This window comes from Rhodoferax sp. GW822-FHT04A08 (assembly GCF_058801025.1).
The window spans coordinates 1-230,686 of the sequence record NZ_JBXAMW010000003.1 but is presented as its reverse complement, the minus strand read 5'-3'; the positions used below and the strand labels follow the sequence as shown (position 1 = coordinate 230,686).

The 230,686-nt window shown below is 58.0% G+C and carries 201 protein-coding genes, 3 tRNA genes and 1 pseudogene (1 of these 205 cut by a window edge); 114 read left to right on the top strand and 91 right to left on the bottom strand.

The features are described from left to right. Positions 1-485: the 5' portion of a hypothetical protein gene (locus AC1RMF_RS08240; RefSeq protein ID WP_493141079.1), read on the bottom strand. The gene continues 181 nt to the left of window position 1, outside the view; only the first 485 of its 666 coding nucleotides appear in the window; its start codon is at positions 483-485; the stop codon falls past the left edge of the window. Positions 486-634: 149 nt separating this feature from the next. After that, a complete protein-coding gene (locus AC1RMF_RS08235) occupies positions 635-1,912 on the bottom strand; it encodes a DUF6161 domain-containing protein (protein ID WP_493141078.1) in 1,278 nt (425 codons plus the stop codon). A gap of 158 nt (positions 1,913-2,070) precedes the next feature. Between AC1RMF_RS08235 and AC1RMF_RS08230 the strand changes: the two genes are divergently transcribed. Continuing rightward, a complete protein-coding gene (locus tag AC1RMF_RS08230) occupies positions 2,071-2,256 on the top strand; it encodes a DUF4209 domain-containing protein (protein WP_493141077.1) in 186 nt (61 codons plus the stop codon). 64 nt (positions 2,257-2,320) lie between these two features. On the opposite strand, the gene AC1RMF_RS08225 is transcribed toward AC1RMF_RS08230, so the two are convergent. The 4 genes from AC1RMF_RS08225 to AC1RMF_RS08210 form a co-directional block, all read right to left on the bottom strand. After that, complete coding sequence (locus tag AC1RMF_RS08225; RefSeq protein ID WP_493141076.1) at positions 2,321-3,574, bottom strand: tyrosine-type recombinase/integrase; 1,254 nt, start codon at positions 3,572-3,574, stop codon at positions 2,321-2,323. Between the two features lie 538 nt (positions 3,575-4,112). Beyond that, positions 4,113-4,937 carry an amidohydrolase family protein gene (locus AC1RMF_RS08220; RefSeq protein WP_493141075.1) on the bottom strand — a complete coding sequence of 275 codons (825 nt, stop codon included), beginning with the start codon at positions 4,935-4,937 and terminating at the stop codon, positions 4,113-4,115. A gap of 2 nt (positions 4,938-4,939) precedes the next feature. Further along, positions 4,940-5,779, bottom strand: a complete 840-nt coding sequence (locus AC1RMF_RS08215) for a shikimate dehydrogenase (protein ID WP_493141074.1) — start codon at positions 5,777-5,779, stop codon at positions 4,940-4,942. 130 nt (positions 5,780-5,909) lie between these two features. After that, positions 5,910-6,326: a GFA family protein gene (locus AC1RMF_RS08210; RefSeq protein ID WP_493141073.1), complete on the bottom strand. Its 417-nt coding sequence runs from the start codon at positions 6,324-6,326 to the stop codon at positions 5,910-5,912. Between the two features lie 149 nt (positions 6,327-6,475). On the opposite strand from AC1RMF_RS08210, the gene phaR reads away from it, so the two are divergent. Then, positions 6,476-6,931 (top strand): polyhydroxyalkanoate synthesis repressor PhaR, encoded by a 456-nt coding sequence (phaR, locus tag AC1RMF_RS08205; protein WP_446737920.1) that lies wholly within the window; start codon positions 6,476-6,478, stop codon positions 6,929-6,931. Positions 6,932-6,980: 49 nt separating this feature from the next. Next, a complete protein-coding gene (rimO, locus tag AC1RMF_RS08200; protein WP_493141072.1) occupies positions 6,981-8,384 on the top strand; it encodes a 30S ribosomal protein S12 methylthiotransferase RimO in 1,404 nt (467 codons plus the stop codon). Positions 8,385-8,466: 82 nt separating this feature from the next. On the opposite strand, the gene AC1RMF_RS08195 is transcribed toward rimO, so the two are convergent. Continuing rightward, a tRNA-Leu gene (locus AC1RMF_RS08195) sits at positions 8,467-8,551 on the bottom strand. 50 nt (positions 8,552-8,601) lie between these two features. On the opposite strand from AC1RMF_RS08195, the gene rnr reads away from it, so the two are divergent. Then, on the top strand, positions 8,602-10,878 hold the full coding sequence (gene rnr, locus AC1RMF_RS08190; protein ID WP_342621128.1) for a ribonuclease R: 2,277 nt from the start codon (positions 8,602-8,604) through the stop codon (positions 10,876-10,878). 13 nt (positions 10,879-10,891) lie between these two features. On the opposite strand, the gene AC1RMF_RS08185 is transcribed toward rnr, so the two are convergent. From AC1RMF_RS08185 to AC1RMF_RS08170, 4 genes are read right to left on the bottom strand one after another with little or no spacing between them, the layout of a single operon-like run. Then, positions 10,892-12,346, bottom strand: coding sequence for an NAD(P)H-hydrate dehydratase (locus AC1RMF_RS08185; protein WP_493141282.1), 1,455 nt, complete (start codon positions 12,344-12,346; stop codon positions 10,892-10,894). Continuing rightward, positions 12,330-13,217, bottom strand: a complete 888-nt coding sequence (locus tag AC1RMF_RS08180) for an MBL fold metallo-hydrolase (RefSeq protein ID WP_342617038.1) — start codon at positions 13,215-13,217, stop codon at positions 12,330-12,332. Before AC1RMF_RS08180 ends, AC1RMF_RS08185 begins: the two co-directional genes overlap by 17 nt. A 10-nt stretch (positions 13,218-13,227) precedes the next feature. Further along, the gene (locus AC1RMF_RS08175) at positions 13,228-14,070 is read right to left on the bottom strand and encodes an HDOD domain-containing protein (RefSeq protein WP_342617039.1); all 843 of its coding nucleotides are present in this window, start codon (positions 14,068-14,070) and stop codon (positions 13,228-13,230) included. Between the two features lie 59 nt (positions 14,071-14,129). Then, complete coding sequence (locus tag AC1RMF_RS08170) at positions 14,130-15,374, bottom strand: FAD-dependent oxidoreductase (RefSeq protein WP_493141071.1); 1,245 nt, start codon at positions 15,372-15,374, stop codon at positions 14,130-14,132. Between the two features lie 225 nt (positions 15,375-15,599). Between AC1RMF_RS08170 and rpsB the strand changes: the two genes are divergently transcribed. The 21 genes from rpsB (at position 15,600) to AC1RMF_RS08065 (ending at position 37,082) form a co-directional block, all read left to right on the top strand. After that, the gene (gene rpsB / locus AC1RMF_RS08165; protein WP_342617041.1) at positions 15,600-16,346 is read left to right on the top strand and encodes a 30S ribosomal protein S2; all 747 of its coding nucleotides are present in this window, start codon (positions 15,600-15,602) and stop codon (positions 16,344-16,346) included. 85 nt (positions 16,347-16,431) lie between these two features. Continuing rightward, positions 16,432-17,355, top strand: a complete 924-nt coding sequence (gene tsf, locus AC1RMF_RS08160; RefSeq protein WP_342617042.1) for a translation elongation factor Ts — start codon at positions 16,432-16,434, stop codon at positions 17,353-17,355. Positions 17,356-17,396: 41 nt separating this feature from the next. Continuing rightward, entirely contained in the window at positions 17,397-18,119 is a 723-nt protein-coding gene (pyrH, locus tag AC1RMF_RS08155) for a UMP kinase (protein ID WP_342617044.1), read from the top strand. A 46-nt stretch (positions 18,120-18,165) separates the two neighbouring features. After that, on the top strand, positions 18,166-18,726 hold the full coding sequence (frr, locus tag AC1RMF_RS08150) for a ribosome recycling factor (protein WP_493141070.1): 561 nt from the start codon (positions 18,166-18,168) through the stop codon (positions 18,724-18,726). Between the two features lie 29 nt (positions 18,727-18,755). Continuing rightward, positions 18,756-19,484: a polyprenyl diphosphate synthase gene (uppS, locus tag AC1RMF_RS08145; RefSeq protein WP_493141069.1), complete on the top strand. Its 729-nt coding sequence runs from the start codon at positions 18,756-18,758 to the stop codon at positions 19,482-19,484. Between the two features lie 11 nt (positions 19,485-19,495). Next, on the top strand, positions 19,496-20,350 hold the full coding sequence (locus AC1RMF_RS08140) for a phosphatidate cytidylyltransferase (RefSeq protein ID WP_493141068.1): 855 nt from the start codon (positions 19,496-19,498) through the stop codon (positions 20,348-20,350). Continuing rightward, positions 20,347-21,537 (top strand): 1-deoxy-D-xylulose-5-phosphate reductoisomerase, encoded by a 1,191-nt coding sequence (gene dxr / locus AC1RMF_RS08135; protein WP_342617048.1) that lies wholly within the window; start codon positions 20,347-20,349, stop codon positions 21,535-21,537. The genes AC1RMF_RS08140 and dxr overlap by 4 nt, the downstream gene beginning before the upstream one ends. A 15-nt stretch (positions 21,538-21,552) precedes the next feature. Further along, positions 21,553-22,914 carry an RIP metalloprotease RseP gene (gene rseP, locus AC1RMF_RS08130; RefSeq protein WP_493141067.1) on the top strand — a complete coding sequence of 454 codons (1,362 nt, stop codon included), beginning with the start codon at positions 21,553-21,555 and terminating at the stop codon, positions 22,912-22,914. Between the two features lie 32 nt (positions 22,915-22,946). Beyond that, positions 22,947-25,283, top strand: coding sequence for an outer membrane protein assembly factor BamA (bamA, locus tag AC1RMF_RS08125; protein ID WP_493141066.1), 2,337 nt, complete (start codon positions 22,947-22,949; stop codon positions 25,281-25,283). Next, positions 25,283-25,792 (top strand): OmpH/Skp family outer membrane protein, encoded by a 510-nt coding sequence (locus AC1RMF_RS08120; protein ID WP_342617051.1) that lies wholly within the window; start codon positions 25,283-25,285, stop codon positions 25,790-25,792. Before bamA ends, AC1RMF_RS08120 begins: the two co-directional genes overlap by 1 nt. A gap of 25 nt (positions 25,793-25,817) precedes the next feature. Then, a complete protein-coding gene (gene lpxD / locus AC1RMF_RS08115) occupies positions 25,818-26,792 on the top strand; it encodes a UDP-3-O-(3-hydroxymyristoyl)glucosamine N-acyltransferase (protein ID WP_493141065.1) in 975 nt (324 codons plus the stop codon). Then, the gene (fabZ, locus tag AC1RMF_RS08110) at positions 26,789-27,229 is read left to right on the top strand and encodes a 3-hydroxyacyl-ACP dehydratase FabZ (RefSeq protein ID WP_342617053.1); all 441 of its coding nucleotides are present in this window, start codon (positions 26,789-26,791) and stop codon (positions 27,227-27,229) included. The genes lpxD and fabZ overlap by 4 nt, the downstream gene beginning before the upstream one ends. A gap of 10 nt (positions 27,230-27,239) precedes the next feature. Next, the gene (lpxA, locus tag AC1RMF_RS08105) at positions 27,240-28,034 is read left to right on the top strand and encodes an acyl-ACP--UDP-N-acetylglucosamine O-acyltransferase (RefSeq protein WP_493141064.1); all 795 of its coding nucleotides are present in this window, start codon (positions 27,240-27,242) and stop codon (positions 28,032-28,034) included. Positions 28,035-28,042: 8 nt separating this feature from the next. Beyond that, complete coding sequence (gene lpxB, locus AC1RMF_RS08100; RefSeq protein WP_493141063.1) at positions 28,043-29,218, top strand: lipid-A-disaccharide synthase; 1,176 nt, start codon at positions 28,043-28,045, stop codon at positions 29,216-29,218. Then, entirely contained in the window at positions 29,190-29,822 is a 633-nt protein-coding gene (gene rnhB, locus AC1RMF_RS08095; protein WP_446737921.1) for a ribonuclease HII, read from the top strand. Before lpxB ends, rnhB begins: the two co-directional genes overlap by 29 nt. A gap of 7 nt (positions 29,823-29,829) precedes the next feature. Next, positions 29,830-30,600 carry a TrmH family RNA methyltransferase gene (locus AC1RMF_RS08090; protein ID WP_493141062.1) on the top strand — a complete coding sequence of 257 codons (771 nt, stop codon included), beginning with the start codon at positions 29,830-29,832 and terminating at the stop codon, positions 30,598-30,600. Between the two features lie 418 nt (positions 30,601-31,018). Then, positions 31,019-32,185 (top strand): glutamine-hydrolyzing carbamoyl-phosphate synthase small subunit, encoded by a 1,167-nt coding sequence (gene carA, locus AC1RMF_RS08085; protein WP_493141061.1) that lies wholly within the window; start codon positions 31,019-31,021, stop codon positions 32,183-32,185. After that, the gene (leuE, locus tag AC1RMF_RS08080) at positions 32,182-32,838 is read left to right on the top strand and encodes a leucine efflux protein LeuE (RefSeq protein WP_493141060.1); all 657 of its coding nucleotides are present in this window, start codon (positions 32,182-32,184) and stop codon (positions 32,836-32,838) included. Before carA ends, leuE begins: the two co-directional genes overlap by 4 nt. 18 nt (positions 32,839-32,856) lie before the next feature. Further along, complete coding sequence (gene carB, locus AC1RMF_RS08075; RefSeq protein ID WP_493141059.1) at positions 32,857-36,111, top strand: carbamoyl-phosphate synthase large subunit; 3,255 nt, start codon at positions 32,857-32,859, stop codon at positions 36,109-36,111. A 36-nt stretch (positions 36,112-36,147) separates the two neighbouring features. Continuing rightward, a complete protein-coding gene (gene greA / locus AC1RMF_RS08070) occupies positions 36,148-36,624 on the top strand; it encodes a transcription elongation factor GreA (protein WP_342617061.1) in 477 nt (158 codons plus the stop codon). A 5-nt stretch (positions 36,625-36,629) separates the two neighbouring features. Beyond that, entirely contained in the window at positions 36,630-37,082 is a 453-nt protein-coding gene (locus tag AC1RMF_RS08065) for a DUF4149 domain-containing protein (protein ID WP_493141281.1), read from the top strand. Here the strand turns inward: AC1RMF_RS08065 and yhbY are convergent. Next, complete coding sequence (gene yhbY, locus AC1RMF_RS08060; protein ID WP_342617062.1) at positions 37,073-37,549, bottom strand: ribosome assembly RNA-binding protein YhbY; 477 nt, start codon at positions 37,547-37,549, stop codon at positions 37,073-37,075. The genes AC1RMF_RS08065 and yhbY overlap by 10 nt on opposite strands. Before the next feature lie 64 nt (positions 37,550-37,613). Here yhbY and AC1RMF_RS08055 point away from each other — a divergent pair, with 64 nt between their 5' ends. From AC1RMF_RS08055 to AC1RMF_RS08030, 6 genes are all read left to right on the top strand, one after another. Then, positions 37,614-38,267 carry an RlmE family RNA methyltransferase gene (locus AC1RMF_RS08055; RefSeq protein ID WP_493141058.1) on the top strand — a complete coding sequence of 218 codons (654 nt, stop codon included), beginning with the start codon at positions 37,614-37,616 and terminating at the stop codon, positions 38,265-38,267. 138 nt (positions 38,268-38,405) lie between these two features. After that, positions 38,406-40,322: an ATP-dependent zinc metalloprotease FtsH gene (gene ftsH, locus AC1RMF_RS08050; protein ID WP_342621130.1), complete on the top strand. Its 1,917-nt coding sequence runs from the start codon at positions 38,406-38,408 to the stop codon at positions 40,320-40,322. A gap of 87 nt (positions 40,323-40,409) precedes the next feature. Beyond that, a complete protein-coding gene (folP, locus tag AC1RMF_RS08045; protein ID WP_493141057.1) occupies positions 40,410-41,282 on the top strand; it encodes a dihydropteroate synthase in 873 nt (290 codons plus the stop codon). 64 nt (positions 41,283-41,346) lie between these two features. Beyond that, a complete protein-coding gene (gene glmM, locus AC1RMF_RS08040; RefSeq protein ID WP_493141056.1) occupies positions 41,347-42,678 on the top strand; it encodes a phosphoglucosamine mutase in 1,332 nt (443 codons plus the stop codon). A 2-nt stretch (positions 42,679-42,680) separates the two neighbouring features. After that, positions 42,681-43,181 carry a GNAT family N-acetyltransferase gene (locus tag AC1RMF_RS08035; RefSeq protein ID WP_493141055.1) on the top strand — a complete coding sequence of 167 codons (501 nt, stop codon included), beginning with the start codon at positions 42,681-42,683 and terminating at the stop codon, positions 43,179-43,181. Positions 43,182-43,237: 56 nt separating this feature from the next. After that, positions 43,238-44,257, top strand: coding sequence for a transporter (locus AC1RMF_RS08030; RefSeq protein WP_493141054.1), 1,020 nt, complete (start codon positions 43,238-43,240; stop codon positions 44,255-44,257). 7 nt (positions 44,258-44,264) lie between these two features. Here AC1RMF_RS08030 and AC1RMF_RS08025 read toward each other — a convergent pair whose 3' ends face one another. Beyond that, positions 44,265-44,951, bottom strand: coding sequence for a glutathione S-transferase family protein (locus tag AC1RMF_RS08025; protein ID WP_493141053.1), 687 nt, complete (start codon positions 44,949-44,951; stop codon positions 44,265-44,267). A gap of 105 nt (positions 44,952-45,056) precedes the next feature. Here AC1RMF_RS08025 and lplT point away from each other — a divergent pair, with 105 nt between their 5' ends. After that, positions 45,057-46,304 carry a lysophospholipid transporter LplT gene (lplT, locus tag AC1RMF_RS08020; protein WP_493141052.1) on the top strand — a complete coding sequence of 416 codons (1,248 nt, stop codon included), beginning with the start codon at positions 45,057-45,059 and terminating at the stop codon, positions 46,302-46,304. 11 nt (positions 46,305-46,315) lie between these two features. Here lplT and AC1RMF_RS08015 read toward each other — a convergent pair whose 3' ends face one another. The 3 genes from AC1RMF_RS08015 to AC1RMF_RS08005 form a co-directional block, all read right to left on the bottom strand. After that, positions 46,316-46,807 carry a hypothetical protein gene (locus AC1RMF_RS08015; RefSeq protein WP_342617070.1) on the bottom strand — a complete coding sequence of 164 codons (492 nt, stop codon included), beginning with the start codon at positions 46,805-46,807 and terminating at the stop codon, positions 46,316-46,318. Positions 46,808-46,874: 67 nt separating this feature from the next. Beyond that, on the bottom strand, positions 46,875-49,220 hold the full coding sequence (locus AC1RMF_RS08010; RefSeq protein WP_493141051.1) for a bifunctional metallophosphatase/5'-nucleotidase: 2,346 nt from the start codon (positions 49,218-49,220) through the stop codon (positions 46,875-46,877). A 123-nt stretch (positions 49,221-49,343) separates the two neighbouring features. After that, entirely contained in the window at positions 49,344-51,884 is a 2,541-nt protein-coding gene (locus tag AC1RMF_RS08005; protein WP_493141050.1) for a cation-translocating P-type ATPase, read from the bottom strand. Between the two features lie 222 nt (positions 51,885-52,106). Here AC1RMF_RS08005 and AC1RMF_RS08000 point away from each other — a divergent pair, with 222 nt between their 5' ends. Further along, complete coding sequence (locus AC1RMF_RS08000) at positions 52,107-53,333, top strand: glycosyltransferase family 4 protein (protein WP_493141049.1); 1,227 nt, start codon at positions 52,107-52,109, stop codon at positions 53,331-53,333. On the opposite strand, the gene asd is transcribed toward AC1RMF_RS08000, so the two are convergent. After that, positions 53,277-54,158 (bottom strand): archaetidylserine decarboxylase, encoded by an 882-nt coding sequence (gene asd, locus AC1RMF_RS07995; protein ID WP_493141048.1) that lies wholly within the window; start codon positions 54,156-54,158, stop codon positions 53,277-53,279. The genes AC1RMF_RS08000 and asd overlap by 57 nt on opposite strands. 44 nt (positions 54,159-54,202) lie before the next feature. Here asd and AC1RMF_RS07990 point away from each other — a divergent pair, with 44 nt between their 5' ends. Next, positions 54,203-55,870 carry an aminotransferase class III-fold pyridoxal phosphate-dependent enzyme gene (locus AC1RMF_RS07990; RefSeq protein ID WP_493141047.1) on the top strand — a complete coding sequence of 556 codons (1,668 nt, stop codon included), beginning with the start codon at positions 54,203-54,205 and terminating at the stop codon, positions 55,868-55,870. A gap of 351 nt (positions 55,871-56,221) precedes the next feature. On the opposite strand, the gene AC1RMF_RS07985 is transcribed toward AC1RMF_RS07990, so the two are convergent. Then, positions 56,222-56,833 (bottom strand): hypothetical protein, encoded by a 612-nt coding sequence (locus AC1RMF_RS07985; RefSeq protein ID WP_493141046.1) that lies wholly within the window; start codon positions 56,831-56,833, stop codon positions 56,222-56,224. Between the two features lie 111 nt (positions 56,834-56,944). Further along, a complete protein-coding gene (gene ppk2, locus AC1RMF_RS07980; RefSeq protein ID WP_342617077.1) occupies positions 56,945-57,868 on the bottom strand; it encodes a polyphosphate kinase 2 in 924 nt (307 codons plus the stop codon). Between the two features lie 221 nt (positions 57,869-58,089). Between ppk2 and AC1RMF_RS07975 the strand changes: the two genes are divergently transcribed. Continuing rightward, positions 58,090-59,112, top strand: a complete 1,023-nt coding sequence (locus AC1RMF_RS07975; protein WP_493141045.1) for an ABC transporter substrate-binding protein — start codon at positions 58,090-58,092, stop codon at positions 59,110-59,112. A gap of 19 nt (positions 59,113-59,131) precedes the next feature. After that, entirely contained in the window at positions 59,132-61,831 is a 2,700-nt protein-coding gene (locus AC1RMF_RS07970) for a putative bifunctional diguanylate cyclase/phosphodiesterase (protein ID WP_493141044.1), read from the top strand. Here AC1RMF_RS07970 and AC1RMF_RS07965 read toward each other — a convergent pair. Further along, the gene (locus AC1RMF_RS07965) at positions 61,811-62,392 is read right to left on the bottom strand and encodes an HD domain-containing protein (RefSeq protein ID WP_493141043.1); all 582 of its coding nucleotides are present in this window, start codon (positions 62,390-62,392) and stop codon (positions 61,811-61,813) included. The genes AC1RMF_RS07970 and AC1RMF_RS07965 overlap by 21 nt on opposite strands. Positions 62,393-62,520: 128 nt before the next feature. On the opposite strand from AC1RMF_RS07965, the gene phnC reads away from it, so the two are divergent. The 6 genes and pseudogenes from phnC (at position 62,521) to phnX (ending at position 68,186) form a co-directional block, all read left to right on the top strand. Further along, positions 62,521-63,372: a phosphonate ABC transporter ATP-binding protein gene (gene phnC / locus AC1RMF_RS07960; protein ID WP_342617081.1), complete on the top strand. Its 852-nt coding sequence runs from the start codon at positions 62,521-62,523 to the stop codon at positions 63,370-63,372. A gap of 32 nt (positions 63,373-63,404) precedes the next feature. Then, positions 63,405-64,352 (top strand): phosphonate ABC transporter substrate-binding protein, encoded by a 948-nt coding sequence (phnD, locus tag AC1RMF_RS07955; RefSeq protein ID WP_493141042.1) that lies wholly within the window; start codon positions 63,405-63,407, stop codon positions 64,350-64,352. Between the two features lie 22 nt (positions 64,353-64,374). Then, a pseudogene (gene phnE / locus AC1RMF_RS07950) lies at positions 64,375-65,190 on the top strand (phosphonate ABC transporter, permease protein PhnE). Further along, positions 65,166-66,254 (top strand): iron-containing alcohol dehydrogenase, encoded by a 1,089-nt coding sequence (locus tag AC1RMF_RS07945; RefSeq protein WP_493141041.1) that lies wholly within the window; start codon positions 65,166-65,168, stop codon positions 66,252-66,254. Before phnE ends, AC1RMF_RS07945 begins: the two are co-directional and overlap by 25 nt. Continuing rightward, positions 66,241-67,383, top strand: a complete 1,143-nt coding sequence (locus AC1RMF_RS07940) for a TIGR03364 family FAD-dependent oxidoreductase (RefSeq protein ID WP_493141040.1) — start codon at positions 66,241-66,243, stop codon at positions 67,381-67,383. The genes AC1RMF_RS07945 and AC1RMF_RS07940 overlap by 14 nt, the downstream gene beginning before the upstream one ends. Beyond that, the gene (gene phnX, locus AC1RMF_RS07935; RefSeq protein ID WP_493141039.1) at positions 67,380-68,186 is read left to right on the top strand and encodes a phosphonoacetaldehyde hydrolase; all 807 of its coding nucleotides are present in this window, start codon (positions 67,380-67,382) and stop codon (positions 68,184-68,186) included. Before AC1RMF_RS07940 ends, phnX begins: the two co-directional genes overlap by 4 nt. Before the next feature lie 39 nt (positions 68,187-68,225). Here the strand turns inward: phnX and AC1RMF_RS07930 are convergent, their stop codons facing one another. Further along, positions 68,226-68,705: a VOC family protein gene (locus tag AC1RMF_RS07930; protein ID WP_493141038.1), complete on the bottom strand. Its 480-nt coding sequence runs from the start codon at positions 68,703-68,705 to the stop codon at positions 68,226-68,228. Between the two features lie 224 nt (positions 68,706-68,929). Between AC1RMF_RS07930 and AC1RMF_RS07925 the strand changes: the two genes are divergently transcribed. The 6 genes from AC1RMF_RS07925 (at position 68,930) to AC1RMF_RS07900 (ending at position 74,978) form a co-directional block, all read left to right on the top strand. After that, on the top strand, positions 68,930-70,123 hold the full coding sequence (locus tag AC1RMF_RS07925; protein ID WP_493141037.1) for a hypothetical protein: 1,194 nt from the start codon (positions 68,930-68,932) through the stop codon (positions 70,121-70,123). A gap of 133 nt (positions 70,124-70,256) precedes the next feature. Next, positions 70,257-70,790: a hypothetical protein gene (locus AC1RMF_RS07920; RefSeq protein ID WP_493141036.1), complete on the top strand. Its 534-nt coding sequence runs from the start codon at positions 70,257-70,259 to the stop codon at positions 70,788-70,790. 68 nt (positions 70,791-70,858) lie between these two features. Then, entirely contained in the window at positions 70,859-71,272 is a 414-nt protein-coding gene (locus AC1RMF_RS07915) for a GFA family protein (protein ID WP_493141280.1), read from the top strand. Positions 71,273-72,476: 1,204 nt separating this feature from the next. Further along, complete coding sequence (locus AC1RMF_RS07910; RefSeq protein WP_493141035.1) at positions 72,477-73,034, top strand: hypothetical protein; 558 nt, start codon at positions 72,477-72,479, stop codon at positions 73,032-73,034. A gap of 475 nt (positions 73,035-73,509) precedes the next feature. Then, positions 73,510-74,226: a hypothetical protein gene (locus AC1RMF_RS07905; protein ID WP_493141034.1), complete on the top strand. Its 717-nt coding sequence runs from the start codon at positions 73,510-73,512 to the stop codon at positions 74,224-74,226. Between the two features lie 380 nt (positions 74,227-74,606). Then, positions 74,607-74,978, top strand: coding sequence for a hypothetical protein (locus AC1RMF_RS07900; RefSeq protein ID WP_493141033.1), 372 nt, complete (start codon positions 74,607-74,609; stop codon positions 74,976-74,978). A 111-nt stretch (positions 74,979-75,089) separates the two neighbouring features. On the opposite strand, the gene AC1RMF_RS07895 is transcribed toward AC1RMF_RS07900, so the two are convergent. From AC1RMF_RS07895 to guaB, 5 genes are all read right to left on the bottom strand, one after another. Further along, positions 75,090-76,007 carry an adenylate/guanylate cyclase domain-containing protein gene (locus AC1RMF_RS07895; protein WP_493141032.1) on the bottom strand — a complete coding sequence of 306 codons (918 nt, stop codon included), beginning with the start codon at positions 76,005-76,007 and terminating at the stop codon, positions 75,090-75,092. A 112-nt stretch (positions 76,008-76,119) separates the two neighbouring features. Further along, positions 76,120-77,040 (bottom strand): LD-carboxypeptidase, encoded by a 921-nt coding sequence (locus AC1RMF_RS07890; protein ID WP_493141031.1) that lies wholly within the window; start codon positions 77,038-77,040, stop codon positions 76,120-76,122. A gap of 22 nt (positions 77,041-77,062) precedes the next feature. Next, the gene (gene tadA / locus AC1RMF_RS07885; protein ID WP_493141030.1) at positions 77,063-78,106 is read right to left on the bottom strand and encodes a tRNA adenosine(34) deaminase TadA; all 1,044 of its coding nucleotides are present in this window, start codon (positions 78,104-78,106) and stop codon (positions 77,063-77,065) included. Between the two features lie 18 nt (positions 78,107-78,124). After that, the gene (gene guaA / locus AC1RMF_RS07880) at positions 78,125-79,738 is read right to left on the bottom strand and encodes a glutamine-hydrolyzing GMP synthase (RefSeq protein ID WP_493141029.1); all 1,614 of its coding nucleotides are present in this window, start codon (positions 79,736-79,738) and stop codon (positions 78,125-78,127) included. A gap of 154 nt (positions 79,739-79,892) precedes the next feature. Beyond that, positions 79,893-81,362: an IMP dehydrogenase gene (gene guaB / locus AC1RMF_RS07875; protein WP_342617635.1), complete on the bottom strand. Its 1,470-nt coding sequence runs from the start codon at positions 81,360-81,362 to the stop codon at positions 79,893-79,895. Positions 81,363-81,436: 74 nt separating this feature from the next. Here guaB and AC1RMF_RS07870 point away from each other — a divergent pair, with 74 nt between their 5' ends. Beyond that, positions 81,437-81,958: a DUF4124 domain-containing protein gene (locus AC1RMF_RS07870; protein ID WP_493141028.1), complete on the top strand. Its 522-nt coding sequence runs from the start codon at positions 81,437-81,439 to the stop codon at positions 81,956-81,958. Between the two features lies 1 nt (position 81,959). Here AC1RMF_RS07870 and AC1RMF_RS07865 read toward each other — a convergent pair whose 3' ends face one another. Together AC1RMF_RS07865 and AC1RMF_RS07860 are read right to left on the bottom strand one after the other, a co-directional pair. Further along, positions 81,960-82,307, bottom strand: coding sequence for an RnfH family protein (locus AC1RMF_RS07865; protein ID WP_342617633.1), 348 nt, complete (start codon positions 82,305-82,307; stop codon positions 81,960-81,962). Next, positions 82,297-82,740, bottom strand: coding sequence for a type II toxin-antitoxin system RatA family toxin (locus tag AC1RMF_RS07860; protein ID WP_493141027.1), 444 nt, complete (start codon positions 82,738-82,740; stop codon positions 82,297-82,299). The genes AC1RMF_RS07865 and AC1RMF_RS07860 overlap by 11 nt, the downstream gene beginning before the upstream one ends. Positions 82,741-82,836: 96 nt before the next feature. Between AC1RMF_RS07860 and smpB the strand changes: the two genes are divergently transcribed. Further along, on the top strand, positions 82,837-83,310 hold the full coding sequence (gene smpB / locus AC1RMF_RS07855) for an SsrA-binding protein SmpB (protein ID WP_493141026.1): 474 nt from the start codon (positions 82,837-82,839) through the stop codon (positions 83,308-83,310). On the opposite strand, the gene AC1RMF_RS07850 is transcribed toward smpB, so the two are convergent. From AC1RMF_RS07850 to AC1RMF_RS07800, 11 genes are all read right to left on the bottom strand, one after another. Beyond that, positions 83,307-84,188: a DMT family transporter gene (locus AC1RMF_RS07850; protein ID WP_493141025.1), complete on the bottom strand. Its 882-nt coding sequence runs from the start codon at positions 84,186-84,188 to the stop codon at positions 83,307-83,309. The two genes, smpB and AC1RMF_RS07850, sit on opposite strands and share 4 nt — an antisense overlap. Before the next feature lie 14 nt (positions 84,189-84,202). Next, complete coding sequence (gene typA, locus AC1RMF_RS07845) at positions 84,203-86,026, bottom strand: translational GTPase TypA (protein ID WP_493141024.1); 1,824 nt, start codon at positions 86,024-86,026, stop codon at positions 84,203-84,205. A gap of 16 nt (positions 86,027-86,042) precedes the next feature. Beyond that, the gene (truB, locus tag AC1RMF_RS07840) at positions 86,043-87,041 is read right to left on the bottom strand and encodes a tRNA pseudouridine(55) synthase TruB (protein WP_493141022.1); all 999 of its coding nucleotides are present in this window, start codon (positions 87,039-87,041) and stop codon (positions 86,043-86,045) included. 2 nt (positions 87,042-87,043) lie between these two features. Then, positions 87,044-87,412: a 30S ribosome-binding factor RbfA gene (gene rbfA / locus AC1RMF_RS07835; protein WP_342617627.1), complete on the bottom strand. Its 369-nt coding sequence runs from the start codon at positions 87,410-87,412 to the stop codon at positions 87,044-87,046. Between the two features lie 10 nt (positions 87,413-87,422). Further along, complete coding sequence (infB, locus tag AC1RMF_RS07830; protein WP_493141019.1) at positions 87,423-90,347, bottom strand: translation initiation factor IF-2; 2,925 nt, start codon at positions 90,345-90,347, stop codon at positions 87,423-87,425. Positions 90,348-90,428: 81 nt separating this feature from the next. Continuing rightward, on the bottom strand, positions 90,429-91,925 hold the full coding sequence (gene nusA / locus AC1RMF_RS07825) for a transcription termination factor NusA (RefSeq protein ID WP_342617625.1): 1,497 nt from the start codon (positions 91,923-91,925) through the stop codon (positions 90,429-90,431). Between the two features lie 41 nt (positions 91,926-91,966). Continuing rightward, positions 91,967-92,587, bottom strand: coding sequence for a ribosome maturation factor RimP (gene rimP / locus AC1RMF_RS07820; protein WP_493141016.1), 621 nt, complete (start codon positions 92,585-92,587; stop codon positions 91,967-91,969). Positions 92,588-92,727: 140 nt separating this feature from the next. Next, on the bottom strand, positions 92,728-94,320 hold the full coding sequence (locus AC1RMF_RS07815) for an ABC transporter ATP-binding protein (RefSeq protein ID WP_493141013.1): 1,593 nt from the start codon (positions 94,318-94,320) through the stop codon (positions 92,728-92,730). After that, positions 94,317-95,522, bottom strand: a complete 1,206-nt coding sequence (locus AC1RMF_RS07810) for an ABC transporter permease (protein ID WP_493141011.1) — start codon at positions 95,520-95,522, stop codon at positions 94,317-94,319. Before AC1RMF_RS07810 ends, AC1RMF_RS07815 begins: the two co-directional genes overlap by 4 nt. Next, positions 95,488-96,513, bottom strand: a complete 1,026-nt coding sequence (locus tag AC1RMF_RS07805; RefSeq protein ID WP_342617621.1) for a microcin C ABC transporter permease YejB — start codon at positions 96,511-96,513, stop codon at positions 95,488-95,490. Before AC1RMF_RS07805 ends, AC1RMF_RS07810 begins: the two co-directional genes overlap by 35 nt. Beyond that, a complete protein-coding gene (locus AC1RMF_RS07800; protein WP_342617620.1) occupies positions 96,513-98,309 on the bottom strand; it encodes an extracellular solute-binding protein in 1,797 nt (598 codons plus the stop codon). The genes AC1RMF_RS07805 and AC1RMF_RS07800 overlap by 1 nt, the downstream gene beginning before the upstream one ends. A 42-nt stretch (positions 98,310-98,351) precedes the next feature. On the opposite strand from AC1RMF_RS07800, the gene fabI reads away from it, so the two are divergent. Both fabI and AC1RMF_RS07790 read left to right on the top strand, forming a co-directional pair. Beyond that, positions 98,352-99,149 carry an enoyl-ACP reductase FabI gene (gene fabI, locus AC1RMF_RS07795; RefSeq protein WP_342617619.1) on the top strand — a complete coding sequence of 266 codons (798 nt, stop codon included), beginning with the start codon at positions 98,352-98,354 and terminating at the stop codon, positions 99,147-99,149. 17 nt (positions 99,150-99,166) lie between these two features. After that, positions 99,167-100,483: an enoyl ACP reductase FabMG family protein gene (locus AC1RMF_RS07790; RefSeq protein ID WP_493141008.1), complete on the top strand. Its 1,317-nt coding sequence runs from the start codon at positions 99,167-99,169 to the stop codon at positions 100,481-100,483. 42 nt (positions 100,484-100,525) lie between these two features. Here the strand turns inward: AC1RMF_RS07790 and AC1RMF_RS07785 are convergent, their stop codons facing one another. Beyond that, positions 100,526-102,796, bottom strand: a complete 2,271-nt coding sequence (locus AC1RMF_RS07785) for an Orn/Lys/Arg family decarboxylase (RefSeq protein ID WP_493141006.1) — start codon at positions 102,794-102,796, stop codon at positions 100,526-100,528. Between the two features lie 132 nt (positions 102,797-102,928). Between AC1RMF_RS07785 and AC1RMF_RS07780 the strand changes: the two genes are divergently transcribed. The 6 genes from AC1RMF_RS07780 to AC1RMF_RS07755 all read left to right on the top strand — a co-directional run bounded on the left by AC1RMF_RS07780 (position 102,929) and on the right by AC1RMF_RS07755 (position 107,741). Further along, positions 102,929-103,354: an NfeD family protein gene (locus AC1RMF_RS07780; protein WP_493141004.1), complete on the top strand. Its 426-nt coding sequence runs from the start codon at positions 102,929-102,931 to the stop codon at positions 103,352-103,354. Positions 103,355-103,381: 27 nt separating this feature from the next. Then, entirely contained in the window at positions 103,382-104,290 is a 909-nt protein-coding gene (locus AC1RMF_RS07775) for an SPFH domain-containing protein (protein ID WP_342617615.1), read from the top strand. Positions 104,291-104,338: 48 nt separating this feature from the next. Continuing rightward, the gene (locus AC1RMF_RS07770) at positions 104,339-104,770 is read left to right on the top strand and encodes a PilZ domain-containing protein (RefSeq protein WP_493141002.1); all 432 of its coding nucleotides are present in this window, start codon (positions 104,339-104,341) and stop codon (positions 104,768-104,770) included. A gap of 457 nt (positions 104,771-105,227) precedes the next feature. Next, positions 105,228-106,115 (top strand): nitrogenase iron protein, encoded by an 888-nt coding sequence (nifH, locus tag AC1RMF_RS07765; RefSeq protein WP_493141000.1) that lies wholly within the window; start codon positions 105,228-105,230, stop codon positions 106,113-106,115. A 428-nt stretch (positions 106,116-106,543) separates the two neighbouring features. Continuing rightward, positions 106,544-106,909, top strand: coding sequence for a hypothetical protein (locus AC1RMF_RS07760; protein ID WP_342616667.1), 366 nt, complete (start codon positions 106,544-106,546; stop codon positions 106,907-106,909). 139 nt (positions 106,910-107,048) lie between these two features. After that, positions 107,049-107,741 (top strand): energy transducer TonB, encoded by a 693-nt coding sequence (locus tag AC1RMF_RS07755; protein ID WP_342616666.1) that lies wholly within the window; start codon positions 107,049-107,051, stop codon positions 107,739-107,741. Positions 107,742-109,024: 1,283 nt separating this feature from the next. Here the strand turns inward: AC1RMF_RS07755 and AC1RMF_RS07750 are convergent. Further along, on the bottom strand, positions 109,025-109,411 hold the full coding sequence (locus tag AC1RMF_RS07750) for a hypothetical protein (protein WP_493140997.1): 387 nt from the start codon (positions 109,409-109,411) through the stop codon (positions 109,025-109,027). Positions 109,412-109,688: 277 nt separating this feature from the next. Next, a complete protein-coding gene (locus tag AC1RMF_RS07745) occupies positions 109,689-110,135 on the bottom strand; it encodes a hypothetical protein (protein WP_342617092.1) in 447 nt (148 codons plus the stop codon). Positions 110,136-110,315: 180 nt separating this feature from the next. Here AC1RMF_RS07745 and AC1RMF_RS07740 point away from each other — a divergent pair, with 180 nt between their 5' ends. The 3 genes from AC1RMF_RS07740 (at position 110,316) to AC1RMF_RS07730 (ending at position 113,063) form a co-directional block, all read left to right on the top strand. Next, positions 110,316-110,942: a hypothetical protein gene (locus tag AC1RMF_RS07740; RefSeq protein WP_493140995.1), complete on the top strand. Its 627-nt coding sequence runs from the start codon at positions 110,316-110,318 to the stop codon at positions 110,940-110,942. 142 nt (positions 110,943-111,084) lie between these two features. Then, the gene (locus AC1RMF_RS07735; RefSeq protein ID WP_493140993.1) at positions 111,085-111,336 is read left to right on the top strand and encodes a helix-turn-helix transcriptional regulator; all 252 of its coding nucleotides are present in this window, start codon (positions 111,085-111,087) and stop codon (positions 111,334-111,336) included. Positions 111,337-111,347: 11 nt separating this feature from the next. Next, positions 111,348-113,063, top strand: coding sequence for a DUF927 domain-containing protein (locus tag AC1RMF_RS07730; RefSeq protein ID WP_493140991.1), 1,716 nt, complete (start codon positions 111,348-111,350; stop codon positions 113,061-113,063). Between the two features lie 508 nt (positions 113,064-113,571). Here the strand turns inward: AC1RMF_RS07730 and AC1RMF_RS07725 are convergent. After that, the gene (locus tag AC1RMF_RS07725) at positions 113,572-114,813 is read right to left on the bottom strand and encodes a tyrosine-type recombinase/integrase (RefSeq protein ID WP_493140989.1); all 1,242 of its coding nucleotides are present in this window, start codon (positions 114,811-114,813) and stop codon (positions 113,572-113,574) included. 272 nt (positions 114,814-115,085) lie between these two features. Between AC1RMF_RS07725 and AC1RMF_RS07720 the strand changes: the two genes are divergently transcribed. Next, positions 115,086-116,468 (top strand): tyrosine-type recombinase/integrase, encoded by a 1,383-nt coding sequence (locus tag AC1RMF_RS07720; protein WP_493140987.1) that lies wholly within the window; start codon positions 115,086-115,088, stop codon positions 116,466-116,468. Positions 116,469-116,755: 287 nt separating this feature from the next. Here AC1RMF_RS07720 and AC1RMF_RS07715 read toward each other — a convergent pair whose 3' ends face one another. The 14 genes from AC1RMF_RS07715 to AC1RMF_RS07650 form a co-directional block, all read right to left on the bottom strand. After that, complete coding sequence (locus AC1RMF_RS07715; protein ID WP_493140984.1) at positions 116,756-117,070, bottom strand: hypothetical protein; 315 nt, start codon at positions 117,068-117,070, stop codon at positions 116,756-116,758. Position 117,071: 1 nt separating this feature from the next. Next, positions 117,072-117,728 carry a hypothetical protein gene (locus tag AC1RMF_RS07710; protein ID WP_493140982.1) on the bottom strand — a complete coding sequence of 219 codons (657 nt, stop codon included), beginning with the start codon at positions 117,726-117,728 and terminating at the stop codon, positions 117,072-117,074. Positions 117,729-117,767: 39 nt separating this feature from the next. Beyond that, positions 117,768-118,289: a type II secretion system protein gene (locus AC1RMF_RS07705; RefSeq protein WP_493140980.1), complete on the bottom strand. Its 522-nt coding sequence runs from the start codon at positions 118,287-118,289 to the stop codon at positions 117,768-117,770. After that, complete coding sequence (locus AC1RMF_RS07700) at positions 118,289-118,717, bottom strand: type II secretion system protein (RefSeq protein ID WP_493140978.1); 429 nt, start codon at positions 118,715-118,717, stop codon at positions 118,289-118,291. Before AC1RMF_RS07700 ends, AC1RMF_RS07705 begins: the two co-directional genes overlap by 1 nt. A gap of 10 nt (positions 118,718-118,727) precedes the next feature. After that, a complete protein-coding gene (locus AC1RMF_RS07695) occupies positions 118,728-119,264 on the bottom strand; it encodes a type II secretion system protein (protein WP_493140976.1) in 537 nt (178 codons plus the stop codon). Between the two features lie 2 nt (positions 119,265-119,266). Continuing rightward, positions 119,267-121,690 carry a secretin GspD/PilQ domain-containing protein gene (locus tag AC1RMF_RS07690; RefSeq protein WP_493140974.1) on the bottom strand — a complete coding sequence of 808 codons (2,424 nt, stop codon included), beginning with the start codon at positions 121,688-121,690 and terminating at the stop codon, positions 119,267-119,269. Positions 121,691-121,730: 40 nt separating this feature from the next. After that, positions 121,731-122,300 (bottom strand): hypothetical protein, encoded by a 570-nt coding sequence (locus AC1RMF_RS07685; protein ID WP_493140972.1) that lies wholly within the window; start codon positions 122,298-122,300, stop codon positions 121,731-121,733. After that, positions 122,297-122,947, bottom strand: a complete 651-nt coding sequence (locus AC1RMF_RS07680; RefSeq protein WP_493140970.1) for a hypothetical protein — start codon at positions 122,945-122,947, stop codon at positions 122,297-122,299. The genes AC1RMF_RS07685 and AC1RMF_RS07680 overlap by 4 nt, the downstream gene beginning before the upstream one ends. After that, complete coding sequence (locus AC1RMF_RS07675; protein WP_493140968.1) at positions 122,944-124,617, bottom strand: hypothetical protein; 1,674 nt, start codon at positions 124,615-124,617, stop codon at positions 122,944-122,946. Before AC1RMF_RS07675 ends, AC1RMF_RS07680 begins: the two co-directional genes overlap by 4 nt. A 5-nt stretch (positions 124,618-124,622) precedes the next feature. Beyond that, a complete protein-coding gene (locus tag AC1RMF_RS07670; protein WP_493140966.1) occupies positions 124,623-126,371 on the bottom strand; it encodes a GspE/PulE family protein in 1,749 nt (582 codons plus the stop codon). Continuing rightward, on the bottom strand, positions 126,368-127,612 hold the full coding sequence (locus tag AC1RMF_RS07665; RefSeq protein ID WP_493140964.1) for a type II secretion system F family protein: 1,245 nt from the start codon (positions 127,610-127,612) through the stop codon (positions 126,368-126,370). The genes AC1RMF_RS07670 and AC1RMF_RS07665 overlap by 4 nt, the downstream gene beginning before the upstream one ends. A 60-nt stretch (positions 127,613-127,672) precedes the next feature. Then, positions 127,673-128,110, bottom strand: a complete 438-nt coding sequence (gene gspG / locus AC1RMF_RS07660; protein ID WP_493140962.1) for a type II secretion system major pseudopilin GspG — start codon at positions 128,108-128,110, stop codon at positions 127,673-127,675. Positions 128,111-128,151: 41 nt separating this feature from the next. Further along, positions 128,152-128,874: a hypothetical protein gene (locus AC1RMF_RS07655; RefSeq protein ID WP_493140960.1), complete on the bottom strand. Its 723-nt coding sequence runs from the start codon at positions 128,872-128,874 to the stop codon at positions 128,152-128,154. Between the two features lie 65 nt (positions 128,875-128,939). Continuing rightward, the gene (locus tag AC1RMF_RS07650) at positions 128,940-129,521 is read right to left on the bottom strand and encodes a hypothetical protein (RefSeq protein WP_493140958.1); all 582 of its coding nucleotides are present in this window, start codon (positions 129,519-129,521) and stop codon (positions 128,940-128,942) included. A gap of 161 nt (positions 129,522-129,682) precedes the next feature. On the opposite strand from AC1RMF_RS07650, the gene AC1RMF_RS07645 reads away from it, so the two are divergent. Continuing rightward, positions 129,683-129,817, top strand: a complete 135-nt coding sequence (locus tag AC1RMF_RS07645) for a hypothetical protein (RefSeq protein WP_493140956.1) — start codon at positions 129,683-129,685, stop codon at positions 129,815-129,817. A gap of 36 nt (positions 129,818-129,853) precedes the next feature. Here AC1RMF_RS07645 and AC1RMF_RS07640 read toward each other — a convergent pair whose 3' ends face one another. Beyond that, a complete protein-coding gene (locus AC1RMF_RS07640; protein ID WP_493140954.1) occupies positions 129,854-130,105 on the bottom strand; it encodes a hypothetical protein in 252 nt (83 codons plus the stop codon). Then, on the bottom strand, positions 130,102-137,928 hold the full coding sequence (locus AC1RMF_RS07635) for an FG-GAP-like repeat-containing protein (RefSeq protein ID WP_493140951.1): 7,827 nt from the start codon (positions 137,926-137,928) through the stop codon (positions 130,102-130,104). Before AC1RMF_RS07635 ends, AC1RMF_RS07640 begins: the two co-directional genes overlap by 4 nt. 1,066 nt (positions 137,929-138,994) lie before the next feature. Between AC1RMF_RS07635 and AC1RMF_RS07630 the strand changes: the two genes are divergently transcribed. From AC1RMF_RS07630 to AC1RMF_RS07610, 5 genes are all read left to right on the top strand, one after another. Further along, complete coding sequence (locus AC1RMF_RS07630) at positions 138,995-139,327, top strand: hypothetical protein (protein WP_493140949.1); 333 nt, start codon at positions 138,995-138,997, stop codon at positions 139,325-139,327. 120 nt (positions 139,328-139,447) lie between these two features. After that, positions 139,448-140,419: a DUF932 domain-containing protein gene (locus tag AC1RMF_RS07625; RefSeq protein ID WP_493140947.1), complete on the top strand. Its 972-nt coding sequence runs from the start codon at positions 139,448-139,450 to the stop codon at positions 140,417-140,419. 117 nt (positions 140,420-140,536) lie between these two features. Then, complete coding sequence (locus AC1RMF_RS07620; protein WP_493141279.1) at positions 140,537-141,553, top strand: YqaJ viral recombinase family nuclease; 1,017 nt, start codon at positions 140,537-140,539, stop codon at positions 141,551-141,553. A gap of 165 nt (positions 141,554-141,718) precedes the next feature. Beyond that, on the top strand, positions 141,719-142,654 hold the full coding sequence (locus AC1RMF_RS07615; RefSeq protein WP_493140944.1) for a recombination directionality factor: 936 nt from the start codon (positions 141,719-141,721) through the stop codon (positions 142,652-142,654). A gap of 46 nt (positions 142,655-142,700) precedes the next feature. After that, a complete protein-coding gene (locus tag AC1RMF_RS07610; protein WP_493140942.1) occupies positions 142,701-143,333 on the top strand; it encodes a hypothetical protein in 633 nt (210 codons plus the stop codon). A gap of 1 nt (position 143,334) precedes the next feature. Here the strand turns inward: AC1RMF_RS07610 and AC1RMF_RS07605 are convergent, their stop codons facing one another. Next, positions 143,335-143,661: a helix-turn-helix domain-containing protein gene (locus tag AC1RMF_RS07605; RefSeq protein WP_493140940.1), complete on the bottom strand. Its 327-nt coding sequence runs from the start codon at positions 143,659-143,661 to the stop codon at positions 143,335-143,337. A gap of 286 nt (positions 143,662-143,947) precedes the next feature. Here AC1RMF_RS07605 and AC1RMF_RS07600 point away from each other — a divergent pair, with 286 nt between their 5' ends. Continuing rightward, complete coding sequence (locus tag AC1RMF_RS07600; protein ID WP_493140938.1) at positions 143,948-144,580, top strand: hypothetical protein; 633 nt, start codon at positions 143,948-143,950, stop codon at positions 144,578-144,580. Between the two features lie 477 nt (positions 144,581-145,057). Here AC1RMF_RS07600 and AC1RMF_RS07595 read toward each other — a convergent pair whose 3' ends face one another. Continuing rightward, positions 145,058-145,513 (bottom strand): ferritin-like domain-containing protein, encoded by a 456-nt coding sequence (locus tag AC1RMF_RS07595; protein WP_493140936.1) that lies wholly within the window; start codon positions 145,511-145,513, stop codon positions 145,058-145,060. A gap of 384 nt (positions 145,514-145,897) precedes the next feature. Here AC1RMF_RS07595 and AC1RMF_RS07590 point away from each other — a divergent pair, with 384 nt between their 5' ends. The 6 genes from AC1RMF_RS07590 to AC1RMF_RS07565 are packed head-to-tail and all read left to right on the top strand — an operon-like array spanning position 145,898 to position 153,424. Next, positions 145,898-147,286 carry a carbohydrate porin gene (locus AC1RMF_RS07590; protein ID WP_493140934.1) on the top strand — a complete coding sequence of 463 codons (1,389 nt, stop codon included), beginning with the start codon at positions 145,898-145,900 and terminating at the stop codon, positions 147,284-147,286. A gap of 17 nt (positions 147,287-147,303) precedes the next feature. Beyond that, complete coding sequence (locus AC1RMF_RS07585; RefSeq protein ID WP_493140932.1) at positions 147,304-148,452, top strand: NHL repeat-containing protein; 1,149 nt, start codon at positions 147,304-147,306, stop codon at positions 148,450-148,452. Next, a complete protein-coding gene (efeB, locus tag AC1RMF_RS07580; RefSeq protein WP_493140930.1) occupies positions 148,449-149,702 on the top strand; it encodes an iron uptake transporter deferrochelatase/peroxidase subunit in 1,254 nt (417 codons plus the stop codon). Before AC1RMF_RS07585 ends, efeB begins: the two co-directional genes overlap by 4 nt. Before the next feature lie 42 nt (positions 149,703-149,744). Beyond that, complete coding sequence (locus tag AC1RMF_RS07575; protein WP_493140928.1) at positions 149,745-150,746, top strand: extracellular solute-binding protein; 1,002 nt, start codon at positions 149,745-149,747, stop codon at positions 150,744-150,746. A 10-nt stretch (positions 150,747-150,756) separates the two neighbouring features. Further along, complete coding sequence (locus tag AC1RMF_RS07570) at positions 150,757-152,355, top strand: ABC transporter permease (RefSeq protein WP_493140926.1); 1,599 nt, start codon at positions 150,757-150,759, stop codon at positions 152,353-152,355. Positions 152,356-152,368: 13 nt separating this feature from the next. Continuing rightward, positions 152,369-153,424 (top strand): ABC transporter ATP-binding protein, encoded by a 1,056-nt coding sequence (locus tag AC1RMF_RS07565; RefSeq protein WP_493140924.1) that lies wholly within the window; start codon positions 152,369-152,371, stop codon positions 153,422-153,424. An 86-nt stretch (positions 153,425-153,510) separates the two neighbouring features. Here AC1RMF_RS07565 and AC1RMF_RS07560 read toward each other — a convergent pair whose 3' ends face one another. Continuing rightward, positions 153,511-153,987 carry a hypothetical protein gene (locus AC1RMF_RS07560; RefSeq protein WP_493140922.1) on the bottom strand — a complete coding sequence of 159 codons (477 nt, stop codon included), beginning with the start codon at positions 153,985-153,987 and terminating at the stop codon, positions 153,511-153,513. 120 nt (positions 153,988-154,107) lie between these two features. On the opposite strand from AC1RMF_RS07560, the gene AC1RMF_RS07555 reads away from it, so the two are divergent. The 9 genes from AC1RMF_RS07555 to AC1RMF_RS07515 all read left to right on the top strand — a co-directional run bounded on the left by AC1RMF_RS07555 (position 154,108) and on the right by AC1RMF_RS07515 (position 163,682). Then, positions 154,108-154,440 (top strand): PepSY domain-containing protein, encoded by a 333-nt coding sequence (locus tag AC1RMF_RS07555; RefSeq protein WP_493140920.1) that lies wholly within the window; start codon positions 154,108-154,110, stop codon positions 154,438-154,440. A gap of 53 nt (positions 154,441-154,493) precedes the next feature. Further along, positions 154,494-155,090: an undecaprenyl-diphosphatase gene (locus AC1RMF_RS07550; protein WP_493140918.1), complete on the top strand. Its 597-nt coding sequence runs from the start codon at positions 154,494-154,496 to the stop codon at positions 155,088-155,090. A 71-nt stretch (positions 155,091-155,161) separates the two neighbouring features. Continuing rightward, complete coding sequence (locus AC1RMF_RS07545; RefSeq protein WP_493140916.1) at positions 155,162-155,938, top strand: COG4705 family protein; 777 nt, start codon at positions 155,162-155,164, stop codon at positions 155,936-155,938. A gap of 30 nt (positions 155,939-155,968) precedes the next feature. Beyond that, positions 155,969-156,394, top strand: a complete 426-nt coding sequence (locus AC1RMF_RS07540) for a hypothetical protein (RefSeq protein ID WP_493140914.1) — start codon at positions 155,969-155,971, stop codon at positions 156,392-156,394. Positions 156,395-156,455: 61 nt separating this feature from the next. Beyond that, positions 156,456-157,115 carry a response regulator transcription factor gene (locus tag AC1RMF_RS07535; protein ID WP_493140912.1) on the top strand — a complete coding sequence of 220 codons (660 nt, stop codon included), beginning with the start codon at positions 156,456-156,458 and terminating at the stop codon, positions 157,113-157,115. Next, complete coding sequence (locus AC1RMF_RS07530; RefSeq protein WP_493140910.1) at positions 157,094-158,434, top strand: ATP-binding protein; 1,341 nt, start codon at positions 157,094-157,096, stop codon at positions 158,432-158,434. Before AC1RMF_RS07535 ends, AC1RMF_RS07530 begins: the two co-directional genes overlap by 22 nt. A gap of 45 nt (positions 158,435-158,479) precedes the next feature. After that, positions 158,480-159,172 carry a phosphatase PAP2 family protein gene (locus AC1RMF_RS07525; protein ID WP_493140908.1) on the top strand — a complete coding sequence of 231 codons (693 nt, stop codon included), beginning with the start codon at positions 158,480-158,482 and terminating at the stop codon, positions 159,170-159,172. 212 nt (positions 159,173-159,384) lie between these two features. Then, complete coding sequence (locus tag AC1RMF_RS07520; RefSeq protein ID WP_493140906.1) at positions 159,385-160,587, top strand: efflux RND transporter periplasmic adaptor subunit; 1,203 nt, start codon at positions 159,385-159,387, stop codon at positions 160,585-160,587. After that, the gene (locus tag AC1RMF_RS07515) at positions 160,584-163,682 is read left to right on the top strand and encodes an efflux RND transporter permease subunit (protein ID WP_493140904.1); all 3,099 of its coding nucleotides are present in this window, start codon (positions 160,584-160,586) and stop codon (positions 163,680-163,682) included. The genes AC1RMF_RS07520 and AC1RMF_RS07515 overlap by 4 nt, the downstream gene beginning before the upstream one ends. Positions 163,683-163,923: 241 nt before the next feature. Here the strand turns inward: AC1RMF_RS07515 and AC1RMF_RS07510 are convergent, their stop codons facing one another. Then, positions 163,924-164,208 (bottom strand): hypothetical protein, encoded by a 285-nt coding sequence (locus AC1RMF_RS07510; protein ID WP_493140902.1) that lies wholly within the window; start codon positions 164,206-164,208, stop codon positions 163,924-163,926. A 154-nt stretch (positions 164,209-164,362) separates the two neighbouring features. Between AC1RMF_RS07510 and AC1RMF_RS07505 the strand changes: the two genes are divergently transcribed. Then, on the top strand, positions 164,363-165,964 hold the full coding sequence (locus tag AC1RMF_RS07505; RefSeq protein ID WP_493140900.1) for an alkaline phosphatase family protein: 1,602 nt from the start codon (positions 164,363-164,365) through the stop codon (positions 165,962-165,964). Between the two features lie 200 nt (positions 165,965-166,164). On the opposite strand, the gene AC1RMF_RS07500 is transcribed toward AC1RMF_RS07505, so the two are convergent. Further along, entirely contained in the window at positions 166,165-166,557 is a 393-nt protein-coding gene (locus AC1RMF_RS07500) for a hypothetical protein (RefSeq protein WP_493140898.1), read from the bottom strand. Between the two features lie 208 nt (positions 166,558-166,765). Between AC1RMF_RS07500 and AC1RMF_RS07495 the strand changes: the two genes are divergently transcribed. After that, positions 166,766-167,113: a hypothetical protein gene (locus AC1RMF_RS07495; protein ID WP_493140896.1), complete on the top strand. Its 348-nt coding sequence runs from the start codon at positions 166,766-166,768 to the stop codon at positions 167,111-167,113. A 673-nt stretch (positions 167,114-167,786) separates the two neighbouring features. Here AC1RMF_RS07495 and AC1RMF_RS07490 read toward each other — a convergent pair. After that, entirely contained in the window at positions 167,787-169,634 is a 1,848-nt protein-coding gene (locus AC1RMF_RS07490) for a DUF4209 domain-containing protein (protein WP_493140894.1), read from the bottom strand. Positions 169,635-169,640: 6 nt separating this feature from the next. Between AC1RMF_RS07490 and AC1RMF_RS07485 the strand changes: the two genes are divergently transcribed. The 5 genes from AC1RMF_RS07485 to AC1RMF_RS07465 all read left to right on the top strand — a co-directional run bounded on the left by AC1RMF_RS07485 (position 169,641) and on the right by AC1RMF_RS07465 (position 173,854). Beyond that, positions 169,641-170,177 (top strand): hypothetical protein, encoded by a 537-nt coding sequence (locus AC1RMF_RS07485; RefSeq protein WP_493140892.1) that lies wholly within the window; start codon positions 169,641-169,643, stop codon positions 170,175-170,177. Positions 170,178-170,949: 772 nt separating this feature from the next. Next, entirely contained in the window at positions 170,950-171,417 is a 468-nt protein-coding gene (locus AC1RMF_RS07480) for a TIR domain-containing protein (RefSeq protein WP_493140891.1), read from the top strand. Beyond that, on the top strand, positions 171,417-172,043 hold the full coding sequence (locus AC1RMF_RS07475; RefSeq protein ID WP_493140890.1) for an Nmad2 family putative nucleotide modification protein: 627 nt from the start codon (positions 171,417-171,419) through the stop codon (positions 172,041-172,043). Before AC1RMF_RS07480 ends, AC1RMF_RS07475 begins: the two co-directional genes overlap by 1 nt. Positions 172,044-172,046: 3 nt before the next feature. Beyond that, on the top strand, positions 172,047-173,183 hold the full coding sequence (locus AC1RMF_RS07470; protein ID WP_493140888.1) for a nucleoside triphosphate pyrophosphohydrolase family protein: 1,137 nt from the start codon (positions 172,047-172,049) through the stop codon (positions 173,181-173,183). Beyond that, positions 173,180-173,854: a uracil-DNA glycosylase gene (locus tag AC1RMF_RS07465; protein WP_493140886.1), complete on the top strand. Its 675-nt coding sequence runs from the start codon at positions 173,180-173,182 to the stop codon at positions 173,852-173,854. Before AC1RMF_RS07470 ends, AC1RMF_RS07465 begins: the two co-directional genes overlap by 4 nt. 3 nt (positions 173,855-173,857) lie before the next feature. Here AC1RMF_RS07465 and AC1RMF_RS07460 read toward each other — a convergent pair whose 3' ends face one another. The 5 genes from AC1RMF_RS07460 to AC1RMF_RS07440 all read right to left on the bottom strand — a co-directional run bounded on the left by AC1RMF_RS07460 (position 173,858) and on the right by AC1RMF_RS07440 (position 178,300). Beyond that, on the bottom strand, positions 173,858-174,343 hold the full coding sequence (locus AC1RMF_RS07460) for a TIR domain-containing protein (protein WP_493140884.1): 486 nt from the start codon (positions 174,341-174,343) through the stop codon (positions 173,858-173,860). A 45-nt stretch (positions 174,344-174,388) separates the two neighbouring features. Continuing rightward, positions 174,389-174,976, bottom strand: a complete 588-nt coding sequence (gene thcA, locus AC1RMF_RS07455) for a Thoeris type III anti-phage system protein ThcA (protein WP_493140882.1) — start codon at positions 174,974-174,976, stop codon at positions 174,389-174,391. A gap of 2 nt (positions 174,977-174,978) precedes the next feature. After that, complete coding sequence (gene thcB4 / locus AC1RMF_RS07450; protein WP_493140880.1) at positions 174,979-176,160, bottom strand: Thoeris type III anti-phage system protein ThcB4; 1,182 nt, start codon at positions 176,158-176,160, stop codon at positions 174,979-174,981. Positions 176,161-176,499: 339 nt separating this feature from the next. Continuing rightward, positions 176,500-177,210, bottom strand: coding sequence for a YagK/YfjJ domain-containing protein (locus tag AC1RMF_RS07445; RefSeq protein WP_493140878.1), 711 nt, complete (start codon positions 177,208-177,210; stop codon positions 176,500-176,502). Between the two features lie 754 nt (positions 177,211-177,964). After that, positions 177,965-178,300 carry an H-NS histone family protein gene (locus AC1RMF_RS07440; RefSeq protein WP_493140876.1) on the bottom strand — a complete coding sequence of 112 codons (336 nt, stop codon included), beginning with the start codon at positions 178,298-178,300 and terminating at the stop codon, positions 177,965-177,967. Positions 178,301-178,950: 650 nt separating this feature from the next. Here AC1RMF_RS07440 and AC1RMF_RS07435 point away from each other — a divergent pair. Continuing rightward, complete coding sequence (locus AC1RMF_RS07435) at positions 178,951-179,943, top strand: hypothetical protein (RefSeq protein WP_493140874.1); 993 nt, start codon at positions 178,951-178,953, stop codon at positions 179,941-179,943. Positions 179,944-180,139: 196 nt separating this feature from the next. Here the strand turns inward: AC1RMF_RS07435 and AC1RMF_RS07430 are convergent, their stop codons facing one another. From AC1RMF_RS07430 to AC1RMF_RS07410, 5 genes are all read right to left on the bottom strand, one after another. Beyond that, the gene (locus AC1RMF_RS07430; protein ID WP_493140872.1) at positions 180,140-181,327 is read right to left on the bottom strand and encodes a helix-turn-helix transcriptional regulator; all 1,188 of its coding nucleotides are present in this window, start codon (positions 181,325-181,327) and stop codon (positions 180,140-180,142) included. 665 nt (positions 181,328-181,992) lie between these two features. After that, positions 181,993-182,082 (bottom strand) — tRNA-Ser (locus AC1RMF_RS07425). Between the two features lie 52 nt (positions 182,083-182,134). Beyond that, positions 182,135-182,458: a hypothetical protein gene (locus AC1RMF_RS07420; RefSeq protein WP_493140871.1), complete on the bottom strand. Its 324-nt coding sequence runs from the start codon at positions 182,456-182,458 to the stop codon at positions 182,135-182,137. A gap of 4 nt (positions 182,459-182,462) precedes the next feature. After that, complete coding sequence (locus AC1RMF_RS07415; protein WP_342617611.1) at positions 182,463-182,900, bottom strand: DNA polymerase III subunit chi; 438 nt, start codon at positions 182,898-182,900, stop codon at positions 182,463-182,465. Between the two features lie 4 nt (positions 182,901-182,904). Further along, a complete protein-coding gene (locus AC1RMF_RS07410) occupies positions 182,905-184,356 on the bottom strand; it encodes a leucyl aminopeptidase (protein WP_493140868.1) in 1,452 nt (483 codons plus the stop codon). 24 nt (positions 184,357-184,380) lie between these two features. Between AC1RMF_RS07410 and lptF the strand changes: the two genes are divergently transcribed. The 5 genes from lptF (at position 184,381) to AC1RMF_RS07385 (ending at position 189,173) form a co-directional block, all read left to right on the top strand. Further along, positions 184,381-185,493, top strand: a complete 1,113-nt coding sequence (lptF, locus tag AC1RMF_RS07405; protein ID WP_493140866.1) for an LPS export ABC transporter permease LptF — start codon at positions 184,381-184,383, stop codon at positions 185,491-185,493. Continuing rightward, a complete protein-coding gene (gene lptG, locus AC1RMF_RS07400; protein WP_342617608.1) occupies positions 185,490-186,596 on the top strand; it encodes an LPS export ABC transporter permease LptG in 1,107 nt (368 codons plus the stop codon). Before lptF ends, lptG begins: the two co-directional genes overlap by 4 nt. After that, positions 186,593-186,964 carry a sirohydrochlorin chelatase gene (locus AC1RMF_RS07395; RefSeq protein WP_493140863.1) on the top strand — a complete coding sequence of 124 codons (372 nt, stop codon included), beginning with the start codon at positions 186,593-186,595 and terminating at the stop codon, positions 186,962-186,964. The genes lptG and AC1RMF_RS07395 overlap by 4 nt, the downstream gene beginning before the upstream one ends. Before the next feature lie 84 nt (positions 186,965-187,048). Further along, positions 187,049-188,014 (top strand): CysB family HTH-type transcriptional regulator, encoded by a 966-nt coding sequence (locus AC1RMF_RS07390; protein ID WP_493140861.1) that lies wholly within the window; start codon positions 187,049-187,051, stop codon positions 188,012-188,014. Next, complete coding sequence (locus AC1RMF_RS07385; protein ID WP_493140859.1) at positions 188,004-189,173, top strand: pyridoxal phosphate-dependent aminotransferase; 1,170 nt, start codon at positions 188,004-188,006, stop codon at positions 189,171-189,173. Before AC1RMF_RS07390 ends, AC1RMF_RS07385 begins: the two co-directional genes overlap by 11 nt. Before the next feature lie 33 nt (positions 189,174-189,206). Here AC1RMF_RS07385 and hrpA read toward each other — a convergent pair whose 3' ends face one another. Then, on the bottom strand, positions 189,207-193,139 hold the full coding sequence (hrpA, locus tag AC1RMF_RS07380; RefSeq protein ID WP_493141278.1) for an ATP-dependent RNA helicase HrpA: 3,933 nt from the start codon (positions 193,137-193,139) through the stop codon (positions 189,207-189,209). A gap of 127 nt (positions 193,140-193,266) precedes the next feature. Here hrpA and argA point away from each other — a divergent pair, with 127 nt between their 5' ends. Then, positions 193,267-194,613: an amino-acid N-acetyltransferase gene (argA, locus tag AC1RMF_RS07375; protein ID WP_493140857.1), complete on the top strand. Its 1,347-nt coding sequence runs from the start codon at positions 193,267-193,269 to the stop codon at positions 194,611-194,613. A gap of 2 nt (positions 194,614-194,615) precedes the next feature. Further along, entirely contained in the window at positions 194,616-195,620 is a 1,005-nt protein-coding gene (locus AC1RMF_RS07370; protein ID WP_493140855.1) for a formylglycine-generating enzyme family protein, read from the top strand. A gap of 24 nt (positions 195,621-195,644) precedes the next feature. Here the strand turns inward: AC1RMF_RS07370 and AC1RMF_RS07365 are convergent, their stop codons facing one another. The 3 genes from AC1RMF_RS07365 to AC1RMF_RS07355 all read right to left on the bottom strand — a co-directional run bounded on the left by AC1RMF_RS07365 (position 195,645) and on the right by AC1RMF_RS07355 (position 201,891). Further along, a complete protein-coding gene (locus tag AC1RMF_RS07365) occupies positions 195,645-196,157 on the bottom strand; it encodes a disulfide bond formation protein B (protein WP_493140853.1) in 513 nt (170 codons plus the stop codon). A 113-nt stretch (positions 196,158-196,270) separates the two neighbouring features. Further along, positions 196,271-200,044 carry a translocation/assembly module TamB domain-containing protein gene (locus AC1RMF_RS07360; protein WP_493140851.1) on the bottom strand — a complete coding sequence of 1,258 codons (3,774 nt, stop codon included), beginning with the start codon at positions 200,042-200,044 and terminating at the stop codon, positions 196,271-196,273. After that, complete coding sequence (locus AC1RMF_RS07355; RefSeq protein ID WP_493140849.1) at positions 200,044-201,891, bottom strand: autotransporter assembly complex protein TamA; 1,848 nt, start codon at positions 201,889-201,891, stop codon at positions 200,044-200,046. The genes AC1RMF_RS07360 and AC1RMF_RS07355 overlap by 1 nt, the downstream gene beginning before the upstream one ends. 143 nt (positions 201,892-202,034) lie before the next feature. On the opposite strand from AC1RMF_RS07355, the gene AC1RMF_RS07350 reads away from it, so the two are divergent. Both AC1RMF_RS07350 and AC1RMF_RS07345 read left to right on the top strand, forming a co-directional pair. Further along, positions 202,035-202,307 carry an oxidative damage protection protein gene (locus AC1RMF_RS07350; RefSeq protein WP_342617598.1) on the top strand — a complete coding sequence of 91 codons (273 nt, stop codon included), beginning with the start codon at positions 202,035-202,037 and terminating at the stop codon, positions 202,305-202,307. Positions 202,308-202,312: 5 nt separating this feature from the next. Then, the gene (locus tag AC1RMF_RS07345; protein WP_493140847.1) at positions 202,313-204,169 is read left to right on the top strand and encodes an FAD-dependent oxidoreductase; all 1,857 of its coding nucleotides are present in this window, start codon (positions 202,313-202,315) and stop codon (positions 204,167-204,169) included. On the opposite strand, the gene AC1RMF_RS07340 is transcribed toward AC1RMF_RS07345, so the two are convergent. Beyond that, a complete protein-coding gene (locus tag AC1RMF_RS07340; protein WP_342617595.1) occupies positions 204,139-204,621 on the bottom strand; it encodes a DUF2917 domain-containing protein in 483 nt (160 codons plus the stop codon). The genes AC1RMF_RS07345 and AC1RMF_RS07340 overlap by 31 nt on opposite strands. Before the next feature lie 107 nt (positions 204,622-204,728). Here AC1RMF_RS07340 and AC1RMF_RS07335 point away from each other — a divergent pair, with 107 nt between their 5' ends. Then, complete coding sequence (locus AC1RMF_RS07335) at positions 204,729-205,730, top strand: LysR substrate-binding domain-containing protein (protein ID WP_493140844.1); 1,002 nt, start codon at positions 204,729-204,731, stop codon at positions 205,728-205,730. Positions 205,731-205,735: 5 nt separating this feature from the next. Here AC1RMF_RS07335 and AC1RMF_RS07330 read toward each other — a convergent pair whose 3' ends face one another. From AC1RMF_RS07330 to AC1RMF_RS07285, 10 genes are all read right to left on the bottom strand, one after another. Beyond that, complete coding sequence (locus tag AC1RMF_RS07330) at positions 205,736-207,310, bottom strand: lactonase family protein (protein WP_493140842.1); 1,575 nt, start codon at positions 207,308-207,310, stop codon at positions 205,736-205,738. Positions 207,311-207,342: 32 nt separating this feature from the next. Then, positions 207,343-210,504 (bottom strand): EAL domain-containing protein, encoded by a 3,162-nt coding sequence (locus AC1RMF_RS07325; protein ID WP_493140840.1) that lies wholly within the window; start codon positions 210,502-210,504, stop codon positions 207,343-207,345. Positions 210,505-210,584: 80 nt separating this feature from the next. Continuing rightward, positions 210,585-211,796 (bottom strand): ABC transporter substrate-binding protein, encoded by a 1,212-nt coding sequence (locus tag AC1RMF_RS07320; RefSeq protein WP_493140838.1) that lies wholly within the window; start codon positions 211,794-211,796, stop codon positions 210,585-210,587. Between the two features lie 61 nt (positions 211,797-211,857). Next, positions 211,858-212,826: an ABC transporter permease gene (locus AC1RMF_RS07315; RefSeq protein WP_493140836.1), complete on the bottom strand. Its 969-nt coding sequence runs from the start codon at positions 212,824-212,826 to the stop codon at positions 211,858-211,860. After that, positions 212,819-213,931, bottom strand: a complete 1,113-nt coding sequence (locus AC1RMF_RS07310; protein WP_493140834.1) for an ABC transporter permease — start codon at positions 213,929-213,931, stop codon at positions 212,819-212,821. The genes AC1RMF_RS07315 and AC1RMF_RS07310 overlap by 8 nt, the downstream gene beginning before the upstream one ends. Then, a complete protein-coding gene (locus tag AC1RMF_RS07305) occupies positions 213,928-215,463 on the bottom strand; it encodes an ABC transporter ATP-binding protein (RefSeq protein ID WP_493140832.1) in 1,536 nt (511 codons plus the stop codon). Before AC1RMF_RS07305 ends, AC1RMF_RS07310 begins: the two co-directional genes overlap by 4 nt. Before the next feature lie 56 nt (positions 215,464-215,519). Further along, on the bottom strand, positions 215,520-216,500 hold the full coding sequence (locus tag AC1RMF_RS07300; protein ID WP_493140830.1) for a BMP family lipoprotein: 981 nt from the start codon (positions 216,498-216,500) through the stop codon (positions 215,520-215,522). Between the two features lie 61 nt (positions 216,501-216,561). Continuing rightward, positions 216,562-217,500, bottom strand: coding sequence for a nucleoside hydrolase (locus AC1RMF_RS07295; protein WP_493140828.1), 939 nt, complete (start codon positions 217,498-217,500; stop codon positions 216,562-216,564). Between the two features lie 15 nt (positions 217,501-217,515). Further along, on the bottom strand, positions 217,516-218,436 hold the full coding sequence (locus AC1RMF_RS07290; protein WP_493140826.1) for a pseudouridine-5'-phosphate glycosidase: 921 nt from the start codon (positions 218,434-218,436) through the stop codon (positions 217,516-217,518). Then, positions 218,433-219,377 carry a carbohydrate kinase family protein gene (locus AC1RMF_RS07285; RefSeq protein ID WP_493140824.1) on the bottom strand — a complete coding sequence of 315 codons (945 nt, stop codon included), beginning with the start codon at positions 219,375-219,377 and terminating at the stop codon, positions 218,433-218,435. The genes AC1RMF_RS07290 and AC1RMF_RS07285 overlap by 4 nt, the downstream gene beginning before the upstream one ends. A 51-nt stretch (positions 219,378-219,428) precedes the next feature. Between AC1RMF_RS07285 and AC1RMF_RS07280 the strand changes: the two genes are divergently transcribed. The 12 genes from AC1RMF_RS07280 (at position 219,429) to AC1RMF_RS07225 (ending at position 230,046) form a co-directional block, all read left to right on the top strand. Continuing rightward, the gene (locus AC1RMF_RS07280; RefSeq protein ID WP_493140822.1) at positions 219,429-220,364 is read left to right on the top strand and encodes a ribokinase; all 936 of its coding nucleotides are present in this window, start codon (positions 219,429-219,431) and stop codon (positions 220,362-220,364) included. A 5-nt stretch (positions 220,365-220,369) separates the two neighbouring features. Next, the gene (locus tag AC1RMF_RS07275; protein WP_493140820.1) at positions 220,370-221,362 is read left to right on the top strand and encodes a nucleoside hydrolase; all 993 of its coding nucleotides are present in this window, start codon (positions 220,370-220,372) and stop codon (positions 221,360-221,362) included. An 11-nt stretch (positions 221,363-221,373) separates the two neighbouring features. Continuing rightward, positions 221,374-222,216 (top strand): 2OG-Fe(II) oxygenase family protein, encoded by an 843-nt coding sequence (locus AC1RMF_RS07270; RefSeq protein WP_493140815.1) that lies wholly within the window; start codon positions 221,374-221,376, stop codon positions 222,214-222,216. 86 nt (positions 222,217-222,302) lie between these two features. Then, on the top strand, positions 222,303-223,094 hold the full coding sequence (locus tag AC1RMF_RS07265; RefSeq protein ID WP_342617581.1) for a sulfite exporter TauE/SafE family protein: 792 nt from the start codon (positions 222,303-222,305) through the stop codon (positions 223,092-223,094). A 16-nt stretch (positions 223,095-223,110) separates the two neighbouring features. Then, the gene (locus tag AC1RMF_RS07260) at positions 223,111-224,922 is read left to right on the top strand and encodes a nitrite/sulfite reductase (protein WP_493140811.1); all 1,812 of its coding nucleotides are present in this window, start codon (positions 223,111-223,113) and stop codon (positions 224,920-224,922) included. 22 nt (positions 224,923-224,944) lie between these two features. Continuing rightward, on the top strand, positions 224,945-225,331 hold the full coding sequence (locus AC1RMF_RS07255) for a DUF934 domain-containing protein (protein ID WP_493140808.1): 387 nt from the start codon (positions 224,945-224,947) through the stop codon (positions 225,329-225,331). Next, positions 225,328-226,128: a phosphoadenylyl-sulfate reductase gene (locus tag AC1RMF_RS07250; RefSeq protein WP_493140806.1), complete on the top strand. Its 801-nt coding sequence runs from the start codon at positions 225,328-225,330 to the stop codon at positions 226,126-226,128. Before AC1RMF_RS07255 ends, AC1RMF_RS07250 begins: the two co-directional genes overlap by 4 nt. Continuing rightward, positions 226,125-227,057 (top strand): sulfate adenylyltransferase subunit CysD, encoded by a 933-nt coding sequence (cysD, locus tag AC1RMF_RS07245; RefSeq protein WP_342617577.1) that lies wholly within the window; start codon positions 226,125-226,127, stop codon positions 227,055-227,057. The genes AC1RMF_RS07250 and cysD overlap by 4 nt, the downstream gene beginning before the upstream one ends. Position 227,058: 1 nt before the next feature. Further along, positions 227,059-228,396, top strand: coding sequence for a sulfate adenylyltransferase subunit 1 (locus AC1RMF_RS07240; RefSeq protein WP_493140804.1), 1,338 nt, complete (start codon positions 227,059-227,061; stop codon positions 228,394-228,396). Positions 228,397-228,517: 121 nt separating this feature from the next. Next, entirely contained in the window at positions 228,518-228,847 is a 330-nt protein-coding gene (gene fdxA, locus AC1RMF_RS07235) for a ferredoxin FdxA (protein ID WP_342617575.1), read from the top strand. A gap of 18 nt (positions 228,848-228,865) precedes the next feature. Beyond that, entirely contained in the window at positions 228,866-229,957 is a 1,092-nt protein-coding gene (locus AC1RMF_RS07230) for an NAD(P)/FAD-dependent oxidoreductase (protein ID WP_493140802.1), read from the top strand. Between the two features lie 13 nt (positions 229,958-229,970). Continuing rightward, positions 229,971-230,046: transfer RNA gene (locus AC1RMF_RS07225), tRNA-Asn, on the top strand. Positions 230,047-230,101: 55 nt separating this feature from the next. Here the strand turns inward: AC1RMF_RS07225 and AC1RMF_RS07220 are convergent. Next, the coding region (locus AC1RMF_RS07220) for a diguanylate cyclase domain-containing protein (RefSeq protein ID WP_493140800.1) at positions 230,102-230,686 on the bottom strand (585 nt) is incomplete at its 5' end.

Here is a 230,686-nt window from a genome sequence, read left to right as displayed (position 1 = left end):
CGGAGTCCATTGGTGCGTCGGCAGGCTTCGTAGACCGTTGGAAGCCTGGTGTCATGTGAAAGACGTTGAATGGCCAGCTCCGTCGCGTTGTAGATCGCTGACCAGGCATCTCGGCATTGCTCGCTATTGAGGTAGGAAAAACCATGCTCTGCAGTGTCGGCTGTGTTCACGTCGACCAAGTGGCGATAGGCAGGGCTCGTGGCAGTGATTCTTCTGTCCAGGTATCGCCAATCGCTAAAGAAAGATTCGTCTGGGGTAGGCAGATCCACGGGGACAAGTACCGCGCCGGATTCTTCGCGGTATTGTCTTGCCGCAAGCGATTCAAGATTGCTACGACTCCCACTGTCAAAGTCTGGGAACGACTCGGGCGGTATCTCCATGAAGATGACCTGCGGTCGAACGCTCCGAAGTATGTCTAGCAGTGCAGAAGCTGTTGCGCGACCGATCTCCTCGTGAACAGTGCCAATCAGGGAAATCTGCGACATTCCTGCCTCCAAAGATGCTGAATGGTCGGAAGCGTGAAATTGCGAAAATATCGCCATTATTCAGTTTCGTTGCCAACGCCGCTACCGCGCTGGGCTCAAAGTGGTCTTCGGCTGGACCGGCGACGACTTCGTCACGGTAATCTGGGAATTCAAACGGCGGGTGGTGTAGATGCTGATTTGCTACTGACTGCTTTTGCGGCGAAGTCTTTGACTTGCTCAGCAAAACCAGGAACTGCCTTTATGGCCTCCTTTACAACGTCGGAGTCTGCAAGCGCATGCCAGGGGCTGCCATGGTTATGCGAATCCATGACGCGTAACGGTAGTTCGTCCAGACGTGACAGGGCTGAATTCATGAGGCGGGCTTCCATGTCCTTGTCAAACCGAGCGGTTTCACGCCTGAAACCTTCATAGGTGCGCGCCACCGAGGCTTTGAACGCGTAGTCTTCAGACAGTTTGAAACTCTGGCCAATTTGCTTGGTCGCTAACCAGGCAAACCAAACGGGCCCGGCCACTGAAAGAAGTGCCAATACGAAATTTGCGCCTAAAGCACCGGTCCCAATCTGCGGGTCTTTAATGAGCGATGTAATTGAGTGAAGCTGAATTGCGCCCAAGATGCCGCCTATGATCAGGGCCGAAATCAATCCACCAACCCACAGCCACATGGACTTGGATAAGGCTTCGGAGCGCTCACCAAATGCTGCTGCCAGCCCGACACTTGTAGACGCGGCATATGCAGTTTCACATCGCTCTAGCACCGACTTGGATTCGTCATCACGCTTTTTCAGCATTTCTTTGAGCTCAATGGCAAATTCCTTGATTCCTTTGAGTTGGGTCATATCCTCGCCCGCGTCCTTGAGGGTGTCTTTGAGTTGTTGTCGCGCCTCGGACAAATCCTGAGACACCGCAGGCAGTTGATCGGCGACGTTGTAGGCATTTTCAATCCGCTGCACCATGTCGGCCAGTTTTGTTGTCCTTGGGTCAAGATTAGTAAGACGTGCTTCCATCGCATGCACTTGTTCTTTGGTGCGTTTGAGCGAATGGCTTACCTCGTCAGGGTCGATTGGTTTCATGGACGTTAGTAAGGCCGTATGCAGCCCATCCATCGTTGATAAGTAGGCAGCCACTGACAGACCACCATTGCCGCCCCAGAATTGCGGTATGGTATTTGCGCGCAAGAAATCTAAGCGGCGTATGTAATCAGTTAGCAGGGGTTCATTGACGACTTTATCCTGTCCCCTCTCGGCGATCAGGTTCTTTATAGCGCGTGCAACACCTATGAGTTCTGGTCTTCCTAAACCAGGAAAACTCCAGTTGCCATGGGCAATGCTGATTGGTTCATCACTGGGAACAGAAGCTGTAATTTGCGCTTCCACTTCGGTGACCTTTGCAACTAGCTGGGTCAAAACGGGGTGCAGTAGTGTCGCCATGAATCCCTCCTGAATATTGATTTTGATAACGCAATTTGTAACAGCACCTACTCAATTGGCCGTGTAACTAAAAGCAGACCGCTTCAGACTTCCAATAAGTGGGTGAGTTGGACCTAAAGCTTTTAACATTTTGAGTGGATATTACCTTTGCATGGTACATGCCTAGCTGTGCGAAAGGGGATGCAAGATATCTGCGAGCCCTCTACACCGACCCCAAAGAGCTCAACCTACGCAATCGCATCGCCCACAGGCTGGCCAGCCCGGAGATATTGAATCGCGGCGCCGCCAACTGGGTCATCCACTCCCTGCTGGCCATTCGCACTTACGCGCACCTGAAGAAGTAGCTTACTGCCGAGGACCGCTGAAGGCCGTCGCTTCGTCAATCCGTTTGCCCTTTCAAGGTTGCGATCAAGCGACCATGCGCAATGGCATTGGGTGGTCAGCTACAGCTAACTTATCTAGATAGTCTGACCACACTTGCATCATTTCCCGCCGCTGTGCCAAGTGCTTTGTCCGGTTGTATGCCCGCCCCAAAGTGTCTTTAACTGAATGGGCAAGTTGGGCCTCAATCACATCCGTATTGAAGCCAAGTACCTCGTCGAGAAGGGTCCGGGCCGTCGCACGGAAGCCGTGCCCGGTTATGTCCTCCTGAGTGTCGAATCCAAGGCGCCGCAGGGCTCCATTGACTGTGTTCTCCGACATTGGGCGCTCGTGGTCTCGCTCGCCCCTGAACACTAGACCGCCCCCGTCTTCGCGACGCGTCAACGGCGCCAATTCTTCCAGCAGGGTCACGGCTTGGTGGGCGAGGGGAACTATGTGCGGATCTCCGTTGAGCTTGCCGGCCTTTTTTCGTTTCATTCTGACCGCCGGAATGGTCCACGTGCCGCTGTCAAGGTCGATTTCTTCCCAGCGTGCCTGCCGAAGCTCGCCAGGGCGCACCATCAGCATGGGGGATAGCTGCAGGGCGGTACGGACGATGAGCGTGCCTGAATACCCTTTGAGAGCCCGCAGCAGGCCCCCCAAGGAATCAGGGTCTGTGATCGCGGCCATGTGCTTGGTCGTGGGCTTTTTGAGTACCTGGCGCAGATGGGCCGCTGGATCCTTGTCCACCAAGCCTGAGGCGATGGCGAACCGGAAGACCATGCTGATGGCGTCACGCATGCGGTGCCCGGTCTCTAGGGCTCCCCGGTCCTGGATCCGCTTGATCGTGCCGCGCACGTCCTGGGCTTCAATCTGCTGGATTGGAAGTTTTCCCAGCCAGGGGAAGACATCTTTCTCCAGCCGGGAAATGATGCGGAAGGCGTAGGCCTCAGCCCATTCCGCCTTTCTCGTCTCAAACCAGGCACGGGCAACCGTCTCGAAGTCGTTGGCGGCGGCCACGGCGGCTCTGGCCTTGGCCTGTCGCTTCACCGTGGCTGGATCTTGCCCGGTAAGACGCAGGCGCTTGGCGTCCAGGTGCTTCAACCTGGCATCGGCCAGGCCGACGGCGGGGTATGGGCCATAAGAGAGGTCCGTCCGTTTGCCGTTGGACCCTGTAGTCTGCCACTGCCAGTACATACCGCCAGCCTTGTTGACTAAAAGTGACAGGCCATTGCCATCGGTGTAGCGGCCAGGGACGGGGTTGCGGCGCAGGGCCTGAAGCTGTTTCTCGTAAAGCGGCATTTCGACTCCTTTTCAGAAAAAATACGTGAAAAGGAAATAGCGATCAAGGAAACCGAGGTTTTTTGTGGTGTGTGGGCCTTTTCGGGGTGTCCAATTGCGCCTACCAAATTTGGTAATGAACAAAAGCACTTCGCGGAAACGCCAAGTGCTTTTTTGTTGCCTGTTGCCGGGGAAAAAGAAAACCCAGCCGTTTGAAGGGCTGGGTTTGAACCATCTCGTGATGGCCTGCCAGGGAGGTAACGCAGGTGGGCGTCAATTCGCCGCAGCCCCAAGATAGGCTTATGCCGCAGACAAGTCTGTGCGTTCGGTAACAATTTGAGCGAGTTCTTCGCTTGGGCGGGGGGGCTTCCAGGTGCGGTGTAGCCCTCAAATGAAAACCCGGCCTCATAGGGGCCGGGTTTTTGTCCCTGCTCGCAGGGACTGCCAGAATCGGGGTTCTGGTCATCAGGCTTTCGCCTAACCAAATAATAGGCACAGGCGGCCGGTTTTCTTTGCGATAAATCAAAGAAGCGCAGCGGGCAATGCGTGCGTCGATGGACTAGAAACCGAACATGCGTTTGGGGTTGTCCCACATGAGTTGTCTGCGCTCTTGGGCAGTGAGGTAGTTTTCCCAGCGCTTGAGCATGGGGCCGTAGTCCAGCCGGAATGGTGCCTTCAGGTAGGGCCAGTCGGAAGCCCACACGCAGTTTTGCAGACCAAAAGCCTGTATCAACGCGTCCCAGTAGCTGCGTGCGTCATCAAACGGAAAACCCTGCGCGGAAAACTTGGCCTCTCCTGAGAGCTTGACCACCGCCCGGCCTTCACGGCCCATTGCCAGCAGCGCCTGAAAGCCAGCTTGCTCGGTACCCTTGGCTCCAACGGGTCTGCCGCAATGGTCAAACACCATGCGTACCTGTGAACCCTGTAGGTACGGAAGCAAGTCCAGCAACTGGTCCGCTTCCACCTGAAACTGCGCCCACAGGTCCAGCTTCTCCAACTTCTGCAGCAGCGTTTTCAGATCCGTCGCATAGTAGGGCAGGCCGTTGAGCGCAATGTTGAAGGCAATACCCACGACGCCCTGGTCCTTGAATGCCTGCAGCGATTCGACGGAGACGTCATTTGGAACGACCGCCACGCCTTTGAAGCGTCCTGCTCCAGTGGCAATGGCGTGCAGCATGCAGCGGTTGTCCAGGTTATAGCCAGAGTTGGGGCCTACCAGAAGGGCATGGCGCACACCGTAGCAGGCCATGACCTGCTCCAGGCTGTTCTGGTCGCCAATTTCCTGACCCTGCGGTCGGTACAACACGTCGGGCGCGTAGGGAAAGCGAACCGGGTCCAGAATGTGGCAGTGCCCGTCAATCTTGGGCTCGGCGAAGAAGTCCACGCTCAGAACGTGGCCATGATCGCCTGGCGCAGCTCGTCGGTGATTTCGGGCATGACGCCAAACCAGGCCTTGAAGGCGGGGCGCGCCTGGTTGAGCAACATGCCCAGTCCGTTGACGGTCGCGTTGCCGCGCAAGCGTGCTGCCTTGAGAAGCGGTGTTTCCAGCGGGATGTAGATGGCGTCCGACACCAGTGCGGTTTGTGGCAGGCGGTCCAGCTGGATATCCAGATCGGGTTGGCCATGCATGCCTTGGTTGGTGGTGTTGACCAACAGCGCAATGCCGCTCAGGGCTTCATGACGCTCATCCCAGTCATATACCTGCACGCCGGAACCGAATTCATCGGCCAACGCCTGCGCTTTGGCACGTGTGCGGTTGATCAGACGAACCTCAGTGGCACCCTCGTCCAACAGACTCAGCACCACGGCGCGCGCAGCCCCGCCAGCGCCCAGGACCGTGGCCGGGCCAGCGTTGGCCTGCCAGTCGGGTTTGGCATCGCGCAGACACTGGATGTAGCCGAATCCGTCGTTGTTGAATCCATGCAGCGCTCCCTCCGGGCTGACCACGATGGTATTGATGGCGCCCATTCGGCGCGCCAGCGGGTCCACAGCGTCCATGAGCTTCATGGCGTCGACCTTGTGCGGAATGGTGACGTTGCATCCTGCCAAGCCCAATGCGGGCAGGCCGCGAATGGCGTCTTCGAGCTTGCCCGGTTGAACCGGAAATAGGCCGTACGCGCCTTGCAAGTCGTATTGGCGAATCCAATGGTTGTGGATGACCGGAGAGCGCGAATGCGCCACGGGCCAGCCCATGACGCCCGCCATTACGAATTTGTTGTGTGCCATCAGACCTGACTCCTTATGTTTTGCTGGCGCCATTATCCGAACATCGGCTCTGTGATGCGCACGCAGGTCGCCATAGTAGCTATAACAAATATGTATTTCATGTGGTGATCTATCTGATTTTTCGGGGCACTCACTCCGGCAGAACGACATGGTGCTCGCCTACCGGGGAAGCCGGAGTCTGCGGGTCTATGGTGTAGTAGTCGCCGGCCTCCGAGGTAAAGAGGTGCGCCGCGATGTGCAATCCCTGAGGCTTATCCAGGCTCCCGGCGGCGATGGAAATCCTTTCCTTGCCAATTTTCTCAAAAAACAAGCTGGAGCCGCACACATTGCAAAAGCCCCGCCGGAATCCGGGTACAGCACTGAACCAGCGCAGGCTCTTTTGCTGTTCCAGGCTGAAGTACTTCCTGCGGCAGGCGGTAGCAGCAACAAAGTGCCCGCTGGTACGGCGGCATTGTTCGCAGTGGCAGGCTATGACGTCGCGCAACGGGCCGTTGACGGTATAGCGAACGCCGCCGCAGAGGCAGCCTCCGGAAATGGTTGATGTCATGGGTATCTCCCGCTGGTGCCGGTAGCCGGAATTTCGGCTCGAAAAGGGCAAATACTAGGGTATTCCTGCGACCGCAGCCGCATATTGATTCCCTAGAATGCGTCGCTCTGCTGTACATTGGCTGCTTCGCAGAGGAAGCACGACACGACATGACAAAGATGGACTCCAAAGAAACATCATCCACTGAACGCGTCATCAAGAAGTACCCCAATCGCCGGCTGTACGACACCGATACCTCCAGCTACATCACCTTGGCCGAGATCAAGCAACTGGTGATGGACAGCGAGCCATTTGTGGTTCGCGATGCCAAGACTGGGGATGATCTGACCCGTAGCATCTTGTTGCAAATCATTCTGGAAGAAGAGGCGCACGGATCACCCATGTTCACTGCACCGGTTCTGGCCAACATCATCCGCTTCTACGGCCATGCCATGCAGGGATTCATGGGCGGCTACCTGGAAAAGAACATGCAGGCGCTTATGGACATGCAGGCGCCCATGGTCAAGGGTGTGATGGGAGCCAATGTGTTTACCCAGATGCAGGAGCAGATGCAAAAGCAGACGGAACAGTTCTTGGGTACCTTTGGCATCAAGCCTTCGGCCTGACAATCCCTGCTGAGCGCCCCCGGCGTGCAAATGCTGGGACAATCGGGGTATGAGCGAAGCATTACCAACTACCGTCCCCACAACCAAAGCGCCCCAAGTCGGGTTTGTCAGCCTGGGCTGCCCCAAGGCGCTGACCGACTCCGAACTGATCCTCACGCAGCTGAGCGCTGAGGGTTACCAGACTTCCAAGACATTCCAAGGCGCTGACTTGGTCATCGTCAACACCTGCGGCTTCATCGACGAGGCCGTGCAGGAAAGCCTGGACACCATCGGCGAGGCGCTTGCAGAAAACGGCCGCGTGATTGTGACCGGCTGCCTGGGCGCCAAGGCAGGTCATGGTGGCGGCAATCTGGTGCGCGAAATGCACCCCAAGGTTCTGGCCGTCACCGGCCCGCATGCCACGCAGGAAGTCATGGACGCGGTGCACACCCACCTGCCCAAACCGCACGACCCGTTTGTGGACCTGGTGCCCAATGCGTTTGGCGTGGCCGGCATCAAGCTCACGCCGCGTCACTATGCGTATCTGAAGATCAGCGAAGGCTGCAACCACCGCTGCACCTTCTGCATCATTCCCAGCATGCGAGGCGATCTGGTATCACGCCCCGTCGGTGATGTGCTGACTGAGGCCCGTGCCCTGTTTGAAGGTGGAGTGAAGGAGTTGCTGGTGATCAGCCAGGATACGTCTGCCTATGGTGTGGACGTGAAATACCGCACAGGGTTTTGGGATGGCAAACCGGTCAAGACGCGCATGCTGGAGCTGGTGCAGACCTTGGGTGAGTTGGCGCAACCTTACGGCGCCTGGGTGCGCTTGCACTATGTGTACCCTTACCCCAGTGTGGATGAAGTACTGCCTCTAATGGCCAGCGGTTTGGTTTTGCCTTATCTGGATGTGCCTTTGCAGCACAGTCACCCGGACGTGTTGCGTCGCATGAAGCGTCCGGCCAGTGGCGAGAAGAATCTGGAGCGTATTCAGCAATGGCGTGCGGTGTGCCCGGAGCTGGTGGTGCGCAGCACTTTCATTGCTGGGTTCCCAGGAGAAACCGAAGCCGAATTTGAGCACCTGCTGGAGTTTCTGGAAGAGGCACAGATTGATCGCGCAGGGTGCTTTGCCTATAGCCCGGTGGATGGCGCTGCTGCCAACTCCTTGCCTGGCATGTTGCCCGCGGAACTGCGCGAAGAGCGACGCGCCCGCTTCATGGAAGTGGCAGAACGCGTATCTGCTGCGCGGCTCCAGCGCCGTGTGGGTGCAACCATGCAGGTGCTGGTGGACTCGGCGCCTGGGTTGGGCAAAAAAGGTGGTGTGGGCCGCAGTTACGCGGACGCTCCCGAGATCGATGGAGTGGTGCGTTTGCTGCCGCCGGAGAAAATCAGCAAGACCATGAAAGTGGGGGAGTTCACCAAGGCACGCATCGTCAGCGCGCAAGGCCACGATCTGGTGGCACAGCCCATTTGATGGCTGCGTTGTTGCAACGCACGCAGGCAACAAAAAAGCCGCTCTTTTGGAGCGGCTTTTTGTTTATCTGCATTACCATTGTTGGTGCCCAGAAGAGGACTCGAACCTCCACGAAGTTACTCGCTAGTACCTGAAACTAGTGCGTCTACCAATTCCGCCATCTGGGCATCTCAGGAAAGAAAGGTATTGTATCAAAAATTTTAGCCAACCCAGCACTCTGCTGGAAGAAATTGAAGGAATTGTTCAGGGACATCGTGATGGACATGGTTTCGTGTCCCGAGATGACGGTGCTCCCGACATCTATTTACCCCCCAACGAGATGCGCGCAGTACTGCACAAGGACCGTGTCAAGGTACGTATTGTCCGCAGCGACCGCAAGGGCCGTCCCGAAGGACGTGTGGTGGAAATCGTGGAGCGTTCCACGCAGCCCATCATTGGTCGTCTGTTGCAGGAAAGTGGTGTCTGGCTGGTCGCACCCGAAGACAAGCGCTACGGCCAAGACATTCTGATTCCCAAGGGCGCAACCAGTGTGGCCAAGCCGGGGCAGGTCGTGGTGGTTGAATTGGTGGAACCTCCGGCACTGTTTGGTCAGCCTGTGGGGCGCATCAAGGAAGTGTTGGGCGAAGTGGATGACCCGGGCATGGAAATCGAAATTGCGGTTCGCAAGTACAGCGTTCCGCATGAGTTTTCCCAGGCTTGTGTGGCATTGGCCAGAACGTTGCCGGACAGCGTGCGTCCAGGTGACCGTGCCAACCGAGTTGACCTGACCGATATTCCGTTGGTCACCATTGACGGTGAAGATGCGCGCGATTTTGACGATGCCGTGTATTGCGAACCTTTCTCCAAGGGCCGCGGACGCAATGCCGTCAAGGGCTGGCGCCTGCTGGTGGCAATTGCCGATGTGAGCCACTATGTGGAAACCGGCAGCGCAATCGACGTGGATGCCTATGACCGCGCCACCAGTGTGTATTTTCCGCGGCGCGTGATTCCCATGCTCCCGGAAAAACTCTCCAATGGCCTGTGTTCATTGAATCCGGAGGTGGAACGCCTGTGCATGGTCTGCGACATGTTCGTGACTGAAGACGGCGAGGTCTCGGCCTACCAGTTCTACCCCGCGGTGATGTGGAGCCACGCACGCTTTACCTATACCGAAGTGGCGGCCATATTGGGCAATACCAAGGGTCCTGAAGCCGTCAAGCGCAAGGACCGGGTGAACGATTTGCTGAATCTGCATGGCGTATTCCAGGCCCTGCTGAAGTCACGGCAGAGGCGTGGTGCGGTGGACTTTGAAACCACCGAGACGCAAATCGTCTGCGATGACAATGGTCGCATCGAAAAAATCGTTCCGCGTACTCGCAATGTGGCGCATCGCGTGATCGAAGAGGCCATGCTGGCTGCCAACGTGTGCAGTGCGGATTTCATTGCGCAAAGCAAGCATCCGGGCCTGTTCCGCGTGCATGAAGGGCCCACGCCCGAGAAGAAGGAAATCCTGCGCAATTACCTCAAGGCCATCGGCCTGGGTATGACCATCAGTGATGATCCGTCTCCCGGCGAATTCCAGGCCATTGCGGTGGCCACCAAGGACAGGCCGGATGCACAGCAGATTCACTCCATGTTGTTGCGCTCCATGCAGCAGGCTATCTACACGCCCATCAACAGTGGTCACTTCGGTCTGTCGTTTGACGCCTACACCCACTTCACCAGTCCGATCCGTCGCTATCCGGACCTGCTGGTGCACCGGGTGATCAAGTCCATCCTGTCGGGCACGCGTTATCAATTGCCAACCTTGCCCATGCCGGGCGAGGCGCATGCCAAATTGTCCCGGCGCCTGGAAAAAGGTCTGGCTTCCAAAGTCAAGGATCCAACCGAAAAACCGCGCAAGGCCAGCGCCGAAGGCTTGGCATGGCAGGCCGCGGGCCTGCATTGCAGCGCCAATGAGCGCCGCGCGGATGAAGCCAGCCGCGACGTGGAAGCCTGGCTCAAGTGCAAGTACATGCGTGAGCATTTGGGCGAAGAGTACGGCGGCGTGGTGACTTCTGCCACCAGCTTTGGCCTGTTCGTCACGTTGGACGCCATGTATGTAGAGGGCTTGGTGCACATCACCGAACTAGGCGGTGAGTACTTCCGGTTTGATGAAGCGCGTCAGGAACTGCGTGGAGAACGTACGGGCACCCGTTACGCCATCGGCACACGCGTGCGCATCCAGGTGAGCCGCGTGGACCTGGACGGACGCAAGATCGACTTCCGCCTGGTGAATGAGAACGACGGTTTGACCGGTCGATCCTCCGGCGATAAGCCCGGTATGCGGGAAAGCAAGGTGCGTGCGCCCTTTGCGGACCGTTTTGAGCCGGAACCTGGTGGCCGCGCACCGGCCTTCAAGGTGGAGTCGCGCAAACGTGGTGCCGCTAAATCCGGCCGCTCCGAAAAATCAGCGACCGGCAAATCGGCGGGGCGGTCGTCGACTGCCTCCAAAAAGTCCACCCGCAAGCGCTAGGCCAGGCGCGACGTCAGAGGCGCTGGCAGAGTTCGGAGGCGTGGAGCACCGGACCCTGCCAGTGGTCCGCGGCAAGGCCGTGGCGGTATACCGCTGCGCGTGCAGCCTCCTGGGCCCCATGTCCCTGCGCCAGATAGGCGCCCGTCAAGCCCGCAAGCACATCTCCCGTGCCGGCCGTGGCCAGTTTGGCGTTTCCGGTCGGGTTGATGTGCGGCATTGAATGGGGTGCGGCGATGATGGTCCCCGAGCCCTTGAGTATCACTACACATTGGAAGCGTTCAGCCAGTTGGCTAGCTGCACCCAGTCGGTCGGATTGAACGGCGTAGGTGCTCGTGCCTAGCAACCGAGCAGCCTCCAGCGGATGGGGCGTCATCACGGTGCAGTTTGGCTTGCGCCGATGGACCTGCACCTGCAAGTCGGGGCTTTGGGCGATCTGGTTGAGCGCATCGGCATCCAGCACCAGTGCGCACGCTTCGCGCACTAGCTGGGGAAGTTGCGCAGAGATAGTGCCGCCCCCGCCACAGCCTGCGACGACCGTAACGTCCGACCAGTCAAGGCTGCCCAATGGACGAAACATCAGTTCAGGAAAATGAACATCCAGTGCAGCCGCTTGCTCGTCCAACATACATACATATATGCGGCCTGCGCCACCATGCAAGGCGCCGCGCGCGGCCAGCAGTGCCGCTCCGGTCATACCTTGCGCGCCCCCGACTACAGCCACATCGCCATAGCTCCCCTTGTTGCTGGCATGGGGGCGGTGAATGACGGGTGGCGGGCCGGACAAGACAGCTTGTGGTGAAGCAACCTCTGCAACCCCGAGGTCATTGAACCAGATCTCGCCGCACGCATCCCGCCCGGACGCGGTGAACAGACCAGGCTTGAGTGTGAGCAAGCTCAAGGTGAAGTCCGCGACCACATGCACGTCCTGTGTGGATCCGTGATCCGCGTGCAGGCCGCTGGGGATATCGACAGCGATGGTGGGTGATGCCGACGCGTTCATGTACTCCACCCAATCCGCGTAAGGAGCTGCAATGGGCCGTTGCGCGCCAATTCCAAATAGTGCGTCCAGGCAGACATCAAACTGGGGCGGCACCGTGGACTGCATGGTGACACCCGCTTGCCGCGCGGTCTCCCAGGCTCGGCGTGCATCTGCAGGTCCCTTGAGCGGGTCATGCACCAAGCTGACAACCGGTTGCTTGCCCCACTGCAGAAGATGCATGGCGGCTTCCATCCCATCCCCGCCATTGTTGCCTGGGCCGCATGCAATCCAAATGACTTTTGCGTGGGGCGCTAGTGCCAGGGCGAGCCGGGCAAGTGCCAGGCCTGCAGTTTGCATCAGCGGGATGGCGCCAGATTGGCTGGCGTACAAGCTTTCCAGCTTGCGGGCATGCTCCACAGTGTGCAATGGCCAGGCACGTTGTGAGTACGCGCTATTTGCGCGGACTATGCGTTCAGAATTCGTAGACATCGCCTTCACGCGCCAGGCGGACATCCAGACCTTGGGCATTGTGTGCATGGTCTTGCAGTGCCGCCGCAAAGACGGTTTCCAGCGCATCGTCGCTGCGAGTGGGTTCATGGTGGGTGCAGAACAGCACCTTGGCACCGGCGGCCTTGGCGATGCCTATGCTGCTACCGTAGGTGCCATGTCCCCAGCCCTTTTTGCTGGCGTATTCCGCATCGGTATAAGAGCTGTCGGCAATCAGAACATCCACGTTTCGTATGGCGTCGTAGATGGATTGGTTCTTCTCGTCCACGAACACTTGGTATTCGTCATACCCTTCCTCACCAGGCTCGTAGATGTTGTAAGGCGGCTCATGGTCGCCCGTAAAGAAAACCGATTTACCGTTGCACTCTACGCGGTAACCAAAGTCAATGACCGGATGATTGAGCAGACAAGGAGTCACTTTGGCGGAGCCCACTTGCACGGTCTCATTCGGCGTTAAGGTGACGTATTCGATGCGCGCTTTCATTTCGGCTTCGCGAACAGGGAAGTAGCTGTACTGCAGCTGTACCGACATCACCTGTTCAATGCCTTTGCCTGAGACCGGGTCGAAGCCACCATGCAGGCGCAGCGTGTTGCCCGGAATGAAGTTGGGAATGAACAGGGGCAGGCCCTGGATGTGGTCCCAATGCGAATGCGTAATCAGTACGTTGGCCGTGACCGGCAACTCCGCCAGCAGGGCTTGCGAGAGCGGGAAGATGCCCGTGCCTGCATCCAGAATGATGAGTTCATTGTTGTCGGTGCGAATCTCGATGCAGGTGGTGTTGCCGCCATAACGAACAGTCTTGGGGCCCGGGCAGGCAATGGATCCGCGTACGCCCCAGAATTTGACCTTCATCGTGCTCGCCTCATAGTTTCGCGAAAATTTTGGCCTCTTCGAAGAGGGCGTTCAGGTCGCCCATCGAGGCGATGACTTCGTCCAGGGTTCCGCCCAGGCGCTTTTGTACTGCGGGCGGAAGCTCATCAAAACATGGATTGCCTCCGAACCCAAACTGCAGCTTCTTGCTGATCTGATTGGCCGCGAATACGCATGCAATCATGTCCGTATCTTTCAGATTGTCCGGGTTCTGGCGGCCAATGGTTTCTATCAGGGCGGGCGCAAAACGCCATTTTTCAGCCAGCATGGCCCCCACCACGAAGTGATCAACGCCGATGTGCTTTTGCAAAGCCTTGTGCAGAGGGGTTTGGGTGGCCTGGCTTTCTTCCAGCGCCGCTTTGAATTCGTTGGACATGAATTGGGCAAACACCACTTTCCCAAAGTCGTGCAGCAGTCCGGCAATAAAGCAATCCATCGGGTCGGCGTCATCCACCTTGTGAGCCAATTGCTTGGCCAATCCGGCCGTCGCCAGGGAATGCAAAAGATATTGCTGCACGTCAAAACCCGAGGCGTTGTCCTTTGGCAGCATGCCGATGGCCGCAATGCTGAGTGCCAGGTTCTTGATGGTGTTGAAGCCTAGGTACACCACTGAATGGCCGATAGATGTGATCTGCTTGGGAAGACTGTAGTAGGCCGAATTCACCACCTTGAGGATCTTGACCGTGACCACCGGATCCTTGTCGATCACGTCCACCAGATCCTTGGGCGTGCTGTTTACGTCACGGGTGAGTTCCAGAATGCGTTGCACGCTCTTGGGAAAGGCAGGCATACCGTCAACGGCGGCAGTCAGTCGTTGGGAAAGTTCAGGGCTCATAGCGTGGCTTTTTATGTTTTGTCCATTGTGTCAGCTAGTGGCACGGGAGCAAAGCGATTTCACCTTTGAAAGCGCCCGGGGTGTAGTCTGCTGATATCCAGTTCGGTCTGTCTGCCGCTCACCAGGTCAGCGATGATGCGGGCCGAACCGGCGGCCATGGTCCAGCCGTTTTGACCATGGCCCAGGTTGAGCCAGATGCCGGGGCCGCTGCCGGGGCCGATCAGGGGCATGCCGTCCGGCGTGAATTGGCTCGCACCCTTCCAAAGTTGCGCATTGCGGCTGAAGTCCGCAGCGCCGGGAAACAGGGTGTTGAGGCTGCGGTATAGCTGCTTGACGGTCTTCTCATCGTTGCCCTGGTTGCGCGAACCTATTTCCGCACCGCCAGCCACGCGCACGCGGGCGCCGATGCGGCTTATCGTGACGTGGTTGCGGCAATCCTGAACGGCGCTGCGCGGTGCGTTCAGGGGCTCACGAATGGGGGCGCTCAGCGAATAGCTCCAAACCGTGGTCAGCGGCAAGGACTGCAAGCCCGGCAATCCCAGAGCGGCACTGCCGGTGCCGGCGCAGGTGACAACCTGGTCGACGTCGTGCGTGACGCCGTCCGCTGTACGAATCTGGATGCCGGACGTGGAGGATATCCCGCTTACTGGCGTACCGAAATGCAACTGTGCGCCGGATTGCGTCAGCTTGTCCTTGAGCAGATGGGCAAATTGCCTGCAGTTGCCGATTTCATCCCCCGGAAAATAGCTGGCCGCGGCAAAGGCGTAGTCCGATTGCAAAGCTGGCTCCAGCGCGCGGGCTTCGGCGGCGGTCAGCACCTGCGAGACCAGCCCGGCTTCCTTGAGAATCTTAAGGCGTTCCTGGTGTTGCGCCAGCTCGGCCTCGGACTGCCACAGCAGCAGGTTGCCCTGGGATTGCTCAAATGCCAAGGCGGCTTGTGTGGCGCGTTTGTGCAATTGCTCCAGGCTGTATGCCGCCAAGGCAAAGGCGGCCGCCAGGTTTGCCGGAAAATCGCGGCCAGGTGTCTTCCAGCCCAGCAGCCATTTCAGGTCGCTCAGACCAAAGCCCTTGCCAACTGAAAGAGGGGACCGGGCAGAGACGGCGCGCAACCAAGCGCCATGTGGCCACGCCGGAAGTGCTAACGGGTGTGACAAGCTGGGCGACAGGTGGCCGGCACAGGCAAAGCTGGCCTCTTGTGCCACTGACGAATTGCGTTCAAATATGCTGACTTCGTGTCCATCCTGCGCCAGCTCGAATGCCGTACACATGCCGACGATCCCGGCGCCAATTACCGCAATTTTCATGAAAACCTATTTCTGCATTCAGGAGTCGGACACGAGGCAGGGAGGAACTGGGGGCAAACCCGTACTTCCATGCTAAAATCCGCGGGTTGTGCAGGTGGTGCGTTTGATACCACCCACAATAAATCGCAAACCGGTTCTGACAAGGTGTTGTGTTTTTGAAGAATTTTATCTTCACTGAATGCAATTGACGGGCCGGATTTAAGACCTAACCTTTGGAGAAATTACATGGCAGTCACAATGCGCGAAATGTTGGAAGCAGGCGTCCACTTTGGTCACCAAACACGCTTCTGGAACCCCAAGATGGCCCCGTTCATCTTCGGTCATCGCAACAAGATTCACATCATCAACCTGGAAAAGTCGCTCCCGATGTTCCAGGACGCCGCCAAGTTTGTGCGTCAACTCTCCGCCAAGCGCGGCACCATCTTGATGGTGGGTACCAAGCGCCAAGCCCGAGAAATCGTGGCCACCGAAGCGCAGCGCGCAGGTGTGCCTTACGTTGATCAGCGTTGGTTGGGCGGTATGCTGACCAACTTCAAGACGGTCAAGACTTCCATCAAGCGCCTCAAGGACATGAAGGTCCAGCAAGAAGCCGGTCTGGAATCCATGAGCAAGAAAGAGCAGCTGATGTTTGCTCGCGAGCTGGAAAAGCTGGAAAAGGACATCGGCGGCATTCAGGACATGAACACCTTGCCGGACGCGATTTTCGTGATCGACGTGGGCTACCACAAGATCGCCATCGCCGAAGCCCGCAAGCTGGGCATTCCCCTGATTGGTGTGGTGGACTCCAACCACTCTCCTGAAGGTATTGATTACGTGATCCCCGGTAACGATGACTCCTCCAAGGCTGTCACCCTGTACGCCCGTGGCATCGCTGACGCCGTTCTGGAAGGCCGTGCCAACGCCGTGGACGACGTGGTCAAGGCTGTGGCCGAAACCGAAGACGAGTTTGTTGAGGTCAACGAGGCTGCCTAAAGCATTGCCCGCCAAGAAAAGGGGGCTTTGTTGCCCCTTTTTTTTAAGCTGTTATTGAATTTGAACTGATTACGGAGAACTGAAAATGGCTGCAATTACTGCGAGTATGGTTGCTGAACTGCGTGGCAAGACCGACGCCCCCATGATGGAATGCAAGAAGGCTTTGACCGAAGCTGAAGGCAACATGGAAAAAGCGGAAGAGCTGCTGCGCGTCAAGCTGGGCAGCAAGGCCGGCAAGGCCGCCGCACGCATCACTGCCGAAGGCGTGGTGGCAAGCTTTGTGGAAGGCGCTGTGGGCGCGCTGATCGAAGTGAACTGCGAAACCGACTTTGTTACCAAGAATGACAGCTTCCTGGCATTGGCCAAGGCTGCTGCCGAACTGATCGCCAAGCACAACCCCGCTGATGTGGCAGCGCTGGGTGCGCTTTCCTACAGCCAGGATGGCTTTGGTCCCACGCTCGAAGATGTGCGCAAAGGCCTGATCGGCAAGATTGGCGAGAACATGACGTTCCGCCGCTTCAAGCGTTTTGCAAGCGGCGCCAAGCTGGCTACCTATCTGCACGGCACCCGCATTGGTGTGGTCGTTGAGTTTGACGGTGACGAAGTGGCAGCCAAGGACGTTGCCATGCACGTGGCTGCGATGAAGCCTGTGGCTCTGTCCAGCGCTGAAGTGCCTGCCGAGTTGGTGGAGCGTGAGCGTTCGGTGGCATCGGCCAAGGCCGCAGAAGATGCGGCAATCGCCACAGCGGCCGGCAAGCCCGTGCAGTCTGCTGAAATCGTTGCCAAGCGCATCGAAGGTGGCGTGCAGAAGTACCTGAAGGAAGTGTCCCTGTTCAACCAGGCATTCGTGAAGAACGACAAGCAAACGGTTGAGCAGATGCTCAAGGCCGCCAACACCACCGTCAAGGGTTTCACCCTGTATGTGGTGGGTGAGGGCATTGAGAAGAAGGTGGACGACTTCGCTGCAGAAGTGGCTGCTCAAGTGGCCGCTGCCAAGCAGGCTGCCTAATTCCGTTCAACCCACCAACCAGGCCCGACAGGACGTACCCCATGCAGCAAGAAAAGCCCGCTTTCAAGAGAATTTTGTTGAAATTGTCTGGTGAGGCGCTGATGGGGGACGACCAATTCGGCATCAACCGCGACACCATTGTGCGCATGGTTGAAGAAGTGGCCGAGGTTACGCGCCTGGGGGTCGAGGTTGCCGTGGTGATCGGCGGCGGCAACATCTTCCGTGGCGTGGCCGGCGGTTCTGTGGGAATGGACCGTGCCACTGCCGACTACATGGGCATGCTGGCAACTGTGATGAACTCCTTGGCCTTGGGTGACACCATGAACAAGGCCGGACTGACGGCGCGTGTGATGTCAGCCATTGCCATTGAGCAGGTTGTCGAGCCCTATGTGCGTCCCAAGGCATTGCAGTATCTGGAAGAAGGCAAGGTCGTCATCTTTGCTGCCGGCACGGGCAATCCTTTCTTTACCACCGATACAGCCGCTGCATTGCGTGGCGCAGAAATTGGAGCGCAGATTGTTCTGAAGGCAACCAAGGTGGATGGCGTGTATTCGGCCGACCCCAAGAAAGACCCGGACGCCAAGCGCTATTCCAAGATTACGTTCGATGAAGCCATGTCGAAGAACCTGGGCATCATGGATGCCACGGCGTTCGCCTTGTGCCGCGACCAGAAGCTGCCCATCAAGGTTTTCTCCATCTTCAAGCACGGTGCACTTAAGCGCGTGGTGATGGGGGAAGATGAAGGCACCCTGGTCCACGTGTAAATTGTGATTTTGCCCATTGGCAGTTTGATGGTCGGAGGATAAGAAAATGGCTATTGCCGAAATCAAAAAGACGCTCGAAGGCAAGATGGACCACTCCATCGAGTCTTTCAAACACAACCTCACCAAGATACGTACAGGCCGTGCCAATCCCGCCTTGCTGGATACGGTGCACGTGGATTACTACGGGTCCATGCTCCCCATCAGCCAGGTTGCCAATCTGTCGCTGATTGACGCGCGCACCATTGGTATTCAGCCCTGGGAAAAGAACATGGCTGCCAAGATCGAAAAGGCCATTCGCGACAGCGACCTTGGCCTGAACCCATCCAGCATGGGCGAGTTGATCCGCGTACCCATGCCCGCCATGACGGAAGAGCGTCGCCGCGAGTTGACCAAGGTAGTGCGCGGCGAAGGCGAAGGCGCCAAGGTGGCCATTCGCAATATCCGTCGCGATGCCAACGATGCTGTCAAGAAGCTGGTCAAGGACAAGCTGGCATCCGAAGATGACCAAAAGCGCTCTGAAGCAGACATTCAGAAGATCACGGACAAACATATTGCCGAAGTGGATCGCCTCGTGGCGTCCAAAGAGCAGGACATCATGGCTGTCTAAGGCCAGTTTACTTGCTCTCTCGATCAACAATGGCCGTTGCACCGGTGTCTGTCCCAGGCCACATTGCTATCGTGATGGATGGCAATGGGCGCTGGGCGTCCAAGCGTTTCTTGCCGCGAATTGCGGGCCACAAACAAGGCGTTGATGTACTCAAGCGCACGGTGCGAAGCTGTGCGTTGCACGGTGTCAAGGTTCTGACGGTATTCGCTTTTTCCTCCGAAAATTGGAGACGTCCGGCCGACGAGGTATCCGCTCTGATGGATATTCTGGTGGTGGCCCTGTCCCGCGAACTGAACCAACTCAAAAAAGACGGCGTCAAGCTGCAATTCATAGGCTCACGTCAAGGCCTGTCTGAGCGTGTGCGCCAGAGCCTGGACACGGCAGAGCGTGAAACAGCGGATAACAAGGTGATTACGCTCAATGTCTGCTTCAACTATGGCGGACGTTGGGACGTAGTGCATGCTGCACAACAATTGGCGTCTGCTGGTGAGGAGATCACCGAGGAAAGCCTATCTGCAAAATTGTCGACCAGCACCTGCGGTGACCCCGATCTGATCATCCGAACGGGCGGTGAAATGCGCCTGAGCAACTTCTTGCTGTGGCAAGCTGCGTACAGTGAGCTTTATTTCTCCGAAGTACTGTGGCCAGACTTTGATGAAGCAGCCCTGGAAGCCGCCATTCAGGCTTTTGCTTCGCGTGAACGTCGCTTCGGCATGACGACCGAGCAATTGCCGGCCTCCAAAAACGCATCCGCTTAAGCGGACTCTCTATGCTCAAGCAAAGAATCCTGACAGCCCTGGTGTTGCTGGCGATATTGCTGCCTGCCACCTTCTACTCAAATGCCACGCCGTTCGGAGTTGTGACGCTTGTTCTACTGACGTGCGCGGCGTGGGAGTGGGCCAATCTCAACGGATTTGAGCGCATGGCTGCACTTCTCACCGGGCTGGTCTGTGCCTTGCTGTGCGCTGGCGCCTGGTACTTGGGCATGCCCTATGTGAGGCTGGGCAACTTGTGGATGTTGGTTGGTGCCTTTTGGGTAATTGCTGGTGCGTGGGCGTTGCGCTCTGGAGTTGCTGCATGGCAGGGTTTCCCACGCGTGCTGCGATTGACAGGCGGAGTCTTGTTGCTGTGGGCGGCATGGCTGGCCGTCATGCAGGCTCGCGTAATCGGTGTCAATTTTCTTTTGTCGGTTCTGGTGCTGGTGTGGGCTGCCGACATTGGTGCCTATTTCTCCGGACGTGCGTTTGGCGGACGGATTTTCCCCAACAAGCTGGCCCCTAGCATCAGCCCGGGCAAGACCTGGGAGGGTGTGGTGGGTGGAATGGTTGCCGTCTTCCTGGTGGCGTTGCTCTGGATGGCGCTGGAGTCGCATGTGGATAGGCAATCCGTCAGCATTTATACCCGTCTGTGGATGATGGGGACCCCCCTGTTGTCGGTCGGACTAGTTTTTCTCGTGGCCATGAGCGTCGTAGGAGACCTGGTGGAGTCACTGTTCAAGCGTGCGGCCGGGGTGAAGGACAGTAGTAAGCTGTTGCCTGGCCATGGTGGGGTTCTGGATCGTGTGGATGCGTTGCTGCCGACATTGCCATTGGCCATGATGCTGGTGAGCGGAGGTCTGCAATGAAGCAACGTGTCGTCATATTGGGATCCACTGGCTCCATTGGTGTCAACACGCTGGACGTGATGGGAATGCATCCGGATCAGTACGCGGTGTTTGCCCTGACCGCCTCCACCAGTGTGGACACGCTTTTCAAACAGTGTTGTGACTTCTTGCCAACCTATGCCGTGATGGCGGATGCTGCCAGCGCGCGCGTATTGAAGGATCGTTGCGCTGCCCATGGATTGTTGGTCCAGGTTCTTTCAGGCCCCCAGGCATTGGTCGACGTTGTCTCCCATCCCGAAGTGGATACGGTCATGGCTGCCATTGTGGGTGCAGCAGGTCTTGCTCCATGCATGGCTGCGGCGCGTACGGGCAAGCGTCTGCTGTTGGCCAACAAGGAAGCGTTGGTCGTTGGCGGGCATTTGTTCATGGACGCGGTGCATGCCGGTGGAGCAACTCTTTTGCCTATCGATAGCGAACATTCCGCCGTCTTCCAGTCCCTGCCGGACGACCCTTCCACCTGGAAGAGTCTGGTGGACAAAATCATTCTTACCGCATCCGGTGGGCCGTTTCGTACGCGCGCACCAGAGACGCTGCATACGGTAACCCCGCAAGAGGCCTGTGCCCATCCCAACTGGGTCATGGGGCGCAAGATATCAGTGGACTCTGCAACGATGATGAACAAGGCGCTGGAGGTCATCGAGGCCAAGTTCCTGTTTGGCATGGAGCCACGCGCCATAGAAGTGGTGATTCATCCTCAAAGTGTGATCCATTCCATGGTGCAGTTCGTTGACAACTCGGTCGTCGCCCAGTTGGGAACACCCGATATGCGCGGGCCGATCGCATACGGGCTTTCCTGGCCCCGGCGCATCCGGAACGGTGCTTCAGCCTTGGACTTCACGCAGATGGCCGCTCTGACATTTGAGCCCTTTTCATCTGCCGAACACCAGCGTCGCTACCCTGGTCTTCAATTGGCTTGGCAAGTTCTGGAAGGGCCAGCCAGCTCCGCTGCCGTACTGAACGCAGCCAATGAGGTGGGCGTGGACGCATTCCTGAATGGTCGCATCCGCTTTGACCAGATCCACCATGTCAATCTGGAAACCTTGGCCCAGGTTCATTTTTCCCGGCCCGATTCGCTGGAAGCCTTGCTCGAACTCGATTTGCAGTCGCGCACCGTCGCGCGGCATGCGGTGCAACAGCTCTGCGCGTAGGCCTGTAGAGCCTTCATGCTAACCGTAGTAGCCTTTCTCTTTGCCATTGCGTTGTTGGTTGCCGTGCACGAGTGGGGGCACTTTGCCATGGCGCGGGCTTGTGGCGTCAAGGTATTGCAGTTTTCCATCGGATTCGGCCCGCGTCTGGCGGGATGGACTTCACGCCGCTCGGGCACCGAATACCGCTTGAGCGTATTGCCTCTGGGTGGTTTCGTCAGGATGCTCGACGAGCGAGAGGCCCCGGTAGACCCATCCGAGTTGGCGCTTGCCTTCAACCGCAAGCCTTTGCGCAGCCGCGCCGCCATTGTGGCTGCTGGGCCGTTGGCCAATCTGTGCCTCGCGTTGATTCTCTACTCCTGCGTCAATTGGATGGGAGTTACCGAACCGGCGCCCCTGGTATCTCGCCCGCCCGCGGAGTCATTTGCGGAAAAGGCCGGGTTCGCAGGAGGCGAGCGCATTCTGGCTGTCGGGTTTGTGGGTGACCCCCTCACTGACGTGCAGTCTTTTGAAGATTTCCGTTGGTGGTTGACACGCGCTGCTCTGGGTTCAGCGAACCTTCAAGTGGAGTACCTCACACCAGACAGTACGGTGCGGCAGTCCACCGTGCTGGCTTTGGAAGGATTGGACGCAAGCCATGCAGATGCCACCATGTTTCGCAGCATCGGCTTTATCTCGCCACTATCCAACGCTCGCATCGGTGATGTGGCACCGGGTAGTGTCGCTGCAGCAGCAGGCTTGCGTCATGGCGACCTAGTGCTGCAGGTGGACGGAAGGCGCATCGCGGATTCAGCGCAATTGCGCGAGTACATACGTGAATCCGGAGCCAACGAAGTCCCGCGCGTTCAGCACTGGTTGCTGCAACGCGATGGTGTCCGCGTGGAACTGGCGATCACTCCACGCCAGGAACGCGAGGCCAATCGCACAATTGGACGCGTGGGCGCCATGATTGGTGAAGCGCCTGCGACGGTAAAGATTCGTCACGGATTTGTAAATGGTGTGCGCAAAGCTGCGGTAAAGACCTGGGAGGTCTCTACCTTGACGTTGCGCATGATGGGGCAGATCGTGACAGGTGCGTCATCGGTAAAAAATCTCAGTGGCCCTATCACCATCGCCGATTATGCAGGGCAATCTGCTGCTATGGGGCTGGAGCAATTCATGGTTTTCCTGGCGCTTATCAGCATCAGTTTGGGGGTTCTCAACCTGCTTCCGTTGCCTGTCCTCGATGGTGGACACCTGATGTATTATGGTTGGGAAGGTCTTACCGGGCACGCCGTTTCTGAAGTGTGGCTGGCTCGGCTCCAGCGCGTTGGGTTTGCCATATTGCTGGTGATGATGTCCATCGCCATGTTTAACGATCTCTCCAGGCTGTTGACCTGATCTGTTTGTTTCTCTACCCGAATATTCTTAACATGCGTTTGAATTCAATTTTTGTATTGCGTGCGGTTGCTGCGGTGGTCGCTGGCATCGTTGCGCAAGCTGCCATGGCGCTGGATCCTTTTCCAGTGCGCGACATTCGGGTGGAAGGTTTGCAGCGCGTGGAAGCAGGTACCGTGTTCGCTTCCATCCCCGTTCGCGTGGGAGACACCTACACCGATGAAAAGGCAGTGGCCTCCATTCGTGCCCTGTTTGCCTTGGGGCTGTTCAAGGACGTTCGCATAGACGCCAAGGATGGCGTGCTGATTGTCATCGTGGAAGAGCGTCCAACGATTGCCAATGTCGATTTTTCGGGAACCAAGGAATTCGATAAGGATGTTCTCAAGAAGGCGCTACGGGATGTGGGGCTTGCCGATGGGCGTCCGTATGACAAGGCGCTGGTGGACCGGGCTGAGCAGGAGCTCAAGCGCCAGTACATCAGCAAGAGCATGTACGCCACCGAAGTGGTTACCACTGTTACGCCGGTTGACCGCAATCGTGTCAATTTGAGTTTTGCCGTCACCGAGGGAGATACGGCCAAGATCAAGGAAATCCACATCGTGGGGGCCAGCGCGTTCTCCGAGTCCAAGCTACTGGACCTGTTTGATCAGGACACCGGTGGATGGCTCAGCTGGTACACAAAGTCCAACCGGTATTCGCGGACCAAACTCAACGCGGACATCGAATCGCTTCGCTCCTTCTACCTGAACCAGGGCTATCTGGAGTTCAAGGTGGACTCCACGCAAGTAGCCATTTCGCCGGACAAGCAGGGCATGAGCATCACCATCAACGTGACCGAGGGCGATCGCTTCGTAGTCTCCAAGATCAAGATGGCTGGCAATTACTTGGGCAAGGACGAAGAGTTCCGGTCACTGATCACCATCAAAGCGGGTGAGGCCTATAACGCCGATCAGGTGGCGCAGACCACAAAGGCCTTCAGCGACTATTACGGCAATTTTGGTTTTGCCTTCGGTCGGGTTGAAGCCAAGACCGACATAGACCGCACGACCAATCGTGTGGAGATCACCTTGGTGGGTGATCCGGCGCGCCGTGCCTATGTGCGCCGCATCAACGTGGCGGGCAACGACAGAACCCGCGACGAAGTGATTCGCCGTGAATTCCGTCAGTTGGAAGCCTCCTGGTACGACGGCGAAAAGATCCGGCAATCCCGCAACCGTGTGGACCGTCTTGGTTACTTCAAAGAGGTCACCATGGACACTCAGGAAGTCCCAGGGACGCAAGATGAAGTGGATCTGACCATCAACGTCGTGGAAAAGCCGACTGGCAGCATCAGTCTGGGTGCCGGCGTTTCCAGCTCCGAAGGTCTGGGCCTGACCTTCGGCTTCAATCAGGACAATGCCTTTGGCTCTGGTAATTCGCTGGGTCTTTCACTCAATACCAGCCAATACAACCGCACTTTGGTTCTTAGCACCACCAATCCGTATTTCACGGAAGACGGTGTTTCGCGCTCGATCAATATTGCCCAGCGCACCACCAGACCCTATTCCGACGTGGACAGCTATGCCATCCGGACCACTGGTGCCAGCGTGGTATTTGGCGTGCCTTTCACCGATGTGGATACCGTCTTTCTTGGCGCTGGCGTAGACCAGACGGACATTATTCCGGGGACTTACCTTCCCACGGTTTACCTGGATTTCGCCAACGAGTTTGGTTACACCACCACGTCCTTGCCTTTGACTGCCGGCTGGTCGCGCAATACGACCGATAGTGGCTTAGCGCCCAGTACGGGTCGCATCAGCAGTTTGAATGCAGAGTGGAGTGTGGCGGGTGACCTGCGCTATGTGCGTGGAACGGCACAGTTGCAGCAGTACTTTCCTTTGTCCAAGCGCACCACGCTGGCCTTGAATGGCGAGATTTCCCTTGGGTCGGGCACTGACGGTCTGAGTTACCCGGTGTTCAAGAACTACACCTCGGGAGGTCTGGGCAATCGCGGCTTGGGCACGGTGCGTGGCTTCGAATCTGGAAGTTTGACTACTACGTCGCAAAGGCTGGCTGCCTTGGCTGCTGGCTCCTCGACCAGTACAACAGCTACCGGGGGAGCCAAGCGCGTGACCTTCAACGCAGAGGTCCTTTCGCCCTTCCCCGGAGGCGGCAACGATAGAACATTGCGCTGGTTCGGTTTCTTTGATGCCGGCGGCGTGTATGACGCAAATGAGAGCATTCAAGTCGATAGCATGCGCGCGTCTGTAGGTATTGGTGTCAGCTGGATTTCGCCAGTCGGGCCTTTGCGATTGGCGTGGGCCAAGCCAGTGCGGCAGCTTGATGGGGATAAAATACAGACCTTGGCATTTCAGATTGGAACTTCTTTCTAATGAAGACACTTAAGACGATTTTGGTTTCTGGCCTGCTGGGCATGTTTCTGGCAGCTGGTGCTCAGGCGCAGGAATCCCGTATTGCGTTCATTAACTCGCAGCGCATTACCAGTGAGTCCGGACCTGCCAAGGCTGCTACTGCCAAGCTGGAAGCGGAGTTTTCCAAGCGCCAAAAGGATTTGGCTGATTTGCAGAATTCGCTGAAGTCTTTCAGCGAAAAGTTCGATCGCGATGCGCCCACCATGACCGAGAGCCAGCGTGCGGCCAAGCAGAAGGAGTTCGTGGAACAGAACCGCGACTTCCAGCGCAAAAAGCGCGAGTTTGACGAGGACCTCAATGGCCGTCGCAACGAAGAGCTGCAGCAGGTGTATGACAAGGCGACCAAGGCCATCAAACAGCTGGCTGAATCAGAGAAGTACGACTTGGTTGTCCAAGAAGCGGTGTATTTCAATCCCAAGATTGACATCACTGACAAGGTCATCAAGATACTGAACGCTGGTGTCAAGTAAACGCTCTGCAAGAGCGTGTTGAGCCATGCCTTTGTCGCTGGCATCCATCATTGAGGTACTGGGTGGGGAGCTCGTGGGGGACCCCGATCTCGACATCCAGGGGCTCGCCCCGCTAGAGTCCGCCCAGCCTGGGCACATCGGGTTTCTCAGCAATCCACGCTACCAGTCGCAACTTCGCACCACCCGTGCGGGGTGCGTGATCGTGGCCCCCTCCATGCGGGGGAGCGCGGCAGAAGGTGTGCGTCTTATCCTCACCGACAACCCCTATCTGTATTACGCGCGGTTGACGCAACTGTGGCGCAAGCAGACCAATGGGAACAAGTTGATGGGCGTGCATGCCAGTGCCGTGGTAGACCCTCTGGCGCAAGTGCATGAGAGTGCCTACGTTGGTCCCCTGTGCGTGGTGGAGCGAGGCGCCCGCATTGGTGCAGGTACCGTGCTCAGGTCGCGCGTGACGGTGGGTGAGGACTGCCATGTGGGGGCTCGCTGCATCCTGCATTCTGGAGTCGTCATCGGCGCCGATGGGTTTGGCTTTGCACCCAATGGTTCGCAGTGGGAAAAGATTGAGCAGCTTGGCGCGGTACGCATCGGGGACGATGTGGAAATCGGCGCCAATACCTGCATAGACCGTGGCGCGCTGCAGGACACCGTCATTGAAGACGGCGTCAAGCTGGACAATTTGATTCAGATCGGCCATAACGTGCGGGTGGGGCGCAATACCGCCATGGCGGGCTGCGTTGGTGTGGCGGGTAGCGCCATCATCGGCCCGAATTGCACCATTGGCGGTGGCGCAGTGGTGCTGGGGCATTTGACCCTTGCCGAAGGCGTGCATATTTCAGCGGCCACCGTCGTTACCAAGTCAATTGCCAAACCAGGGCATTACACCGGTGTATTTCCCCTGGATGAAAACGCCACGTGGGAGCGCAACGCTGCAACGCTCAAGCAATTGCACACCTTGCGTGACCGCATCAAAATTTTGGAGAAAGAAAATAAATCATGATGGACATCCACAAAATTCTCAAACAGCTTCCGCATCGCTACCCGTTCCTATTGGTGGATCGGGTGCTGGAGCTTGATAAAGGCAAGACCATCAAGGCATTGAAGAATGTCACGATCAACGAGCCCTTCTTCGAAGGCCACTTTCCCCATCGTCCCGTCATGCCTGGCGTCCTGATGCTGGAAGCGCTGGCGCAGGCTGCGGCGTTGTTGGCATTTGACGCGCTGGGAACATCGCCCAGCGACGAGATGGTTTACTACTTTGCCGGCATTGACGGCGCCCGTTTCAAGCGCCCGGTGGAGCCTGGCGACCAGCTCATTCTGGAAGTCGAAATGCTACGCATGAAGGCAGGCATCTTCAAATTCAAGGCACAGGCCAAGGTGGGTGGCGAACTCGCTGTAGAAGCCGAGCTGACCTGCGCCATGCGTGCGATTGCCTGAGGCCGTTGCCGTGACTGCCATCCACGCCACAGCTGTCATCGATCCCAAAGCCGAGCTGGACAGTTCTGTCACGGTTGGCCCTTATACCGTGATCGGTCCCGATGTCCGCATTGGTGGGGGCACTACGGTGGGCCCGCACTGTGTCATCGAAGGCCACACCACCATCGGCCGGGACAACCGCATCTTCCAGTTCAACTCCCTGGGCGCCATTCCGCAGGACAAGAAATACGCGGGCGAGCCGTGCGAGTTGATCATCGGTGACCGCAACACCATCCGCGAGTTCTGCACCTTCAACATCGGATCGCCGGGCGATGCTGGCGTGACGAGGGTGGGTGACGACAACTGGATCATGGCCTATGTGCATTTGGCGCACGACTGCCAGGTCGGCAACCACACCATCTTTGCCAACAACTCGCAGTTGGCCGGGCATGTGCAGGTGGGCGACTGGGTCATCCTGGGCGGCTTTACCGTCGTGCATCAATTTGTGCGCATCGGCGCCCACAGCATGACTGCCATGTGTGCCTTGCTGTTTGCCGATCTGCCCCCCTTTGTGATGTGCCAGGGACAGCCGGCATCCGCGCGCTCCATGAACTTTGAAGGATTACGCCGTCGTGGTTTCAGTCCCGAGCGCATTGCGGCCGTGAAGGCCATGCACAAGGCACTGTACCGCGATGACCTGACGCTGGAGCAGGCGCAGCTTCGCATCAGTGAGCTGACCGACGACACCCCTGAAGCCGCGCCGGATGTGGACATGATGCTGGCCTTTCTGGAGCAAACGTCTCCGCAGCGCGGCATCGTTCGCTAAAGGCTGTCATGGCGGATCCGTCAAGCCAGCCGCAGGCGCCGGCCATTGCCATGGTGGCCGGAGAAGTTTCCGGGGATCTGTTGGCTGGGCTGTTGCTGGGTGGCATGAAAGCGCGCTGGCCGGACTTGACCAGTTTCGGTATCGGTGGGCCTCACATGCAGCGCCAGGGCTTTGAGGCCTGGTGGCCCCATTCCAAGCTGGCCGTTCACGGCTTCAACTGGGAACTGCTTCGCCGCTACCGGGAAATCGTCGGTATCCGGGACCAATTGCGCGCCCGTCTGCTGCAGAAGCGCCCCGACATTTTCATAGGCACGGACGCGCCGGACTTCAACTTCCAGCTGGAGGCTGATCTACGCGGCGCTGGAATCAAGACTGTCCATTTTGTCTGTCCTTCGGTCTGGGCCTGGCGTCCTGAACGCATGGAAAAGATCCGCAGCAGTGCCGACCATGTGCTGTGCATTTTTCCCTTCGAGCCTGCATTGCTGGAGCGCAACGGAATTGCCGCGACCTATGTGGGGCATCCGCTGGCCAGCGTTATCCCCATGCAGGCGGACAAGGCTGCGGCTCGGCAAGCTTTGGGGCTTTCGAGCGACGCTTTGGTTGTTGCTATCCTTCCCGGTAGTCGCCGTTCGGAAATTGCCCATCTGGCAAAGCGCTTTCTGCAGGCCGCGGCACTGATCAAGGCGGAAAAGCCGCAAGTGAAGTTTGTGCTGCCTGCCGTGCCTGGTTTCAAGGACACCATTGAAGTACTGGTGCAGCAGACGGGTTTGACGGGCTGCGTGCAGGTACTGGCTGGCCAGTCCCATGCCGCCTTGGCTGCCTGCGATGTGACGTTGATCGCCAGCGGTACGGCCACGCTGGAGGCGGCCTTGTTCAAGCGGCCCATGGTGATCGCCTACCACCAGAGCTGGTTGTCCTGGGAAATCATGCGACGCAAGCGCTTGCAACCCTGGGTGGGGCTACCCAATATCCTGTGCGAAGAATTTGTGGTGCCCGAATTGCTGCAGGACGCGGCGACTCCCAAGGCACTGGCCTTCGAGGTGATCTCCTGGCTGGATGCCGCGGACCGCGATCCCGCACGCTTGCAGACATTGCATGCAAAATTTGACGCCTTGCACCGTGCACTGCAGCGCGACACCGCGACAATAGCCACCGATGCGATCCAGAAAATCCTCCAGAACTGAACCCACCATGGCCCGCCAGGCCGAATTGTGCTGGGACATTACCGGGCTGATTGCCGGCGTTGATGAGGCGGGGCGTGGCCCTCTGGCGGGCCCGGTGGTTGCTGCCGCCGTGATCCTGGACGATTTGCACCCGATCAAAGGCCTCAACGATTCCAAGAAACTCAGTGCTTTGCAGCGTGACCGGTTGTATGACGAAATTCGCGCCAAGGCGCTGTGCTGCTCGGTGGCGCAGGCCAGTGTGGAGGAAATAGACCAGCTCAATATCCTGCAGGCAACCTTGTTGGCCATGCGCCGCGCAGTGGAAGGCTTGCGCCTGAAGCCCGCCAAGGTGCTGGTGGATGGCAACCGCCTGCCGGTGCTGGACGTGCTGGCCGAGGCCATTGTCAAGGGTGACGCTACCGTGCCCGCCATATCAGCGGCCTCCATCCTGGCCAAGGTCACGCGCGACCGTTGGTGCGCAGAGCTGGATCTGCGCTATCCGCAATATGGATTTGCCGGGCACAAAGGCTATGGCACGGCCGAACATCTGGCGGCGTTGCGCGCGCACGGCGCCTGTCCGGAACACCGCAAGACCTTCGCGCCGGTGGCGCAAGTCCTGGTTTGAGGAATCCATGAGCGAACCCGTATTCATCACCTCTCGCGAGAACCCGTTGCTCAAGGAGCTGCGCAAGCTTGCGCATGAGAACACCGCCTACCGCAAGGCCGGGCGATTCTGGGTTGAAGGCGACCACCTGTGCAGCGCGGCACTCCAGCGGGGCGTGCAACCGGCAGCCTCCGTGTATGCCGAGTCCTTCTGGGCAACTGTGCGTGGCCCGATTGCCGAGGCGGGTGGCAAGCAGGTGGTGGTGCCAGATGCCCTGTTTCGCGATATCAGCGCCTTGGAATCCCCCGCTAGCGTGGGGTTCGTGCTGAACTTGCCTGAAGAACAGCATTTTGATGGAAACGCTGCGTCGGTCATCCTGGACCGGGTGCAGGATGCTGGAAACGTGGGCTCCATCCTGCGCAGTGCCGGTGCTTTTGGCTTCCGCCAAGTACTGGCGCTCAAGGGCACCGCTGCCTTGTGGAGTCCGAAAGTGTTGCGTGCCGGCATGGGCGCGCATTTTGGCTTGCACTTGGTCGAGGGCTTGGAGCTTTCCGATCTGCAGGGCTTGCAAGTGCCTTTGGTGGTGACCAGTTCGCATCAGGGGGAGCTGATTCAGGATCTGCGCATTCCGCGTCCTTGTGCCTGGGTCATGGGGCATGAAGGGCAGGGCGTGGGGAAGGAGCTGATGGCACGGGCCACCGTGTTTGCGCGTATCGGTCAGCCAGGCGGTGAGGAGTCTTTGAACGTCGCCGCCGCCGCTGCGATATGCCTGCATGCCAGTTCTTTGGGATTGGGCTGAGTTTGCCTGCTTTTGGTTCCGTTGCGCGGGTGGGGCTTGGGCTTTGGCCCTCATGCGGGGTACCGCAAAATCGGGTCAAAACCCAAGCCCCACCCGCGCAACTGCGTTGCTGGTGATCACAGGTCCAAATCGTTTGTGCGCCAATAACTCGGTCTTGCGGGAGGCAGAGGGGTTCGCGCCCGATTTTGCGGTACCCCGCATGAGGGCGTGAACCCCTCTGCCTCCCGCAAGACAGCGCGCACCAACGGCAAATCGAAGTGCCCAAGGACAAGCCAGAACCTCCCTTCCGCTATAATCAGTGGCTTTCCAGAAAACAGCTGTCCCAAGCGCAACTCTGAAACTTCCCCTCTCAAAAGCATCCGCTCAAGAGCCACTCTGAGCGCGTTTGGGCCTAACCGTAACCCATTCGGAGTCACCAGTGCTTTTGTCACTCAAGGGAACCTTCCCACCCGCCATCCTGGCGCTCGCAGACGGCACGGTCTATGTTGGCAATTCCATCGGAGCCGCTGGCTCCACCGTCGGAGAGGTCGTGTTCAACACGGCCATGACCGGCTACCAGGAAATCCTCACCGACCCCAGCTACTGCCAGCAGATCGTCACGCTCACTTATCCCCACATCGGTAACTATGGCGTCAATGCCGAAGATATCGAGTCCGACAAGGTCCAGGCCGCCGGTCTCATCATCAAGGACCTGCCGCAGATTGCCTCCAATTTCCGCAAGTCCCAGGACCTGAGCGCGTATCTCATCGCTGAAAAGACCGTGGCCATCGCCAATATCGATACCCGCCAGCTCACACGCCAGCTGCGCACCCACGGCGCGCAAAATGGTTGCATCATGGCCTTGGCCATGGGCGAGAAGGTGACCAGCGCCGTCGTGGAGCGCGCTGTCGCTGCGGCCAAGGCCGCACCCAATATGTCCGGCCTGGATCTGGCCAAGTTGGTCACCAGTCCCGTCGCCTACGACTGGACACAGACCGAATGGCAACTGGGCACCGGCTATGGCGAGCAGTCCACCTCCAAATTCCATGTGGTGGCCTACGACTTTGGCGTCAAGAAGAACATTCTGCGCATGCTGGCGGAGCGCGGCTGCAAGGTCACCGTGGTGCCTGCGCAAACTCCCGCTGCGGAGGTGCTCAAGTACAAGCCTGATGGCGTATTCCTGAGCAATGGTCCCGGCGACCCGGAGCCTTGCGATTACGCCATTGCTGCCACCAGGGAATTGATTGAGACCGGCATTCCGGTATTTGGCATTTGTCTGGGTCACCAGATCATGGCCCTGGCCTCGGGCGCGAGCACCTTCAAGATGAAGTTCGGCCACCACGGTGCCAACCATCCGGTCAAAGACCTGGACAGTGGCCGTGTATCCATCACCAGCCAGAACCATGGTTTTGCGGTTGACGAGAAGACCCTGCCTGCCAACATGCGCCCCACCCATATCAGCCTGTTTGACAATACGCTGCAAGGGCTGGAGCGTACCGACAAGCCGGCGTTCTGCTTCCAGGGGCACCCCGAAGCGTCACCCGGCCCACAGGACATCGGCTATCTGTTTGACCGTTTCGTTGGATTGATGGAGCAACGTGCATGAGTTTTTACGGGGTCACTGATCTCTGGACCTACGTGCTGGGCGCCTTCGGCATCATCCTGCTGCCCGGGCCAAACTCGCTCTATGTGCTCTCGGTCGCCACGGCGCGTGGCGTCAAGGCGGGCTACCAGGGCGCATTCGGCGTCTTTCTGGGCGACACGATTCTCCTGCTGCTGACCGCCATGGGCGCAGCCAGCCTGTTGCGTTCCAATCCCGCACTGTTTGTCCTGGTGAAGTACCTGGGCGCGGCCTACCTGTCCTGGGTGGGCGTGAACCTGATCTGGTCGGCATGGCAGAAGTGGCGCAACAAGGCGACAGAAGCCGCCACCGCAGTGCAGGCGCCCATCAATATGCAGCACCCGTTCAAGAAGGCACTGGTCATCAGCCTGCTGAATCCCAAGGCGATCCTGTTCCTGCTGTCCTTCTTTGTGCAGTTCATTGACCCCAGCTACGAAACACCTGCCGTTCCGTTCCTGATCCTGGGCTCCATCATCATGGTGTTCAGTGCCCTGTATCTCTCCGCTCTCATCTTCCTCGGGGCCCGTATGGCCCAGGCGTTTCGCGCCCGCAAACGCCTGTCCGCCAGTCTCTCCAGCAGCGTGGGCGGCTTGTTCCTCTGGTTTGGAACCAAGCTGGCCACCGCGAGTCTGAACTAGTTAGAAGCCAGGTAAAAAATGCCAAAACGTACTGATATCAAAAGCATCCTCATCATCGGCGCCGGCCCCATCATCATCGGCCAGGCCTGCGAGTTCGACTACTCCGGCGTGCAAGCCTGCAAGGCCTTGCGAGAAGAGGGCTACAAGGTCATCCTGATCAACAGCAACCCCGCCACCATCATGACCGACCCGGCCACGGCGGACGTTACCTACATCGAGCCCATCACCTGGCAGACGGTCGAGAAGATCATCGCCAAGGAGCGTCCCGATGCCATCCTGCCGACCATGGGCGGCCAGACCGCACTGAACTGTGCGCTGGACCTCTGGCACCACGGCGTGCTGGAGAAATACAAGGTCGAACTGATTGGCGCCACACCCGAGGCCATCGACAAGGCCGAAGACCGCCTGAAGTTCAAGGACGCCATGACCAAGATCGGCCTGGGCTCCGCGCGCTCAGGCATTGCACATAGCATGCAGGAAGCCTGGAATGTGCAAAAGGTTGTGGGCTTTCCCACCGTCATTCGCCCCAGTTTCACCCTGGGCGGCACCGGTGGCGGCATTGCCTACAACTCGGAAGAATTCGAGACCATCTGCAAGCGCGGCCTGGAAGCCTCGCCCACCAACGAACTACTGATCGAAGAGTCGCTGCTCGGCTGGAAAGAGTACGAGATGGAAGTGGTGCGCGACAAGGCGGACAACTGCATCATCGTCTGCTCTATCGAGAATCTGGATCCCATGGGCGTGCACACCGGTGACTCCATAACGGTCGCTCCGGCCCAGACCCTGACCGACAAGGAATACCAGATTCTGCGCAATGCCTCCCTGGCTGTGCTGCGCGAAATCGGCGTGGACACCGGTGGCTCCAACGTGCAGTTCTCCATCAACCCCAAGGACGGGCGCATGGTGGTGATCGAGATGAATCCGCGCGTGTCGCGCTCCTCCGCGCTGGCCTCCAAGGCCACCGGTTTCCCGATTGCCAAGGTGGCTGCCAAGCTGGCCGTAGGCTTCACACTGGATGAGCTGCGCAACGACATTACCGGTGGCGCAACCCCCGCGTCGTTTGAACCCAGCATCGATTACGTGGTCACCAAGATCCCGCGTTTCGCCTTCGAAAAATTCCCCGCCGCCGACAGCCGCCTGACCACCCAGATGAAGTCGGTGGGCGAGGTGATGGCCATGGGTCGCACCTTCCAGGAATCGTTCCAGAAAGCCTTGCGTGGCCTGGAAGTTGGCGTGGATGGCATGAACGAAAAGACCCAGGACCGCGAAGTCCTGGAAAAGGAACTGGGCGAGCCCGGCCCCGAGCGCATCTGGTACGTGGGCGACGCATTTGCCCAGGGCATGAGCGTGGACGAGGTGTTTGCACTGACCAAGATCGACCCCTGGTTCCTGGTGCAGATCGAACAGATCGTGAAGATCGAACTGGAAATCGAACGCCTGCCGCAACCGGCCAGCGGCTCGGTGCTGGACAAGATCGATGCGGCCACCTTGCGCTCGCTCAAGCAGAAGGGCTTCTCGGACCGTCGCCTGGCGCGCCAGTTCAAGACCACCGACAAGGCCGTGCGCGAGAAGCGCCGCGCCCTGGGGGTGCGCCCGGTCTACAAGCGCGTGGACACCTGCGCGGCAGAGTTCTCCACCAACACCGCCTACCTGTATTCCACTTACGAAGCCGATGGCTCCGAGTGCGAAGCCGCGCCTACCGACAAGAAAAAGATCATGGTGCTGGGTGGTGGCCCCAACCGCATCGGCCAGGGTATCGAGTTCGACTATTGCTGCGTGCATGCCGCCTTGGCCATGCGCGAAGATGGCTATGAAACCATCATGGTCAACTGCAACCCCGAAACCGTGTCCACCGACTATGACACTTCGGACCGCCTGTACTTCGAGCCGCTGACGCTGGAAGATGTGCTGGAAATCGTCGACAAGGAAAAGCCGCTGGGCGTGATCGTGCAATACGGCGGCCAGACGCCGCTGAAGCTGGCACTCGATCTGGAAGCCAACGGCGTGCCCATCATCGGCACCTCGCCCGACATGATCGACGCGGCGGAAGACCGTGAGCGCTTCCAGAAGCTGCTGCACGAACTCAAGCTGCGCCAACCCCCGAACGCCACGGCCCGTACCGAGCCGGAAGCGCTGGAAAAGGCATCTGCTCTGGGTTACCCCTTGGTGGTGCGCCCCAGCTACGTGCTGGGCGGCCGCGCCATGGAAATCGTGCACGAGCAGCGCGATCTGGAGCGCTACATGCGCGAGGCCGTCAAGGTCAGCCACGACTCGCCCGTGCTGCTGGATCGCTTTCTGAACGATGCGATCGAGTGCGATGTGGACTGCGTGCGAGACTCCACTGGCGCCACCTTCATCGGCGGCGTGATGGAACACATCGAACAAGCCGGCGTGCACAGCGGGGACTCCGCCTGTTCGCTGCCGCCGTATTCCTTGTCGGCGGATACCGTCAACGAGATCAAGCGCCAGTCGGCCGCTATGGCCGGCGCACTCAATGTGGTTGGCCTGATGAACGTGCAATTTGCCATCCAGAATGTGGACGGCAAGGACGTGATCTATGTGCTGGAAGTGAACCCGCGTGCCAGCCGTACCGTGCCCTTTGTTTCCAAAGCCACCGGCATCCAGTTGGCCAAGGTCGCAGCGCGCTGCATGGCCGGACAGACACTGGCCAGCCAGGGCATTGGCAAGGAGGTCACACCACCGTATTTCAGTGTGAAAGAGGCCGTTTTCCCCTTCGTGAAGTTCCCGGGCGTTGACACCATTCTCGGACCGGAAATGAAGTCCACCGGGGAGGTCATGGGTGTGGGCAAGACTTTTGGCGAAGCCTTTGTGAAGTCCCAACTGGGTGCGGGCGCCAAGCTGCCGCGCGGTGGCAAGGCCTTTATCTCGGTCAAGCAAAGCGACAAGCCGCGTGCCGTGGAAGTGGCGCGTGAACTGGTAGCACTGGGCTTTGAAGTGGTTGCTACCAAGGGAACTGCTGCCACCATCAACGCTGCCGGCGTGGCCTGCGGCGTGGTCAACAAGGTGACCGAGGGCCGTCCCCACATCGTGGACATGATCAAGAACAACGAGATCGCCATGGTCGTCAACACAGTGGAAGAGCGTCGCAACGCCATCGTCGATTCCCGCCACATCCGTACGTCGGCACTGCTGGCGCGGGTCACCACGTACACCACCATTGCGGGCGCCGAGGCTGCCGTGGAAGGCATGAAATACCTGGACAACCTCAGCGTGATTTCCGTGCAGGAAATGCATGCGCAACTGACGGCTTAAGTTGTCATAATCCGGCCTTCCTTTTCAAATACATCCATGGCAACCATTCCCATTACCAAGCGCGGCGCAGAGATCCTCAAGGCCGAGCTGCACAAACTCAAGACCGTAGAGCGTCCTTCGGTGATCAACGCGATTTCCGAAGCCCGTGCCCAGGGCGACCTGAGTGAAAACGCGGAATACGAATCGGCCAAGGAGCGTCAGGGCTTTGTGGAAGGCCGTATCCAGGAAATCGAAGGCAAGCTATCGGCTGCGCAGATCATCGACCCGGCTTCGCTGGACGCCGGTGGTCGTGTGGTGTTCGGCTCCACCGTGGATCTGGAAGACGAGGACACGGGTGACCGTGTTCGCTACCAGATCGTGGGGGAAGACGAGGCCGACCTCAAGCTGGGCCTGATCAACATCAGTTCGCCGATTGCACGCGCGCTGATCGGCAAGGAAGAGGGCGATACCGCTGTGGTGCAGGCGCCGGGCGGTGAGCGTTCCTACGAAGTCGTCGCGGTTCACTACATTTGAAGCTTCTGCAACACCTCTTGCGCACCGCGCCGCTGTGGCTGGCAGCAGCCTGGGCCATGAGCCTGACGGTGCTGGGTTTCTTTGTCGTTCCCATGCTGTTTGCCAACTTGCCTACGCCGGCCGTGGCCGGTGGCATGGCAGCCAAGCTGTTCAGTACACAAACCGCAATATCGGCGGTTTGTGCGTTGTTGCTGGTGCTGCTGCTCCGGTCGGAAAAGCACGCCATGCCAATGGCCGTGGTTCCAGCCATCACCATGCTGGCGCTGGCCGGGGCTCTTTTGGCGTTGCTGGTGGAGTTTGGTGTGTCACCGCACATTGTTGCGCGTGACAACCTCAGGCTTTGGCACGGCGTAGGCAGTGCCATGTATTTTGCGCAATGGCTGTGCGCCCTGGCGGTGTTTGGCAAGCTGGCACTTGCCGTCGTGGCACCGCAGGCAGACGCCGGTAATCAGGTCTGACTGCGTTTTTTGACGCTGACCTTGGGCTTGGGTTTGGCGCGGCGTACGTTGCCACCGGCTGTCAAGCGCTGGTTACCGAGCACCCGCAGGGTCTTGACTTCGGGGCGTTGACCGGCGCGCTTGCTGTATTTCAGGACCTTGAAATCGCGCGGGCCGGGCATGCGGTCTTCGTCAATGACCTTTTCTTTTTCGGGCTGCGGGCGCCACAGCACCAGCAGCTTGCCAATGTGCTGGATGGGGGCAGCGTTCAGATCGGTGCTGAGCTGCTGGAACATGGCTTCGCGCGCCGTGCGGTCATCGGAAAACACCCGCACCTTGATCAGGCCGTGGGCGTTGAGGGCGGCATCGACCTCCTTGATGACGTTGGCGGTCAGACCATCGCCGCCGACCAAGACGACGGGATCAAGATGGTGGGCCTCGGCGCGGTGAACCTTGCGTTGGGCGGGAGTCAGTTGAATTTGGGGCATGTGGGTATTATGTCTCCGGCCCGGCGCAAGCGGCTCAGCTCGCTTGCCAATAGGATGAAAGTGTATGAAAACCAAAACCAGTAGCAAAAAGGTCAACAAGGCCTGGTTGCACGACCATATCAACGACCCTTACGTCAAATTGGCAACCAAGGAGGGGTATCGGGCGCGCGCGGCTTACAAGCTCAAGGAAATAGACGAGGCCCTGCACCTGATCAAGCCCGGGCAACTGGTGGTGGATCTGGGCTGTACGCCCGGGGCCTGGAGCCAATACCTGCGCCGCCGCATGTCGCCGCAGGGCGCGGCAGTGGGCGACCTGAATGGCACCATCATCGGGCTGGATCTGCTGCCCATGGAGCCCATCGAGGGCGTGACCTTCATCCAGGGCGATTTTCGGGAGGCCGAGGTGCTCCAGCAGCTGGAAGCCGCGCTGGCTGGGCGCCAGGCCGATATCGTGGTGTCCGACATGGCGCCGAATCTGTCCGGCATCGCCTCCGCCGACGCGGCCCGGGTCGAATACCTGATCGAATTGGCCATTGAGTTTGCCCAGAACCACATGAAACCGCAGGGCGCACTGGTGGCCAAGGTGTTTCACGGTGGCAGCTACAACGCGGTGGTGCAGCGCTTCAAGGATGCCTTTACGCAGGTCAAGCCCTTCAAACCCAAGGCTTCACGCGACCGTTCTTCAGAGACCTTTCTGGTGGGCTTAGGCCTGAAGTAGTTGGATCAAGACCATGCCATTTATATGGCCGCGATAGCGAAAATACCGTGTCTTTCACCTTGAAACGCCTAAAATGGGTACCACGTAGGCGTTGCAGGGATGCGTCTACCTTCTTTTGCGCCCTATCTGGAGCTTCGTTTGAATAATCAGTGGTTTTCGAAAATTGCAGTTTGGTTGGTGATCGCCCTGGTGCTGTTCACCGTGTTCAAACAGTTTGATGCCCGTGGCACCAGCGGAGTAGGCACGCTGGGCTACTCCGACTTCTTGGAAGAAGTGCGCAACAAGCACATCAAGAGTGCCGTCATTCAAGAAGGTCAAGGCGGTACCGAGATTGTTGCGGTCACCACCGATGACCGTCGCGTCAAGACCACGGCCACCTATCTGGACCGCGGGCTGGTGGGCGACCTGATCAACAACGGGGTCAAATTCGACGTCAAGGCACGTGAAGAAGGCTCGTTGCTGATGACGTTGCTGGTCAGCTGGGGGCCCATGCTGCTGTTGATCGGCGTCTGGATCTATTTCATGCGTCAGATGCAGGGCGGAGGAAAGGGCGGAGCATTCAGCTTTGGCAAAAGCAAGGCGCGCCTGCTGGACGAAACCACCAATACCGTGACCTTTGCCGACGTCGCAGGTTGCGACGAAGCCAAGGAAGAAGTGAAGGAAGTCGTGGACTTCCTCAAGGACCCTGCCAAATTCCAGAAGCTGGGCGGTCGCATTCCGCGCGGCTTGCTGTTGGTTGGCCCTCCCGGCACCGGCAAGACCCTGCTGGCCAAGTCCATCGCTGGGGAAGCCAAGGTACCGTTCTTCAGCATTTCCGGTTCCGACTTTGTGGAAATGTTTGTGGGCGTGGGCGCATCCCGTGTCCGTGACATGTTTGACAACGCCAAGAAGAATGCACCCTGCATCATCTTCATCGATGAAATCGACGCCGTGGGCCGCCAGCGTGGCGCTGGCCTGGGCGGCGGCAATGACGAGCGTGAACAAACCCTCAACCAGATGCTGGTGGAGATGGATGGATTCGAGACCAATGTTGGCGTGATCGTGGTGGCTGCCACCAACCGCCCCGACATTCTGGATGCCGCCTTGTTGCGCCCGGGACGTTTTGACCGCCAGGTCTATGTCACGCTGCCCGATATCCGTGGCCGTGAGCAGATCCTGAACGTGCACATGCGCAAGGTTCCTTTGGGCCAGGACGTGAGCCCGGGCGTGATTGCCCGTGGCACACCCGGCATGAGCGGTGCCGATTTGGCCAACCTGTGCAACGAAGCGGCCCTGATGGCTGCGCGCCGCAATGCGCGTCTGGTCGAGATGCAGGATTTCGAAAAGGCCAAGGACAAGATCCTGATGGGCCCGGAACGCAAGAGCATGGTCATGCCGGAGGAAGAGCGCCGCAACACGGCCTACCACGAGTCGGGACATGCGCTGATCGGCAAGCTGCTGCCCAAGTGCGACCCGGTGCACAAGGTCACCATCATCCCCCGTGGCCGCGCCCTGGGAGTGACCATGAGCCTGCCGGCACAAGACCGCTACAGCTATGACAGCGAATACATGCTCAACCAGATCAGCATGCTGTTCGGTGGCCGCATTGCGGAAGAGGTGTTCATGAAGCAGATGACCACCGGCGCCAGCAACGACTTCGAGCGTGCCACCCACATCGCCCGTGACATGGTTACCCGTTACGGCATGACCGATGCACTGGGCCCCATGGTGTACGCTGAAAACGAAGGTGAAGTGTTCCTGGGACGCTCCGTCACCAAGACCACCACCATGAGTGAGCAGACCATGCAGAAGGTGGACTCCGAAGTGCGCCGCATCATCGACCAGCAGTACGCCCTTGCGCGCAAGCTGATCGAAGACAACCAGGACAAGATGCACGCCATGGCCAAGGCCCTGCTGGAATGGGAAACCATCGACAGTGACCAGCTCGACGACATCATGGCAGGCAAGGAACCCCGCCCGCCCAAGGACTGGACACCCCGTACGCCCAACTCCGGCGGCGGCAGCGACGGTGGCGCACCTGCGGTATCGGTCGATCCCGCACCAACGGTTGCCTGATTCTTCAGAGGCTGTCAGCAGTCAGGAAACGGGGCGCAAGCCCCGTTTGTCATGGTAGCTCCCAGAGCAGCACACAAGGCCTTCAGCATGTTTTGGCAAACCTCCCGCTTCACCATTGACCTGTCCAAACCCAAGGTCATGGGCATCGTGAATGTCACGCCCGATTCTTTTTCCGACGGCGGGCAGTTTGCATCGCGCGACGCGGCAATTGCCCACTGCGACCAGTTGCTCAAGGACGGCGCGGACATCCTGGATATCGGTGGTGAATCCACGCGGCCCGGGGCACCTGCAGTACCTTTGGATGAAGAGCTGGCGCGCGTGCTGCCAGTGGTGCGCCATGCGGTGACGCTGGGTGTGCCGGTTTCGGTGGATACCTACAAGCCTGCCGTCATGCAGGCCGTGCTGGACCTGGGGGCCGACATCATCAACGACATCTGGGCCTTGCGCTGGCAAGGTGATGCCCACGGCTTGACCGGGCAGCAGGTGGCAAGTGCCCACGCATCGTGCGGCGTGTGCCTCATGCATATGCACCGCGAGCCGCAGACCATGCAGATAGCGCCCATGGAAGGGGACGTGTTGCCGCAGGTCTATTCCTTCTTGCAGCAGGCGGCCTTTCAATTGCAACAGCTGGGGGTGGATGCCAAACGCATCTGCCTGGATCCCGGCATTGGCTTTGGCAAGACCGTGCAGCAGAACTTTGCCTTGCTGGCGCGCCAGGCCGAATTGTTGCCTTTGGGCTACCCGGTGCTTGCCGGTTGGTCGCGCAAGTCTTCGCTGGCCGCTGTAACGCAAACCTCTTTGGGCAGTGTTGCCACCATGGATACGCAGGAGCGCATGGTGCCCAGCGTGGCGGCGGCATTGATCGCTGTGCAAAATGGCGCTACGGTGGTGCGGGTGCACGACGTCAAACAGACCGTCCAATCACTCAAGGTATGGGCAGCATGTCAGGCGGCGCGGTAATTTCGGGGAAGGGCGTTGGCCCGATCAGGTTTTTTATCCAATACAAACAAACACAGGAGTAACCATGGGACGTCAGTATTTTGGAACCGATGGCATTCGCGGTACCGTGGGGCAGTCGCCCATCACGCCGGACTTTGTGCTGCGTCTGGCCCATGCCGTCGGACAGGTGCTCAAGAAGACCGAGGCGCGCCCCACCGTGCTGATCGGCAAGGACACCCGCATTTCCGGCTACATGCTGGAGAGTGCGCTGGAGAGTGGCTTCAATTCGGCGGGCGTGGATGTGGTGCTGCTGGGCCCGCTGCCCACGCCCGGCGTAGCCTATCTGACCCGAGCCCAGCGTGCGTCCCTGGGCGTGGTCATCAGTGCCAGCCACAACCCGTTTGCGGACAACGGCATCAAGTTCTTCAGCGCACAAGGAACCAAGCTGCCCGATGCCTGGGAAGAAGCGGTGGAGGCCGCGCTGCAACAGGCGCCGGTCTGGTCGGAATCCGCCCATCTGGGAAAGTCCCGCCGTCTGGAGGATGCAGCCGGCCGCTACATTGAATTCTGCAAAAGCACTTTCTCCAATGACCTGACTCTGAAGGGTCTGAAGATTGTGGTCGACGCGGCACACGGCGCGGCCTACCACATCGCCCCCAAGGTGTTCCATGAGCTGGGCGCCGAAGTGATTGCCATCGGTTGTTCGCCCGACGGGCTCAACATTAACAAGGACGTGGGTGCCACGCATCCTCAGGCGCTGGTGCAGGCGGTGAAGGAACATCATGCGGACTTCGGCATCGCGCTGGACGGTGACGCGGACCGCCTGCAATTGGTGGACAACACGGGACGCCTGTTCAACGGTGACGAGCTGCTGTATCTGATGGCCGATGACCGGCTGGGCCGCGGTGAGGCCGTTCCGGGCGTGGTCGGAACGCTGATGACCAACATGGCGGTGGAGGTCGCACTCCAGTCGCGTGGCGTGCAGTTCGTGCGTGCCAAGGTGGGTGATCGCTACGTGCTCGAAGAGCTGGAAAAGAAGCACTGGATTCTGGGCGGCGAAGGCTCCGGCCACTTGCTGGCATTGGACAAGCACACTACCGGTGATGGCTTGATTTCATCGCTGCAGATTCTGCAGGCTTGCGTGCGCTCGGGCCGCTCCATGGCGCAATTGCTGCAAGGCGTGGAGTTGTTCCCGCAGACCCTGATCAATGTACGGCTGACCCCGGGCCAGGACTGGAAGGCCAATGCGGCCCTGCACAGTGCCACCCAGGCGGTGGAGGCCGAGCTGGGCAACAGCGGTCGTGTGCTGATACGAGCCAGCGGCACCGAACCCTTGGTGCGCGTCATGGTGGAGGCCCGCGACGCCAAACAGGCGCAGCAGTCTGCCCAGCGCATTGCAGATACCCTGAAAGTCTGAGCATGACCGACACCATCCGTGTCTGCCTGGCCGACTATGCCAATCCATTGCATGGCAAGGCTCTGGTGGAGATGCTGGACGCCTATGCGCGTGATCCCATGGGCGGAGGCGAAGGTCTGAGCGCATTTGCCAAGGCCCACTTGGTGGCGGAGTTGGCGCGTGTGCCTGGCGCCTTCAGCGTGCTGGCATTTGATGGCGAAGCGGACACCATTCCCGTGGGGCTGGTGAACTGCATGCAGGGCTTTTCCACCTTTGCCTGCAAGCCTCTGATCAATGTGCACGATGTGGCAGTCCTTTCCGTCTACAGGGGCCGTGGCATTGCCGAACGCATGTTCGGCTTGGTTGAAGCAGTGGCACGCGAACGCGGTGCCTGCAAACTCACGCTGGAAGTGCTGTCCGGCAACGCCGGTGCCATGCGCCTGTACGCCCGCGTGGGGTTTGCCCGCTATGCATTGGATCCGGCAGCGGGCGAAGCCAGCTTCATGCAGAAGTGGCTGGGCTGAACTGACATATTTCGCGGTTATGCTGCGCACCTTTGCCTGTGCAACGGGATCGCGCAATGAGCACTACCCCAACTACCCCTTACGGCGCCGACCCTTCGGGCCTGATCTGCGGCTTTCAGTTCGGAGCAACGGGGCAGGGCGCTCCGGTTGATGCGCAGCTTGCGCTGCAGTGGCTGAGCCAGACAGGTGCCGACCAGCACTCAGGCTTTGTGTGGCTGCATTTCAACCTGGCGCACAGCGCTGCGGAAAAGTGGATGCGCGAACACCTCACGCTGTCCGACCAGTTCTACGAGTCCTTGCGGGATGGCTCCCGTTCCACCCGCGTTGAGCTGGACGACGACATGTTGGTGGCTGTGGTCAATGACGTGCACTACGACTTTGCCTTTGAACCCTCCGATATATCCACCCTGTGGCTCTCGGTGGGCCCACGTCTGGTGGTCACTGCGCGCCTGCAGCCACTGCGTTCCATAGACCGGTTGCGGGATGCGGTCAAACGGGGGGCGGCCATGGGCTCGTCGGTGGAGCTGCCGGTGCATCTGATGCATGACCAGGGAGATGTATTGGTCAGCATTGTTCGCGGCACCACCCAGCGCGTGGACGAGATCGAGGACAACCTGCTGGCGGGCCGGCTGGAGAAGAAGCGCGCCGATCTGGGGTCGCTGCGCCGGTTGCTGGTACGGCTGCAACGTCTGCTGGCACCGGAGCCCGCCGCACTCTTTCGTCTGTTGACCAAACCACCCCGGTGGATCGTGGAAGACGATTTGCAGGAACTGCGCCAATCCACCGAAGAGTTCAACGTAGCGTTGAGTGACATGGCGGCGCTGCAGGAGCGCATCAAATTGCTGCAGGAAGAGATCGCCGGACGCGTGGCCGAGGCCAGCAACCGCACCCTGTTTGTGTTGACGGTCGTGACGGTGCTGGCGCTGCCCATCAACATCATTGCCGGCTTGCTGGGCATGAACGTGGGCGGCATCCCCTTCAACGAGCACCCCTATGGTTTCTGGATCGTGGTAGCCATCATCGTGACCTTCACTGCCATTGCGGCGTGGCTGGCGTTCCGCAAGCCGCGCGAATAGCGCGGACTCAGACCATCACAACCGGGCCACCCTTGGCGATGGCGCGCTGGTAGGCGGGGCGGGCCACCATGCGATCCCGGTAGGCCTTTATGTTCGGATAGCGGCTCGCGCCTTCGCTGCGCGAGAGAGCGGCCTCGATGGCAAAACTCATCTGGAAATCGGCCACGCTGATCTGGTCTCCCGCAAACCAGCTGTGCTTTCCCAGATGCGCATCGATGAACTCCAGGGCCGTGCGCAGATTGGGGTCGATCAGAATGGCTTGCACTTGGGCGCAGAGTTGTTTGGCAATGGGGCGCACGAAGAAGGGCATGGGTTGCTTCGGGATCGACATGAACACCAGCTTCATCACCAGCCAGTTCATCAGCGAGCCCTCGGCAAAATGCATCCAGAAGCGGCACTGCCGATGCGCCCAGGTACCTGCGGCCGGTTGCAGCCCGGCCAGTTCAGGTGGAGCCCACTCACCAAATTTTTCCACCAGATATTCCAGTATGGCACCCGACTCGGCAACGACCTCGTTCCCGTCGGTGATGACGGGGGACTTGCCCAAGGGGTGAATGGCCCTGAGTTCCGGGGGCGCCAGCCGCGTCCTGGGATCGCGCTGGTAGCGTTTGATGTCGTAGGGGACGCCCAATTCTTCCAGCAGCCACAGTACGCGTTGGGAGCGGGACGTCTCCAGGTGATGTACGGTAATCATGCGGCTGATTATGTGGTGCTGCGCGACTTGCTGCTGTGTCATGGGCCTTTCACACGGCTGCGTCACGATGCTGACTTCATGCATTCACCATTGCGACACACACCCATGCCCCGCGCCTTCTATCTGGTTTTGGGAGTGCAGTTCCTCTCCACACTGGCCGACAACGCCTTTCTGATTGTCGCCATCGCCCGCGTGCTGGAGCTCTCGGGGCCGGGTTGGCTGATACCGCTGCTCAAGATCAGTTTCACTCTGTTCTATGTGGTGCTGGCGCCCTTTGTGGGGCCCTTGGCGGACGCCTTTCCCAAGGGACGTGTGATGTTGCTGGCCAACGCGCTCAAGGTGGTGGCCATGGTGTGGCTGCTGTGCGGCGGCAATCCGGTGCTGGCCATCGGGCTCGCCGGCCTGGGATCGGCTATCTATGCGCCTGCCAAATACGGCCTGATCACCGAGCTGCTGCCCGCGCGCGACCTGGTGCGCGCCAATGGCTTTTTTGAAAGCGTTACCGTCTGCGCGGTGATCTTTGGTACCGTGCTGGGAGGGCTATTGGTCAGTCCGTTGATGCCGCGCCTGGCCATGCCGTTTCCGTCGCTGACCCTACTTGTGCAACCCACGGCGCTGGTGGCCGGTATGCTGGTGCTGCTGGTGATGAATGCGGTGGCCATGTTGCTGAGCGCCGCCGTGGTGGACAGCGGCGCGCGCTACGACCCGCACTCCATCCATCCGGCCCAGCTCATCAAGCGTTTTGTGGCCGAGAACCGTGTGCTGTGGCGCGATGCCTTGGGTGGCTTGTCAATGTCGGTCACCACCTTGCTGTGGGGCGTGGGTGCCACCCTCCAGCTGATGGTGCTGCGCTGGGCGCATGAGGCGTTGGGCCTGCCTCTGGCACAGGCGGCTTACCTGCAGGGCATCACCGCGCTGGGTGTGGTGGCTGGTGCCATATTGGCCAGCCGCTGGGTCGAGCTCACCCAGGCGGAGCGGCTGCTGCCGGTGGGCATTGTCATGGGCATGCTGGTGCCGCTGCTGCTGTGCGTGCACAGCGCCTGGACGGCGGCGTTGCTGCTGGTGCTGGTGGGCGCATTGGCGGGCTTTTTCGTGGTGCCCATGAATGCGCTGTTGCAGCACCGCGGCTGCACGCTGCTCACGGCAGGGCGCAGCATCGCGGTGCAGGGTTTCAACGAGAACGCGGGTATGTTGCTGATGCTGGGCGTCTACGCGGTTGCCATTGCGGTGGAGGTGCCCCTGCATGCGTTGGTATGGGGATTTGCCGTGATGGTGACCGGCGGAATGGTGCTGATCTGGTGGGGTCGGAGCAGGTCACTGCACCGGTTGCCCTCTCGGCCCATGACGCGTTAGTTTTCAGTCACCTATTCCGCGGGTACCAGATTGCAGATTTTCCCCACGCACTGCACCCGCATGCCGGTGGCCTTGGGCGGTGCGGCCTCCATCTCCCGGGTTTGCGCGATACGCACGGTGCAGTCGCCCGGTATCGTGCTGCACAGGGCTTTGTCGCCAACGCCAAGCTGCTTCTGGGTCTGGCGGAAATCCTGCAGAAATTCAGCCGCAATCTGCCTCGCATGCAGATGACCCACGCGCGCATAGCTCAGTGCGCCCACAAACCCAAAATATTCCACACCGAGTTTCTTAGGCGTCGATAGCTTGGGGTCGTTGCGCATATCACGTATGCATTGCGAGTAGGCATTGGTGTCGCGGTACATGTGCGGGTAGCACTGTGCCTGCGCCAGGGCGGCCGCTTCGGCGATGGCTTGTTGGCGTGCATCGGATGCGGCCCATGCTGCCTGTGTGGCCCACGCCAGCAGAACCGGCACGGCTATCCACTTCAATCGGTTGAACGTCATGCGGGATTTACCGTTCCCAATGGAAAAAGCCCTCCCGCGAGCGGGAGGGCTGTAGTGCAGCTTGCCATCAGTTTAGACGGGTCACACGCGGTGCGGGCGGGCTCACGGGAGAGTTCGCATTGAAGTAGGCAATCAGCGCGGTCAGATCCAGCATCTTGGTGTCGGTGATGTTGGAGCCAGTTGCCATCACGGTGAAGTTGTCTCCGCCGCTGGCCAGGAAGCTGTTGGTCACGATCTTGTAGCTCTTGGCTGGGTCAATGGCCACGCCTTTGAGCTTCAGGCTTCCCGGCACGATGCGGTTACCCTGTCCAACAGGGCGCCCTGCAGGCTGGTTGTTGTCATAGGTGTAGGTCAGGCCAGAAGACGGTTGCAGCAGACGTCCTACTGCGCCGGTTGCAGCATTGGTCTTCGCGGTGTTGTTGGGGGCCTCCCATTGCTGTTCCAGCAGCCGCAGCAACTGTGCGCCGGTCAGGTTCAAGGTGGACAGCGTGTTTCCGAATGGCTCCACCGTATTGAGTGCCGCATAGGTCACATTGCCCGGCGCCGCATAGCTCAGGTCCGCACGCACGCCGCCCGGATTGGTAAATGCAATGTCAGCACCGCCAGGAACACCCAGCAGATAGGAGTCGGCAATCACGTCACCCATGGCACCTTCGGCAGTTTCATCCCGCCCGGTCACACCGGCTACCGTCATGAGTGCCCGGTTGATGCTGGAGGTGATGGTTCCCACACTTTGCGCGGCAAGCGTGCTGGAGAGGCTCTTGTACTTGGTCACCAAGCCGTCAATGGTTGCGTCCTTGGCCACGGAGGTGAAGCCAGAAGGCAGAGTCGCATTGCCGGCCACATCTGCTCGGATTACCGGCACCGTATTGGCGCTAGCCGAAACCATACCCTTGTTGGGCTGCAGCACCATGTCCACTGCGGTGACTGCGCCACCGTAATAGCCGGTGGAGGTCAGCAGCATGTTTTTCTTGGCTGCCTTGGCAGGATAGTTGCAGACATATTCCTGGTGGGTATGGCCGCTCACCACCATGTCCACGTCCGCAGACAGCTTGTCCACGATGGTGGTGATGTCACCAGCAAAGCCGGGGCAGGTCTTGTCGTTGATGGTGGTGGCCGTGGTCTGGCCACCCTGGTGAATCAGGACGACCACGGCGTTGACACCGTTGGCCTTGAGTTTGGCCGCGTACTGGTTGATGACTGCAGACTCTTCCTTGAATTCCAATCCTGCGATACCGCTGGCGGCCACGGCGGTGGGAGTTCCCTGGAAGGTCAGGCCGATGAAGCCCACGCTTACCGTTCCGAAGCGCTTGATGTAGGTGGCAGGCAGCAGCGTCTTTCCGGTTGCTGTGACGTTGACATTGGCCGCCAAATACTTGAACTTGGCACCCGGGTAGATGCCATTGACCAGACAGGTGTCCGCACCGACAACACCCTGTGTGCCTGATGCCGGATAGCAGCCACCATTCTGAATGCGCAGCAATTCCGCACTGCCGCGGTCAAATTCGTGGTTGCCTACCGATGTGACTTCCAGGCCGATGTTGTTGAGGATGTCCACCGTGGCCTCGTCGTGGGTGATCATGGACTCGAACGGCGAAGCGCTGATGGAGTCGCCCGCGCCCACTACGATGCTGTTAGTGTTTTGGGCCTTGAGGTTCTTCACCAGCGTGGCGAGGTAAGCCGCTCCGCCCACGGTCACGCTTTGACCGGCACCGCCGTTGGGGAGCACCATGGTCCCGCCGTTGCTGGCGGAAGGGGGAGCGAAGTTGCCGTGAAAGTCGTTCATGGCAATCAGTCGTACGTTGACGGGTTTAGCAGCAACAGCATCCAGCAATGCGTCATAGCCGTTGCCGGATTGGCTGCCCGTCTTCGCTACCAGCTTGTCCGTGATGAGGTCTTTGAGACTGTCAACGTTGAAACCTTTGGCCTTCAGATCATTGAGCACCAGGGTCTGCGCAGCGGCCAGCTTGGTCGGGTCCAGCAAGGCTGCCATGCTCGCGTCAAATGCACTGAAGAAAGCCGCTGTATCCACGGTGTCCGATGACAGGGACGCAACCAATTGTTCGGTAAGCGGCGTGACGTTAGCAGTGCCCGAGTTGCCAGTACCGTAGGCTACGGAATGCAGTTTGCGTGAGCCATCATCTGCTTCGATCAGGCAAGGAAGCTTGCCTATGGCGGTGGCAGCGTAGCTTCCATCCGCAGCAGACTTGGTGCTGGCAACGGAGCCTCCCGCGCAAATTACCGAAATGGATGCCCCACTCATGGCTGCGCCGGTAGCTGCCACGCCAGTCACACTGACGGAGGGTTGTCCTTCACTGCCACCGCAGCCCAACAAGACGATACCCGCAGCGGACGCAATGCACAGTGACAGCACCAACCCCTTGCGTTGCGTAACGGAGTCAATAGTTTTCATTATGAAATCCCAGGTTGAACAATAACGGCGCCATGCTATGTGTCTAGCATGTAAAGCTGATGACAAAGGCTGTGCCGGCCTATGTTGCAGACGCAGAGGCGCGGCTTGCACCGCAGCGGTTGTTCAAATTCCAGAGAGGGGATGGGTCCTGCGGCGCAGGGCCTCCAGCCAGACTACGCACGCGAGCAGCATGGGCAGCAGCATCCACCAGCTTTGCCACGGCGGCATGGACAAGCCCATGAGGTTGCGCAACCAGGGGACGGCCAATACCAGGGTCAGCATGGCTCCTACGGCGGCACCCATACGTGACAACCAGGGGTTGCCGCCGCGGAAGTTTTTCCAGACTGGCAGCGTCTGGTTGCGGTTGGCGGCAATCAGCAACAGTACGCCCACCAGCAAGGCGCAGAAGACCAGCGTGCGTGCCTGGTCGCTGCTGCTCAGCGTGGCAGTCAGCCATGCCTGCCCGAGCAGCAGCACCGCTGCCAGGCCCGTGCCCTGCATGGTGGCGTGCAGCAGATAGGTCGCAGCAAAAGGCGAGTCGCCCACAGCGCGCGGTGGCCGCGTCATCACGTCTTCGCTTTCAGGTTCGGCCTCAAACACGATGGAGCAGGCCGGGTCTATCAACAGCTCCAGCAAAACGATATGCACCGGCAATAGCAGAATGGGCCAGTTCAGCAGGGACGGCACCAGCGCCAGCGCAATGATGGGGATATGCACCGCGAACACAAAACGGGTGGCCTTGCGGATGTTGTCATCGATGCGCCGCCCCTGGCGTATGGCGGCCACGATGCGCGCAAAGCTGTCGTCCAGCAATACCAGGGCTGCGGACTCGCGCGCCACATCGGTGCCGCGCTGGCCCATGGCAATGCCCACGTCGGCGGCCTTGAGGGCGGGGGCATCATTCACACCGTCGCCGGTCATGGCAACCACCGCCGCACCCTGGCGCAGCAAGCTGACCAAGCGCAACTTATGGTGGGGTGCCAAGCGCGCGCAGATGTCCACCTGCTGCAGGCGCGCTTTCAGGGCCTCGTCTTGCAGGCTCTCGATCTCTGTGCCGGTGATGACTTCCGGACGTTGCGACAGCCCGACCAATTTGGCTATGGCCAGTGCCGTGGCAGGATGGTCTCCGGTCATCATGATGACGCGGATGCCGGCTTGCCTGCACTCGCCCAACGCGGCAGCGACTTCGGGCCGAGGTGGATCGGCTAGGCCAATGAGGCCCAGAAACTCGAAGTCGAAATCATGCTGGCTGGTCGGGTGCACATGCTCCGGTGTGGCACTGTCCCAGCGACCGCAGGCCACGCCCAGCACCCGCAGTCCGCGCTGGGCCATGGCCTCTACCTGCAGGCGAATTGCATCGCGCCGCGCCGGCTCCAGATGGCACAAATCGGCCACAGCCTCGGGCGCGCCTTTGGTGGCCAGCAGATGCTGTTGCGGGTCTGCGTTGGTGAACACCCGCGTCATGGCCAGGATGTCCTGGGACAGGGGGTATTCCACTTCCGGCACATGGCCATCATGCACGTGCTCGGTGCCTTCCAGCCACTGGTGGCCGAACTGCTGGATGGCCTTTTCCATGGGGTCAAACGGGTCGCCCGGCGTGGCCAGCATGGCGAATTCAGTCAGCCGGTGAAACAGTTCGGGCATTTCCTGGGCGCCCTCGGGCGTGAAGTGCTGATCCTCCAGGGTCAGTTCGGCAACGGCCATACGGTTCTGGGTGAGCGTGCCCGTCTTGTCCACGGCCAGTACGGTGATGGCGCCCAGTGCCTCCACTGCACTGACACGGCGCGTCAGCACTTTCTGCTGTGCGATGCGCCAGGCACCCAGGGCGAGAAAGACGGTGAGGATGACCGGTATTTCTTCCGGCACGATGGCCATGGCCAGCGCAATGCCCGTGAGCAGACTCTCCAGCAGGGTGTGGCCGTCCCACAACCAGTTCAGGCCGATCTGCGTCGCGGCAAGACCGAATGCGCCCCAGCCCAGCCGGGTTACCAATGTGCGCGAACTTTGCTGCAAAGCCGAGACCGGTTCCACCGTGGCTGCCAGGTCGGCACCGATGCGCCCCACCGATGTCTGCTGCGCGATGGCAGTGACTTCGGCCCAGGCCATGCCGCGTGTGACCACGGTGCTGGCAAACAGGTTGGTGCTGCCATCCGGCAGTTTGGCAATGGGCACGGACTCGCCGGTCAGCAGCGATTCATCGACTTCCACCGAGCCCCTCAATAACTTGGCGTCCGCCGCAACGCGATCGCCCTCGAGCAGTACCAGCAGATCACCGCACACCACATCGCGCCCGGCAATGCGTTGTTCCTGTCCACTGCGGATGACCAGGGCACGCGGTGCCGACAGCTCGCGCAGGGACTCCAGCGCCCGTTGGGTCTTGCGTTCCTGCGCCAGGGTGATGCCAATCACCACCAGCACAAAACTCAGCAGGAAGATGGCTTCGGCCTTGTCACCCAGCGCCAGATAGATGGCGCCGCCTGCGAGCAACATCAGGAACATGGGTTCGGTCACCACGTCACGCACAATCGCCCAGGTCGACTTGGGCAGATTGCCCGGCAGCAGGTTGGGGCCGTCAGCCTCCAGGCGGCGACGCGCTTCCTCCGGACTGAGTCCGTCCAGGCGGGGTGCGTCCGTCATTGGGTCTGACTGCGGTTGTTGTTGCATATTCCTGCTCCTGCGGACCATCATAGGCAGACGGTTGGGCTCCATGTCCTGTTTCGGTCGACCTTCATTGACTTTAGGCAATTCAATGGTCGTTGTGTGGCCGCCAAAGACTTCAAACTGTCAAAAAAGCATCACCAAATTGCAGTGATTGATCTTTAGTCTAGCGGTGTGAAAACCACAGACGACCTCCTCATTGAGTCCTTCGCGGCGCGGCAGTCGAGTATGCGTATTGCCGTCGTGACGGAAACCTTTCCACCAGAAGTCAACGGCGTCGCCATGACGCTGGGGCGCATTGTGGAGGGACTGCTGAACCGTGGCCATGCCATTCAGGTTGTGCGGCCGCGCCAGGCACGCGAAGCCAACGATATGCGCGAAGGCCTGGACCAGGTGCTCTCCAAAGGCATACCGCTGCCCACCTATGGCGAGTTGCGCTTTGGTCTGCCCTCCAAGAGCCGTCTGGCCAAGCTGTGGGGCGAGCGCAGGCCGGACATCGTGCATGTGGTGACCGAGGGCCCGCTGGGCTGGTCCGCCGTGGCCGCAGCACGCAAGCTGCACCTGCCGCTGACCAGCTCGTTTCATACCAATTTCCATAGCTACTCGCAGCACTACGGCATGGGCATATTGAAGTCGCCCATCGAGAGCTATTTGCGCAAGCTGCATAACCGCACACAAGCCACCATGGTGCCCACGCGTGCCATGCTGCAGGAGCTCAAGGGCCGTGGCTACGACAACGTCACGCTGGTGTCGCGCGGCGTGGCCATTGAACTCTTCAAGCCCAGCCGCCGCTCTGAAGCCCTGCGTGCAAGCTGGGGCGTGCAGCCGGACGACCCGGTGGTGATTCTGGTGGGTCGCCTCGCCAAGGAAAAGAATGTGGGTCTGGTGGTTTCGGCCTTCCGTGCCATCCAGGCCAAGCAGCCGCGTGCCAAGCTGGTGTTTGTGGGCGATGGCCCCTTGCGCAAGACGCTGGAAGAGATGTGCCCGGACGCACACTTTGCCGGCATCCGCAAGGGCGAGGAGCTGGCGGCGCACTACGCATCGGGTGATCTGTTCCTGTTCCCCAGCCTCACCGAGACGTTTGGCAACGTGGTGCCCGAGGCGCTGGCCAGTGGTTTGGCCGTGGTGTCGTATGCCAATGCCGCCGCGCAGGAACTCATCATCCAGAACCACAACGGCATCCTGGTGCCCAATGGCGATGAGCTGGCCTTCGTGAACGCATCGGTGGAGTTGGCCATGGACCGAGCCCGGCAGCAGCAGATGCGTGAGGTCAGCCCGCGCAGCGTGGCCTATCTGGCCTGGGGCGCGGTGTGCGAGAGTTTTGAGGAAGTGCTGCGCGATGTGCTCGCACGGCATGAGCAGCAATTTGGCATGGTGGATGGCATCCACCTGCCCGGATCAATGGCTCCAGCGAAGGAGCGCCTGACCCATCCGCACGTGAGTCCCTTGCTCTAGTCCTTCGCACAGGGCAAACCCGGCGGGTGCCAGAACGATCACCGTAGACCCATGCTGGAACCAACCCATCTCTTGACCCTTGCCGAAGCTGGCGTTGCAGGCCATCGTCTTGGCGCCCTTGTATCCCATGTGCAGCAGCACTTCCAGAAAGTGCAACCGGATGCTGGCCACCAGAATGGCCGCCACTGGCACCAGCGCAACGCGCTGCCCGTTGATGGAACCGGTGCCGTTCAGGCGCGTGCTGATGAAGGCGCGCTCGTTTTTGCAGAACAGCTTTTCCACGCGCTTGAGTGCGATGGGGTTGACGTTCCAGGTGTCGCCGGAAAAGTAGCGCACCTTGTCCACCGTGCAGTTGTAGGGTGCGTGGAAGCGGTGGTACATGCTGCTGGTCAGGCGCAAGGTAACAAAGGTGCCGTTGCGCCAGGCGCTCAGGTCTTCTTCGGTGCCCAGCAAGTCTTCCAGCGTGTAGGGGAAGCCCTTGGCCTGGAACACTTGCGTGCCGGCTATGGGGCCGCAGGCGCCGATGATGCCGTCCACCGGGCTGCTCATCACGTTGGCATCGGTGTCGATCGTGCGTGCGCCGTCCTTGAGCTCGCGGGTAAAGCAGTCGTGCATGCTTTTGAAGTGCTGCTTCTTCGCCTCGCTCAGGTCCAGGTCGCTGAAGAACTTCCAGATGCCGATGGAAGCACTGCGCACCAGCGGGTTCTCGATCTTGCTGAAGCGCCCCATGAACTGGGTCAGCCAACGCCGCGGCAAGCGGTTGGTCAGCAGGAAGTTCAGGTCTTCGTTGGCCAGCAGGTTGTGTATCTGTTTTCTCAAAGTCATGTTGATAGTTCTCTGTAATCGTTTTGCTAGGAAGGCAATAACCCGTGAATGAATCGTTTGGTATGAATACCCTGGCCCTTTACACCGTAGGCAGTGCAGCGCTGGTGTTGGCTCTGACCAAGGCCAAGACGCGCCTGGAGTTGTCGATGGCCAAGCACCGCTCGTTGGCCGGTCACCCGCGCACCGCACGCCGCGTGGCGGCCTTGCTGCCCAGCTACCGCTACAGCGAAGACCAGGCCTTTGCCGTGGACGGCGCGCCGCCCAACGTGGTGGCCCAACGCAAGGCGGCGTTTGCGGCACTCGTTGCGCGCTGCCAGGGGCGATACCCCAAAAGCCTTGCGGCAAGCGCCGAGGCAGCACAAAGCCTGTCGGACCTGCAGTTCATCAGCGCCTACCGCGTGCCCTTCCAGTTCCGCGATCTGGCGGCCCAGGGCCTCAAGGTGGGCTCCTTTGTGCAGAGCACCGCAGGCGTGACCGTGACCGACCTGGACGGCAACACCTTCTACGACTTGACCGGCTCCTATGGCGTCAACCTGTTCGGCAACGACTTCTACAAGCAGTGCATGGACGACGGCATTGCCCTGGTGCGTGAGCTGGGCCCGGTGCTGGGCGCCTACCACCCGGTGATGCTGGACAACGTCAAGCGCATCAAGCAGATCAGCGGCATGGACGAGGTGAGCTTTCATATGTCCGGCACCGAGGCGGTGATGCAGGCTGTGCGCCTGGCGCGCTACCACACGGGGCGCAGCAAGCTGGTGCGCTTCTGCGGCTCGTACCATGGCTGGTGGGGCGATGTGCAACCCGGCATCGGCAACCCGGTGCCCGCGCGCGATACCTTCACCTTGACCGAAATGGGCGAGGGCACCTTGCGCGTGCTGCGTAGCCGCAAGGACATCGCCTGCATCCTGATCAACCCGCTGCAGGCCCTGCATCCCAACGTGGCCGCACCCAGTGATGGCGCGCTGCTCGACAGCTCGCGCAAGGCCCATTTCGACAAGGCCGCCTACACTGCCTGGCTGCAGGAGCTGCGCCGCATCTGCGACGACCGTGGCATCGCGCTGATCTTTGACGAGGTGTTCATGGGTTTCCGTCTGGCCAAGGGTGGCGCGCAGGAATACTTCGGCGTGCGTGCCGATCTGGTGACCTACGGCAAGACCCTGGGCGGCGGCTTGCCCATTGGCGTGGTGTGCGGCAAACGCGAATGGATGCGGCGCTTCCGTGACGACTCTCCCGCCGACATCTGCTTTGCCCGCGGCACCTTCAACTCCCACCCGTATGTGATGGGCGCCATGAACGTGTTCCTGCGCCGTCTGGACGATGCCAGTATCAGCGCCCTGTACCAGGGCTTGGAAGAAACCTGGAACCACCGCGCAGCGTTGCTCAACAAGCGTCTGCACGATGCCGGCGTGCCGGTCCGCGTGGAGGGCATGTCCACGGTATGGACCGTGCTGTACACGCAGCCCGCAAGCTATAACTGGTTGTTCCAACACTATTTGCGCCTGGAGGGAATAGCCCTGAGCTGGGTCGGTACGGGGCGCATCATCTGGAGTCTGAATTTCACGGATGCCGATTTCGAAGAGGTGGTGCAACGGTTTGTCCAAGCGGGTCTGGCGATGAAGGCGGATGGCTGGTGGTGGACGGACGGGGTGACTACCAACAAGACCATCAAGCGTCGGTTGTTGCGGGAGATGTTGGCTACCAAGTTTGGTTGATTGCCTAAAGCAGGGTGACTGGTTGTTGCCCTGTTTTTGGTTGGAATGCACGTTAGGGGCTGCTTGTGGCGGCCGATGCCACTGGGGTAGATGGTTCCGTTCGTGTCCCCCGGCCTTCGGCCTCCTCCTTTACCTCACTGCACCATCTACCCCAGCGTCATCGGCAACCAGCAGTGTTGGCACGCAACGACTGAAAACCCTTCGCGTGCCAACAGCGTTGGTTGACTCAGGGCGGCGTGGCATTCTGCGCCGGTAGGTAAAGGAGGAGGCCGAAGGCCGGGGGACACGGACGGCGCAGAGTGCCACGCCGCACTGAGTCCCACGAGGTGCCTTGAACGCAAAGGCAAGGTATCAGGCCACAGGCCCCAGGTGCCCACGTTCCTCAATCAACTCACCACGCATCAGCGCCAACGGAGCCTTGTGGTAGAGGTAGATGTCGTGGAAGGGATCGGTCAGGATCTTGGTCATCCATACCAGACCATCGAGCACGCCCTTGATGAAAAACAGGTGCACCGTGCGGAACAGCAGGCCGCCCACACCGATGAACAGCCACAGCATGCCGGTATTGCGTGCAAAGCCTTGCCACGAGGCGGCAGGCTCCAGCAGGCCCATGAAGCCGGGATCAATCCACAGCGCGATGGGAGCACCGGCCCAGATGGCCAGCAGCACCATCTTGCGGCGCAGGTTGTAGCCCACCTTGATCTCTTCCTTGTGTTCTTGCGTGGCCTGGTTGACTTCGTCGTAGCCCAGCGGCTCGAAGAAGAAGTGGCCGGATTGGCGCGTAGTCATGGATACCAGCCAGGCCACCAGGGCCGCAACGGCCGGGTCGGTGAACAGCAGCGCATAGGCCACCAGGAAGCTGATGGCGCTGATCAGATGCAGTGTCTGGTTGATGCGGCTGTGGTGGTAATAGCGATGGTCGTCCCAACGCTGAATCTTGAGTTGCCTGAAAAATTCGTTCATCCGATAAACCTCCAGTTGAGATGGAGCAATCGTAGGGAGGGAAGATTGCAGGCGCGTGACAGCTTGTGTGACGGTTTGGTTAATTGCAACCGGGCCGCCACCTCACGGTTATCAGTAGCGCTCGGGTACGTACATCTCGGGTGGCACCGGGTGGCGGATGTAGTCGTCGTTGCGCACGCGTGCTGGCAGCACCACGGTGTCGTGCTCAATCTCGGTATAGGGGATCAGGCTCAGCAGATGGTCTATGCAGTTCAGGCGTGCCTTCTTCTTGTCCACGGCCTGCACGATCCACCAGGGTGCCTCGGGGATGTGGGTGCGCTCCAGCATGGTTTCCTTGGCCTTGGTGTATTCCTCCCAGCGCACGCGCGACTCCAGGTCCATGGGGCTGAGCTTCCATTGCTTGAGTGGGTCGTGGATACGACCCAGAAAGCGCGAGTGCTGCTCGTCGTCGGTGATGGAGAACCAGTACTTGATGAGCTGGATGCCGCTGCGCGCCAGCATCTTCTCGAACTCAGGCACGGTGCGGAAGAACTCTTCGTATTCGTCATCGGTGCAAAAGCCCATGACGCGCTCCACACCGGCGCGGTTGTACCAGCTGCGGTCGAACAGCACCATCTCACCGGCAGCCGGCAGGTGCGACACATAGCGCTGGAAATACCACTGCGTGCGTTCGCGGTCATTGGGTGCGGGCAAGGCAGCCACACGTGCCACGCGCGGGTTCAGGCGCTGGGTGATGCGCTTGATCACGCCACCCTTGCCGGCAGCGTCACGGCCTTCAAACAGGATCACCACTTTGTGGCGGCTGGCCACCACCCAGTCCTGCAATTTCACCAACTCACCCTGCAGGCGAAAGAGCTCCTGGAAGTAGGTGCGGCGTGCCACCTTTTCGTCGGCGGAGCGCGGTTGGCCGTAGGCCTGCAGCTCTTCCATGTTGCGCTCTTCGAGCTCCATCTCGAGCTCTTCGTCGTAGCTGTCGAGCAGATCTTCGCGCAGGCGGCGCATCATCTCTTCTTGTGCAGTGCTGTCAAGGCTCATGGATTCACCGTTCGGATATGTGGAGGAAAAAGGCACACAGCATGTAACAAATTCATTTCATTCGTATGACAGGTCCGTAGTACGCCGTAAACTCGAATCGGCAACAAGCTGTTACAGGTCTATGATGCTCACTGCTAGTTTGGCACACAACAGGGCGCAGACCCTGCAGTGCGGAACACGCTGGATGCCACCATCCAGAAGAATAGTTAGGGGGACAGCAAATGCAACGAAGACAACTACTCAGGTACCTGGGCGCTCCCACAGCGGCTGCGGGCGTTGCACCATGGGTCTTGGCGGCTGGTCTGCAGAGAGTTGCCATCGCCGTCCCCGGTCCCGGCAATTTGCATTTTCTGCCTCTGGCGCTGGCGCTCAGGACGGGGGCCGATGTGGCCCAGGGTATTCAGCTGGATATCCGCTATGTGGGCGGCGGCCCGCAGGCTTTCCAGCAAATGCTGGACCGCAATACCGACTTCTCGGTCGGAGGCCTGCCCGCTCTGGGGCTGCAGAAGGCCAGCGGCAACCCGGTGGTCTGCGTGGCACCCATTACCCGCGTGCCAGCCTATACGCTGCTGGTGCGCAAGCAGTTTGAACGCTCCATCAAAAATATCCGGGATCTGAGCGGTCAGGTACTGGGAGTCAAGGGCCATGTGCCGGGTGGGCGCTCGACGACCCAGCTGATCACCGAATTCGTGTTGCGCCAGGCTGGGGTGGCGCCTGACAAGGTCAACTTTGTGGCGGTGGGGCAGTCCTTCGACAGCCAGCACGCGGCGTTGGCCAGTGGCACGGTCGACGCCATCATGGGGGATGAACCCTTTGCGACCCGGCTCATCAAGGAAAAAGTGGCTTTTGCCCTGGCGGATTTCCATGACTTGGGTCAAACCCGCAAGCTCATGGGCGGGCTTTTCCTGAACGGGCATCTCGCCACGCGCGATGATTTCATTGCCAGCAAGCCCGATCTGGTCGGCAAAGTGGTGCGCACGGTCACGCGCACGCTGGTGTGGATTCACGCCCATTCGGCCCAGGACATCGTCGGCGCCCTGGCGCTGGAGGATGGACCGGAGCGCAGGGCCTGGCTGGATGTGCTTGCCGATCACAAGAACATCTACTCACCCGACGGCAAGTTCGTGCCGGATGAGATCAACACCACCAACCGCTTTCTGCATGCCGTGGAAACCAGCGACGCGGTTGCTGCCCTGGATTTGAGCAGCATCGTCAACAGCCGATGGGCGGGGCAGGGCGCCTGATGCAAATGCGATACGGCCTATGAAGCGCAACACCGGTGGCAGCCTGCGGCATCAGGTGTATTGGCGGCTTTTTTCCGCCTTCGTGTTGGTGGCATTGTTTGGCGGCGTTGCGTTGTTGCTGGCTTACCAGATGCTGCTGCAGCGCACGGCCCAGGCGGCGGTGGAAGAGTCCGTGCAATATGTGAAGCACAGCATCACGCAGCTCAAGGGCAACTGGCAGAAGAACGCACTGGAGGTGAAGTCGCAGATCGATTTCATGCGGATATTCGGCAAGAGCAACGAAGGCAGCTGGCTCAAGCTGCAGGCGTACTTTAGCCGGCTGGAGGGGCAAGTGGGGCGCTTCCCTTCGGGCGTGGTGACCAGTTCGCAAGGCAAGGTCCTGTTTGCGTTTGGTCCAGACGGTGAGGACTTTGGCAAACAGATCGATGGCAACTCCCACATCCCGGTCTGGTACTACAGCGCACAGCGGCGCACCGCCTTTGCCCTGATCCAGGCGCCGCTGTGGCTGGGCGATCTGGGCAACGGGCAGATCGTCTTCCTGCAGGCGCTGGACAGCAGCGTGCTGGCAACGCTGGCACCGCAGGATGTGCGTCTGCTGCTGGTGCTCAATAACCGCACCATCGGCAGTTCGCGCGGTTCGGTGGACGACGATGTGGCAGTCAACATGGGCTTCAGCGGCACCGTCAGCTATGACGCCATGGACGCCGAGCAACGTCCCTTGCAGTGGTTCGACAACGATCTCGCGGCACCTCAACTGCTGGTGCAGTATGCGGTGCGCGAGCCACTTTCCCGGCAGCTCATCTTCTGCTCGGCTCTGGCACTGCTGGCACTGTTCACCGTGGTGTTGTGGGTGGCGATAGGCCGCTGGTCCACGCGGGTGACCCGGCGGATCGAATACCTCAGCCAGGCCACCGCTCAGTTTGCGGGTTCGCGCCACATGAGCGAGCCGCTGAAACGCCTGCTGCACCAGGCCGGATCACGCCCGGACGAGATTGCCAGGGTGGCGCAGTCCGCACACGATCTGATGCAGAGCATAGAGACCTTTGACCACGAACAGTTTGCCTATCTTCAGACGCTGGAAATCCTGGAGGAGGGTGTGGTCGAGCTGGACAACCAGGGCGTGTACCTGCGGGCGAGTCCCGGCTGGTCGCGCCTGATAGGGCGCGAGGTGGTGACCCGCAGCGACACGATCTTTGACGCGCTGCATCCCGAAGAAGCACCGGACTTTCACAAGCAGCTGGACCAGCTTTTCACCGGTGAGAAAAGCAGTCTGGTGGGCCGTATCCGTCTGCATCAGGGGGACAAAAAGGAGTTGTGGGTGGAGTACCGCTTCATCACCGGTGATGAGAAAGGCAAGCTCCCGACCAGTGTGCGCGGTGTGTTGCGTGACATTACGCAGAGCTACCTGCTGGAAAAGCACATCTCCCACATGGCTCTGCACGACGCACTCACCGAGTTGCCCAACCGCATCCTGTTTGAGGACCGCGCCGCCGTGGCCCTGCGCACCGCGCAACGCAAAGGCACCAAAGTGGCCGTTGGCTTTGTGGATCTGGACCACTTCAAGAATGTGAACGACCAGCACGGTCACAAGGTCGGCGACCAGATGCTGGTGGCCCTGGCGCAGACGCTCAGGGCCTCTCTGCGCGCGGGCGACACGCTGGCCCGCTGGGGCGGTGACGAGTTCGTCGTGTTGCTGACCGATTTGTCGAGCGCACAGGACGGCCGCGAGGTCATGGCCAAGTTCGCTGCCAGTTGCGAGCGGCCCATACAGATCGACGGCAACCAGTTCAACGTCACCTGCAGTATGGGTGTGGCGATATTCCCGGACGATGCCGAAACAACGGAGGCCATGCTGTCGCAGGCCGACCGCGCCATGTTCTTTGCCAAGGAGCAGGGTCGCAACACCATCCGCTTTGTGTCCGATATCGCCGACCGCGACCAGGAGCGCCGCTCGCTTTATATCCAGAACATGCTGGCCAAGGCTATCAAGCAACACAAGCTGCAGGTGTGGTTCCAGCCGATTGTGGACGCCGCCACCCGCCGCACCATTGGTTGCGAAGCGCTGGCACGCTGGCATGACGAGACCTACGGCTGGGTATCGCCCGCCACCTTCATTCCCATGGCCGAGAACCTTGGGCTGATACGCGAGGTGGGGCAGCAGGTGTGGGCCAAAACCGTGGAGAACATGAGCCGCTGGAAGCGCCTGGGCATGGAGCTGCGCATGGCGGTGAACGTGTCGCGCCGTCAGCTCTTCATCCCCAGCTTCACCACCGATCTGCTGGATGATCTGACACGGCTGGATCTGTCTCCGAGTGTGATCGACCTGGAGATCACCGAGAGCGTGGCCATGGAGGACGCGGAACACACCACCAAGCGGTTGGCCGAACTCACGGCCTGCGGCTTTGGCATTGCCATCGACGATTTTGGGACCGGCTATTCGTCCTTATCGCAGCTGCACGACATGCCGGCAACCAAGGTCAAGATCGATATTTCCTTTGTCCGGCGCGTGCATATTCCCCAGGGCGCCCAACTGATCCAGGCCATTGTCAAGATCGCGTCGGCCTTCAACCTGCAGACTGTCGCCGAGGGCGTGGAGGATGAGCGCACGGCGGCGGCCTTGCATGCGCTGGGTGTCAACGCACTGCAGGGTTATCACTTTGCCCGGCCCATGGCGCCTGAGCACTTCGAGGAATTCCTGCTACAGCAGCGCCAGGCCTGAACCAAGCCGGGCGGAAACGCGCTGCATCAGCGCCTGCAGCTCGGAGTGGGCTTGCTGCACGTCGGGCGCAAACCAGCCAACGTGCTTGCCGTTATCGTCCCAGCTGCGCAGCTGCTGGGCAGCCAGGGCAAAGGCGTTGGCCCGGAACTCCGCGCATTCCTGCTCACCCATGGGGCCGCCCTGCAATGCCAGGCTGCGCACGGAATCCGGTGACAGGGTCTGCACGTAGCCCGGGTGTGTGGTCACCAGATAGCGCTTGGCATGCACGTGCAGCCGCACCGGCTCTGCCACCGCGGGGCCCCAGAGCGCCAGCAATGTCTGGGCGCCAACGTTCTCATGCTGGTCGTCAATGCCGCGCAGCGTGGGGGTGCCATGCAGATCGGTCATCAGGTGCCCGACGTCGTGCAGCCAACTGGCCAGCTGCAATTCCGGCGTGGCACCCGCCTGTAATGCCAGCTGACCGCATTGCCAGGCATGTTCGATTTGGCTGATGCCCTCGCCGTCATAGGCCAGGTTGCCTTTGAATACGTAGAGTTCCAACAGGTCCAGTGGTGAATGCATGGCCGGATGATCGGTTGCCTGCATGAAGATGTGATGACACCCGCAAGGTGCCGCACTACGCGTGCCATGCACGGAACCTTCATCACGTTGTCATCACTCTTTCATGCCGCATCGTGAAGATTGCGCGCATGAGTTCGCCCATCGTTTCCGCTATCCGCATCGCCCATGCCAGCAAGTCGTTCAATCGCCGCGCCAAAGCCCTGGATGATGTGAACGCCACCATTCAGCAAGGGGAGTGTGTCGGGTTGCTGGGTGCATCGGGTTCGGGCAAGTCCACCTTGCTGCGCAGCATCTGCGGCCTGGAGCGGCTGGATGGTAAGGATAGTCTGGTGGAGCTGTTCGGGCGGCCCCTGCAATCGGCGGGTGCCCTGAGCAGCGACATTCGTGACCTGCGCCGCCAGACCGGCATCATCTTCCAGCAGTTCAATTTGGTGGGGCGCATGGACGTGCTCTCCAATGTGCTGACCGGCCTGCTGCCGCGCATGCCCCTGTGGCGCAGCCTGACTGCGCGCTTCTCCCGCGACGAGCAATTGCAGGCCTTGCAGGCGCTGGAGTCTGTGGGCCTGGCGGACTATGCATTCCAACGTGCATCGACCTTGTCGGGCGGCCAGCAGCAGCGCGCCGCCGTGGCGCGGGCCTTGTTGCAAGGCGCACGCATTCTGCTGGCCGATGAACCGGTGTCGGCACTTGACCCGGAGTCCGCGCGCCGCGTGATGGACCTGCTGCACCACCTCAACCGCAGCCAGGGCATGACGCTGGTGGTGAGCCTGCACAACGTGGCCATGGCGCGGCGCTACTGCGACCGCATCATCGCGCTGCGGGCAGGTGAGCTGGTGTTCGATGGTTCGCCCATGGAGCTGGACGACATCCGCTTGCGCCATCTGTATGGCGCAAGCACCGAAGAGCTGCTGATGGAGCACGACCCGCTCGACTCCCCGCCATTGCCCCTTAGGCAAGTACCTGTAGCGCTTGCGGCCTGAATTTCCTTTTTTTGTTCATCCGGAGAAACTCTATGAAGTCTGTACGTCTTTTGTCCGTCTCGTTGCTGGCGCTGGCCAGCGTGGCTGCCACCGCGCAGGAAATCAACTTCGGCATCATCGCCACTGACGCTGCCAGCGTGGAGCGTGAGCGCTGGGAACCGCTGTTCCGCGACATGGAAAAGAAGACTGGTCTGACCGTCAAGGCCTTCTACGCACCCGACTACGCCGGCGTGGTGGAAGCCATGCGCTTCAACAAGGTGCAGATCGCCTGGTACGGCAACAAGGCCGCCATTGACGCGGTGGACCGCTCCAGCGGCGAGGTGTTTGCGCAAGTGCTCAAGGCAGACGGCTCACTGGGCTATTCATCCCTGCTGATCACGCAAAAGGACAGCCCCTACAACAGCCTGAGCGACGTGCTGAAGAACAGCAAGTCCATCAACTTCGGCATTGGCGACCCCGGTTCCACCTCCGGCTTCCTGGTGCCCAGCTGCTACGTGTTTGCACAGAACAAGGTAGATCCGCGCACCGCCTTCAAGACCATCCGCAACGCCAGCCACGGCGCCAACATCCAGGCCGTGTTGGCCAAGCAGCTGGACGTGGCTACCAACAACACCGAAGAAATTGAAAAGCTCGAAGCCACCAAGCCCGAGCTGGCCAAGGAACTCAAGATCATCTGGAAGAGCCCGCTGATCCCCAATGACCCGCTGGTATGGCGCAAGGACCTGGACGCAGGCGTCAAGGCCAAGGTCAAGGGCTTTCTGCTGAGCTACTGCAAGACCGATGCCGACAAGGCCGTGCTGAAGAACATCTACAACTACAGCGGCTTCAAGGAATCCACCAACGAGCAACTGGTTCCCATCCGCCAGCTGGAGCTGTTCAAGGACCGCACCAAGGTGGAGAACGACGCCCAGTACAGCGCCGAAGAAAAGACCAAGATGCTGGCCGAAATCGACAAGAAGCTTGCCGCGCTCGGCAAGTAATTGACTTGTGACCCTGTAGCCCATGACCGTTTCCACCGCCGCATCTCCCAAACTCCAGGCACTGCTCACCCAGGCGTCTTCCAGCCGCAGTGGTTGGAAGACCCAGCTGGGTTGGCTGGTGGCACTGGTGGTGCTGGTCTGGGCCTAGCGCGGCGCCGAGATGCGTCCGCTGGATTTGATCCGGGACGCGGGCAACATGGGCGTCTTTGCCCGCGAGTTCTTCCCACCGAATTTCCACGACTGGCGCATCTATCTGCAAGAGATGCTGGTGACCCTGCACATCGCTGTGTGGGGCACGGTGCTGGCCATCATTGCCGCCGTGCCGCTGGGGCTTTTGAGCGCGCACAACGTATCGCCACCCTGGGTGTACCAGCCGGTGCGCCGCATCATGGACGCGTGCCGAGCCATCAACGAGATGGTGTTTGCCATGCTGTTCATCGTGGCCGTGGGGCTTGGGCCATTTGCGGGTGTGCTGGCGCTGTTCGTACACACGGCAGGTACGCTGGGCAAGCTGTTTTCGGAGGCGGTGGAAGCCATAGACCCCCGCCCGGTAGAAGGCATACGCGCCACCGGCGCGCATAAGCTGGCCGAGCTGGCCTACGGTGTCATCCCACAGGTGATGCCGTTGTGGCTGTCGTACTCGCTGTACCGCTTTGAGTCCAATGTGCGCTCGGCTTCCGTGGTCGGCATGGTGGGGGCGGGCGGCATCGGCGTGGTGCTGTATGAGGTGATCCGCAGCTTCCAGTACGCGCAGACCTGCGCCGTGCTGCTGATGCTGGTGGTCACGGTGACACTGATCGACGTGTTCTCGGCATGGCTGCGCAACCGCTTCATTTAGGCTGGTTCAACCCGGTGCGCGTGCACTGGGGCGTGGACTGTTTCCAGAGCCTGCAGGCCAACGGCCCGGTGGTGGTGCTGGCCGACCGCGCGGCCCTCAGCTATGAGAACGAGACCCTGCTGGTCGAGCGCCTGGGCGCGCACTGCAAAGGCTGGAGCTGGTTCATGGGTGGGCTGGCCTCCGTGATGCAGGCGCAGGCACTGTGCGAGTCCCTCTGGCCTGTGATGACCGAATGCCCCGAAGCTACCGTGGTCGCCATAGGCGGCGGCTCCACGCTGGACCTGGCCAAGGTGTTGCGCTTTCGCATGCGCAATGTGGCAGACGCTGCGCAATGCTGGCGTGCCAACCGCGTGCCCGAAGATGCCGCGCGCCATCCGTTGGTACTGGTGACCACCACCGCCGGCACCGGCAGTGAAGTGACCCGCTGGGCCACGGTATGGGATACCGAGGTGCCGGAGCCCGCCAAGCTGTCATGGGCCCCGGCCGACGGATTTGCCGAGCATGCCTATGTAGACCCGGCTCTGACGCTGAGCTGCCCGGTGCGCCAGACGCGCGACTGCGCGCTCGATACCCTGGCCCATGCGCTGGAGTCACTCTGGAATCGCCATGCCACACCGCTGAGCGAAGCGTTGGCGGTGGACGCGGCTCAGCTGGTGTTGCACACCTTGCCCACGCTTCTGGCGCAGCCGCGTGACCTGGATGCGCGCACCGCCATGGCGCGCGCCAGCCTGCTGGCCGGCATGGCCATGTCGCAAACCCAGACAGCGCTGGCGCATGCGCTGTCTTACGAATTGACACTGCAGGAAGGCATGCCGCATGGCGAGGCCTGCGCCGTCTGGCTGCCCATGGTGTGGGAGCTGGCGCTGCATAGCACACCGCAATGCGATGTGGCCTTGGGACGCGTGTGGGGCGGTGCAGCGCGGGACGGAGCCGCGCAATTGCATCGCTGGCTGCAGAGCCTGGAGGTGCAGCCGCGTGACCTGCGCGAAAGTGCCTCCGGTCTTGCCGTGCTGAACACAGAAATGCGGACCGCCCGCGGAAGGAATTTCATTGCAAGCAACTGAAGTCTCGGACAACGCGTCTGATCTGGTCGTCGTTGGTGCCGGCATTGTGGGACTGGCCTGCGCCTTGGTCGCTGTGGAGCAGGGGCTGCGGGTGCAGGTGGTAGACCGTGAACCGGTGTGCACCGGTGCGTCCATTCGCAACTTCGGCTTTGTCACGGTGACCGGCCAGGCCATAGGCGCGACCTGGCAGCGCGCCCGCCGCTCCCGTGATATCTGGGCCCACGTGGCGCAGCAGGCGGGCATCCAGGTGGAGCATGCCGGGCTATATGTGTTGGCGCAGCGCGCGGAAGCGGAGGGCGTGTTGCAGGAACTGCTGCAGACGCCGGAAGGCATTGCGCTGGAATGGTTGACGCCTGACACCCTGCGCCAACGTGCCCCGCACCTGGCACACGCCCATATGCGCGGCGCACTCTATAGCCCGCACGAGCTGCGCATCGAGCCACGTGTGGCGGTGGAGAAGCTACGGCTGCATCTGGCGTCAAAAGGCGTACGTTTCCATATGGGGCAGGCGGTGCGGCAGGTGGAATCCGGGCGCGTGCTCTTGAACGAAGGCGAGCTGCGGGGCGAGCGCATCGTGGTCTGCCCGGGCCCGGATATCCGCACCCTGTTCCCGCAGGCTTTCGCCCGCCACCAAACCCAGCTGTGCCAGCTGCAGATGCTGCGCATACGGCCACCCGAGGGCTATCGGTTGGGGGCTGGTGTGATGAGTGATCTGAGCCTGGGGCGCTACCGCGGCTACAGCGAGCTGCCCGGTGCCCAGCGCCTGGCGGACCGGCTGCAGCAGGAGATGCCGCAGACCCTGCACCATGGCATTCACCTCATCGTGGTGCAAAGTGCCGATGGCAGCCTGGTGGTAGGCGACTCGCACCAGTACGGCATGTCACTGCCGCCCTTTGCGCCAGCCGAAGCCGAGGAACTGATTTTGTTTGAGATGCAGCGCCTGCTGTGCCTGGGCCACTACCGGGTGGAAGAGCGCTGGACAGGCATCTACCCAAGTGGTACGCAGGACGCATTTGTAGAAACCGTGTTGCCCGGCGTGCAGGTTCTGAGTGTGACCAGCGGCACCGGCATGAGCACGGCGTTTGCGCTGGCAGAAGAATGCCTTCAAGGCGAAAGGATGGCGGTATGACGATACAGGCAGTGGTCTTCGATTGGGCCGGAACGATTGTGGACTTTGGCAGCCTGGCACCCATGGGCGCCTTTGTGCGCCTGTTTGCCAACCATGGTGTAACCATCAGCATCGCCCAGGCGCGCGTGCCCATGGGCTTGCCCAAGCTGGCACACATCGAGGCACTGGGCGCCATGCCCGAGATTGCGGAGCAGTGGCAGCAGGCCAAGGGCCACGCCTTTGCCGCGCAGGACGGGGCAGCGCTGCTGCAGGAGTTCGAACCCATGAGCGCAGCCAGTGCCATGGAACACAGCGACTTCATCCCTGGCTTTCTGGACACCTACGCGATGCTCAAGGAGCGCGGCATTGCTGCGGCTACCACCACCGGCTATACGCGCAAGATCATGACGCCGTTGATCGACAAGGCAGCGCGCGCAGGGTTCTTGCCAGCACGCGTGATCTGCTGCGACGACGTGGCACAAAGCCGCCCCAGTCCGCTAGGCATGCAGGAGTGCATGCAGACTCTGGATCTGGTGGGGCTGGGCGCCAGTGTGGTCAAGGTGGATGACACGGTGCCCGGTCTGCAGGAAGGCCTGAACGCCGGTTGCTGGACGGTGGGTGTGGCTGCCAGCGGCAACGCGCTGGGCTGGAGTTGGGAGGAGTGGGTGCAGGCCAGCGAAGATGAACGCGATTTCGCGCTGTTAGACTCCTACCGCACGCTGCGCGAGGCAGGAGCCCATGAGGTGATCCACAGCGTGGCGGACCTGCACGAGGCGCTGGCTGCCATCGAAACACGCATAGCGCGCGGTGAACGGCCTACCTGATCTTGAGTGATTCGCTGATCGGCTCTTCAAGTGGAGCGGTCAGCCGCGGCGCGCCTTCTCGATCGCAGCGATGTCTATCTTCTTCATTTGCATCATGGCCTGAAAGACACGCTTGGCAGCAGCCCGGTCAGGATCGGCCATGGCCTGTGTCAGTGCCCGCGGCGTGATCTGCCACGACAGGCCCCACTTGTCCTTGCACCAACCGCACACGCTCTCCTGCCCACCGTTCTGGACGATTGCATTCCAGAGCTGATCGGTTTCAGCCTGGTTGTCCGTCGCGACCTGAAAGGAAAAAGCTTCGCTGTGCTTGAAACCCGGTCCACCGTTCACGCCCAGGCAGGCAATACCCATGACGGTGAACTCAACCGTCAAGACATCGCCCTGTTTGCCAGATGGGTAGTCCCCAGGCGCGTGGTACACATTCCCGACGCTGCTGTCCGGAAAGGTCTTGGCGTAAAACTGCGCGGCTTCCAATGCGGTGCCGTCGTACATCAGGCAGATTGTGTTTTTGCTGGTCATTTGGATATTGGACGCGAAATTCTGCAAATGATCCAGTGGTTGATCTTCACCATGCAATGGAGAAATCAAAAATGCTGGTTGATCTCGCCCATCTTCACGTAGGACCAAGACTTGTTCCCCAGCGGAATAAATTCGCTGTTAATCTCTTTCGCATTGCGAGAGGGCTTCATATCGAGTTGGGTGTGAAACAACGTACAAGAACGAATATCTGGGAGTAGTCATAGATGCTGGGGAAGATCATTTGCGCGGTCCTGGTCCTGTTGAGTGGATCGGCGGCCATTTCGGCCGATTTATTTGACGGAACCAAGCCGCGAGCCATCAAATATGGCGATCCCGTTGCCGCCACGGATACCTTGGGTGGTTATGCCATATATCCGGGAGATGGCCGTTGGACCTTTGTGAGCGCCAAAGCCGGAACGGCAAGTACTGGCGCGGGAGACATCACCAACATCGGAGTGATTCAAATGATGCAGGTGGAATCGCACGCATTGCTGGCGCGTCAAACGATCACAACAAACATCGGGGCTGGATCTGGCTCCTCGTGGTCGGGCTCACCTTGCTCGCCGGGTCACCTCGTAAGCCGCAATCAGGGGCATGGGCGCTACGACAATTGCATGACGATTGATGCCACAAACCTCACGGTTGACAATGCGCCAGTACTCTTCTTCTCTATTGTTCTTACCAATAGCGGAGCAAACGGGCGCTATTACAAAGTCGTTCTCGACCTGAATCCGGCATTGCTCGGCATGCGCGGCACCACACTTGGAGATTGGGCTCCGGAGGTGCTGGCAACCAGAGAGCCCCAGCAAGCGTTTTTGAAAAGACTGTCGGATTGGGCGGAGACTTTGCAAGATAGGTCTATCAAGGCCTTTGACTACTCCCAGCCGAAAGATGCTTATGCTGACGTTCGGTCATTCCGTACGGTGGCGCCGGCACCCGTTTTGACGGTAGACAAAAGAGTGCCACAAGCGCCCTCAAGCGCCGTGGAAAGTGGTGCACCCGAGGGGTTAATTGACCGAATCCCGTTCAAGGTAGGAGACACCATACAGGCAGTTAGAAGCGCCTTGAAGACTTCCAATGACCTTGAACCCACCGTGTCCGCAACGCCAAAAGGCGTACCCGATCCAAATGAGGGAAAAACAAATCTCTATTTGAGATCCAAAGGCATAAGGGTATTTTTCAACAAAGACGGTATTGTTGAAATTATCAGACTCGAACCACCATTTCCCGGCACTATCGCTGGCGTCAAATTAGGTGACACTGAGAAAATGGTTCGGGATCTGAAGGGGAAACCTCTTAAAACACCCTGGCAGTTTGGTGGTGCACAGGCATTCTTGTATGTTCTGAATGACGCCGAGCGTGTTCGTTTTGACATAAGTGAGAATGAAGGTGTCCAGACCATATTCATTCTTCATTAAGGGTATTGAGCTGAATGGAAATATCTGTTCAATGTGTCTGGAGTTCTTATTGTCACCCGTTTTGGGGGATGTTCAATCCACATTCTGTCGGCCACAATATGCGTTATTTCCTCACTCTTTACAAAACCTTCTGATGAAATCCTACATTTCCATTTTTGCAGTTGTCGCGAGTCTGTTGTCGGGCTGCGCATTTAAAGCTCTACCTTATGCTGCGTCTGCAAGTAACGTTGACGGAATACGGGCAACGAACATAAGGCCTGTGTCGGTCAAAGCTTTTCAGTCAGCAAAGCCAGGACTCTCGTCAATCGTATGCCGTGCAGTTGGTCCGGTAACCGTTGAGCCAAGCTTTGAAACTTATATTGAAAAGGCTTTCGTGTCCGAACTTAAGCAAGCAGGCGTTTACGATCCGAATTCGAAACTTATTCTCACCGGGAAGCTTGACGAAATTGATTTCAGCTCGGGAATGACCGACGGCAATTGGAACACAGCGCTCACAATTTCCAACTCGAGAAATGAAAGTTATACGACTAAAACCAATTTCAATTTCTCTGGAAGTTTTTTTGGAGATAAAGCCTGTGGCGATGTGTCTCAGGCATTTGTTCCTGCGGTGCAAAAGCTCATTGAGGCTGTAGTTAGTGATCCAAGGTTCAAGCAAATTGCAAATTGAAAAGACCATTTGGAGCAACAGGAGCGCCTTATTGCCAACCTTCAAAAGGTAAAATCATCCAGCAAAGAATGCCCAATCAAAATAGCCAGTCCATAGGTAGTTGCTTATGCGGTTCAATTACCTTTACCTTGCAATATCCCACAAAGTGGGTTGTCCATTGCCACTGCTCGCGCTGCCAGCGCGCGCATGGTAGTGCATTTGTGACATGGGTGGGTGCAGATACTGGTCAAGTCAAAATAGTTGACAGCCAGAATAACCTGTCCTGGTACAGCGAGCCAAGTGGTAGCAGACGTGGGTTTTGCAGCCATTGCGGAAGCCCTATGTTCTTTCGTTCCCAAATCAGTGCAGGCGAAACGCATATAGCCAGAGCGCTGTTTACACAGCCTCTTGATCGCGAACCAGGTTCCCACGCCCACTATGACACACATGTTGACTGGGTCACTATTGCGGAAAACCTACCAGTTGAACCAGACACGCAATAAATGTTGGTGTCGAATGGCTGAATTGCCTCGGAAGCGGACACTCAAACCATGAGCCATATTGTCGAAATTACGGGATGGGAACGGGGAATGCAGAAGGTTAGTTGCACAGAAGTGCTACGGGACAACCTGGGTATTGGACTGGGCGACGCCAAGCGATTGACTGACAAAATCCTAACTGGGTCAAAAGTGCAAGTCTCGGTTGAGTCTGAGAATGCCGCAAGGTCACTGGTTAGGAGGCTTAATTCCATCGGCGTGAGTGCGTCGTCGCCTTTGGCTGATACCCTCTAAAATTTGCTCGACCCGGACGTCAAGAAGAATCCCGCTTCGCCGTGAAACCGGTCTTACACAACGACCTTCCAATTGCGCGATACGATACGCCCGAATTCAAACTCCGCGATGAATGCCATGAAAGTCATGCTGCACCCCACATTCATAAAAAAATGGAAGAGATACTTTTTCGGTGTGTTTCTCTATTTTGGAGTGAGCCTTGGGGGAGTGATTTATCTTGGAAATCACGGTTTCTTAGGTAACTTTGGCAACATTGCTATCTGGTTTGTATTTATATCGAATCTGTCTCTACTTGTCGGGTTAGGCGTAATGACCTTTTTCGTGCGCTGCCCACTCTGTCACGGGAGCACCGTCACCAAGTCCTTTCGAAAGGACTTGCCTGACTACTGGTCAGCGCATTGTCGGTCGTGTGACGTTCTATGGAACTTGGAACTTGGAAACAGCGATTAGAGTTCGAGAGACTTCGGTTGTGCCGCGAAACCGGACTTTCGAAGCAAATGACTCCAAACCCAGAATCACGTTCACTGTCAGTTGCTGAGTTGCAACTGCAAGGTGGATGCTCGAAAACGGAACTGATGAAGCCTTCGGGTATCTGAAGCAGCTGAAATTGGCGAAAGCAACCCTTTGGCATTGCCAATGCGGATGCGCCAGCTTCAATTTCAAAATTGAGAATAAACCATTGGCGCCCTCCGGTGTTCACGTCCTGGGCGACTTCCTGATGGGTGATGAAAGTAGTCTCGCCGGGGCGTTTATCTTTGATAAGCGGAGGAATCCTAAGTGGAGTGGAGTTGTACGGCCTTGCCAGTGATGCATCCAAAAGCATTCCCACGCCGAAGGAACTTAGGCTTCTTGAAGATGAAGGAAAAAGTTAGAGTCTGTTACGCCACGATGGTAATCATTTGAATTTTGGAGCAGAATGCCCCACGGAGGCTGGGGCCGAGCAATTGAAGCGGGTACCTATCCGGAATTCAAAAAACATACAACTGCGAATGTGAATATGCTTGCAGAAAATCCCGACTTTATTTTGGTAAGTACTTCCTACCCCATGTTCGGAGGGGCAATTAAGCGACTTTGGGGGAGCAAGGAATTTGTCACTTACATGAAGGATCTTATCGCCTCAGCACAGACTAGCTCAGGTGGCAGTTTCCAGAGTGAAGTATTGGAGTCATTGCATAGACTTGCGCATGACCACGATCAAGAATTTCGTCAGTTCTTGCCACATATTGAAGATAACCAAGAGTTTAAGACCGTTATGGAGACTTTTCCTGCAATTGCAGAAAAGTTAAGTGAATGTTGGGGACGGAAAGAGTTCGGCCCTTATATGACGGGCTTGTTGCAAAACAACCGTGGTGACAATCGAAAGGGTTTCCCTTTTGAAATACTAATGGCGCTACACGCGCTTGCCGAACAGCATAATTCAGAATACTCCAAACTATTTCCAACCGTTGACTTGTGGACGCAGTTAAGTGGTTGAACCCATGGGGTGCAGTGCCTAAATGGCTTCTGACGGCATCAAACGATAGACAAAAACTGCCAGTCGCAACCGGTTGTTTTCGTTACCGACTAGACTTCCTCGTGGATTGGGTGAACGTCCATTACTAGCCCATCACCGCCGAAATGAAAGAACCATGATGGGCAATCATGTGAAATCACCCGAATGGGGGATGGTCTCTGCTACCAACCGGTGTCAAGATTACCGCGAAACCGGACGTTTCAGCAAAATGTTTCAGTTTGATAATTATTCCAGAATAAAGTTGGTTACTATCTCGAAAGTTGTGGGAAGTGGTCTATTTCTGCCCTTCGTTTAGTTTGTGCTGCTTGTGGATTTTTGGCTTTTCTACTGCTCATCTGAATCGAGTGCCGCTGCAGCATATGATGGTGCTTCATTTAATCAAGAGAAAATAGCAATTTAATAGTGTGTTTTTGATATTTTAACGATAAGGACTTCAATGGTTCGCCTTTTGTTTTTTGTATTTTTTACGTTAATGTTGACTGCATGCGCAGGAATGAGGGGGCCCGTTGATGACGTCAGTCTTTTAAACATCAAACGAGTTGGCGTTGCTTCGGTGCTTGGAACAACATTTAACGGAGTTTCAATTGGGACTACAGTTTTTAACAACAACTCTTATAAGGCCGAAGTTCCTGATTGGAAGATTGATAATTACGCCTCTAATTCGGTTATTAATATAATTAGAAATGGAAGCGAGTACGAAGTATCCAAAGTTGTTATAGATGGAAAATCTGTTGCGCAGCTGGTGGCTAATCAAAATGAAGCGTTATTAGACATGGCATCAAATCAGAAGTTTGATATTGTTGTAATGATTTATCCAAGTGCTTCCGAAAATGTTGGTTTCGTTGTGCCGGGTTATGGTATGTATGAACGGTCAATGTTTTCATTCGGGCGTCGCTGCATATATACAGCGTATGTGTTAACTGTATGGGACGTGGTATCACGTAAGCAGCTGGGTTGGCAATGGGCAGGGAATCAGGACTTGCCGTGTAAAAAGATGGAATCAGATTATCCGATTTTATTCAAGCCGAGATTTGATGACTATTCCAGCGATGAAAAGAGGCTGATTCGTAGTATGCTCGAGGCGCAATTAGATTGGTCGTTGGGCGAGTCAATTTCTGCGGTGCATCTTATCCATAATAGAAGTCAAAATTAATGGGATTATTAGCAGGGCTTTTGCTTTGGTTTCTCACAGTCTCGGCTGCAATGCCGCGAAACCGGACTTTGCGGGGGCTAACCCGTTTGGGGGCTGTTCAGCTGTTACAAAAGCAGTTCTAATGCTTGAATGGTCCAAAATTGAATAATGGAATTTAAAAGTAAGAAGACCTTAGTCAAGGCATTTTTTTGGTTGCTGTACCTGATGGTTGCCGCGCTGGTAATTTGGTTCGGTCATCGTTTTGGTTAGCAGCTTGGCCGCGAAAGCTGCCTTTGAAAAGATTGACCCATCAAAGTCACTTTGGTAACGATTTTTCAATTTGAGTTTGTGGACGTGTGAACGAAAATTCTTCGATTGCTCTAGCTTAGGGGGAGTTTCTCATGACCCGATTAGAGAGAAAAATTGCTGATATCCGAGCAGGAGACTTCTTTCACGCCTCTTCGAATGACATGGATAGCATTGTCTGTTTAACTGTCACCGTTGGAAATGGAATCATCTACGCTCATGACGCGTGCAGGGGTGGCGAATACCAGTTCGATACTGGCACCGGATGTGCTTTGTCCGGGCCTGGTGGCGAGAATTGCTCCATTGATTCCATCGCGCCACTTCCCGAGAACCACCATAATGCGCTGCGTAGTATGTATGACCGATTCAGAAGTGCGGAATCGGATGACGCTTATCGTCTGACAGATTTAGAGCGCCAAGCGCTGTTGTTTATTGGCCCTCACTACGCTGAGAACAAGTTGCTTTGAAGCTAAAGACAGACAAATCAAATGACTGCTTCCAGCCCTTAGCGGAAGTAGCTCCAAGCGTCATTTCATACAATCAATATTATGTTAATAAATAAATACGAACAATGAAGCTCATGTGACCTTGAACTGAATCGTTGGTACGGAGGGATCCGCGAACGAAGCTCCCAGGGCCAACTCTCCACTGCCGTGCAGCACACACTCCTCACGCCGCAGCAACACGTCACCGCCTTTGGATCCAGCAAAGCGGATCCAACTGCCATAGCTGCTGAGATCGACCAGCACCACGCTGCCGTTTCTCCACTCCAGTCGGGCGTGGGTTCGTGATACACGGGGATCGTTGACCATGAAGTCGACGTTGCGCACACGGCCGATGTGGGCCGGAAGCTCAAAGGACCGGAAACGCTTGGTCTGGCCCAGCCATTTCAGCTCGATTTCACGGCCCAGTACGTCGGACGCGCCATCTACGGCGTCGGGATCCATGTCACCTTGCATGGTCAGGAATTCAGAGGCTTGTTCTTCCCGCCATTCAATCTGGTAGACGTTGACGGGCTCGGCGCGCCCACGGACGCTGATGGGGCCCAGCATGCGAAAAGTCACACCCTGAGCCTCGCTGACCCGTTGAAGCGAAGCGGAATCTGCCCAAATCTGGTGGGGGCCGCACAGGTCGCACAACCGTGACGCAACATTCACGGCGTCTCCGTAGCAGTCGTTGTCTACCATTTCCACATCACCGCTGGCCAACCCGATCCGAATGGGCAAAGTCGCCTGATGCGGTGAGCGCAAAACCTGCTTGTGGTGCTCGCGCTGCAGTTCAACTACCGCCTTCACAGCACTCTCACCATCTGCGAAAAGTGCCAGCACACCGTCGCCTAGAGTCTTTACCACGCGCCCGTTGGATTGCTCACAATGGCGCACGATCCAGGCCGTGATTTGGGTAATGGTTTCGGTTGCCTGCGCATTGCCTAGGGCCTCGAACACGGCTGTGCTGCCATGCAGGTCCGTAAATACGACAGTGGCTGGAACACCCATTCCCGTTTATCCCGATACGTGGTTAAGTTGGGAGTTTAGAGCATTGAATCAGGCCGCAGAAGGAATACCTTCGTATGGCCGACATTCATCACGATTCGGGCAATTTTCCTCTTCATATATGGCCCCAGGCCATCAGGGCATCGCGCCCTTGCACCACCAAATCCACCTTGGCCCCAACTGGCAGCAGCACTTTGGTCGGAACATGTCCAAAAGGCAGATTGCTGAGGACAGGGATTCGCAATTGGGACGTCAACCACTGCGTGACTGTACGCAGATTGAAGCCTTTGTCATGGGGTGTCAGCTTGTATTCGGTAAATTGCCCCAGTACGATGGCTTTCTGCCTGGCCAACACACCGCTGTGCAATAACTGGGTCAACATCCGCTCCACGCGGTACGGCGGCTCCGCCACATCTTCCAGGAACAGGACACCGCCCTTGACCTCGGGAAAGTAGGGAGTTCCCAACAGGGAGACCAGTACCGCCAGGTTGCCACCCCAAAGCGTGGCACTGCTACAGCCCCATTCTGCAATTTGATCCGGGCGGTTCCCTGCAGGCAGTCGCCACCCAGCGCCCTCGCCTTGCCCCAGCAAAAGGTCCTGAAAGCAGTCTTCCATGATGTCATCGGGAAGCGGATCGGCACCAAAGCCTTCACATACGGCAGGCCCAGCCCATGACACCGCGCCGGTTTTCTTAAGGAGCGCCAATTGCAGCGCAGTGAAATCACTGATGCCAACGAAGTGGGTCCCACCCTTGATCGCTTTGGAAATTGCCTTGTAGGGAATGCGATCCAGAATCCGGGTCAGCCCATAACCCCCGCGCGATATCAGCGCCACATCGGCGCCGCTGTCTGCCGCACGCTGAATGGCCGCCACGCGCGTGTCATCGTCGCCGGCAAAGCGCATATGGCTGCGCAACGCATCGGAGTCCACCTCCACTTCATGTCCCAGTGTCTTGAGACGTTTGACGCCGCGGCGAAAAGCTGCCTTGTCTCGCACAGCTCCCGAAGGGGAATAGATGTAGATATGTTTTTTCACCGGATCATTATCGGTTAGCTCGTCACTTGGAAATCCAGGCTCGCTCTCCCGCGCGGTGACCTGCGTCGGGATATGGTGCCTGCCACGCACTGTATTCAACAGATGTGACATCTGGTACTGACACGCTCTGCACGACGCAGTCGCCAACACGCCCCGGCAAATGTTTCACGAATCGATTTGCCAGAGCTTGTGTCGAAGGAGTTGCCATAACATCAACGCCGGTCAAATCCAGCCTCTCCACCAGTTCAACCAACGACTGTGCATGAAAGTCGAAAGAGTGAAAGTCCGCACGCTTGGGTTTGTCGCTCTTGCCAAAACCGATCAGGTCGGGGGCCACCACACGCAGCCCCTGCCCTATTCCTTTCGTAATCTGTTCATGCAGGGAATAGCTCCATCCAGGCACAGGATGGAGCAGCATCCAAACCCGCGCGCCCGACCTTGGCCCCTCGTCGATGAAGTGCATTCGCAAGCCCGCCAGGCAGGGCAAATCGGATACGTAACGGGGATGCCATGGATACGACGGTAGACCGTCAAACCGGCCGTCCGGCGTGCGTAATGCATCCTCACGTAAGGGCTCAGCCAATTGGCGCTGCAGGGATCGCTTGTCGCGAAAGAACGCCTGCAACAACGATGTTGCTTGGGAGGCCATGACGCCGCCCTGCACGCTGGTCTGGTGGTTGAGCTGGCTTTGTGCAAACAGGTTCAGCACCGATCCGGCACAGCCGGTCTTGCTGTCGGGTGCACCAAATACAACGCGGCCAATCCGCGCATGCAATATGGCCCCGCTGCACATGGCGCATGGCTCCAGCGTCACATACAAGGTGCAATCGTCCAGCCGGTAATTGCCCAAGGTACTTGCTGCTGCGCGCAACGCTGCGACTTCTGCGTGGGCAGTGGGATCAGACGACTGGATCGGGTGATTGCGCCCCGTTCCAATGACCACGCCATCCTTCACCACAACCGCACCTACCGGAACCTCGCCCGCCGCAGCCGCCTCAGCGGCCAGTTGCAGCGCCATCTGCATGAAGTCCGTATCCTGCGGCTGCGCTGTCGGGGACGCGGTCATGGTGTCAGGCGCTGCGGATTATTCCCACTCGATAGTGGCGGGCGGCTTGCTGCTGACGTCGTAGGTCACGCGGTTGATGCCACGCACTTCGTTGATGATGCGGCTGGATACCTTCTTGAGCAGCGCGTAGGGCAGCTCGGCCCAATCAGCCGTCATGAAGTCACTGGTCTGCACGGCGCGCAATGCCACCACATAGTCATAGGTGCGGCCGTCGCCCATCACGCCCACGCTCTTGACCGGGAGGAACACGGTAAAGGCTTGGCTGGTGAGGTCGTACCAGCTCTTGCCAGTGGCCTCATCCACGAAATTGCGCAACTCTTCGATGAAGATGGCATCGGCGCGACGCAGCAAGTCGGCATATTCCTTCTTGATTTCGCCCAGAATGCGCACGCCCAGACCCGGACCAGGGAACGGATGGCGGTACACCATGTGGTAGGGCAAGCCCAGTGCCACGCCTAGTTCACGCACTTCATCCTTGAACAGCTCACGCAAGGGCTCCAGCAGCTTCAGTCCCAGTTGCTCGGGCAGGCCACCCACGTTGTGGTGGCTCTTGATGGTGACGGCCTTCTTGCTCTTGGCGCCGCCGGATTCGATTACGTCAGGGTAGATGGTGCCCTGAGCCAGCCAGGCCACATGGCGTGCCTGGTCATTCTTGAGCTTGGCTGCTTCGGCCTTGAACACTTCCACGAATTCGCGGCCAATGATCTTGCGCTTGGCCTCTGGGTCACTCACGCCGGCCAGGTGGCCCAGAAACTGGGCTTCTGCATCCACACGCACAACCTTTGCGTGCAGCTTGCCGACGAACATGTCCATCACCATGTCGCCCTCGTTCAAACGCAGCAAGCCATGGTCCACAAAGACGCAGGTCAGCTGGTCGCCAATGGCTCGGTGGATCAGAGCTGCCGCCACGCTGGAGTCCACGCCACCCGACAAGCCGAGAATTACCTCCTCGTCGCCCACCTGTTCACGGATCTTGGCCACGGCTTCGGCAATGTAGTCACCCATGATCCAGTCGGGACGCACATTGCAGATGTCCAGTACGAAACGCTCCAGAATGGCCGCTCCGCGCTTGGTGTGGGTTACTTCAGGATGGAACTGCACGCCATAGAAGCGGCGCACTTCGTCGGCCATGCCGGCAATCGGGCAACTCGGAGTACTGGCCATCAGTTTGAAGCCGTGCGGCAGCTCGGTCACCTTGTCCCCGTGGCTCATCCACACTTGCAGCATGCTTTCACCTTCAGACACATAGTCCTGAATGCCATCGAGCAGCGCAGTGTGCCCATGGGCCTGCACGTCCGCATGGCCGAATTCGCGCTTGTGGCCACCTTGCACCATCCCACCCAACTGGTGCGCCATGGTCTGCATGCCGTAGCAGATACCCAGCACCGGAATACCCAGCTCAAAGGTCGCTTTGGGCGCCTTGTCGGTGGTCTCTTCGTACACGCTGGCATGGCTGCCCGACAGGATGATGCCCTTGAGCGAACCGTCCCGCGCATAGGCACGCAACCAGTCGTCGGTCACATCACAAGGATGCACTTCGCAAAACACATGCGCTTCGCGCACACGGCGTGCGATCAGCTGCGTGACCTGCGAACCGAAGTCAAGAATGAGGATTTTCTGATGGTTGGACATATGGCCAGTTACCTAACAGTAAGAAAAATAAGTCAGCCGGCGCACGTGCATTCAGCCAGAAACACCGCGGGACTGGCTTAGCCAGCCCGCCGGTGTTGCCCCCTGCAAGGGGGAAAGCGGCCACACGCAGTGGGCAAGCCCGGGGGTGTGACTATCACTCCGCCCGGTAGTTAGGCGCTTCCTTGGTGATCTGCACATCGTGCACATGGCTTTCTCGGATGCCTGCGGTCGTGATCTCCACAAATTCGGCCTTGTCCTGCATGTCGGCAATGGTGGCGCAGCCACAGTAGCCCATGCTCGCACGCACGCCGCCGGCCATCTGGAACACGATGGCAACCATGGAGCCTTTGTAGGGCACGCGTCCTTCAATGCCTTCGGGCACCAGCTTGTCGGCGTTGGGGTTGCCGGTGCTGGACTCCTGGAAGTAGCGATCCGCACTGCCCTGCTGCATGGCGCCAATGCTGCCCATGCCGCGGTAACTCTTGTAGCTACGGCCCTGGTACAGAATGACTTCTCCGGGGGCTTCTTCGGTACCGGCAAACATGCCGCCCATCATCACCGTGCTGGCTCCAGCTGCGATGGCCTTGGAAATATCACCGCTGTAGCGGATTCCGCCGTCGGCGATCAACGGCACGCCAGTGCCCTTGAGTGCCGTTGCAACGTTGTCGATGGCCGTTATTTGCGGCACGCCCACGCCTGCCACGATACGTGTGGTGCAGATGGAACCAGGGCCGATTCCGACCTTGACGGCATCGGCGCCCACTTCGGCCAGGGCCAGTGCTGCAGCACCGGTGGCGATGTTGCCGCCCACCACGTCCACGTGTGGATAGTTCTGCTTGACCCAGCGCACGCGTTCGATCACGCCCTTGCTGTGGCCGTGCGCAGTGTCCACCACGATGGCATCCACACCGGCCTTGACCAGAAGTTCCACGCGCTCCTCAGTGCCCTCCCCCACGCCGACGGCCGCGCCTACGCGCAGACGGCCAGTCGCATCGCGTGCGGCATTGGGGAAGTTGAGCTGCTTGGTAATGTCCTTGACGGTGATCAGGCCCTTGAGCTCAAAGGCGTCGTTGACCACCAGCAAGCGCTCCAGCTTGTACTTGTTGAGCAGCGCCTTCGCGGCCTCGGGTGTGGTTCCATCAGGAACGGTCACCAGACGCTCGCGGGGCGTCATGATTTCGCGCACGGTCTGGTCATAGCGGGTCTCGAAGCGCAGGTCACGCCCCGTCACAATGCCCACCACCTTGCCTCCTTCGCATACCGGGAAGCCAGAAACACCCAATTGGTCGGACAGCACCATCACTTGGCGCACGGTGGTGTCCGGGGTAATGACGACCGGGTCGCGCAGCAAGCCCGACTCATAGCGCTTCACCTTGGCCACCTGAGCGGCTTGTTCCGTTGGCGTGAGGTTCTTGTGAACAATGCCCATGCCGCCTTCCTGCGCAATGGCGATGGCCAGACGCGCCTCCGTCACCGTATCCATGGCGGCGGAAACCAATGGCAGGTTCAGGGCGATATTGCGGGAAAAGCGGGTGGCGAGAGAAGTGTCCTTGGGAAGGACCTGGGAGAAGGCTGGTACCAACAACACATCGTCGAAGGTCAGCGCTTTGCCGAGAAGGCGCATGTCAAAGCTCCAAAAGACGGATTGTACCCGCGCTCGGGATGACAAATTCCGTGTGTGGCGGCTACACTGCGCGCATGAGAATACATTCCGTTTTTCTGGGCCTGGTTTTCGTTGCATTGAGTGGCAGTTGCCTCGCGCAGTGGCAATGGCTGGACAAGGATGGCCGCAAGGTATTCAGCGACCGTGCGCCCCCCTCTGATGTTCCGGAAAAGAACATCTTGAAGCGCCCCAACACGGCGGCAAAAGCGGCCGCAGTCACTGATGCTGGCACGAATGCCGTTGGCAATGCCACGGCACCCGTTCCCGCACCCGCCGCGTCCAGTTTGCCGATTACGGGGGGCCTGGACAAGGATCTCGAAGCCAAGAAGAAGCAAGCCGCAGAAGCCGATGCCGCCAAGCGCAAGGCTGCCGAAGAAGCCAATGCCAAGGCCAAGGTAGAGAACTGTGCCCGTGCCAAGCAGGCCAAGGCCAACTTTGATTCCGGCATTCGCATATCGCAGACCAATGCAGCCGGTGAGCGTGAGATTCTGGACGACGCGGCACGCGCCGCAGAAGTCAAGCGCATTCAAAGCATCATTGACAGCGATTGCCGTTAGGTTAGTACCCTGACTTTGCTCCGGCGCGGCGCTTGGAAAACAGTCCGGTGCCACGTGCACCTTGCCGCGTAAAGCGTTCGCGACGGGCCATTTTGGGGTCCACTTTGAGTGGCCTGTACAACTCCACACGGTCGCCATCACGAAGCGGATGGTCCGGCGACACTTTCCGCCCCCACACCCCTGTCACGAGCGTATCGACGTCCGCGTCGGCAACATTGTCGAGCAGGTGGCTGGTGCGCACGGCATCGGCCACGGTGCTGTTATGCGGCATTCGCACTTCGACTTGGATCAACTGACGCGCCGCCGCGCTGTAACAAACGGCGACTGAAATCAATGCTTCACTCGCCATAGACCTGCTGAGCGCGCTTGACAAAGGCCTCCACTAACGTGGAGGCGATCTTGTCGAAAACCGGCCCGACCAGCCTGCCCAGGGTGGCATTTTCAAAGCCGTAATTCAAGGTCAAATCGACCCGGCACGCGCGTTGGGAACCGTCTCCTACGGGTGAGAATTCCCATACGCCATCCAGATTGGAGAACGGCCCCGTCACCAGCTTCAATTCAATTCGGCTGAACTCGGTGTTGGTGTTGCGGGTCACGAATTTCTGGTGCACACCGCTGAACGAAATGCCTATTTCAGCCAACATCCCATGGGCGTCTTGCTCAAGCACGGTACCTTGGTCGCACCAGGGCAGGAACTTGGGATACTGGGCCACATCATTCACCAGCACATACATTTCCTGCGGGCTGTACCAGATCAAAACGGACTTGTGAACAGTTTTCATAGAATAGGGGTTATGCGCGGGATTGTAGACAAGCCCTGAATGTGCATTGTTGAGAGCACAGCTTTCTTTTCCAATCTTCGCCCCTATTTGCTCCCCATGGCCAAAAAACCCGAAACTGCTACCCGTATTGCCGATAACAAAAAGGCCGCCTTCAACTATTTCTTCGAGGAACGCTTTGAGGCGGGCATTGTGCTGGAAGGCTGGGAAGTCAAGTCCCTGCGTGAAGGCAAGGTGCAGCTTACCGATGGCTACGTGGTGATCCGCAACGGCGAACTGTTCATCATCGGACTGCAGATCAACCCCTTGCACACGGCGTCCAGTCACGTGAGTCCGGACAAGGTGCGCACCAAGAAGCTGTTGCTGCACAAGGAAGAAATCAAACGCCTGATCGGCAAAGTGGAGCAAAAGGGTTACACCCTGGTTCCCATCAATCTGCACTGGAAAAATGGCAAGGTCAAGTGTGAAGTGGCGCTGGCCAAGGGCAAGGCCGAACACGACAAGCGCGACACCATCAAGGACCGTGAAGGCAAGCGCGAGGTGGAGCGCGCCATGAAGGACCGCAACCGTTAGGAAATCGGAACGCGGCGCCTCCAGCCCAGCCACTCGTTGGCGACCAGAGCGCCAATCACTAGGACGCCACCGGTCAGGACCGAGGTGCTTGGCGCTTCATTGGCGCCCACCCATACCAGCAGGATGCCGAAGATCACTTCCAACAACTGCAACAGCGAAATTTCAGGTGCGGACAAAACCCTGGCGCACACCATGCACAGAACGCAAGGCACAGCCAACTGAAAGACGCCCAATGTGCCCAGCAGCACAACGTCGTGCATGCTGGCCTGCAAGGGGAAGGCCAGCACACACGTTGAGGCCGTCGACAGAAAGGCGCCCAGCATGACCGCCGGTACCAGGTCCAGGTCGTGACCCTGGTCATGCGAGTGCTGGCTGATAGTCCAGTTCACGGCCGCTGCAATGGGGATGGTCAGTGCCACCAGGCTGCCCACGATGGATGCCGAACCGACTTGCGACGCAAACATGTAGGCGATGCCGGCACCCGCCACCAGAATCGCGACCCAGGTCCGCAACGGTACGCGGTAACCAATGAAAATGCGCGCCGCAATGGCAGTCAGCAGCGGTCCTACCGCCAGAATGACCAGAACGTTGCCCACACTGGTGAGCGTGAACGCCACCATGTAGGCGGTGAACATCACGGCCCAGCAGACGCCGGAAAGCCAGAGTGCAACCCCGGCGTCCCGAATCTTGCGAAAAACCGCCCTGCCCTGGAAGTAAGGCAGGATCAGCATCAGGCTGATAGATGCAAACAGAGAGCGCCAGAAGGTCACTTCAAATTTGCGTGCGAATTCCAGATGGCGGGTGACCACCCCTGCGGTAGACCACAGGAGTGTCACCAGCACCATCAGCAAGACGGCCTGGGAGTGGCGCAGCTTCATAGGGCCGACATGGATCAGCGGCTGGCGCGCTTGCGGTCGCTTTCCTTCAGGTGACGCTTACGCAGACGCACCGACTTGGGCGTGATTTCAACCAGCTCATCTTCCTCGATGAATTCCACGCCGTATTCCAGCGTCAGTTCAATCGGCGGTGTGATCTTGATCGCATCTTCCTTGCCGGATACGCGGAAGTTAGTCAGCTGCTTGGTGCGGGTGGCGTTCACCACCAGATCGTTGTCACGGCTGTGGATACCCACAATCATGCCTTCGTACACTGGATCGTTGGCCTTCACGAACATGCGTCCGCGGTCATCCAGCTTGCCCAGTGCGTAGGTGAAGATTTCGCCATCGTCCATGGAGATCAGCACGCCGTTCTTGCGGCCACCGATTTCACCCTTGTGCGGCTCGTAGCTGTCAAAAATGTTGGAGATCAGGCCGGAACCACGTGTCAAGTTCAGGAATTCGTTGGAGAAGCCGATGAGTCCACGTGCGGGAATGCGGTATTCCAGGCGCACGCGGCCACGTCCGTCCGGCTCCATGTTCACCAGCTCGCCCTTGCGCTCGCCCAGGGCTTGCATCACGCCGCCCTGGTGCTGCTCTTCAATGTCGGCGGTCACCATTTCGATAGGCTCGTACTTCTCGCCGTCGATTTCCTTGAACATCACGCGCGGCTTGGAAACAGCCATTTCATAGCCTTCGCGGCGCATGTTTTCCAGCAGGATGGTCAGGTGCAGTTCACCGCGACCCATCACTTCGAAAATACCTTCTTCGTCGGTTTCATTCACGCGCAGGGCCACGTTGTGCTGCAGTTCCTTCTGCAGACGGTCCCAGATCTGGCGGCTGGTCACGTACTTGCCTTCGCGGCCTGCCAGCGGGCTGGTGTTGACGCAGAAGTTCATGGTCAGCGTGGGCTCGTCCACCTTGAGCATGGGCAACGGCATGGGGTTGGTCGGATCTGTCACCGTGACACCGATACCGATGTCTGCAATACCGTTGATCAGCACGATTTCGCCGGGACCGGCTTCAGTGGCCTGCACGCGGTCCAGACCCTGGAAGGTCAGGACTTGGTTGATGCGACCCTTGACGGTCTTGCCGTCCGGGCCTTCCATTACCAGCACGTCCATATTCGGTTTGATGGTGCCCTGGCTGATGCGGCCTACGCCGATGCGGCCCACGAAAGTGGAAAAGTCCAGCGCCGAGATCTGCAGTTGCAGAGGTGCGGCCGGATCACCGCTTTGCGATGGCACGTGCTTGAGAATGGTGTTGAACAGGGCCGACATGTCGGGGCCCCATTGCTCACCCTGCTCGCCCTCTTCCAGGGAAGACCATCCATTGATACCGGAGGCATAGACCACGGGGAAGTCGAGCTGCTCGTCAGTCGCGCCCAGCTTGTCGAACAGATCGAACGCTGCATTGACGACCTTGTCCGGGTTGGCACCGGGCTTGTCCACTTTGTTGACCACCACGATGGGCTTGAGACCCAGGGCCAAAGCCTTCTTGGTAACGAAACGGGTCTGGGGCATGGGCCCTTCCTGTGCATCGATGAGCAGCACCACACCGTCCACCATGGACAGGGCTCGTTCCACTTCGCCACCGAAGTCCGCGTGTCCGGGGGTGTCCACGATATTGATGTGTGTGCCTTCCCAGCTCACTGCGCAGTTCTTGGCCAGAATCGTGATGCCACGTTCTTTTTCAATGGCATTGTTGTCCATCACGGTGTCGACCACTTTTTCGTGCTCGGCAAAGGTGCCCGACTGACGGAGCAACTGGTCCACCATGGTGGTTTTGCCATGGTCAACGTGGGCGATGATCGCGATGTTACGGATTTGTTTACTGCTCATAGTTCACTTTCAAACACTAACTTAATTTCTGTTGCATCAAGGATTCACTGACTTCCGGTGGGCTCAAGAGCCGCGTGGGGATCAACTCACCCGCTTTCACATGGGCGCTGCCCAACAGTGCCCGCGGTTGCTCGGCAAATACCGCCACCGCATCTGCATCGCGCCAGGATCCCCGCCTGCGCATGCCACTCAAAAACCGTGCCGCATTCTCGCTGTCCAGCGTGACCACGTCATGACCTGCCAGCAAAGCCTCGGTAGGCCGCACGCAGGTCAGTCGCTGCGCGTCATCCATGGCTTCGAGCGCCTGCACCGAAACGCACTGCGATTCGTCAAACCCGCCTGTGCGGATTCGCCGCAGGGCGCTCAGGTGCGCGCCACATCCCAGCGCTTCACCAATGTCTTCTCCCAGAGTGCGGATGTAGGTGCCTTTACTGCACTCCACCTCCAGATCCACTTCGGGCTTTTCACCGTCCAGTCGTGCCTGCACGATACGGATGGCGTATATCGTCACATGGCGTGCCTCACGCTCCACTTCCACGCCGGCTCGCGCATACTCATAGAGGGCCTTGCCATCCTTTTTCAAAGCACTGTGCATGGGTGGCACCTGGGCTATCGGCCCTACAAAACCTGCCACCACCCGTTTCAGCAACTCCCCGTCCACATGCACGTCGCGCTCGCTCAGCACTTCACCTTCGGCGTCCGCCGTGCTGGTCTTGATACCCAGCCGCAGCGTGGCCGCATACGCCTTGTCCGCATCCAGGTGCATCTGGCTGAACTTGGTAGCAGCACCAAAGCAAATCGGCAACACACCTGTGGCCAACGGATCCAGCGTACCGGTATGACCGGCCTTCTCGGCGCGCAACAGCCACTTCACCTTCTGCAGCGCCTGGTTGCTTGACAGGCCCAATGGCTTGTCCAACAACAGCACCCCATGCACCGGGCGCCTCTGCACACGTGTACGGCTCTGGCCCCCCAAGGGTGCCTTCGCACCCAAGGGCGAACCGGCTGCTTGCATGGTCAGTCTTCTTTCGCGCGCGAGGAAACGGCCTTGGCGATCAGGGCATTCATGTCCGCGGCACGCTCCACCGTCTGGTCAAAGATGAAGTGCAAGGTTGGCACCGTATGAATGTGCAAACGCTTGAACAAGCCAGCGCGCAAAAAGCCAGCCGCCTGGTTCAACCCTTCAGCCGTCTGCACCGGGTCACCCACCAGCAAACTGAAAAACACCTTGGCATGCGCATAGTCCGGCGTCACCTCGACGGCCTGAATGGTCACCATGCCCACCCGCGGGTCCTTGAGCTCGCGCGCAATCAGCTCGGTCAGATCACGCTGGATCTGATCGGCCACGCGGAAGCCGCGGTTGGGTGTGGATGACTTCTTTTTCATGCCTGGGGGCTCACAGCGTACGGGCGATTTCCTTGACTTCAAAGAACTCGAGTTGATCGCCCTCGTTGATGTCGTTGTAGTTCTTCAGCTTGACACCGCACTCGAAGCCTTCCTTGACTTCGCGTACGTCGTCCTTCATGCGCTTGAGCGAGTCCAGTTCGCCGGTATAAATCACCACGTTGTTGCGCAGCAGACGGAAATGGGCACTGCGATTGACGAAACCGCTGGTAACCATACAACCCGCCACGGTACCGATCTTGGAGGCCACGAACACGGTGCGGATTTCGGCCGTACCGATCACTTCTTCGCGCTTCTCTGGTGCCAGCATGCCGGACATGGCTGCCTTCAACTCATCGACGGCGTCGTAAATGATGTTGTAGTAGCGGATATCCACGCCATTGCCTTCGGCCAGCTTGCGCGCACCGGCATCGGCGCGCACATTGAAGCCAATCACCACGGCCTTGGAGGCAATGGCCAAGTTGATGTCGGACTCACTGATCGCACCCACCGCGGCGTAGACCAGTTGCACCTTGACTTCTTCGTTGGACAGCTTGAGCAAGGAGGTCGCCAGTGCTTCCTGTGAACCTTGCACGTCGGCCTTGACGATGATGGGCAGCATCTTGACGTCGCCGGAAGACATGTCGGAGAACATGTTTTCGAGCTTGGCGGCTTGTTGCTTGGCCAGCTTGGTATTGCGGAACTTGCCGGCACGGTAGGTCGCAATTTCGCGGGCGCGGCGCTCGTCGGACAGGACCATGAACTCGTCACCGGCTTGCGGCACTTCGGTCAGACCCTGGATTTCCACTGGGATGGACGGACCCGCGGACTTGATGGGCTTGCCGTTTTCGTCCAGCATGGCACGCACACGGCCATAGGTCTGGCCAGCCAGCACCACGTCGCCGGTCTTGAGCGTACCGCTCTGCACCAGGATGGTCGCCACGGGACCGCGTCCCTTGTCGAGCTGGGCTTCGATGACCAGACCCTTGGCCATGGCATCCACCGGAGCCTTGAGTTCCAGCACTTCGGCCTGCAGCAGCACCTGCTCCAGCAGTTCGTCAATGCCCTGGCCGGTCTTGGCCGACACCGCCACAAAGGGCGAGTCACCACCGAACTCTTCCGGCACCACCTCTTCCACCACCAGCTCGTTCTTCACGCGCTCGGGGTTGGAATCCGGCTTGTCGATCTTGTTGATAGCCACCACGATAGGAACACCAGCCGCTTTGGCGTGCTTGATGGCTTCCTTGGTTTGCGGCATCACTCCGTCGTCGGCTGCAACCACCAGAATCACGATGTCGGTGGCTTGCGCACCGCGGGCACGCATGGCGGTAAAAGCCTCGTGACCCGGGGTATCCAGGAAGGAAATCATGCCGCGTGGCGTTTCCACATGGTAGGCACCAATGTGCTGGGTAATGCCGCCGGCTTCACCCGCAGCCACCTTGGCACGGCGAATGTAATCCAGCAACGAAGTCTTGCCGTGGTCCACGTGACCCATCACGGTCACAACCGGTGCGCGCGGCAAGGACTCGGATTGCTGGCCTTGAACTTCGTCGTCGGTAAAGGCTTCCGGATCGTCCAGAGCGGCAACCACGGCCTTGTGGCCCAGCTCTTCCACCACGATCATGGCGGTGTCCTGGTCCAGCGGCTGGTTGATCGTGACCATCTGGCCCAGCTTCATCAATTGCTTGATGACTTCGGATGCCTTGATGGCCATCTTGTGGGCCAGTTCGGCCACGGTAATGGTTTCGGGCACGTGCACTTCAATAACACGGGCTTCCACCGGCGCTGCCTGCTGCTGCATGCCGTCACGATCACGGTCATTGCCGCCACGCTTGCCTCGCGGGCCGCTGCGCCAGTTGGTGGAGCGTCCGGCTCCCGCACTGGTGTCACCGCGCGTCTTGAGCTCTTTCTTTTTGCCCGGATCTCCGGCCCAGCTGCTCGACAGCTTGGCAGACTTGACTTCCTTGCCACTTCCAGCCGGCGCAGCAGCAGCGGGGGCGCCAGCTGCCGGCTTGGCGGGCGCCTTGGCAACGGCAGTGCCGGCTGGCGGCTTATGCAATGTGCCCTTGATCCCGGCTTTTGCAGCCGCCTCGGCCCGGATTTCTTCCGGGCGCTTGGCCACGAGCACGCGCTTGGGGGCGGACATCATGCTGCGAATCGCGGCGGCTTCTGCCTCGGCTTTGCGGCGACGGTCGCCCAGATCGGCGGCACGTGCGGCCTCATCATCGGCTTGCGCCTTGGAAGCAGCAGCCTGCTGGGCTGCAACCTTCTGCGTTTCCTGCTCGCGAGCCTGTTCCGCGGCAGCATCCACCGCTGGCGACGGAGCGGGAGTGGCAGCCACGTCGCTTTTCGCCTTGGGCTTGGCTGCGGTCTTTGCAGCAGCTTCGGCAGCGGCGCGCTCCTGTGCGGCGCGCGCTTCGGCAGCTTGCTTTTCTGCAGCTTCACGGGCGCGGGCTTCCTGCTCTTCGCGCTCCTTGCGGCGTTGTGCCAATTCCTCTTCCTGGCGGCGGATCAGCTCAGCCTGACGACGCGCCTCTTCCTCACGGCGGGCCAGTTCTGCATGGTCCACTGCGGGCGTAGAAGCGGCTTGCGGTTGTTCGTCCTGCTCAGTCGTCTCAACCACCTGGTCGACACCGTCCTCACGCCGCACAAAGGTGCGTTTCTTGCGCACTTCCACTTGGATCGTGCGGGCCTTGCCACTGGAATCCGCCTGCTTGATTTCGGTGGTTTGCTTTTTCACCAGCGTGATCTTCTTGCGTTCTGGCGCAGCCGTGCCGTGGCTGTTCTGCAGAAAGCCCAGAAGCTTGTGCTTGTCGGCATCGGTAAGTGTGTCGGATGCGGCACTCTTGGCCACACCGGCAGACTTCAGCTGCTCAAGCAGCGTTTCAGTTGATTTCTTGAGTTCGTTGGCAAACTCGGCGACGGTCGTACTGGACATTTGTTGTGTAACCTTTGGCGTCGGCTAACAGGGCCCGGAAGGCAGCTGTTAGCCATTACTGGAATTTCGAATGCATGACCATTACTCGTGCGAAGCGGCTTCATTGGTAAACCAATGTTCGCGCGCTTTCATGATCATGGCGGTAGCCTCTTCGGGTGACTGACCGGTGATATCGGTCAGCTCATCAACCGCGAGGTCGGCGAGGTCGTCACGGGTATGCACTCCGTTGTCGGCCAATTTGCCGATCAACTCTGGCGTCAGCCCGCCCAGGTCCCGCAGATCCTGGGAGACTTCGTCCACACTTTCTTCGTGTGCGATCTCCATGGTCAGCAAGGCATCCTTGGCGCGGTTGCGCAATTCGTGCACCGTGTCCTCATCAAAGCTTTCGATTTCCAGCATTTCCTGCAAGGGAACGTAAGCCACTTCTTCCAGGCTGGTGAAACCCTCGGCGATCAGGATGTCGGCGATTTCCTCGTCCACATCCAGTTTTTCCATGAACAGGCGACGGCCCACATTGGTTTCGTCAGCCAGCTTCTGTGCCGACTCGGCGGCATCCATGATGTTGATCTTCCAGCCTGTCAGTTCGGACGCCAGGCGCACGTTCTGACCACCACGACCGATGGCGATGGCGAGGTTTTCTTCGTCCACCACCACATCCATGGCATGGCGCTCTTCATCCACGACGATGGAAGACACATTGGCCGGAGCCAAGGCGCCAATCACGAATTGGGCCGGATCTTCGCTCCACAGCACAATGTCCACGCGCTCACCAGCGAGTTCGTTGGTCACGCCATTGACGCGGGTACCACGCACACCGACACAGGTGCCGATGGGGTCGACGCGCTTGTCATGCGACAGCACGGCAATCTTGGCGCGCGAACCGGGGTCACGGGCGCAGGACTTGATTTCCAGCAAGCCTTGTTCGATCTCGGGCACTTCCTGGCGGAACAGTTCGATCATGAACTCAGGGGCCGAGCGCGACAGCACGATGGGTGCGCCGCGCAGGGTCAGGTCCACTTCCATGATCATGGCGCGTACGCGGTCACCGGTACGCAGATTTTCCTTGGGGATCATTTCGCTGCGGCGCAGACGGCCCTCGACGCGGCCACTCTCCACAATGATGTCGCCCTTGTCCATGCGCTTGACGGTGCCGACAAAAATCTTTTCGCCGCGTGCCATGAAGTCGTTGAGCAGCATTTCGCGCTCAGCGTCACGGATTTTCTGCAGGATCACCTGCTTGGCAGCCATGGCACCGATACGCCCGATGGGTACCGACTCAATGGGCTCCTCGATGTATTCATCGACCTCGATATCGGGGATCTGCTCTTTGGCTTCAAACAGCAGGATTTCCTGGTCGGGCAACTGCAGACCCGCCTCGTCGGGAACCACATGCCAACGGCGGAAAGTCTCGTAGTTGCCGCTGTCGCGGTCCAGAGCCACGCGGATATCCACATCACCAGCGTAGAGCTTCTTGGTTGCCTGCGCCAATGCGGCTTCCACGGCGCCCAACACCACATCACGTTCCACGTTCTTTTCACGGGAAATTGCCTCTACCAGCATCAACAGTTCGCGATTCATGCCATGACTCTCCTGAACACTTAAATCAAAACCAAAACCAGCTATTCCTGGCCCACAGCGGGCTCTTCTCCGCCGGTGCTGCCACCTTGCCCACGCCCCTTGAAGCTCACAATCGGAGCCAGGCGCGCTTCACGCAACTCATCCAGCGCAAAGCCGAGAACCTGCATAGGCGGCGGCACACGCTTCTTGCTAACCCTTTGACCCGGCTTGACCGCAGGGGCATCGCTCCAGACGATCTGCCACCCCACGGCTCCATCGGCCAATTCGACACGCTCCAGCGTGCCGCGAAATTTCTTGCGATTGGCGTGTACCTGGCCGTTGGCCGCAGCTCCCATTGGGGCTTTCAACGTGATGTCGATCACCTGACCGACAAAGCGCTCGAAATCAGCCGCATGGCGCAAAGGGCGATCGATACCGGGAGAGGAAACCTCCAGACGCCGGTACTCCACCCCATCGACTTCCAGCGCAAACTGCAACTGGCGCGTGACCTTCTCACAGTCTTCCACGGTGATGAACTGCTCCACGACCGGCGCACCTTCCATGGGCTTTTCCCAGGGCAAATCGATGGTGATACGCAGCAGGCCGCCGGCAGAGCGTTCAATCTCCACCAGGTCATAACCCAAGCCGCTTACCGTCTGTTCAACGATTTCCTGTAACGCCACGCCGCATTCACCCCAGACCAAAAATACACACTAGCCAAAAACAATCGACCAAAAAAAACGGGCGGTAAATACCCGCCCGTTTGGTCGTGAGCTTGGATTGTACTGCAAAAGAGGTATAAGTGCCTTGATTTCTAAGGGAATTATTGTGAAGCTGCCAGAAGCGTGCGGGTATAGGGCTGTTGGGGGCGGGAAAACACCGACTCCAGCGCCCCTTGCTCCACGATTTCGCCGTCTTTCATGACCACCACTTGGTGCGCCATGGCCTGTATGACCTCCACGTCGTGGGTAATCAGCAGATAGGCCAGTCCGCGCTCGGCCTGCAAGCGCTGCAGCAGTACCAATATCTGCTGCGCCATGGTGACGTCCAGCGCACTGGTGGGCTCATCCAGCACCAGTACCCGTGGCTGCACGATCAGCGCCCTGGCAATGGCAATGCGCTGACGCTGACCGCCGGAAAACTGGTGTGGATAGCGCTGCAGCAAACCGGGGAATTGCACCTCATCCAAACCCACGTCCCGCAACGCCGAGATCACCCTGTTGCGCAGCACGGCAGCTTCCAGCCCTGACTCATGCACCAACAGGCCTTCCCCCACAATATCCTCCACGGTCAGACGGGGCGAAAGAGAGGAAAACGGATCCTGAAAAACAACCTGCGCCTGTTTGCGGTTCTGCAGGTCAAGGGCTCTGCCCTGCCCCCAGGATTTGCCGAACAAGGTCACTTCACGGCTGAACGGCAACAGCCCCAGCACCGCCAGCGCCAGCGTGGACTTGCCGGAGCCGGACTCCCCCACGATGCCCACGGTCTGGCCGACCTGCAGGCGTATATCCGCCTGCCGTACCGCAACGAACTCCCCCTTGGAAAACCAACCGCGCACGCCGGGTAGCGGCACGGGATAGGTCACCCGAAGGCCACGCGTCTGCACGGCGGTTTCCGCCTCAGGCGCAATGGGCACTACGTCACGCTGGGGCCGACTGGCCAAAAGCCTGCGCGTATAGACGTGCCGCGGGTTCGCAAAAATGTCAGTGACGAGCCCCTGCTCCACGATATGGCCGCGCTCCATCACTGCCACGCGGTCGGCAAAGCGTCGCACCAGGTTCAGGTCGTGGGTGATCAGCAGCACGGCCATGCCGTGCTTGGTTTGCAGCGCGTCCAGCAGCCCCAGAATCTGCTGGCGTACCGTCACATCCAGAGCAGTGGTGGGTTCATCGGCAATCAGCAGTTTGGGCTTGCAAGCCAGCGCCATGGCAATCATGGCGCGCTGGCGCTGCCCGCCAGAGAGCTGATGCGGGAAGGCCTTGGCGCGGCGTTCCGGCTCTGCGATGCCGGTTTCGGCCAGCAAATCAACGGCCTGTTGGGACGCGTCTCTGGCGCTCAGGCCCATCTTGAGCTGCAAGACTTCGGCAATCTGCTCGCCCACGGTGAAGAGCGGATTGAGCGCCGTCATGGGTTCCTGAAACACCATGGCGATGTCCTGGCCCCGCAGGGCCCGCAGGGGCCCAGGCGCCAATTGCAGCAAATCCACATGGCCTTGAGCAGAGTCAAACAGTGCCTCGCCACCGACCACCGCGCCCTCGGCCAGACGCAGCAGGCTCAATGCAGTAACTGTCTTTCCGGAGCCGGACTCTCCTACCAAAGCCAGTTTCTCGCCCGCTTCTACGCGAAAGCTGACGCCTTGCACCACCGTGTGCCCGCCAAATGAAATGCTGAGGTCGTTGACGTCCAGCAGGCTCATTCCTGTGCCTTTCGCGGATCCACGGCATCCCGCAGCGCGTCGCTCATGAAGGTCAACAGCAACAGGGTGATGACCAGCACCGCAAAGGTGGACAGCGATATCCACCAGGCGTCGATATTGTTCTTGCCCTGCGACAGCAGCTCGCCCAACGAAGGTGTGCCGGGTGGCACACCCAAGCCCAGAAAGTCCAACGACGTCAAGGCCAGGATGGCACCACTCATGCGAAACGGCAGAAACGTGACCACCGGCGTCAGGCTGTTGGGCAGCACATGGCGGGTGATGATCTTCCAGTTGGACACCCCCAGGGCGCGGGCCGCGCGCACGTAGTCCATTTGCCGGTTGCGCAGGAATTCGGCGCGCACATAGTCCGACAGACCCATCCAGCCAAACAGGCTCAGCAAAATCAGCAACAGGGCCACGCTGGGCGCGAACACTGCGCTGAAGATGATCAGCAGGTACAGCTCCGGCATGGAGCCCCACACTTCGATGAAGCGCTGAAAGGCCAGATCGGTCTTTCCGCCAAAAAAGCCCTGAACCGCACCGGTCACCACACCGAGCACGGTGCCGGTGACAGTCAGCGCCAAAGCAAACAGCACACTGACGCGAAAGCCGTAGATCAGCTGCGCCAGCAGATCCCGCCCACGGTCATCGGTGCCCAACCAGTTGTCCGCGCCGGGCGGAGCCGGGTTGGGAAATTTTGCAAAGTAGTTCAGCGTCCTAGGGCCATAGCGGTTGGGCGCAAACAGGGCCCAATTGCCCGGCTCACTGAGCTTCTGTCGGATAAAGGGATCCAGATAGTCGGTCGGCGTCGCAAAGTCCCCGCCAAACGTAGTCTCCGGATAGTCCTTGACCATGGGCCAATAGACCTGGCCCTGGTACACCAACACCAGCGGCCTGTCGTTGGACACCAGCTCCGCCCCCAGGCTCAGCACCACCAGCAGGCAAAAAATCACCAGGCTCCCAAACCCCAGCCGATTGCGCTTGAACCGCAACCATGCCCGCCGCGTAGGAGAAACAGAAATGGCAGCCGCAGTTGCACCAACAGCAGCAGGCTTGCCCGCCCCAACCTCAAGGCCGCCGTGGATCGGGCTCAGCCCGTCCACCGGCGGCGTCCCCCCAGGGGGAAGGCGAGCGGAGCTCGACTCAGGGGGGGAACTTCCCTCGGGGTCAGTCAAACCGTACACGCGGATCCACCCAGACATAGCAAAGATCGGACAGCAGCTTGGTGAATAGCCCGATCAAGGTAAACAAGAACAAAGTGCCCATGACCACCGGATAGTCGCGCCGGATCACACTCTCGTAGCTCAGCAGGCCCAGCCCGTCGAGCGAAAACAGGGTTTCAATCAGCAGCGAACCGGTAAAAAAGGCACCGATGAACGCTGCAGGAAAGCCGGTCACGATGGGAATCAGCGCATTGCGCATCACATGCTTCCACAACACCTGCCGCTCGGAAAGCCCCTTGGCGCGGGCGGTCACCACATATTGCTTGCGGATCTCCTCCAGAAAAGCGTTCTTGGTCAGCATGGCTGTCACGGCAAAACTGCCCAGCACCATGGCGGTGACCGGCATGGCGATGTGCCACAGGTAGTCGGTAATGCGTGCGCCCCAGGTCATTTGCTCCCAATTGCTGGAGGTCAGTCCGCGCAGTGGAAACCACTGCAATTGCCCGCCAAAAATCACCAGCAATGCCACGCCCAGCACAAAGCCGGGAATGGCATAGCCCACCAGTATGAACAAGGTGGTGACCAGGTCAAAGCGCGAACCGGCGCGTACCGCCTTGGCCACGCCCAGTGGAACGGCCACCAGGTAGCTGATGAAGAAGGTCCACAGCCCCAAGCTCATGGACACCGGCAGCTTTTCCCAGATGAGCTGGGAGACTGCTCGGTTTTGGAAGAAACTGGTGCCCAGGTCGAAATGGGCAAACTGCACCAGCATGCGCCAGAAACGCTCGGGTGCGGGTTTGTCAAAGCCATACAGCGCCTTGGCCTGTTCGATGCGTTTGGGGTCCACGCCCTGGGAGCCACGGTAGCTAAAGCCGCCTTCCGCACTGGTGCCCTTGCCTGCTTTGGCTTCGGCCAGATACTGCTCCACCGGGCCCCCGGGCACGAATTGCACCACCACAAAGGTCAGCAACAGTACGCCCAGCAGCGTGGGCACTATGAGCGCTAGGCGCTTGAGGATATAGACAAACATCAGCGGGCCCACCAGGTATCAATGGCCCAGGTCTCGCCAGGGGAATACGGCGGCAAGACGTCGGGCTTGGCCAGTCGCCACGCGTTGTAGGCCATGCGGTGGGTAGAGGCAGACCATTGCGGAATCAGGATGTAGCTGTGGGCGATGACCCGGTCCAGCGCCCGGCAGGCGGGCAATAACTCGGCTTTGGTCTTGGCGCCCACCATTTTGGCGATCAAGGCGTCGACAGCCGGGCTCTTGATGCCAGTGTGGTTGCCGGAATCCTCCTGGTCAGCCGCCTTGCTGCCGAACAGGTCGGCAAATTCTTGACCGGGGTTGTTGGTGCCGCCGTAGGCCAGTGAAGTGATGTCGAATTCAAATTTCTGCAGGCGCTGCTGATACAAGGAGAAGTCCACCGGCCGGAAGGTCATCTTGACGCCGATCTTCTCCAGATTGCGCACCCAGGGCATCACGGTACGTGCGCCCACTTCGTTGCTGTCCAGATACTCCAGCTGCAGCACCTGATTGGCCGCATTGCGCAGGGCACCGTCGCGGTATTCCCATCCCGCGTCCTTGAGCAGTTGCTGGGCCTGGCGCAGGTTGGCACGCAGGCTGTTGTTGCCATCGGTGCGCGGCGCCAGCGCCATGGGGCCAAAGCTTGCCTCGGGTATCTGGCCACGCCAGGGCTCCAGCAGCGCACGCTCTTCAGTGCCCGGCTCACCCTGGGCCTGGCAGTCGGTATTGCCAAACAGCCCTTGCACCCGCTGGTAGGCGCCATAAAACATCTGCCGGTTCATCCATTCGTAATCCAGGGCCAGGCCCAACGCCTGGCGCACCCGCGCATCCTTGAGGAAGGCATGCCGGGTGTTGAGCACATAGCTTTGAAAGCCAGTGGGCAGGCTATGCCGGAACTCTGCCTTTACCAACTCGCCGCTGTCGAACTTGCGCCCGTTGACCCGGCGTGCCCAATCGCCTGCGGAGAAGAAGCGCATCAGATCGAACTCGCCAGCCTTGAGCGCCTCCAGACGCGCGGTGTTGTCCTTGTAGATCTTGACGGTGATGCGGTCGAAGTTGGCCGTGCCCTTGCGCACATTCAAATCGCGGGCCCAGTAGGACGGGTCACGCACATACGTGACGTCCTTGCCAAATACCACCGGCCCGAGCTTGTAGGGGCCGCTGCCAATGGGAACATCCATGACGATCTTGTCGAAGGGCTTGGCCACACCGTTTTCCTCACCCCAGCGGTGGCTGAACACCGGCAGGCCGCCCACGGTAAGCGGCAATTCGCGGTTGGGCTTTTTGAAACGGTAGCGCACAGTCAGGTCGTCCAGCACATCCAGGCCAGCAACATCTTCCAGCTGACTGCGGTAGGCAGGCGACACCAAAGGCCCATTGAGGATGTCAAAGCTGTGCTTCACGTCCCGCGCCAGCACCGGATCCCCATTGTGGAAACGGGCGTTGGCGCGCAAGCGGAAGGTGGCACTCAGGTGATCAGGCGCCACTTGCACATCCTGCGCCAGCAGGCCATAACCGGACGCGGTCTCGTCCATGGAGCCGGTGAGCAGGCTGTCAAACATCAGGCCGCTGAGGTAGGCGGGAGCGGTGCCCTTGATGGTGAACGGGTTGTATTTGTCAAATGTGGAAGTGCGCAGATTGCTGACCAGACGCAGCTCGCCACCTTTGGGGGCCAGAGGGTTGACGTAGGCGAAATGATCAAAGCCGGCGGGATATTTGAGGTCATTCCAGAGCGCGTATCCATGGGCTGCCCAGACCGGAAAGGCACAAAGAGTCAGCAGGGAGAACAGCAAACGACGCATGCGACAATTCTGCACTAGAGACGGCATTTTTCATGAGGACCTATGGGCTTATTAGCAGGCAAAAAATTGTTGATCACCGGGGTGCTCTCCAATCGCTCCATTGCCTATGGCATTGCCAGAGCATGCCACCAGCAAGGTGCAGAGCTTGCATTCAGTTACGTCGGTGAGCGCTTCAAGGACCGTATTGCCGAATTCGCCGCTGAATTCGACTCCCAGTTGGTGTTCGATTGTGACGTTGCAGACGATGTGCAAATTGATGCGCTGTTCAAGGATTTGGCAACCGCGTGGCCCAGGTTTGATGGCTTTGTGCACAGCATAGGCTTTGCGCCCCGTGAAGCGATTGCCGGCAATTTCCTCGATGGCCTGAGCCGTGAAAACTTTCGTACTGCACACGACATCAGCGCCTACAGCTTCCCCGCCATGGCCAAGGCTGCCTTGCCCTACCTGAACGACAAGTCGGCATTACTGACGCTGACCTACCTGGGCGCTGAACGTATTCTTCCCCACTACAACACCATGGGACTGGCCAAAGCGTCGCTGGAATCGTCAGTTCGCTATCTGGCCGAAGCCATAGGCCATATGCCCGATGGGCGCTGCGTCCGTGTGAATGCCATCAGTGCCGGCCCCATCAAGACGGTGGCTGCCAGTGGCGTCAAGGACTTTGGCAAGCTGTTGGCCCATGTGGCCGACACTTCGCCTTTGCGGCGCAACGTGACGATTGACGAGATCGGCAACGTGGCTGCCTTCCTGCTCAGCGACTTGGCCAGCGGCATCACGGCCGAGGTCACCTATGTGGATGGCGGGCACAGCAAAACGATGGGCGCTGTAGCTGCCGAATGAAAAGCAATAATGCGGGTATGAAAACACCTATTCCTTTGCATCAACTTCCCTCCAAAAGCCTTTTCCAGAAGGGCGACGTTTTTGTTCTGTTCGGTGAGCTGTTCGGTCGCGGCTATGCCAACGGCCTGGTCAACGAAGCGCGCAAGGCCGGCATGCAGATCGTGGGCATTACCGTAGGACGGCGTGATGAAGACAACGCCCTGCGCCCACTGAATGCCGAGGAACTGGCCACCGCCGAACAGGCATTGGGCGGCAAGATCATCAACATCCCGCTCATGGCCGGCTTTGACCAGGATGCCCCCGCGGGCGGTCCCACGCCCACCGAAATGCTGGGCAGCATGACGCTCAAGACCTGGACGGAGCACAAGCTGGACTGGGCCCACATCGAGAAGTGCCGCGAAGTCGGCGTCAAACGCTTTACGACCGCGGTTGCAGAGGCCATGGCCCAGATCGATGCCCTGATCCCGCAAGGCCGCAACGTATTTTTTGCCCACACCATGGCCGGCGGCATCCCCAAGGCCAAAGTGTTTCTGGCCATCGCCAACCGGGTGTACAAAGGGCGTGGCGAGCGCTTCATGTCGTCCCAGGTGCTGCTGGACAGCGACCTGGGCAAGCTGATCCTGATGAACTTCGACGAGGTCTCTGCCAACACGTTTGGCCACCTCATCCAGGCCAGCGCCGCCATCCGCTCGCGCGTGGAGGCTGCGGGTGGCCAGGTCCGCTACTCGGCCTATGGCTACCACGGCACGGAAATCCTCATCGGTGACCAGTACGTGTGGCAGACCTATACCAACTACACCCAGGGTCTGGCCAAGATGCGCCTGGAGCGTATTGCGCAGGATGCCTGGCGGCAAGGCATCAAGGCAACCGTCTACAACTGCCCCGAAATCCGGACCAACTCCTCCGACATCTTTGCTGGCGTGGAACTGCCACTGATTCCGCTGCTCAATGCACTGAAAAAAGAGAGCGCCGGAGCCTGGACCGATGGGCAATGGCAGGCCTGCCAGGCCTTGTTGGTGGATGGTGTTTCGCTGGAGTCGGTACTGCAAAAGGTACTGGATTTCCAGACCAACCCCACGATGCAGCCTTTCCGCAATTTCGAAGCCTGGCCCATGCCCAACCAACAGGATCAGGCCGACCTCACCATTGGCACGTCAGACGAAGTGCAGAAACTGCACAAGGACAGCAAAGCGCTGATAACGGACGTGCTCAGCAGCCTGGTGATTGAAGCCACAGGCCCCTTGATGTTCCGCGAGTCGTCCGACCCGACAGGCCCGGTGCTGTGGCTCAACCACGACATCATCGCCCGTCAGCTAGGTCAAATCCACGCCTGAGCGGCGTTGTAGGTGGCGTCAACGTGACGCCATCTACGCTTTTTACGCCTTGACGCAGTCCGCGAAGTAGTGGACCTTGCCGTCGGCATCCACCTCTTCCACCAGGCCGTGCACATCGGTCTCAAAGCCCGGGCAACGGGTATTGAACTCGCGTGAGAACTTGAGGTAGTCCACGATCTTCTTGTTGAAGACTTCGCCCGGGATCAGCAAGGGGATACCGGGTGGATACGGCGTCACCAGGCCCACCGTGATACGACCTTCCAGTTCGTCAATGGCCACGCGCTCGGTCTTGCGTTGGGCAATGTGTGCGTAGGCGTCGCTGGGCTTCATGGCCGGCGTCAGATCGCTCAGGTACATCTCGGTGGTGAGACGCGCAATGTCGTACTTGGCGTACAAGGCATGCAGGTGCTGGCAGAGGTCTGCCAGGCCCATTTTTTCGTAGCGTGGATATTTCTTGCAGAACTCCGGCAGGATGCGCCACATGGGCTGATTCTTGTCGTAGTCGTCCTTGAACTGCTGCAGCGCGGTCAACATGCTGTTCCAGCGGCCCTTGGTGATGCCGATGGTGAACATGATGAAGAAGCTGTACAAGCCGGTCTTTTCCACCACCACGCCGTGCTCCGCCAGGAATTTGGTCACGATGCTGGCCGGGATACCTGTCTTGGCGAACTTGCCGTTCAGGTCCATGCCGGGCGTAACGATGGTGGCCTTGATCGGGTCCAGCATGTTGAAGCCGGCGGCCATTTTGCCGAAACCGTGCCAGTTGGCCTTGGCCGTCTTGCTTTCACCCTTGATGACCCAGTCGGTGGCGCGGCCAATGCCCTCGTCCGCCAGCTTGTCCGGTCCCCAGACCTTGAACCACCAGTCGTCACCGTACTCTTCGTCCACCTTGCGCATGGCGCGGCGGAAGTCCAGCGCTTCGGCAATGCTTTCTTCCACCAAAGCGGTACCTCCCGGAGGCTCCATCATGGCGGCGGCCACGTCGCAGCTGGCAATGATGCTGTACTGCGGCGAGGTGGAGGTGTGCATCAGGTAAGCCTCGTTGAACAGCGGCCGGTCCAGCTTGACCGTCTGCGAGTCCTGCACCAACACGTGGCTGGCCTGGCTGATACCGGCCAGCAGCTTGTGAATGGACTGGGTGGAATACACCACGGCGTGCTTGGGGCGCGAACGCTTCTTGCCCATGGCGTGGTACGTGCCATAGAAAGGGTGGAACGCAGCGTGAGGCAGCCACGCCTCGTCAAAGTGCAGGTTGTCCACGTAGCCGTCGAGCATGTCCTTGACGGTTTCGGTGTTGTAGAGCACGCCGTCATAGGTGCTCTGGGTAATGGTCAGTACCCGGGGCTTGACCTTCTTGGCATCCACGCCCTTGAGCAAAGGGTTGGCCTTGATCTTGGCCTGGATCGCCGCAGGCTCGAACTCTTCGCGGGGAATCGGGCCAATGATGCCGAAATGGTTGCGCGTAGGCTTGAGGAACACCGGCACCGCGCCGGTCATGATGATGCTGTGAAGCACCGACTTATGGCAGTTGCGATCCACCACCACCACGTCATCGGGCGCCACCGTGTGGTGCCAGACAATCTTGTTGGAGGTGCTGGTGCCGTTGGTCACGAAGAAGCAATGGTCGGCATTGAAGATGCGCGCCGCGTTGCGCTCGCTGGCACCGATGGCTCCGTCATGGTCCAGCAGCTGGCCAAGCTCTTCCACTGCATTGCACACGTCAGCGCGCAGCATGTTCTCGCCAAAAAACTGGTGGAACATCTGGCCCACCGGGCTTTTCAGGAAAGCGACACCACCCGAGTGGCCGGGGCAGTGCCAGCTGTAGGAGCCGTCTTCGGCGTAATCCAGCAAGGCCTTGAAGAACGGCGGCTGCACGCCTTCCAGATAGCTCTTGGCCTCACGGATGATGTGGCGGGCCACAAACTCCGGCGTGTCTTCAAACATGTGGATGAAGCCGTGCAGTTCGCGCAGGATGTCATTGGGAATATGGCGGCTGGTCTTGGTTTCGCCGTACACGTAGATCGGCACGTCCAGGTTCTTGCGGCGCACTTCTTCTATGAAGTGGCGCAGGTTCAGCACTGCGGGGTCCAGATCGGGGCCGGGTGTGAACTCTTCATCGTCAATCGACAGGATGAAGGCACTGGCGCGGCTTTGCTGTTGCGCAAATTGACTTAAGTCACCGTAGCTGGTGACGCCCAGCACCTCGAAGCCCTCCGACTCTATGGCCTGCGCCAGGGCACGGATGCCCAGACCCGACGTGTTCTCGGAGCGAAAGTCCTCGTCGATGATGATGATGGGAAAGCGAAACTTCATGAAAGGCCTCCAACGACTGGGCGAAAATCAGCAAATAGGCGCGAAGTGTAAGTACATATGGTGTGGGTTTTATGGTGCCCCTCACTATTTGGCCCACAATGTGGCGTCATCAACACATCGGGATTCCTGAATATGGCTGAATCGACCGTCTGGTGGCTCATTACTGGAGGCGCCGTGGCAGCCGAGCTGCTGACCGGCACGTTTTACCTGCTGATGCTATCCATCGGCTTTGCGGCGGCAGCGGCGGCTGCGCATCTGGGACTTGGACTTGCCGCGCAAATCGTGACGGCGGCTGTGGTGGGAGGTGGCGCCGTGGTGCTCTGGCACCTGCGCCAGATGAAGCGCCACAAAGAACCGCCCGCGCAGGCCAATGCCAATGTCAATCTGGACATTGGTGAGACCGTGCAGATCGACCAATGGAACCCCGACGGCACTGCCGATGTCCATTACCGGGGCGCCCGCTGGACGGCCATTCACCGTAGCGGTGTAGTCCCCAGTGCCGGTCCCCACCGGGTTGCCGAATTGGTAGGCAACCGTCTTCTGGTCGACAAGGCCTGATTCTGAATTACCCAACCTGGAAGCACCATGGAAATTGCAATCGTCTTATTGGTTATCGCGGTACTGTTCATCAGCCGCAGCGTCAAAGTCGTGCCGCAGCAGCACGCCTGGGTGGTGGAGCGCCTGGGCAAGTACCACGGCACCCTCACCCCGGGCCTCAACATCCTGGTGCCCTTTGTGGACAAGGTGGCCTACAAACACGTCCTCAAAGAAATCCCGCTGGATATCGCCAGCCAGGTGTGCATCACCAGGGACAACACCCAACTGCAGGTGGACGGCATTCTGTACTTCCAGGTCACCGACGCCATGCGGGCCAGTTATGGCTCAAGCAATTACATCGTGGCCATATCCCAGCTGGCGCAGACCAGTCTGCGTTCGGTCATCGGCAAGCTGGAGCTCGACAAGACGTTTGAAGAGCGTGACATCATCAACGCCCAGGTGGTAGCGGCCATTGACGAGGCGGCGCTGAACTGGGGCGTGAAGGTCTTGCGCTATGAAATCAAGGACCTGACGCCGCCTAAGGAAATCCTGCATGCCATGCAGGCCCAGATCACCGCCGAGCGTGAAAAGCGTGCCCTGATTGCCGCGTCTGAGGGGCGCCGCCAGGAGCAGATCAACATCGCCACCGGCGAACGCGAAGCCTTCATCGCCCGCTCCGAAGGCGAGAAACAGGCCGCCATCAATCAGGCCCAGGGCCAGGCCGCATCCATCACGGCAGTGGCGGACGCCACCGCACAGGCGATCGAACGCATTGCTGCCGCCATCCGCCAACCTGGCGGTGAACAGGCGGTGCAGCTCAAGGTTGCGGAAAAGGCGGTGGAGGCCTATAGCAAGGTCGCAGCCGACGCCACCACCACTCTCATCATTCCCGGCAATATGAGCGAAGTGTCCACGTTGATTGCAACCGCAATGAAAATGGTGCAAAGCACAAAATAGCCTGTACGCCGGATTAAACTGGGTATCCATACTGCCACGGAGATAGCCTTGCCACCCAGCGAATCCAAAGCAACCGTTTACGTCCAGGCGCCTAATCGCAGAGCAGACTCCCGCCACGCGCCTATAGACCGCGCGGCAGTCTGGTTCAATCTCGGACTGACCATTGGAGAAACCTGCGAACTCAAAGACGTCAGCATGTCGGGTTTCGGCATTCAGTGTGACGAGTGGCAGCTGCCCGTCTTCCTGGGGGCCGAGGGCAAGTCCTTTTACTGCGTCTTGCTACTGGGTGAAGCCCACTTCGGCTGCATGGCGCGAGTCGCGGCCACCCAGGGCAACCAATACGGGCATGTCGGATTTCATTTTGAAGCCATTCCGGAGAACAGCATTCGCCTGCTGCACGGGCTGATCGAGTGCATGGCCCAGCGCGATGAGCGGATCCGCGCGTTGAAAGCCCTGACGAAGAACGCAGTGACCAAATAGGTTAGCCAGGACCACTGACGAAGGCCTCAACCCGATTGAGGTATTTCAAGGCGACGCGCGCAGTTGCTCGAAGTATGTGACGTTGACTACATCACCGCGTAGCAATGAAGACAACGATTGTTTAGATTGTTGGCAAATGCCGCTGCACCTTGCTGCATTTGGTGTTTTGTCTGGGCGCTTCGGCTTCACTTCGAAGAGTCGCATTTCCCGAGTGATACATGGCCGCCGCCACTCGCCAAGGAGCCTTGATTGCTCAATCTATGCCGGAGTGAGGGTGACCTGTTGGCCAATTCCGCGACGATGGAAAAAACATGGCACGGAAGGTGCGGTTAGGAAGTTGCGCGGACAAAAGTCCTGCCGAATCGTGGTCCTTCTAACGAGAGTCGCAGACACGTCAGGCTGACATGGTCGTGGCTACGCAACCTTGTTCTTCAACCTCTCTGAATGGATCATCCCAATGGCTAAACTTCGGCAAATCGCCTTCTATGGCAAAGGTGGTATCGGTAAATCAACCACCTCTCAAAACACCCTGGCCGCGCTGAGCGATCTGGGCCAGAAGATTCTCATCGTCGGCTGCGACCCCAAGGCTGACTCCACCCGCCTGATCCTGCACGCAAAGGCCCAGGACACCATTCTGTCCCTGGCTGCGGAAGCCGGCTCTGTGGAGGACTTGGAGCTCGAGGACGTGATGAAAGTGGGTTACAAAAACATTCGCTGCGTGGAGTCCGGTGGTCCTGAGCCCGGTGTGGGCTGCGCTGGCCGTGGCGTGATCACCTCGATCAACTTCCTCGAAGAAAACGGCGCCTATGACGGAATGGACTACGTGTCCTACGACGTGCTGGGTGACGTGGTGTGCGGCGGCTTTGCCATGCCCATCCGCGAAAACAAGGCGCAGGAAATCTACATCGTCATGTCCGGTGAAATGATGGCCATGTACGCTGCCAACAACATCTCCAAAGGTGTTCTGAAGTACGCCAATTCCGGTGGCGTGCGCCTGGGTGGCCTAGTCTGTAATGAGCGCCAGACCGACAAGGAATACGAACTGGCTGAAGCCTTGGCCGGTATGCTGGGCTCCAGGCTGATCCACTTCGTGCCACGCGACAACATCGTGCAGCACGCCGAACTGCGCCGCATGACCGTGATCGAATATGCGCCTGAATCCAAGCAGGCCGAAGAGTACCGAACCCTGGCCAGCAAGGTGCACAACAACGCCGGCAATGGCACCATTCCCACCCCCATCACCATGGATCAGCTCGAAGACATGCTGATGGAATTCGGGATCATGGAAACCATCGATGAAACGCAAGTGGGCTTGAAAGCTGCTGAGGTGGCCGCAGCCGCTTAATACGAGCCGGGCTGGCTCCTCGGTTTTACAAAAACACAACGCACAAACGAAAAAAGCGATTGCACTGCAATCGCTTTTCCGTTGGGTGGGTTTTTGGGCGGGTTGCTGGAACAACCCTCTTGAAACCCGAATGAATGCTAACTATCTGGCGGCAGGCGTCATCCAGATGTTTCTTTGAAACCCGCTACAGCATTGAAAACTGAGTTCATGCTATTTTTAAATACCCCCAAAAATACCCCCACTTTTCCGTGACGCGTTGAACTGTTCCTTTGGCTGCCTCCCGTTTGAACCACCTAGTCAATCTTGTACGGCAATGTTTAACATACTGTGAATGCGAGAGAATGCGGCTTCGCCGCGAAAGCGGTCTTCTAAAGTAACTGCCTGCATGACCGCGACCGTCTTCCATTGAGACATATTGAGAAGGACAGATGACAAATTCCTCTATTCCCATTGAGTTGCCACCCTTCGACACTGGTGAATACGAGCGCTGCGAACTAAGCATGGCGAATGGCGACGCGGAATTGACCTTGCACGTCTTCGGAATGCCACCGATTTGTATCAAATTCACAAGAGTGCGTTGGCATCGCTACACAGCGTTGTACGCATGCGATTCCGACTGGATTTCCGGCTTCTATTTCAAAGTTGCAGAGGTTCCAAATAGTAAGGAATTGGCGGCGCACCTTAAAGCTGACAAGTCTTCGACGAAAGCCTATGCGCATTTACACCACTTTCGAATCTTCATAGATGAAACTGGCTGTCATGAGTTCTTGGCTGAAACAGCGCGCATGCTCTAGAGGACGCCTGCAAACTGGTGATGGGTCACGTCCGGCAATCCACATTTTGTTTCCCAGGCCCTCTGACCTTGCAGGCCAACGACCGCTTTTGGGCGCCGGCAAAGTCGGCTTCCAGCCCGCTGCCGATGGAAAAATGTCAATGAAGGTGTACCGCCGGTTCGCCGCGATTCCTGATATTCACGCAAAAATAAGCTATTTGCAGCTAGCGAGGCAGGCGGAATGGAGCGATGGGTTTTTGAATTTCCTCCAAGTGAATCCGGTTCGCTTGCTCATACAAAGAATGAAAATCCAATCTCAAAGTTGCCCGCCACCCAACAATTCCGCCGAGAGGGATCGCCTACAAGCTGTGCTTGTAGATTCCCTTCGCGGCTCCTCACGTCAAACATTAGCCTTCATGAAAATAGTTATCGCATCCTTCATTACGGTAGCACTTGCATGCGGATGCGCATCAGATTCGTCTAGATATCAAATTGGTAGGACTGGCGCTCTTCAAAACAAAAGTGACGCGGAACTACATCACGCGGAGATCATTGATTCAGAACAACCTTTTGCTTCCGAAGGATTCGATGTTCCCCCGAAGCTATTGGAATCTCACCTACCCGGATACCCAATAAGCCAACGAGATCTCAAAACGGATGCAAGCGTCCGTATACGGTTTATTATCGATGTTAATGGGTCTATTTGCGATCCGATAGTGTTGGGCGCACCGCCGCCGGAGCTTGCCGCAGTGGTCCTTGATTCAGTAATGAGATGGAAATTTTCGCCGGCGCTTAAGAATGGCATTCCTGTACGGGTGCGAACTCAACAAGTGTTCACCTTTAGGCCAAAATGATAGCTAAATAGCATTCCAACGTACCACAGCTGGCGGCCCCCGAATTCAAACTTTAAGTCTCTATTGAGTGTCTGCTTTGAGGTTCGACAAAGACCGCTACCAGCCCATTCCAGCCGGTCGTGACCGGCAGCTGTGGGCTGTTACTTGCCATTTCTGGCGCTCCAAAGCTGATGAGAACACCCTAAAGGTTGCGAGAGCCTTGCCAAGATACGGCCGGGCTTCTGGTAAGTCCCCCCAATTGCAATCGCCACGAGCACCGAGGGTGCTATTGCAACAATAAGTAAGTTCCATTGAGGCTGAAGTCATTAAACTTTACTTCATTGGTACTTGAATCCAGGCGTGGTATCTGAAGTTGAATCGTGACTTTTCCGTTAGAAAGAAGAACCTTCCCGGTAGGCCTAGCGAGATTCCCGTGTGACTTGATTCTGATATTTTTCCCGTCAATTTCAGACTCGGCTGAATCAAGAACCAGAATAGTACTTTCGGAATAAGTATCTAGCGCTAAAGTATGGATATTGGGAATATTTCGTCGCATTGCGACAATCTCCAATTCATAACCATTCCGGTCTGTCGCAGGTCGCAGCGTGGCTGTGGATGGCCTGACAGTTCCGCAACCCCAAAGCGCACAGCAAATCAGGGGGACGAGCAAAGAGAGAGTTCTTTGAAATAGTTGCACGGTCAACTTCTTAATTTTTTGAAATTCCCCAATTGGGGGAGCCAGTCGAATGACTGCAATCGCGGCCAAACCGAAGCCGGAAACGTTGAAAGCTGGCGACTATTCATAGATTCACAGGTCGGTCGTAGTGGTTGCCAACAGGGTGCTTGTCTGCAAGTGAGAACTCCGCATTGATGTGCCTAACTGACCTATGCTGGTCATATTCAAACACTCCTGTCCACACTGCTGCGACAGCCACCCACAGCGCGAGGGCGGTCAATTTCTGGTGCTTACCGGCAATGCGGTGAAAGATTGTGAGTAATACAACCAAATTCAAGCCAGTGAAGGCAATCAAGATTGGGACGACAGTAAACAACCACACGAAAGCGTCACCCGGCCCTCCTGGTTCGCCATCCTCACCGAGGCGAACCCATAGTGACGAAGCACTCCAAAGGTAGATGCATGCGCCCACGATGTTCAGCGCAAGCCAAAAGTGACGCCGACGAATTCGCAACTGCATAGGAGGCCTATTAAATTGACTCGGTCCATCCCAAGCTTATCGTAACTTGCCAATCAAATTGGCAAATTGGAGGGGTGTCTTGTATGTCTGCAATCGCGGCTAAGGAGCTTACTCCTTCGACATTGTTACAAAGCTGTCAATGTACGCTTTATAGGCTTCTCGGTATTTACCGAGCTCTACACCAGATTTTGCGGTTAATACAATGATGTAGTAAGCGGTTGGCCCCTCAACGTAGCAGACCAATTCTTCTCGTCCGTCTGATGCACCAGATACATGTACAAGCTCGCGCTTTGCGCTATCTGATGTTTGGTCCTTTGCAATGCTTTCAACTACCAATTTCGAAGATTCTGCTTTGAATCTCTCTTGCTCATCAACTGCAAATTGATGCAGAGTCGGGAAACCTTTTTTACTAACTGTGACGTAAATTAGCCCATCCAGTTGGTCTTTAGGCAAGTCCGTTGGTGTCAACGTGAATACAGTTCCTTCCAAAGCCATGGAGCCACAGTTCGAACTCCATCCAGGTGGCGACGATGAAAGAAATGCCCAATTCGAACCGTAAACAATGTCACATCCTTGCGCGCTAGCCACGCTAACCCATGAGATGGCGAGAAATAGCAATAAATATGAACGCATTTTTCGCATAAGTCTTACACCAAGTTTCATCGCATTTTGACACCGAGTTTCAGGTCAAGCATCACTCAATGGGGTGATATAGGTGAATGACTGCTTCCGCGGCCAAGCAGAATCCTGATACTGGCTGGAGGTCGACTCCTCAGTTGCCATGTGACAACTCGCCAATCGCCTTTAGGTCCATATATTTTCCAAATTCATTGAATCCGGCTGCAACCGCAGGATGGTTCATCAAAGAGGCAACAGCAACCTGGCCCAATAGTTGAAAGCTTGACTGCATTGCAGCCGGTCCTTCGTAACGAATGGCCTCGCTGCTCTCTTTTTTACAGTCAACAGTAAGTAGTTTATTGAACAACTGGCCCGCCAGTTTATTTAACTCATTCCGCTGTGCAGGTGTCACGACCGTCATGCTTACGATAGCTGGGTGTAGGGCCATTTCCGAGAACATCCATTTGACCAGAACCGCTTTATCTTGATCGGTAGTCGAGCTAACTAAGCACTTCCCCATTGTGTCTGAATAAACTCCCGCGACAGTTGATGTTGCGACCAATGATGAAACGAAAAATGCAAATATCAAACGAAAACTCATGGGATTCATCCTCAACAGGAAAACAGAAAGGTTGGCTTTAGATGTCGATTCCAGGTCATTGTGACCGTCGGGCTTGGGCTGAACATCCCCCAAACGGGTGAACTCATCGGAATACCGCTTTCGCGGCGATGCTGCCCGTATGATATCCCCGGAGCAATTGACTGAGGTTAGTGACTACGCATGCCAGACCAAAATCACGCATCGACCTTCCCCGGAAATTTATGGAGTTGTTTTCCGGCCAAATGGGACAAGTGGCACACGGAAAGGTTTCTTGAACTCTGGCAAGCTGCCTGTTTAGCCTGCGATGTTGACCCGTCCAACTTTGAACCCTACGGGTTCCCAGCTGCGTCTGGCTTAGACACACTCAACAAACCCGTCCCAGCGTCCGTTAATGACCTCTTGGAATTGGCCAAGGGCGCCGTTGGCAGTGGGCTCTTGAATCTCGAAGCTGACCCAAAGGCAGGACTTCTGCACCGAAAGATTTCGATGCAGACCTTTGCTGGTTGGCTAGGGACCATCAAACACCCGATTCCTTCAGAATTTCCGTGGACTGCAGGGAACTTGTCTCCTGGGAACTTGCAATGGCCTTGGGGGAGTCATCAAACCAAAGAGTTGCTGCTTTTGGCACTGGCAGCCGACAAGTTTTGGAAGAACTACAACCCTTTGGACCCAAGTACAGCACCCACCAATGAGCAAGTCATCAGTTGGTTGTTGCAAATTGAAGGGGCCACAGAAATCGCGGCAAAGCGCATTGCAACCATGCTGCGGCCCGAAACACTTGCTACGGGTCGGCGTAAGTCAGAATGAATACGACACTCCTTTAGAGTCAATATCCATGCGGGTTCCAGCCCGATAAGCCTAGAAACGGGTGGAATGTTTCATCTGTTTCTGCGAGCGGTTGCGTTTTTCAATGCGGCCCATGTTCCACAAAGCCCAAAGCGGTTTCAACATGGCCCACAAAATCCTGCGACTTCCAGAAGTCAAGTCTCTCACCGGCGCATCGCGCTCCACGGTCTACCTGCGTGTCCAGCAAGGACTGTTCACCAAACCCGTAAGCCTGGGCCTTCGCTCTGTCGGCTGGCCCGCTCATGAGATCGACGCCATCAACCTCGCACGCATTGCCGGAAAGACCAACGCCGAAATCCAAGCGCTTGTAAAACGCTTGGAAGCTTCCCGCTCTCCTCTGTTCGAGTCCATGTAAGGGTCATGGCTATGAGTGACCCCAAAGATGCCTACAGCAAGTCCTTTGACTACGTTGGCGGGCATTTCGTTCTCGACCATAGTGGCGTAACGTTTGTCCACGATAAAAAACGTGGTGACGATTTCGATCTCTTGGAGATTTGCTCCCCGCTTGCTGTCATCGCTAAGACCCGCGACCAAAAGAGCGGCGAATGGGGACGCTTGCTGCAATGGCACGACGATGACGGCAAGCTGCATCGTCTCACTGTCGCCTTGTCTTCGCTCGAAGGGGACGGCCAGGAAATGCGCAAGGAGCTGGCACGCGGGGGCTTGCATATCCACCAGTCCCGCAAAGCCCGCGAAATGCTGGCAACCTACATCAAACTCTTTCCCATTGATGCGCGTGTGCGTTGCGCCAGTCGCCTTGGCTGGCATGGCGATGTTTACGTCACGGCCCAAAAGACCATTGGTGCCAGTGACGAATCCGTTTTGTACCAGGGACCAGATGCCACATCATGCACCTGGGCAGTAAAAGCAGATGTTGACCAATGGAAGGCGCACATTGGTTTTCTGATCGCTGGCAACTCCCGCTTGGTGTTTTCCGTTGCAGTTGCGCTTGCTGCTCCCCTCCTCCACCCAAGCGGCGAACTCTCCGGTGGTTTCCACTTGCGCGGCTCATCCTCGTCAGGCAAATCGACCGCGCTGAAGATTGCCGCTTCTGTTTGGTCTGCGCCGAAAGAGTTTGTTGGCACCTGGCGCGCCACCTCCAACGGATTGGAGGGAATTGCGGCCTTGCGAAACGATCACCTCCTGCTATTGGATGAAATTGGTCAACTTGACCCTCAGACCGCCGGAGATGTGGCCTACATGCTTGCCAATGGCAAGGGCAAGGCCCGCTCCAGCAAACAGGGAGACGCACAAGCCATATCAGAATGGCGTCTGTTGTTCCTCAGTGCAGGAGAAGCCTCTCTGTCGGAAATCATGGCAATGGCCAATAAGAAGGTCACTGTAGGCCAGGAAATCCGCTTGGCCGACATTGAGGCTGATGCAGGACACAGCATGGGCATTGTTGAAGATCTTCATGAATTCACCAGCGCAGCAGAATACATTGGTGCCGTCAGTGCGGCATGCGACGCGCACCATGGCGCAGTTGGCGAGGCATGGCTTAGCGCTGTGGTTGCCAACCGGGCGAAGTTTGAGCAACACTTGAAACAGGAATGTGCCCGTCTGACTTCTCTTTGGGCACCAGCAGGCGCATCCGGGCAAGTCATACGCGTTGCCAAACGATTTGCGTTAGTGGCAGTGGCTGGCGAACTGGCAACCGAACTCAATTTGACAGGCTGGCAGCCTGAAGAGTCCCAAATGGCAGCCAAACGCTGTTTTGATGCATGGCTGGAAAGCTATGGCGGCATTGGCGACCAAGAGGACCGCAAAATTGCCCAGCAAGTCACCGAGATATTGCAAACCCATGGTGCAGGACGGTTCCAGAACATCAAGGGCGATGACTACTCCCGTATCCTGAATCGCCTGGGGTACTTCCGTGACGTTCCAGATGAAGGGCGCGAGTACTTGGTTCCTCCTGAGGTATTCAAGACCGAGTTCTGCCGGGGCCTGAACCTCACGCGTGCCATTCGCGCCCTGAAGGCGCAGGGCATATTGATTCCCTCCAAGGTCGATTCTTCACACTCCATCCGCGTTCCTGACCACGGCAACCAGCGTTTGTACGTTTTGAAGTTGCCCACGAGCTAAACGCTCTTTGCAGCCCTCCATTGGGCACCGTCCCAGTGGGGACGTCTCCAATGTGGGGGGCTCCATTGGAGCCCTGTGCAGACATACCTTTCGCAAGCTTTGTACGTTGCCTTAGGCGCGCGCCATCAGATACCCATTGCGGTTCCCTATAGGACACATCCCTTAGGAACCATCCCTTAGGCATGTTCCCTAAGGAGTTGTTCCTAGGGACCCTTCCTAAGGGGCAATCCCTTAGGAACATTTCCTTAGGAACCTATATCGCGCATACAGTGGTCGCCTGCAATTGGGGCTGCAATTGCCAGTGTCACGCCAATTCAATTTCCCACGCTTTGGCAGCCGTTTCATCCGTTATGCCGTTACAACCTTCTGGAAGCTAGGCGTGGTGCGGCTTGCAGCGTAACGGCACTGTGAAACGGCGGCGTGGCACTTGCCGTTACGCGCCAGGGCGCATGAATCCTGGCTGCCACGGCGTAACGGCTGAAACGTCCGCGAAACGCGGTCAAATGCATCAGGCCGATTTGAAGCTGAAAACCTTGGCACCTCGACGACTGGCGTCCAGGTAGTCCGCCCACTGTTGCATCATTTCGGCGCGAGGTTTGAGGTACAGCGCATGGTTGTAGCTTGCAGACACCTCGTTGCGCTGTGCGTGCGCCAATTGCAATTCAATGTGGTCATGGCTAAAGCCTTGCTCATGCAAGATGGTGGACGCGATACCCCGGAAACCATGCCCCGTCATGCGTCCCTTGTAGCCCATGCGCTCCAGAGCCTTGAGAATCGTGTTGTTGCTCATGGCCTTTTCATGGTCGCGTTGACCGGGAAACAGGAACTTACTGGAGCCGGACAGGACTTTGATGGTGTTCAGAATTTCTATGGTCTGCTCGCTCAGCGGAACAATGTGGGGAGTGCGCATCTTCATGCGTTGTGCCGGGATGTCCCAACGCCCCGCTTCCAGATCAAACTCATCCCATGTGGCTTCAATGAGTTCTCCGGTACGCACAAAGGTCAGCGCCAGAAGCTTCATTGCCAAGCGTGCCGTGTTGCCGGGATAGGCTTCGATTGCGCGCAGCAATTCGGGCAACTCTTTTCCATCTACCCGCGCATAGTTGACCTTCTTGTGCGAGGTAATCAGATCAGAGATGCGGATGTCAGATGCAGGATTGCGGCTTGCGTGTCCATGTGCAATCGCGTACCGAAACACTTGGTTGGTGGTTTGCAGTGCTCGAGTTGCCATATCCAAAGCGCCACGTTTGGCGATGGTTTTGACCATGCTCACCAATTCGGGAGCCTCAATGCCTGCAACAGGGCGCGAACCAATGGCAGGAAACACATCAGCCTCCAGGCGCCGAATGACATATCCAGCATGGCGCGGGCTTTTGTTGGGGCTCCAGGTAGACCACCAGGACCGCGCCATTGCCTCAAATGAATTTACTTTGGCGACCAAGGCGGCTCGCTTGTCCTCTTTGCGCTGCTCCATTGGGTCAAGTCCTTGGGCAAGTAGCTTGCGGGCAGCGTCACGTTGTTCGCGGGCTTGCCTGAGGGAGATTTCGGGATAGGCGCCGATGGACAGGACCTTTTCGGCACCAGCAATGCGGTACTTCAGACGCCAAAGCTTGGAGCCGGTTGCAGTCACCAGCACATATAGGCCCTCGCTGTCCGATACCTTGTATGCCTTGGGCAAGGTCTTGAGGGTCTTGACCTTGGTATCTGTCAGACCTTTGGATAGGCCCGTTGCCTTGGATTGCGTGTCCATGTTGCGCTCCCCGGAGGTCTTCTGAGGCGATACCCCCAGACTTGGAACCCCGTACCCCCAAAGATACCCCCAAAAGGGGTCGGCTTGCAACGGACGCTGTTGGACGTCAAAAAACAAAAAAGCCCCGATTTACGGGGCTTCTAGGGGATTTTTAGGACTTCCTGAGACTTCCTAAAACCAATCACTGGCGGAGCAGGCGTCCCCGTAATAGTCGTCCAAAGAAATCCGAAGACATCCCGCAATCACCCTTTGTACGAGGGAGAAAATCATTTTTGCTGTCCAATGGCGTCCTATCCAACTTAACCGAATCCGGTTACAATTTGATAGTCAATTTGATAGTTGAAAAAAGGGTTCTCGAACTCATGGCGAGGCAACTAGCTAAGCTCACCGCTCTTCAGGTCACCAAGTTGACCAAGCCCGGACTGTACGGAGATGGAGGAGGACTTACCCTTCAAATCACCCGCGCTGGTGCAAAGAGCTGGCTCTTTCGTTACATGCGAGATGGTAAGGCTCACGGCATGGGGCTGGGTCCAACGCACACGGTCACGCTGGCCGAAGCCCGTATCAAAGCCCTTGAAGCCCGCAAACTTCTGGTGGACGGGCAAAACCCCCTGGTAGTCAAGAACCAGCAAAAAACCGCTGCCGCTCTTGAGCGCGCCAAGATGATGACATTTGACCAATGCGCCAAGGCTTACATTGATGCCCATAAGGCCAGTTGGAAGAATTTGAAACACCGCGAACAGTGGTCCAACACGTTGACTGCGTATGCAAGTCCGGTCTTTGGGGTTCAGCCTGTAGCTGAAGTGGATACTGCGCTGATTGTCAAATGCCTGTCCCCCATCTGGGAAGCCAAGGCAGAGACGGCAACCAGGCTACGTGGCCGCATTGAGTCCGTATTGGGGTGGGCCACCACAAGCGGATACCGCACCGGGGAGAATCCAGCCCGATGGAAAGGTCACCTGGAGAACCTGTTAGCTAGCATCAGCAAGAACAGCAGAGTCAAAAATCATCCGTCTCTTCCCTACCTCCGCGTTGGTGAATTCATGGCTGCGATCAAGAAGCGTGAGGGCGTTGCAGCCAGGGCGGTGGAATTCTGCATCCTGACGGCCTGCCGCTCGGGAGAGGTTCGCGGCGCTCAGTGGAGCGAGTTTGATTTTGAAAACAATGTCTGGACCATACCGGCTGAGCGCATGAAGGCACGCCGAGAACATCAGGTACCACTGTCCGATGCAGCACTTGCCATTCTGAAAGCCATGCGATCAGCAGAAGCTTCAAATGAAGACAGTCTCGTTGATGCCAAGGGCCAGGGATTCATCTTTGCGGGTACCAAAAAGCAGGAACTGTCAGACATGTCTTTGACTGCCGTCTTGCGACGCATGAACAGTGATGAAGATAAGCCGATTTGGGTGGACGCGAATGGCGATGGGATCACTGTGCATGGATTTCGATCCACGTTTCGGATGTGGGCTGCGGAGAAAACAGCGTATCCACGCGAGGTTGCTGAACACGCCCTGGCCCACCAATTGCCAGATGCGGTAGAACGGGCCTATCAACGGGGTACGCAGTTTGACAAACGGAAAGCGTTGATGGTTGAGTGGAGCAGATTTTGCAGCACAGTTTCAGACGAATCAGCTCGACATAGGAAGACCAAATAGTCCCGATCAGCGTTCAATTTCTTTCTGCAGCACCGCACCATCACAATCCCCGTCCAGACCGATGCTGGACGGGGATTGTGATGGCAATGTTGCCGGGGGCGGACGTAATGCTCTTGCATTTGTCCTAGCTGCCGAGCGCGCTCAGCCAACGCAAGTTCTCTGGCATTTTCTACATAGCGCCCAACGCTGAATGACTTTTGCAGGAGCTTTACATTAATAAAAGTGTGCACGATCCAACATCTATATTTTATTAATCGAAGAATCTTCCAGAGGAGCGAATACCATTTTTAAAACGTACCATGCATCATTGCCCGAATTTGTCCGACCAATGAAGCGTATGAAGATACTCGCTCAATCACCTTGAGCGACTTCTCCACTGCCGATACTTTGGGCGAAGCGCTGGTCACCTCCAGCTTCAATTCTTCGATTGCAAGGAGAATTTGCACAGTATCAGGATTACCAGATACCGATTTTAGATTATCAATAATGACTTCAAGTTGTCGGCTTATGGATGACAAGTCTTTCGCGGACTTATTTACATTAAGTGTTCCGATGACTTGATTGCCAATATTGGAATTGAAGTTGTTAAAACTTGCACACATCTCAGTCTCCTTGAATCGATTGGTTGTAGATAGAAGATCCAAAATTGTTAATGGAGTCATCGCCACCAACATTTACAGTCTCTATCTCGAAACTAATATTTGCACCCTCTTTTTTCTCCATCGAGCTTTTGATTGCATTATTTGCTTGCTTAATTTGAGACTCATCAAATGAGTAAAATAGCGGTTTACTTCCTGCATTGGTTTCAAGCATTAGATGAAATAGTACGGGTGGATTTCTTCTCATTTCATCCCATATTTTCCAATGGCGCTCAATTCGTTGTTTAACGGAAAGCCATTGCGCCTTCCTGTTCTTTAGATTTTTCACAGCGAAATGAATAAATACACCCGATATTGCCAAAGCTACGATATCTGCCAATACAGGACTACGCAGAAAGTAGTGAATGTATGACCAAGCAATGCCTGCCATAATACCCATGGCAATCAGATTTAGTCTGAACTTGGGTTCTTTCACATTGAAAATGGGCTCTGGCTCCTTGAAAGGAACCACTTCCCTGGCAATCGAAGTAGCCGCAATATTTCTAATTTGCCAAGTATGTCTACCACATTCAATTAGGTGATCATTTACCTTGAAATCAATGGTTGTAGATTTCAGGAAGCGCTTGTAATTCATTTCTATTTCCTTTTCGTCTTCTTTCATTCAACATTTGTTTTCTGCTGTCAATACGCACCGTCTCTGTTATGGGCCTTCAAGCCCAAACACCCACTCCGAATACTTCTTCTTTCCTGCAAACGAAACAAACCGGTCATCAAAGTTCGCCGTCTTGATTGGTGTCTTGTCCGACATACTTGCAACCCCATTGAATCCCCCTGTTGGACTCATCACCAACCGCCAATCCCGCGTCCCCGTCATCGGGTCTAAATAAACCTGCCGTAAATGCCGCTTCACAAACAGGAAGCGGCCATCCAACAACAAATCATCAAGGCGACGTGGATACGTCTTCACCAATCCCGGAGAACTTCGGTAGTAGCTCTCAATGGCGAGAGAGAATTCTTCCCCAATCGCCAATAATTCCGCCTCTTTTTGGCGCTGACGCTCGGTAGCCCACAACTGCCCAACTCCCGCCAACGCCACACCCAGGAAGGCCACCGCAAACAGCATGGTCAGATACACGGTGCCATTGCTTCCTCGACGGGTTTTTGTGCGCGTGCCGCCTGCCCACTTCTGCTGCCTTTTGGCGTCTCTTTTCAGCCCCTGCATCACAGCTCTCCGTAGACTTGGCCCTGGCGGGTCTTTCCAGGTGCACCGCTGTGCACATCCACCACCCCCGGAGCATTCGGGTCGCTGGACTGCACCAGCACCCATGTTGTTGCCGACCCCGTGATGGGGTCAATGGGAATTCGGCGCAGGTATTTGGCAGCAACCAATTCGTCCAGGGACTGCGGGTACTTTCCGGAATCTCCATGCATCTTGTCTATGGAGTCACGCAGGGCCGAGAGGTTTTGCTGTAGGACTGCCAAATTGGCCTTGTCCACACTGCCCGTGTAACGGGGCGCTGCAATCGACAACAAAGTCCCGATGATCGCCAACACCACCAGCAATTCAATCAGCGTGAATCCCGTATGCGTCTTCGCGCATCTCACGCGTTGCACTGGTCTGTCGTTGCTGAAACCGTTTTGCTTCGTCATGGACAACGGCTCACCAGGTGTTGTACGGTTGGTCATTCAACCCCTTGTCCGTGGACTTGGAGAAAACGTCGTACACGTCCACACCGGCCTTGGGTTCTTCGTGGCTGGATGCGTAACTGCGCAAGCCCCAGGTATCTGCCGGATTGAGTGTTGTGTCCCCATTCATAGGGTCACGCGGAATCTGGCGTAGGAAGTACATGCGCTGGGGCTTTGGCGCCGCCCCTGCGGTGACCGGCTGACTCGGTTTGGCATCCACTACTCCATCCAGCAGCACCTGCAAACTAGGCGGATAACCACTCTCCCCTGATTTCAAAACAATGTGCCCACTGTCCGCCGCTCGTTTGTAGGCATCAATCGCCCCTCTGATTTGCTGCAAACTAGACCGAAGCTGCGCTTCCTTGGCCCTTTTGTTGGCCAAGTGCGTGAGCGGAAACACGGCACTGGCCAGAATCCCCACGATCACCACCGTCACCAGCATTTCCACCAGAGTGAAACCGCGGTTACGGCAACGCATTTCGGTAGAGGCCAGAACGGGCAAAGACTTCATGCTCACTGCACAGGGGCTGCAGCAGATGCAGTGGTTGCCGATGTGCCGCTGGCAGTTGCGCCCGTGGCTGGTACGCCAACCGGCATCACAAAAGGTGCCGGCAGCAACACTGCGGGGCGCTCGCCGCTGGCAACGATGGGCTCCGCGTTCAGAATCGTCCAATTGGCTGGAGGTATAGCAGGGCTTGTGGTCTGCGCTGTGCCAAGCGTGCGCACCTTGATGCTCAGCACAGTGTCCTCTGCGGCTGGGGCACCGGCTGCATCGTTGCGCGTGGTGGTTACAAAAATGCGTCCCTTTTGCGCATCAATGCTGCTAGAGAAAGTGGTGTTGGTGCCATCCCGCTTGAAGTAATTACCCTCTTGCACTGACAGAACCTGAACGGCAGCCGGATCAAATGCAATCTGCAGGGGAAGGCTTCGGACAGTGCCATCGGCTTTCATGATCAGAACCAAGTCTTGCACCCCATCTGTAGATGCGCCTGTTTTCCAAGTCAATGCGATGTTTTTGGCAGACTCCAGTGGCGATTTTAAAACCTTGGCGGAATTGGCACTCGCCCCCTCATTGGCAGATTTACCCAGTGAGGCGCTGCCGTTGGAATCTTGTCCCTTGGCTTTGTCCTGCGCAACAACGCCATCCCGGTTCAGGGAAGCCCCGAGCGCGGGAAGCCGCAGACTGCTTTCCGTCCCCGACCAGAACTGGGTCTGGTTTGCGGTTGGCAGGGTGAGGTTGCGAATCAAGTGTGGCGTGATGGACAACACCAGTTCGGTGCGGTCTTTGGAGTCACTCTGAGACCCGAATATGCGGTTCAAGACAGGCAGGTCACCAATGCCCGGAATGCGATTGGCGCTGGTGCCCTCCTGCTCATTGATCAGCCCCCCCAGAATCTGCGTCTCACCATCACGCAGACGCAATCTGGTTGATGCATTGCGGGTGCCAATCTGGTAGGTCTGTGTTCCGTTGGTCAGCAAGAACTGCTTGGTCACAGAGCTGACCTCCAGGTCCACCTTGATGCCAATATCGCTTTTAAGACGGATATCGGGCTGCACTTCCAGTTTCAAACCAACGTCCAGATACGACACATTGGGAGAAATCACCCCGGTGGAGGTCACATTGCTTGTGATCACTGGCAGCTTGTCCCCAATCATGATCTTGGCCGTCTCGCGGTTTCGCACACGGATGCGTGGGTTGGCCAAAATATTGGCGTCTGTGATGGTCTTGTTCAGGTTGATCGTGGCATTGACCCCAGATACACCGATGGAACTCTCGTTGGTATTGCGCAGGTCAGAAAGCGTCAGTCCATTGCCTGAGCTCGATGCCAGGGGTGTCAGCGTCACTGCCGAGGGCCATTGGATGCCCAGGTTGGTGAGCTTGGAGCGGTTGACCTCCAGAATCTCCACTTCCAGCATGACCTCTGGCTCCTTCAAGTCTTGCAGCGCAATGATCTTTTCTGCGGCGGATACGACATCGGGCGTATCACGCATGATCAGCAGATTGAGCTTTTCATCAATGATGGTGTCTTTGGTCTTGAGGATGGTCTTCAGGTTGGACTGCACCTGCTTGACATCGGCGTTTTGCAGATAGAAGGCCTTGACCACCAGGTCTTGGTAGACCTTGAGCTTTTCAGCAACGCTGGGATAAATCAGCACCGAATTGGCATTGAGCACCTTGTATTCCAACTGGTTGCTTTGCAGGATCACTTTCACGGCGTCTTCGAGCGGCGCATTGCGCACAGAAATTGTGACCCGCAAGTCAGGCCGCACATCCTTGTCCAGCACGAAGTTCACGCCGCTGGAGCGACCCAGCGCGTCAAACACCATCTTGAGGTTGGCATCGCGAAACTCCATGCTGACGGGTTCTCCCTTGGGGAGTTTCAAAGAGAGCTCTTGCATCATCTCGTGACCGGCGCGCGTACCCAGCAACTCCTCAATATCCTGCTGCAAGCGCTGGGCTCCATAGTGCTCGGGGTTTTCCGTGAGGACTTGGCGCACGGATGCCTGCGCCTTGTCCACATCCCCACCCTTGAGGGCTTCCATGCCAGAGATAACCCAGGACGACTCACGTGACTCCCTGGGCAGTCCAGACAAGGCATCTTGCGCCGCCGTATTGGCAGGATCAAGTTGCAAGAGGCGCTCATAGACGGCCTTGGCTTCGTCGTACTTGCCTTGCTGGCGCAGCATCAAGCCTTGGCTCAAAGCGGTGTTGGCATAGCTACGCAGGCGCATGTGGTACTGCGAAGCAGCTTCCAGGTTGTGGGGCTCCGTATCGACGACCGTCTTGAGGGTAGATAGACCCGCCTCTACGTTGCCTTCATTGAGAAGCCGCTGCGCTTCCCGGAAATTGGCACTGGCGCAGGACGTCAGCGCCACGCACAGCAATAGACACGCGGTAATGACCAGGGTGCGTGAAACGGAACGGAGCAGGTGCATAAATGGGTGTCTCAATCGTTCAAAGCTATTCAGGGTGCAATCAGGGACCAATCGGCAGGGTCTGGCGCGTGGAAAGCGGCACGTACATAAACACCAGGGTGTCGCCCTCCATGCCGACAAACTGGTAATTGGCATCGATGGCGTCTCCTGGCGCAACCGCATAAGAGTCATTACCCCGTGTGAGGTACACCACGGTTTGGGTAGCAGAACCCTTGGCAGCGTTCTTTGCCAGGGGTTGCTCGAACTTACCCGCATACTGGAATGGCAATGGTGGTGCGGAGGGTGGCGCCACAACCGCCGGAGCCACGGGTGCTGGCGGTGGGGGTAGTGCTACGGCCAACGGCGCAAACGGATCAAGAAGCACCTTGGTCTTGACGTCTTTGGATGCGCTCGATGCACCGCCGGGCGGCTGACTTACGACAGCAGTATCCGATGCCAATTCCGGATTGCTTTGCGTCAGCTTCTTTTCGTGCACCAGTGGCTCAGAGATGGATTCGCTACCCTGACCTCTCAAGTCCTGGTAGTAGGTGTAAACGGATGCGCCCACACTGAGTAAAAGTGCGCCCCATAGCGCGGCTTTGCGCAAGCTGCCGTTACCGTGCTGGCTCATCGGTCACCTCGCATGTACAAGGTAAACGCCAGGTCCACATTCAAGCGGGAGCCTGCCGGTCCATCCCGATTCAGAGCGATGGAGTCCAGCGCCAAAGAAGGGTTGGACGCCAGCAGCTCACCCACGTATTCACGAATATCACGGTAGCTTCCCTTCACCGGCACGGTCCACTGCAGTGCCTGAATGGACTCACGCTTGGGATGGTCAACCGGGCCTGAAGGGTTCGTGGCGGAGTCTGAGGTGCCGACAGACTTGTCAAGCCATTGGTACTGGGCTTGCTGCAGATACAGATTGTGCTTGGGCGCAGCATCCACCATCGCCTCCAGAATGGCCGTGCGCTTCTGCACTTCGGGCAACGACTCCAGCAAGTCATCGCTCGTTTTACTGGAATGGTTGCTTGTCTGGGTTGCTCCCGTTGCGGAGCTGTCCACCAGTACATCGACTGCTTGGGCCTCCAGACTCGCAACCCGCGTATGCATCGGGATAAGCGCACTCCCGATGAATCCTGCACACGCCGTCAAAAGAATGACTGCTGCCCATGCCATCCAGCGGCCATTGCCTAGCCATGTACCCAACAGCCATACAGCGCGCTGTACCTGCCAACGCACGGTATTGGAGACGGAGGCCGCAACCAACCCAAACTTCATGGTTCAACCCCGGTTGCCATGGACGATTTGGAAGGTGCATCCGAGGGGTTGGCACTACCCTGCCCCGCCCGTGGTTTCATCCACTGTGCGCGAATCTCGAAGTGCAGCGTGCGCTGCGGGTCCTGCTCATTGACCTGGAAGCTGCTCAAATACGGCATGCGCAGGTCCCGGCATGCGGCAACCAGACTTTGCACAGGCTTTTCTTTACTCTGTGTTGTCGGCTTGGTACCTTCTGGGATCGGCGCTAAGGCGTTTTCTTCCAGCTTGGTGACCATGGCACCAATGGCCTTGAATGTTTTGGCGTCCCCTGCGATGACCAGATCTCCAGCGTGCGGATCAGGCTGAATTTGCGAAAGCGTGATGTCCGAATTGACCGACGACTCAATGCACTGAAACAGCGACTCCCAGGGAAGATCAAGGCTGGAACGAACCTGGAGCATTTGGGCACGCTCAGCCCTCTCCCATGCACTTTGCGGCGTGTCCTTGGATAGCAATGTCTTGGCCTTCTGCTGCCGGTCAGATGCTGACTGCGCCAGCGTTTCCTGAAGTTGAACGAGGGCATCGGACTGTCTTTGATACAGCGCCCCCGTCACCACTGTGCCCAGCAGGGCAAGACCCAGTGCCCAGCGGCCCCATTTCGGCTTGGTTACAAAATCCGCTGAAGGCTTTGCGAAATCAAGATCGAAGTCTTGTCCTGCGAAGCTAAGGGCGCCGCCATGCATCGCACTTCGATCATGAACAACGCCACGACTTCCCGATGCAGGTTTGAACGCTGTGAGCAACTGCCAGTCCGGTGTATGCAGCACTTCCCACTCCTGCGGGAAGTTGGCGACTGCGTCGTTTGATGTAGTGCCGGACCGTCTTACGATTACCGTGACGTGAGGATTGGTCAACCGCTGCAATAAGACTTCACGTTGCAGACACCGAACAAGCTCTTGCGACCAGTCCCCTACTTCCCAACCTGCTTGGGCTAGCGAAAGGTTGCGCACCCCGATCAAAGGCCCCAAATGTGCTTCCAAAGCGACGTTGGCAGATGCAACATACCGCTGCCATGAGACGGTGAGAGTGGAGCTATCCAGCGTTGCAAACATGTGGTCACGCTGAATCTTGTCAGACCGCCCTGCGCCATCGACACCCTTGAACCCATGCGCACGCGCCTGTCCTGTTTTGCGCCACTGCAGATAGGCCCTCCAGGCCTCTGCGTGAGCGGGAACCAAACTAAATTTGGTAAAGCCCTTTGCGGCCAGCAATTCCTGCAATGCTAGGATGCGGGACCGGGAAGCGGCGGCAATCCATTGGCCACAGCCAAACCGCACGGTGCCAACAGCCACATGGCGGTCGGTCGATGGTCCATACAGTACGTTCAAACGCTGACCTTGGACTGCCAAGCGTTCCTCTTCCCTCAGCTTAGGTCCCAACCACGGGATGCTGGCCCACTCCATCCAGTCATTCGGCAGAATCACCACGCAACGTGCAGCTCGCCCTTGTTCAGGCAATTGCATGATCGACTGCATCGGATCGGCTTGAGCACGTAGCGCTACTACCGTAGTTTGCGTGGCTCCAAATGCGGGCAGAAACTGAAGCAAGCGCTGCAGCAGATTGCCCAGGCTGAACCGCGCCGGTCGTTTGGGGGAAAGCGCCTTGGCAGGCGTCGCTTGCTCCGTCTTCATGCCGGTCAATGGGCAAATGCCACGCGGTTGACTTCATCCAACGTGGTCCAGCCTTTGAGCGCGGCTTCAATGGCCGCATCGCGCAAAAACACCGTCCCCTTGGCCTTGGCCATTTCTTTCAACGCCCGAATCGGTGCGCGGGCAATGATGACTTCGCGCAACTCGTCGTCCAACAGTAGCAACTCGGAAATCGCCCGTCTTCCCTTGTACCCCGTTCCCCGGCAAACACTGCATCCCACACCCCGATAGAGCGGCACCTGCTCTTCCATCATTGAGGTGTCTTGGCCCAATTCCTTGGCAAGAAGGTCGCGCTGCATGGAGTAGCTCTCTTTGCAATGTTCGCAGATCATGCGCACCAGGCGCTGCGCTAGCACGCCGTTCAGTGCCGACACAAAGCTGTAGGTATCCACCCCTAGATGCAGGAAACGCCCCAGCACATCAAAGACGTTGTTGGCATGCACGCTGGTAAATACCAGGTGCCCGGTCAGTGCAGATTGAATGGCAATCTGTGCTGTCTCCGAGTCCCGGATTTCGCCAACCAGAATCTTATCGGGATCGTGCCGCAGAATGGAGCGTAAGCCCCTGGCAAAGGTCAGTCCTTTTTTTTCATTTACGGGGATTTGCAGGATGCCAGCGAGCTCGTACTCAATGGGGTCTTCGATGGTGACAATTTTCATGTCCCCATGGTTGATCTCGGTGAGCGCTGCGTACAGTGTGGTGGTCTTTCCTGAACCTGTAGGGCCAGTGACCAGCAGCATCCCGTAGGATTCACGGGCCAGGTTTCTGACGTTGCGCAGCATCTCCCCGTCATAGCCAAGGAGTTCCAGGTTGAGTCCCTGCATCTGGGTGGTCAGCGCCCGTTTGTCCAGAATGCGGATCACTACGTCTTCACCAAAGAGGCTAGGCATAACCGATACCCGAAAGTCCACCGCACGGCCCTGAATCGAGAGTTTGAAGCGGCCATCCTGGGGTACGCGTTGCTCCGAAATGTCGAGTTCGGCCATCACCTTGATACGCGACACCACCTGACTGGCTGCATCGCGTCCCGGCATCTGCCCCGCCTGGCTGAGTACGCCGTCAATGCGGTACTTGATTTGCAGGCCTGCAGCGACACTCTCCAGATGGATGTCGCTGGCTTGGGCCTTCATGGCATCCAGAATGGTGGAGTTGACCAGCCGCACGATGGGGCTGCTGTCCTGCGCGATGGAAGACATGGTGAGGTCGTCCACCACCAGCACTTCACCCTCATCGTCGTTTTGCACATCGGCCAGTGCCGCATTCATGGACTGCAGCCGGGCTTCTTGTGCTGCTAAATAGATTTGCAAATCTTGGGGGTGAGTTATGCACCAGCGAATACGCTCTCGTGCGGGGCCTTCACTACCCGGTGCATGCGCCAGCTCAACGCTTGCAGATTGACTGAGTCGGCTCTGAATCCAGGTTTGCAGCTCCGTATCCAGCGGGTCTGCCAGGGCCACGGTCAGCACGGGGGCGCTAACGGGATCAAGATTTGGGGTGGGGGCTTTGAGAGGAACCGCCCAGCGTTGTACGCATTGGGTAAAACTCAGTCGCTCAAAATTTGGCGTCAATGCCTCCAGGTCCTGCAAAGCCAGTACGGGCATGTCCAGGAATTTCCCAACCTGCTGCAGGCAGTCCTGGTCTGTTGTCCCCAGCTCTTCGGCCAACAAGCGCCAGAACGCGGCGACATCACCGCCTGTCTTATCCCTCGCCAGAAAAAGAATGTCAGCCAACATCATTGAATGCTTCCAGCCAATTCAAAAATGGGCATGTACATCAAAATAATGATGGCCCCAATGGACAAGCCGATCACGATCATCAGTACCGGCTCAAACAGACGCGAAAACCACGCTACAGCTCGTGCCACCTCGGCATCGTAAAACCCTGCAATACGTCCCATCACTTGGGCCAGGTCGCCAGAGCGCTCACCGGATGCCAATAGACGGACACCCACAGCGGTTGCCAATCCATGGGCGGCAAATGCGTCAGACACGGATTGGCCTTCGGAAATGGCTTGGCGGGCTGATGTGAGCCCTTTGGAGAGTGCAGGCTGTGCCAACAGGTCTGACGTCATATCCAGCGCTCGCACCAAAGGGATACCCCCAGACAGCAGCATGGACAGGGTGCGCACAAATTGGGCCAACTGGTAGGTACGCAAATACTCGCCAATGCGTGGGAGTTTCCAGAACTGCTGAATCAACCATGCTTGCAGGGGTTTTCGGCTCAGCGCATAGGCGCAGCCTCCGATGGCCGCGATGAACATGGCACCCAGTGTCAGCAGATGCTCATTAATCAAAATGCCCCACTGCATCAGCCAGCGCGACAGCAGCGGCAAGTGGTCCTGACCGACATCGGCATAAATGGAGCTGAACCTGGGGACCACGTAGGTCATTAAAAACAGGATGACCAAAAGCCCAATGCCCATGAGCAGCGCCGGATAGACACTGGCGGCAATGACTTTGTCGCGAACGGCGTTCAGCTCAGTCTGGTAATCCAGGTAGCGCTTGAGCGCTTCGGTGATCTGGCCGGTGCGCTCGGCTGAACGGATGGTCGCAACCAACAGTGTTGGGAAAACGGGCTCTGCACTGGCACCATTACCCGCCCTTGGTAACTGCGCCAACTCCATGGACTGCGAAAGCGTTTTACCAGCATGGAGGTGATCCATCACCGTACCCAGCACTTCCCGTATTGCGCCCTCTCTGGCCTTTTGCTGCAGGATTTCTATTGCCTCGACCAGCCCCATGCCAGCCTGCAACAAGGCCAGCAGCTCTTGGCAAAAGAGCAGCACGGATGCCTTGTCTACCCCGCGTCCATTGGTACGAAACCATGAGACTTCAAGAGTCCGTGCAGAAACCACGGTAAGCCCTTGCGACTGCGCTTGTTGGGTTGCAACAGTGACATTGGGTGCTTCAATGTGCAGGTCCCGCAGCATGACTGCGGCGCTGCTTGCACCCAATGCATTGGCGTCATATGCACGCACAAGGAACTTCATGCACTACCACGCATGTCACGCAAACGATGCCACGAACTGGCTTGTACTTCACCAGTTGACAATGTCTGCATCTTCATCTTTGCCACCCGGCTTGCCATCACGCCCGTAGGAATACAAGTCGAAGTCCCCATGTTCACCAGGTTGGCGGTAGTGATAGGGGTTGCCCCAGGGGTCTGGAGGAAGCGCCTTTTTGAGGTAGGGACCTTGCCAGCGAGTCACACCGGCAGGAGCCGTCATCAAAGCGGCCAGTCCCTCTTCCGTGGTTGGATAGCGCCCGGTGTCCAGCCGATAGGTTTCCAGGGCTTTTTCTAATGCGTCGATCTGGGCCCGGGCGGCTTTGACTTCGGACTTGCCGACCTGGGTGAAGTAACGGGGTGCGACGTAGCCCGCGAGCAAGCCGATGATGACCATGACCACCAACAGTTCAAGAAGTGTAAAGCCCCTTGCTCGACTCGCTTTGAGGTCACCGGTAGCTGGCAATTTCATCCAAAGTACTCTCAACGATCCACCGTCACTTGACATTCCAATTACTGAAACACCAAAGTGATCAGATTGCCGTTTGTAAAGCTGGAAGCACTAGAGATGTAAGTGGCACCACCTGAAGGCGTGATCCGAAATGTCGAGACATCCGTGTTGGTGACGACTGAATTCGTGTCCCGGTAAACATAAGTGAATTTCAGCAATGCAGTGTGCGCTGTATCTGCAGTCACCGAATAGGTAACCGTAACACTTCCCGCAGATGTTGACTTTGTGCTATCCGTATATCTACTCGCTGTGTAAACCGTACCAGAATCATTTACCACAACTGTATTGGGAATATTTGCAGTTCCATTGACCACTTCGTATTCCGATCCGCGAGTACCTAGCGGCAAATAGTTGGAGTCGGAGTAGCTAATGTCAGTGGTTGAGAGTGTGTACGTTGTGCCGTTGGCAGAAAAAGTTCCGTTTATTGTGGAAGTTTGTGCAAGCGCGGTGACTCCTTCAAACGTGGTGGTCGTCGCTGCACTACGAGACAACGTTCCACTTCCAGAAATCGCCACGGAGTTGTAATTTCCGGAAATGCTGAACGTAAGAGCTGAGGTCTGCTGACTTGCGGCTGCATTCGCGGCACGAAGCTGGAATGTATCGGTGGACGCAACAGTTTGATTGGTTGTCTGAGTCGTGGAACCACCACCTCCTCCTCCGCCACCACATGCGGTCAGAGCAACAATCACCGCAGCACACAACATCAATTTCAATTTATTTTTCATATATGTGCATTACTTCAAAGCAGTCGCATAAGCCTTAATCAGGTTTAGATAGCAATGCCACCACTTCACAACGACATTTTAATTTTCTCAACGCCAACTCCTGCGGCGTTTATCACAGACTTTTCAATCATGTCGACGAGCGACGAATCACCAAGCGCATGACCGAAAGTGGGGCCCGCTGTATAAACAGCTTCGTTTTCGACGGAATAATTGGCCCCATCTAGATTGAACTCAATAACAGTTCTGACGGAAGGAGGGACTCTGCTTTTGTTCGCTTCGACCACAAGGGCCAGAGCATATGAAATGCCTGCAAAGGCAGCACCACCTGCGGATGGTCTGGTATAGCAGGTTTGAAAGCGTGATATTTTTAGTTCCGAGAATCGCCTGGGATAGCTGGAATCAATCACTTTCCGCAAATAGTTGATACGCGAATAAGAAAATGCAGAATCGGTTACGGCCAACCAGCCTTTGCCAAAACCACTGCAATTTGTCGAAGTCGAAGAGCCCCTTTCTTCTTGTGGTCTGGTATCAACCACCTTCAGTGAATTTTCACCCACTCCGGAATCAGGTAGGTGAACAACGCCTTGCGGTGCACATCCCGACAATAGTGCCAAAAGACAAGTACCAATAAAGAATCTCTTAACCATTAACATATATCTCTTTAGACTTTAGAAAAAAACTTTCAATAACATTTAGAAATTCGTCGTGAAGCCAGTTCACCGCACTTGCACTGCAAGCCAACTACGCTCCGCGTGGTTTCAAACAATTCGATATGCAAAGCCTTTGGCACGACAATATTCTTCAGTTCTTGAGCCCTCACGCTGCGCTTGTAGGCTGCGGTCCCGCCAGCATCGTGCGCGTGGGCGCGCACCGGGCCTTGGACCGGCCCTCGATTCTGTCGGCTCCCCCGAGCGCTGCGGCAACCCAGCGCCTGCTGGACTGACCGCCGTCATGCCGCGACGGCTTTGCCATACACCCGTCAGCGGCGACGGAAGACAAAAAACTCCAATAGAAGGACAGCCACGATAGCCACCAACCAATACGGGAATCGAGTCAGCCCGAACGCAACGAACTGGAAACCGATGCTGTTAGCGTAGACCTCATCCGTAGGCATCGCGCTAAACGCTTGGCGCAGGTACCAACCGAAATGCCCAACAACCAAAAGACCCCATACAACCAAAGTTCCAACATAAACCGATTGAGGGCTTTGCATAAAGTTTTGCTTCATCATGGCTGCGACGACGGGGTAAATTTTTGTTTAACAATATCTACGAGCGCGTTTGGCATCGCTCCACCTTTCGGTATGTAGAAAGTCTGCACACCCGGCAGCTTTGCTGTCTGACGAGCCAATGCGCCAGGGAATCCAGAGCCGTCTATCGGAACACCTGCGACCGTCAGCGCCTGACTTGTCCTTACCGAGCAATTGTCAAAGATACCCACACTGTTCATGCCCGGCTTGCTGCTGAAAAACTCGACGGCTGCCGCGTCTTGCTGCGACGTAGTAGGAATTATTGTGATTAGTTGGTCACGAACTTGGCTCTGACTCGCGATATAAGCAAGAGGGTCACTTCCAAGAGGCGTACTGTTTCCGTAACTGTACAACCCGGCACCTTCAACTGCCAACGCCGAATGCCCAAAAGGGTTCGTATTTTCACGCATTCCGCCTGTGATATGCATCAGGTCGTTAAAGAGGTATCCAAAAGCCGCCGTTGTCGCTCCATTTTCAAACTTACCGCCAGAAATAGAGGATGTGGTTCCACCAATTACAGATATATAGGCGGTTTTCAAAGCCATGCTATTAGAGTCGCCAATGACTCCAGGCATATTGTTCGACGCGTACGCACTTATACCTGCCGACACTGCTCCCGAACCACAATCTCCACCCGACATCGTAGCTGATAGACAGCCAACAGCGGCGTGGCCTAATACATTGCCGACAGGATTGCCAACCGCTGTTACAACACCGTTTGCATCCACTACATCTTTATAAGGCAATGCACTACCAACTCCATAGAACATTAGTGCAGTCGCAGTCCCTTTCAGTCCAGCGTTCAAATCGCCTCCGCTAGACACCATGCCTGCTGAAAACCCACCGGATGCGGCGCCAAGTGCAGTGTTACCAAATATGTACTCTCCGCCATAGTAAGCGGCCGCAACGGTCGCAACCATATTGGCATTGGGGTCGGTGCGAATCACGTCTCCCCAGTGATTGATAGTGCTTCCGACACTGTTAAAGAAGCTATTTACGGCGTTACCGATGTCGTCAATAAAGTTGTAGCCGCTTGGATCGGTGCCATTTAGCGGGCTGTTCCAGCCGTACGAGTAGCGGTTATAGCTCTGCGAATTCATTGGCGCCTGGACCGTCGGGTCCGCGCTGATGAACCGTGCCGTCATCGGGTCATACACCCGTCCGTTCATGTTGATGAGCCCCAGTTCATCCATGTGCTCATGGTTGGTGAAACCACGCTGACCGATGGCGTCAGAAATCGCATTGCCGGGGTCTTGCGCACCCGGAACCTGTCTGCGCTTGCCGAAGGGCTCGTAAGCCAGCCGCTCCAACACTGCACCACTTTCATCGGTAACTACGCTGGTGCTTCCCAGGCTGTCACGCTGGAAGTAACGCGTCTGCTCGCTGGTTGCATTGGCGCTACTGGTGATTTGCTTGATTTGCGCAACCACGCTGCCGCCAGCAGTCACATAGCTTCGCAGCTCAATGCTGTTGTCAGGCTTGACCTCTTTCTCAAAGGACAGGTCCCCAGAATTCCCCGGATTGAGGTAGTACACCGTACCCAGAGTGGTTGAAACCTGCTTGACACGCTGGTGCTCTGGTCCGTAGGAGTATGTCTCACTGACTGTCGCCCCACTGGCCGTAGCTGACAAGGTCAGAGGCATGTTGAAACTGGTGTACGAGTAGCTGCGCGTATTGTTTACGGTGCTGCCCTGTTGCCACACTTCAGCCGCCCGGTTGCCATTGGCATCGTAATTTACGAAGCGACTGCCCGTATTTCCCGTCAAAGTTACCAGACTAAGCGCATGGGGGCGCGCTTGCGCCACACCGGTGGTCATGCAAACCGTACCGCTGAGCGTCTGACCGGATGGACATGTGTAGGCGGCATTTGCAGCCACTGACGTGCTGATAACGCACTGGTTGGAGGTGTTCAGAGTTCCGGCAGAACACACGTACTGCGAATTAGCGGCCACCAGCGTGTTGTTGCTCAGCAAACATTGCGTACCTTGCAACGTCCCGCTAGTGCAGGTGTAGACCAACGTAGCAGAAACTGTAGTCGTAGTCACGCACGTGCTGCTGGCCCCAGTTCCCGTCAATGTGCCCGTCGTGCAGGAGTAAATCGCGGTGGCGTTGGATGTGGTCGTATTAATGCACTGATTTCCTGACACTTGTTGTCCACTTGGACACGTATAGCTTGCGACTGTTGCAGCGACCGAAGTTGGGACAATGCAATTTGACCCCGACAAGGTACCCGAAGAGCAGGCGTAATTGGGCGTCGCGGCAACTGACAGGTAGCTCAAGCAGCTAGCACCTGACAAACTCTGCCCAGCCGGACACACATAGGGAACGCTATAGAAACATATCCCACTAAAATTGGAGGTGCCCTGCCCCCCAATTGAAGTCAAACCTGCTGGGACTGATACATTGCACTGCCCATACCAGACATTCGCCACAGGTATATAAACGCTTTTTTCGCAACGACTTGCACCTGCATTCCAAGAATATTGCGACCCAGCGGATGTGCAGGCAGAGGTCTGCAGCGAAGCAGCACTGGTTACCGTTTGATTGCAGGTTGTGCCTGACAATGAATACCCTGATGGGCACGAGTAGCTACTCACCGAAGCCGCCACCGTGGTGCTTCCCAAACAGTTTGAGCCAGACAGCGTGGTACCCGCAGCACATGTGTAATTGGGTGTCGCGGCTGTGCTGGTCTTAAAGACGCAGGTTGTTCCAGAAAGCGTTGCATTAGTAGGGCAGGTGTACCCCACCGATGCAGCAACACTGGTTGTCGTCACGCAATTGGTACCGTTCAGCACAGCCGGTGCCGTGCACGAATACGTTGCATTGGCAGGTGTCAATACGTTGTTCACACTCAAGCACTGTGTACCCTGCAGGGTCTGACCAGTCGGGCATGAATAGGTTACCGAGGCTGCAGTGGTGGTGGTGGTGACACACGTACTGCTAGAGCCCGATCCCGTCAGCGTGCCGCTGGCGCAGGTGTAGCCTTGTGTTGCGGGCGCACTCACCGTTTGATAACTGTAAGCACCCAGGTCACTACGACTGCTGATGTTTCCACTGTCTGCAAACGCAAAGGTGTCTGTGTAGCTCGCAGCGCTCGCGTTGACCGTAGACGTGGTCATGCGGTTCAGGTTGTCATAGCCAAACGTTTCCACCAGACTTTGGGTCTGGTCGTTGCGATTGGTCACGTTGCCCAACGCGTCATATTGGTAGGTTGCGTTTTGAACCACGTTGCCCGCACCGGCTGTGATCGAGTTGATGCGCCCATTGGCTGGATTGAAAGCCTGGGTTGTAGCGAGTCCATTGCCCAGAGTCTGCTGCAACAAGTGCCCTTCTGCATCCATGGCATTGGCCTTCCAGAGCACGATGCCGTTGGAAGTGCGCTTGATGGTTTGCAAGTAGCCTAGAGGCGTGTAGCCATATTGCACCACTACGCCACCAGGATAGGTACGCGTGGCAACCCTCCCGTTTGCGTCATAGGTGGCGCTGTCGGTGTAGGTCGTATCTAGTGTCGTTACATTGCTGGACGTGCGTCCCAGACTATCGAAAGTTGCCTTTCGGCTATAGCCCGTGCTGGTAGTCGATTGGCACAGTTTGCCAATGCCCTGAGCACACGCTGCGTTGGTGCTGTCTTTGTCAAAGTACCAGTTGGATACAAGGTCCGCTTCGCTACGCAGAGTCATGCGCCCCAGCAAGTCATACGTCATGGTTGTGACATTGCCCATGGCATCGGTCTGCTTGACCAATTGCCCCAACGCGTCATAAGCGTATGTCCAGGTACCCATATCCGGGTCCACCATCTGGGTCTTACGGCCCTTGAGGTCGTAGGTAAGCGTGGTGATGTTGGCCGCCACATCGGCGGTGGTGGTCAGATTGCCCAGTGGATCGTACACAAAACTGTTGGTCTGACCATTGGCATCCATGACGGACACAACCTGTGCCTGGCTGTTCTTGGTGGTAACCGTGGTCTGGCCTTTGGCATTGGTCGTGGTAGTCACCAGGCCACTGAACTGAACACTTGAAGTGCTGCCGTCAGCTGAAGTGGAGGACGTTACACGCCCCAGAGCGTCGTAGACGGTTGTATTCCAATAGGCTGTTTGGCCTGCATAGTAGGGCCTAGAGACGGCCACCACCTGGCCTAGGTTGTTGTACTGGGTGTCTTGGTAGATGGCAGTGCTGCTGCCAGACCCGTCAAAGCCCTGGGTTTCAACGCGCAATTTTCTGCCCAGCGCATCGAAGTACGCTTTGCTGTACGCGCCGTTGGGCGTCACTCCATCGCTTGCCAGTGGGGTGCTAATCACTATGTAAGCAGCAGCGGCGCCATTGATGGTCGGGCATGCGGTGGTTCCGCCATTAGTTCCAGCACAATAGAGGTACTGCGTCTTGGTTCGGTTGCCATCGGCGCGGGTTTCCAGCGTCTGACGACCCAAGGCGTCATAAATCCAGCTTGTCGTCAGCCCATTCGGGCCGGTCAAGCTGGTCAGCACTCCAAACCGGTTGTCATATTGGCGCGATTCGCTCTGAAGCAACGCATTGGTGCTGCTGGTTGCGAACTGTCCGGCCACTGGATTGGCCGTGGTGGTGGCCGTACTACTGGAGCTGGTGCGACTTGTAAAGAGGGCTGATCCCGACGCGCCAGTGCAGTTGGCTGTCGTGGCACCCGTCTTATTGCCGTAGGCATCATAGACATAGCTAGTCGTCTGGCAAAGCTGCGGCTGTGTTGGTTCTACGGTCTCGGTCGCAAGCAGGCCGTTGGCACTGTTGTAGGTAAAGGCAGATGTGCGGGTTGCCGAACCAGCAGGACTCAGGCTGGTCACCGTGGACTGAGTAAGGCGACCCAGGAACCAATTGGACGTATCGTTAGTGTAGGTGTTGGCCGAAGTCTTGCTGTAGCCGTCCCCTGTTCCAGACGTGGTGGTCAGCGCATTACCAAAGCCATCGAATGCATTGGTAGTGACGAGCGTGGGAAGGACTGTGCCATCGAGGTCCCAGCTTTGTTCCGTCGTTTGCTTGGCGTAAGGGAAGTACATGTTGCCAGAACCCACTACGCAGCTAGTTCCAGTCGCGCCATTGGCGACCGTGTTCTGGCAGTCGTAGACGTTGGTAATCAGGCTAATCTGGTGATTGGGGCTAGCTGCTCCTGAATTGGTTTTGGCAATAGTCAGTGGCAAGCCTGTAAAAGGCCAACTCTGACCAAATGTGGTCGTCGTTGACACCGTATTGGCGCCCTGCTGCTGCGTTGTCGTCATGGAAGCAAAGCCCACAAGTCCGCGCCCTGTGTACTCCTCGGAACGCATTCCGCTGTAACGGTAGCTGGTCGTCAATGTTCCACCGACTCCATCGGGACTGGTTACGCTGCTAACGACATTCAAAGGAATGTTCAGATTGATTTGAGGATAGGCAACTGCCCCGCCTTTGGTGTAGACCGCAGCATTGCTCAACGTGGAATAGGCAAAGTTGGCTGAGACGCCGATACCGTTACTCACACTGCTCACCAGGGTGGGTGCAGCACTCACTGCATTGGCCCAGGTCTGCACATACAGGCCACTGGCCGTCGGGTTATAGGCCAGCAGATCGGTGCGTCCACTGCCTCCCGTGTCGCTCATGAGCATTTGCCAGCCAGTTGTTCCGCCACTGGATGTGCCTGTCACACTGGGGACGCCGTAGGCTTGACCAAAGGTTCCATCGCCATTACCCATAAAGACGTATGCTGCCTGGGTACCAGCAACGGCGTTTGCCGAGGCATACACGACATCCACAATCCCGTCGCCATTGACATCCGCAAAGTTGGGGGTCCAATTGGTGAGGTCTACCCCGGTGAAATTAATCACGTTCTGGCGTACGTTTCCAAAACGACCAGCACCTGTGTTCATCCAGATGTCTGCAGTCGCGCCGCTGGCGCCAGTGCCCATGGCTAGGAGATCAGGTGCGCCATCGCCGTTGACATCTACCAACTGCAACTTGTAGTTACCAGAGTAGGTGTATGCGGCATTGCCTGGAGTACCCGAAGCACTCATTAGAGTAATGGGACTACCAAGCGTGCCACCTGTCAGTCCTGGCCAATACTGAACAGCAACCGAATTGCCATTGGCGTACAGCAACACCAAATCTGGAATGCCGTCATTGTCTATGTCCGTCCAGGAGATGTTGGGCTGAATGTTGGATGCGGTAAAGCCTGCTGGAGTCGAGCTGGGTGTAGCTGTAAGAAGAAAGGGAGACGCAAAGCCGCCTGTACCATTGTTCAGGAGGGCATGGACGCTGACAGTCGAACCTGATGCGGTTACCCAAATCAAGTCGGACTGCCCAGTCCCATTTTGATCCGTGAGACGAAAACTGCTTACAGAGTTGCAGAGCACGCCCGCGTAAGTCACCGTCTTGGGCACAGCGAACGTTCCGTCACCGTTGCCTTGTAAAGTGGTAACGGTCAGATTGCCGCCATTGACGTTGGTCGTTGTGGAAATGTTGCATGAAGGAATCACCAAATCGGGAATCCCGTCACCGTTCAGGTCACCAATGAGCAGACTCGCTCCGCTATTATTGCCGCCAATGTTGATAGGAGACGTTGCCGCTGTCTTGGTATAAGCCCCCGCCCCACTGCTCAGCCACGTCTGCACCTGCATAGTCGAGCCCGACACCACATAGCCAACCAAGTCGTTACGACCATCTCCGGTCAGGTCTCCAGTCACCATCTGCCAAGGAGAGCCCGCCTGTGAGGTGATGGAAGTGTCAGAAATAGACGCTGTCGGTGTTGCAGCAAAGCTCTGCCCGCAAGATGCACTGCAGCCGTTTGCGAAATCCAGGTACCCAGGCCAATTGATTTGTGTTGCCGGTAGTGTGGTGCCATCGGCAAAGACTTCCTGCACTGCCGTGAGTGCCGAGAGCTTGGAGCCAAAGGTCTGGTTCTTGTAACTTAGCTGATAGGTCTTGACCAAGCTGCCATTGACATAGGTCTTGACGGTGCTGAGCAGTTGGGTGTTTTTAACAACAGCGCCGCCCGTGTAGAGCGGGATCTGGTCAGCACGGGCAACATAACCGAATGCCACCGAGTTGGTGGGAGACTGGCTTGCGTTGCCGGTGTAACTGATGCTTGCGGGATAGTACGAACCGTTCACAGAGTCCGTGGTATAGGACACAGTCATGTAATTGCCAACGGTGTCCGTAATCCGGTTGACCGCCCACAGACGAACGGTTGTGCTACCTACAACGCCGATAGCCGAGTCACTTGTAGCGCCGTACTGCAGTGTCAGGCCCGATTTGGTCTTGACGGTGAAAGATGCAGGCCCCACTCCCTGGGTGCCGTTGGCCGTAATTTGGCTGAAGCCATCAAGTTCAGTGCGGTAGATAGAACCTGCCGCACCGTAGGTGCCACCGCTAAGAACCAGCTTTTGGCCATCCATGCAGAAACGGTCTGCTGCCGTGTAGTTCACCCCTGCTCGCAAACCGTCTGTCGCACGGGTTGAGCCACAACGAGTGATGGCAGACAGGCCCGAAAGATTCCAACCGACTCCCAAGAGACTGTTGGAGCCCTGGCTGTTGTATTCCAAGGAAAGTTTGGGCGCGAGTCCGGCGATACCGGGAGGCACCGAGATGGGGATGGAGTAATTTGCTGAGCCACTCTGGCCAACACTGGCCGTGCCCGCAGTGGCCATGCCCTGCGCATGAGCCAGTCCACTGAACCCAAGCATGACACCAAGCCCAATTACGGCAAACCGCTGAACATACTGAACTATTTGCTTGCGCACTGCACGAGAATTCGTGCCATCGCTTGTTTCATTTAAAGCCTTGCTACACCGAATACTTGGCACCATGAATTGGCTTCCTTGATTTCTTAATTTTTGCGACATCAACCAAAACTCAAAACGCACTCATCCCTCACGTAACTACACGTGAAAAATTTCCGCAGAGCGCCCTAAACGAGGCTCCACCTGCAAACCATCTACAAAGATTGATGTTGTTCAACCGCTCCCTTGTGCTGCACAGTCGAACAAGAATTTCTTATCTTTTTTGGGGTGCAGAAATGCTACTACAAGTTGTTACAAATTCCTCTGGCCAATAGTTTTTTTCTCTACTTTTTACATTAGGCGTTCATATGTATTTCCATGCATAGCCTCACGAAATGTAAAAAAATTGCATTAGGAAGGCGCAACATTTGGGAACATTTTGACTGAAGGCTGGACGTTTTCGACCACGACCACGGGGAGCTTTTGGAACTGCACTTTTTCCTGTATGGAACAAGTCATGCTGTGTCGGAACCAGCACCATGGCCTATGCATCGGATTCCCGCGACGCGCGCGCGATGCTTCCGAATTATTCGAGTCCATGAATGGCGGGACAACCAGCCAGCAGCGCAAGCAGGGGCCCCCACCGCCCGTTCCTAATCAGTTGAACCGGCCTCTGACCAGATGAAGAAGTCAGTTCTTGGATATCTGCTTTGGACTGTGATTTCGAGGACACGATAGCGAAACGATCGGCAGCAAGCGCTACTAAGTGACCATTCTTTCCCACATTCCGCAAGAAGGGTTGGGGAGAGAAATTGGCTCTTATAAATCATTGAATCCAATTTATTTCGGCCACATATCACCCCCTTGAATCCCCCCAAGGAATTCACATCTTCTTGCGCCCTCTAGCGTAGAAGTTTTCTCAATCCCTCCCTCGCCAGCCACTGTGCTGGCCTTCACAAAGGCTCCAACCTTCCCCGGATTCGTCCTGGGCGGGTTGGAGCCTTCTTTTTTGCTGCACTTTTTACAGGAGCTTTTTCATGCCACTTTCTTCCTTGCCTGCCCAATTACTGATCTGTTTTCTCCTCACATTTATCACAGGTGTAGCGGCGGCCTTCTTTCTGCCTCAACTGCACGCTTTGTAGGAGACAGGCCGATGCTCCCACCCTGCCCTTATTGCTACTCCAGTCGCGTGCTCACCCGTGACCTAGCGCAAAAGACTGGCAGCGTCATTGGTACGGTCGCAGGTGCAGCCAGCGGCATCGCAAGCTCCATCAGTGGCGCTGAGATTGGCGGCGCACTGGGGTCAGCTGCTGGCCCGGTCGGTGCCCTGCTGGGTGTCATTGCTGGCGCTGTCCTTGGTGGACTGATTGGCGGCTCCACGGGTTGCGCCATTGGTTCGGCCCTTGGACAGGCCGTGGATAGCAACGCACTGAACAACTACCGATGTCTGGACTGCGGCTCCCGCTTCAAGGCAAGCGCTGAGTAAAACACGCGCAGTCACTTTTTCTCACAGGTTTTTCACTCTTCATTTCAATCACTGACACCCGTCACCCCTAAACCATCGGGGATGGTGCTGTCGCAACGCAATCAAAAAGGAATTTTTATCATGGCACATTTCGTGACCTCCATGGCATACGCGGGCACAACAGCCCCATGGCATGGAATTGGCAATGCGCTCCCTCCCAAACAGCCTCTGTCCGCTTGGGCCGAGGCTGCCGGCATGGATTGGAACATCTGCTCCAGCCCTGTGCGCTACATGACTGAACAGGCGGGAAGTCTGGGCAGCATCATTTCGTTCGATGCCCAAAAGGTCCTCTACCGCAGCGATACCAAAGCCCCCCTGTCGGTGGTCTCCGACCGCTACGAAATCGTGCAACCCCGTGACATCCTGGAGTTCTACCGGGACTTGTCCGAAGTCTCCGGTTTTTCTCTGGAGACCGCAGGGGTTCTCAAGGAAGGTCGCAAGTTCTGGGCCTTGGCCAAAACCGGCAAATCCGCTGCACTCAAGGGCGGTGATGTGGTCAACGGCTACCTGCTTCTGGCCACATCCTGCGATGGCACCCTGGCAACCACGGCCACCCCCACCACGATCCGGGTGGTTTGCAACAACACGCTGACCATCGCCCTGAATGGCGCAACAGGTGCCATCAAGGTACCTCACAGCACCAAGTTTGATGCGCAGGCAGTCAAGAAGCAATTGGGTGTTGCAGTTTCACAGTGGGATGCTTTTATGTACGCCATGAAGACGCTCTCCGAGCGCAAGGTCAAGACCCATGAGTCCATGAACTACTTCTTGAAGGTGCTGTGCCAGACAGACGGACTTTCGGACCCTGCTCTGGGCCTCTCCAATGAACGTGCCCTGAAGCGCGTGCAGGCGCTCTACGAAGGACAGGGTAAAGGCTCGGAACTGTCGTCTGCAAACGGCACTGCCTGGGGCTTGCTCAATGCGGTGACTGAGTTTGTAGACCACCAGAAACAGGCCCGTTCCCGCGAGTCGCGCCTGGATAGTTCGTGGTTCGGCCAGGGTGCTGCACTGAAGCAGCGCGCCCTGGATCAAGCCCTGCAACTGGTGTCCTGAGGGCAGCGACCTACCCAATCACCATTACCCCCCTCCCCCGCAACCCTGCGTCGTAAGCCCCGCCCAGTCTTCGGACTGCGCGGGGCATTTTGTTGGAAACTCACCATGAAACACCCCATGAAAGCCCCTCCACCGGGGGCATCCCGATCTGCGGCCTCTCGACCCGCGGCTTCCCGACCGGCCCTCAAGCTGGTCAAGACCCACGACATGCTGCGCGACGAATGGCTCTCTGTTCGCAAGGGTGGTATTGGCAGCTCCGATGCGGCAGCAGCCGTTGGCCTCAATCCGTATGTTTCACAGATCGCGCTGTGGGCAATAAAGACGGGGCGGGATGCCGATCTGCCTAAACCAGACCCCACTGACGACACCAGTGCAGTGTTTTTTGGGAACCTCTTGGAACCCATCGTGTCGTCACTCTATGTCAAGCGCACAGGCAACCGGGTACGCAGGGTCAACGCGGTATTGCAGCATCCCGAAGAACCCTGGATGCTGGCAAACATTGATCGCGAGGTCTTGGGTGACCCCGAAGTGCAAATCCTCGAATGCAAGACCGCAGGTCGGGAAGGTGCCAAGCTATGGAAAGACGGAGTACCTGACTATGTGCGGCTGCAAATCTGTCACCAACTCTCTGTCACCGGCAAACAAGCGGCAGATGTGGCCGTGCTGATCTGCGGGCAGGAATTGCAGATTCACCGCATCGAGCGCGATGAGGCCATGATCCAGCAGTTGATCGAACTGGAGCGACAGTTCTGGCGCTATGTGCAAACCGATGAACCACCACCCGCCGATGGGTCTGAATCTGCGGATGTGGCGCTGCGTTGCCTGTACCCGCAGGACTCTGGTCAGACACTGGACTTCACCCATGACCTGGTGATGTCCGCCACCTTCTCCGACCTCCTGGCCATACGGGCGCATCTGCAAACCTGCGAGGAACTGGAAGCCCAACTCAAGCAGCGGATTCAACAACGCATGGGAGATGCCTCCAGGGCCGTGTTTGATGGGGGTTCTGTTTCATGGAAGCGCAGCAAGGACGGCTCCATGCTGGATACCGAAGCGCTGCTCAAAGACCATCCCGAGCTGCTGCAGCGCTACAGCCTGTCCAAGTCCGGTTCAAGGCGGTTTCTGGTGCAGTGAAGGGGCACAGCGTGCTGACGCTACCGCCGCGATGGCCGATCTGGCCATTGCCACCGGCGTAGTGCTTCTTTCCTGACACCCTAAGCCCCTGTTGCCGGGGTTGTTGTGCCCGCCCCGGCAATGTCATTGGGGGCGGGCATGTGCTTTTGATACCAAGGATTTACCATGATCAAGGGATTTGCCATTACCCCGCCCGTGCTGGGGCGCATCTCCATCGGCAAGGTTGTTGAGCGCGAGGGCAAGCGATTGCCCGAGAAGGACGACCAGTTCACGATCTCGACTCAGGTGCAAATTCGGGGCGGCATCTGGCTGCAGCACCCGATGGATGAAACATTGCGCAAGGCCCAGGGCGGCAAGATTCGGTCCATTCCGGTGCGGGTAATGTTCGATGACCCGGACCTCAATTTCCGGGCAGCGTACACCGCGTTTGACAGAAGGACCGGCAGACAGGTGTGCAGCGGGGACGGGCAGACCTGCCAACGCCTGACGCACCAGGGGTTGGAGACACTGCCATGCCCCACACCGCAAGTGTGCACGTTTGGCGCAAACGGGGCCTGCAAACCCTATGGACGCCTAAACGTGACCCTGGGTGATGACGATGCCACGGGCAGCTTTGTGTTTCGCACCACGGGCTACAACTCGATTCGCACCCTGGCGGCGCGCTTGCAATACTTCAAAGCAATGTCTGGTGGAAAGCTCTCATGCCTACCGCTGGAACTGAAGCTCAGGGGCAAGTCCACCACGCAAAGCCACGGCACACCCATCTACTACGTGGACGCGACTTTGCGCTCTGGCCTTACAACCGAAGAGGCCCTGAACCAGGCCTCTGCATTGCATGCACAGCGCCAAGCTGCCGGGTTTGACCAGGCAGCGCTGGACGATGCGGCACGGCGAGGATTTGCCAATGGGTTCTTCACGGACACGGATGAGGACGCGTCTGCTGTTTTGGAGGAGTTCTACCCGGCACCAGACGGTCAACAGACCACAGCCCCCAGAACACCCAGAGCACACCGGACGCTCAAGGACAAGCTGGATGCAAAGACTGTGGCGTTGAAGAGTGGGGCTGGCAATGGTGCTGTAGCCACAGGAGGACCATCATGATGATGTGCTACCTCTCTGAAGGCACCCACACCGGCAAGGGGGATGTATGACCCAGTTGCTGCACATCTTTGCGAAGGGTCTGCGTTTTGACACGCTGGTGCAGTACCCCGTGTCGGGTGCTTCTGGACGCCGTTACCGCAATCTGCCATTGGGTAACCCGGTGTCTATGCAAACTTCTGACAGTGGGCCGTCCTGTCTGGCGCAGTGTGTGGCGGTGCTAGGGAGGCTTCCCTTTGACCAGGCCGCTGCGCATGTGTCCCGCTATAGCTTCACGCAAGACGGTCGCTGGATGGACGGTGCCCAGATGCATCTGGGTGAGGCGTCCATTCGCATGCGATTGGTGGAATCGGGGCAGACAAGCGCCATCGGCAGTGCTGCGGGCGCAGCGGTACAACATGGGCACATGTGCATGGTGCAGTGTTGCAGCGCAACTTCCAGCCTGTGGGCAACTGTCACGGGGGTGGAGATGGACTCCACTGCCGGCCACGTCCGCACCCTGCTCTTGCTGGACCCCACAGCCAGTGAACCCTGGGGAACCTGCCACAACACCCGGCTGGAACTGCTGGGGAAAGCGGGCCGTACGGTGCCTGCCTCTGCAGGACACGGGCTGCATTACCGGCACCTGGACGGCAAGGCCTCTGCGGTACGCCTGCAGGGGTTGCTCGTTCTGAGCCTGTGATTCAGCGCCGGGTGATGGCGTGCACTCGGACCGTGCGTGGTGAACGGGTGCGGGTGACATCCAGGCCGCGCCGCTGGGGCAGGTCCGGGTCCATGAGTTCGTGCGCGGGCACGCCAATGGCCTTGCACAAGCGTTCGACGTTATCTATGGCGATGTTTCGCTGCCCACGCTCCAGCGTTCCCACAAAGGCGCGGTCCAGCCCCGCTTCATCTGCCATGGCTTCCTGAGACATACCGGCGTTCACCCTCACTAGCCTGATATTTCGTGCAAAAACCTGGCGCAGCGACAGCTTGGCTGAGGAATTGGGACGGGGGGCCGCTTTGGACATTCCCCTGATCGTTACCAAAAGAGGTGTTTGATACCACGGTGTTTGAAACCCTTTATGATCTCCGAATGCAAGCTTTTGGGAGGGAGCCTGTCATCACCTGGCCTGCATTGGGACAACGGTATGCACCCCATGGCCTTCCCCCCGAAACGCACAGCAGCGCATTCGCTTTAACCAACCAACTCAACTTTTTTACTTTGAAGGACTATTCGAAATGGAAGACATAGACGTAACACAGCAACAAGACCAGAACCCAAAGGCCACGGTGGTTGTTTGGGGCATTGCCGCCATGGCGTTTGCGGCGCTGGCGGCCTATGCGATGTTTGTGAATCCGAAGTACAACTTTGGCTTTTTTTCGGCGGTGCTTTGCTTCATCGTCACGGCCATTGGCGGGACGATTGGAGCGCTGATTGGCAATGCGCTTTGCAACTTTGTGCGCCCTACTGCGGTGTGGACCACCGGTGGCTTCTTCAGCTTGCTGTGGATCAAGATATTTTGGCGGATGGGGCCGCAGGTCATTGGCTTGATCGTCGTGGGCGCTGCCTGCGGCGGGATGCTGATTCCGTACCTGAAGAACCCCGTTCCCTATCAGTACCCGCAGAGCATCGGCACCAATGTACCTGCGAACTTCAATCCAAACAGCTCCGCTCAAGCATCTGCCAATGGCAATGCTGGTGCAGCACAGGCCATGAGCCCATCTGCGCCAGTGCCAGCAACAACACCGGCACCAGCACCGACGGGCAAGCTGTCTGCTGCCGCCGAAAAAGCGATTTCCGAAGGGTTTGTTGAAATCAAAGACCCAAAAGTGGAGGCATGTACGGACGCCAGGCTCGCCGCCCTGCGCAAAGAAATTGGAGAAGAGGCCCTGATAACCTACAGCATGTACAACGAAGCGGCTGTGAAATGCGGCTTCAATCTGTAGGTCAACTCAAATGGCCGACGGGCGTGTCACTATTCCATCATGGTGACCACGCAAAGCTATCAAAAGCAAAGGCATGCTGCTGAGTCGCCCTTGGGTGTTGCTGGTGAGTGGGAGCAATAAAGCCCCCGTTCACTGGCAACACACAACAACAGATACTTTTTTTTGTTCAAGGCAAATTCGTTTCAAGGTATCCGGCACAAATTCACCGGTCGCGACTGTCTGGAACGGGCTGGGTGTGTGGGGGTCATGCATTCGCACCACTCGTGTTTCGAAAGCTGCTTCATCTCCCGCCGAAATTGAGTATGTAGGCTACCTACACCAGTACTGTCCGCCAGCAGATTCCTCGGGCATAGTAAATGCTGCACAATGCAGGTGGCGTCGTCATACGCAGACAGACTCGGCCACGGAAATTCTTGAAGATATCTATACGCGTGTTACATGCAGATCAGGTAGGTGCCACGGTGTAGCGGGTAGACACTATTCGCTAAATGGCTCCACATCGCCGGGCTTTCGCAGCATTTTGTTGACCTCGTCGAGATGAAGCTCCTCTTGAACAATCATCTCGCGAGCATATTCTTCCAGCAAAACGGAATCGCCTTCTGACACCTTGAGTAGTTCGTAATAGGCAGCCAAGGCATTCTTTTCGTGCTCCAAGCTCTCCCGCAAAATGTCACCGATGTCGTGCTTCTCGGTTTCGAGCAGCGCTCCAATCTTCAGAGAAGGATGACCGCCCAACAGCGTTACCAGCTCACCTGCTTTGTGGGCATGCCCGAGTCCTTCCACGGCATTCCCTTTAAGCCAGGAAACGATGGGGATACGGTTGTAGCCATAGACCATCAGCGCATAGTGCGTGTACTTCACTACCCCCGCCAACTCCAATTCCATGATCTGGTTAAGGACGTCAATAGCGGTTTGATTTTTTACGCCTGTCATACCCGTCTCCCAAGAAAAACTGGTCCCAAAAACTGAAATCAAGCAGTGTGCGCGGTGCGTACCGGGTCATTATGTTCCTGTTGCTGTTCTGAGTCACACGGAAAAGATTCGCTGAAGTCGACACCGCCCCCATGAAGTCTGCGTTGACGTATTGGACATCAATGCCGTCAGGCCTGCTGTTGGCAGTACCAATACAAAGTTGTGTAAAGCAACGTGTCGAGACGGTAACTGCGACAACTCAATCTATAATGCGAATCATTATCATTACGAATATCAACCGCACTCATGACCCCAATCACCGCCTTTCGTGCGCTGGCAGTCTGCATATCCGTCGGGTTGGCCGGCCAAGTCGCGCTCGCACAGGAAACGTCGTCTTCCGCTGCCGTGGCGAATGAACTCATCGTGCCTGCTGAGCTTCCAGAAAAAGACCTGGATATCAAGTCCGCTCCCGACAGTCAATGGACTGGGGTGTGGACCCGCACCAGCCTATTTGGAGATATTGGTGGACTGCGTAGTCAACTCGGGCGATCCGGAATCAGCCTGGGACTGACAGAAACCAGTGAGCTCCTGGGCACACTCAACGGTGGCCTCAAATCGGGTCAGGAGTACCACGGCGTCACCACACTAACAGTGGGCGTAGACACGCGACAAGCGGGCGCTTGGGACGGAGGCACTTTTAACGTCAGTGCACTGCAGATCCATGGTCGCCCATTCAGTGCTGACTATGTGGGCAGTCTGCAAACTGCAAGCGGTACAGAGACTTACCCTGGACTGCGACTGTGGGAGGCATGGTTCCAGCAGAAGATGTTGGACGACAAGGTGGATATCCGAATCGGGCAGCAAAGTATTGACCAGGAATTTATGGTCAGCCAGTACGCGGGCACCTTCATGGGAACGATGTTCGGCTGGCCTGCCGTTCCGTCTTATGACATGCCCGCCGGCGGCCCCGCCTTTCCCCTCTCGGGTTTAGGCGTTCGTTTACGTGCGAATTTGGGCCACTCAATCACCTTGTTGGCCGGCGCCTATGCCGGCAATCCGGCAAACAGCACCAGTGCCCAGGATCCCCAAAAGGTCAACGATACCGGTACTACCTTCAGCCTGTCCGGCGGTACGCTGTACATCGCTGAGCTGCAATTTGGCCGCAATCAACCAGAAATGGGGGAAATCGATACAGGTCATAAATCGGGGCTTCCTGGAACCTACAAGATAGGCGCCTGGTACCACGACGCCAGCTTTGCTGATACCGGATTGGACGCCAGTGGACTCTCATTAGCCGATCCGGCCAGCAGCGGAAATCCCATGCAGCACGCAGGCAACTACAGCTTCTATGCGGTGGCTGACCAAATGGTCTGGCGTGAAAGCGAAGATGGTTCAAGGGCTGTGAATGTGTTTGCTCGCGTAATGACCGCACCAGGCGACCGCAACCTGATCAGTTTGAGCGCCAACCTGGGAATCACCATGAATGCACCCTTCGATGGCCGTGACAACGATGTGGCAGGTCTGGGTATCGCTTATGTGCAAGTTGGCAACCATACGGTCGCGCTGGACAGGGATACCAACGCCTTCAATGGCACTAGCCAGCCCGTGCGGGATAGTGAGACTTTTCTTGAGGCCACTTACCAGTACCAAGTCACGCCTTGGTGGCAAGTACAGGGTTCTTTGCAGTACACGCTCAATCCAGGCGCAGGTGCTGTGAATCCCAACGACGCCTCACAGACCAGCCCAATCCCCAACGCATGGGTCCTGGGTCTGCGCACCAACATTACCTTTTGAGACTTCGGAGTTTGACCATGCGTTTTTTAGATTCAATATGCCAACGTTTTGGCAACGCCAAGCGCCTACTTGTTAATGCAGCTTTTCTAGTAGCCGTCGCGCCATTGGCCCACGCTGAAGGCCCCCAGGGATTTTTAGAAACCATCCACAAACACACGCCATTGGCATCGATGGTGCCCGACAACGGTGACCAAAACCCCTATGCTGTGGTCGTCGCACCCGTGAGCTCCGGGCTATTCCAACGCGGCGACGTGTTGGTTGACAACTTCAACAATGCGGCCAATCTGCAAGGATTGGGCACGACCATTGTGATCTATAGCCCCATCAGCAAAAAGATGTCCTTGTTCGCGCAATTGCCACGTGACCTTGCAGGCTGTCCAGGTGGTGTCGGATTGGGGACTGCCATGACGGTGCTCAAAAGTGGCTGGGTGATCGTAGGTAGCACGCCCAGCAACGATGGCACCACCGACACCAAGGGGGCGGGTTGCCTCATCGTGCTGGATTCCAACGGAAAAGTTGCAGATGTCTGGGCGGGTCCGAACATCAACGATCCGTGGGGAAATATGGCGGTCATTGACAACGGATCCACGGCCACGCTGTTCGTGAGCAACGCCGGTTTTGGTGTGGGCAGCTCCAAGGGGACGCCACCGGTGGTGAACCAGTCAACGGTGCTTCGCATTGAGCTAGCCATCCCAGAAGGTCAGAAGCCTCGCATTGAGAATCAAACGGTGGTGGCCAGTGGCTTTGGTGCACAAGCCGACAAGGGGGTGTTTTTGATCGGGCCGACCGGACTGGCGCTAGGAAGAGACGACAAGCTATATGTATCTGACGCCTTGGGTAACCGTATCAGCGAAATCTGGGAAGCCACCACCCGTACCACCAGTGCCGGTATCGGTCGCACATTGACCCATGACGGGCTATTGCTTCGGCCGCTGGCGATGACCAATGTGCCCAATGGCCACTTGTTGGTTGTCAATGGCAGCAACGGCAAAGTGGTGGAAATTGACCCGGAAACTGGAACGCAAATTTACGCCCAGTGGATTGACAACAACAAAGCACAAACGCCTCCAGGCAACGGCGATCTCTTCGGTATCGCCATGAATTTGGAGGGAACGGCTTTTTACTATGTCGAAGATGAGGTCAACATGCTGGTGATTGCCAAATGAACGACACCAACCAACTCAATCTGACACGCCGAGGCCTCTTGGGTAGCAGCCTTGCTGCTGCGGCCGGTGCGACCTTGTCCATGACCGCCGCTCCTGCGGCGGTCGCGGCAGCACCTACAACCACGTCAAAAGTGGAGCCATTTTGGGGACCACACCAGAGTGGCATTCTGACGTCGCAACAGGCGCACATCTACTTTGTGGCACTCGACCTGACTACCGAAAAACGCAGTGACCTGGTTACCCTCATGAAGCGCTGGACTTTAGCCTCGCAGCGCATGGCTAAAGGCGACACAGGGCTTGCTTTAAAGGACGATCTGGACGCGGCTCCGGTTGATTCTGCAGAAACCGTGGGACTTGCACCCGCTCGTCTCACCATTACCTTTGGCTTTGGGCCCGGCATGTTCACGCGCGACGGTGTAGATCGTTATGGACTTGCAAATAAGCGGCCAGCAGCCTTGGTTGATCTGCCCAAATTCAACGGCGACCAGCTCATCCCTGAGCGTTGTGGTGGTGACATTTCCATCCAGGCCTGCGCGGATGACCCACAAGTGGCGTTCCTCGCAGTACGTCAGCTCATCAATATGGCCGATGGGGTGGCCACTCTGCGCTGGATGCAGTCCGGTTTCGTGAGCGGGGACCGTAACCTGATGGGTTTTAAGGACGGAACCAACAACCCCTCAGTAAAAGATCCAGCTCTGATGAACACGCACGTCTGGGTCGGCACCGAGGGCGGCTGGATGCAAAACGGCTCTTACCAAGTCGTACGAAAAATTCGCATTGCACTGGAACACTGGGACCGCACCAAGCTTGGGTTCCAAGAGGAGGTCGTTGGTCGTCACAAAATGAGTGGTGCACCCTTGGGCAAAAAGCACGAGCATGACGCGCTCGATCTGGATGCGAAAAATGCAGATGGAGAGCTTGTGATTCCGGAAACTGCGCACGCGCGGGTGGCATCGCATCAACAAAACGATGGTGCACAAATGTTACGCCGGGGCTATTCCTACAACGATGGCGCAAGCGCCTATGCAGAACGCTGGCCACCATGGCGCCAAGGCATCCTGTATGACGCGGGGCTCTTCTTTGCCGCATACCAAAGAGATCCGCGAACCAGCTTCATCCGTGTGAATCAGGCACTGTCCATGCAGGACATGATGAACCAGTACACCACGCATGTGGGTAGTGGCATCTTTGCATGCCCTCCAGGTGCCAAAGAAGGTAGCTACATCGGAGCACCTCTGTTTGAGTCTTAACGAGCTTGTCGCATTGCAAAAATTTGAAATGGATATTTGAAAATGAAAAAGATACTTTTAACGGCAGCCTTCGGGGTGACTACGCTGCTTCAGTCGACTCTGACCCATGCTGAGACGCTGATTTTGTACAGCGCACAACATCCCCAGACGGTCAAAGTGTTGGCAGCAGATTTTCAAAAGCAAAGTGGCATTACCGTCAAGATTCGCTCCGGCGAAGGACCAGCCCTGACGGCCCAGTTGGTAGCCGAAGGCAAGGCCTCGCCTGCTGATGTCTATTTGGCATCCAATTCACCTGAATTGATGCAACTTGAAGGCCGAGACATGTTGAGCCCGGTAGCATCCTCGACGCTTGCAGACATCCCGGCCCAATTCAGTTCAGCCAAAGGTCAATGGGTGGGAGTCATGGCGCGCGAGAACGTGTTGGTCTACAACCTCAAACTAGCGAATGCCGACAGCTTGCCCGCTTCATTGATGGACCTGTCTGGCCCAGCTTGGAAAGGCAAACTTGCCATTGCCCCTTCTGACGGTGACTTCCTGCCTTTGGTCAGTGCCGTACTGGCCCTCAAGGGTGAGCCTGCTACTCTTGCCTGGCTCAAAGGCCTGCGATCCAACGCACAAATGTTCGACGACAACGAAGGCGTCGCGGCGGCAGTCAATCGCGGCTCCGTCGCGGTGGGGGTGCTCAATAGCTACTACTGGGCGCGTTTGAAAACCGAATTGGGGGACAAAGGCATGTTCAGCGCGCTGCACCATTTCGGCAATGGCGATGTAGGCGCCCTGATCAATGTCTGTGGGGCGGGTGTACTTAAAAGCTCGAAAAACAATGAAGCGGCACAAAAGTTTCTGGCTTATCTGATTAGCGAACGCGCCCAGACACTCTTTGCCTCCAACAGCATTACCTATGAGTATCCCTTGCGCCCTGGTACCACGTCGTCAAAGTTGCTCAAACCCTTCAAGGACTTGAATCCGCCCCAACTTAGTGTCGAAAAATTGGGCGACAACAGCCAGGCAGCGCGCCTCTTGCGGGCGGCGGGATTGCTGTAGCCCTCCTCCGATGTCCTCTTCAACGGACGCCACGCCAGCGTATAGGGTGTCTACACGCAAAATTCCACTCAACCTGATCGTGGTCAGCGTGGCCATTGCCATGCTGATTTTCATTCCTCTGGCGATGACGTTGTGGCGGGCCATGGATTTCGGTTGGGCGACGACCGTGGAACTCCTGTGGCGCCCAATCGTCTTGTCTTTGGCCACCAACACGCTGCTCATCACACTGAGCGCGCCGCTGGTTTGTGCGGTGCTGGGAACCGCTTGTGCTTGGTGCATCGAGCGCACCCATCTGCCTGGGCGTCGTCTATGGGGTGTCCTGGTGGCTGTCCCACTGGCCATTCCCCCGTTCATTACCAGTTACGCGTGGGTGTCGATCAGCAACAGCTTGCAAGATTTCGCAGGCGCCTTGCTAGTCGTTTCCAGTGCTTATTTTCCTCTGGTGTATCTGCCCGTCGCGGCTGCCTTGCGCAATCTGGATCCGGCACTGGAAGAGTCCGCTAGAAGCCTCGGATTAGGAAAACTCGCCTGCTTTCGCCGCGTCATATTGCCGCAATTGAAGCCTGCACTGCTTGGCGGAATGCTTTTGGTGGCACTGGGAACTCTCTCAGAGTTCGGTGCGTTTGCACTGCTGCGCTTTCATACCTTCACAACCGAGATATTTGCAGAATACCGCGTCGGCTTTGATGGTTCCGGTGCTGCCATGCTCTCCGGTGTTCTCATGGTCCTGTGCTTGGTCTGCTTGGCTGCGGAGCACCGTGCACACGGTCATGCGCGCTACGAACGGCTGGGGCAAGGCGTCCGGCGCGCATTGCCACGTGTTGAATTGGGAGCTTGGACTTGGCCGGTGTTGTGCGCATGGATGTTGCTGGTTGTCGTCACACTTGCTGTACCACTGGGAACTATTGGTTTTTGGATGTTGCAACATGGCGAGGCAGCCGTAACGCCCGCCGAGGTGTCACCGCAACTGCTGCTGGAGGCAACCCTCTCGTCTGTTGGGCTTGGGCTTGCCGGAGCGCTACTGACTATCGTACTGGCCATTCCTATCGGGTTTCTCATGGCCAGGTACCCCGGACGACTGTCAACGCTGGTGGAGCGCGTCGTCTTTATGGCGCAGGGCATTCCCGGAGTTGTCATTGCACTGGCACTGGTGTCCCTGACCATCCATTTTTTGACGCCTCTATACCAGTCAACGTTTCTACTGGTGGTAGCCTACTCCACCCTGTTTCTCCCATTAGCACTCGTCAGCGTCAAAGCTTCCCTTTTGCAAGCAGAAGAGCGATTGGAGCATGTGGGGCGCTCGCTAGGGCTAACCCGTTTGGGCGTCTTGCTGCGTGTGGTATTGCCGATTGCCGCGCCCGGCCTGGGAGCGGCCGCGTGTATGGTGTTCATTGCCGTGGTGACGGAATTGACCGCTACGCTGATGCTCGCTCCCATTGGGACTGACACGCTGGCGACTCAGATTTGGGCAGATACATCCGCATTGGCATTTGCGGCGGCCGCACCCTATGCTGCGATTTTGGTCACTATTTCACTGGCATCGGCCTGGGCCCTGACGGCTTTTGCCGGCAGAAGCGCTGTTCTGAACAACGTGCATATTTTTGAATAAAAACAGGATCGCGATGGCAGAACTACACATCCAGGGCTTGGCGAAATACTTCGGAACTGCGCCAATTTTGAAGAATCTTGATCTGCACGTGACATCTGGTAGTTTGACAGCGATTTTGGGACCGTCAGGCACTGGAAAGTCGACGTTACTGCGCATGGTGTGCGGTTTTGAGCGTGCAGATGCTGGCACCATTTCAATCGCAGGAAACGTGGTCAGCGCGCCCCATGTCCATGTGCCACCGGAGCAACGCCATATCGGTTACGTTGCGCAGGAGGGCGCTCTGTTTCCTCATTTGTCAGTAGCCGACAATATCGTGTTTGGACTTGCGCGCGCAGAGCGCCGCGCACGCCACCGGGTCCATGAGTTGTTGGAACTGGTCGGTTTGCCGATCCACTTTGCCGACCGTGCGCCCCAGCAGCTCTCAGGCGGGCAGCAGCAGCGCGTGGCGTTGGCTAGAGCTTTGGCACCGAATCCTGCATTGGTTTTGTTGGATGAGCCTTTTTCCGCGCTTGACGCGTCACTTCGGGCAGAGACCCGCAGCGCAGTAGCTAAGGCGCTGCAGGAGGCTGGAGCTACGGCCTTGTTGGTGACGCACGATCAATCGGAAGCTCTCTCGATGGGCCACCAGGTGGCAGTACTGTTGGATGGAAAGTTGCTTCAAATCGATACGCCTCAAGCCATTTACCGCAGGCCTTGTACTGAAGATCTGGCAAGGTTTGTTGGCGAAGCGGTGCTTCTGCCAGGAACCTCGCAGAAGGGAACTATTCGGTGCGCGCTAGGGACTTTGAAGGCGATGCCAGGCACACCCGACGGCAGTGTTCTCATGCTTGTTCGCCCAGAGCAAATTCGTGTTCGACCAGATGACGCAGCGCCCGGCCCTGATCAAATCAGGCCCATGGTGGCCCGAACGATAAGTGTCTCTTTCAATGGTCATGATGCATTGGTCCGTCTACAGCTCCTGGTAAATGGCGTTGTGGTCACAGCTCGATTGCCGGGATATATGTCTCCCGCAGTCGGTGATGAAGTGATTCTGAGCGTCGAAGGTGAAGTCACCGCATTTTCTCAATAACGACAAACCTCATACCCGCCGTAAACAGTACTGCCTGAACGGGGTCGTGGCAATGTTTTGCGTGAGCCCTATCGACACGCAATGCTTCAATGCATGTCCTGCGAACGTCGGTATCCTTCGACGATTGCCGATGCCAATTCGGCCTTGTCGGCTAGCTGCATCTGCTGCTCATGAAGTACCAGAAGCGTATTCACATAGGCGGCATCTTGCGTATCAAGGCTATAGGAAACACCATCAATTGCCCGAAGTCGGCATGCAAGTATGGTGTCCAATGCTGTATGGAAGTCGTCCATCAAGTCAACGCCATATCCTTGCTCGGCCAAAACTACGCCCGCGTAGGCGGTGACGACCAGTTCTCTGAAGTGCTCAAACTCCCCCTCGCCGTTGGTCAGCGCATACAGTGCCTTACGACCCGCCAAGCCAATGCGTGTCTGGGTCTCCTGTGAAACTGGATCCTTCGCCAGTGCACGCCAGACTGGGTTTGCAGTTAGAAGCACCAAGTTACGAGTATCAGCACCAAGTTTGCCTGTCTTGTGCTTCTTTTGGGTTCTTTTAAAAGCCATTTAATCTCCCAATCACCCATCGGTATAACATGTCAGCCTAGACTACTCAGTGTCAGCTAAGTCTGGGCTCATATTCTCCGGATCACGCAAATACCTGCGTGTTCCTCAACGGAGAATGCCATGCTTAACTACACCAAGATTGGCCTTTCGGTCACGGTTTTACTGGCGCTAGCTGCCACTGCCTACGCGACAAACACTGCACAGAACGATGCCAAAAGCATCGAACTGGCCAAGGTGTCCATGACCCAGGCGATTGCAGTCGCAGAGCAGGCGGGCCGTGGCAAAGCATCACACGCGGAGTACGAGAAGACTGTATCGGGTTGGGCGTACGACGTCGAGGTGGTCAGCGATGCCAAGGTCTTTGATATCCGCGTTGACGCTGACAAGGGAACCGTTCTTTCATTTGCTGAAGACCGCGTGGACCTAGACGATGGCACCGACCAAGCAGACTGATCCATTGCGCCCCCCAAAGAGCATCAGTCTCAGGATGGGGCGAACCCAACACCATGCAAGAACTCAATGTATCGCTTTTTCTGCTGCTCAATGCACCGGCCAACCCCAATGCCAATGTCCTGCTGCTTGCAAAGTTTCTGGCCGAACAGATGATCTGGTTGGCGCCGTTGGTGTTACTTGTGGGCTGGATGCTGGGCGATGAGATACTTCGCAAGCTGATGCTAGTGGCCACCGCCTCGGGCCTGTCTGGACTGTTGATGGCCCAAGGCATGGGACTTATGTGGAATCATCCACGTCCATTTGCAATGGAGCTCGGTCACCAGCTTATTCCCCACGTGGCCGACTCTTCTTTTCCGAGCGACCACTTGACGCTGATGTGGAGCATAGCGTTCAGCTTCTTGTGGCACCAGCGGCTTCGCCTTGCAGGTAAGGTGTTTGCCCTGCTAGGCTTGCCCATGGCCTGGGCGCGCATTTACCTGGGCGTGCACTTCCCGCTGGATATGGTGGGTGCGGCACTGGTTGCAGGTTTTTGTGCCTACCTGTGCTTTCGTCAAGAGCGCTGGTTTGTGGGGCCGATGTACCGCTGCGCCTCGGCCTTGCACCAAATCCTCTTTGCTCCGCTGATCCGGCGCGGCTGGATACGCGGCTGAGCTTGCTAAGCCTAGCCTAAGTCTGCGTTGGCAAATTCAGTCCAAGTACCGTATTCAAATCACCAATCAATATGAAACATCTCCTCAACATCAGTGCTGAGTCCCTCAACAAAGTTCCCGCCGTTGTGCTGAGCTTCTGGCTTATCAAGATCATGACTACCACGGTGGGGGAGACGGTCGCCGACTATTTGGCGGTGGACGCCGGCTTTGGCCAGACCAGTACCCGCATCGCCATGCTGGGTGCACTGGCCTGCTCTCTATTTTTACAAATGCGCTCCAGTCGCTGCCATCCGGTGCTGTACTGGCTGACTGTGGTGCTGGTTAGCGTGGTGGGAACCCAAATTACAGACGCGCTTACCGATGGGCTGGGCGTGAGCCTGTATGTGAGCACGGCGGTGTTCCTGGCTTTGCTGTTGCTGACCTTTGGGCTCTGGTACCGCAACGAAGGCACGCTATCGATCAACAGCGTCGATAGTCGCAAGCGGGAGACCTACTATTGGCTAGCCATTCTGTGCACCTTTGCCCTGGGAACGGCTGCCGGAGACCTGGCGACCGAGGCCGTGGGCCTGGGATTTCAGCTGGGTGTGGGAGTTTTCAGCGCGTTGATCGCACTGGCCTATGTTGCCTATCGAATGGGCGCACAGCCAGTGCTGGTCTTCTGGATCGCCTATATCTTGACCCGACCATTGGGGGCGGCGCTGGGTGACTGGCTGTCGCAAGCCAGAGAGTACGGTGGCCTGGGTCTGGGCGCGCAATGGACGAGCGTAATATTCCTTTCGGCAATCGCCACCCTGGTCGCCATGGCTCAACGCCGATCTCTGAATTCCGGTCTGCTGACCAGCAGTTGAAGAAACTATTCACCGCAACTTTTTTAGTTTATGAAGCGATCGAACCAATATTCCACCATTGGCAACATGTGTGCATCAGTTGCCCTCACCCTGCTTGCCCTTGGCACGTCCTACCTGCTTCCGGTTTTGAGCGGAGATTTGTCAGTAGCATTGGCTGGCCCCGTATCCAAGCTAGGCAATCTGGCGAACTTTCGTAGCGTCGCTGCCGATGTGGCCTTGCGGGTCGACAAAGGGGATCTCGCTGGTGCGAAGTCTCGCATCAAAGACTTGGAAATTGCGTGGGATTCGGCTGAGGCCGGACTCAAGCCGCGCGCGGCGGCTGACTGGCATGTGATCGACAGGAGTCTAGACCGCGCCCTGGAGGCCTTGCGAGCCGGTACGCCGGTGGCGGCCAATTGCAAGGCGGCTATGGCTGAGCTGCTGCGGCTGATGGACCAGATGGCTGGCTTGACCTGAGGCACTGCTCCCTTTTGGGTTTATCGTAGGGCCGTACAGGGTTATTTTTCAGGCTTCTTATATGCGCGTGTTGCTGGTAGAAGACGACCGCATGATTGGTGCGGCAGTCGAGCAGGCCTTGAAGGATGCGTCCTACGCCGTGGACTGGGTGCGTGATGGACAAAGTGCCCTCCATACTCTATCCAGTCAGACTTATGGCGCCGTGCTGCTGGACTTGGGCTTACCCAAACGCGATGGTATGGAAGTACTGCATCAGCTGCGCGCCGGAGACAACCCGGTGCCTGTGCTGGTCATCACTGCGCGCGACACGCTGGCTGACCGCATTGGTGGGTTAGACGCGGGGGCCGACGACTATGTGCTCAAGCCGTTTGAGATGGGCGAGGTGCTGGCACGCATGCGCGCCATCGTCCGTCGCCGCGGCGGCGTTGCCGGCCCCGTTCTATCCAATGGTGTGTTGGCGCTGGACCCAGCAACTAAGGAAGTCCACCTGGATGGCAAGCTATGCCGGTTGTCCAGTCGGGAGTTTTCCTTGTTGCGGGCCCTGTTAGGGCGTCCCGGCGCCATTCTGTCGAGGGCCGAACTAGAAGACCGCATTTACGGCTGGAATGAGGAGGTTGAGAGCAATGCTGTCGAGTTCCTAATTCACGCACTGCGCAAGAAGCTTGGCAGCGATGTCATAAAAAACGTCAGGGGTATGGGATGGATGGTCGACAAGGGCTGATCGACAGTTCACTACAGTTCAAGCTTTCGGCTTGGCTTGCCATGGTGATTGGGGGCGTGGCCCTGGCCGCCGGAGTTTTTTCCTATGGCTCGGCCTTTAACGAGGCCAATGAACTGCAGGACGATCAGCTGCGGCAGATCGCCGCCATGGTACGTCGCCAGCACGTGGCGCTGGCGCCGCCAGCCGAGCCCGTGGATGCCCCTGATGTCGACCCCGAGTCCCTGGTTGTAGTTCAGGTGCTGGCCCGACCCGGCCAGTCGCCTTTGAATGTGTCCGGCACAGCTGTGGCCTTCCGCGCGGACATGGAAGACGGTGTGCAAACCGTCAACGTGGAACGGCAGGACTGGCGCGTGGTGGTGGAAACACTAACGTCGGGCACGCGCTTTGTAGTGGGACAAAGAACCAGTGCGCGCGACCAAATCGCGCGCGATAGCGCTCTGCGGGCGGTGCTGCCCTTTGTTGTGTTGATCCCCCTGCTGCTGCTGCTGGTGCGGGCTCTGATTCGCACCATGCTTAAGCCGGTCAAGGCACTGGCGCACGACATAGACCAGCGCGAGCAGGATGACTTACGGACCATGAGCGAGGCCGACATACCTACGGAAATCCGGCCTTTTGTTGTGGCCATCAACCGCCTGCTGTCGCGCGTTGCGCAGGCCATGGCCGGCCAGCGCCGTTTCCTAGCGGACGCTGCACACGAGTTGAGAACACCGCTGACTGCCCTATCGTTGCAAGCCGAGCTGCTGGGGGCTACCGACATGTCTGCACAGGCTAGGCAACGTCTGGTCGTTTTGCAAGGTGGCCTGCTGCGTTCGCGCCAATTGTTGGACCAATTGCTGGCATTGGCGCGTGCCCAGGATAGTCCGCAACAGCCAATGCAGCCAGTCTCAGTACGCACGGTCTATTTGCGCGTTGCCGAGGACCTGATGCCCTTGGCTCGTGCCAAAGGCATTGATCTGGGAATGGTAGGCGAGCAGGATTACACCGTTTTGGCCACCGAGGTGGATATGTTCACCCTGGTGAAGAACTTGGTGGACAACGCCATTCGCTACACCCCGCCAGGAGGCAAAATCGATTTGTCTGTGCGCCAGATTCAGGGCCGCACGGCGTTGCTGATTTCCGACACTGGTCCAGGTATTGCCGAGGACGAGCGTACGCGCGTATTCGATCCTTTCTACCGCGTGCTGGGCAATGAGGAAATGGGCTCAGGCCTGGGTCTGTCGATCGTGCTAACCATTGTCCAGCGTTTAGGGGCTCAAATTCAATTGGAACATGCCAAAGCTGGGGAAATGACTGGCCTGCGTGTCGTGGTTTCGTTTTGAACTCACCCTATGGTTGGCCTAAGTCCAGAGCTCTACAGTGCGCCCATGTCCAACCTATCACTGCGCTATTTCAGACCCGATGAAGCCAATCGCGTCTATGGAACCTTTGTTTTCGCCTCCGTGCTTCTGGCCCTGATCCCTACCTTCTGGGGCTCGCTCGACTTGCAGGTGGCGCGACTTTTTTTCTCTCCCACAGCGAACGGTGCCAGCAGATGGTGGTGGGTGCAGATGTTGAATGACTATACGCCGACTCTCTTCAGAGGCTTGGTACTGGTCTGCGTACTTCTGTGGCTGGTGGCCTGTTTACAGGTTCGCTGGAAGCGCTGGAGATTGCCTTTGGCATTTATGGCACTTGCAGGAATTGCCGGGCCGGGTCTAGCAGTCAATGGCATCGTCAAGCCGCTATGGGAGCGTGCGCGTCCCTCTCAAATACAGGAGTTTGGTGGCACACAGCAGTTCTCCAAGGTGGGCGTCTTTGCCGAGGAATGCAGCAAGGATTGCTCCTTTGTCAGCGGCCACGCTGCCTGTGGTTTCTTCTTTAGCAGCCTGTGTCTGGTATTTCGCAAGCGCCGCGCGGTATGGATGGCGCTCGGCATTCTGGCGGGTGCCACCATTGGCTTTGCCCGTATCAGCGGCATGCACCATTGGCTGAGTGACGTATTGTGGGCGTTTCCAGTTACCTTGCTCAGCAGTTGGGCGGTGTGGTCGCTATTGCGCACATTCGAGCCAAAAGTCTGACCGTACTGCAACGCATGGTGCTGTATCCGCATTCCTGATCTAGGTCCGTTTCGGCAATTTGAGCGCCACTTTGCCCGCATCGGGCATTCCCGTTCCTATCCGGTTTGGCATAACCAATTTGCCAATAATTTGCCAATCGAGCCCCAGGTGAAGATGGGGTGTGCATGATGTGTTAAGCCACATGCTGTCAGGCCTGAAACCCAATTTCTGGAATGAGTTGGACGCTTTGCTGCGCTACCATCCTCGATTTGAGGCTACCCAATACAATCTGCGGGGTGAGCAACATCAAACGCACTGTTCTCTTTTGTAGCGCGGCAATCGTCCTTGTCCTACTCTGCTATCAAGGGTTGCGCAGTGGCGGGGACGCCGCGCCCAAGGCCAGCTCCGCTGAGGTGCCGCTAGCGGTGACAGTGGCGCAAGTGCAGCGGCAAGATTTGCCATTAACTCTGGCTGCCAATGGCCGAGCGGAGGCACGAGCTTCGGTGGCAGTAAAGGCGCGTCTGGACGGCCAGGTGGCCGAGGTCGACTTTGCAGAAGGGCAAATGGTGCACAAGGGACAATTGCTACTTCGCATAGACCCGGCGCTGTTGGAGGCGCAAACACATCAGGCTGAAGGCGTGCTGGCACGTGACGAGGCGCAACTGGCAAGGGCGCAGGCCGACTATCAGCGCAACCAGGCTCTAACGAGTCAGGGATTCATATCGCAGAGCGGCCTGAACCAGTCGCTCGCAGACATGCTGACCACCCAGGCCAATCTGAAGGCCGACCGCGCGGCGCTGGACAGCGCACGCTTACAACTGGGCTATGCCAGAATCAATGCTCCAATGGACGGCGTGGCCGGTGCCTTGCTGTTACCGGTGGGCGGTGCCGCCAAGGCCAACGACACTACTTTACTGGTGATCAACCAGACGCAGCCGATATACATCACCTTTTCACTGCCGGAGTCGCAACTGGCGGCTTTGAAGGCGGCGCAACGCAAGGGGGGTGTGCCTGTCAACGCCAGCGTCACCGGCATGGGCCAGCCACGCCAAGGCAAACTGGCCTTTATCGATAATGCGGTAGACCCAACCAGTGGTGCCATCACCGTCAAGGCGTTGTTTCCAAACGAAGACGGTGCATTGACGCCGGGACAGTTCGCCAAGGTAGCGGTGCAAGTGGATACCCTGCCTCATGCGCTGGTAGTGCCAGCCCAGGCGGTGGAAAGTGGTGTGGATGGCCCGTATACGTTTGTTGTTAACGCCGATGACACGGTCAGCCTGCGACAACTCAAACTGGGGCCCGATTCTGGCGGTTTGCGCGTAGTGACCGAAGGCCTCAAGCAGGGAGAGCGCGTTGTGACTACGGGACAGGCCAGATTGCGTGAAAACAGTAAAGTGATTGTCAGTGACGCGTCTGCAACTGGGGTTCCTCCGTGAACCTGTCGGCGCCCTTCATACGGCGCCCCATCGCCACCTCATTGCTGATGCTGATGCTGGTGCTGTTCGGCATCGCGGGCTACCAGCAAATGCCTCTGGCGGCCTTGCCATCGGTTGACCTGCCCACCATCAACGTGTCGGCTGAATTGCCAGGTGCCAGCGCCGAGGTGATGGCCACCTCGGTGGCCACGCCGCTGGAGCGCCAATTGGCGTTGATCCCCGGCGTTACCGACATGACCTCCAGCAGTGCACAAGGCAGCACCTCCATCACAGTGCAGTTCGACCTAAGCCGAAGCATAGACGCCGCCGCGCAGGACGTGCAGGCCGCCATCAATAGCGCCAGTGGCCTGCTGCCGCGCACATTGCCAGCACCACCCAGCTGGGAGAAGGCCAATCCGGCGGATTTTCAGATTATGTCCATTGCGGTCACCTCGGACGTGCTACCCCTCGAACAGGTCGACGTGTATGCCGATACTTACATCGCCCAGCAACTCTCGCGCATCAGCGGTGTCGGGCTGATCGACCTGCACGGCGAGCAAAAGCCGGCAATACGCGTGCAGGTGGACCCCGGCAAGCTCAACACCCTGGGCCTGAGCCTGGAGCAGGTGCGCGCCGCGCTGGGTAGCGCCACGGCCAATGCACCCAAGGGCACGCTGGACAGCCCCAAGCGCTCGGTTTCGGTTGACGCCACAGACCAGTTGACCCAGGCGCACGAGTACGACGAACTGGTACTGGCATGGCGCAACGGAGCGCCGGTGCGTGTGCGCGACATCGGTCAGGCCATCAGCGGGCCGCAGGATGTCAAGCAGGCCGCCTGGATACAGAAGCAACGCGCCATCATTGTGGACATTCACAAGCAACCTGGCGGAAACGTGGTGCAGACTGTGGACGACATACGCCGCGTTCTGCCCGAGCTGGTACGCACCCTGCCAGCTTCGGTCAAGGCCGAGGTGGTGAACGATCGCACCCAGACCATACGCGCCAGCTTGACCGATGTGCAGCGTACGCTGATGCTGACGGTGGTGCTGGTGGTGTTTGTGGTGTTCTTGTTCCTCCGCGGCCTCTGGGCTACCCTGATACCAGCGCTGGCGATTCCGCTCTCAATCGCTGGCACCTTCGGCATCCTCAACCTGACTGGATACAGCATAGACAACCTGTCACTGATGGGCATCACCATAGCAGTGGGCTTTGTGGTGGATGACGCCATCGTGGTGATTGAGAACATCATCCGCCACGTAGAGATGGGAGAAACGCCGCTTAAGGCAGCACTGGAGGGTTCGGGCCAGGTTTCCTTCACCGTGGTGTCAATGACACTGTCACTCATCGCCGCACTGATACCGCTGCTGTTCATGGGGGGCGTAGTGGGCCGGCTGTTCCGCGAATTCTCTCTCACCGTTGGCGTGGCGCTGGCGGTATCGGCCCTAGTGTCACTGAGTATCACCCCCATGTTGTGTCGCGTGTTGCTGCACCTGGATCTGCAGCGTCAGCCGGGCCGGGTGGCGCGCGTGTTCGAGAATGCCTTTCTGGGCCTGGCAGCTCTGTACGAGCGCACGCTTATGCGGGTGCTGCGCCACCAGCGGGCCACCCTGCTTATAGCCCTGCTGGTGTTGTTGGCTACCGTGGCCATGTTCTGGTTTATTCCAAAGGGGTTCTTTCCGCAGCAGGACACCGGGCAGATTCTGGGCTCCTCCGAAGCGCCCAGCGACATCTCAGCACCGGCCATGGCTCTGCGTCAGATGGAGCTGGTGCGCCGAGTTGTCGATGACCCTGATGTGGAGAAAGTCTACAGCTGGACCAACACGTCACCCTTGAACGAAGGCCGCCTGGTCATCAATCTGAAACCCTTCGGGCAGCGCCATACCGATGCCACTGTGGTGATGGCGCGGCTGAAGAAAATAACCGCTGGCCTGCCCGGTATCGAGCTGCACTTGCGTACGCGCCAGGAGTTGCAGGTGGGCGGACGTAGCAGTGCCACCCAGTTCCAGTACACGCTAGAAGATACCGAACTGGGAGAGCTGTACGACTGGAACGCAAGGCTAATACGGCAGCTGAAGAAGTTGCCGCAGCTCAGCGATGTAACCAGTGACTTGCAAAGCGCCGCGCCACGCACCACCGTGGTGATTGACCGCGACCGCGCTGCACAGTTCGGTATCAGCCCCCAAGCGGTGGATGACACCTTGTACGATGCTCTGGGTCAGCGCCAAGTGGCCACCGTATTTACCCAGATCGACCAGTACCATGTAGTGCTTGAGCTGGATCCCGTACACAAGATGGACGCCGACGCGCTGCTGCAGCTGCGTGTGCCTGGTGCTAGCGGCCAGTTGGTTCCGCTGGCCAGCATTGCACACTTTGAGGACTCCGCCGTACCCACGCAGATCAATCATCAGGGCCAGTTTCCGGCAGTCACGCTTTCGTTCAACCTAGCATACGGTGTAGCGCTTGGAGATGCGGTGAACGCTGTCGAACAGGCTATAGCAGGCATGGCACCGCCTGCCACCCTGCATGGCAGCTTTCAGGGAAACGCCAAGGCCTTCAAGGCCTCGTCCGGCAATCAACCCTGGTTAATATTGGCCGCCATCGTTGCGGTGTATGTGGTCTTGGGCATCTTGTACGAAAGTTACATTCACCCTTTGACCATCTTGAGCACGCTGCCATCGGCCGGCCTAGGCGCGCTTTTAGCGCTGTGGCTGCTGCACTACGACCTGAATGTGATCTCCATGATTGGAATCATTCTGTTGATCGGCATTGTGAAGAAGAACGCAATCATGATGGTGGACGTAGCGCTGGAATTAGAGCGCACAGTGGACACCGTACCATTGGATGCCATACGCCACGCCTGCAAGCTGCGCTTTCGTCCCATCATGATGACTACCGGTGCCGCTATTTTGGGGGCTTTGCCTCTCGCCTTGGGTAATGGCGCAGGCTCCGAGCTACGGGCCCCGGTGGGAGTCGCGCTGGTCGGCGGACTGCTGGTTTCACAGGTCCTGACACTGTTTACGACACCAGTGGTATACCTTTACCTGGACCAGCTGGCGCACTATCTGACTAGCAGATGGAGCGCTTCGGATGATGGTGCCGCTGACAGAGCTTTCTGAGGGTAAGCCTGAGGGAAATATGAAAGTTGGCTTAGGGCCGAGTAGCAACGTACTCACGGCGAAGTTTGAAGTCAGAAACTAGTCAGCAGGACAACTGACCAGCTACACCTCGCAGAGCAAGCGGCCTCGCCCAGTCGTGCAGACCAAAGCAATTTCAGCAGTTCAAATCGACAAAAACACATTGATGTCGTGTACTGATTCTCTTTGTGCACGCTACGCTTTTATCGATCACTCCCGAATCTCACTTCGGAGAATAGGTCTTGGCCAATTCTGCCTGTTTGGCCAAAAGTCTCTTCGCCTGGTTGTCGTTACCACGTGCCTCTTGAGCGGTTTGCGCAGGCGTTTCACTGGCTTCTTGAGCTGCCTGAGCTGACGGACTGATCGTAACCACGGCAGAACTCGTTGCTGCAGCCTTGACGCCCACAGGCTCGCTCTTTTCAACGGCCGCCTTAGCTCTAGGGGGAGTACTTGAAGTATCGCTTACTACGGTGGGAGTGGGCTTCACCCCAGAGACAGATGTTGACATATAGACAGACCTTTAGGTTGGGACAAGTAGATAAAAATCCACTCAACAGCAATATCGACCATCCTCGTAAGAACTTTAGTCTTTCAATTTCATGATGCTGACACGTGAGCGAGGGATATTGAAGTCCCATCAATCACCTTTCAGGGAATTCATCATGAAACTCCGTGCATCCATGCTTGCAACATTGTCCGCCTTGGCATTGGGTACTGCCTGTACAGCCCATGCGAGCGACATCGATCACGTTCTACTGATAAGTGTGGATGGATTGCATGCCCTTGATGTAGAACGATATGTGGAAGGCCACCCGAACTCAGCCCTTGCAAAACTGACCGGACACGGCATCACTTACACGAATGCGCGCACCCCATCTCTTTCTGACTCTTTCCCCGGTCTGCTAGCCTTGGTCACTGGCGGATCACCCATATCGCACGGTCTTTTTTATGACGTCAGCTACGATCGCACACTATTCGATCCCACCAACACCAGCTGCGTGGGCGCACCAGGTAACACGATAGTGTTTGACGAGACAATCGACAACTACGGTAAGGATGGTCTTTCACTCAACACCATTAATCCTGCAGCTCTTCCGAGAGCTTGGAAAGACGGCGCCTGCGTGCCCGTTTATCCCCACAGTATGTTGCGCACCAACACCGTATTTGAAGTGGTGAAAGAGCACGGGGGGCATACCGCTTGGGCAGACAAGCACCCGGCATACGACTTGGTGAATGGACCTTCTGGCCACGGCGTGGATGACCTCTATACGCCAGAAATCACGAACGCGCCAGCAACGGGCAGCGGTCCTGACGCTACAACCAGCGTCATGTGCACTGTTGCAAATGACAGGCTGAAAGTTGCGGCCATCTTGAATCAAATCAACGGCCGATGGCATGATGGCAAGCAGGGCCACGGCACCCCGACCGTTTTTGGCATGAATTTTCAGGCTGTGAGCGTAGGCCAAAAACTTGCCAAGGATAAAGGCAATCAGGACTGCGCAACCGAGACCGACGCAGTTGGTCTAAGCCTCAAAGGACTGGCCGGTGGCTATGTTGATGGAGCAGGCACGCCCTCCAAAGTGCTGCAGTTCGGTCTAGATAAGACCGATGCTGCGCTGCAAAGCATGATTACCGAGTTGCAAAAGAATGGCAAGTACGACTCCACACTGATTATCGTCACCGCCAAACACGGTCAATCACCAATAAACCCTGTAAAGGTCAACAAGCCAGGCCATTTCGCCGATTTGGTCGCCGCGCTTCCAGATTCAAGCAACCCTGCCGCACAAGCGATTGCAAGCGCAGCCGCGTGCACCACCGGCGCTTGTGGTTTCGTGCAGGACGACGACATTGCTCTGATATGGCTGCAAGATCAGAAGCAAACAAAGTCGGTAGCCGATTACTTGAACCACAATGCAGCTGCATTGTTTATCGATGAAGTGCTTGCAGGAGATGAGCTCAAGCTGAAGTTCAACAATCCTGCCGTTGACAGCCGCACTCCTGACATCATCGTTCAGCCACAGTATGGAACCATCTACACCGGCTCGTCGAAAAAGAATGCTGAACACGGCGGTATGAGTTATGGCGATACAAACGTTGGCTTGATTGTTTCCAATCCTCGTCTGCATGCGGCGACCGTCAAGACGCCGGTGACGACTGCGCAAGTGGCTCCTACTATTCTTGGCTCTCTTGACATAGACGCTGATGACTTGGAAGCAGTCCGCAAGGAGCATACAGATTCACTGCCCGGTGCGCTTAACCGCTAAAGGGGAACGATCTCAATGCTTGGCATGCTCCAAGCATTGAGTCTCGGCTGACCTAGGGTGCACATGCTGTTAGTGCGAATTGTGCAAAGCATCATGCTGATGCAGATGGTACAAATTGCTCAAATTCACCTTGTTTTCGGTCTTACTCCGCCAGTATGAAGGCTTCAATTGCCTCAACAGGTTCGAAGCAATTGTTGGGCTCAGGCGAACTTCTCTTTCAGGTAGGCCACCACGTAGGGGGTCGCGGCGGCGGCAATGGTAGATGCCGTGGAAGGGTCGATGCCCATTTTCGCGGCCAAAGACTCAGCCACCCGTCCGGTCAGCACGCCTTCGCCTCCTTCCACCAGTGAATTAAAAAATCCGTCTCCTCGGACCAGGCCTGCCGCGAAAGATGCGAAAAAACTCTTTCCAGCATGCTCACCCAGCAAACCGCCACTGCTTTGCTCTTCAACGTGGCCATGCGCAGTTTCCGCCACTTGGCTAAGCATTTGCTGTGCATCATCAGCACCAATTCCCTGAGCAGCCAGAGCCTGAGTTGCTAGGTTCCCATGCTCAGAAACAAGAAATTCCGAAACGAGTTGTTGTGCGTCCATTGTGAAACTCCTACTAAATTGACGGCTTCGAGGCACTTAGTTGCAAAGGCAGAAATGCAATTTTGCACTTTAATGCTAACACTCTCATATGAAACTTGGGGGGTTAGCCGAAAACCCAGTTCGCATGTAAACGGATTTTGCGAGCACACTCGTTGTAGGTGCAGGACTTCAAAGGTTTGAAGTCCGTCGCAATCACTAGGGAAACCACATGAAATCTGTTCGCATCCTCTCAATTGCAGCTGGTATGCTCCTTGCGGCCACGGCATTCGCTCAAACTGCGGTGCCAGCTGCCAAGGCCAGTGCTCCCGCTATGACCGCTACGCCTGCCGCGGCTCCAGCAACCAAAGCTACTCCCGCAGTAACAAAATCCGCGGCGCTAGCCACGGCTGCAGCAGGCGGTGGAGACGGGAAGGTGTGGGTAAACACAGCCTCCAAGGTCTACCACTGCGAAGGCTCAAAGCATTACGGAAAGACGAAGACAGGTGAGTACATGACAGAGGCAGATGCCAAGGCCAAAGGCAATCACGCCGATCATGGAAAAGCATGCTCTAAGTGACTTGTCGATCTGTTGGTCTAAAAGGGCGCTAAGCGCCCTTTTCCATTTTTCTGCCCTTCCAATCTTTGCTCCCAACTCGCCAAGCTATTGCGCATACCAGGCAAGGGCGAAGCTGACCCCACTTTGTTGAGACGCCGGCATACTCCCCATTGATTGAGTCAACACATTGGCCGAAGAAAGATAAAAAAACTTTAGAGCAATGTCCCGATCAAATCCCATTTTGGCCATGTCTTGTGAACACCAGAATGGGTGCCCTTCATGTGCCCGCAGGCCCTCATGCCGTTGCCCCCAGGAAGTGAGCTTTGCTGCGGAGCGTCCGATTTTCCTAAGGACAAAGGACCGCCGCTCAATGCCGAAGACCATGAACGGCTTCAGGACGGGCTTGACACTGGACGACCAGATACCGGACTGTCGTGTAGACCCGCTATCAGCCTCATGCGGCCTGTTAGGTGTTAAATGGCAGTCGTGCAACGGTAGCTGTCGCTTGGTCCCCGCGCCTCAGGTGACCGTTCTGGAGTGACCAACATCAAGTTAGAAAGATGGCTCATCTTGGATAGGAATGGGGGGCCGGTATTGACACTCCCCAATTTCAGTTTCATCAGTAGGCTGGTGGAGGGGGCACCGCTGGTGCTCCGAAATCTGCTTCACCCCCCTCCGAAATTGAGTCTGTAGGCTACCTATACCAGTACTGTCCGTAAATGGTTCTGAGCATGAGCCACCAGGCATAGACGCTCTCCGCGCTCTGCAAGGCTTCTGCGTCGAGCAGTCCATGGGCGAGCTCGTTGCGGAGGTTTGGCCCGAATCCATCGCAGAACATCGCTCGGATCTCGAATGTCAGATCGTCACCGAACACCTCAACCATTTCAGGCAAAGCCGCTAGGGTACTTAGACCTGCCTCTCGCTGCAGGCCCTCGGCATCGGGTGTTGTCGTCTTTGCCCCTTTGAGTTGCAAGTGTGTGCGTACGAGATGTTCCAGCTGGGGGGTCAGCAAGTGAAGTGCTACGATGAAGTCTCCCTCGAAGCCAGCCTTTAGACCCTTGGCAATCAAGCCGACGCGTTCGGCAGGAACCATGCCTGACTGTGCCACGACGCTAATAAGGTCGTCTTCAGTGATGAAGTGATCTAGAACGATCTGCCTCAGGGCTGGAGCAATGGAAGACTTGACAGCAAAGCGAATCGAGAATTGATAGTCTTGAACCATCTTCGCCCATAGTGCCTTGTCGTCTTCGGCGGAATCCGCAGCAATGACGCCTGCGGCTGGACTCTTTGCGACGACACGGCCATCACTAGCCAGTTTCCGAGAGGCGAAAAGTCGCTTAGTTAAGGAGTTTTCCATCCGCTCGCGCGCACGCCCCTCGATCTCGCCTCGCTTGGCCGGGGGCCGACATTCAGTCAATGCGAGAAGTGCCTCGGTCAAATCCTTTCCGCTGATACGTCCTTGAGCAGCTAGGATTTCTTGCTCAAGGTCAATAGGCTCTCCTCGCACTGGGATGAAGTCCCCCATTGAAAGCTGGGCGACATCTCGCTGCGTCAGACGAAGGCTTTGAAGTTTGTCAGCAATGCCGCGGGCTGCACGTAAGTGCTTCGGGATACAAAGCAGCGCTTGTACAGCATCTTCATAGAACATTGCAGCAACGACATGGCTCGGATGTGCCCCGGACAGCCGCGCTTGAGCCTCTGCGACAAATGCATCGGAGATAGCGCAGTCGACGTCGGCACATCGCTCGTGGTTCTGTTGAAGGCCGAAGCAGCGCTTTGCAATCGCTAAGTAGTGCCGAGAGAGGAAAAATCGATTGCCTGCGTCACCCTCAAGCGTCCTATTGGCGCGATCCACGAGGCGCTCGGCAAGATCAAGAGCATCAGCTTGTGCAAGTCCGAATTCAAGCAAAGTTTCAACCATTGATGGCCCAGCGTCGCCTTCGTCCAGTTGCCTTGCGGCTGCCGTAAAGAGAGCATCTCTCATCTCCGAAACACGGCTCGCACCAGGCACACGGATTTGCAAGGCGAGCATGAGTGCACGACGCCAGCAATTCTTGCCGTCATGCAAGAACCATGAATCGGCGTCCAGTGGTGTACTGCGGTAAGCATCGATGGCAGTGATTGCATCGCCCAGCTTCCGACGGGGTTGACGCGTTAACCAAAGGATGTCCGCAACGCGTGCCTGCAACAGAGGGTCATCTAGCTCTGGGAGGATGACATCGAGCAGGTCGATCGCTTTGTCGTCGAAGTCAGACAGACTGACTGAAAGTTCAGTATCTTCGAAGGTAGCGGAAAGCGGCTCATTTAGCTTCTGCGGGTCGAGTCGAAGAGAGCAGGCGTCTCCAAGCAGCCAAAGAATCTTGGCCCGGGCCAACATGCCTTCGCCGTTCGCGGCAGCTGCGGCAGTGCACAGCCCGCTCCACCTTGAGAAATAGCCTGAGTTGCCGAAACTGCAGGCCGACTTCCAGCCGCTGGCGCGAAAATCATCGATGGATGCGAACGTGGTGGACGGCGGACGATGCATCTGATAATTCTCCTTCATATTGGATTGCTTATCGCCGCGTATATTGGCAATGCGCTGTGCAACTTTGTGCGGCCTACTACGGTGTGGACCACCGGTGGCTTCTTCAGTCTGCTATGGATCAAGATATTTTGGCGGATTGGCCCACAAGTCATTGGGCTGATCGTCGTGGGCGCTGCCTGTGGCGGGATGTTGATTCCTTATCTGAAGAACCCTGTCCCCTATCAGTATCCGCAAAACACTGGCGCCAATGCGCCAGCGAACTTCAATCCAAACAGCTCCGCTCAAGCATCTGCCAATGGCAATGCAGGCGCGGCACAGGCCACAAGTCCATCAGCGCCAGCAACAACACCGGCACAGGAAACTGCCCAAGTGCAACCGGGCAAGCTGTCTGCTGCTGCCCAGAAAGCGATTTCAGAAGGGTTTGTGGAAATCAAGGATCCCAAGGTGGAAGCGTGTACCGATGCGAGGGTGGAAGCAATCCGAAATGAACGCAGGCAGGATGCCATCATCGACTTTGCGACCTACAACGAGGCGGCTGTGAAGTGTGGGTTCAATCTGTAGGCCGATTCAATTGGCCGACAGGCGTGACACCGTCCCGTCATGGTGACCACGCCAAGCAAAAAGGCAAGCTACAAAGACACCTTTGGGAGCTGCCAGCGAACGAGAGCTTTATTGTTCTCGTTCGCTGGCAGCAACAAATAGTGGGTATCTATTTTTTTGGTTAAAGACAGATTCGCTCCAAGGTGTCCGTCCCAAAGGCACTGTTCGTAACCGCCCGGATCGGGCTATATGCGGTGGTCATGCATTGACAACCTATTCACACAACCAATCCGTAGTGGATTTCCGAACGACCGGATTCAGTGCCTGAGGGCAGTCATTTGTGTATGGCTGCACCTATTGTTGTCCAGAGTCGAATTGCAGCAGCGCTGCCATTTCACACGCGCTCGTCAATGACACAGACCCAGGTCAGTCATCCTCGATGTAGGGGATCTTCGCGGGAATAGCAACCGGTGTTACCGGTCTGATGGCCATCGGCCGCGCGCTGCACTGGCGTGGACTTCCTCAATGGTGTTCGTGGTGAAGCCAGTCAATCGCGATCGACGCGTGGCCGCCTTCCGTCGACGTATCTTCTCTAGTATGGGGCGCATCGCAAACCGGGTAGCGTCGTTTCCTCAAGGGCGGGCCGCCACTTACAGTATTCGGGCAAGGGAGAAAGCAGCATTTTGGACCAAGTCACACTCCGACATTTTGGCCCGCTGACCAGAAACCCCTACCACAACGGCGACAAACCCGGTTACGATCTCCCAAACAAATGAAACCGTAGGGGGGAAAGATGTCAGACATAAGGAATGTATTCATCAGCCATGTCCACAAGGACGATCATGGGCTCCAGAAGCTCAAGGATTTGTTGGCGCCGAAAGGGGTGGAAGTCCGAGATTCATCCATCCACACAGGTAAGTTTAACGATGCCACTGATGAGCACTACATCAAGACGCAGATTCTTGCGCCTGCCATCAATTGGGCCGGAGTTTTCATTTGCTACGTCTCACCCCAAACAAAAAACAGCGACTGGGTGAACTGGGAAATCGAATATGCGGCCAAACAAGGCAAGCGCATTGTTGGTGTTTGGGAGCATGGCGAAAAAGAATGCGACCTGCCGGATGCGCTAAAAGAACATGCGGACGCCTTGGTTGGGTGGAACGGCGATTCAATCATCGACGCTATCAACGGGAAAGACTCCTGGGAAAAGCCTGACGGCGGTGCCTGCGACCCGGTTCCGCTAAAGCGGCATCCCTGCTAATGACCCGCATTCACTCCTACGTCGTTCGGTACGACAGTGGTTTTGCGCCCAATCCCTTCTACAGCTACTGCACGCTCGCGACTTGCAAGCCCACTATTCGAAGAAGCGCTAGTGTCGGTGATTGGGTGGTCGGTAGCGGAAGCAATGATCGAACTGTTCGACGTGGTGGGCATCTGGTATACGCGATGCGGGTCACTGAGGCAATGACGTTTGACGAATACGGTCGAGACCCACGGTTTGAATCAAAGAAACCGTACCGCAACGGTAGTCGGAAGCAAAGTTGCGGTGACAACATCTACTTCAGAACTGCAGTTGGAGTTGATTGGCAACAGCGGGACTCTTTTCACTCTCTCCCTAATGGCTCTATAAACCCTGATCACGTTGCCCGTGATACGCGTGTCAACAGGGTTCTGATTAGCAACGATTTTGTATATTTTGGGGGCGAGGGGCCAGTGTTTCCCGATGACTTGCATGATCAACAAGGCCGCCCTCTATGCAAAACTGGAATAGGTCTCACCACCTTTGACGATGCCCGATTGGTAAGTAATCTTGAGCATTGGATACGGAGCTTGCACGTGAGCGGCTACCAAGGCGCTCCATTCGAATGGCTGACTCTTCGCAGGTGACCGATGAAAAAAGAAGGATCCCTCTTGCTTTCAGATTACGCTGCGGAAATTGCAGCCACGGACGTGCTCAATCCGAGCGACTTCAATCCGGTCCTCCAAGGACTGTACGGAGAAGTTGGCGGAATAATGGCCACGGTGAAAAAGCATGTACGAGATAAATCAGCGTACCCTGGCTTCAAGAAAGCAGCGGAAGAAGAATTTGGCGACACCCTTTGGTACCTGGCTGCAATCTGCAGACGCCTGGATGTTCCTCTCGATGAGATTTTCGGGGAAGCGGCCAATCACGGAAATTTCAAGAACGTTGGTGCAGCAAGTGATATTGCCGAAGGTGCAATGGCCTATATCGCGGTGCCTATCGCTGCGACTGCATCGCTAGATACCACCCTTGTACGTTTGGGGCAGTCAGCCGCAGCGCTATTGGGTAGTACACCTGCGCGTACTGATTTGGTCGCATTCGCACGGGCTTACCTGGATGCAATCCATGCGGCCGAACTAGCATTTTCGGAAGTGGCTCGCTCCAACCTTCGGAAAGCACGCGGCGCGTTCGTGGAACCACAAGCAGATGATCTGGTTGACCTTGATTTCGATGGTAAATTTGGAATCGAGGAACAGCTACCCAGGGAATTCAAAATTCGCGTCAACCAACGAGGCAGTGGCAAAAGCTATCTCCAATGGAATGGCGTGTTCATTGGAGACCCTTTGACCGACAACATTGCCGACCGCGATGGCTACCGGTTCCATGACGTCTTCCATTTTGCTAACGCGGCGATCCTTCACTGGTCGCCCGTGATGCGGGCATTGATCAGGCACAAGCGAAAGAGCAATCCGAAATTCGATGAAGAGCAGGACAGTGGCCGAGCCATCGTCGTTGAGGAAGGGATCGCCGCCTGGATTTTTTCAAGAGCCAAAGAACTGAATTTCTTCGAAAATCAGGAGAAAGTTTCACTCGGAATTCTTAAAACCATCGGGGAGTTCACGAGTGGTTACGAAGTAGAGAAATGCCCACTGAAGCTCTGGGAAAAAGCTATCTTGGAAGGGTATGCTGTCTTCCGACAGCTTAAGGCAAATCAAGGCGGCTGGATCATTGGAAACCGAGAACAACGCACCATCAAATACATGTCACTTGAGTCTGAAAAATGAAGATCCATCCATTCGTTGAGGCGGTTGCTTCGCTGCAATTCGAAGACTGCTTTAATCCATATTCGGATCGATGTGAAGTCCATGATCGGCGCGATGCACCGCGGCGTCGCGCCGCAGCACTCTCCGCCATGTTGCGTCGTGCAACCGAGGGGCCTGTAGATGCAATCTGGATCGGAAGGGATCTCGGATATCGCGGAGGGCGCCGTACTGGTTTAGCCCTGACTGATGACGTTCACATCGGCCAGCACGCCAGGCGCTGGAATCTCGATCTGGTCACAGAGCGGCCCACGATAGGAAGCGCTGTAGCCGAGCGGACTGCGGCGGTCATATGGGGCATGCTGGAACACATCGATGCTCGCATCTTCCTCTGGAACGTCTTCCCCCTTCATCCGCATGAATCAGGAGATCCGTTCACTAACCGTCAGCACAACGCGCACGAAAGGCGAGCTGGCGAGGAACTGCTCCAGCAGCTCATTGTCTTGCTGAAGCCTTCTCGCATCGTCGCTATCGGCAATGACGCTGCCGCTGCGGCTCATCGCATAACGGATACTGTACCGGTGATTTGCGTGAGGCACCCCAGCTATGGAGGACAGACACAGTTCCAATCGCAAATCTCGGAACTCTATGGGCACCCCATGAGTACCGGATCGCTGTTTGACGAAGTGCTCTGACTTCTAGCGCGCGGCAATCGCCGCTTCGATCCAGCTCGACAAGTTGTCGCTGATAGAGTTGTAGACCGCGCTACTGGTGGCCCCAGGTGGATCGTAGACGCGGACGATCGTGGATAGCTTTCTGCCGTCGTTCAAGGTAAATGAGTCGAACGGATTTGCACCTGCCGCTGATGGTTGCTGATAGTGGTCTAGTAGCTTGTGGATACGTATCCCCAAGAGCCCCTTTCCGCTATTCCATGACTGCTCAATCTCATATCGAATCCAGGGGCGATTTGCCGTTTCCGCGCCAACCAAAACAATTGTGCAAGTCCGCCCTTGCAATTGATCGTCAATCCAGCGCTTGATCGCGGCGTCTCCGCCTCGCCTCACTTCTTCCCATTTGTTATCGGTCGCTGATGGGTTCCCCTCTACAACACCGATATTGCGTATCTTGGAGGCGCGCCAACTATCGCGTTGATAGTGAAAGCTATAGAAGACTTTCCGTGGCATGAACAATCCTTGGTTGATTTTTTGAGTCTAGGATCGGGAGGCGAACTAATTCGACTTGCCAGCCAAGGGCACCGCCAGATGCGCATGGAAGAGTTGGGCAAAGTCCACATCAACAAACGCGTCGCCAGTGAAATAGCCATGGTCCCTGGCGAGATTCAGCGCCGCCCCCCCTGGCGAGGACACCGGAAGCACCTTGGCAGTAGGATGGAATCGCCTGAAAAGCTCATGCTCAGCTTCTACCCCATCCATTCCACCAATAAACACCGCAGCGCTCAAGTCCTCACGCGAGAGCATCCTTTCGCGCATGATAAGCAAGCTCGCCGCTCTGTCATTGGGGACTGCATCAGTGAAGACTACATTTTGGAAATGTTTGTTCTCTTCGGGGAACATGTCTGCGAAGTACGCGCTCTGATACAAGACAACAGACTGCGAGTAATCGACGCCCAAGTCTTCACATATGCTCCAAATCATCGGGGTGATTGCGGGATGCCCACCCCATACGATCTTGTGCTGGCGAATGACTGCTATGACCAGTTCCCTCACCGCACATTGGATGAGAAATGGATTGGCAGTTTCGTGATAGGTGCCACGTCCAATAAGCGGCACGCTGGCCGAGAGGAATATTGCGCTCATGGCTACGCTGCCCAGTCCGCGAATTGCCAACCCGCCTCGCTGGCTTTAACCCACCTAGCGGAGTGAATGTGTTGTCCCAGCCAGTCCAGATGGCCCAGCCACCTGGGATGTAGGCCTACGTGATCGTAGACAACGGCAACGGATTGTTCCGGTGAATTCGTAGACGCATCGTGCAACGTAGTTGAGGTGGGAACTCCGACCGTTGGATAAACAACTACATGCCGCCCATCCGGGAGTTGGACATAAACAGCTCTGTTGGCACCGACTCCTACAACTTGGCCGCCGATTGTTTGAATGGCGTTTCGCAGGTTGCTCACGAGATTGACAGAGCGAACCGCATGGCTCTGGCTGCGAACTTCCTCCAACTGAAGACAGATGCGATCCACCGCGTCATCTGTGATGCGTCCGGTCGCCGGATCGACTTCTTCGGGTAACAGCTCCGCGCGACTGGCCGTCGCCGCGCGCGCAGAAGGCGTTGTATCCGGCCACCCCACCCGCAAGACGCTGATGCCTTTGGCCAGCGCGCGGCCGAATTCAGCACTCGTCCAACGACTTTCAAAATATCCTGGCGTGTCGAGCATCAGCAGGACATCTGAGTCACAAAGCCGATGCCATAGCATGGTCTGAAAATCTTCCGCAGGTGGAATACCATGTGTATCGAGAAACACATCGAATAGCCGAGCAGACAGCGCATCGAACATCTGCAAGGCAGCTTCCCTAGCCTCGCCCCGCCGATAGCTCACGAACACCCGGCGCTGTCGAGGAAGGAGACCTGCACACTCCAGCAACGCAGTTCCGACACGTTGCGCCCCGCCAGCGGTGTATGCCAAGCAGTTGAGCGGTTGCAGCAATGCGGGGATTTCTGCACTGACTCGATTGACGTCAGAGGCGACTGGGAGCAGCGGGATGCCCCGCGTTAGCAGCCGTGCCACATTCGCAAGAGGAGGTTCATGACCTCCGAAAAATGCCGCCGCAGACGATCGCTGTTGGTCTGGATTGAATTCATCGGGACAGACCTCCCATCCAATCTCATGCCCCAACCGCAGATTGAACATGCCGACCGCCTTTCCGACAACTCCTTCAAGTTCGGAAATTTGAGCTGCCGTTGGGGTACCCAGCAGGGCAAGTTGATATAGCGCCGGCATGCCTCTCCTCGGAATTTCGGTGTTTTGACTATCGGACATGGCGAGACCCAATTCGGAAATCTAGCGCCCTAAAGATACCCGATTTCAGGGCGTCCCTGAATGAGGCACGCTGTCGGACTTCACATTGAGGCGCCACTGGTGTCTCGCCCCTTGCGGACCGGCTAAGCGGCCGGTTTCATCAATGCACTTACCACCTCCGTGGAACTTGTACCCTAGCCAAACCAAACTGAGATCCAAATCGCGTTGGAATGGATGACTCACTCTGAAAATGAACGGGTAGCCTGTATAAACGGCCCCCGCCCGTATTTGCAACAATTTCCTGTAAGTCCTGCTTTTGAGTGCAAGACCCATTCATTCAGAATAAGAATCCGTCAAATACTATCGATTACGAGAAATCGGAGGCCTTCCCCTACGTGGAGCATTCGGATCTAGTGGCTTTGGCATCCAGCTCCTGCCAAAGGTGCGGAATTTGCCTGATTCTGTTCTGTCCGATTGTTCTCTAAAGACCGTGCACTTCTTGGTGATGTAGGTCACCACCTTTTCAATCAGATTGACACGCAAATAAACATTGTCCCTGTGGATCATGCCAATCCCAAGATCGCCTCTTGCATGCATTTTTTCTTTATCGAAATTGCTGACGTAGTATTGCCCAATATGACCAGTGATGCAATTCCACAATTCGCCTATGCTCCTTCCAATCCGAATGTCCTCATGTCTATCTGCTCCATCGAAATAGAAAAGAAAATGGTAGTGGTAACCACCCTCCTGCTCTCCGTATTCCAACCCCCAGGCATAGCCTATAAGACCGTTAAAGACCTCGGGATAGTCTGATCGAGAAGCCAATAGCTGCTCTCTGTGAAATTGCACTGCTTCAATTGGAATCTCATAGGGAAGCCTCTTGTCATAACGCAAATCGATTCTGATCACGAGTATTTTTGAGTGATGGTCAAAGAGTCTGTTGGTCAGCTTTATTAGGTCCTTTAGGTTTCTTCTGGATCTGTACAGCAGTCCATCTAAAGTCCTGTAATCGTAGGCTGACAGGTTGAATTCATATCCAAGGAAAGGGTTAAATTGGTCAAGAGGGTTCATGGCAAATATCAATGTGAAAGTGAAAGGAATGCAATGATCAAGTTCATTGCAAACCATCAGTCAATTGGATATTTTTAAAATCATCAGGTATTGTCTGCTCAATGAGCAGACTATCTGGTAGGACATACACATACAAGGCGTATGCCTGTAGGCAACGTTGAATCAGATGCCTGTCAATACAGGCATCATTGAATTCAATGAAGATGTACGAAGATTGAGTAACAGGTGTTGTATCCTGTTAATGAACTGAGATGGTTATGAGTGGGTAGATGTTTATCTGTGTAAGAGGTTTGGATGTATAAGGAGTATAGAGATATAAGAATATCTTGATACCAATATTCACCTATCATTCAATGCATGAATAATTGACACAATATCACTGACAATCAAGGTGAATTTTGACTCAATGCAAAGCAATCCTTCTCAGAATTATGCAAATCCCATTAACACAATGGATTCACAAAAGAAAAAACTCCAATGGAGAATGCGAATACAATCAAATTGGGCAATGGAGTCATCTTTTTAGAAAATGCAGCAACATCAAAGATTTTCAATACGCACATTGATTCGCAATCAATTGAATACTAGATAGCTATAAAAGTACCAATACACCTTTTTTTGCCTGTAGCTTCTTCAAATTAAAATTTGATGTTCAATGAATCAAATTCTCAATTTTCCATTAAGCAGATCAAGCAATAGATTCGAAAATTCAAATTTTACCGACAATCACTCAAAATGCTTCAATGTCATAAATTCAATTTATTTCAAAGTCTTTCTTCTCTTTGCCAGAATCTTTAATCCAATCCGGCGTACGACCTTTACCAGTCCACTCTTGACCATTGGGTCCCCGGTACTTTATTGCTCCTAAAGCACGAGAACTTGATGTCTTTTTGGCGGGTTTGGAGATATGCATTTTCAACTCTTCAATTCCGTCTTCTATTTCGAAGGATGCCTCCTTCAATTTTTCGACATACGATTCAGTTAAGGCCTTTAATTCTTCGCTGCGTTTGACTGCCAACGCCTCAGTTGCTTTAGCAGCCAGTTCTTGCAGCTCCCTATAGCTCAGAGCTTTGAAATCGATTGTGCTCATTGGAAACCTCTCATGTAGAAAAGAGGTAATGGTACACGCCTTAATGCGGCTGTACTGTGTCCAAGTCAAATGTGGCTCCCGCAGTGCCACCGAATGACAAAATTTTGAATTGGTATTCGTACAGCGTTGACAAGTCGGGGTAAGGGGAAGTGACCCCCTTACCCCCTTTTGCATGCATGGAAAAGTCCCATACTACGCAACAATTCCTTCGCAATCCGCGAGTTTGGATACATGTCCCAACCGCCATTGCCGCGCTGAGTCCCAGCCCGATCTTCACCTAGAGCACGCGGGACTTCTGAACCCGGCCTTCAGTCTGTTCAGTGGGGTGGTCTGGCACATCATGCCGACCGCCTATTTTTTTGTTTGCGATGAGATGGCTACAGGAAGGGGGACGCATCACGCCTCGATACGCCGAACGTCAATGAAACAGCTACAATTGACATAGCACACCATGAAGCCTTGAAAGCAAGGGATTTCGCTGGGAAATATCTAAAAATTTATTTTGTTTTTATTTAGTTATAAATATTGTTTAAATGTAGTTAAAAATACATCATAATTTATTTATAAATTACTTTAATTTTGACTATGTATAGTTTAAATTTAACTTTTCATGTTAAATTTTTAATTCACACTTCTAATGAGTCGACCCCATGAGCGGAGCCAGCAAACCGAGAGTGGAAGTTTACGTTCCACCATCTGCGTGGGGGGCAGGTGCAAATGGCTTGCCGAAAAAGACGTTCAACTATGGAGACAGTTTGGTTGCAGTCCTTGTCGGGGGAGCCAACCCTGAACAACAGAAGGAGGTTTTCCGTCTTTCATATTGCATAGACGGAAGACCCAGTACAGTCAAATTGATCAATGGAGGACAAGAAAATTTTCATCAAGCTCGAATACTCGCTGATGCAGAAAATCTAAAGATTAGAAGTGCACGTACTAAAAAAACTTCATTTGATGAACGAGTCAAACGCATCGGCACAGAGCAAAGAATAAAGAAAAAGACCAATCAATTGGATGACGGATTCAAATCCAGCTCAGATTTCAATAAATTTTTAAATCACTTAGAACAAAACACGTCACATAGTCAATTTGCATTACTGCTTATGCTGCATATATTGACTCTACTTGACTTTTGGCAATTATTGAATTTAAGAAATAAAGATGTAATTAAAACAAACAATGGGTACTCATTGCGTGTCCCTTTGAATTCGGCTAACAAAAAAATTACGCTATACCTAGATATCTCTCCCTATCAAATCCATCAAATTACGGCTTATAGAGAAACCCACAGATTCCAAAGTCCCGATGAGTATATATTTAATGAGCTTAAGGGTAAAACTGTTGGTGAACTTCAATTGATGCTTACACAGGAACTTTTTAGCGCCCGTATTCCATATCCAATTGAAATGAACAACCTAAGAAATGAATTTATTCGCGAACTATCCGGATGTGACTTGATCAACAAAGATATTTTACCAAAAATATTAGGATTGAAGTACTTGAATTCAAAGACTCAAGTTGCGTATGGTGATGGGACTTCATACGAATACAGGACTGATTTCGCCAACTGGCGGCCTATATTTTTCGAAATTCGAAGGCACTGGGATAATAGATGCGCAAATCGAAACCGCTTATCATGGTCTTAAAGAGCCCAGAATCATTGACACTATAGCTTGACTTGCGGCTTGTATTGCTACTGCCGCAATACTTGTGTGAAGTCTCCCAGTGACCGCGTTTGTCAATCATTAGGGTAATTGCGGCTACTTGAGTACACTCAATGGTTTTACAGTTGCCATTACTCTGCTTTGTAACAACGATCTTCAATGCTTTTGTCTGTAGCCATCAACTGCCGATAGACCTAGAGGCACACCAGTCATCTATTTCAGATTCGATCCACCCGACAGCAGACAGTCCAAGTTTTCGGGATTTGGGAAACGTCTTGTCGTAGCTCTTGTTTTTTTCATCAAGTCGGGCATAAATCGTGGATTTAGAAAGCCCTGTTCTCCTTATGACCTCGCGCATCTTAATGTAACGAATAGCACTTTTGTTACTTATCATTTCTCCTGAGTTTTTACTGTTTTCAGTTGCTGTCAATGGTGGTATTGCAAGAATTGGCAATGTATCAACTGACTGAACTGGAATCGAATCGCCATTGCTCTTATCAGATTTTTCTTTGATATATTTTTTGTCATCAATTACATCAATTGCGGCTTCTGATGCAGATGGAGCAATAGAAGTTACTTCTTCCATTTTTGATGTTGATTCTGGCTTTGTCTTTGACAAAGAGCCTATCTCTGGTAATTCATTTTTTTCAATCAGATTCGCGGACTCATCTTCAATGCGCTGATTTATTCGAGTAGCACTGGACAACAATTGACTTTTGTATTGAGCCAGCGTTTCTTTTGCATGGCTATGCTCGACAATACGCGGTATCAATGAGAAGCTTTTTTCCACAAGTTTCATTGCATCTTTCATTGCAATGAAGATGTGAGCTGGATTGGCTATCTTCTCTATATCAACAGATTGACAATTGCAATCAAATGCATTCAAAAACTTGAGCTTAATGGCCGACAGAATGTCATCTCTGATTTCTTTTCTATATTGACTGGCTTGCTCCGAAGACTGGCGCCAATTCTTCAATGAAAAGACTTCAGGATACCAGTTCAACTGTGGATACTTTTCTTTGAAAAATCTTTTAAAGTCCTGAATGTCTTCATCGGTCATCTGCCCGTGAAGATTGTTCACTATCTTTTCGTTCTTGGACAGAAGATCAAAGTCTTCTGGCAATAGCGGAATGACTTGTCTGTCTCTCCAGCCCCCTTTTTCGATCTTTCCGACTAGGCTTTCCAAGCCTTTTGCATTGGCCAGGTTTGGATAGCTGCCAGACTCAATTCGTTTGGACAGCTCCTCAACGGAAATCTCCGGGTCAGAGGGAAGATCGACATAGCGCAAATTCATTTGTGATTCCATCGAAGTCAGGTCTACCGACCCGGTCACTGGTGCGAGCACATATAAAGGTTGGCCGGGCATGGTTCCAGCCCCTACCGTGGCCCTCCCCCAGCCCAGCATTGCATCAGACGCATGCGCTTTGTGTGCTGAATTTCGGTCAGGGACATTGACCGTCGATCAATCTAACATGGAATCGAATGAGAACAGGCGCTTCCATCGGACTCGGCTGGACTTCTTCGGACTGCCTAGGACTTCATTGGACTGATTCAGATGCTGACAGGCATACAAGTCCAGATACGGTTTGCTGCATCGCCCTACATGGCTGCAATTTACTCTTGTACGCTTGCTGTGGTGGGCTTCTCTTGGTTTGGTGGCCGGTCCGGCCTCATACGGCGTTTTGACGGCTGTAACTCGATTCTGGCCCCCAGGATCAACGACGCAGAGAGCCCCCTCCCCTGAGCGCAGTCATTTGCGTTGTCGTATGTGCTGGACTGGAGGCTGATCAGAGCACATACTGCCGCTTGGTCTGGCGTGTTCCGATGACGTCCAGCCCCAATAGGACTAGTTTGGACGGTACATTCATGGGACTGTCCATTGTTTTGACCTTGACAACTTGCAGACCCATCGAATCAGAAGGCGCAAAGCGGCTTGCTGACCAACCAGAGTCAAATTTGATAGTTGTTTTGATAGTCAAATAAAACAGCCAAAAAAAAGTCCTTGATTTACAAGGACTTTTTTCAATTCACTGGCGGAGCAGGCGGGATTCGAACCCGCGGTGGGTTTTACCCCACGCACGCTTTCCAGGCGTGTGACTTAAACCGCTCATCCACCGCTCCAGAGCCTATGATTCTAACATCAATATCTGACTAAACTCCGCGAATTGGCTGATCAATCGTGATTGCGCTGCATGTTTGGCAAGGCTTGCTCAATGGCTTCGCGTACAGCTTCCTCTATTTGCAGATGCAAAGAAGGGAGCAGGGTGCTGAATTGCGCCTCAAACAGCTCCAGGGCTATTGAGCGCAGCTCCGCCTCCAGCTGCGGGCGCACTTGCCAGATGACTTTTTGCGCCAAGGCGTTCCGGTCAATTTGCTGCGGCACGACGTTGGCGGGTGCGGCGGGCGACGCTGATGGCGCGGGCGCCGTCCCACCTGCAGGTGGTTGCACGACCTGCGTCAGGGTAGGAACGTAGCGGGGAGGCATGCGGTTTGGCACAGTGTCACTCCCCTGCCCTGGTTGTCAGATCATGCCGAGTGATGGTGTAGCCCAATTCCGTATAACGCTTCCAGCGGCGACGCGCCTGGCTGCGATCCTGCTCATCGGTACTGACCACTTCAATCACCCGCTGGAACTGCTCAAAGCCCTGGGGCACATCGTCCGACAGATTGACCAGGATCGGCACATCGGCATGCAAGGGCTGATCCGCACTCTGCAGCAGGACTGCCGAACGGGCTTTGACTGCGGCTGGTGCCGTAGCGTCGCAATGGGTGATGAAATCCACCGGCCCCAGATTCCAGAGCGCCTTGTCCAGTTCTCCCACCATCTGCGCACTGGAGCGCACCAGCAAGCGCGCGCCCGTGGCACTGGCTTTGCGCAGCAGCCGGCAGGTGTAGACCAGCCTGTCCGGCGCACCGAAGTGAAAGGCTATTTCGGTCACTTGTCTACTTGGCTGCCGCTTGTGCGGGGGCCAGGAGGTACTCGACCAACAGTCCTACGGGGCGACCGGTCGCGCCCTTGGCTGCCCCACTCTTCCAGGCAGTGCCCGCAATGTCCAGGTGCGCCCACGGATACTTTTCCGTAAAGCGTTGCAGATACTTGGCCGCGGTCACGGCGCCTGCCGCACGACCAGCCACATTGGCCACGTCGGCAAACTGGGTCTTGAGGCCCTCGGCATATTCCTCGTCCAGCGGCATGCGCCAGCACAGGTCCTGCGCAGCATCGCCGGCCGCGCCCAGCGCCTGGGCCAAAGCCTCATCCGAAGAGAACAATCCGCTGCGAACCGCACCCAGTGCCACCACACAGGCACCAGTGAGCGTGGCAATGTCAATCACCGCCTTGGGTTTGAAGCGCTCGGCATAGGTGAGTGCATCGCACAGCACCAGGCGACCTTCTGCATCGGTGTTGAGAATTTCGATGGTCTGGCCGCTCATGCTGGTCACCACATCGCCGGGTTTGACGGCACGGCCATTGAGCAGGTTTTCGCAGGCGGGGATCAGCCCCACCACGTTGATGGCAGGCTTGAGCTCGGACAGCGTGCGGAACACGCCCAGCACGCTGGCGGCCCCGGACATGTCGAACTTCATTTCGTCCATCTCGGCTGCAGGCTTGATGGAGATGCCGCCGCTGTCGAAGGTGATGCCTTTGCCCACCAGAACCGTCGGCGCCGCAGACTTGGCCGCGCCGCTGTACTTCAGCACGATGAAGCGCAGAGGCTCTTCCGATCCCTGTGCCACGGCCAGGAAGGCGCCCATGCCGAGTTTGGTAACGGCCTTCGCGTCCAGCACATCACAGGTGATGCGGGCATGTTTTGCCAGGCTTTGCGCAGCTTTTGCCAGCACCGTGGGCGTCGCATGGTTGGCCGGACGGTTGGCCCATTCCTTGGCAAACTCCACTCCCGCAACCACGGCGGTGGCGCGCTCGAAGCCGCCAGCCAGCTCATCCGCGTTACCCGCGCCCACCAACACCGATTGCAACACCCGGGCTTCGCCCTTGGACTTGGTCGTCGTGTAGCTGTAACTGGCATCTGCCGTGGCGGCCACGGCAGCGCGCAAGGCAGCAGCGCTGGGGTTGGAGGCAAACACCACCACCAGCTTCTTGAGCTTGTCGGACTTGGCTGCGGCATAGGCCGCACTCAAGGCGCTTCGGACCTGTTTGGCGCTACCGTCCCCAATACCGGCCAGCACCACGCGGGCAGCTTGCACCACCGGCGGCTTGTACAAGGCCAGGACTTTTCCCGCTTTGGTCTGTGCATCGCCGTCCTTGAGGGCACGGCCTATCAGAGCGGAGAACCCATCCTTGGCGGGTTTGTAGTCATCACCCAGCAACACCAGCAGCGCGTCGCATTTTTCGGTGGCAGCCTGAGCAAGGCTGAGGGACTTGAGTTCAAAGTTCATAATTCGGGTTCTTCCTTCGACGCAATGTTATTCCATTCCTCCATCCGCAAAGAACTTGCCCGTAGTTTCGGGGCCACGCTGGTCGTATTGGCAACCGTGGTCATGACCATGACGCTGATCCGCACCGTCGGAGAAGCCTCACGCGGAACCTTCAACCCCACCGATGTGATGATCGTCATGGGCTACACCGTGCTATCGGACATGCCCACCATCCTGTCCATGAGCCTGTTCATCGCCATCCTGAGCGTGCTCACCCGCATGTACAAGGACAGTGAGATGGTGATCTGGTTCGGCAGTGGACGTGGACTGACTTCGCTACTGACACCTTTGCTGCGCTTTGCCTGGCCCATTCTGGTGATCATCGTGGTCCTGGCTTTCCTGATTCTTCCCTGGGCGTTTGGCCGTATCGAGGACCTGCGTGACCGCTATGAGAAGCGTGGGGATATTGCCCGCATCCAGCCAGGGCAGTTTCAGGAATCCGCCAATGGCGACCGCGTCTTCTTCATCGAAAAGAATTCCGAAAACAAGGAAGTCGGCAACAACGTCTTCATCGCCACCAACGAACAAGACAAGCAGACCATTACCTCCGCGCGCAGCGGCCATATTGAAGTCATTGGGCCGGACAAGTTCCTGGTACTGCAAAACGGACAACGCCTGGAGCGCAATGTTGGCAAGGCAGACATGACCGTGAGCGAGTTTGAACGCTACGGTGCCCGCGTGGGCGCCGATGACGTTTCAGCCCGTACCTACATCCCATCCAGTTCCCTGACAACCATGCAACTGCTGCAGGAGTCCAATCCGCAGTATCTGGGCGAGCTGTCCTGGCGCATAGGCCTAGTGCTGGCAGCATTCAACTTCATCATCATTGGCGTAGCCGTCGCGGGGACCAACCCGCGCGTAGGCCGGGTGGCCAACCTGGGATTCGCTTTCCTGATCTTCGTGGCGTACTTCAACTTCCTGGTTCTGGGCAAGAGCTGGGTGGAGTCCGGGCGCATGCAGTTCGCTCCGTTTCTGTTGGGGCTGCATGGCGGCGCCCTGGTTCTGGGGCTGCTCTGGCTGGCCAAGCGCAACAACAATTGGGTCTTGCGTCTGAAACGGCACAACACAGACCAGTCCACCGAAAGCAGCCCCTCATGAAAACCGTTCGTCGATTGCTGTACCGCGAGGTGGTCATCGCCGTGGCACTGGTGACCCTGGGCTTTGTGGCGCTGTTTTTCTTCTTTGACCTGGTGGAAGAGCTGCAGTCTGTCAACCGTAGCGGAGCCCTGGGCTATCGCATCCCGCAGGCGCTGATCTATATCGGCCTGACCATGCCCAACCACATCTACGAACTCATGCCCATCACGGTGTTGATCGGCACGATCTTCGTCATGGCCCGGCTGGCGCAGAGTTCGGAGTTCACCATCCTGCGCACCAGCGGCCTGGGGCCCTGGCGGGCACTGCGCACCCTGCTGACTCTGGGGCTGGTGTTCGTGTTGTTCACCTTCGCCGTGGGCGACTACATCGCGCCGCTGGCCGACAGGACGGCGCAGCTTCTCAAGGCCCGGTTTCAAGGCCAGGTGACGGTGGGCAAGACCGGCGCATGGCTGAAGGAAAAGCAGGCCTACGGCAGTTTTGCGGTCAATGTGGGCGCACTCTCGGGTGATGGCGACATGAAGGATGTTCGCATTTTCGAGTTCGACAACCGGGGCCATCTGGTGTCCGTCACCCAGGGACAGACCGCCACCTTTGGCGAGCACGATGACTGGCTGCTCAGCGGTGTGGATCGCACCGAGTTCACCACCGTCGACAACCAGTCCGGCCATGTGGATAGGACCTTCCCGCCCAGCTTTCGCTGGCCCACGGGCGTAACTGCCGAAATGGTGGCTGCGGCCGTGTTGCGGCCCGAGCGCATGGGAACCATCGACCTGTTCCAGTACATGCAACACCTGAGCTCCAACAACCAGTCGGCCCAGAAATACGAAATCCAGTTCTGGAAAAAGGTGTTCTACCCCTTGAGCTGTCTGGTGATGGTGGTGCTGGCGCTTCCCTTTGCCTACTTCCATTTCCGCTCCGGCAGCATTGCGAGCTATGTGTTCGGTGGCGTCATGGCGGGCATCAGCTTTGTGCTGCTGAACAACGTGCTCAGCGACCTGGGCACCCTGCAAGGCTGGCAGCCCTGGTTTACCGCAGCCCTGCCGGGGCTGATCTATTCCATACTGTCCCTGACCGCCTTCACCTGGCTGGTTCTCAAGCGATGAGCGCTACTGCCCCACGTGCCATCGTGCTATTCGCGCACGGATCGCGTGACCCTCTGTGGCACAAGCCGATGGAGGCAGTGGCGCACCAGATTGCCCAATCCCACCCCCACGTGCTGGTGCGCTGCGCCTATCTGGAGTTGAGCACGCCCGATCTGGCAACCGTGTGTCATGCATTGGTCGACCAAGGTTGCCGGGAAATTGCGGTTCTTCCCATGTTTCTGGGGGTTGGAAAACACGCCCGGGAAGATCTGCCGTTGCTGATTGCCGGATTGCGCCAACAACACCCCGCCGTCCAATTCGATCTCAAGCCGGCGGTCGGGGAAGACCCGCGCCTGATACAGCTTCTGGCTGGCATTGCAGCAGAGTAAGCGTGGCTTCGGCCTACGCCTGTTGTGGATAATGATCTTGGTTATTATTCCTTTTGGGTATTAAAAGATCACACTGGCAACCCCATGAACCTTCACCAATTCCGCTTTGTGCAGGAAGCTGCGCGCCGCAATCTCAATCTGACCGAGGCCGCCAAAGCACTCCATACCTCCCAGCCCGGCGTGTCCAAAGCCATCATTGAGCTGGAAGAGGAGCTGGGCATCGAAATCTTCGCCCGCCACGGCAAACGCCTCAAACGCATCACCGAGCCGGGCCAGCATGTGCTGCGCAGCATCGAGCTCATCATGGGCGAAGTGGGCAATCTCAAGCGCATTGGCGAGCAGTACAGCACCCAGGACAGCGGCACGCTGTCGATTGCAACCACCCACACCCAGGCCCGCTACGTGCTGCCCGAAAAAGTGGCAGCCCTGCGCGCCGCCTACCCCAAGGTCAACATCAGCCTGCACCAGGGTGCGCCCGGCCAGGTTGCGCGCATGCTGATCGACGATGTGGCCGAAATCGGCATCGCCACCGAGTCACTGTCCGATTACGCCGAACTGGTTACCCTGCCCTGCTACGAGTGGCAGCACATGCTGGTATTGCCAGCTGACCACCCCCTGGCCAAGCAGGAGCACTTCACACTGGCCGACATTGCCAAAGAGCCGCTGATCACCTACCACCCGTCTTTCACGGGCCGCACCAAGATTGACACCGCGTTTGCCCACGCCCATCTGGAGCCACGGGTGGCACTGGAAGCCATCGACTCCGACGTGATCAAGACCTACGTGCGCCTGGGCATGGGCATCGGCATTGCTGCCGAAATGGCGGTCCAGGACATCCTGGACGATTGCGCCAACAACGGTGGCAAGGGTGGACTGGTGGCGCGCCCTGCAGGGCAACTGTTTGGAAACAACATCACCCGCGTGGCATTCAAGCGCAGCGCTTACCTGCGCAACTTTGTCTACACCTTCGCCGAATTGCTCAGCAACCGCCTGAGCCGCGATCTGATCATCAAAGCCATGACCGGACATGTGAACGACTATGAACTCTGAAACCCGATTCAGCACCCCGGCGATCAACAGCCGCCTGCCCAACGTGGGCACCACCATCTTTACCGTGATGTCAGCGCTGGCCGTGCAGCACAAGGCCGTCAACCTGGGCCAGGGCTTTCCGGACTTTGCCTGCGATCCGGCCCTGGTCGATGCCGTCACCCAGGCCATGCAGGCCGGCCACAACCAGTACCCGCCCATGATCGGCGTGCCCGCCCTGCGCCAAGCCATTGCTTCCAAGGTGCAGGCCCTGCATGGCCACAGCTACCACCCGGACACCGAGATCACCATCACCGCCGGGGCCACGCAAGCCATCATCACCGCCATCCTGGCCATCGTGCATCCGGGCGACGAAGTCATCGTGCTGGAGCCCTGCTACGACAGCTATGTGCCCAATATCGAACTGGCCGGTGGCATTGCCGTGCGCGTACCGCTCTCACCCGGCACCTTCCGCCCGGACTTTGACAAGATTGCCGCAGCGCTCAGCCCGCGCACCCGCGCCATCATCATCAACTCCCCGCACAACCCCAGCGCCACCGTGTGGACCGAAGCGGACATGCGCACGCTGCAGGATCTGCTGGCGCCCACCGACGTGCTGCTCATTAGCGATGAGGTCTATGAGCACATGGTGTTTGACGGGCAGACGCACCAAAGTGCCGCCCGCTTTCCGGCGCTGGCGGCGCGCGCCTTCATCGTCTCCAGCTTTGGCAAAACCTACCACGTCACCGGCTGGAAGGTCGGCTATGTGGCTGCCCCGGTAAGCCTGACAGCGGAATTCCGCAAGGTGCACCAGTTCAATGTGTTCACCGTCAACACCCCTGTGCAATACGGTTTGGCCCAGTACATGGCTGACCCCACCCCGTACCAGAACCTGCCCGCCTTCTACCAGCGCAAGCGGGACCTGTTCCGCGATGGCCTGGGCAAGACCCGGCTGCGCCTGCTGCCCAGCCAGGGCAGCTACTTCCAGTGCGTGGATATTTCCGAGGTCAGTGACCTCAATGAAGCCGACTTTTGCCAGTGGCTCACCAAAGAGATTGGCGTGGCTGCCATTCCGCTGTCTGCCTTTTACGGCAAAGGATTCGACCAGCGCGTGGTGCGCTTCTGCTTCGCCAAGCAGGACGCCACCCTGCTTACGGCACTGGAGCGGCTGCAAAAGCTCTAAGCGCGCACTGGGCCCCGCGCTTGGCGGGGTGCCTCAGCTCAGTTGCGCCCAGGCCTTGTCCAGCCGCTTGACGCTGACCGGCTGCGGTGTGCGCAGCTCTTGCGCAAAGAAGCTCACCCGCAGCTCTTCCAGCAGCCAGCGGAATTCCAGCATGCGGTCGTCCACCACGCCTTTGCGCTCGGCCACCAGACGCCAGTAGCGTTGCTCCAGCGGACGCAGTTCGGCCAGCCGGGCGGCATCGCGCGCAGGGTCGGCGCGGTACTTTTCCAGGCGCAGGGTGATGGCCTTGAGGTAGCGGGCCAGGTGCTGCAAGCGGTCCCAGGGTGCGGCATGCAGAAAGCGCTTGGGCATGAGGCGCTGCAACTGCTGAGCGGCGTCGGCGGTGGCCTCTGCAGCGTTCTTGCTGTCCTTGATCTTGCGGGCGGCGGCGGCGTATTCCTGCAGGATGACACCGGCCAGCCGCGCCACCTCGGTGGCAATCAGCGTAAGGCGGCCGCGCCCCTCCTCCACCCGTTTCTTGAAGGCAAATTCGTCCGTGGGCAGCGGGTCCAGCAAAAAGGCGCGATCCAGTGCCAACGCAATGATCTGCTCACGCAATTCCTCGAGGGTGCCGCCTGAGGTGGCACTGTCCTTGGCGCCTTCGGTACGGCCCACCTGCATATAGGCCACAGCCATCTTCTGCAGGTCAGGAATGTTCTTTTCCAGGTACTTGAGCGCGTCCTTGATCTGCAGTGCAAACAGGCGGCGCAGGCCGGCGCGGTGCTTGGCAGCCGCCGTCTCGGGCTCATCAAACACTTCGATGGTGACCGCATCCCCGCCGTCAATCAGCGCCGGAAAGCCAATCAGCGTCTGGCCACCCTTGCGGATCTCCAGCAGCTCGGGCAGTTCGCCAAAGGTCCATGCTGTGTGGCGCTTTTCCGTGGCTACGGGTGGTGTGGCGGGTTGTTTGCTGGCACTTGGGTTTGGCGAAGCGGCAACCGGCTTGGCACCTTGCGCTTGCGCCGTTTCTTTCGAAGCAGTTGGTGCAGCAGTGGCCGCGCCTTGGCCCAGCTTCAAATTGGCCAGCGCCTGAAACGCTCCACGCGCCTGCTTGCCCCATTCCGCTTTGAGCGCGCCCAGGTTGCGGCCATGGCCCAGTACCCGGCCATGCTCATCCACCACACGGAAGTTCATGAAAAAATGCGGGGGGAGCATGTCCACCTTGATATCGGCCCGCACCACATCCACCGATGTGGCGTCACGTACCAGCTTCAGCACCGCATCGGTGAGGCTGCCTGCGCCAAAGCGTGCCGGGTCGTTGAGCGCTTCAGCGAAGCGCGTGGCGGTTTCCGGCAGCGGCACCAGACGGGAGCGTGGCCGCTGGTGCAGCGTCTTGATCAGGGCCTGGATCTTTTCGCGCAGCATGCCGGGCACCAGCCATTCGCAGCGCTCCTCGTTTACCTGGTTGAGCACAAACAGCGGCACGGTCACGGTCAACCCGTCATGGGCATCGCCCGGCTCATGCAGATAAGTGGCGGCGCAGTCCACGCCCCCTAAGCGAATCGTCTTGGGGAACGAAGCGGTGGTGATGCCTGCGGCCTCGTGGCGCATCAGTTCCTCGCGCGTGAGCATCAAGAGACGCGGGTTCTTCTTGACCGCTTCGCGGTACCAGTTTTCAAAGCTGTAGCCGCTGCACACGTCGGCCGGTAGCTGCTGGTCGTAGAAGGCATAGATCAGCTCGCCGTCCACCAGCACGTCCTGGCGGCGGGACTTGTGCTCCAGCTCCTCCACCTGTGCAATCAGTTTGCGATTGGCAGCCAGGAAAGGCAGCTTGGTTTCCCACTCGTTTCCAACCAATGCCTCGCGGACGAAGATCTCGCGTGCGCCCTGCAAGTCGACCCGGCCATAGTTCACCTTGCGCCCGCTGTAAACCACGATGCCGTACAGCGTGGCCCGCTCCAGCGCCACCACTTCAGCAGCCTTCTTTTCCCAGTGCGGGTCCAGCAACTGCTTTTTCAGCAGATGGCCACCCACCTGTTCCAGCCACTGCGGCTCAATGGCCGCAATGCCGCGGCCAAACAGGCGCGTGGTCTCCACCAGTTCGGCCGCCACGATCCAGCGCCCGGGCTTCTTCACCAAATGCGCTCCCGGATGCGGGAAGAACTTGATGCTGCGTGCGCCCAGGTATTCGCCTGACGCGCCATCCGTCTCCAGCTTGCAGCCCACATTGCCCAGCAAACCTGCCAGCATGGACAGATGCAGCTGTTCGTAGCTGGCTGGCGTGGTGTTCAAGCGCCACTTGTGTTCGGCCACCACGGTATGCAACTGGCTGTGGATGTCACGCCACTCGCGCACACGCCGCATGTTCACAAAGTTCTGGCGCAGCAGCTGCTCGTATTGCCGGTTGCTCAATTTATGGGAAGTGACTGGGTGCGCCGACATCAAGCGGAGCGCGGAGGCGCCAGCCGCCCCCCTGCTCGCGTGCCCATTTGCCTCACTACCACCGCGTGCGTCGTGAATCCACTTCCACAGCCGCAGATAGCCGCTGAACTCGCTCTTCTCGTCGTCAAACTTGGCATGCGCCTGATCGGCCTGCTGCTGCGCCTCCATGGGCCGGTCGCGCACGTCCTGCACGCTCAGGGCCGAGGCAATCACCAGCACCTCGTCCAAGGCGCCACGGCTGCGCGCCTCCAGAATCATGCGGCCCACCCGCGGGTCCAGCGGCAGGCGCGAAAGCTCCTGGCCCATAGGCGTGATCTCATTGGCGTCATCCACCGCGCCCAGTTCGTTGAGCAATTGGTAACCGTCTGCAATGGCGCGGCCCGAAGGGCGGTCGATGAACGGGAAGTCTTCCACAATGCCCAGGTGCAGCGACTTCATCCGCAGAATCACTCCGGCCAGCGAGGAGCGCAGGATTTCGGGGTCGGTAAAGCGCTCGCGCCCTTCAAAATCCTTCTGGTCGTACAGGCGAATGCAGATGCCGTTGGCCACGCGCCCACATCGCCCGGCGCGCTGGTTGGCGGCGGCCTGGCTGATGGGCTCCACCAGCAACTGCTCCACCTTGCTGCGAAAGCTGTAGCGCTTGACGCGGGCCGTACCCGCATCGATGACGTAACGGATGCCTGGCACGGTGAGCGAGGTTTCGGCCACATTGGTGGCCAGCACGATGCGCCGCCCGTTGTGGCTGTCAAAGATGCGGTCCTGCTCAGCCTGCGACAGGCGGGCAAACAGCGGCAGCACCTCGGCATTGCGAAACACGGGCTGATGACTCAGGTGCTTGCGCACGTGATCAGCTGCCTCGCGGATTTCGCGCTCGCCGGGCAGAAACACCAGGATGTCGCCCGCATTGTGGGCATCGCGCCAAAGCTCGTCCACCGCATCGGCAATGGCGGAGTTGAGGTCGTATTCGCGGCTTTCCTCAAACGGGCGATAGCGCTGCTCCACAGGGAACATGCGGCCCGAGACCATGATGATGGGCGCTGGGCCGTTCCTGGACTCAAAGTGCTTGGCAAAGCGGTCCGCATCAATCGTGGCCGAGGTCACCACAATCTTCAGGTCCGGCCGACGCGGCAGGATTTCGCGCAGGTAGCCCAGCAGAAAGTCGATGTTCAGGCTGCGTTCGTGCGCCTCGTCGATGATGACGGTGTCGTAGGCGTTGAGCAGCGGGTCGGTCTGGGTCTCGGCCAGCAAAATGCCGTCGGTCATCAGCTTGACGGATGCATCCTTCGACAAACGATCCTGAAACCGCACCTTGTAACCCACCACATCGCCCAGCGGCGTCTTGAGCTCCTCGGCAATGCGCTTGGCCACGCTGCTGGCGGCAATGCGCCGCGGCTGGGTGTGACCGATCAGCCTGCCGCGCTGCCCTGCCGGATAGTTCAGCTTGCCGCGACCCATGGCCAGGGCGATCTTGGGGAGCTGCGTGGTCTTGCCCGATCCGGTCTCGCCGCACACGATGATGACCTGGTGGCGCTGCATGGCGGCCATGATTTCGTCGCGTTTGCCCGACACGGGCAGCGACTCGGGAAAATCGATTTGCAAAGGGCTGGCTATCAAGGGACTCACTTCGTAGAGAATCGGGAATTATCCTCTGCCGCCTCATCTACAGCGCCCCATGACCTCCGTCTTCAATTTCACCTTTGTGCCCTGGTTCCGCTCGGTGGCGCCCTACATCCACAAATTCCGCAACCAGACCTTTGTGGTGGGCATTGCCGGCGAGGCCATTGCCGCGGGCAAACTGCCCAGCCTGGCGCAGGATCTGGCCATGATCCAGAGCATGGGCGTAAAGATCGTGCTGGTGCATGGCTTCAGGCCGCAGGTGGCTGAGCAGCTCAAGGCCAAGGGGCATGCGGCCAAGTATTCGCACGGTATCCGCGTCACCGACGAAGTGGCGCTGGACAGCGCGCAGGAGGCCGCTGGCCAGTTGCGCTATGAAATCGAAGCCGCATTCAGCCAGGGCTTGCCCAACACCCCCATGGCCGATTCCACGGTGCGGGTGATCTCTGGCAACTTCCTTACCGCCAGACCCGTGGGCATTGTGGATGGTGTGGACTTCCAGCACAGCGGCGTGGTGCGCAAGGTGGATACCGCCGGCATCACCAAGACGTTGGAGATGGGCGCCATGGTGTTGCTCTCGCCCTTCGGCTTCTCCCCCACGGGCGATGCCTTCAACCTGGCCATGGAAGAGGTGGCAACCTCGGTGGCCTCGGCCCTGCAAGCCGACAAGCTGATCTTCCTGACCGAGGTGCCCGGCATCCGCATGAAGCCCACGGAGCCCGCCGGTGAGGACAATCCGATTGACACCGAGCTGCCGCTGGCCGCAGCCGAGCGCCTGCTGGCCGAGCTGCCTGCAGCCAACCACCCGACCGACGTGGCCTTTTACCTGCAGCACTGCGTCAAGGCCTGCAAGAGCGGCGTGGAACGCAGCCACATCATCCCCTACTCGGTGGACGGCTCCATCCTGCTGGAGGTGTATGTGCACGATGGCATAGGCACCATGGTGGTGGACGAGAAACTCGAGGAACTGCGCGAGGCCACTGTGGACGATGTGGGCGGCATTCTGCAACTCATAGAACCCTTCGAAAAGGACGGCACCCTGGTCAAGCGCAGCCGTACCGAGATCGAACGCGACGTGGGCTACTACACCATCATCGAACACGACGGCGTGATCTTCGCCTGCGCAGCGCTCTACCCCTACCCCGAAGCCAAGACCGCTGAAATGGCAGCACTCACCGTCTCACCCGACGTGCAGGGCCAGGGTGACGGCGAACGCGTGCTCAAGCGCGTGGAGCAGCGGGCCAAGGCAGCCGGGCTGGACAGCATCTTTGTGCTGACCACCCGCACCATGCACTGGTTCATCAAGCGTGGCTTTGTGCAGGTCGACCCCGACTGGCTGCCCGAGGCCCGCAAACGCAAATACAACTGGGACCGCAAGAGCCAGGTCTTGGTCAAGAAGCTCTAACCATGCGTCCCACCACCTGGCCCGCGCTGCTCCTGATATTGGTTCTGAGCGCCTGTGCCACGCGGGGTGGGCCGGATGCGGCACATACAGCGTTCACCAACTCCGTGGGCTTACGCATGGTGCGCATTCCCGCCGGGGAGTTCCTGATGGGCAGCGACGAGCCTTCAGAGACCCTGCACAAAAGCTACCCGCTGGCCGAACAACGGCGCCTGGACGACTTGTTTGACGAAGCGCCGGTGCACCGGGTGCGCATCACCAAGGCCTTCTACATGGGGGCCACCGAAGTCACCGTGGGGCAATTCCGCCAGTTCGTGGAGCAGTCCGGCTATGTGCCGGAAAGCATTGCCGACGGCACTGGCGGCTATGGCTACAACCCGCAATACGACGCCAGCAAGACCCAACGGGGAGATGCCTTTGAGGGGCGCGATACCCGCTACAGCTGGCAGAACCCCGGCTTTGTCCAGACCGACCAGCACCCCGTGGTGAACGTCACCTGGAACGATGCACGGGCCCTGGCCCGATGGCTGAGCAAGCAGGAGGGCCGCACCTACCGGCTGCCCACCGAGGCCGAGTGGGAATATGCCGCACGCGCCGGTACCCGCACACGCTATCACTGTGGCGACGAGCCGACCTGCCTGCTGACGGTGGCCAACACCTTTGACGAGGCCGCCAAACCCTACTGGCCGCAGTTTGCCGCCAATGCGCTGAACGGCAACGACGGCTTTGCTTTCACCGCACCAGTGGCCAGCTTTGCGCCCAATGCCTTTGGCCTGTACGACATGCATGGCAATGCCTGGGAGTGGACACAGGACCTGTATGCCGAAGACTATTACGCGCACTCTCCCGTGGACGACCCCAAGGGCCCGGAACAAGGCAATGTGTATGTGCGCCGTGGCGGCTCCTGGCACACCTGGGCGCTGTATGCGCGCTCCAGCTACCGCAACTGGAACTCGCCGCAAACGCGCTACACGCTGGTCGGAATCCGGCTGGTGATGGATGCGCCCTAGCCTTGCGGCGCAGGCCTCACCGCCTTAACGCTTGGCTTGGCGTACCAGCAAGGTCAGGGCGACCAGGGCGGCAAAGCAGAACCAGACGAACGACCAGTTGGCAATGGAGCCGCCCAGAAAGGTCCAGTCCACCTTGGAGCAATCGCCGCTGCCCTTGAAAATCATGGGCAAGGCGCGCTTGAGCGGGAAGTTCTCGATCATTCCGTAGAGGTCACGGCCGCAGGAAACCACCTCGGGTGGATACCACTGCAGCCAGCTCTGGCGCGCGGCCACAAAGGCGCCGGCCAGACTCGACACCAGCAACGCCACCGTGGAAGCAATCAGCAGGAAACGCTTCGCCGTGGCTGCACCCAGCACCGCAAAAAACACCACCAGGAAATCGCAGTAGCGCTGCACGATGCACATGGGGCACGGCTCCAGGCCCACCACATGCTGCAGATACATGCCAAAGGTCAACATGCAGACGCAGATGAATGCGATGGCGGCCATCACCCGACGCGGGGCGTAGTCAAAATTTTCCAGGACAAAAGTGAACATGCGGACTCAACGAGGTTGGACAAAGACAAGCTGGCATTCTCCCCCAACTGTGTTAACCATTCGTGATGCTGGCTCTTAAGCCCCGGGGCACCATTACCGGCCTCGCCCCGCACTCAGTCGTAACGTGTGGTAAAGATCAGGTCCACACCTGTTGTGATGCCAGACTCGCCACGCAAGGTAAAGCGCCTGGACAGGTCATAAAAGACGTAGAGCGTACCCAGCGTGCCCGCCAGGCTACGCTCATAGACCACGTAGAAGTCGCGCGACAGGCGCTTGCCAACCTTCACCGTGGTTTCCGTTCCCGCCGTGCCATCCAGATTGGTCACTGCGGTCTGCCCCAGGGACACTTCGTCCAGCCCCAGGGCGCTCACCAGATTTTCACGCTGAGAACTGCCGGACCCGGCAAACAGCGCCAGGGCTGCCTGTTGCAGGATGACGGTTTCCGCACCGCCATTGGCGCTGGAGCGTCCCAGCACCAGCCAGGAGAGTTTTTCGATGTCCGAGAGTTCTGGGTCGGAATACAGCCGCACCACCGGCAACTGCGCCGTGCCGCTGACGTGCACGCCCACCACCTGCGTCAAATTCGGACGGATGGCCCGGATGTCCAAGGCCGGGTTGTCATAGGCACCGGTAAAGCGCAGCGTGCCTTCTTCGATGGTGAGGCGCTGCCCGTAGGCGCGGTAGGTTCCATTGACCGTGCGCAGTTCGCCCGTGAGGCGCGGCGGTGCGTCACGCCCCTGGGCCTTGAGCACCAGAATGCCAGCAAGCCGCGTGCTCAGGCCCCGGCCTTGGATCTGGAAGTTACTGCCCGGGTCCAGCGTCACCACAATGTCCGGCACCACGGTGCGCGCCACCTTGCTGGCCGGGTCGGCGGATGTGGACGCAGCGGGCTTGGAAACTGCCCGGCTGCGCTTGACCACCACGTCCGAACCCAGCCGGGGTGCCGTGTCCTCCGGCAACACAATCATGGCCTGATCCGCCTCCAGGGCGCCGCGTATCTGCAGACTGGCGTCTAGCAGATTGGCACTCAAGTTGCCCGACACCACCAACCGCTGGTTCGGCTTGGCCGTGACCCTGAACGCCCGCGCATTAGCCACCAACGCCATGCGCACATGATCCATCAGCGGACTACCGGCACTGGCAGGCAGCCAGTCCAGCGTGCCGCCAACCACCAACTGACCTCCGCTCGCGCCTCCGGCGCCCGACAGCCTGAATTCCGCGATGTCCATGTGCTGTCCATCGATCAACAGATGCATGGAGCCTGCACTCAGGTCGATGCCATCCACCACCGAACGGATGGACATGTCACGTGCTTGAAGGCTGCCTTTCCACGATGGCTTGCTGCGAGTGCCAGACAGGGTGGCGTTGGCCTCCAGCGTGCCGTTGATGCGCCAGCCCACGGGCGCAAACAGGGACCAGGCGCCCACCCGAGGCAGATTTGCCTGCACGCTGCCCTGTAGCGGCGCGTCTGCGGGCCAGGTGGTGCCGCTCTCGCCGCTGAATATGCGTGTGGAGAAGTCGACCTGTGCATTGCCTCCAGCATCGCTGGCCCAAACTAGATTGGCGTGCACCGCTTCACCGGCAATCTCCACTTCCACGTGGGCATCACGCAAACCGGCAGGCAAGGAGCCGCCCGTGCTGTCACTGCCCAGCAATTGCAGATCGCCGCTGCTGCGCAGCAAGCGTGCGCGCAGTTGGAGGCCATTGCCACTGTTGCTGGCATCCCACTGTCCGCCCAGCACCACATCACCGCGCAGCCCCAGATTGGCCAGCCGGGTCTGACCCAGGGCCTCCAGCCACGCCAGAGGGACACCCTGCAGACTTCCGCGGCTGGACCAGCGCGCAACGCCAGGACTGGCCGCACTTCCCCGCTGCGACCACACAATCGGCTCCCACTGCAACTGGGCCACACCCGGCGCTGGTCCACTCATGCGCAGGGTGCCTGCGCTCACCGATACGGACTGGGCCAGCGCACTGTGCTGCCAATCCAGCGTCAAGGGTTGCTGCAACTGCAGACTCCAGGGCACCGACTGCAAACCGTCCTGCAGACTGGCTTTGAGCTGGGTCATCCGCACGCGCAGGTCACCGCTATCCTGTTGAGCCAACTGGGCTTTCGACTGCAGCGCCAATCGAGAAGTACCCCATTGCACATCGCTGCGCAGCGCCACGTCCAGCGCCGCCAGCGTACCGGACACGTCCAGTTGCAGATCGCTGAAGTGATAGCGGTCCTGCATGTCCAGGCGCTTGCTGCTCAGAGACGCGTTCAACTTCAGACCACTGCCCCGGTTTTGCCAACCGCCTTCCCATCGCGCACTGATCTCCGCCGCACCCTGCACGACCAGACCCTGTAGCTGGCTACCGAACCCCGGGAGCGTTTGCATCCATGGCAAAAAGGCGCCAGCATCCTTGATCTGCCACTGCGAACTGCCCTGCCCCGCACTGGCGCTGATCTGGCCGTTGATGCTGCCCTGGCCGCCCGGGAAGCTGGTCTGCAATTGCAGCTGCGCCGCGTCGCTCCGGGTATTCCACTGCAGCTGACCATTCACCTGGGCTTGCGCGGATTGCAGGGACAAGGTATCCACCACCAGCGCGGGCGACTTCCAAAGGCCTTTGGCCAGTGCCTGCATGCGGCCGGCAGCACCCTTAGGCATGGAATTGGCTTGCACCTCGAAAGCCGTGCCCGACGGCGTTTGCCGTACTGAGAACTCTCCATCCACAGCACCCACATTCCAGCGCGGATCCACCCGCATCCAATCCAGTCCCAGCACCGTGCCTTTGGCAGTCCAGAGCGCGGGACTGCCCGAGTAGCTTCCTTGCGCATGCAAGGTGCCGCCCGCCAGGGCTGCCTGCAGGTCGGACACCAGCCACTGGCCATCGCGGTATTGCAAGCTGGCGCGGGCATTTTGCAACGGCAGCCGGTTCTGGCTCCAGGGGCCTTCGAGGCCGTTTTGCAATTGCAGAGAAGCAGTCCAGCCGGCGCCCTGCGGCACAACCTGCACCTGACCGGACAGGCTGGTTTGCGGCGCCTGCGGCCACAGACCCGAGAGGTCCAACGCACTCCATTGACCGTTGGCACTTTGCAAGGGTTGTGGCTGCGCGGGCTGCAGTTGCGCCTGCAGATGGGCCTGCGCCCCATGCAACAGGCGTTGCGCCGGATCCGGCTGCAGGTCCAGTGTCAGTTGCAGCGACGCATCCTTGCCATAGAGCGTGCCGGCCACTTCTGCGCCAGCCAGCAATATCACACTGCGCTGCTGCACCGTGGTGGCAACCTGTCCGCTGGCCCGCACCTTCAGCGCACCCGGCAGCGCCGCCTGCAGGCTGGCATCCACCTGGTAGGAGCCTGCGGCCATTTTGAAGCGGACATCTTCCAGCCGGTGCTGGCTACCGTCAAAGCGATAGCGGCCTTGCAGCTTCTGCACCGTCCATGCCGGTGGTCCGGCCCATTCCACTCTTTCCACCCGAAACGGCGCATCCACCCGAAACGGCAGGCGCATTTCTGAAAACGGGCTGTTGCTTGACGGGCTGTGGTCTTCCACGCTCAGCGCAGCGGCTTGCAGACCAGTCAAACGCAGTTCGCCCTGCAAAAGGGCTTGCCATTCCCAGGCCATCTGCAGGTCCTGCACTTCAACCGACAGCGGCCCTTTTTTCCACAGCACGTGTCCTATATGGCCGCCTCGGGCGACGGAACCTTGCGTGTCCTTGACCTGCAAGGTCTGGCCGGCGGGCAACAGGGGCCCCAGCAACCACAGTGCCTGCGCCAGTGAGCCCTCAGAGCTGCACCAGACCAATATGCCGGTCAGGGCAGTCAACACAAGCCCAGTGACCAACGACAAGACCAAACTGAACGAAGCGCCCAGTGCATGGAAGGTGAGCCGCAGCCAGCGCATCAAAACACGAAGCCCACGTTCAAGTGCAGGCGAAATGCTTGCGTTGCCACACCGTAGGCCAGGTCCATCTGCAGCGGGCCGATCGGGCTCTTCCAGCGTGCACCCACGCCCACACCCACCTTGAAGCTGAATTCCTCGGTCCGGTTCGCCACCGCGCCGGTGTCCACAAACACGGCGCTTTCCCAATCGGTCAGGATGCCGGCCCGCACGATGGGGCGCTGCCACTCGATGCTGGCATTGACCATGTAGCGCCCGCTCTCGGCGCTGAGCACGCCGTCGTGCGTCACCCCGATTTCATCGCGCTTGTAGCCCCGTACCGTGGTGTCGCCGCCGGTCAGAAAAAGCTGGTTGAAGGGCACATTGTTGGCGTTGTCCACAATCACCGCCCCCACCTGTGCGCGGTACACCATGCGCCCGGCACGCTGGCGGTTGAAAAGACTGTCACCTGGGCGCTCCAGCGGCTGATAGAAGCGCCCGTTCAGCAGAAAGCGCGAATACGGTTCTTGATCCGCGCCCAGCACCGAGCCCACGCCCAGTTCACCGCCAATGCCCCAGCCGCGCTCGGGGAAAGGAATGCTGTCAAAGTGCCGCAGAGCAAAGGCGTAGTTGACGGTCAGCGCCTCGTTGGCATTGCTCTGGTCGATCTCGCGGTACACGGCCTGTGTGCGTTCAAACTGCAGGTAGTAGCTCTGGTCCAGATCGGCCTGCGTGGTGAAGCGACCAGCACGGTAGCGCCGGGTGTTGACGTCGATCTCGGCAATATGCTGCTGCTGGACCAGCGCCGATGCGGCCCAGCGCCATTGGTTGTCACCCGGTTGCGACGTCCAGTCGCTGGTAAAGGTCTGGGTATCGCGGTCGGCGGCGATTTTGTTGACGGTGCGCCAGCCAATGCCGGGTACCAGGTTGTGGGTGTGCTCGGCGCTCCATCGTGCGCCCGAATCGGTGCTGGCACCAATGCCCAGCACCAGTTTTTGCATGGCCGCTTCCTTTACCTGGGCGCGTACCGTGGCGTAATCCGGATCGCCGCTCTGGTCCAGGCTGAAATAGGCCGAATCGTAGTAGCCGCTGTCCGTCAGCCGCTTCTGTGCATCCACCAGCGCGCTGGCCGTGTAATCCTTGCCTGCAGGCAACCGCGCCAATCGCCGCACCAGCAAGTCGCCGTAGCGCTCTACCCCTTCTACTTCCAAACTGCCGATACGGTAGGCTGGCCCGGAGTCCAACGTCACCGACAGGTCAGCATACGCGGCATCGGCATCAACGTCAGCCTGCGAGCTCAGCAGGCGCGCCGCCGCATAGCGCTCGGACACCAGTTGTTTGAGCGCGTGCTGCTTGGCATCGTCCCAGCGTTCTTGCGAGAAATATTCGCTCTCGGGCAACGTCCAACCGTCCTGCACGGCATTGCGCTGGGCACCGGCTTTGGGATCCTGCGCAATCGGCCCCTGCAATTCCAGATGGACGGCACGCACGGTGGTGCGCGCACCGGGTTCCACTGCAATCTTCACGATCCGCGGCAACGGCGGCTTGGCGGCTTGTAGCTGCACCTGGATCTGGGGAGAAAAATAGCCCAGAGTCGCCACCAGATCGCCAATGTCCTGCGGCGCGGTGAGCAACAGGGTCTGTATTTCTGAGTCGCTCAGGTCTTCCAGCAAACGGTAGCGCTGCAGATCCATGTTGCGCTCCAACATCAGGCGGATATCTTCGGGCGCTTCGATGTGGATATCAAAGGCAATCGGAGAGGCTGCTTTGGCGGCTTGCAGCTCCACCGCAGCGGGCGACTGCGCCAGCGCGGGCAGGCAAAGCGCCAGACCCGCTGCAAAAACGTAGAAGCGAAAAAAGGGTACGGGCATGTCCGGGCAACTGTACCGCACCATGTTGCACCGCGTGATCAGGTAACCAGAGTGCCTGCGCTGGCTGGGTGCTTGTCAAACCGAATAAGATCAACCATTCGACATTTTTGCGCAGCGCGCTGCGCTCCTTACAGAGGTATTCCATGGCACGTACGGTTCAATGCATCAAGTTGGGTAAAGAGGCTGAAGGCCTGGACTTTGCCCCCTATCCCGGCGAGCTGGGCAAGCGCATCTGGGAAAACGTGAGCAAGGAAGCCTGGGCGGCCTGGCTCAAGCACCAAACCATGCTGGTGAATGAAAACCGCCTGAATCTGGCCGATGCACGTGCGCGCCAGTACCTGGCCCGCCAGATGGAAAACCACTTCTTCGGTGAAGGCGCAGACGCCGCACAAGGCTACGTGCCGCCCTCGGCCTGAGTCGCGTGACCGAAGACGCCGGAGCACCCTCGTTGCATCCGGCGGCCATCCATCTTCATACCTATTGCGCCGCACAGGCCAGTTGGACCGCATTGGATACCGGCTTTGGTCAAGGCCGGACCTTTGCCGAAGTGCGGCAATGCTGGCGCAGCCAGTTCCCTCGCCCGCCCATGCTGCATTACGTGGGAGTGCTGTCTTTGGAGCAGGCGTTGGCATTGCAGGCCGCGCATCAGAATCCCAGCAACGATGAATTCCCACGACAGGCCGACCTAGCGGACCTGTGCTTCGGACTGGGTGAAGGCTTTCACCGCTTCCTGCTGGATGACGGCGCGCTGTCGCTTACGCTGTGCGTGGGTGAGCTGCCTGCCATGCTGGCACAGCAGGAGATGCAGGCCGACACCATCGTCGCGGATGCCTCGGCCGCCCTATGGGACAAGTGGCTGATCAAAGCCCTGGCCCGCCACTGCAAGCGGGGCACTTCGCTTCACTTTGACGCCGCATCGCCGGTGCAGGCTGCGCAGCTGGAAGCCGCTGGCTTTGTACTGCAACCGACTGGTGTGGGACGGGCCGCCTACGCCGTGTTCAACCCGCGCTGGACTTTGCGCAACAGCCGACGCCCCCAGGCAACCGCCAGGTACACACCCGGAACTTGTGCCGTGATTGGTGCGGGCATTGCGGGCGCCAGTGTGGCGCATGCACTGGCGGTGCGGGGTTGGACTGTAGCGGTTCATGACGCGCATCCGCATCCCGCGGGAGGCGCTTCCGGCCTGCCGGTGGGATTGGTGGTGCCCCACCATTCGTCCGATGACAGCCCACGCTCGCGCATGTCGCGTGTCGGCACGCGGCTGATGCTGCAGCACGCCGCCCGTTTGCACAAAGGAACGGACTGGAACCCCAGCGGCGTGCTGGAGCTTCACCCCGAAGCGATTGGTCTGGACGAGGTGGAAGCCGAGGTGCGGTCCCCGTCCTCCAGTCCAGGGCCCGCACAGGCTTGGGCGCGCGCAATGACCAGTGGCGAACTTAGCGGTTTGTGGCATCCCTATGCCGCCTGGATCAAGCCCGGGCAGCTGGTCACCCAATGGCTTGGCCACCCGGGCATTCAATTCCATGGCAATTCCCGCATCGCCACTCTGGAGCGCAGTGGCGGCAACTGGTTGCTTCGCGATGCACAAGGCCGGCCGGCCGGTCGGGCAGACACCGTGGTGTTTGCCAATGCCTTTGCCTGCCAGAGCCTGTTGCAACGCTTGAATGCGGAACAGGCAGGCGCAATCTCCTGGGTGCCGGACTTATGGAACAAGATAGAGGCGCTGCAGGTCCTGCACGGCACGCTGAGCCTGGGACTGTGCCCATCGGCAATCCCGGTCGACTGGCCTGCGTTTCCGGTGAACGGCCACGGCAGCTTTGTTTCGGGCGTTCCCGGCGAACAGGGCCTGCGCTGGTTTGCCGGATCCACTTTCCGCGCCGATGCAAAGGCGCTGGCCGATTTGGCACAGGAGCAGGCGACCAATCTGGCCAAGCTGCAGGTGTTGCTGCCGCAGGTGGCAAGCACACTCGCCCCCCAATTCGAGAGCCGGCAGACGCAGACTTGGCAAGGCCGACGCTGCGTCACGCACGACCGGTTGCCACTGGTGGGGCCATTGGAAGAAGGTGCGGCCCCCACACTGTGGCTGTCCGCCGGTATGGGGGCACGGGGCCTGAGCTTTTCGGCACTATGCGCGGAACTGATCGCAGCCTGGATGGGTGGCGAGCCGCTACCCGTCGAAAACCAGCTCGCCAAAAGCCTGAGCACCCTGCGCCCACGCCGCCAGCGCGCCGCCCAAGGTAGCCCGACTCAGGGTGCGTTGGACTCCAGGCAAGTCTGAACCTTGCCGCGTCCTGCCACCAGGTAATCCGAGTAGCCGGCCAGTCCCCGCAACAGCCGCACCAATGAGCGTGCTACCAGCACCAGACCCGTTGCCAGTTCCCTTGCTGGCTGTCCAACGGTCTGTTGCCAGCGCACGGCGCTTGCGCTGACGGCATCCGGTGCCCATTCCAGCTGAACGACAGCGTCATGGTCGGAAGGCCAGGACTCGATCACCACCGTCTGGCCGGCGGCCAGGTGCAATGCCGCGCCGCTTCCCAGGAAGATATCGCCCGGCTCGATCTCAGGGCACCAGCGCGGTTGGGGCTGATAGGACGACGTGCTCAACGTGGCCCACACCCGTCCACTGGTCGTGCGCAGCAGGCCAGCGGTTTGCGGACGGAAGGTCTGCGCCTGGCCCCGGGCCAGTGTCCAGGCGGTAGGAGTGGATGCGGAAATGCGATCGGTTTGCATGGTGGAGTCCTTTCTGTTTCGGCAATGAATAATCGCCCACAGCGGCAGCACCGTCCAATGAAATCGGGATATGCTATTCATTCCGTTTACGCATTAATGGATAGACCATGCCCGATCCATCCCCGCAACCATCCGGCATCCCCATGCGCAGCCGACCCATTGGGATGGGCTATCTGCGTGCGCTGGAAGCGGTTGCCCGCCATCTGAACTTTCGTGCCGCTGCCGATGACCTGTCGCTGACCCAGAGTGCCATTTCCCGCCAGATCCAGTCGCTGGAAGAGGAAGTGGGCGTGCCCCTGTTCCTGCGCCACACGCGTTCGGTGGAACTCACCAGCGCCGGTGCCCAGTTGCTGCGTGCCGCCATTCCCTCACTGGAGCGCGTAGACAGCGCGGTGCGACAAATCCGCCAGAGCGCTGGACGCAAGAGCGTGGCCATTACCACCTGGGCCTCTTTTGCGTCCATGTGGCTGATCCCTCGCCTGGAGGCTTTTCAGAGCGAATATCCGGACATAGACATCCGCATCGACGCCAGTGACAACGCGGTCGACCTGGGCACCAGCGATGTGGACCTGGCGCTGCGTTACACGCGCCCCGAGGGCGCCGGGGAAGACGCCATACGTCTCTTTGGCGAACAGCTCACGCCGGTGGCCAGCCCCTGGTTGCTCAAGGGAGGCAAGCCATTGTTGCGTGGCGAGGACTTGATCCACCATGCGCTGCTGGAGGCCAGCGACACCCATCGCACGCATAACCTGGAATGGCTGAGCTGGCGGCGATGGCTGGATTCACAGGGACTCAAGCGACTGGAGCCCAAGCGCTGGCTGCATTTCAACTATGCACACCAGATCCTGCAGGCTGCGCTCACCGGGCAAGGCGTAGCGCTGGCCAGAATGCCGCTGGTGGCAGACAGTCTGGCCAGTGGCGATCTGCTGGAGGTACTGCCCGGGCAGCGCATGGACACACCACTGGCCTACTTTTTGATCATCAACCCGCGCAGCAAGGTGCGGCCCGAAATCCAGGCCTTTTGCAACTGGCTGCTGGCACAGGCAGCCATCACGCGCCAGGCCATTGGTGAGCGTGCTGAGCCAACCGTTCAGCCTGGAAAGGGTTGAATGACCTACTTCGAGAGAACCACGTAGGAGGGACTGTTTCCCGTCACGTATCTGGCAATTGAATGCAGCGCCCCAGTTATGGAATCGTAGGAGTACAGAACAAGACCTCCCATGATGTCGGTTACGTACAGGAAATTGCCGGACGAACTGAATGCAATGGATTGCGGGCCACTTCCCACAGTCAGAAACGGGCTGCCCGGGACGGGGGTCAAACCGCCAGTAGCACCGTCAATGGTATAGGCGGAAATATCATTGCTACTAAAATTTGCAGCATAAAAAAAACTGCTACTCGGATCAACCGAAAAGCCCCGCGTCCAGATTCCCGCCAGGTAGTTCCCTCCGGAAATGGGCGTCACCCTTCCTGTCACTCCGTTGATGGAGTAGGCATATATGTTATCGGCGGCATTGCTGGTATTTCCTGCGTATAGGAAGGCCCCATTTGGACTTATTGCCATATGGTCCAATTGGCTTGGTGCAGCCACCGGACTTCCCGAAATTTCAGTCAGGGCACCATTGCCGCTGTTGATCAGATAGGTCGAAATCGAACCCAGGCCGTTGGCCGTGAACAGATAATTCCCGGCAGGATCCATAGCCAGTTCTTCCGGGAAAGTTGGGGCGTTATAGGGGCTGCCCGGAATAGGCGTCAAAGCGCCGTTAGAAGCATCAATGGAATATGCCGAAATACTTCCACTGGTACTGCCGACAGTGCCAGTATTTGCGACATAGACAAACCGGCTGGTAGGGTCTATTGCAATCGACATGGGCCGTATCCCTGTCGCATAAGGACTACTCGGAAGCGGTGTCAGAACACCCGTGCCTCCATTGACACTGAATGCCGATATGGTTTGGCTGTCACTGTTTACGACGTAAACAAATTTGTTCAAACGATCTACGGCGATAGCGCTTGGATGATTGCCAACAACATAGGGGCTTCCAGCCACCGACACGAGCGTTCCAGTATTGGGATTTACCGAATAGACCGATATGGAGTTGCCCCCAAAGTTTGCAACGTAGGCAAACTTTCCCTGAGATACCTGTGCACAGTTGATCAAGACATTATTTACATTTGCTGACGGCATTACCCCGCTACCGCCGGTGATATCACAGGAGACATTGGTCGATTGAGGCGTAACCAAAAAGTTGTAACTTGCCCCTGGGGAATGGGTAGTCAGCAGAGAGAAGCTCTGGGTACCCAATGTGCTGGAAGTTAATTTTGTTGAAGCCACGCTTCCGTTCTGCGGGTATGAATCCGTAACGACAATGGATTCGTTTACGGGCAACCCGGAGACATTCACGATGAACCCGTATTGCGTGCCACCGGTGGAAGGTGAACCTCCGCCACCTCCGCCACCTCCGCCACCACAGGCAGACAAAGACATGGCCAATAAGACAAAGAGCCCCTTGATCCGCATACTTAGACCTTTCATTTCTAATAGTGTGATTTTTTGAAGGAGTAATGCCGTTTTCTTGTAGTTGAAATCCGTCAATGAAGATTCATTGGCTACGAGCATTTCAAAGTAATGCAGCCACCCTGGCCGCAAAGTGTATCCGGTCAATTGGGCGATATCAGATTCCCCCACACGGTCCCCCTGAGCGCCGGATGGTGGCGGATTCAACGGGCCTTGCGCCTGTCCTTGGTGACCGGATTGCCCTTGATGTAGCGCACAAAATCCTCCACCGACAGCGGCTTGCTGAACCAGAAGCCCTGCAATTCATCGCAGCCCAGGGCAATCAGCGATTGCGCCATGGGCCAGCTCTCCACACCTTCGGCCACCACGGTCAATCCCAGGGTGTGGCCCAGAGCGATCACCGCGTGCACGATGGCGGCATCGGCACTGTCGTCCAGCATGGCCATCACAAAGGACTGATCGATCTTGAGCTTGTCGATATCAAAGCGCTTGAGGTAGGCCAGACTGGAATAGCCGGTGCCGAAGTCGTCGATGGCAATGTTGACGCCCAGCTGTTTCAGGGCCTTGAGCTTGTCTTGCGCCGACGTGGGGTTGTCCATCAATTGCGACTCGGTCAGCTCCAGCTCCAGGCCGGAAGGCGGCATGCCGGTCTCCGCCAGTACGTCGCGAATCTGGTTGACGAAGTCCACATCCGCCAATTGCGCGGCAGAGATGTTGACCGAGAGCCCCAAACCTATGAACAGGCCGGACTGCTGGAACTCCATCCACTGGCGGCAGGCCTCGCGCAGAACCCACAGTCCTATGGCCTTGATCAGACCGGTTTCTTCGGCCAGTTGGATGAATTCGCCGGGTGGAACCTGGCCCAGCACCGGATTGTTCCAGCGCAACAAGGCTTCGGCGCCCTGCACTTCCCGTGTCTTGGCATTGATACGCGCTTGGTAGTGCAACTGGAACTCCTGCTTCTCGAGTGCCAGACGCAGCTGCGCCTCCATGACTTGGCGGGCCATGACGCGGTTGTTGGTTTCCAGCGAGAAGAAGCGCGAGGTGTCGCGGCCCGCGGCCTTGGCCTCGTACATGGCCGCATCGGCCAGACGCATGAGTTCGCTCTGGTCGGTAGCGTCATCCGGGTACATGGCCACGCCCACGCTGCAGGACACGTTGAGTGTGTTGCCCTCGACCACGGCCGTCTGCCGCAGGGAGGGAATCAGCCTGCCGGTCACCGTGTCGTTCAACTCATCGCGTCCAGCCACGTGCCGCATGATGATGACGAACTCGTCACCACCCAGACGGCACACCGTGTCGTCAGCACGCACCGCCTGCGTCAGGCGGCGTGACACCGTACGCAGCAGCCCGTCACCGATGTGGTGACCCAAGGTGTCGTTGATCAGCTTGAACCGATCCAGATCAATGAAGAGCACGGCCAGCTTTTCACCGGAACCCTGCGCCTCGGCGATCGCCTCGGTGAGTCGCTGCTGGCACAGGGCGCGGTTGGGCAATTCGGTGAGCACGTCGTGCTGGGCCAGGAAGCGGATACGCTCTTCCTTGGCCTTGCGGTCGGTGATGTCGATGGAAATACCGATGTAGTTGACCACCTCGCCGACGGTGGCGTTCTTGTGGACCGCGGAGATCATCAGCCAAGCCGGGTACAGGCTGCCATTGCGCCGGCGCATGCGCACCTCGCCCTGCCAGGACTCCTTGTCCTTGAGTTCACTCCAGACATTGGCCACGTCGTCGCCCATCAGCACAGACACGTTCTCGCCCAGCACTTCATGGAAGTCATAGGCGGTGGAACGGCAGAAGGCGCGGTTCACGCTGATGATGCGGCGCTCCTCATCCATGATGATGATGCTTTCGCTGGACGCTTCGAACACCTTGGCCCACAGCTCCAGGCGTTGCTCCATGACCTTGAGCTTATTAATTGGAGTGAAGGCGGTGAGCACCGCGTCGTGGCCCTGGAACTTGAGCCGTCGAGCCGACAACACGGCCCATGAGGGCGTGGAAGTTCCCATCCAGCGCACTTCGAATTCGTCCACAGTGCCAAAGTCTGCCAGCCGCTGGAAGAAGCGCCCGCGCATGGAAGAGTCCAGTCCGGTTCGCCAGGGATCTTTGGTGCCGCCGTTGAGCCAGGGCAAGGCCGGATTGTTGGCGTGCAGCACGTCGTGATCCGGAATCGATGTCACCAGGATCGGGATGGGCAGTGCCTCCACCAGCTCGATCTGCGCTTCAGCCGCACGGGCGTTGGCAATGAGCTCCTGTTGACGCAACCGATCGTGGTCGAGCTGGGCCAGCATCTCGTTGAACGCATTGAAGAGCTGCCCAATTTCATCGCGGCTATGCCAGCTGGCGCGGTGGGTGTAATCGTTGGAGCGCCGCACCAGATCGGCAACCTTGGCCAGCCGCTGCAACGGCCTGGCGATCTGGCTGGCCACCAAATAGACCAGACTCAGAATGCTGCACAGCAGGACCAGTGCAGTCCCCAGGTGGATCCACATCCGGGTGAACAGCCCGTCCACACGCAGTTGCAGCAGGACCTTGAGCTGGACAATGCATTCGCGCCAGGTGCCGTCCAGGGCCTGGATGGCGCCTTGGTAGGCCCCCTCCAACTGCGCCATCTGCTCCTTGGTCAGTTTGGTTTCGGCCGCATCCTTGACCGTTTCCTGGAAGTGCCGGCCTTGCTCCAGTAAGGTCTGGCGGCTGTTCTGCAAAGCGGCGCGCAGCTGCGGGGAACCCGCCAGCCATACTTGTTCATAGTCGGACTCCATGCCCTGCAGCACTGCATCCAGCCGCCCCACCAGTGTCAGCAGTTGCGCCGCCTGCGCCTGGTTGGGCGGTGCGGAACCACGGTTCTGCATGAACTGCTTGGTTTCGTGCAGCAGTTGCAACAGCTCGGGAAAGCGCAATACGGACAGGGACATCACGTAGTAGCTGTCCAGATCCGGGTCCAGGATCAGGTTGGACTGGTTGCCCACGGTGGTGAGCAGGTCGCGGCCCAGGGAAATCACCTTGGCCTTCTCAATCTCCGAATCCTTCTTGACGGTTCCCAACGCGCTGACAAAGCGGCCCGCCATGTCGGTGGTATTGAAGGCTGCATCGTTCTGGTCCCGCGCAGTTTTCAACTCGGCCAGCGGGTCCGTCGGGCGGCCGGCATAACTGGGGTCGAGAAACACACCGAGCAGATTGGTGCGCACGGCGTCGGTGTAGTTGGCGCCGACCACTTCCTTGCGGGCAAAGTCGATGGCAAGGTACTTTTCCTGGATCAGGATGCTGGAGACGTAGATGACCGCCGTCAAGTCCAGCAGGTAGATAAGCGTGAGCTTGCGGCCCACACTGAGTCGACCGAGCCAAAGCGAAAATTTATTGATCATGAACCGAATCCCATGTAACCCACTTCCCCCTGTTGCGCCCCACCAGTTGGCAGTCCTGGGCGGCCCTTTTCTCTAATGGGCTACTGCATCGCAGCCGCCGGTCTGTGCGCCTTCACATACGCATCAGTGGGTTGATAGTCCTTCCCATCGGCATAGCGCCACTGCGCCATAGTGCCCTTGCCGCCACGCAGATCCAGCTTGCCCACATAGGCGCCCATAGTGGATTGCTGGTCGATGGCGCGGAATTCCACCGGACCAAAGGGCGTGGTGAATTTCAGGCCCCGCATGGCGGCGACCAGCTTTTCGTTGTCCACACTCTTGGCCTTGCGTATGGCTGCAAAGATGGCTTGCATGGTGGAATAGCCCACGACCGAACCCATCTTGGGGTTTTCGTTGTACTTCTTGTAATAGTTGGATGCGAAGGATGCGTGGTCGCGGGTGTCGATCTGGTCCCATGGGTAGCCAGTGACGATCCAGCCCTTGGGTGTCTCGTCCTTGAGCACGTCCAGGTATTCCGGCTCGCCCGAGAGCAAAGACACGACTGGCGTCTTGGGGAACACATTGCGCTGATTGCCCTCGCGTACCAGTTTGGCCAGATCGGCCCCAAAGGTCACGTTGAAGATGGCATCGGGCTTGGCTTGGGCAATGGCCTGCAGCGTGCTGCCGGCATCCAGCTTGCCCAATACCGGCCACTGCTCGGCTACAAACTCCACGTCGGGACGCTTGGCCTTGAGCTGTTCACGGAACGTGGCCACTGCGCTTTGGCCGTATTCGTAATTAGGCGCAATGGTGGCCCAGCGCTTGGCGGGCATCTTGGCGGCCTCCTCCACCAGCATGGCGGCCTGCATATAGGTGCTGGGGCGCAGACGGAAGGTGTAGCGATTGCCCTTGTCCCAGACCATGGCGTCGGTCAGGGGTTCACTGCCCACGTACAGGCGCTTGTTGCGCAGCGCGTGGTCGGCAAGAGCCAGTCCCACGTTGGAGAGGTAACCACCTGCCAGCACATCCACTTTTTCACTACTGGTGAGCTCGATGGCGTGGCGAATGGCCTCTTCGGGTTTGCCACCATCGTCGCGCGATACCACTTCGACCTTGCGACCCAGCAGCCCGCCTGCGGCATTGACTTCTTCCACCGCCAGCTGCCAGCCCTGTCGATAGGGCCCGGTGAACTGCGGAATGCTGGAGTAGCTGTTGATCTCGCCGATCTTGATGGGCGCGGACTGGCTCTGCGCCGGTCCACAGCCCAGTGTCAGGGCGAATGCCAAGCTACCAGTAACGACTTGTATTTTCATGAATCCTCCAGAGCACCAACCCCACCGTCAACATGACGGCCGTCAATTGAGGGCCCGCTAACTAACGTTCTTTCAGATAAGGGCGGCCCAGTGCCTGAGGTGCCACTGCCTTGCCAATGAACCCGGCCAGCAACACCACTGTCAGCACATAGGGCAAGGCCTGGATGAACTGCACCGGCACTTCTCCCACCACCGGCAAGGGAACGCCTTGCATGCGAATGGCCGCCGCATCCAGAAATCCAAACAACAGGCAAGCCCACAATGCGCCGACTGGATGCCAGCGTCCAAAGATCAGCGCCGCCAGCGCCATGAAGCCGCGCCCGGCGGTCATGTTTTGCGAAAAATTGGCACTCTGGGCCAGCACCAGGTAGCTTCCAGCCAGACCGCACAGCATGCCGTTGAGCGTAAGCGCGGTGTAGCGCAGGCGCTTCACTGAAACCCCTGCCGCGTCCACCATCTGCGGGTTCTCACCCACTGCGCGCAAACGCAATCCAAACCGGGTCCGGAACAGCAGCCACCACACAGCCGGGACCAGCGCATAGCTGAAATACACCAGGGCACTGTGCGTAAGCAGCCCTTCACCCAGCACGCGCCCTACAAACGGAACAAAACTCAGCCAAGTGCCTGCATCCGGAAACAGCGGCTGGATACGCACGCTGGTGGCCACGGGCGGCGTCTGCCCGCCTTGGGCGAACCAGGCAATGCCCAGCACCACCGTGAGACCCACGGCAATGATGTTGATGGCCACACCCGACACCACCTGATCACCCCGGTAGCTCACGCAAGCCAGCCCGTGCATCCACGACAACAGCACGGCGACCGCCATGGCCGCAAGCAAGGCAATGGAGGTGGAGCCGAATGCGGCACCGGCAGCGCCGGCCGCAAAGGCGGCGAACAGCATCTTGCCTTCCAGACCAATATCAACCACACCGGAGCGTTCGGAGAACAGGCCCGCCAAGGCGCACAGGACCAGCGGAGTCGACACGCGCAAGGTGGACGCCAGCATGGCCCCCAGGGAAGCTTCATCCATTTCGGGCTCCTGCGGGAAGCAGACGCAGTGCCGCCCCCACCACGGGAGCAATGACATAGGTCATGGCGCCAGAAAACAGCACGATGAAGCCCTGCAGCATCACCACCATGTCTCGACTGAAGCCTGGCACATCAAAGGACACTTCCGCACCTCCCTGAAAAAGCGCACCGAACAGAACACTCGCAAAAACAATGCCTACCGGATGATTGCGCCCCATCAGCGCCACAGCGATACCGGTAAAACCGGCGCCACTGACGAATTCAAGAATCAGCTTGCCGCTGACTCCGGCAATCTCGTTCATACCCACCATGCCGGCCAACGCGCCGGACAGGGACATGGCAATCAGGGTCTGGTGTTTGGAATTGATGCCGGCATATTCCGCTGCGCTCGGGCTGGAACCCACCGCACGCAGGCGATAACCCGGGCGACTGCGCCACATGAAGAGGTACACCCCCACGCAAGCCAGCAGGGCCAGTACCAGGCTCAGATTCAATGGAGAGGCGGGCCACTCCACACCAAACCAGGCCATGGCGTGCTGCATGCTGGGCAGGATGGCGGATTCCGCAAAAGCCTTGCTCTCGATCGCCATGGTGCCCTTGGGGCGCAAATGGTTCACCAACAGGTACACCAGGATGGAGCTGGCAATGAAGTTGAACATGATGGTGGTAATCACCACATGGCTGCCGCGGTAGGCTTGCAAATACGCCGGAATGGCGGCCCAGACCATCCCGAACAACACACCGGCCAACAGCATGACAGGCAACATGGCCCACATGGGCAGGCTGGGCGACAGGTACAGGGCCGCAAGCCCGGTGCCCAGACCGCCCATCACCGCCTGCCCTTCCCCGCCGATGTTGAACAGGCCGCCATGGAATGCGACGGCAACGGCCAGGCCGGTAAAGATGAAGGTGGTGGCGTAGTACATGGTGTAGCTCACACCCCGCAGCGTGCCGAACGCGCCCTGCACCAAGGCGCCCATGACCTCCGTGGGGCTTTGTCCTACCAGACTCACCACGCCGGCTGCCACCAGCAGGGCCACCAACAGGCATACGGCCGGCAGCAGCACCAAATCGGCCCAGCGTGGCAAGGGAACGTTTGCGCTCATTCTTGGGAACCTCCGGTCATCAACAGGCCCAGACCGGCCTCGGTACAGTCTTCAATGGCGAGTTCGCCGGCAATGCGCCCCTGGTTCATCACAATGACACGGTCTGCCAATGCCAGTATTTCGTCCAGCTCGCTGGACACCACCAGCACGGCGCAACCGGCGTCCCGCATGGCACGCAAGCGACCGTAGATGAATTCGATGGCGCCAATATCCACGCCGCGTGTGGGTTGGCCGACCAGCAGGATGCGGGGTGCCTGGCCCAGCTCCCGCGCCAGCACCAGCTTTTGCTGGTTGCCGCCGGAGAACTTGCTCGACACAAGTGCCGGATTGCGCGGGCGCACGTCGAAGCGCTCCATCATCTCCACCGTAGCCTGGCGCATGCGGCCATGGGCCATCCAGGGGCCGTCGCTGTAGGCGCTCAGGTTTTCGTAGCCCAGCACGGCCGACTCCCAGGCGGCAAAGTCCATCACCAAGGCGCGTGCATGCCGGTCTTCCGGCACGTGAGCCACGCCCAGGTTGCGCGCGGTCAACGGGTCTAGCCAGTGCTGTGGCGTGAAATGGTGTATGCCTAGCTTCAGGTCCCCGCGACTGGGCGTGAACAGACCACTGAGCACATCCAGCAGCTCGCTCTGGCCGTTGCCAGAAACGCCCGCAACGCCAACGATCTCTCCGGCACGCAACTGAAGGTCAATATCCGAAAGCCGAAGCACCTGCATGGAATCACGCACTTCCACACGGCGAACATCCAGCAGAACTTCGCCGCGCTGGCGGGAGTCGCCGTCCACACGACCCATGTTGACCTTGCGCCCCACCATGGACTCCGCAAGCCCTTCAATGGTGGCTTCCGCAATGGGCAACTCCTGCACCACCTGACCACTGCGCATGACGGTGACAAAGTCGCACAGCCCCATGACCTCCTTGAGCTTGTGCGTGATCAGGATGATGGTGGTGCCTTGGTCGCGCAGACCGCGCAGCACGTCAAACAGCTGCAGGGTTTCCTGCGGTGTCAGCACGGCCGTGGGTTCGTCCAGGATCAGCACCTTGGCGCCACGGTACAGGGCCTTGAGAATCTCCAGCCGCTGCCGGTCGCCCACGGCCAGATCGGCCACCAGTGCATCCAGCTTGACGTGCAGCCCGGTGGACTGCATCAGCGCATCGAGCTTGCTGCGTACAGTAGACGTGGCGCGCTGCAGCAGCCAGTGCGGCTCGGCCCCCAGCATGACGTTTTCCAGCGCCGTCAGGGTATCGACCAGCATGAAATGTTGGTGCACCATGCCAATGCCCAAGGCAATGGCGTCATCCGCGTTGTGGATTTCGGCGTCTTTGCCGAACACCGAGATGGAGCCCGATTCCGCACGATAGAAGCCGTACAGCACCGACATCAACGTGCTCTTGCCTGCACCGTTCTCGCCCACCAGACCGTGGACGGTACCGGCGCGCACAGTCAGATGCACATCCACATTGGCCTGCACGGCGCCAAAGCGCTTGTGGATGCCCCGCATGTGCACCGCCAGGGGTGCGGAATCAGTCATTCAGTTCAGATACCTCAAAGCGTTCCCGGCCGAATGGCCAGGAACGTGGACCAGCATCAATATTTGCAAGCGTTGTCAGCCATGTAGTCGGCCACTTTGATCTTGCCGCTGATGATGTCGGCCTTGGCGGCTTCCACTTTCTTCTTCATGTCGGCAGTCACCAGCTTGGCGTTGTTCTGGTCCATGGCGTAGTCCACGCCACCTTCCTTCAGGCCCAGCACGGTGATGCCGGGTTTGAACTCTTTGGAAACGTTGTACACGGCCACGTCCACGCGCTTGAGCATGGAGGTCAGCATGGTGCCGGGTTGCAGGTGATTCTGGTTGCTGTCCACACCGATGGCCAGCTTGCCGCTGTCCTTGGCGGCCTGGTACACGCCGGTACCGGTGGCGCCAGCGGCTGCGAACACCACGTCGGAACCCTTGGCAAACTGGGCCTTGGCCAGCTCACCGCCACGCGCCGGGTCATTCCAGGCAGCGCCCGTGGTGCCGGTCATGTTCTGGAACACTTCTGCCTTGGGGTTGGCGAACTTGGCGCCCTGCTCATAGCCGCACTCGAACTTGCGGATCAGGGGAATGTCCATACCACCCACGAAGCTGACCTTGCCGGTCTTGCTGGCCATGGCAGCCATGGCACCTACCAGGAAGCTGCCTTCCTGTTCCTTGAACACGACGGACTGCACATTGGGGGCTTCCACCACCATGTCCACAATGGCGAATTGCAGCTTGGGGAATTCCTTGGCGACCTTCTCCACGGCCGAAGCCTGCGAGAAGCCCACGCTGATGATGGGGCTGGCGCCCTTTTCAGCCATGCGGCGCACGGACTGTTCGCGCTGGGATTCGTTGGTCACTTCGAACTCGAGGTATTTCTTGCCCGTGTCCTTCTTCCACTTTTCCATGCCGTTGTAAGCGGCTTCGTTGAACGATTTGTCGAACTTGCCACCCAGGTCATAAATGATGGCGGGCTCGGCCACGGCAGCAAAGCTTGCGGCCAGCGAGGCGGCGAGTACGCTCAGTTTCAGAATGCTCTTGTGTTGCATGACAAATCTCCGTTGATTGCGGGTTAAAGAAATGATGTTAGCGAAAAAAACTGCGCCACCCTCATAGGGTTTTCAGGCGCGAGGTTAATAAACTGAAAAATCCATCGGCATCCACCGTACGCATGACCTTGGCATTGGCCGGCCTGCCACTCACAGCCCACCAGTCAACCACGGTCATGCCCATGGTCAATTCCGAGCCGGTCTCCACCACCACATTGCAGTCGCGGCCCTGGAACAGTTCTGGCTGCAGTAAATAGGCAATCACGCAAGGATCGTGCAAGGGGCCGCCATCGCTGCCGTACTTCTGCTCGTCGTAACGCTCAAAAAACTCCAGCAACTCCACGCAGGTTTTGGCTACCGGTGTGCCCAGTGCGCCGATGGCATCCACCCGTTTGCGCGTGGTCAGGACCTGGTGTGTGACGTCCAGTGGCATGAGCACCAGGGGGATGCCACTGCGCAACACGACGTCGGCGGCATGCGGGTCCACATAGATGTTGAATTCAGCCGCCGGAGTGATGTTGCCGCCTTCAAAAAAGCCGCCGCCCATCATCACAATCTGCCGGATGCGTGATGCCACCTCGGGCGCGCGCTGCAGGGCGTGTGCCACATTGGTGAGCGGCCCCAGGGTGCACAGCGTGACTGCTCCTACAGGCTGGCTCTGCAGCGTCTGCACGATGAAATCCACCGCATGCTGGGCCTGCAAAGGCATGACCGGTTCGGGCAAATCCGGACCGTCCAGACCCGTGCGTCCATGCACGTGTTCAGCCGTCACCAGAGGACGCACCATGGGCCGACTGGCACCGGCATACACAGGCGTGTGCGGTTTGCCTGCCAGTTCGCAGATCTTGCGCGCGTTCTTCTGCGTCAGGGGCAAAGGCACATTGCCCGCAACCGTAGTGATACCCAGCACGTCCAGCTCGGGAGAGGCCAGCGCCAACAGGATGGCCAGCGCATCGTCCTGCCCGGGATCCGTATCGATGATGATTTTTTGCGCAGCCATGCAAAAGCCTCGATTTCAGGCGGCGTTGTAGGCCACGGCAATGGCAGACGCCAGGCGCGCATTGTTCAACACCAACTGAATATTCGAAGCCAAACTGTCTCCACCGGTTATTTCACACACGCGTGCCAGCAAGAAAGGTGTGGACTCCTTGCCTGAAACGCCCTGCTCTTGTGCCTCCCGCAATGCCTGCTCGATCGCCTGATCAATGGCGTCACGCGGCATGGCGAAAGCCTCGGGAATGGGGTTTGCAACAACCATGCCACCCTGCAGGCCCACGGCCCATTTGGCCTTGAGCACGGCGGCAATGTCGGTCGCAGAATCCAGGCGATAGTCCACCTTGAAGGCGCTGTCGCGTGTAAAGAAGGCAGGCAGTGCATCGGTCTGGTAGCCCACCACCGCGACGCCATGCGTCTCCAGGTATTCCAGGGTCAGACGCAAGTCCAGAATCGACTTGGCACCGGCACACACCACGGCAACTGGCGTTTGCGCCAACTCCTGCAGGTCGGCTGACACATCGAAGCTTTCCTGTGCACCGCGGTGCACGCCGCCAATGCCTCCGGTCGCAAACACGCGGATACCAGCCATGGCAGCAATCACCATGGTGGCAGCCACCGTGGTGGCACCGGTTTTCTTGCTGGCAATGATGAAGGGGATGTCGCGGCGGCTGACTTTGGTGACGGCGTGCCCGGCCTTGCCGAGCTGCTCGATCTCGTCGCGCGACAAGCCGGCCTTGAGGCGGCCGTTCACAATGGCGATGGTGGCGGGCACCGCGCCGTGCTGACGCACCTCGTCTTCCACCTGCAAGGCGGTGGCCACGTTCTGCGGATACGGCATGCCATGCGAAATGATGGTGGACTCCAACGCCACTACGGCAGCGCCCCGAGAAAGGGCCTGTTGTACCTCGGGGGCAATGTCCAGATAGGAAGTTTGGGTCATAAAGTATGTTGTTCGAGTCGAGCCTGCACCGCAGCCACGCTGAGCTCCGGCGAATTGGCGAATGTACTTGATAGCGTGAGTTCAGCGCAGGCCATGGCCCAAGCCACCGACCGATCCAGCGGCATGCCCTGCAGGTAGGCATACACCAGACCAGCCAACAAGGCGTCGCCCGCCCCGGTGGCGCTCTGCATTTGGACAGGCTGTGCCGCCCTGCGACCGGTGATGCCGTCTGCATCACACCAGACCACTCCGTTCTCAGCCAGGCTGATGACCACTTGCCGTACACCGCGGGCGTGCAATGCCAGTGCTGCTTCACAGGCCGATTGCGGCGTGGAGATTTCCACACCACTCAAGGCCTGCGCCTCCATCCGGTTGGCTTTCAGGGTATGCAGGTGCGGCAGCACTGGCAGCAACTTGTGGCATTTGGCCACGGAAACGGCCTCGGCAAAAATGGCTTGCCGTGGCCAGTGGTCGCACAGGGTTTGCAGCACATCGGGGCGCACATTGCAGTCCACCACGATGGCCTGCGCGTGTTCCAGCAAACTGGCGTGGCTGAGCACCCGTTCGGGCGTGAGCTGATCCAGTATGGCCATGTCGTTCACCGCCACGCCCATGTCACCGTCCACACCATGCAGGGACACGTAGGTCGCGGTGCGTTGGCCTTGCAGGGTGGCGCAGGCGCGCATGTCCAGGCCAATGGCCTGCGCTGACTGCCGCATCACCAGGGCGAAGGTATCGTCCCCCAGGACGCTGAGCAATCGCGCATCCACCTGCAGCCGACACAGGTTTTCCGCCACATTGCGCGCCACGCCACCAGGACTGCAGGTGACGACGCCCGGATTGGAGTCCCCCGCACGCATGGGCGCATGCGAATGCGCCGATATATCCATATTGGCGCCGCCGACCAGGGCGACATAGGGAGACTTGGCAGACGTGGTCATGGATGGATTAAACGGCACAATACAACGCTTTAAGAACGTAGGAGGCGCGTGATGATACTGGTGGCTGGTTCCGCCAACCTGGACTTTGTCGTTCGGGCTGATCACATCCCCAGCCCGGGGGAAACCGTACTGGGCCGTGACTTCAAGACTTTCCCCGGTGGCAAAGGCGCCAACCAGGCGGTGGCCTGTGCCCGCGCCGGCGGTGTCACCACCCACATGCTGGTGGCCTTGGGGCAGGACACATTTGCCACACCTTTGGAAGACTCACTGCAAGGTGCGGGTGTCAAGCTGTTGACCGTGCGCCGTACCGATGAGCCCACGGGGACGGCTTTCATCTGCGTGGCCAACTCCGGGGAAAACGCCATCACCGTGGCGCCTGGCGCCAACGCCACCTTGCGCCCGGAGCATCTGCCCGCCTTGACTGGCTACACGCACCTGTTGCTGCAGCTGGAAACGCCCATGGACAGCGTCCTGGCCTACGCCCAGGCAGCCCGCAAGGCGGGTGTGACGGTGGTGCTGAACGCGGCCCCGGCGCGGGTACTGCCGCAGGAATTGATTGCCCTGGTGGATGTGCTGCTCGTCAACGAAGGCGAGCTGGCACTGGTCAGCCAGTGCAGCGGCAGTGTGGCCCAGTGCCTGGAGCAATTGCCCGTTCCCACTGTGGTGGTCACCTTGGGCGCTCACGGCTGTGTCGCCCGCCATCAGGGGGCATTGCAACTGCAGGCCTCGTTCAAGGTCACCCCGGTAGACACCACGGGCGCGGGGGACACCTTCTGTGGCAGCCTGGCTGCGGCCTTGAGCCAAGGCCAGAGCATGACGGACGCCTTGCGCTACGCCAGCGCCGCCGCAGCACTGGCCTGCACCCGCCTCGGGGCACAATCCAGCATTCCCGAAGCGGCCGAGGTCGCGCAACTTTTGCGAGACCAGCCCGATGTCAATACACCAGACCGCCTGAGCGCCCTGCGTTCCCTATGCGGCATCCACTAAACACCATGCAAAGCAACAAACCGCGCAAAGTCATTTTCGACACCGACCCCGGCGTGGATGACGCCATGGCGCTTTATTACGCGCTGGCGCACCCGGATGTGGACGTGGTGGGTATCACAACCACCTTTGGCAATGTGTATGTGGAACAGGCCGCAGCCAATGCGCTGTACCTCACCGCGCTGACCGGTCACGACATTGCCGTGACCCAAGGCGTTGCCAAGCCCTGGTACAAACACTCCGAGGCACCCCCAGACTCCATTCACGGGGCAGACGGCCTGGGCAATCTGCTGGACCGGCAGGAACACGGCAAGACGCTGGACCCACGCTCATCGGCCCAGTTCATCGTGGACACCGTGCGGGCGCACCCCGGGGAAATTACGCTGGTGGCAGTTGGCCCGCTGGGCAATCTGGCAACGGCCCTGAAGCTGGACCCGGAATTGCCCAAACTGGTGCATGAAGTGATTCTGATGGGAGGAACCGTGCTGGAGCCCGGCAATGTGTCCCCAGTGGCCGAGGCCAACATCTGGAATGACCCGCACGCCGCCGACCTGGTGTTTACCGCTGGCTGGAAACTCACCATGGTGGGGCTGGATGTAACCCACCAGGTGATCCTGCCCGTGTCGCTCTTTGAGCGCGTGGCCCAGCACCACCAGCACCCGGCTACCGACACACTGCTGCACGCGGTCAAGTTCTATGCCGACTTCTACAGTGGTCTGTATCCGCATGTAGCCACCATCCATGGCTGCTTCGGTCACGATGTGCTGGCCTTTGTGCACCTGACCAACCCCGAACTGTTCACCACCGAAACCGGCCGCATCCGGGTCGCCATCGATGGCCTCGCCCAGGGGCAGACCATTTTGCGCCGCAGAAACCTGCATTACCCGCACGGTGGCTGGGGCGCTGACATTCCGCTCAGCCAAGCCTGTATGCGGGTGGACGCCAAGGCCAGCCGCCAGCTGGTGGAAGACACCTTGATGCGCGACTGGTTGACCAAGTAAAGGAGAACCCCATGCATTTACCCGTTGTTGATTTTCTGAGCCCGACGGCCCCACAAGACTTCTGCAAAAGCCTGCACGAGACCGGCTTTGGCGTGCTGAAGAACCATCCACTGGACCAGACGATGGTGCAGGGCATTTACGACGAATGGCTGGCCTTTTTCAAAAGCGATGCCAAGAACCATTACCCGAACGATCCGGTCAAACACGACGGCTATTTTTCGCCCAAAGTGTCCGAAACCGCCAAGAACCACTCCAAGAAGGACGTGAAGGAGTTCTTCCACATCTACCCCTGGGGCCGCTATCCCGCTGAAGTGTCGGACGCAGCGCGCCGCTACCACGCCCAAGGCAGCCAGCTTGCAGCCACCCTGCTGCGCTGGGTGGAGGAGTATTCACCGGAAGAGGTCAAGGCGGGCTACTCCATGCCCCTGCCCCGCATGCTGGAGGGCAGCGACCACACCCTGCTGCGGGTCCTGCACTACCCACCGCTGACCGGAGACGAAGAACCCGGCGCCGTGCGTGCGGCGGCCCATGGCGACATCAACCTGCTGACCATTTTGCCGGCCGCTACCGAACCCGGCCTGCAGGTTATGGATAAGGATGGCCAGTGGCAGGACGTGCCCTGCGACTTCGGCCTGCTCATCGTCAACATCGGCGACATGCTGGAAGAAGCCTCCGGCAAGTACTACCCGTCCACCCTGCACCGGGTGCTCAATCCCACGGGCGAGGCGGCAACCAAGTCGCGCATCTCCCTACCCTTATTTCTGCATCCGCGTCGCGATGTGGTGCTTTCCGAGCGCTATACCGTAGGCAGTTACTTTGATGAGCGCATGCGGGAGCTTCGAGGCACATACTGAAACTGAGGAAGCTTATTCGCAACTCATATATAGGTATAGCCAAAATATCGTTTTCTATCTAAGCAAACAAAATTACATTAGCCCGCATGCATGAACTACCGTTCGTCCTTGCGGGCTTTTTTGTTGGCGCCATTGTGGGTCTCACCGGTGTCGGTGGCGGCTCGCTGATGACGCCCATCCTGATTTTCCTGTTCGGCATCAAACCTTATCTGGCTGTAGGCACGGACCTGCTGTTTGCCGCATTCACCAAGATGGGCGGCACGATCAAGATGGCGCGCTCCGGGCGCATTGACTGGATAGTGGTCCGCAACCTGTCGGCGGGCAGCATTCCTGCTTCCCTCATCACCCTGTATGTGCTGCATGTGGTGGGCCCGGCAGACCCCCAAGTGCAGGCCGTCATGACCACCACCCTGGGTTGCGCCCTGCTGCTGACCGCCGTGGCCACCCTGTACAAGGCCATTCGTGGCAAGACCAGCCCGAAGACCGTGGCCCTGGGTCAGGAAATTCTGGCTGCCACACCCAAACACTGGAGCTTGCCACTGCTGTTCGGCGCCGTGATTGGAACCTTGGTGACCCTGACCTCCGTGGGCGCCGGCGCCATCGGCGTGACTGTCCTCATGCTGCTATACCCCTTGCTGCCCCTGCCGCGCATCATTGCCGCCGACATTGCCTACGCGGTTCCGCTGACGCTGGTGGCCGGTCTGGGACACGCTTCCATCGGCTCGGTGGACTGGCCCATGCTGGGCGCGCTGCTGGCCGGTTCCCTACCTGGCATCTGGGTCGGATCGCACCTCACCCCCAAGGCGCCCGAACGCCTGATACGCTCGCTGCTTTCATTTTTGTTGGCCTATGCGGGCCTGAAACTCATCGCTCTTTAAAGCGGACTTCTGATCTATGTACCAATACACCGAATTTGACCGCCAATTCATACGCGCCCGGGCTGCACAACACCGTGACCAGCTGGAGCGCAATCTGGCCGGTACCTTGAGTGACGACGACTTCCGTCCCCTACGTCTGCAAAACGGTTGGTACATCCAGCGCTACGCGCCCATGCTGCGCGTGGCCGTGCCCTACGGCGAACTGGCCAGCCGCCAGTTGCGCGTGCTGGCACGCATCGCCCGCGAATACGACCACCCGTCCAAGGAAGTGTTCGACAAGGCCATTGGCACCCAGGCCACCTGGGGCACCACGCACCTGCCGGTCGGCTACGGCCACTTCACCACCCGCCAGAACGTGCAGTTCAACTGGATTCCCCTGACCAAGAGCGCCGACGTGATGGACCTGCTGGCCACCGTGGACATGCACGGCATCCAGACCAGCGGCAACTGCATCCGCAACATCACCAGCGACGAATTGGCTGGCGTGGCTCCGGACGAACTGGCCGACCCGCGTCCGTTTGCAGAAATCATGCGCCAGTGGAGTACGCTGCACCCCGAGTTCGCCTTCCTGCCACGCAAGTTCAAGATCGCCATCACCGGCGCCACCCAGGACCGCGCAGCCACCTATTGGCATGACGTGGGCCTGCACCTCAAGCACAACGAGGCGGGCGAACTGGGCTTCAAGGTTCTGGTGGGCGGCGGCATGGGCCGCACCCCGGTCATCGGCACCACCATCCGCGAGTTCCTGCCCTGGAACCAGATCATGAATTACCTGGAAGCGGTTGTACGTGTGTACAACCGCTGGGGCCGCCGCGACAACCTGTACAAGGCGCGTATCAAGATCCTGGTCAAGGCCGAAGGCCAGCGCTACATCGATGAGGTGGAAGCCGAGTACCAGGAAATCATCACCCGCGACGGCGCGCCGCACACCATCACCCAAGCCGAGCTGGACCGCGTGACCGCCTGCTTTGTGCCGCCTGCGCTGGATCTGAATGCACCAGCCCGCAGCGGCAAGGTGCCTGCCGAACGCCAGGCCGATTACGAGCGCTGGCTCAAGCAGAACGTGGCAGCGCACAAGGACCCCGCACTGCGCGCCGTGACACTGTCCTACAAGCGCCTGGGTCAGGCCCCCGGCGATGCCGATGCCGACCAGCTCGACACCGCAGCCGACCTCGCCGACGAATTCAGCGCCGGTGAAGTGCGCGTCACGCACGACCAGAACCTGCTGCTGCCCTGGGTGCGCGAGCAGGACCTGCCTGCTCTCTGGATTGCCGCCAGCCACGCCGGTCTGGCCCGCTCCAACGTGCGCCTGCTCACCGACATGATTGCCTGCCCGGGTGGCGACTTCTGCGCGCTGGCCAATGCGCGCTCCATCCCCATTGCGGCCCAAATCACCGAGCGCTACCAGGACATGGACGAGCTGCATGACCTGGGCGAGATCGATCTGCATATCAGCGGTTGCATCAACTCCTGCGGTCACCACCACAGCGGCCATATCGGCATTCTGGGCGTGGACAAGGATGGCAAGGAGTGGTACCAGGTATCACTGGGCGGCTCCGACGGCTCCGCACTGAGCGGCCCGGCCATTCCGGGCAAGGTCGTGGGCCCATCGTTCGGCGCCGGCGAAATCCCCGGTGTGATCGAGGCCGTACTGGACACCTTCAGGCTGCATCGCAATGGCCGCGAAACCTTTATCGACACCTTGCGCCGCGTCGGCATGGACCCCTTCAAGGCAGCGGCCAACTCGGCCCGTCTGGTGGACCTGCACGCCGAAATGAACCAATTGCCCAAAACGCCCGGCTATGCCCGTGACGCCCAGGAAGCCTGAGAAACCGATGACTGATCTGACCATGAAACTGCTTTCCGCCGCAGACCCCAGCACACAGGAGCCTGTGCCCAACACCTTGGTGGTGGCCAATACCGAAGACCCGCGCACCCTGGCGCTCGAAGGTGTGCAGCGCATAGACCTGCACTTCCCGAAGTTCACCGATGGCCGTGCCTATACCCAGGCCTTCTACCTGCGCCGCCGCGCGGGGTTCAAGGGTGAGATCCGCGCCACCGGCGATGTGCTGATCGACCAACTGGTGCAAATGGAGCGTCAAGGCTTCAGCGTGGCTGTGCTGCGCGCTGACCAGCACCTGGAGTTCGCGCAAAAGCAATTCGACCGCTATCGCGCCTTCTACCAGGGTGATGCCGTTACCCCCCAACCCGTCTTTAGCCGTGGAGTCGCCGCATGAACGCCATCGAAATGAATGCCCGCCCACACAAGGACTACACGTTGCACCTGGCCGAAGCCCAGGGCGTGCTGGCCCAAGCTGCGGCGCAATACGCCGCCGTGGATGGTGGTTCGGTGCGCGTGACGCAGGCTTCCAGCCTGGGCGCAGAGGACGTGGTCATCAGCCACATCATCAACAGCATGCAGCTCGACATCGGCATCTTCGTGCTGGAGACCGGCCGCCTGCACAAGCAGACGCTGGAGCTGCTGGAGCAGTTCAAGGCCAGCTCGCGTGCGCCGGTCACGGTGTACACGCCGGTACAGGAGTCCGTGGTGCAATTCGTCGCCAAGGAAGGTCTGGACGCCATGTACAAGAGCATCGACCTGCGCAAGGCTTGCTGCGCCATCCGCAAGCTCGAACCACTGGAACGCGCGCTCAAAGGCAAGGAAGCCTGGATCACCGGCCTGCGCCGTGAGCAAAGCGGTGCCCGCGCCGACGTACCGCTGGTGGACACCTCTGAGAAGCGCACCAAGATCAACCCGCTGGCCAACTGGACGTGGGGCGACGTGTGGCACTACATCAAGGAACACAACGTGGCCTACAACCCGTTGCATGACGCCTTCTTCCCCAGCATCGGCTGCGAGCCCTGCACCCGCCCCATCAGCCTGGGCGAGGACTTCCGTTCTGGCCGGTGGTGGTGGGAAGACGAGGCCGCCAAGGAATGCGGCTTGCATGTCAAACACGCCGACGGTGCCGCAACGGCCGCAGTTTCTGCGCTGCCCGTTTCCGCCCTGCCACCTGCCAAAGCATCTGTATGAACGCAATGACCGACCAACACCATTTCGAACGGCTTTCCAACCAGCACCTGGACGCGCTGGAAGAGGAAACCATCTTCATCCTGCGCGAAGTCGCAGCCGCTTTTGAGCGCCCCGCCCTGCTGTTCTCTGGCGGCAAGGACTCGCTGGTCATGCTCAAGTGCGCCGAAAAGGCCTTTGGCGTGGGCCGCATTCCCTATCCGCTGCTGATGATCGACACCGGCCACAACTTCCATGAAGTGACCGACTTCCGTGACTTCCGCGCCAAGGAACTGGGCGCCGAGCTGATCGTGCGCAGCGTGGAAGACTCCATGAAGCGCGGCACCGTGCGCCTGGCCCACCCAGGTGAGAGCCGCAATGTGCACCAGTCGGTCACGTTGCTGGAGGCCATCGAAGAGTTCCGCTTCGACGCGCTGATTGGCGGAGCACGCCGCGACGAGGAAAAGGCTCGCGCCAAGGAACGCATCTTCAGCCACCGTGACAGTTTCGGCCAGTGGCAGCCCAAGGCGCAGCGTCCCGAGCTGTGGACCCTGTTCAACACCCGCCTGCAACCCGGCGAACACTTCCGCGTGTTCCCCATTTCCAACTGGACTGAGCTGGATGTGTGGCAATACATCGAGCGCGAAAAAATCGCGCTGCCGAGCCTTTACTACACGCACAAGCGCGATGTGGTGGAACGCAAGGGCCTGCTGGTGCCGGTGACCGAGCTCACCCCTGCCAAGGATGGCGAAGTGGTCGAGTCGCGCGACGTGCGCTTCCGTACCGTGGGTGACATCACCTGCACTTGCCCGGTGGACAGCCTGGCAGCCAGCGCCGCCGACATCGTGATTGAAACGCTGTCTGCTGAAGTCAGTGAGCGTGGCGCCACACGCATGGATGACAAGACTTCCGAGGCTTCCATGGAGAAGCGCAAGAAAGATGGGTACTTCTGAAATGACAACCGCTACAACAACAACCACATCCACCACAGGCGTGGACACCCAGTCCGCATTGCGCTTCATCACCTGCGGCTCCGTGGATGATGGCAAAAGCACGCTGATCGGCCGCCTGCTGGTAGACAGCCGCTCGGTGCTGTTGGACCAACTGGCCAATGTGTCCAAGAGTGGTGAAGCCGATCTGGCCCTGTTCACCGATGGCCTGAGCGCCGAGCGCGAACAGGGCATCACGATTGACGTGGCTTACCGCTATTTCGCCACCCCAGCACGCAAGTTCATCATTGGCGATGCGCCTGGCCACGAGCAGTACACCCGCAACATGGTGACTGCGGCCAGCAGTGCGCATGCTGCCGTGGTGCTGGTGGATGCCACCAAACTCAAATGGCAGGAAGACGGCGATCTGGAATTGCTTCCCCAGACCCGTCGCCACTCGTTGCTGGTGAATCTGCTGCGCGTACCTGGCATTGTGTTTGCCGTGAACAAGCTCGATGCGCTCGAGTCGACAGACAGGCCGGAAACCGCGGGCAATGCGGCCAAGGCCTTCCAGAAGATCCGTCAAGCGCTGCAGCAGTTTGCGGAACACGCGGGCATCCAGGTGACCGCCATCGTGCCGATTTCTGCCCTCAAGGGAGACAACGTGGTGCATGCCTCGGCTGGCTGGTGCGGCTACACCGGCCCCAGCCTGCTGACCATTCTGGAGCAGTTGCCCGTCACAGCACCTGAAACCGATGTGCCGTTTGCATTCCCCGTGCAGTGGGTGGAAAAGTTCTCCTCCTCCAGCGACACCAGCCAGGGTCGTCGCGTGTTCTGGGGACGCGTGGCCACTGGCAGCGTGCAGCCCGGACAACGCATCTCCATTCTGCCCAGCGGACAGACTGCCATGGTCGCACAGGTGCTCAACCATGTACGCGTTCCGAAAAACGTGGCCGCCGGACACGGCGCAGGCATCATTCTGGACCGCGAAGTGGATGTCTCCCGCGGCGACTGGCTGCTGGCAGCCGACGACGCACCGGCTCACTTTGAGCCAACCCGCGAGATCAGCGCCACGGTGGCCTGGATGGACGACGAGCCGCTCGTGGCCGGACGTGTCTACTGGGCACTGCACGGACACCGCTGGATCAAGGCCAAGGTCAAGCGCATCGTGCACAGCCTGGACATCAACACGCTCGAAGAGCATGATGCAACCCAGATCCTGCCAAATGCCATCGGGCATATCGAGATCGCTTTGCAGGAAGCCATTGCGGCCGTTCCCTACAAGACGTCCCGCGTGCTGGGCTCCCTGATTCTGGTAGATACGGCCACGCACAAGACATCGGGCGCGCTGCTGTTGAATTGATGCATCGCAACGGCCTGACATGCCTCGGTAACCATATTGCCGGGGGTGTCGGGAAAAGCCAATAAAATCGGGGGTTCGGCGGACTGCGCCCCCCTTTCCAACTTTTGCCTGAAAACCAAAAATGACACACATCGTCACTGAAGCCTGTATCAAATGCAAATACACCGACTGCGTCGATGTGTGCCCTGTGGACTGCTTCCGAGAAGGCCCCAACTTCCTCACCATTGACCCCGACGAATGCATTGACTGCGCTGTCTGCATCCCTGAGTGCCCAGTGAACGCCATCTACGCTGAAGAAGACGTGCCGCGCGACCAGCAACACATGATCAAGCTCAATGCAGAGCTGGCCGTGCTGCCCTCATGGAAGAGCATCACCAAGCGCAAGGCGCCACTGCCAGAAGCTGAAGAGTGGAAAGACCGCACCGACAAGCTGTCCCAGCTGATTCGCTGAGCGCAGGCGCCGTCCGGCATGTCTGCTGACATTCAGCCCGGCTTGATAGAGGCCGATGCAGTCATCGTAGGTGCCGGGCCGGTCGGGCTGTTCCAGGCCTTCCAGCTTGGGCTGCTGGAGATTTCCGCCCACATCGTCGACGCGCTGCCCTACGTGGGTGGCCAATGCGTTGAGTTGTACGGCGACAAACCCATCTACGACATCCCCGGCATTGCCATGTGCACCGGGCGCGAACTCATAGACAACCTGCAAAAGCAGGTAGCCCCTTTCAGGCCGGTGCTGCACCTGGGCGAATTAGTGAACCAGGTCGAGAAGCAAGCCGATGGGCGCCTTCTGGTTGCCACCAACAAAGGCACACAGTTCCTCACCAAGGCACTCTTCATTGCCGCAGGCGTAGGCGCGTTCCAGCCGCGCATGCCCGGCGTGGAGGCGCTGCACCCGCTGGAGGGCTCGCAAGTCCTGACCGCATTGCCACAACCAACCGACTGGTCTGGCCGCAAGGTCATGGTTCTGGGTGACTCGGAAGCGGCACTTTCTGCCACCATTGAACTGGCAACCTCCGCAAGCCCGCCCGCATCCGTGACCCTATTGCACCGGCGCAATGTGTTCACGGCAGAGCCGGCCACTACCGCAACATTTCGCACCATGCTGGAAGATGGACGCATCAGCTTTGTGGCCGGACAACTCACGGGCGTGGAAACCGACGCCGGGCGCATGACGTCGGCCAGCATATTGAACGCGGAAGGTGTGCAACAGTCAGTGTCCGCGGACCTGATGGTTGTGCTACTTGGACTGTCGCCCAAGCTGGGCCCCATCGCCCATTGGGGCTTGGACATGGAACGCCGCCAGATCAAGGTCGACACCGAAACCTTTGCCACCGATGTGCCTGGCATTTTTGCCGTGGGCGACGTCAACACCTACCCCGGCAAGAAGAAGCTCATCCTGTGCGGATTTCACGAATGCGTGCTCGCCGCCTTTGGCGCTGCGCCGCTGATTTTTCCGGACAAGAAGCTGTTGCTGCAGTACACGACCACCAGCACGCGGTTGCACACACTATTAGGCGTAAATTCTTCAGCTGCTGTTGAAAGCAGTCAAAAAACTACGCTATAATCTGAGGCTTCATTCCTCGATAGCTCAGTCGGTAGAGCGCCGGACTGTTAATCCGTAGGTCCCTGGTTCGAGCCCAGGTCGAGGAGCCAGATATGAGAAGGGTTTGCACGCAAGTGCAGACCCTTTTTCATTTTTTGACGCTGATTACGCGTTCTCTGCTTGGGACGCTGTGGACGGCCCTGACAACTGCTCCATTACGTATCTGTTCTTGCCCAACTCTTTTGCTTTCAGCAACCCATGATCAGACAGCTGAATCAACTGGCCTGGTTCTATTGAGCAATGGCTGCAGACCGCAACTCCAAGGCTGCAGGTTACAAACAAAGTTGCCTCAGAAAGCTGAAATGGTTTTTGGAAGCTGTCCAAAATACGCTGGGCCATGTTCTCTACCTGAACCACAGACTCGGTTCCTCCGATGAGAACAAAGAACTCATCACCGCCCATTCTGGTGACGGTGTCGTTTTCCCTCAGTGCACCCGTGATGCGAGACCCGACCTGGACCAGAAGTTGGTCTCCTGTGGCATGTCCATAGTGGTCATTGACTTTTTTGAAGCTATCCAGATCGAGGCTAATGCCCGCAACTATTTGCCCAGAACGTCGAGCCGATGAAAGCGCTTGCACTATTCTGTCGTTCAAGAGCAGCCGATTGGGAAGTCCCGTCAAGAAGTCATGCGTTGCAAGTTCTTCCGCCGCTGCCTTGGCCATTCGCAACTCGTTTTCCAAATGCTTTAG

Coding starts and splice junctions, on each gene's coding strand:
- AC1RMF_RS07790 (WP_493141008.1), top strand. CDS start 99,167: ATGAAAACACCTATTCCTTTGCATCAACTTCCCTCCAAAAGCCTTTTC.
- pyrH (WP_342617044.1), top strand. CDS start 17,397: ATGCAGCAAGAAAAGCCCGCTTTCAAGAGAATTTTGTTGAAATTGTCT.
- AC1RMF_RS07910 (WP_493141035.1), top strand. CDS start 72,477: ATGCCCCACGGAGGCTGGGGCCGAGCAATTGAAGCGGGTACCTATCCG.
- AC1RMF_RS07475 (WP_493140890.1), top strand. CDS start 171,417: ATGACCCGCATTCACTCCTACGTCGTTCGGTACGACAGTGGTTTTGCG.
- phnX (WP_493141039.1), top strand. CDS start 67,380: ATGACGATACAGGCAGTGGTCTTCGATTGGGCCGGAACGATTGTGGAC.
- AC1RMF_RS07350 (WP_342617598.1), top strand. CDS start 202,035: ATGGCACGTACGGTTCAATGCATCAAGTTGGGTAAAGAGGCTGAAGGC.
- AC1RMF_RS07690 (WP_493140974.1), bottom strand. CDS start 121,690: ATGCACCTGCTCCGTTCCGTTTCACGCACCCTGGTCATTACCGCGTGT.
- AC1RMF_RS07705 (WP_493140980.1), bottom strand. CDS start 118,289: ATGCAGGGGCTGAAAAGAGACGCCAAAAGGCAGCAGAAGTGGGCAGGC.
- AC1RMF_RS08215 (WP_493141074.1), bottom strand. CDS start 5,779: ATGGCACACAACAAATTCGTAATGGCGGGCGTCATGGGCTGGCCCGTG.
- rpsB (WP_342617041.1), top strand. CDS start 15,600: ATGGCAGTCACAATGCGCGAAATGTTGGAAGCAGGCGTCCACTTTGGT.
- AC1RMF_RS07725 (WP_493140989.1), bottom strand. CDS start 114,813: ATGGACACGCAATCCAAGGCAACGGGCCTATCCAAAGGTCTGACAGAT.
- AC1RMF_RS08170 (WP_493141071.1), bottom strand. CDS start 15,374: ATGAAAATTGCGGTAATTGGCGCCGGGATCGTCGGCATGTGTACGGCA.
- AC1RMF_RS07750 (WP_493140997.1), bottom strand. CDS start 109,411: ATGGCTTTGGAAGGAACTGTATTCACGTTGACACCAACGGACTTGCCT.
- greA (WP_342617061.1), top strand. CDS start 36,148: ATGGCAACCATTCCCATTACCAAGCGCGGCGCAGAGATCCTCAAGGCC.
- AC1RMF_RS08030 (WP_493141054.1), top strand. CDS start 43,238: ATGAGCACTACCCCAACTACCCCTTACGGCGCCGACCCTTCGGGCCTG.
- AC1RMF_RS08025 (WP_493141053.1), bottom strand. CDS start 44,951: ATGATTACCGTACATCACCTGGAGACGTCCCGCTCCCAACGCGTACTG.
- AC1RMF_RS07440 (WP_493140876.1), bottom strand. CDS start 178,300: ATGAGCACAATCGATTTCAAAGCTCTGAGCTATAGGGAGCTGCAAGAA.
- AC1RMF_RS07620 (WP_493141279.1), top strand. CDS start 140,537: ATGAAAGCCCCTCCACCGGGGGCATCCCGATCTGCGGCCTCTCGACCC.
- AC1RMF_RS07670 (WP_493140966.1), bottom strand. CDS start 126,371: ATGATGTTGGCTGACATTCTTTTTCTGGCGAGGGATAAGACAGGCGGT.
- asd (WP_493141048.1), bottom strand. CDS start 54,158: ATGACTTTGAGAAAACAGATACACAACCTGCTGGCCAACGAAGACCTG.
- AC1RMF_RS07305 (WP_493140832.1), bottom strand. CDS start 215,463: ATGACTGATTCCGCACCCCTGGCGGTGCACATGCGGGGCATCCACAAG.
- AC1RMF_RS07595 (WP_493140936.1), bottom strand. CDS start 145,513: ATGACAGGCGTAAAAAATCAAACCGCTATTGACGTCCTTAACCAGATC.
- AC1RMF_RS07260 (WP_493140811.1), top strand. CDS start 223,111: ATGTACCAATACACCGAATTTGACCGCCAATTCATACGCGCCCGGGCT.
- AC1RMF_RS07285 (WP_493140824.1), bottom strand. CDS start 219,377: ATGACCACGTCTGCCAAGTCTCCCTATGTCGCCCTGGTCGGCGGCGCC.
- smpB (WP_493141026.1), top strand. CDS start 82,837: ATGGCCAAAAAACCCGAAACTGCTACCCGTATTGCCGATAACAAAAAG.
- AC1RMF_RS07310 (WP_493140834.1), bottom strand. CDS start 213,931: ATGAGCGCAAACGTTCCCTTGCCACGCTGGGCCGATTTGGTGCTGCTG.
- AC1RMF_RS07490 (WP_493140894.1), bottom strand. CDS start 169,634: ATGAAGGAGAATTATCAGATGCATCGTCCGCCGTCCACCACGTTCGCA.
- AC1RMF_RS07275 (WP_493140820.1), top strand. CDS start 220,370: ATGCAAAGCAACAAACCGCGCAAAGTCATTTTCGACACCGACCCCGGC.
- AC1RMF_RS07905 (WP_493141034.1), top strand. CDS start 73,510: ATGGTTCGCCTTTTGTTTTTTGTATTTTTTACGTTAATGTTGACTGCA.
- infB (WP_493141019.1), bottom strand. CDS start 90,347: ATGTCCAGTACGACCGTCGCCGAGTTTGCCAACGAACTCAAGAAATCA.
- uppS (WP_493141069.1), top strand. CDS start 18,756: ATGGCCGTTGCACCGGTGTCTGTCCCAGGCCACATTGCTATCGTGATG.
- AC1RMF_RS07480 (WP_493140891.1), top strand. CDS start 170,950: ATGTCAGACATAAGGAATGTATTCATCAGCCATGTCCACAAGGACGAT.
- AC1RMF_RS08225 (WP_493141076.1), bottom strand. CDS start 3,574: ATGCCGCTTTACGAGAAACAGCTTCAGGCCCTGCGCCGCAACCCCGTC.
- phnD (WP_493141042.1), top strand. CDS start 63,405: ATGAAGTCTGTACGTCTTTTGTCCGTCTCGTTGCTGGCGCTGGCCAGC.
- AC1RMF_RS07625 (WP_493140947.1), top strand. CDS start 139,448: ATGGCACATTTCGTGACCTCCATGGCATACGCGGGCACAACAGCCCCA.
- nifH (WP_493141000.1), top strand. CDS start 105,228: ATGGCTAAACTTCGGCAAATCGCCTTCTATGGCAAAGGTGGTATCGGT.
- AC1RMF_RS07360 (WP_493140851.1), bottom strand. CDS start 200,044: ATGCGCTGGCTGCGGCTCACCTTCCATGCACTGGGCGCTTCGTTCAGT.
- AC1RMF_RS07575 (WP_493140928.1), top strand. CDS start 149,745: ATGAAAAAGATACTTTTAACGGCAGCCTTCGGGGTGACTACGCTGCTT.
- AC1RMF_RS07715 (WP_493140984.1), bottom strand. CDS start 117,070: ATGTGTGCAAGTTTTAACAACTTCAATTCCAATATTGGCAATCAAGTC.
- ppk2 (WP_342617077.1), bottom strand. CDS start 57,868: ATGAGCCTTGACAGCACTGCACAAGAAGAGATGATGCGCCGCCTGCGC.
- AC1RMF_RS07265 (WP_342617581.1), top strand. CDS start 222,303: ATGCATGAACTACCGTTCGTCCTTGCGGGCTTTTTTGTTGGCGCCATT.
- rseP (WP_493141067.1), top strand. CDS start 21,553: ATGCTAACCGTAGTAGCCTTTCTCTTTGCCATTGCGTTGTTGGTTGCC.
- AC1RMF_RS07735 (WP_493140993.1), top strand. CDS start 111,085: ATGGCCCACAAAATCCTGCGACTTCCAGAAGTCAAGTCTCTCACCGGC.
- frr (WP_493141070.1), top strand. CDS start 18,166: ATGGCTATTGCCGAAATCAAAAAGACGCTCGAAGGCAAGATGGACCAC.
- AC1RMF_RS07565 (WP_493140924.1), top strand. CDS start 152,369: ATGGCAGAACTACACATCCAGGGCTTGGCGAAATACTTCGGAACTGCG.
- AC1RMF_RS08010 (WP_493141051.1), bottom strand. CDS start 49,220: ATGAAAACTATTGACTCCGTTACGCAACGCAAGGGGTTGGTGCTGTCA.
- AC1RMF_RS07365 (WP_493140853.1), bottom strand. CDS start 196,157: ATGTTCACTTTTGTCCTGGAAAATTTTGACTACGCCCCGCGTCGGGTG.
- AC1RMF_RS07270 (WP_493140815.1), top strand. CDS start 221,374: ATGCATTTACCCGTTGTTGATTTTCTGAGCCCGACGGCCCCACAAGAC.
- AC1RMF_RS07255 (WP_493140808.1), top strand. CDS start 224,945: ATGAAACTGCTTTCCGCCGCAGACCCCAGCACACAGGAGCCTGTGCCC.
- thcB4 (WP_493140880.1), bottom strand. CDS start 176,160: ATGTCCGATAGTCAAAACACCGAAATTCCGAGGAGAGGCATGCCGGCG.
- AC1RMF_RS08210 (WP_493141073.1), bottom strand. CDS start 6,326: ATGACATCAACCATTTCCGGAGGCTGCCTCTGCGGCGGCGTTCGCTAT.
- AC1RMF_RS08230 (WP_493141077.1), top strand. CDS start 2,071: ATGCCTAGCTGTGCGAAAGGGGATGCAAGATATCTGCGAGCCCTCTAC.
- AC1RMF_RS07675 (WP_493140968.1), bottom strand. CDS start 124,617: ATGAAGACGGAGCAAGCGACGCCTGCCAAGGCGCTTTCCCCCAAACGA.
- AC1RMF_RS07315 (WP_493140836.1), bottom strand. CDS start 212,826: ATGGATGAAGCTTCCCTGGGGGCCATGCTGGCGTCCACCTTGCGCGTG.
- AC1RMF_RS07810 (WP_493141011.1), bottom strand. CDS start 95,522: ATGTCTGGGTGGATCCGCGTGTACGGTTTGACTGACCCCGAGGGAAGT.
- AC1RMF_RS07370 (WP_493140855.1), top strand. CDS start 194,616: ATGCGTCCCACCACCTGGCCCGCGCTGCTCCTGATATTGGTTCTGAGC.
- AC1RMF_RS07560 (WP_493140922.1), bottom strand. CDS start 153,987: ATGGCTTTTAAAAGAACCCAAAAGAAGCACAAGACAGGCAAACTTGGT.
- leuE (WP_493141060.1), top strand. CDS start 32,182: ATGAGTTTTTACGGGGTCACTGATCTCTGGACCTACGTGCTGGGCGCC.
- AC1RMF_RS07945 (WP_493141041.1), top strand. CDS start 65,166: ATGGCTGCGCAACCGCTTCATTTAGGCTGGTTCAACCCGGTGCGCGTG.
- AC1RMF_RS07230 (WP_493140802.1), top strand. CDS start 228,866: ATGTCTGCTGACATTCAGCCCGGCTTGATAGAGGCCGATGCAGTCATC.
- AC1RMF_RS07695 (WP_493140976.1), bottom strand. CDS start 119,264: ATGAAGTCTTTGCCCGTTCTGGCCTCTACCGAAATGCGTTGCCGTAAC.
- AC1RMF_RS07785 (WP_493141006.1), bottom strand. CDS start 102,796: ATGAAGTTTCGCTTTCCCATCATCATCATCGACGAGGACTTTCGCTCC.
- rbfA (WP_342617627.1), bottom strand. CDS start 87,412: ATGAAAAAGAAGTCATCCACACCCAACCGCGGCTTCCGCGTGGCCGAT.
- AC1RMF_RS07610 (WP_493140942.1), top strand. CDS start 142,701: ATGACCCAGTTGCTGCACATCTTTGCGAAGGGTCTGCGTTTTGACACG.
- efeB (WP_493140930.1), top strand. CDS start 148,449: ATGAACGACACCAACCAACTCAATCTGACACGCCGAGGCCTCTTGGGT.
- AC1RMF_RS07970 (WP_493141044.1), top strand. CDS start 59,132: ATGAAGCGCAACACCGGTGGCAGCCTGCGGCATCAGGTGTATTGGCGG.
- AC1RMF_RS08175 (WP_342617039.1), bottom strand. CDS start 14,070: ATGAGCCCTGAACTTTCCCAACGACTGACTGCCGCCGTTGACGGTATG.
- AC1RMF_RS08180 (WP_342617038.1), bottom strand. CDS start 13,217: ATGAAGGTCAAATTCTGGGGCGTACGCGGATCCATTGCCTGCCCGGGC.
- hrpA (WP_493141278.1), bottom strand. CDS start 193,139: ATGGCCGCCATGCAGCGCCACCAGGTCATCATCGTGTGCGGCGAGACC.
- argA (WP_493140857.1), top strand. CDS start 193,267: ATGACCTCCGTCTTCAATTTCACCTTTGTGCCCTGGTTCCGCTCGGTG.
- AC1RMF_RS07240 (WP_493140804.1), top strand. CDS start 227,059: ATGACAACCGCTACAACAACAACCACATCCACCACAGGCGTGGACACC.
- AC1RMF_RS07640 (WP_493140954.1), bottom strand. CDS start 130,105: ATGATGAAGCAAAACTTTATGCAAAGCCCTCAATCGGTTTATGTTGGA.
- lpxB (WP_493141063.1), top strand. CDS start 28,043: ATGGCGGATCCGTCAAGCCAGCCGCAGGCGCCGGCCATTGCCATGGTG.
- AC1RMF_RS07740 (WP_493140995.1), top strand. CDS start 110,316: ATGCCAGACCAAAATCACGCATCGACCTTCCCCGGAAATTTATGGAGT.
- AC1RMF_RS07525 (WP_493140908.1), top strand. CDS start 158,480: ATGTCCAACCTATCACTGCGCTATTTCAGACCCGATGAAGCCAATCGC.
- tadA (WP_493141030.1), bottom strand. CDS start 78,106: ATGACCGCGTCCCCGACAGCGCAGCCGCAGGATACGGACTTCATGCAG.
- AC1RMF_RS08090 (WP_493141062.1), top strand. CDS start 29,830: ATGAGCGAACCCGTATTCATCACCTCTCGCGAGAACCCGTTGCTCAAG.
- rimO (WP_493141072.1), top strand. CDS start 6,981: ATGAGCGAAGCATTACCAACTACCGTCCCCACAACCAAAGCGCCCCAA.
- AC1RMF_RS07780 (WP_493141004.1), top strand. CDS start 102,929: ATGGCTGAATCGACCGTCTGGTGGCTCATTACTGGAGGCGCCGTGGCA.
- guaA (WP_493141029.1), bottom strand. CDS start 79,738: ATGTCCAACCATCAGAAAATCCTCATTCTTGACTTCGGTTCGCAGGTC.
- thcA (WP_493140882.1), bottom strand. CDS start 174,976: ATGAGCGCAATATTCCTCTCGGCCAGCGTGCCGCTTATTGGACGTGGC.
- dxr (WP_342617048.1), top strand. CDS start 20,347: ATGAAGCAACGTGTCGTCATATTGGGATCCACTGGCTCCATTGGTGTC.
- AC1RMF_RS07535 (WP_493140912.1), top strand. CDS start 156,456: ATGCGCGTGTTGCTGGTAGAAGACGACCGCATGATTGGTGCGGCAGTC.
- AC1RMF_RS07320 (WP_493140838.1), bottom strand. CDS start 211,796: ATGAAAATACAAGTCGTTACTGGTAGCTTGGCATTCGCCCTGACACTG.
- lpxD (WP_493141065.1), top strand. CDS start 25,818: ATGCCTTTGTCGCTGGCATCCATCATTGAGGTACTGGGTGGGGAGCTC.
- AC1RMF_RS07925 (WP_493141037.1), top strand. CDS start 68,930: ATGCTGGGGAAGATCATTTGCGCGGTCCTGGTCCTGTTGAGTGGATCG.
- AC1RMF_RS07460 (WP_493140884.1), bottom strand. CDS start 174,343: ATGCCACGGAAAGTCTTCTATAGCTTTCACTATCAACGCGATAGTTGG.
- AC1RMF_RS07250 (WP_493140806.1), top strand. CDS start 225,328: ATGAACGCCATCGAAATGAATGCCCGCCCACACAAGGACTACACGTTG.
- AC1RMF_RS08185 (WP_493141282.1), bottom strand. CDS start 12,346: ATGTCTACGAATTCTGAACGCATAGTCCGCGCAAATAGCGCGTACTCA.
- AC1RMF_RS07815 (WP_493141013.1), bottom strand. CDS start 94,320: ATGAGCCTGCTGGACGTCAACGACCTCAGCATTTCATTTGGCGGGCAC.
- AC1RMF_RS07465 (WP_493140886.1), top strand. CDS start 173,180: ATGAAGATCCATCCATTCGTTGAGGCGGTTGCTTCGCTGCAATTCGAA.
- AC1RMF_RS07860 (WP_493141027.1), bottom strand. CDS start 82,740: ATGAAAACTGTTCACAAGTCCGTTTTGATCTGGTACAGCCCGCAGGAA.
- AC1RMF_RS07295 (WP_493140828.1), bottom strand. CDS start 217,500: ATGGCTGCGCAAAAAATCATCATCGATACGGATCCCGGGCAGGACGAT.
- AC1RMF_RS07325 (WP_493140840.1), bottom strand. CDS start 210,504: ATGATCAATAAATTTTCGCTTTGGCTCGGTCGACTCAGTGTGGGCCGC.
- AC1RMF_RS08015 (WP_342617070.1), bottom strand. CDS start 46,807: ATGACGTTCAACCGATTGAAGTGGATAGCCGTGCCGGTTCTGCTGGCG.
- AC1RMF_RS07680 (WP_493140970.1), bottom strand. CDS start 122,947: ATGAAGTTTGGGTTGGTTGCGGCCTCCGTCTCCAATACCGTGCGTTGG.
- AC1RMF_RS07635 (WP_493140951.1), bottom strand. CDS start 137,928: ATGGTGCCAAGTATTCGGTGTAGCAAGGCTTTAAATGAAACAAGCGAT.
- AC1RMF_RS07355 (WP_493140849.1), bottom strand. CDS start 201,891: ATGCCCGTACCCTTTTTTCGCTTCTACGTTTTTGCAGCGGGTCTGGCG.
- rnhB (WP_446737921.1), top strand. CDS start 29,190: ATGCGATCCAGAAAATCCTCCAGAACTGAACCCACCATGGCCCGCCAG.
- AC1RMF_RS07600 (WP_493140938.1), top strand. CDS start 143,948: ATGGCGTTTGCGGCGCTGGCGGCCTATGCGATGTTTGTGAATCCGAAG.
- AC1RMF_RS07495 (WP_493140896.1), top strand. CDS start 166,766: ATGAAATCTGTTCGCATCCTCTCAATTGCAGCTGGTATGCTCCTTGCG.
- AC1RMF_RS08140 (WP_493141068.1), top strand. CDS start 19,496: ATGCTCAAGCAAAGAATCCTGACAGCCCTGGTGTTGCTGGCGATATTG.
- AC1RMF_RS07870 (WP_493141028.1), top strand. CDS start 81,437: ATGAGAATACATTCCGTTTTTCTGGGCCTGGTTTTCGTTGCATTGAGT.
- AC1RMF_RS07555 (WP_493140920.1), top strand. CDS start 154,108: ATGCTTAACTACACCAAGATTGGCCTTTCGGTCACGGTTTTACTGGCG.
- AC1RMF_RS07685 (WP_493140972.1), bottom strand. CDS start 122,300: ATGAGCCAGCACGGTAACGGCAGCTTGCGCAAAGCCGCGCTATGGGGC.
- AC1RMF_RS07985 (WP_493141046.1), bottom strand. CDS start 56,833: ATGAACGAATTTTTCAGGCAACTCAAGATTCAGCGTTGGGACGACCAT.
- AC1RMF_RS07850 (WP_493141025.1), bottom strand. CDS start 84,188: ATGAAGCTGCGCCACTCCCAGGCCGTCTTGCTGATGGTGCTGGTGACA.
- AC1RMF_RS07745 (WP_342617092.1), bottom strand. CDS start 110,135: ATGAGTTTTCGTTTGATATTTGCATTTTTCGTTTCATCATTGGTCGCA.
- AC1RMF_RS08120 (WP_342617051.1), top strand. CDS start 25,283: ATGAAGACACTTAAGACGATTTTGGTTTCTGGCCTGCTGGGCATGTTT.
- AC1RMF_RS07975 (WP_493141045.1), top strand. CDS start 58,090: ATGCAACGAAGACAACTACTCAGGTACCTGGGCGCTCCCACAGCGGCT.
- AC1RMF_RS07915 (WP_493141280.1), top strand. CDS start 70,859: ATGCCCAATCAAAATAGCCAGTCCATAGGTAGTTGCTTATGCGGTTCA.
- AC1RMF_RS07615 (WP_493140944.1), top strand. CDS start 141,719: ATGATCAAGGGATTTGCCATTACCCCGCCCGTGCTGGGGCGCATCTCC.
- AC1RMF_RS07865 (WP_342617633.1), bottom strand. CDS start 82,307: ATGGCGAGTGAAGCATTGATTTCAGTCGCCGTTTGTTACAGCGCGGCG.
- AC1RMF_RS07710 (WP_493140982.1), bottom strand. CDS start 117,728: ATGAAAGAAGACGAAAAGGAAATAGAAATGAATTACAAGCGCTTCCTG.
- fdxA (WP_342617575.1), top strand. CDS start 228,518: ATGACACACATCGTCACTGAAGCCTGTATCAAATGCAAATACACCGAC.
- AC1RMF_RS07410 (WP_493140868.1), bottom strand. CDS start 184,356: ATGAACTTTGAACTCAAGTCCCTCAGCCTTGCTCAGGCTGCCACCGAA.
- AC1RMF_RS07300 (WP_493140830.1), bottom strand. CDS start 216,500: ATGCAACACAAGAGCATTCTGAAACTGAGCGTACTCGCCGCCTCGCTG.
- AC1RMF_RS07550 (WP_493140918.1), top strand. CDS start 154,494: ATGCAAGAACTCAATGTATCGCTTTTTCTGCTGCTCAATGCACCGGCC.
- lptG (WP_342617608.1), top strand. CDS start 185,490: ATGAAAACCGTTCGTCGATTGCTGTACCGCGAGGTGGTCATCGCCGTG.
- AC1RMF_RS07505 (WP_493140900.1), top strand. CDS start 164,363: ATGAAACTCCGTGCATCCATGCTTGCAACATTGTCCGCCTTGGCATTG.
- AC1RMF_RS07570 (WP_493140926.1), top strand. CDS start 150,757: ATGTCCTCTTCAACGGACGCCACGCCAGCGTATAGGGTGTCTACACGC.
- guaB (WP_342617635.1), bottom strand. CDS start 81,362: ATGCGCCTTCTCGGCAAAGCGCTGACCTTCGACGATGTGTTGTTGGTA.
- AC1RMF_RS08005 (WP_493141050.1), bottom strand. CDS start 51,884: ATGCAACAACAACCGCAGTCAGACCCAATGACGGACGCACCCCGCCTG.
- AC1RMF_RS07340 (WP_342617595.1), bottom strand. CDS start 204,621: ATGCAAACCGATCGCATTTCCGCATCCACTCCTACCGCCTGGACACTG.
- folP (WP_493141057.1), top strand. CDS start 40,410: ATGTTTTGGCAAACCTCCCGCTTCACCATTGACCTGTCCAAACCCAAG.
- AC1RMF_RS08035 (WP_493141055.1), top strand. CDS start 42,681: ATGACCGACACCATCCGTGTCTGCCTGGCCGACTATGCCAATCCATTG.
- AC1RMF_RS07730 (WP_493140991.1), top strand. CDS start 111,348: ATGAGTGACCCCAAAGATGCCTACAGCAAGTCCTTTGACTACGTTGGC.
- AC1RMF_RS07540 (WP_493140914.1), top strand. CDS start 155,969: ATGAAGCGATCGAACCAATATTCCACCATTGGCAACATGTGTGCATCA.
- AC1RMF_RS07530 (WP_493140910.1), top strand. CDS start 157,094: ATGGATGGTCGACAAGGGCTGATCGACAGTTCACTACAGTTCAAGCTT.
- AC1RMF_RS07290 (WP_493140826.1), bottom strand. CDS start 218,436: ATGACCCAAACTTCCTATCTGGACATTGCCCCCGAGGTACAACAGGCC.
- AC1RMF_RS07755 (WP_342616666.1), top strand. CDS start 107,049: ATGAAGGTGTACCGCCGGTTCGCCGCGATTCCTGATATTCACGCAAAA.
- AC1RMF_RS07900 (WP_493141033.1), top strand. CDS start 74,607: ATGACCCGATTAGAGAGAAAAATTGCTGATATCCGAGCAGGAGACTTC.
- AC1RMF_RS07335 (WP_493140844.1), top strand. CDS start 204,729: ATGCCCGATCCATCCCCGCAACCATCCGGCATCCCCATGCGCAGCCGA.
- bamA (WP_493141066.1), top strand. CDS start 22,947: ATGCGTTTGAATTCAATTTTTGTATTGCGTGCGGTTGCTGCGGTGGTC.
- AC1RMF_RS07430 (WP_493140872.1), bottom strand. CDS start 181,327: ATGCCCGGCCAACCTTTATATGTGCTCGCACCAGTGACCGGGTCGGTA.
- AC1RMF_RS07445 (WP_493140878.1), bottom strand. CDS start 177,210: ATGAACCCTCTTGACCAATTTAACCCTTTCCTTGGATATGAATTCAAC.
- AC1RMF_RS07470 (WP_493140888.1), top strand. CDS start 172,047: ATGAAAAAAGAAGGATCCCTCTTGCTTTCAGATTACGCTGCGGAAATT.
- AC1RMF_RS08235 (WP_493141078.1), bottom strand. CDS start 1,912: ATGGCGACACTACTGCACCCCGTTTTGACCCAGCTAGTTGCAAAGGTC.
- AC1RMF_RS08000 (WP_493141049.1), top strand. CDS start 52,107: ATGCGTATTGCCGTCGTGACGGAAACCTTTCCACCAGAAGTCAACGGC.
- phaR (WP_446737920.1), top strand. CDS start 6,476: ATGACAAAGATGGACTCCAAAGAAACATCATCCACTGAACGCGTCATC.
- AC1RMF_RS07510 (WP_493140902.1), bottom strand. CDS start 164,208: ATGTCAACATCTGTCTCTGGGGTGAAGCCCACTCCCACCGTAGTAAGC.
- AC1RMF_RS07930 (WP_493141038.1), bottom strand. CDS start 68,705: ATGACCAGCAAAAACACAATCTGCCTGATGTACGACGGCACCGCATTG.
- AC1RMF_RS07395 (WP_493140863.1), top strand. CDS start 186,593: ATGAGCGCTACTGCCCCACGTGCCATCGTGCTATTCGCGCACGGATCG.
- AC1RMF_RS08055 (WP_493141058.1), top strand. CDS start 37,614: ATGAAAACCAAAACCAGTAGCAAAAAGGTCAACAAGGCCTGGTTGCAC.
- yhbY (WP_342617062.1), bottom strand. CDS start 37,549: ATGCCCCAAATTCAACTGACTCCCGCCCAACGCAAGGTTCACCGCGCC.
- AC1RMF_RS07280 (WP_493140822.1), top strand. CDS start 219,429: ATGATACTGGTGGCTGGTTCCGCCAACCTGGACTTTGTCGTTCGGGCT.
- AC1RMF_RS07585 (WP_493140932.1), top strand. CDS start 147,304: ATGCGTTTTTTAGATTCAATATGCCAACGTTTTGGCAACGCCAAGCGC.
- AC1RMF_RS07605 (WP_493140940.1), bottom strand. CDS start 143,661: ATGTCCAAAGCGGCCCCCCGTCCCAATTCCTCAGCCAAGCTGTCGCTG.
- AC1RMF_RS07920 (WP_493141036.1), top strand. CDS start 70,257: ATGAAATCCTACATTTCCATTTTTGCAGTTGTCGCGAGTCTGTTGTCG.
- AC1RMF_RS07385 (WP_493140859.1), top strand. CDS start 188,004: ATGAACTCTGAAACCCGATTCAGCACCCCGGCGATCAACAGCCGCCTG.
- fabI (WP_342617619.1), top strand. CDS start 98,352: ATGGGCTTATTAGCAGGCAAAAAATTGTTGATCACCGGGGTGCTCTCC.
- lplT (WP_493141052.1), top strand. CDS start 45,057: ATGCCCCGCGCCTTCTATCTGGTTTTGGGAGTGCAGTTCCTCTCCACA.
- tsf (WP_342617042.1), top strand. CDS start 16,432: ATGGCTGCAATTACTGCGAGTATGGTTGCTGAACTGCGTGGCAAGACC.
- AC1RMF_RS07895 (WP_493141032.1), bottom strand. CDS start 76,007: ATGGGTGTTCCAGCCACTGTCGTATTTACGGACCTGCATGGCAGCACA.
- typA (WP_493141024.1), bottom strand. CDS start 86,026: ATGAGCAGTAAACAAATCCGTAACATCGCGATCATCGCCCACGTTGAC.
- AC1RMF_RS07500 (WP_493140898.1), bottom strand. CDS start 166,557: ATGGACGCACAACAACTCGTTTCGGAATTTCTTGTTTCTGAGCATGGG.
- lptF (WP_493140866.1), top strand. CDS start 184,381: ATGTTATTCCATTCCTCCATCCGCAAAGAACTTGCCCGTAGTTTCGGG.
- AC1RMF_RS07700 (WP_493140978.1), bottom strand. CDS start 118,717: ATGACGAAGCAAAACGGTTTCAGCAACGACAGACCAGTGCAACGCGTG.
- AC1RMF_RS07800 (WP_342617620.1), bottom strand. CDS start 98,309: ATGCGTCGTTTGCTGTTCTCCCTGCTGACTCTTTGTGCCTTTCCGGTC.
- fabZ (WP_342617053.1), top strand. CDS start 26,789: ATGATGGACATCCACAAAATTCTCAAACAGCTTCCGCATCGCTACCCG.
- nusA (WP_342617625.1), bottom strand. CDS start 91,925: ATGAATCGCGAACTGTTGATGCTGGTAGAGGCAATTTCCCGTGAAAAG.
- AC1RMF_RS07545 (WP_493140916.1), top strand. CDS start 155,162: ATGAAACATCTCCTCAACATCAGTGCTGAGTCCCTCAACAAAGTTCCC.
- AC1RMF_RS07435 (WP_493140874.1), top strand. CDS start 178,951: ATGAGCGGAGCCAGCAAACCGAGAGTGGAAGTTTACGTTCCACCATCT.
- AC1RMF_RS07760 (WP_342616667.1), top strand. CDS start 106,544: ATGACAAATTCCTCTATTCCCATTGAGTTGCCACCCTTCGACACTGGT.
- AC1RMF_RS07805 (WP_342617621.1), bottom strand. CDS start 96,513: ATGTTTGTCTATATCCTCAAGCGCCTAGCGCTCATAGTGCCCACGCTG.
- cysD (WP_342617577.1), top strand. CDS start 226,125: ATGAACGCAATGACCGACCAACACCATTTCGAACGGCTTTCCAACCAG.
- AC1RMF_RS07630 (WP_493140949.1), top strand. CDS start 138,995: ATGCTCCCACCCTGCCCTTATTGCTACTCCAGTCGCGTGCTCACCCGT.
- AC1RMF_RS07520 (WP_493140906.1), top strand. CDS start 159,385: ATGAGTTGGACGCTTTGCTGCGCTACCATCCTCGATTTGAGGCTACCC.
- AC1RMF_RS07390 (WP_493140861.1), top strand. CDS start 187,049: ATGAACCTTCACCAATTCCGCTTTGTGCAGGAAGCTGCGCGCCGCAAT.
- phnC (WP_342617081.1), top strand. CDS start 62,521: ATGAGTTCGCCCATCGTTTCCGCTATCCGCATCGCCCATGCCAGCAAG.
- glmM (WP_493141056.1), top strand. CDS start 41,347: ATGGGACGTCAGTATTTTGGAACCGATGGCATTCGCGGTACCGTGGGG.
- gspG (WP_493140962.1), bottom strand. CDS start 128,110: ATGAAATTGCCAGCTACCGGTGACCTCAAAGCGAGTCGAGCAAGGGGC.
- AC1RMF_RS07655 (WP_493140960.1), bottom strand. CDS start 128,874: ATGAAAAATAAATTGAAATTGATGTTGTGTGCTGCGGTGATTGTTGCT.
- AC1RMF_RS07775 (WP_342617615.1), top strand. CDS start 103,382: ATGGAAATTGCAATCGTCTTATTGGTTATCGCGGTACTGTTCATCAGC.
- carB (WP_493141059.1), top strand. CDS start 32,857: ATGCCAAAACGTACTGATATCAAAAGCATCCTCATCATCGGCGCCGGC.
- AC1RMF_RS07965 (WP_493141043.1), bottom strand. CDS start 62,392: ATGCATTCACCACTGGACCTGTTGGAACTCTACGTATTCAAAGGCAAC.
- AC1RMF_RS07650 (WP_493140958.1), bottom strand. CDS start 129,521: ATGGTTAAGAGATTCTTTATTGGTACTTGTCTTTTGGCACTATTGTCG.
- truB (WP_493141022.1), bottom strand. CDS start 87,041: ATGCAAGCAGCCGGTTCGCCCTTGGGTGCGAAGGCACCCTTGGGGGGC.